Origin of the sequence: Burkholderia sp. THE68, assembly GCF_009938265.1 — a bacterium.
Classification (GTDB): domain Bacteria; phylum Pseudomonadota; class Gammaproteobacteria; order Burkholderiales; family Burkholderiaceae; genus Caballeronia.
Window position 1 is genome coordinate 973,548 of sequence record NZ_AP022319.1, and the last position, 230,686, is coordinate 1,204,233.

196 protein-coding genes and 1 pseudogene (2 of these 197 only partly in view) are annotated in these 230,686 nt (G+C 64.4%); 117 read left to right on the top strand and 80 right to left on the bottom strand.

Going from position 1 to position 230,686, the window contains the following annotated elements:
* Window positions 1–610 carry the 5' portion of a taurine ABC transporter substrate-binding protein gene (tauA, locus tag BTHE68_RS32965; RefSeq protein ID WP_162070452.1) on the bottom strand. 425 nt of this gene lie to the left of the window's left edge, so 610 of the gene's 1,035 nt are visible here — the first part of the coding sequence; its start codon is at window positions 608–610; the stop codon falls past the left edge of the window.
* A gap of 215 nt (window positions 611–825) precedes the next feature.
* Here tauA and BTHE68_RS32970 point away from each other — a divergent pair, with 215 nt between their 5' ends.
* Complete coding sequence (locus BTHE68_RS32970) at window positions 826–4,281, top strand: response regulator (protein WP_162070453.1); 3,456 nt, start codon at window positions 826–828, stop codon at window positions 4,279–4,281.
* A gap of 3 nt (window positions 4,282–4,284) precedes the next feature.
* Here the strand turns inward: BTHE68_RS32970 and lpdA are convergent, their stop codons facing one another.
* Window positions 4,285–6,069: a dihydrolipoyl dehydrogenase gene (lpdA, locus tag BTHE68_RS32975; RefSeq protein WP_162070454.1), complete on the bottom strand. Its 1,785-nt coding sequence runs from the start codon at window positions 6,067–6,069 to the stop codon at window positions 4,285–4,287.
* 238 nt (window positions 6,070–6,307) lie between these two features.
* Between lpdA and BTHE68_RS32980 the strand changes: the two genes are divergently transcribed.
* On the top strand, window positions 6,308–7,618 hold the full coding sequence (locus BTHE68_RS32980) for a DUF2325 domain-containing protein (protein ID WP_162070455.1): 1,311 nt from the start codon (window positions 6,308–6,310) through the stop codon (window positions 7,616–7,618).
* Here BTHE68_RS32980 and BTHE68_RS32985 read toward each other — a convergent pair.
* The 6 genes from BTHE68_RS32985 to BTHE68_RS33010 form a co-directional block, all read right to left on the bottom strand.
* On the bottom strand, window positions 7,615–7,938 hold the full coding sequence (locus BTHE68_RS32985; RefSeq protein ID WP_502710615.1) for a winged helix-turn-helix domain-containing protein: 324 nt from the start codon (window positions 7,936–7,938) through the stop codon (window positions 7,615–7,617). The genes BTHE68_RS32980 and BTHE68_RS32985 overlap by 4 nt on opposite strands.
* Window positions 7,939–8,124: 186 nt before the next feature.
* On the bottom strand, window positions 8,125–9,921 hold the full coding sequence (locus tag BTHE68_RS32990; RefSeq protein WP_162070457.1) for a ShlB/FhaC/HecB family hemolysin secretion/activation protein: 1,797 nt from the start codon (window positions 9,919–9,921) through the stop codon (window positions 8,125–8,127).
* Window positions 9,918–10,361: a hypothetical protein gene (locus tag BTHE68_RS32995; RefSeq protein WP_162070458.1), complete on the bottom strand. Its 444-nt coding sequence runs from the start codon at window positions 10,359–10,361 to the stop codon at window positions 9,918–9,920. The genes BTHE68_RS32990 and BTHE68_RS32995 overlap by 4 nt, the downstream gene beginning before the upstream one ends.
* Window positions 10,362–10,595: 234 nt before the next feature.
* Window positions 10,596–20,075, bottom strand: coding sequence for a hemagglutinin repeat-containing protein (locus tag BTHE68_RS33000; protein ID WP_162070459.1), 9,480 nt, complete (start codon window positions 20,073–20,075; stop codon window positions 10,596–10,598).
* A 227-nt stretch (window positions 20,076–20,302) separates the two neighbouring features.
* Window positions 20,303–20,851, bottom strand: a complete 549-nt coding sequence (locus BTHE68_RS33005) for a nitrogen fixation protein NifQ (RefSeq protein WP_162070460.1) — start codon at window positions 20,849–20,851, stop codon at window positions 20,303–20,305.
* Window positions 20,848–21,348, bottom strand: coding sequence for a molybdopterin-dependent oxidoreductase (locus BTHE68_RS33010; protein WP_162070461.1), 501 nt, complete (start codon window positions 21,346–21,348; stop codon window positions 20,848–20,850). Before BTHE68_RS33010 ends, BTHE68_RS33005 begins: the two co-directional genes overlap by 4 nt.
* A 134-nt stretch (window positions 21,349–21,482) precedes the next feature.
* Here BTHE68_RS33010 and BTHE68_RS33015 point away from each other — a divergent pair, with 134 nt between their 5' ends.
* On the top strand, window positions 21,483–22,397 hold the full coding sequence (locus tag BTHE68_RS33015) for an NHL repeat-containing protein (RefSeq protein ID WP_162070462.1): 915 nt from the start codon (window positions 21,483–21,485) through the stop codon (window positions 22,395–22,397).
* Between the two features lie 5 nt (window positions 22,398–22,402).
* On the opposite strand, the gene BTHE68_RS33020 is transcribed toward BTHE68_RS33015, so the two are convergent.
* The 4 genes from BTHE68_RS33020 to BTHE68_RS33035 all read right to left on the bottom strand — a co-directional run bounded on the left by BTHE68_RS33020 (window position 22,403) and on the right by BTHE68_RS33035 (window position 27,254).
* Entirely contained in the window at window positions 22,403–23,350 is a 948-nt protein-coding gene (locus tag BTHE68_RS33020) for an ABC transporter substrate-binding protein (RefSeq protein WP_162070463.1), read from the bottom strand.
* Window positions 23,351–23,423: 73 nt separating this feature from the next.
* Complete coding sequence (locus BTHE68_RS33025) at window positions 23,424–24,461, bottom strand: ABC transporter permease subunit (RefSeq protein ID WP_162070464.1); 1,038 nt, start codon at window positions 24,459–24,461, stop codon at window positions 23,424–23,426.
* A 17-nt stretch (window positions 24,462–24,478) separates the two neighbouring features.
* A complete protein-coding gene (locus BTHE68_RS33030; RefSeq protein ID WP_061173181.1) occupies window positions 24,479–26,023 on the bottom strand; it encodes a sugar ABC transporter ATP-binding protein in 1,545 nt (514 codons plus the stop codon).
* Window positions 26,013–27,254: an ROK family transcriptional regulator gene (locus BTHE68_RS33035; protein ID WP_162070465.1), complete on the bottom strand. Its 1,242-nt coding sequence runs from the start codon at window positions 27,252–27,254 to the stop codon at window positions 26,013–26,015. The genes BTHE68_RS33030 and BTHE68_RS33035 overlap by 11 nt, the downstream gene beginning before the upstream one ends.
* 310 nt (window positions 27,255–27,564) lie before the next feature.
* On the opposite strand from BTHE68_RS33035, the gene msrC reads away from it, so the two are divergent.
* From msrC to BTHE68_RS33050, 3 genes are all read left to right on the top strand, one after another.
* The gene (gene msrC, locus BTHE68_RS33040; protein WP_162070466.1) at window positions 27,565–28,059 is read left to right on the top strand and encodes a free L-methionine (R)-S-oxide reductase MsrC; all 495 of its coding nucleotides are present in this window, start codon (window positions 27,565–27,567) and stop codon (window positions 28,057–28,059) included.
* On the top strand, window positions 28,056–28,454 hold the full coding sequence (locus BTHE68_RS33045) for a DUF302 domain-containing protein (RefSeq protein WP_162070467.1): 399 nt from the start codon (window positions 28,056–28,058) through the stop codon (window positions 28,452–28,454). The genes msrC and BTHE68_RS33045 overlap by 4 nt, the downstream gene beginning before the upstream one ends.
* A gap of 69 nt (window positions 28,455–28,523) precedes the next feature.
* A complete protein-coding gene (locus BTHE68_RS33050; protein WP_162070468.1) occupies window positions 28,524–29,507 on the top strand; it encodes a substrate-binding domain-containing protein in 984 nt (327 codons plus the stop codon).
* A gap of 13 nt (window positions 29,508–29,520) precedes the next feature.
* Here BTHE68_RS33050 and BTHE68_RS33055 read toward each other — a convergent pair whose 3' ends face one another.
* A complete protein-coding gene (locus tag BTHE68_RS33055) occupies window positions 29,521–30,708 on the bottom strand; it encodes a fumarylacetoacetate hydrolase family protein (RefSeq protein ID WP_162070469.1) in 1,188 nt (395 codons plus the stop codon).
* Window positions 30,709–30,809: 101 nt separating this feature from the next.
* Between BTHE68_RS33055 and BTHE68_RS33060 the strand changes: the two genes are divergently transcribed.
* The gene (locus BTHE68_RS33060) at window positions 30,810–31,556 is read left to right on the top strand and encodes an IclR family transcriptional regulator (RefSeq protein ID WP_162070470.1); all 747 of its coding nucleotides are present in this window, start codon (window positions 30,810–30,812) and stop codon (window positions 31,554–31,556) included.
* Here BTHE68_RS33060 and BTHE68_RS33065 read toward each other — a convergent pair.
* Together BTHE68_RS33065 and BTHE68_RS33070 are read right to left on the bottom strand one after the other, a co-directional pair.
* Window positions 31,535–32,089 carry a universal stress protein gene (locus BTHE68_RS33065; protein ID WP_162070471.1) on the bottom strand — a complete coding sequence of 185 codons (555 nt, stop codon included), beginning with the start codon at window positions 32,087–32,089 and terminating at the stop codon, window positions 31,535–31,537. The two genes, BTHE68_RS33060 and BTHE68_RS33065, sit on opposite strands and share 22 nt — an antisense overlap.
* Before the next feature lie 94 nt (window positions 32,090–32,183).
* A complete protein-coding gene (locus BTHE68_RS33070) occupies window positions 32,184–32,423 on the bottom strand; it encodes a hypothetical protein (protein ID WP_162070472.1) in 240 nt (79 codons plus the stop codon).
* Window positions 32,424–32,643: 220 nt separating this feature from the next.
* On the opposite strand from BTHE68_RS33070, the gene BTHE68_RS33075 reads away from it, so the two are divergent.
* Window positions 32,644–33,111 carry a response regulator gene (locus BTHE68_RS33075; RefSeq protein ID WP_162070473.1) on the top strand — a complete coding sequence of 156 codons (468 nt, stop codon included), beginning with the start codon at window positions 32,644–32,646 and terminating at the stop codon, window positions 33,109–33,111.
* On the opposite strand, the gene BTHE68_RS33080 is transcribed toward BTHE68_RS33075, so the two are convergent.
* Both BTHE68_RS33080 and BTHE68_RS33085 read right to left on the bottom strand, forming a co-directional pair.
* A complete protein-coding gene (locus BTHE68_RS33080; RefSeq protein WP_162070474.1) occupies window positions 33,087–33,497 on the bottom strand; it encodes a hypothetical protein in 411 nt (136 codons plus the stop codon). The two genes, BTHE68_RS33075 and BTHE68_RS33080, sit on opposite strands and share 25 nt — an antisense overlap.
* 242 nt (window positions 33,498–33,739) lie before the next feature.
* Window positions 33,740–34,672, bottom strand: a complete 933-nt coding sequence (locus BTHE68_RS33085; RefSeq protein ID WP_162070475.1) for a serine hydrolase domain-containing protein — start codon at window positions 34,670–34,672, stop codon at window positions 33,740–33,742.
* A 192-nt stretch (window positions 34,673–34,864) separates the two neighbouring features.
* Here BTHE68_RS33085 and BTHE68_RS33090 point away from each other — a divergent pair, with 192 nt between their 5' ends.
* A complete protein-coding gene (locus BTHE68_RS33090) occupies window positions 34,865–36,289 on the top strand; it encodes an AarF/UbiB family protein (protein WP_162070476.1) in 1,425 nt (474 codons plus the stop codon).
* A 4-nt stretch (window positions 36,290–36,293) separates the two neighbouring features.
* Here BTHE68_RS33090 and BTHE68_RS33095 read toward each other — a convergent pair whose 3' ends face one another.
* The 8 genes from BTHE68_RS33095 to cyoA form a co-directional block, all read right to left on the bottom strand.
* Window positions 36,294–37,106: an IclR family transcriptional regulator gene (locus tag BTHE68_RS33095; protein WP_162070477.1), complete on the bottom strand. Its 813-nt coding sequence runs from the start codon at window positions 37,104–37,106 to the stop codon at window positions 36,294–36,296.
* Window positions 37,103–37,831, bottom strand: coding sequence for an SDR family NAD(P)-dependent oxidoreductase (locus tag BTHE68_RS33100; protein ID WP_162070478.1), 729 nt, complete (start codon window positions 37,829–37,831; stop codon window positions 37,103–37,105). Before BTHE68_RS33100 ends, BTHE68_RS33095 begins: the two co-directional genes overlap by 4 nt.
* A gap of 11 nt (window positions 37,832–37,842) precedes the next feature.
* Window positions 37,843–39,144 carry an MFS transporter gene (locus BTHE68_RS33105; RefSeq protein ID WP_162070479.1) on the bottom strand — a complete coding sequence of 434 codons (1,302 nt, stop codon included), beginning with the start codon at window positions 39,142–39,144 and terminating at the stop codon, window positions 37,843–37,845.
* 50 nt (window positions 39,145–39,194) lie between these two features.
* Window positions 39,195–39,722, bottom strand: coding sequence for a 2,4'-dihydroxyacetophenone dioxygenase family protein (locus BTHE68_RS33110; protein ID WP_061177182.1), 528 nt, complete (start codon window positions 39,720–39,722; stop codon window positions 39,195–39,197).
* 170 nt (window positions 39,723–39,892) lie between these two features.
* Window positions 39,893–40,225, bottom strand: a complete 333-nt coding sequence (gene cyoD / locus BTHE68_RS33115) for a cytochrome o ubiquinol oxidase subunit IV (protein ID WP_162070480.1) — start codon at window positions 40,223–40,225, stop codon at window positions 39,893–39,895.
* On the bottom strand, window positions 40,225–40,827 hold the full coding sequence (gene cyoC / locus BTHE68_RS33120) for a cytochrome o ubiquinol oxidase subunit III (RefSeq protein ID WP_162070481.1): 603 nt from the start codon (window positions 40,825–40,827) through the stop codon (window positions 40,225–40,227). Before cyoC ends, cyoD begins: the two co-directional genes overlap by 1 nt.
* Window positions 40,827–42,836 carry a cytochrome o ubiquinol oxidase subunit I gene (gene cyoB / locus BTHE68_RS33125; protein ID WP_162070482.1) on the bottom strand — a complete coding sequence of 670 codons (2,010 nt, stop codon included), beginning with the start codon at window positions 42,834–42,836 and terminating at the stop codon, window positions 40,827–40,829. Before cyoB ends, cyoC begins: the two co-directional genes overlap by 1 nt.
* A gap of 3 nt (window positions 42,837–42,839) precedes the next feature.
* On the bottom strand, window positions 42,840–43,727 hold the full coding sequence (gene cyoA, locus BTHE68_RS33130) for a ubiquinol oxidase subunit II (RefSeq protein WP_162070483.1): 888 nt from the start codon (window positions 43,725–43,727) through the stop codon (window positions 42,840–42,842).
* Window positions 43,728–44,102: 375 nt separating this feature from the next.
* On the opposite strand from cyoA, the gene BTHE68_RS33135 reads away from it, so the two are divergent.
* The 5 genes from BTHE68_RS33135 to BTHE68_RS33155 all read left to right on the top strand — a co-directional run bounded on the left by BTHE68_RS33135 (window position 44,103) and on the right by BTHE68_RS33155 (window position 49,557).
* Window positions 44,103–45,845: an ABC transporter permease gene (locus BTHE68_RS33135; protein WP_162070484.1), complete on the top strand. Its 1,743-nt coding sequence runs from the start codon at window positions 44,103–44,105 to the stop codon at window positions 45,843–45,845.
* Between the two features lie 23 nt (window positions 45,846–45,868).
* Window positions 45,869–46,981 (top strand): ABC transporter ATP-binding protein, encoded by a 1,113-nt coding sequence (locus BTHE68_RS33140; protein WP_162070485.1) that lies wholly within the window; start codon window positions 45,869–45,871, stop codon window positions 46,979–46,981.
* Window positions 46,982–47,291: 310 nt separating this feature from the next.
* Window positions 47,292–48,467 (top strand): NAD(P)H-dependent flavin oxidoreductase, encoded by a 1,176-nt coding sequence (locus BTHE68_RS33145; protein WP_162070962.1) that lies wholly within the window; start codon window positions 47,292–47,294, stop codon window positions 48,465–48,467.
* 252 nt (window positions 48,468–48,719) lie between these two features.
* A complete protein-coding gene (locus BTHE68_RS33150; protein WP_162070486.1) occupies window positions 48,720–49,151 on the top strand; it encodes a hypothetical protein in 432 nt (143 codons plus the stop codon).
* Between the two features lie 88 nt (window positions 49,152–49,239).
* On the top strand, window positions 49,240–49,557 hold the full coding sequence (locus BTHE68_RS33155) for an HNH endonuclease (RefSeq protein WP_162070487.1): 318 nt from the start codon (window positions 49,240–49,242) through the stop codon (window positions 49,555–49,557).
* Between the two features lie 9 nt (window positions 49,558–49,566).
* Here BTHE68_RS33155 and BTHE68_RS33160 read toward each other — a convergent pair whose 3' ends face one another.
* On the bottom strand, window positions 49,567–49,845 hold the full coding sequence (locus BTHE68_RS33160) for a hypothetical protein (protein WP_162070488.1): 279 nt from the start codon (window positions 49,843–49,845) through the stop codon (window positions 49,567–49,569).
* Window positions 49,846–50,345: 500 nt separating this feature from the next.
* Here BTHE68_RS33160 and BTHE68_RS33165 point away from each other — a divergent pair, with 500 nt between their 5' ends.
* Window positions 50,346–51,404, top strand: coding sequence for an NAD(P)-dependent alcohol dehydrogenase (locus tag BTHE68_RS33165; protein WP_162070489.1), 1,059 nt, complete (start codon window positions 50,346–50,348; stop codon window positions 51,402–51,404).
* Between the two features lie 9 nt (window positions 51,405–51,413).
* Here BTHE68_RS33165 and BTHE68_RS33170 read toward each other — a convergent pair whose 3' ends face one another.
* Window positions 51,414–52,310 (bottom strand): LysR family transcriptional regulator, encoded by an 897-nt coding sequence (locus BTHE68_RS33170; RefSeq protein ID WP_162070490.1) that lies wholly within the window; start codon window positions 52,308–52,310, stop codon window positions 51,414–51,416.
* Window positions 52,311–52,410: 100 nt separating this feature from the next.
* Here BTHE68_RS33170 and BTHE68_RS33175 point away from each other — a divergent pair, with 100 nt between their 5' ends.
* From BTHE68_RS33175 to BTHE68_RS33210, 8 genes are all read left to right on the top strand, one after another.
* On the top strand, window positions 52,411–53,715 hold the full coding sequence (locus tag BTHE68_RS33175) for a CitMHS family transporter (protein ID WP_162070491.1): 1,305 nt from the start codon (window positions 52,411–52,413) through the stop codon (window positions 53,713–53,715).
* 18 nt (window positions 53,716–53,733) lie between these two features.
* Window positions 53,734–55,092 (top strand): acyclic terpene utilization AtuA family protein, encoded by a 1,359-nt coding sequence (locus tag BTHE68_RS33180; RefSeq protein ID WP_162070492.1) that lies wholly within the window; start codon window positions 53,734–53,736, stop codon window positions 55,090–55,092.
* The gene (locus tag BTHE68_RS33185) at window positions 55,079–55,390 is read left to right on the top strand and encodes an AtuA-related protein (protein WP_162070493.1); all 312 of its coding nucleotides are present in this window, start codon (window positions 55,079–55,081) and stop codon (window positions 55,388–55,390) included. Before BTHE68_RS33180 ends, BTHE68_RS33185 begins: the two co-directional genes overlap by 14 nt.
* Before the next feature lie 213 nt (window positions 55,391–55,603).
* Complete coding sequence (gene wecB, locus BTHE68_RS33190) at window positions 55,604–56,806, top strand: non-hydrolyzing UDP-N-acetylglucosamine 2-epimerase (RefSeq protein WP_162070494.1); 1,203 nt, start codon at window positions 55,604–55,606, stop codon at window positions 56,804–56,806.
* 105 nt (window positions 56,807–56,911) lie between these two features.
* Entirely contained in the window at window positions 56,912–59,158 is a 2,247-nt protein-coding gene (locus BTHE68_RS33195; protein WP_162070495.1) for a cellulose biosynthesis cyclic di-GMP-binding regulatory protein BcsB, read from the top strand.
* A 2-nt stretch (window positions 59,159–59,160) separates the two neighbouring features.
* On the top strand, window positions 59,161–61,335 hold the full coding sequence (locus BTHE68_RS33200) for a glycosyl transferase family protein (protein ID WP_502710624.1): 2,175 nt from the start codon (window positions 59,161–59,163) through the stop codon (window positions 61,333–61,335).
* Complete coding sequence (locus BTHE68_RS33205) at window positions 61,332–63,755, top strand: NfrA family protein (protein WP_162070497.1); 2,424 nt, start codon at window positions 61,332–61,334, stop codon at window positions 63,753–63,755. The genes BTHE68_RS33200 and BTHE68_RS33205 overlap by 4 nt, the downstream gene beginning before the upstream one ends.
* Window positions 63,755–64,609 (top strand): alpha-amylase family protein, encoded by an 855-nt coding sequence (locus BTHE68_RS33210; RefSeq protein ID WP_232078191.1) that lies wholly within the window; start codon window positions 63,755–63,757, stop codon window positions 64,607–64,609. Before BTHE68_RS33205 ends, BTHE68_RS33210 begins: the two co-directional genes overlap by 1 nt.
* Window positions 64,610–64,707: 98 nt before the next feature.
* Here BTHE68_RS33210 and BTHE68_RS33215 read toward each other — a convergent pair whose 3' ends face one another.
* Window positions 64,708–66,099 carry an aminotransferase-like domain-containing protein gene (locus BTHE68_RS33215; protein ID WP_162070498.1) on the bottom strand — a complete coding sequence of 464 codons (1,392 nt, stop codon included), beginning with the start codon at window positions 66,097–66,099 and terminating at the stop codon, window positions 64,708–64,710.
* 298 nt (window positions 66,100–66,397) lie between these two features.
* On the opposite strand from BTHE68_RS33215, the gene BTHE68_RS33220 reads away from it, so the two are divergent.
* The 8 genes from BTHE68_RS33220 to BTHE68_RS33255 are packed head-to-tail and all read left to right on the top strand — an operon-like array spanning window position 66,398 to window position 73,219.
* The gene (locus BTHE68_RS33220) at window positions 66,398–66,880 is read left to right on the top strand and encodes an MSMEG_0572/Sll0783 family nitrogen starvation response protein (protein ID WP_061177135.1); all 483 of its coding nucleotides are present in this window, start codon (window positions 66,398–66,400) and stop codon (window positions 66,878–66,880) included.
* A gap of 5 nt (window positions 66,881–66,885) precedes the next feature.
* Window positions 66,886–67,893: a Nit6803 family nitrilase gene (locus BTHE68_RS33225; RefSeq protein ID WP_162070499.1), complete on the top strand. Its 1,008-nt coding sequence runs from the start codon at window positions 66,886–66,888 to the stop codon at window positions 67,891–67,893.
* Window positions 67,886–68,956: an MSMEG_0568 family radical SAM protein gene (locus BTHE68_RS33230; protein WP_162070965.1), complete on the top strand. Its 1,071-nt coding sequence runs from the start codon at window positions 67,886–67,888 to the stop codon at window positions 68,954–68,956. Before BTHE68_RS33225 ends, BTHE68_RS33230 begins: the two co-directional genes overlap by 8 nt.
* Window positions 68,957–68,958: 2 nt before the next feature.
* The gene (locus BTHE68_RS33235) at window positions 68,959–69,519 is read left to right on the top strand and encodes an MSMEG_0567/Sll0786 family nitrogen starvation N-acetyltransferase (protein WP_162070500.1); all 561 of its coding nucleotides are present in this window, start codon (window positions 68,959–68,961) and stop codon (window positions 69,517–69,519) included.
* Window positions 69,516–70,466, top strand: coding sequence for a sll0787 family AIR synthase-like protein (locus BTHE68_RS33240; RefSeq protein WP_162070501.1), 951 nt, complete (start codon window positions 69,516–69,518; stop codon window positions 70,464–70,466). The genes BTHE68_RS33235 and BTHE68_RS33240 overlap by 4 nt, the downstream gene beginning before the upstream one ends.
* A complete protein-coding gene (locus BTHE68_RS33245) occupies window positions 70,454–71,617 on the top strand; it encodes an MSMEG_0565 family glycosyltransferase (protein WP_502710616.1) in 1,164 nt (387 codons plus the stop codon). The genes BTHE68_RS33240 and BTHE68_RS33245 overlap by 13 nt, the downstream gene beginning before the upstream one ends.
* A 13-nt stretch (window positions 71,618–71,630) precedes the next feature.
* Window positions 71,631–71,915, top strand: a complete 285-nt coding sequence (locus BTHE68_RS33250; protein WP_162070502.1) for an MSMEG_0570 family nitrogen starvation response protein — start codon at window positions 71,631–71,633, stop codon at window positions 71,913–71,915.
* A 29-nt stretch (window positions 71,916–71,944) separates the two neighbouring features.
* Window positions 71,945–73,219 carry an MSMEG_0569 family flavin-dependent oxidoreductase gene (locus BTHE68_RS33255; RefSeq protein ID WP_162070503.1) on the top strand — a complete coding sequence of 425 codons (1,275 nt, stop codon included), beginning with the start codon at window positions 71,945–71,947 and terminating at the stop codon, window positions 73,217–73,219.
* A 3-nt stretch (window positions 73,220–73,222) separates the two neighbouring features.
* Here BTHE68_RS33255 and BTHE68_RS33260 read toward each other — a convergent pair whose 3' ends face one another.
* Window positions 73,223–73,489, bottom strand: a complete 267-nt coding sequence (locus BTHE68_RS33260) for a hypothetical protein (RefSeq protein ID WP_162070504.1) — start codon at window positions 73,487–73,489, stop codon at window positions 73,223–73,225.
* A gap of 156 nt (window positions 73,490–73,645) precedes the next feature.
* On the opposite strand from BTHE68_RS33260, the gene BTHE68_RS33265 reads away from it, so the two are divergent.
* From BTHE68_RS33265 to BTHE68_RS33305, 9 genes are all read left to right on the top strand, one after another.
* Window positions 73,646–74,284 (top strand): TetR/AcrR family transcriptional regulator, encoded by a 639-nt coding sequence (locus tag BTHE68_RS33265; RefSeq protein WP_162070505.1) that lies wholly within the window; start codon window positions 73,646–73,648, stop codon window positions 74,282–74,284.
* Window positions 74,285–74,392: 108 nt separating this feature from the next.
* The gene (locus BTHE68_RS33270) at window positions 74,393–75,724 is read left to right on the top strand and encodes a glycosyltransferase family protein (RefSeq protein WP_162070506.1); all 1,332 of its coding nucleotides are present in this window, start codon (window positions 74,393–74,395) and stop codon (window positions 75,722–75,724) included.
* Window positions 75,725–75,821: 97 nt separating this feature from the next.
* Window positions 75,822–76,904, top strand: coding sequence for an alpha/beta fold hydrolase (locus tag BTHE68_RS33275; RefSeq protein WP_162070507.1), 1,083 nt, complete (start codon window positions 75,822–75,824; stop codon window positions 76,902–76,904).
* 234 nt (window positions 76,905–77,138) lie between these two features.
* Window positions 77,139–78,119: a hypothetical protein gene (locus BTHE68_RS33280; protein ID WP_162070508.1), complete on the top strand. Its 981-nt coding sequence runs from the start codon at window positions 77,139–77,141 to the stop codon at window positions 78,117–78,119.
* A gap of 222 nt (window positions 78,120–78,341) precedes the next feature.
* Window positions 78,342–79,100 (top strand): flagellar brake protein, encoded by a 759-nt coding sequence (locus BTHE68_RS33285; RefSeq protein WP_162070509.1) that lies wholly within the window; start codon window positions 78,342–78,344, stop codon window positions 79,098–79,100.
* A 21-nt stretch (window positions 79,101–79,121) separates the two neighbouring features.
* On the top strand, window positions 79,122–79,490 hold the full coding sequence (locus tag BTHE68_RS33290; protein WP_225936438.1) for a hypothetical protein: 369 nt from the start codon (window positions 79,122–79,124) through the stop codon (window positions 79,488–79,490).
* 87 nt (window positions 79,491–79,577) lie between these two features.
* Complete coding sequence (locus BTHE68_RS33295; protein ID WP_162070510.1) at window positions 79,578–80,243, top strand: MarC family protein; 666 nt, start codon at window positions 79,578–79,580, stop codon at window positions 80,241–80,243.
* Window positions 80,244–80,305: 62 nt separating this feature from the next.
* Window positions 80,306–82,069: an L-arabinonate dehydratase gene (gene araD / locus BTHE68_RS33300; protein WP_162070511.1), complete on the top strand. Its 1,764-nt coding sequence runs from the start codon at window positions 80,306–80,308 to the stop codon at window positions 82,067–82,069.
* Between the two features lie 11 nt (window positions 82,070–82,080).
* On the top strand, window positions 82,081–82,815 hold the full coding sequence (locus BTHE68_RS33305; RefSeq protein WP_162070512.1) for a ribonuclease activity regulator RraA: 735 nt from the start codon (window positions 82,081–82,083) through the stop codon (window positions 82,813–82,815).
* Between the two features lie 37 nt (window positions 82,816–82,852).
* On the opposite strand, the gene BTHE68_RS33310 is transcribed toward BTHE68_RS33305, so the two are convergent.
* On the bottom strand, window positions 82,853–83,437 hold the full coding sequence (locus BTHE68_RS33310) for a histidine phosphatase family protein (protein ID WP_162070513.1): 585 nt from the start codon (window positions 83,435–83,437) through the stop codon (window positions 82,853–82,855).
* A gap of 64 nt (window positions 83,438–83,501) precedes the next feature.
* Window positions 83,502–84,419, bottom strand: a complete 918-nt coding sequence (gene nudC, locus BTHE68_RS33315) for an NAD(+) diphosphatase (protein ID WP_162070514.1) — start codon at window positions 84,417–84,419, stop codon at window positions 83,502–83,504.
* A 130-nt stretch (window positions 84,420–84,549) separates the two neighbouring features.
* Between nudC and BTHE68_RS33320 the strand changes: the two genes are divergently transcribed.
* Both BTHE68_RS33320 and BTHE68_RS33325 read left to right on the top strand, forming a co-directional pair.
* The gene (locus BTHE68_RS33320; RefSeq protein WP_162070515.1) at window positions 84,550–85,254 is read left to right on the top strand and encodes a glutathione S-transferase family protein; all 705 of its coding nucleotides are present in this window, start codon (window positions 84,550–84,552) and stop codon (window positions 85,252–85,254) included.
* Window positions 85,255–85,343: 89 nt separating this feature from the next.
* Window positions 85,344–85,694, top strand: coding sequence for a hypothetical protein (locus BTHE68_RS33325; RefSeq protein WP_162070516.1), 351 nt, complete (start codon window positions 85,344–85,346; stop codon window positions 85,692–85,694).
* On the opposite strand, the gene BTHE68_RS33330 is transcribed toward BTHE68_RS33325, so the two are convergent.
* On the bottom strand, window positions 85,678–86,190 hold the full coding sequence (locus tag BTHE68_RS33330; protein ID WP_162070517.1) for a response regulator: 513 nt from the start codon (window positions 86,188–86,190) through the stop codon (window positions 85,678–85,680). The genes BTHE68_RS33325 and BTHE68_RS33330 overlap by 17 nt on opposite strands.
* Window positions 86,191–86,420: 230 nt before the next feature.
* On the opposite strand from BTHE68_RS33330, the gene BTHE68_RS33335 reads away from it, so the two are divergent.
* The 4 genes from BTHE68_RS33335 to BTHE68_RS33350 all read left to right on the top strand — a co-directional run bounded on the left by BTHE68_RS33335 (window position 86,421) and on the right by BTHE68_RS33350 (window position 89,719).
* Window positions 86,421–87,080, top strand: a complete 660-nt coding sequence (locus tag BTHE68_RS33335) for a glutathione S-transferase family protein (protein ID WP_162070518.1) — start codon at window positions 86,421–86,423, stop codon at window positions 87,078–87,080.
* A gap of 26 nt (window positions 87,081–87,106) precedes the next feature.
* On the top strand, window positions 87,107–87,823 hold the full coding sequence (locus BTHE68_RS33340; RefSeq protein WP_162070519.1) for a DUF899 family protein: 717 nt from the start codon (window positions 87,107–87,109) through the stop codon (window positions 87,821–87,823).
* Window positions 87,824–87,962: 139 nt separating this feature from the next.
* Entirely contained in the window at window positions 87,963–88,589 is a 627-nt protein-coding gene (locus BTHE68_RS33345; RefSeq protein ID WP_162070520.1) for a septal ring lytic transglycosylase RlpA family protein, read from the top strand.
* 68 nt (window positions 88,590–88,657) lie between these two features.
* Window positions 88,658–89,719: a phytoene/squalene synthase family protein gene (locus BTHE68_RS33350; RefSeq protein WP_162070521.1), complete on the top strand. Its 1,062-nt coding sequence runs from the start codon at window positions 88,658–88,660 to the stop codon at window positions 89,717–89,719.
* On the opposite strand, the gene BTHE68_RS33355 is transcribed toward BTHE68_RS33350, so the two are convergent.
* The gene (locus BTHE68_RS33355; RefSeq protein ID WP_162070522.1) at window positions 89,697–90,548 is read right to left on the bottom strand and encodes a LysR substrate-binding domain-containing protein; all 852 of its coding nucleotides are present in this window, start codon (window positions 90,546–90,548) and stop codon (window positions 89,697–89,699) included. The genes BTHE68_RS33350 and BTHE68_RS33355 overlap by 23 nt on opposite strands.
* A gap of 106 nt (window positions 90,549–90,654) precedes the next feature.
* On the opposite strand from BTHE68_RS33355, the gene BTHE68_RS33360 reads away from it, so the two are divergent.
* Window positions 90,655–91,524: an alpha/beta fold hydrolase gene (locus tag BTHE68_RS33360; protein ID WP_162070523.1), complete on the top strand. Its 870-nt coding sequence runs from the start codon at window positions 90,655–90,657 to the stop codon at window positions 91,522–91,524.
* A 10-nt stretch (window positions 91,525–91,534) separates the two neighbouring features.
* Here the strand turns inward: BTHE68_RS33360 and BTHE68_RS33365 are convergent, their stop codons facing one another.
* Window positions 91,535–93,187 (bottom strand): D-alanyl-D-alanine carboxypeptidase/D-alanyl-D-alanine-endopeptidase, encoded by a 1,653-nt coding sequence (locus BTHE68_RS33365; RefSeq protein WP_162070524.1) that lies wholly within the window; start codon window positions 93,185–93,187, stop codon window positions 91,535–91,537.
* Between the two features lie 305 nt (window positions 93,188–93,492).
* Here BTHE68_RS33365 and BTHE68_RS33370 point away from each other — a divergent pair, with 305 nt between their 5' ends.
* Both BTHE68_RS33370 and BTHE68_RS33375 read left to right on the top strand, forming a co-directional pair.
* Entirely contained in the window at window positions 93,493–93,879 is a 387-nt protein-coding gene (locus BTHE68_RS33370; protein WP_162070525.1) for a hypothetical protein, read from the top strand.
* 469 nt (window positions 93,880–94,348) lie between these two features.
* The gene (locus BTHE68_RS33375; RefSeq protein ID WP_162070526.1) at window positions 94,349–95,245 is read left to right on the top strand and encodes a fructose bisphosphate aldolase; all 897 of its coding nucleotides are present in this window, start codon (window positions 94,349–94,351) and stop codon (window positions 95,243–95,245) included.
* Between the two features lie 10 nt (window positions 95,246–95,255).
* On the opposite strand, the gene BTHE68_RS33380 is transcribed toward BTHE68_RS33375, so the two are convergent.
* Window positions 95,256–96,497 carry an NAD(P)/FAD-dependent oxidoreductase gene (locus BTHE68_RS33380; protein WP_174258141.1) on the bottom strand — a complete coding sequence of 414 codons (1,242 nt, stop codon included), beginning with the start codon at window positions 96,495–96,497 and terminating at the stop codon, window positions 95,256–95,258.
* 257 nt (window positions 96,498–96,754) lie between these two features.
* On the opposite strand from BTHE68_RS33380, the gene BTHE68_RS33385 reads away from it, so the two are divergent.
* The gene (locus tag BTHE68_RS33385; RefSeq protein ID WP_162070528.1) at window positions 96,755–97,072 is read left to right on the top strand and encodes a DUF4148 domain-containing protein; all 318 of its coding nucleotides are present in this window, start codon (window positions 96,755–96,757) and stop codon (window positions 97,070–97,072) included.
* A gap of 70 nt (window positions 97,073–97,142) precedes the next feature.
* On the opposite strand, the gene BTHE68_RS33390 is transcribed toward BTHE68_RS33385, so the two are convergent.
* Window positions 97,143–98,084 carry a LysR family transcriptional regulator gene (locus BTHE68_RS33390; RefSeq protein ID WP_162070529.1) on the bottom strand — a complete coding sequence of 314 codons (942 nt, stop codon included), beginning with the start codon at window positions 98,082–98,084 and terminating at the stop codon, window positions 97,143–97,145.
* A 112-nt stretch (window positions 98,085–98,196) separates the two neighbouring features.
* Between BTHE68_RS33390 and BTHE68_RS33395 the strand changes: the two genes are divergently transcribed.
* The 8 genes from BTHE68_RS33395 (at window position 98,197) to BTHE68_RS33430 (ending at window position 106,460) form a co-directional block, all read left to right on the top strand.
* Window positions 98,197–99,708 carry a CoA-acylating methylmalonate-semialdehyde dehydrogenase gene (locus tag BTHE68_RS33395; protein ID WP_162070530.1) on the top strand — a complete coding sequence of 504 codons (1,512 nt, stop codon included), beginning with the start codon at window positions 98,197–98,199 and terminating at the stop codon, window positions 99,706–99,708.
* Window positions 99,709–99,889: 181 nt separating this feature from the next.
* Window positions 99,890–100,804, top strand: a complete 915-nt coding sequence (locus BTHE68_RS33400) for a LysR family transcriptional regulator (protein WP_162070531.1) — start codon at window positions 99,890–99,892, stop codon at window positions 100,802–100,804.
* A gap of 29 nt (window positions 100,805–100,833) precedes the next feature.
* Complete coding sequence (locus BTHE68_RS33405; RefSeq protein ID WP_162070532.1) at window positions 100,834–101,925, top strand: NAD(P)H-dependent flavin oxidoreductase; 1,092 nt, start codon at window positions 100,834–100,836, stop codon at window positions 101,923–101,925.
* A 118-nt stretch (window positions 101,926–102,043) separates the two neighbouring features.
* Window positions 102,044–102,976 (top strand): TauD/TfdA dioxygenase family protein, encoded by a 933-nt coding sequence (locus tag BTHE68_RS33410; RefSeq protein ID WP_162070533.1) that lies wholly within the window; start codon window positions 102,044–102,046, stop codon window positions 102,974–102,976.
* Window positions 102,973–104,058 carry an ABC transporter substrate-binding protein gene (locus tag BTHE68_RS33415; RefSeq protein WP_162070534.1) on the top strand — a complete coding sequence of 362 codons (1,086 nt, stop codon included), beginning with the start codon at window positions 102,973–102,975 and terminating at the stop codon, window positions 104,056–104,058. The genes BTHE68_RS33410 and BTHE68_RS33415 overlap by 4 nt, the downstream gene beginning before the upstream one ends.
* Window positions 104,059–104,883, top strand: a complete 825-nt coding sequence (locus tag BTHE68_RS33420) for an ABC transporter permease (RefSeq protein ID WP_162070535.1) — start codon at window positions 104,059–104,061, stop codon at window positions 104,881–104,883.
* 9 nt (window positions 104,884–104,892) lie between these two features.
* A complete protein-coding gene (locus BTHE68_RS33425) occupies window positions 104,893–105,675 on the top strand; it encodes an ABC transporter permease (RefSeq protein WP_162070536.1) in 783 nt (260 codons plus the stop codon).
* A 14-nt stretch (window positions 105,676–105,689) separates the two neighbouring features.
* On the top strand, window positions 105,690–106,460 hold the full coding sequence (locus tag BTHE68_RS33430; RefSeq protein ID WP_162070537.1) for an ABC transporter ATP-binding protein: 771 nt from the start codon (window positions 105,690–105,692) through the stop codon (window positions 106,458–106,460).
* Here BTHE68_RS33430 and BTHE68_RS33435 read toward each other — a convergent pair.
* Complete coding sequence (locus tag BTHE68_RS33435; RefSeq protein ID WP_232078194.1) at window positions 106,457–106,867, bottom strand: ester cyclase; 411 nt, start codon at window positions 106,865–106,867, stop codon at window positions 106,457–106,459. The two genes, BTHE68_RS33430 and BTHE68_RS33435, sit on opposite strands and share 4 nt — an antisense overlap.
* A gap of 275 nt (window positions 106,868–107,142) precedes the next feature.
* Here BTHE68_RS33435 and BTHE68_RS33440 point away from each other — a divergent pair, with 275 nt between their 5' ends.
* Genes BTHE68_RS33440 through BTHE68_RS33460 form a run of 5 tightly spaced genes read left to right on the top strand, consistent with a single transcriptional unit; the run spans window position 107,143 to window position 112,239 of the window.
* Window positions 107,143–108,435, top strand: coding sequence for a gallate dioxygenase (locus BTHE68_RS33440; protein ID WP_162070538.1), 1,293 nt, complete (start codon window positions 107,143–107,145; stop codon window positions 108,433–108,435).
* 25 nt (window positions 108,436–108,460) lie between these two features.
* Entirely contained in the window at window positions 108,461–109,810 is a 1,350-nt protein-coding gene (locus BTHE68_RS33445; RefSeq protein WP_162070539.1) for an MFS transporter, read from the top strand.
* 19 nt (window positions 109,811–109,829) lie between these two features.
* Window positions 109,830–110,855, top strand: a complete 1,026-nt coding sequence (locus BTHE68_RS33450) for an amidohydrolase family protein (protein WP_162070540.1) — start codon at window positions 109,830–109,832, stop codon at window positions 110,853–110,855.
* A gap of 2 nt (window positions 110,856–110,857) precedes the next feature.
* Complete coding sequence (gene ligK / locus BTHE68_RS33455; protein ID WP_162070541.1) at window positions 110,858–111,541, top strand: 4-carboxy-4-hydroxy-2-oxoadipate aldolase/oxaloacetate decarboxylase; 684 nt, start codon at window positions 110,858–110,860, stop codon at window positions 111,539–111,541.
* 5 nt (window positions 111,542–111,546) lie between these two features.
* Window positions 111,547–112,239: a substrate-binding domain-containing protein gene (locus BTHE68_RS33460; RefSeq protein WP_162070542.1), complete on the top strand. Its 693-nt coding sequence runs from the start codon at window positions 111,547–111,549 to the stop codon at window positions 112,237–112,239.
* Between the two features lie 54 nt (window positions 112,240–112,293).
* Here BTHE68_RS33460 and BTHE68_RS33465 read toward each other — a convergent pair.
* Window positions 112,294–112,499: pseudogene (locus BTHE68_RS33465) on the bottom strand (NADH:flavin oxidoreductase/NADH oxidase); the annotation flags it as partial.
* Window positions 112,500–112,905: 406 nt separating this feature from the next.
* The gene (locus tag BTHE68_RS33470) at window positions 112,906–113,733 is read right to left on the bottom strand and encodes a MetQ/NlpA family lipoprotein (protein WP_162070543.1); all 828 of its coding nucleotides are present in this window, start codon (window positions 113,731–113,733) and stop codon (window positions 112,906–112,908) included.
* Between the two features lie 233 nt (window positions 113,734–113,966).
* On the opposite strand from BTHE68_RS33470, the gene ssuD reads away from it, so the two are divergent.
* From ssuD to BTHE68_RS33490, 4 genes are all read left to right on the top strand, one after another.
* Window positions 113,967–115,115 (top strand): FMNH2-dependent alkanesulfonate monooxygenase, encoded by a 1,149-nt coding sequence (ssuD, locus tag BTHE68_RS33475; RefSeq protein WP_162070544.1) that lies wholly within the window; start codon window positions 113,967–113,969, stop codon window positions 115,113–115,115.
* Window positions 115,112–115,894 carry an aliphatic sulfonate ABC transporter permease SsuC gene (ssuC, locus tag BTHE68_RS33480; protein ID WP_162070545.1) on the top strand — a complete coding sequence of 261 codons (783 nt, stop codon included), beginning with the start codon at window positions 115,112–115,114 and terminating at the stop codon, window positions 115,892–115,894. Before ssuD ends, ssuC begins: the two co-directional genes overlap by 4 nt.
* A complete protein-coding gene (locus BTHE68_RS33485) occupies window positions 115,891–116,688 on the top strand; it encodes an ATP-binding cassette domain-containing protein (protein ID WP_162070546.1) in 798 nt (265 codons plus the stop codon). The genes ssuC and BTHE68_RS33485 overlap by 4 nt, the downstream gene beginning before the upstream one ends.
* Window positions 116,689–116,791: 103 nt before the next feature.
* Complete coding sequence (locus BTHE68_RS33490) at window positions 116,792–117,550, top strand: SDR family NAD(P)-dependent oxidoreductase (RefSeq protein ID WP_162070547.1); 759 nt, start codon at window positions 116,792–116,794, stop codon at window positions 117,548–117,550.
* Window positions 117,551–117,577: 27 nt separating this feature from the next.
* On the opposite strand, the gene BTHE68_RS33495 is transcribed toward BTHE68_RS33490, so the two are convergent.
* A complete protein-coding gene (locus tag BTHE68_RS33495; RefSeq protein ID WP_162070548.1) occupies window positions 117,578–118,051 on the bottom strand; it encodes an Lrp/AsnC family transcriptional regulator in 474 nt (157 codons plus the stop codon).
* A 178-nt stretch (window positions 118,052–118,229) separates the two neighbouring features.
* On the opposite strand from BTHE68_RS33495, the gene BTHE68_RS33500 reads away from it, so the two are divergent.
* From BTHE68_RS33500 to BTHE68_RS33510, 3 genes are all read left to right on the top strand, one after another.
* Entirely contained in the window at window positions 118,230–119,603 is a 1,374-nt protein-coding gene (locus BTHE68_RS33500) for an amino acid permease (RefSeq protein ID WP_162070549.1), read from the top strand.
* 11 nt (window positions 119,604–119,614) lie between these two features.
* Window positions 119,615–120,820, top strand: a complete 1,206-nt coding sequence (locus tag BTHE68_RS33505) for an amino acid aminotransferase (RefSeq protein WP_162070550.1) — start codon at window positions 119,615–119,617, stop codon at window positions 120,818–120,820.
* A 74-nt stretch (window positions 120,821–120,894) separates the two neighbouring features.
* Complete coding sequence (locus BTHE68_RS33510; RefSeq protein ID WP_162070551.1) at window positions 120,895–122,451, top strand: class I adenylate-forming enzyme family protein; 1,557 nt, start codon at window positions 120,895–120,897, stop codon at window positions 122,449–122,451.
* Window position 122,452: 1 nt separating this feature from the next.
* Here BTHE68_RS33510 and BTHE68_RS33515 read toward each other — a convergent pair whose 3' ends face one another.
* From BTHE68_RS33515 to BTHE68_RS33530, 4 genes are all read right to left on the bottom strand, one after another.
* Window positions 122,453–123,658 (bottom strand): benzoate/H(+) symporter BenE family transporter, encoded by a 1,206-nt coding sequence (locus tag BTHE68_RS33515; protein WP_162070552.1) that lies wholly within the window; start codon window positions 123,656–123,658, stop codon window positions 122,453–122,455.
* Window positions 123,659–123,674: 16 nt separating this feature from the next.
* Window positions 123,675–123,953 carry a muconolactone Delta-isomerase gene (gene catC, locus BTHE68_RS33520; protein ID WP_162070553.1) on the bottom strand — a complete coding sequence of 93 codons (279 nt, stop codon included), beginning with the start codon at window positions 123,951–123,953 and terminating at the stop codon, window positions 123,675–123,677.
* 32 nt (window positions 123,954–123,985) lie between these two features.
* Window positions 123,986–125,113 carry a muconate/chloromuconate family cycloisomerase gene (locus BTHE68_RS33525; RefSeq protein WP_162070554.1) on the bottom strand — a complete coding sequence of 376 codons (1,128 nt, stop codon included), beginning with the start codon at window positions 125,111–125,113 and terminating at the stop codon, window positions 123,986–123,988.
* 108 nt (window positions 125,114–125,221) lie between these two features.
* A complete protein-coding gene (locus BTHE68_RS33530) occupies window positions 125,222–126,142 on the bottom strand; it encodes a LysR family transcriptional regulator (protein WP_162070555.1) in 921 nt (306 codons plus the stop codon).
* A 177-nt stretch (window positions 126,143–126,319) separates the two neighbouring features.
* On the opposite strand from BTHE68_RS33530, the gene catA reads away from it, so the two are divergent.
* The 8 genes from catA (at window position 126,320) to BTHE68_RS33570 (ending at window position 134,251) form a co-directional block, all read left to right on the top strand.
* Window positions 126,320–127,255: a catechol 1,2-dioxygenase gene (catA, locus tag BTHE68_RS33535; protein ID WP_162070556.1), complete on the top strand. Its 936-nt coding sequence runs from the start codon at window positions 126,320–126,322 to the stop codon at window positions 127,253–127,255.
* Window positions 127,256–127,369: 114 nt separating this feature from the next.
* Window positions 127,370–128,728: a Rieske 2Fe-2S domain-containing protein gene (locus BTHE68_RS33540; protein ID WP_162070557.1), complete on the top strand. Its 1,359-nt coding sequence runs from the start codon at window positions 127,370–127,372 to the stop codon at window positions 128,726–128,728.
* Window positions 128,725–129,213 carry a benzoate 1,2-dioxygenase small subunit gene (gene benB, locus BTHE68_RS33545; protein WP_162070558.1) on the top strand — a complete coding sequence of 163 codons (489 nt, stop codon included), beginning with the start codon at window positions 128,725–128,727 and terminating at the stop codon, window positions 129,211–129,213. The genes BTHE68_RS33540 and benB overlap by 4 nt, the downstream gene beginning before the upstream one ends.
* A 35-nt stretch (window positions 129,214–129,248) precedes the next feature.
* Window positions 129,249–130,277: a benzoate 1,2-dioxygenase electron transfer component BenC gene (gene benC / locus BTHE68_RS33550; RefSeq protein ID WP_162070559.1), complete on the top strand. Its 1,029-nt coding sequence runs from the start codon at window positions 129,249–129,251 to the stop codon at window positions 130,275–130,277.
* Window positions 130,274–131,050, top strand: coding sequence for a benzoate diol dehydrogenase BenD (gene benD / locus BTHE68_RS33555; RefSeq protein ID WP_162070560.1), 777 nt, complete (start codon window positions 130,274–130,276; stop codon window positions 131,048–131,050). The genes benC and benD overlap by 4 nt, the downstream gene beginning before the upstream one ends.
* Before the next feature lie 20 nt (window positions 131,051–131,070).
* Complete coding sequence (locus BTHE68_RS33560; RefSeq protein ID WP_162070561.1) at window positions 131,071–131,478, top strand: RidA family protein; 408 nt, start codon at window positions 131,071–131,073, stop codon at window positions 131,476–131,478.
* A 47-nt stretch (window positions 131,479–131,525) separates the two neighbouring features.
* A complete protein-coding gene (locus BTHE68_RS33565; protein ID WP_162070968.1) occupies window positions 131,526–132,713 on the top strand; it encodes a GTPase in 1,188 nt (395 codons plus the stop codon).
* A complete protein-coding gene (locus BTHE68_RS33570; RefSeq protein WP_162070562.1) occupies window positions 132,710–134,251 on the top strand; it encodes a dynamin family protein in 1,542 nt (513 codons plus the stop codon). The genes BTHE68_RS33565 and BTHE68_RS33570 overlap by 4 nt, the downstream gene beginning before the upstream one ends.
* A 15-nt stretch (window positions 134,252–134,266) precedes the next feature.
* Here BTHE68_RS33570 and BTHE68_RS33575 read toward each other — a convergent pair whose 3' ends face one another.
* The 5 genes from BTHE68_RS33575 to mdlC all read right to left on the bottom strand — a co-directional run bounded on the left by BTHE68_RS33575 (window position 134,267) and on the right by mdlC (window position 141,061).
* Window positions 134,267–135,730: a benzaldehyde dehydrogenase gene (locus tag BTHE68_RS33575; protein ID WP_162070563.1), complete on the bottom strand. Its 1,464-nt coding sequence runs from the start codon at window positions 135,728–135,730 to the stop codon at window positions 134,267–134,269.
* Window positions 135,731–135,773: 43 nt separating this feature from the next.
* Window positions 135,774–137,120 (bottom strand): MFS transporter, encoded by a 1,347-nt coding sequence (locus BTHE68_RS33580; protein ID WP_162070564.1) that lies wholly within the window; start codon window positions 137,118–137,120, stop codon window positions 135,774–135,776.
* A gap of 99 nt (window positions 137,121–137,219) precedes the next feature.
* Window positions 137,220–138,299, bottom strand: a complete 1,080-nt coding sequence (locus BTHE68_RS33585) for an enolase C-terminal domain-like protein (protein ID WP_162070565.1) — start codon at window positions 138,297–138,299, stop codon at window positions 137,220–137,222.
* 12 nt (window positions 138,300–138,311) lie between these two features.
* Window positions 138,312–139,484: an alpha-hydroxy-acid oxidizing protein gene (locus tag BTHE68_RS33590; protein ID WP_162070566.1), complete on the bottom strand. Its 1,173-nt coding sequence runs from the start codon at window positions 139,482–139,484 to the stop codon at window positions 138,312–138,314.
* Entirely contained in the window at window positions 139,481–141,061 is a 1,581-nt protein-coding gene (gene mdlC / locus BTHE68_RS33595; RefSeq protein WP_232078198.1) for a benzoylformate decarboxylase, read from the bottom strand. Before mdlC ends, BTHE68_RS33590 begins: the two co-directional genes overlap by 4 nt.
* A 105-nt stretch (window positions 141,062–141,166) precedes the next feature.
* Here mdlC and BTHE68_RS33600 point away from each other — a divergent pair, with 105 nt between their 5' ends.
* On the top strand, window positions 141,167–142,060 hold the full coding sequence (locus BTHE68_RS33600) for a LysR family transcriptional regulator (RefSeq protein ID WP_162070568.1): 894 nt from the start codon (window positions 141,167–141,169) through the stop codon (window positions 142,058–142,060).
* A gap of 270 nt (window positions 142,061–142,330) precedes the next feature.
* Window positions 142,331–143,677 carry an MFS transporter gene (locus tag BTHE68_RS33605; protein WP_162070569.1) on the top strand — a complete coding sequence of 449 codons (1,347 nt, stop codon included), beginning with the start codon at window positions 142,331–142,333 and terminating at the stop codon, window positions 143,675–143,677.
* A gap of 3 nt (window positions 143,678–143,680) precedes the next feature.
* Here BTHE68_RS33605 and BTHE68_RS33610 read toward each other — a convergent pair whose 3' ends face one another.
* Window positions 143,681–143,875: a hypothetical protein gene (locus BTHE68_RS33610; protein WP_162070570.1), complete on the bottom strand. Its 195-nt coding sequence runs from the start codon at window positions 143,873–143,875 to the stop codon at window positions 143,681–143,683.
* 134 nt (window positions 143,876–144,009) lie between these two features.
* On the opposite strand from BTHE68_RS33610, the gene BTHE68_RS33615 reads away from it, so the two are divergent.
* Together BTHE68_RS33615 and BTHE68_RS33620 are read left to right on the top strand one after the other, a co-directional pair.
* Complete coding sequence (locus tag BTHE68_RS33615; protein WP_162070571.1) at window positions 144,010–144,456, top strand: universal stress protein; 447 nt, start codon at window positions 144,010–144,012, stop codon at window positions 144,454–144,456.
* A gap of 103 nt (window positions 144,457–144,559) precedes the next feature.
* Window positions 144,560–144,865 (top strand): DUF1488 family protein, encoded by a 306-nt coding sequence (locus tag BTHE68_RS33620; protein WP_162070572.1) that lies wholly within the window; start codon window positions 144,560–144,562, stop codon window positions 144,863–144,865.
* 3 nt (window positions 144,866–144,868) lie between these two features.
* Here the strand turns inward: BTHE68_RS33620 and BTHE68_RS33625 are convergent, their stop codons facing one another.
* Both BTHE68_RS33625 and BTHE68_RS33630 read right to left on the bottom strand, forming a co-directional pair.
* Window positions 144,869–145,099, bottom strand: coding sequence for a hypothetical protein (locus BTHE68_RS33625; RefSeq protein ID WP_162070969.1), 231 nt, complete (start codon window positions 145,097–145,099; stop codon window positions 144,869–144,871).
* 271 nt (window positions 145,100–145,370) lie between these two features.
* Window positions 145,371–145,529: a hypothetical protein gene (locus BTHE68_RS33630; protein ID WP_162070573.1), complete on the bottom strand. Its 159-nt coding sequence runs from the start codon at window positions 145,527–145,529 to the stop codon at window positions 145,371–145,373.
* Window positions 145,530–145,780: 251 nt separating this feature from the next.
* Here BTHE68_RS33630 and BTHE68_RS33635 point away from each other — a divergent pair, with 251 nt between their 5' ends.
* Entirely contained in the window at window positions 145,781–147,553 is a 1,773-nt protein-coding gene (locus tag BTHE68_RS33635; RefSeq protein WP_162070574.1) for a PQQ-binding-like beta-propeller repeat protein, read from the top strand.
* A gap of 67 nt (window positions 147,554–147,620) precedes the next feature.
* Entirely contained in the window at window positions 147,621–148,193 is a 573-nt protein-coding gene (locus BTHE68_RS33640) for a DUF1993 domain-containing protein (RefSeq protein WP_162070575.1), read from the top strand.
* A gap of 12 nt (window positions 148,194–148,205) precedes the next feature.
* On the opposite strand, the gene BTHE68_RS33645 is transcribed toward BTHE68_RS33640, so the two are convergent.
* From BTHE68_RS33645 to BTHE68_RS33660, 4 genes are all read right to left on the bottom strand, one after another.
* Window positions 148,206–149,537 carry an MFS transporter gene (locus tag BTHE68_RS33645; RefSeq protein WP_162070576.1) on the bottom strand — a complete coding sequence of 444 codons (1,332 nt, stop codon included), beginning with the start codon at window positions 149,535–149,537 and terminating at the stop codon, window positions 148,206–148,208.
* Between the two features lie 141 nt (window positions 149,538–149,678).
* On the bottom strand, window positions 149,679–150,611 hold the full coding sequence (gene kce, locus BTHE68_RS33650) for a 3,5-dioxohexanoate:acetyl-CoA acetone transferase (RefSeq protein WP_162070577.1): 933 nt from the start codon (window positions 150,609–150,611) through the stop codon (window positions 149,679–149,681).
* Window positions 150,612–150,628: 17 nt separating this feature from the next.
* Window positions 150,629–151,420 carry an SDR family oxidoreductase gene (locus tag BTHE68_RS33655; protein WP_162070578.1) on the bottom strand — a complete coding sequence of 264 codons (792 nt, stop codon included), beginning with the start codon at window positions 151,418–151,420 and terminating at the stop codon, window positions 150,629–150,631.
* Between the two features lie 108 nt (window positions 151,421–151,528).
* Window positions 151,529–152,248, bottom strand: a complete 720-nt coding sequence (locus BTHE68_RS33660) for a GntR family transcriptional regulator (protein ID WP_162070579.1) — start codon at window positions 152,246–152,248, stop codon at window positions 151,529–151,531.
* 167 nt (window positions 152,249–152,415) lie between these two features.
* On the opposite strand from BTHE68_RS33660, the gene BTHE68_RS33665 reads away from it, so the two are divergent.
* Genes BTHE68_RS33665 through BTHE68_RS33675 form a run of 3 tightly spaced genes read left to right on the top strand, consistent with a single transcriptional unit; the run spans window position 152,416 to window position 156,730 of the window.
* Complete coding sequence (locus BTHE68_RS33665) at window positions 152,416–153,105, top strand: ABC transporter ATP-binding protein (RefSeq protein ID WP_162070580.1); 690 nt, start codon at window positions 152,416–152,418, stop codon at window positions 153,103–153,105.
* Window positions 153,102–155,645, top strand: coding sequence for an FtsX-like permease family protein (locus BTHE68_RS33670; RefSeq protein WP_162070581.1), 2,544 nt, complete (start codon window positions 153,102–153,104; stop codon window positions 155,643–155,645). Before BTHE68_RS33665 ends, BTHE68_RS33670 begins: the two co-directional genes overlap by 4 nt.
* Window positions 155,645–156,730 carry a lipocalin-like domain-containing protein gene (locus tag BTHE68_RS33675; protein ID WP_162070582.1) on the top strand — a complete coding sequence of 362 codons (1,086 nt, stop codon included), beginning with the start codon at window positions 155,645–155,647 and terminating at the stop codon, window positions 156,728–156,730. The genes BTHE68_RS33670 and BTHE68_RS33675 overlap by 1 nt, the downstream gene beginning before the upstream one ends.
* 16 nt (window positions 156,731–156,746) lie before the next feature.
* On the opposite strand, the gene BTHE68_RS33680 is transcribed toward BTHE68_RS33675, so the two are convergent.
* Entirely contained in the window at window positions 156,747–157,904 is a 1,158-nt protein-coding gene (locus tag BTHE68_RS33680; protein ID WP_162070583.1) for a GGDEF domain-containing protein, read from the bottom strand.
* 308 nt (window positions 157,905–158,212) lie between these two features.
* On the opposite strand from BTHE68_RS33680, the gene BTHE68_RS33685 reads away from it, so the two are divergent.
* The 7 genes from BTHE68_RS33685 to BTHE68_RS33715 all read left to right on the top strand — a co-directional run bounded on the left by BTHE68_RS33685 (window position 158,213) and on the right by BTHE68_RS33715 (window position 165,021).
* Window positions 158,213–158,911 (top strand): RNA polymerase factor sigma-70, encoded by a 699-nt coding sequence (locus BTHE68_RS33685; protein WP_162070584.1) that lies wholly within the window; start codon window positions 158,213–158,215, stop codon window positions 158,909–158,911.
* Between the two features lie 73 nt (window positions 158,912–158,984).
* Window positions 158,985–159,230 (top strand): MbtH family protein, encoded by a 246-nt coding sequence (locus tag BTHE68_RS33690; protein ID WP_061173236.1) that lies wholly within the window; start codon window positions 158,985–158,987, stop codon window positions 159,228–159,230.
* 42 nt (window positions 159,231–159,272) lie between these two features.
* Window positions 159,273–160,277, top strand: coding sequence for a TauD/TfdA family dioxygenase (locus BTHE68_RS33695; RefSeq protein ID WP_162070585.1), 1,005 nt, complete (start codon window positions 159,273–159,275; stop codon window positions 160,275–160,277).
* Window positions 160,274–161,089 carry an ABC transporter ATP-binding protein gene (locus BTHE68_RS33700; protein WP_162070586.1) on the top strand — a complete coding sequence of 272 codons (816 nt, stop codon included), beginning with the start codon at window positions 160,274–160,276 and terminating at the stop codon, window positions 161,087–161,089. The genes BTHE68_RS33695 and BTHE68_RS33700 overlap by 4 nt, the downstream gene beginning before the upstream one ends.
* 94 nt (window positions 161,090–161,183) lie before the next feature.
* Window positions 161,184–163,274: a Fe(3+)-hydroxamate ABC transporter permease FhuB gene (gene fhuB / locus BTHE68_RS33705; protein WP_162070587.1), complete on the top strand. Its 2,091-nt coding sequence runs from the start codon at window positions 161,184–161,186 to the stop codon at window positions 163,272–163,274.
* Window positions 163,271–164,038 carry a siderophore-iron reductase FhuF gene (gene fhuF / locus BTHE68_RS33710; protein ID WP_162070588.1) on the top strand — a complete coding sequence of 256 codons (768 nt, stop codon included), beginning with the start codon at window positions 163,271–163,273 and terminating at the stop codon, window positions 164,036–164,038. The genes fhuB and fhuF overlap by 4 nt, the downstream gene beginning before the upstream one ends.
* Window positions 164,035–165,021 (top strand): ABC transporter substrate-binding protein, encoded by a 987-nt coding sequence (locus tag BTHE68_RS33715; RefSeq protein WP_232078200.1) that lies wholly within the window; start codon window positions 164,035–164,037, stop codon window positions 165,019–165,021. The genes fhuF and BTHE68_RS33715 overlap by 4 nt, the downstream gene beginning before the upstream one ends.
* Window positions 165,022–165,637: 616 nt before the next feature.
* On the opposite strand, the gene BTHE68_RS33720 is transcribed toward BTHE68_RS33715, so the two are convergent.
* Window positions 165,638–167,383 (bottom strand): cyclic peptide export ABC transporter, encoded by a 1,746-nt coding sequence (locus BTHE68_RS33720; protein ID WP_162070589.1) that lies wholly within the window; start codon window positions 167,381–167,383, stop codon window positions 165,638–165,640.
* Window positions 167,384–167,589: 206 nt separating this feature from the next.
* Here BTHE68_RS33720 and BTHE68_RS33725 point away from each other — a divergent pair, with 206 nt between their 5' ends.
* From BTHE68_RS33725 to BTHE68_RS33775, 11 genes are all read left to right on the top strand, one after another.
* The gene (locus BTHE68_RS33725; protein ID WP_162070590.1) at window positions 167,590–177,120 is read left to right on the top strand and encodes a non-ribosomal peptide synthetase; all 9,531 of its coding nucleotides are present in this window, start codon (window positions 167,590–167,592) and stop codon (window positions 177,118–177,120) included.
* Window positions 177,117–182,090 (top strand): non-ribosomal peptide synthetase, encoded by a 4,974-nt coding sequence (locus BTHE68_RS33730; protein ID WP_162070591.1) that lies wholly within the window; start codon window positions 177,117–177,119, stop codon window positions 182,088–182,090. Before BTHE68_RS33725 ends, BTHE68_RS33730 begins: the two co-directional genes overlap by 4 nt.
* A 13-nt stretch (window positions 182,091–182,103) precedes the next feature.
* Window positions 182,104–183,465: a lysine N(6)-hydroxylase/L-ornithine N(5)-oxygenase family protein gene (locus tag BTHE68_RS33735; protein WP_162070592.1), complete on the top strand. Its 1,362-nt coding sequence runs from the start codon at window positions 182,104–182,106 to the stop codon at window positions 183,463–183,465.
* A 47-nt stretch (window positions 183,466–183,512) separates the two neighbouring features.
* On the top strand, window positions 183,513–185,714 hold the full coding sequence (locus tag BTHE68_RS33740; RefSeq protein WP_162070593.1) for a TonB-dependent siderophore receptor: 2,202 nt from the start codon (window positions 183,513–183,515) through the stop codon (window positions 185,712–185,714).
* 55 nt (window positions 185,715–185,769) lie between these two features.
* On the top strand, window positions 185,770–186,615 hold the full coding sequence (locus BTHE68_RS33745) for a formyl transferase (protein ID WP_162070594.1): 846 nt from the start codon (window positions 185,770–185,772) through the stop codon (window positions 186,613–186,615).
* A 691-nt stretch (window positions 186,616–187,306) separates the two neighbouring features.
* Window positions 187,307–188,233 carry a GNAT family N-acetyltransferase gene (locus tag BTHE68_RS33750; RefSeq protein ID WP_162070971.1) on the top strand — a complete coding sequence of 309 codons (927 nt, stop codon included), beginning with the start codon at window positions 187,307–187,309 and terminating at the stop codon, window positions 188,231–188,233.
* Window positions 188,234–188,339: 106 nt separating this feature from the next.
* Window positions 188,340–189,479, top strand: a complete 1,140-nt coding sequence (gene gbd / locus BTHE68_RS33755; RefSeq protein ID WP_162070595.1) for a 4-hydroxybutyrate dehydrogenase — start codon at window positions 188,340–188,342, stop codon at window positions 189,477–189,479.
* 116 nt (window positions 189,480–189,595) lie between these two features.
* The gene (locus BTHE68_RS33760; RefSeq protein WP_162070596.1) at window positions 189,596–189,799 is read left to right on the top strand and encodes a hypothetical protein; all 204 of its coding nucleotides are present in this window, start codon (window positions 189,596–189,598) and stop codon (window positions 189,797–189,799) included.
* A gap of 134 nt (window positions 189,800–189,933) precedes the next feature.
* The gene (locus tag BTHE68_RS33765; RefSeq protein ID WP_162070597.1) at window positions 189,934–190,845 is read left to right on the top strand and encodes an urea transporter; all 912 of its coding nucleotides are present in this window, start codon (window positions 189,934–189,936) and stop codon (window positions 190,843–190,845) included.
* Entirely contained in the window at window positions 190,823–191,599 is a 777-nt protein-coding gene (locus BTHE68_RS33770) for a class II aldolase/adducin family protein (RefSeq protein ID WP_162070598.1), read from the top strand. Before BTHE68_RS33765 ends, BTHE68_RS33770 begins: the two co-directional genes overlap by 23 nt.
* Window positions 191,600–191,634: 35 nt before the next feature.
* Window positions 191,635–191,820: a 4-oxalocrotonate tautomerase gene (locus BTHE68_RS33775; RefSeq protein ID WP_008347661.1), complete on the top strand. Its 186-nt coding sequence runs from the start codon at window positions 191,635–191,637 to the stop codon at window positions 191,818–191,820.
* A gap of 54 nt (window positions 191,821–191,874) precedes the next feature.
* On the opposite strand, the gene BTHE68_RS33780 is transcribed toward BTHE68_RS33775, so the two are convergent.
* The 8 genes from BTHE68_RS33780 to BTHE68_RS33815 all read right to left on the bottom strand — a co-directional run bounded on the left by BTHE68_RS33780 (window position 191,875) and on the right by BTHE68_RS33815 (window position 201,731).
* Window positions 191,875–194,052, bottom strand: coding sequence for a malate synthase G (locus tag BTHE68_RS33780; RefSeq protein WP_162070599.1), 2,178 nt, complete (start codon window positions 194,050–194,052; stop codon window positions 191,875–191,877).
* A gap of 148 nt (window positions 194,053–194,200) precedes the next feature.
* Window positions 194,201–194,581, bottom strand: coding sequence for a HepT-like ribonuclease domain-containing protein (locus tag BTHE68_RS33785; protein WP_162070600.1), 381 nt, complete (start codon window positions 194,579–194,581; stop codon window positions 194,201–194,203).
* Window positions 194,578–194,868, bottom strand: a complete 291-nt coding sequence (locus BTHE68_RS33790; protein WP_162070601.1) for a nucleotidyltransferase family protein — start codon at window positions 194,866–194,868, stop codon at window positions 194,578–194,580. The genes BTHE68_RS33785 and BTHE68_RS33790 overlap by 4 nt, the downstream gene beginning before the upstream one ends.
* Before the next feature lie 326 nt (window positions 194,869–195,194).
* Window positions 195,195–195,908: a YecA/YgfB family protein gene (locus BTHE68_RS33795; RefSeq protein WP_225936435.1), complete on the bottom strand. Its 714-nt coding sequence runs from the start codon at window positions 195,906–195,908 to the stop codon at window positions 195,195–195,197.
* A gap of 113 nt (window positions 195,909–196,021) precedes the next feature.
* The gene (locus tag BTHE68_RS33800) at window positions 196,022–198,250 is read right to left on the bottom strand and encodes a xanthine dehydrogenase family protein molybdopterin-binding subunit (protein WP_162070603.1); all 2,229 of its coding nucleotides are present in this window, start codon (window positions 198,248–198,250) and stop codon (window positions 196,022–196,024) included.
* Between the two features lie 20 nt (window positions 198,251–198,270).
* A complete protein-coding gene (locus tag BTHE68_RS33805) occupies window positions 198,271–199,275 on the bottom strand; it encodes an FAD binding domain-containing protein (protein ID WP_162070604.1) in 1,005 nt (334 codons plus the stop codon).
* A gap of 10 nt (window positions 199,276–199,285) precedes the next feature.
* Window positions 199,286–199,849: a (2Fe-2S)-binding protein gene (locus tag BTHE68_RS33810; RefSeq protein WP_162070605.1), complete on the bottom strand. Its 564-nt coding sequence runs from the start codon at window positions 199,847–199,849 to the stop codon at window positions 199,286–199,288.
* A gap of 565 nt (window positions 199,850–200,414) precedes the next feature.
* Entirely contained in the window at window positions 200,415–201,731 is a 1,317-nt protein-coding gene (locus tag BTHE68_RS33815) for an MFS transporter (protein ID WP_162070606.1), read from the bottom strand.
* Between the two features lie 194 nt (window positions 201,732–201,925).
* Here BTHE68_RS33815 and BTHE68_RS33820 point away from each other — a divergent pair, with 194 nt between their 5' ends.
* The 4 genes from BTHE68_RS33820 to BTHE68_RS33835 all read left to right on the top strand — a co-directional run bounded on the left by BTHE68_RS33820 (window position 201,926) and on the right by BTHE68_RS33835 (window position 205,894).
* Complete coding sequence (locus BTHE68_RS33820) at window positions 201,926–202,822, top strand: LysR substrate-binding domain-containing protein (RefSeq protein WP_162070607.1); 897 nt, start codon at window positions 201,926–201,928, stop codon at window positions 202,820–202,822.
* Window positions 202,823–202,917: 95 nt separating this feature from the next.
* The gene (locus tag BTHE68_RS33825; RefSeq protein WP_162070608.1) at window positions 202,918–204,111 is read left to right on the top strand and encodes a M20 aminoacylase family protein; all 1,194 of its coding nucleotides are present in this window, start codon (window positions 202,918–202,920) and stop codon (window positions 204,109–204,111) included.
* Between the two features lie 9 nt (window positions 204,112–204,120).
* The gene (locus BTHE68_RS33830; protein WP_162070609.1) at window positions 204,121–205,188 is read left to right on the top strand and encodes a M14 family metallopeptidase; all 1,068 of its coding nucleotides are present in this window, start codon (window positions 204,121–204,123) and stop codon (window positions 205,186–205,188) included.
* A gap of 199 nt (window positions 205,189–205,387) precedes the next feature.
* Window positions 205,388–205,894, top strand: a complete 507-nt coding sequence (locus tag BTHE68_RS33835; RefSeq protein WP_162070610.1) for a DUF4019 domain-containing protein — start codon at window positions 205,388–205,390, stop codon at window positions 205,892–205,894.
* Between the two features lie 7 nt (window positions 205,895–205,901).
* Here the strand turns inward: BTHE68_RS33835 and BTHE68_RS33840 are convergent, their stop codons facing one another.
* A complete protein-coding gene (locus BTHE68_RS33840; protein ID WP_162070611.1) occupies window positions 205,902–206,207 on the bottom strand; it encodes a high-potential iron-sulfur protein in 306 nt (101 codons plus the stop codon).
* A gap of 518 nt (window positions 206,208–206,725) precedes the next feature.
* Between BTHE68_RS33840 and BTHE68_RS33845 the strand changes: the two genes are divergently transcribed.
* Both BTHE68_RS33845 and BTHE68_RS33850 read left to right on the top strand, forming a co-directional pair.
* Complete coding sequence (locus BTHE68_RS33845; RefSeq protein WP_162070612.1) at window positions 206,726–206,968, top strand: type II toxin-antitoxin system ParD family antitoxin; 243 nt, start codon at window positions 206,726–206,728, stop codon at window positions 206,966–206,968.
* Window positions 206,965–207,267, top strand: a complete 303-nt coding sequence (locus BTHE68_RS33850) for a type II toxin-antitoxin system RelE/ParE family toxin (RefSeq protein WP_162070613.1) — start codon at window positions 206,965–206,967, stop codon at window positions 207,265–207,267. Before BTHE68_RS33845 ends, BTHE68_RS33850 begins: the two co-directional genes overlap by 4 nt.
* A gap of 81 nt (window positions 207,268–207,348) precedes the next feature.
* On the opposite strand, the gene BTHE68_RS33855 is transcribed toward BTHE68_RS33850, so the two are convergent.
* Both BTHE68_RS33855 and BTHE68_RS33860 read right to left on the bottom strand, forming a co-directional pair.
* Complete coding sequence (locus BTHE68_RS33855) at window positions 207,349–207,486, bottom strand: MFS transporter small subunit (RefSeq protein ID WP_162070614.1); 138 nt, start codon at window positions 207,484–207,486, stop codon at window positions 207,349–207,351.
* Between the two features lie 22 nt (window positions 207,487–207,508).
* Window positions 207,509–208,906, bottom strand: a complete 1,398-nt coding sequence (locus BTHE68_RS33860) for an L-lactate MFS transporter (protein ID WP_162070615.1) — start codon at window positions 208,904–208,906, stop codon at window positions 207,509–207,511.
* A 520-nt stretch (window positions 208,907–209,426) separates the two neighbouring features.
* Here BTHE68_RS33860 and adh point away from each other — a divergent pair.
* Both adh and BTHE68_RS33870 read left to right on the top strand, forming a co-directional pair.
* The gene (gene adh, locus BTHE68_RS33865) at window positions 209,427–210,947 is read left to right on the top strand and encodes an aldehyde dehydrogenase (RefSeq protein WP_162070616.1); all 1,521 of its coding nucleotides are present in this window, start codon (window positions 209,427–209,429) and stop codon (window positions 210,945–210,947) included.
* Between the two features lie 56 nt (window positions 210,948–211,003).
* On the top strand, window positions 211,004–211,393 hold the full coding sequence (locus BTHE68_RS33870; RefSeq protein ID WP_162070617.1) for a DUF779 domain-containing protein: 390 nt from the start codon (window positions 211,004–211,006) through the stop codon (window positions 211,391–211,393).
* Window positions 211,394–211,398: 5 nt separating this feature from the next.
* Here BTHE68_RS33870 and BTHE68_RS33875 read toward each other — a convergent pair whose 3' ends face one another.
* From BTHE68_RS33875 to BTHE68_RS33900, 6 genes are all read right to left on the bottom strand, one after another.
* Window positions 211,399–212,178, bottom strand: coding sequence for an enoyl-CoA hydratase (locus tag BTHE68_RS33875; RefSeq protein ID WP_162070618.1), 780 nt, complete (start codon window positions 212,176–212,178; stop codon window positions 211,399–211,401).
* A gap of 14 nt (window positions 212,179–212,192) precedes the next feature.
* Entirely contained in the window at window positions 212,193–213,836 is a 1,644-nt protein-coding gene (locus tag BTHE68_RS33880; RefSeq protein ID WP_162070619.1) for an acyl-CoA synthetase, read from the bottom strand.
* Between the two features lie 51 nt (window positions 213,837–213,887).
* The gene (locus tag BTHE68_RS33885) at window positions 213,888–214,304 is read right to left on the bottom strand and encodes a hypothetical protein (RefSeq protein ID WP_162070620.1); all 417 of its coding nucleotides are present in this window, start codon (window positions 214,302–214,304) and stop codon (window positions 213,888–213,890) included.
* Window positions 214,305–214,360: 56 nt separating this feature from the next.
* Window positions 214,361–214,996 (bottom strand): glutathione S-transferase family protein, encoded by a 636-nt coding sequence (locus BTHE68_RS33890; protein ID WP_162070621.1) that lies wholly within the window; start codon window positions 214,994–214,996, stop codon window positions 214,361–214,363.
* 16 nt (window positions 214,997–215,012) lie between these two features.
* The gene (locus BTHE68_RS33895) at window positions 215,013–215,639 is read right to left on the bottom strand and encodes a glutathione S-transferase family protein (protein ID WP_162070622.1); all 627 of its coding nucleotides are present in this window, start codon (window positions 215,637–215,639) and stop codon (window positions 215,013–215,015) included.
* A 733-nt stretch (window positions 215,640–216,372) separates the two neighbouring features.
* Window positions 216,373–221,229, bottom strand: coding sequence for a response regulator (locus tag BTHE68_RS33900; RefSeq protein WP_162070623.1), 4,857 nt, complete (start codon window positions 221,227–221,229; stop codon window positions 216,373–216,375).
* A gap of 219 nt (window positions 221,230–221,448) precedes the next feature.
* Between BTHE68_RS33900 and BTHE68_RS33905 the strand changes: the two genes are divergently transcribed.
* Together BTHE68_RS33905 and BTHE68_RS33910 are read left to right on the top strand one after the other, a co-directional pair.
* The gene (locus BTHE68_RS33905) at window positions 221,449–221,703 is read left to right on the top strand and encodes a DUF6723 family protein (protein ID WP_162070972.1); all 255 of its coding nucleotides are present in this window, start codon (window positions 221,449–221,451) and stop codon (window positions 221,701–221,703) included.
* 217 nt (window positions 221,704–221,920) lie between these two features.
* Window positions 221,921–223,327: an MFS transporter gene (locus BTHE68_RS33910; protein ID WP_162070624.1), complete on the top strand. Its 1,407-nt coding sequence runs from the start codon at window positions 221,921–221,923 to the stop codon at window positions 223,325–223,327.
* A 47-nt stretch (window positions 223,328–223,374) separates the two neighbouring features.
* Here BTHE68_RS33910 and BTHE68_RS33915 read toward each other — a convergent pair whose 3' ends face one another.
* The 5 genes from BTHE68_RS33915 to BTHE68_RS33935 all read right to left on the bottom strand — a co-directional run bounded on the left by BTHE68_RS33915 (window position 223,375) and on the right by BTHE68_RS33935 (window position 229,170).
* Window positions 223,375–224,328, bottom strand: a complete 954-nt coding sequence (locus BTHE68_RS33915; RefSeq protein ID WP_162070625.1) for an ABC transporter permease — start codon at window positions 224,326–224,328, stop codon at window positions 223,375–223,377.
* A gap of 5 nt (window positions 224,329–224,333) precedes the next feature.
* Window positions 224,334–225,314: an ABC transporter permease gene (locus BTHE68_RS33920; protein ID WP_162070626.1), complete on the bottom strand. Its 981-nt coding sequence runs from the start codon at window positions 225,312–225,314 to the stop codon at window positions 224,334–224,336.
* Window positions 225,304–226,866 carry a sugar ABC transporter ATP-binding protein gene (locus BTHE68_RS33925; RefSeq protein WP_162070627.1) on the bottom strand — a complete coding sequence of 521 codons (1,563 nt, stop codon included), beginning with the start codon at window positions 226,864–226,866 and terminating at the stop codon, window positions 225,304–225,306. Before BTHE68_RS33925 ends, BTHE68_RS33920 begins: the two co-directional genes overlap by 11 nt.
* Window positions 226,867–226,934: 68 nt before the next feature.
* Window positions 226,935–227,942, bottom strand: a complete 1,008-nt coding sequence (locus BTHE68_RS33930) for an ABC transporter substrate-binding protein (RefSeq protein WP_162070628.1) — start codon at window positions 227,940–227,942, stop codon at window positions 226,935–226,937.
* A 139-nt stretch (window positions 227,943–228,081) separates the two neighbouring features.
* Window positions 228,082–229,170, bottom strand: a complete 1,089-nt coding sequence (locus BTHE68_RS33935; protein WP_232078202.1) for a LacI family DNA-binding transcriptional regulator — start codon at window positions 229,168–229,170, stop codon at window positions 228,082–228,084.
* A gap of 211 nt (window positions 229,171–229,381) precedes the next feature.
* On the opposite strand from BTHE68_RS33935, the gene BTHE68_RS33940 reads away from it, so the two are divergent.
* Together BTHE68_RS33940 and BTHE68_RS33945 are read left to right on the top strand one after the other, a co-directional pair.
* Window positions 229,382–230,182 carry a phytanoyl-CoA dioxygenase family protein gene (locus BTHE68_RS33940; RefSeq protein ID WP_162070629.1) on the top strand — a complete coding sequence of 267 codons (801 nt, stop codon included), beginning with the start codon at window positions 229,382–229,384 and terminating at the stop codon, window positions 230,180–230,182.
* Window positions 230,179–230,686 carry the 5' portion of an aldose 1-epimerase gene (locus BTHE68_RS33945; protein WP_162070630.1) on the top strand. 425 nt of this gene lie beyond the right edge of the window, so the window shows 508 of its 933 coding nt (coding positions 1–508); its start codon is at window positions 230,179–230,181; its stop codon lies off the right edge, out of view. Before BTHE68_RS33940 ends, BTHE68_RS33945 begins: the two co-directional genes overlap by 4 nt.

Sequence of the window (230,686 nt, forward strand, 5' to 3'; positions counted from 1 at the left end):
TCAGTACGCGGCCATTCTGTTTAGCCTTCGCGAGCACCGGGTCCCAGATGTAGGTCGCGTCGATGTTGCCGCGCTCCCACGCCGCGGCCACTTCCGGCGGACGCAGATTGACGATCTTCACCGTCGACGGATCGATCCCCGCCTTCTGCAATGCGACGAGCGCATGAAAGTGCGACGTCGATACATACGGCACGCCGAGCGTCTTGCCCTTCAGATCGGCGAGTTTCGTCACGCCCGAGCCGTTGCGCGCGACAAGCGCTTCGGCGTCGTTGATGTTGTCGAGAATCCAGAACAGCGACAGATCGACACCTTGCGAAAGCCCCGCCGCGATCGGGCTGGAGCCGGCTTCGCCCACTTGTATCGAACCGGACGCGAGCGCGCGAATCACATCGGCGCCGCTGCCCAGCTTGCGGTACGTAACCTTGTAGCCGGTCGCTTTCTCGACGGCGCCGCTCGCCTGCGCGTAGCGCCACGGCACGACCATGTCCTGATAGCCGATGACGACCTCGCGCGTGTCGGCCTGCGCGTGAAGGGGCGCGAGCGCGGCGGCGCCGAGGGTGAGCGAGGCGAGGCTGACAATCAGACGACGGCGGCGAATCGAAGCTTTCATGGCGCGAAAAAGAAGAGAGAGTGAAGCGTTCGACTATAGGCACTTGGCGTGCCGCGGCTACCAATCTTTTGTGCGTAGCAAATGACGTCGCGGAAGCTTTGCTATCGCCGAAAAGCGATACAGTGCTACCCTTCGCGAGCATCGCAAAAAGAACAAACCACTTCGGGATCGTCGCCGTCACAGGGGCGGCGTTCCACGTTAAATCGGAGCTGTCCATGCCATTGCGGTCCGGCGTCGACGAGGCAAGTTTTCGTCGCATTCTCTTTCGCAACATCGCGCTGCCGCTCGGCACCGGCCTCGTCACGGCGGTCGCGTTCGTCGCGCTCGTGCTGTATCTGCTTTCCGGGATCAACTGGGTCGAGCATTCGGAGCGCGTCATCGGCAATGCGCAGGAAATCGGCCGGCTCGTCAGCGAGAAGGAAAGCGCGATCCGCGGCTATCTGATCACCGGCGACGACGCGTTTCTCGCGCCGTACGACACCGCGAAGCCCAAACTCGCCGCCGATATCGACACGCTCGCCGAACTCGTCTCCGACAACGCGCCGCAAGTGGACCGCCTGATCCGCGTGCGCGCCTTGCAGGCGCAATGGGACAAGGTTGCTGAGAATCTCATCGACGCGCGCCGCCGCAATCTGGATTCCGGCGCGCTCGTGCGCGCGGGCCGCGGTTCGGCGGAGCGCGCGGAAACGGAGCGCGAGCTTGCCGCGTTTCTCAACATCGAGCAGACCTTGCGCTTGCAGCGCATCGAGTCCGCGCGGCAACTGACGACCATCACCGTCGTCGTGTTCCTGATTCTGAGCCTGACGTTATCGGTGAGCCTCGCGATCTTCGGCAGGCGCGAATTGATGCAGCTTTCCAACGCCTTCGGCGCCGCGATCGGCGAGCAGGAGCGGCAGACGCGCGCGTTGCAGGAGCAGGCGTGGCTGCGCGACGGGCAGACGCAGCTCGCCGAGCGGGTGATCGGCCGGCAATCGCTCGGCGAGCTTTGCCAGACGATTCTCGACTTCCTCGCGGACTACCTGAAGGTGTCGATGGGCGCGTTCTACGTACGCGAGGACGATGGCGCGCTGAAGCGCACCGCGAGCTTCGGCTTCGATCCCGACAGCGCGCCGGTTCCCGAATCGCTCGCGGGCGTGAAGAGCCTCGTCGGGCAGGCGGTGCACGCGCGCAAGCTGACGAGTTTGAACGATGTCCCCGCCGGCTACTGGAAGGTGACGTCGGCGCTCGGCGCGAGCGCGCCCGCGAGCCTCGCCATCATGCCGATCGAAAACGAAGGCCGGGCGAACGGCGCGATCGAGCTCGGCGCGATGCACACGCTGACCGAGCGCGACCAGCAGTTCCTGAAGATGATCGCGGGCAATATCGGCGATTTCGTCGAGGCGGCGCAGTATCGCGAGCGGCTGCAACGGGTGCTGGAAGAAACGCAGCAGCTGAACGAAGAACTGCAGATGCAGCAGGAAGAACTGCGCACGACCAACGAGGAACTCGAGCAGCAGACCACGGCGCTTTCGCAGGCGCAGGCGTATCTCGCGAACCAGAAGTCGGAACTCGAACAGACCAACGATCAGCTCGCGGAACAGGCGCGCGTGCTCGACGAGCGCAACGTCGCGCTCAACGCCGCGCAGGGCGAACTCGAATCGCGCGCCGAAGCGCTGCAGCGCGCGAGCCGCTACAAGTCCGAGTTTCTCGCGAACATGTCGCACGAGTTGCGCACGCCGCTCAATAGTTCGCTGATCCTCGCGAAACTGCTGTCCGAGAACAAGACCGGCAACCTCACGAACGATCAGATCAAGTACGCGCAGACGATCTATTCCGCGGGCAACGATCTGCTCAATCTCATCAACGATATTCTCGATCTCTCGAAGGTGGAGGCGGGCAAGCTCGATCTGCATATCGAGGACGTGCCCCTGCAGCGGATCATGGATTCGCTTGCGCGCACCTTCGAGCCGCTCGCGCGGCAGAAGAAGCTCAGGCTCGAACTGCGCAGCGAGATCGACGATTATCCGACGCTCACCACCGACTTCCGGCGGCTCGAACAGATTCTGAAGAACCTGCTGTCGAACGCGGTGAAATTCACGGATGCGGGTGCGGTGTCGCTCGCGCTCAAGGCGGCCGGCGAGGGCGCGGTGCAGTTCGTCGTGACCGATACCGGCATCGGCATTGCGACGGACCAGCAGCAGGCGATCTTCGAAGCGTTCCAGCAAGCCGACGGCACCACGAGCCGTCACTATGGCGGCACGGGCCTCGGCCTGTCGATTTCGCGCAGTCTCGCGCATCTGCTCGGCGGTTCGATCAGCGTGCGCAGCACGCAGGGCATGGGCAGCACGTTCACGCTGACGATGCCAGTCGCCTACGATGGCGCCGCGCCGTCCGGCGCCGAAGTGCAGGCGCCAGCGCCTGCACCCGCGCCGCTCCTCGTCGATGAAGCGCTGTCCGAGCCTGTCGAAGTCGTCCATGTGATCGACGACGACCGCGCCGATACCGCACCCGGCCGCCGTCTCGTTCTCGTGGTCGAAGACGAACCGGAATTCGCGCAAGTGCTGTTCGATCTCGCGCACGAACTGGGTTATCGCTGCATCGTCAGCGGCACCGCGCGCGAGGCGCTCAGGCTTGCGCGGGACAGCGCGCCGAACGCGATCCTGCTGGACATCGGCTTGCCGGACCGCTCGGGCCTCGTGCTGTTGCAGGAACTGAAGGCGAATCCGGCGACGCGGCATATTCCGGTGCATGTCGTGTCGGGGTCGGACAGAAGCGAGGCCGCGCTGCATCTCGGCGCGATCGGCTACGCGGTGAAGCCGACCACGCGCGAGCAACTGACGGCGATCTTCCAGCGGCTCGAAGAGAAAAGCAGCCAGAAGATCAAGCGCGTGCTGCTCGTCGAGGACGATGCGCGGCAGCGTCAGAGCATCGTCGAACTGATCAGCGACGCCGACGTGGAAATCACGCCGGTCGAGTTCGGCCGCGACGCGCTCGACTTGCTGAAGACGACGATCTTCGATTGCATGATCATCGATTTGAAGCTGCCCGACATGCAGGGCGGCGACCTGCTGCGCCAGATGGCCGCGACGGATTCGTACTCGTTCCCGCCCGTGATCGTCTACACGGGACGCAGCCTCACGCATGATGAGGAAGCCGAACTGATGCGCTATTCGCAGTCGATCATCATCAAGGGCGCGCGTTCGCCGGAGCGCCTGCTCGACGAAGTGACGCTGTTCCTGCACAAGGTCGAGACGGATCTGTCGGCGGACCGTCAGGCGATGCTGCACGTCTCGCGCTCGCGCGATCGCGTGCTCGACGGCCGCCGCGTGCTGCTCGTCGATGACGATATCCGCAACATCTTCTCGCTATCGAGCGCGCTGGAGCATCAGGGTTTGAAGGTGGATATCGGCCGCAACGGTTTCGAGGCGATCGAAACGCTCGACAGCAATCCGGACATCGACATCGTGTTGATGGACGTGATGATGCCCGGCATGGACGGACTCGAAGCGACGCGGCGCATCCGCGCGGACCCGCGGTTCAGGAAGCTGCCGGTCATCGCGATCACGGCGAAGGCGATGAAGGACGATCAGGAGCAATGTCTCGCGGCGGGCGCGAGCGATTATCTGGCGAAGCCGATCGACGTCGACCGGCTTTACTCGCTGTTGCGGGTGTGGATGCCGCGGCGCGTTTGAGCGTCAGATATTCAACGCCCGCTTGTCCACCGCGAGCGCCGCCTCCCGCATCACTTCAGACAATGAAGGATGCGGATGGCAAATGCGCCCGAGATCCTCGCTCGCCGCCTTGAATTCCATCGCGACCACCGCTTCGGCGATCAGATCCGACGCGTTCGCCGAGATGATATGCACGCCGAGAATCTCGTCGGTTTTCGCATCGGCGATGATCTTGATGAAGCCGTCCGTCTCGCCGATGCCCATCGCGCGGCCATTCGCCATCATCGGGAACTGGCCGGCCTTGGTTTCGCGGCCCGCCGCTTTCAACGCCTGCTCCGTCTGCCCGACCCACGCGATTTCCGGATGCGTGTAGATCACCCACGGAATGCAGTTGTAGTCGATGTGCGGCTTCTGCCCGTCGATGATTTCCGCCACCAGCACGCCTTCGTCCTCGGCCTTGTGCGCGAGCATCGGGCCGCGCACGACATCGCCGATCGCGTAGACGTTCGGGACTTTGGTCGCGCAATGACCGTCGACGGGAATGAAGCCGCGCTCGTCGGCTGAAAGGCCGATCGAATCGAGGCCGAGGTCGTCTGTGTTCGGCACGCGGCCTATCGACACGATCAGGCGGTCCGCATCGAGCGTCTGCGCGTTGCCGTCCTTGTCCTTGTAGGAAATGGCAACGCTCGAATCGGTGGTTTTCACGTCATCGATCTTCACGCCGAGGTGAATCGTCAGTCCCTGCTTCTTGAAGAGCTTCGCGGCTTCCTTTTGCAGCGCGGTGTCGGTCGTGCCGAGGAATTCGGGCAGCGCTTCGAGAATCGTCACTTCTGCGCCGAGCCTGCGCCACACCGAGCCGAGTTCGAGGCCGATCACGCCCGCGCCGATCACGGCGAGCTTTTTCGGCACGGACGTGAAGGCGAGCGCGCCTTCGTTGTCGGAGACGATCTTGTTGTCGACCGGCACGTTCGGCAGATGACGCGCCTTCGAGCCCGTCGCGATGATCACGTGTTGCGCGGTATGGCTTTCGGTCTTGCCGTCGCCGCTCACGTCGATTTTGAAGTTCGCGCCGTCTTTGCCCGCGAGCTTGCCGTGACCCTTGAGCCACGTGATCTTGTTCTTGCGGAACAGGAATTCGACGCCGCCGGTGATCTTTTCGACGATCGCTTCCTTGCGCCCGACCATTTTGTCGACGTCGACAGAAAGGTTGTCCATGTTGATGCCGAGATCGCCGAAATGGAGCTGCGCCTTCTCGAATTGCTCGCTCGACGCCAGCAGCGCCTTCGACGGAATGCAGCCCACGTTGAGGCACGTTCCGCCGAGCTTCGGCTTGCCGGCGTGGTTGATCCATTCCTCGACGCACGCGACCTTGCGGCCGAGCTGTGCGGCGCGGATCGCGGCGATGTAGCCGCCGGGGCCGGAGCCGATCACGATCACATCGAAGTCGGCCTTCTGGCCTGACGCGGCGGCGGGCGTGGATTGCGCCGTGGTTTGCGCGGCCGGTTGCGCGGCGGGTTGTGCGGCGGGCTTTTCCGGCGCGGGCGCAGGCGCGGCGGCGGACGCTTTCGCTTCCGTATCGATGATGGCGAGCACTTCGTCCGCGTGAACGATCTCGCCAGCCTGCTTCACGACTTCCGCGAGCGTGCCCGCCGAGGGCGCGGGCACTTCCAGCACGACCTTGTCCGTTTCCAGTTCGACGAGGATTTCGTCTTGCGCCACGGCGTCGCCCGCTTTCTTCTTCCACGGCAACATCGTCGCTTCGGTGACGGATTCGGAAAGCTGCGGAACCTTGACTTCAATCCTGGCCATTCAGATTCTCCTTGTAAGCGATTTTCTCGCGATTGGAAACGTGGACGCGGCCCCGCCGAGGCCGGCCCCGGCGCGCCGAAGTCGTAGGATACGCCCTGTCCGGACCGCGCGCCCGGCAAGCGGCGCGGACGTCGATCCGTCTTTTCGTCGTCGTTATATTCAGTGGTATATTACGAGGCACGCGTTTGACCGACCCAGAGCACACCTTCCGGCCCAGCCGATCGAGCACGAGGTGACCATGCAGCCCCCTCCGTTTCAACTTGCCCGCACGAGCGCACATGCACATCGCGATGCGTGCTGCCAGCCGACCGAAGCCGATTTGCGCTCGTCGCGGCGGCGCGCGCGTCTTGCCGAACTCGATGCCAACCTGCACTGCTCGGTCATCGGCACCTGTCTTTCGACCGGCGAGCTGCGCAAGCTCGTGCCGAAATTCACCGATCTCGACCGCCACCACGCGAGCGATCTGGAGATTCATCATGCGGCCGTCGAACTCGCGATCGCGGGCGGCGCGGGCGCGAAGGCGCTGAACAAGGCGCTCGACGAGCGCTACGCGGGCGCGATCCGCCGTTTCGATGCCGCGCGCGATCCGCAGGCGTTGCTCGATCTATGGAACGACGCGCTCAAGTCCGGCGACATTCCGCCCGCATACTGGGCGGTGATGTCGCATCCGCACGCGACGATCGAAGTGCGCCAGGCCGCGTTCGGCGAGCTGCATATGCTGTCGCATCTGGTGGGCGCGGCGAATCGCGCGGATATCCGTCGGCTCGTGGCGCTCGAAGCGGAGAACGCCGGCCTCAGGGACAAGCTCGAACGTCAGCAGGCGCGTCTGCTCGAATTGAGCACGGAGCGCGATGCGTCGCTGGTGCAATCGAACGCGCAGGCGCTGCAACTCGCCGCGCTCGCGGAACGCAAGGCGGACCTGTCGACGGCGCAGCTCGAAGCCGAAATCGAGCGGCTGCGCGAGAAGGTCGAGGACGGCGAGCGCCGTCTTGCGCTGCACACGAGCCGGCGCGCCGCCGCCGAGCAGCGCGCGCAGCACGATGAGAACGAGACGCGCGCGTTGCGCAACAAGCTGGGCGAGGCGCAGGCTCTGCTGAGAGTCGTGCAGGCCGAATGCGCGGCGCTGGAACGCGCGACGCTGGATGCCGACGATCAGCCCGACGCGCGCCGGCGCGCAGTCGAGTGGGTGAATGGCAAACGTATCGTCTACGTCGGCGGAAGGCCGAATTCGAACGCGGTGCTGAAGTCACTCGTGGAAGCGGCGGGTGGTGAGTTGATCGTCCATGACGGCGGCATCGAGGATCGCAAGGGCTTGCTCGCCGCCGCGTTGCCGAATGCCGACGTCGTGCTGTTTCCCGTCGACTGCATCGATCACGATTCGATGAGCATGCTCAAGCGCGTCTGCGAGCGGCATGGCGTCGAATATTCACCGCTGCGCACGGCGAGCGTCGCGAGCTTCGTGGAGTTCGTCGCGCGGCTGGCCGCGAGCGCGCAGGACACGCGGGCGAGCGCGCCGCCGCCGTCCGCGTTCTGCCTGCGTCACGGTTAAGGTTTGAGCAGTTTCGTGAGCGATTCGATTTGCCCGGCGCAGGCCGCTTGCGCCTGCGTTTCGACATCGCGATAAAGCCGGATGATGCTCTCGCCAACCGGCGTCAGCACGCAGCCGCCGCCGCTTTGACCGCCTTGCTCGGAGATCGTCGCGGGAGATTTGAGCGAGCGGTTGAGTTCGTCGATGAGCAGCCACGCGCGCCGGTACGACATGTCGAGGCTGCGCGCCGCCGCCGATATCGAGCCGTGCTTGTGCACCGCTTCCAGCAGCGAGACCTTGCCCGGACCGAGCGCGATGGTCTCGCCTTTCGTGATGCGCATGCGAAAGCGGACTTCGGCGGGGTGGTTCGCCGGGTCCGTTTCGGCTGCGCTTTGGGTTGGTTTGTGGGTCGTCGCCATGCCGGAGAGGATACACGAAGGAAAGGGGGCGTTTGAGCATCGGCGGCGAATGCCTGGGGCTCCGGCTCGGCGCCACGTTCGCCTGCGCCGTCGCGACCGTCTCCGATCTCATGAGAGCTGCGCCGTGACCTGAAAGCCGACCGTCACGGGCGATGCGGACATCGCCGACGGCTTGTAGAGCGGCGTGCCCGCGAAAAGCTCGTAACTCAATCCGCCGTATTTCGAGGCGACGCCGCCGCGCAGACCGACCACGGCGCCGACGAGTTGTGTGCCCGCGAGAAAGGCCGTATTGGGCCCAAAGACGCGCCCGTAGTCGACGCCCGCATAGAGCGCTTGCCGCGACTGCCCGAGCGGCGCTTGCACTTCGTTGCGCCAGTAAAACCCGCGCTCGCCCGCGAGCATCTGCTCGCCGTCGAAGCCGCGCACCGTGTAGCGGCTACCGATCGTGAGATCGTCGACATAGAAGAGCGTATCGGGCGAATACTGGCCGTGGAACGTCGTCACGTACCGGAATGGCTGACCCGCCACGGCGAACGGCGCCGAGAGGTTGAGATCGAGCACCGCCATGCGATAGCGATAGGTCTGACCGCTCGGCTGCGTCGCGGGCGTCGGCGCGATATTCGGGTTGTCGTCGAGCGCCGGGTCGGGCGTCGCGCCGAGTGCGCCGATCCCTTGCCGATACGCGAGCGAGCCGTCGAGTTGCGCGCCGCCGATGTAGTGCCGATCCGTGAGCCCGACCTCGATGAAGGTGTTGTTGCGTCGTTGTATCTCGATCTCGGTATCGTCGATGAAGCTCGCCCCGAACCGTTTCGAGAGTTGCATGTAGGCGCCGAGCACGTCGCTTTGGCTGCGGCGCAGCACGCGCGTGAGTTTGACGCCCGCCGTCTGCGCGTTTCCGCTCGACACGAACGTCTGGCTCGCGCCCGCGATCTGCTGGTAGTACGTGCTCGTATAGCCGAAGAGCGAGCCCGTCCAATAGCCCCAAGAAACCGAGTACGAGCCGTTGAAGCCGTGCGAGCCGAGCGCCTTGTCGTCGAAATACAAATCCTGATTCGCGCCGAGGCTCAACACGTCATTCAGGCCGAGCGGATTGTCGAGGCCAACGCTTAGGTTGCCTTGTAGCTTGCCCGTCGCGCGGCTACCCGAGTTGTCGACCGAGGCGACGAGCGTCCAAGGCTTAGCGCGCTTGAGCGAGATGACGACGTCACTCTCGCCGGGCGCGCCGGTCGGCTCGACTTGCATGTCGGCGTCCTGGCTCGCGGGCCGCTTCATTTGCTCGATGCCTTGCTCAAGGTCGCGCAGGTTGAGCACATCGCCGGGCCGCGTCGGGAACGCCGAGCGCCACGACGCCCACGTCGCGGGCTCGGCGAAGCGGACATCGCGAATCACGCCGGGCACGAGCGCGAATGCGAGCGTGCCGCCTGCGATGTCCTGCTCGGGCACGAGTACGCGCGTCGTCACGTAGCTGCGACTGAGCACGGCTTGCTGGACGCCCTTGGCGAGGATCGTGACGCCTTCGCGGCCGACGCATTGCCCGCGATAGTGGTCGAGCCACGCGCGCGCGAAGGCGAACCGATCGAGCGGCAACGCCGAGGCGCCTTTCTTGCGGATCACGTCGGGCAGCGTCGCCGGAACGTCGAGCACGAAGGCATCGACGCGAAAACATGGCTGCTCATTTGGTAGCGTCGGAAAAGCGCCATCGGTCGGCACCGTCGAGCGCACGACGGGCGCTTGCACGGCCGCCGCGCGTTGCTCGGCGTCGCGCTGCTGTTGTACCTGTTGATTCTGTAGCGCGTTGGCGCGAGCGGCGGCGGCTTCGTCCGCGATCGTCGGCGCTTGTTGCGCGTGAGCGGCGAGCGTTACCACGGCTGAGAGCGGCAACACCGCCAGCTTAATTCTTTTCATATGCCGCCACTCACCGAACCACCGACCTCCTCGGACCGATCATCAAACGTCTTCCGCCCTCTAAAGATTGACCATGCGCCTGCGATTGCTAGACCGCCTGTCAGTATTGGGAAAATCGACAAGCGTGCGAAAAATGCCAAGACGCTTAAGAGTGCGTTCAACAGGAACATCCCCAGCGCCACGCGCCAGACGAGCTTGGTACAACGATCCAGACATCGCGCGAGTAACCAGTAACCGAGCCCCAAACACAGCGAGGTCGCCGCCGCCGACGCGATGAAGGAAACGCGCTGCATGAGCGACGCCTGCACGTCAATGGGTAAAGGTATCGCGCCCGTGAGGCTAAAGAGCGCGGATAAGGCGCTTTGTCCGGCAAATATGTAAAGCACCACCTGAGCGACCGCGAAAGAATCATCGCGCGGCGTCGTCGTTTTGGTTGTCATCTTGAGTCCGTCCGCTCTTCTTCAATACCAATAATTCTTTAATAAGTTGATACGTTATCCCGACAAACAAGATCACGTAGAGCGGCATGCCTGCTAAGGCGGGCTTCCAGCCGGCACCGTGAGCAATCGAAAGAGCCAAAGCTATACCGACTATTCCGACTGCCCCTGAATATGCGATCAATGCCCGAAGAATTAGCCTTCGGCGACTTCGCTGATATTCGAATGATTGTGAATTCACTTGTTTGTCCCTCCTTGGGTTATCGCATTCTGAAGCGGACCGGAGGCACCTTGAATCAGATTGTTCAGGAAGTTGCCGACGGACCCCGGATACATCGTCTTCACGAAACTGCCCGCCGCAGCCGATCCAGTGGCGAAGCCGCCAGAGATGTCCGGGTTGCCTCCAGTCATTCCTGCCGTACCGTACGCGCCGACGCCTGCCACAGCCGCGTTATAACTGTTTGCCGCGATCTTTCCGGCCGTTCCCATCCCCTTAATAGCGGCATCGCCGATCGCGAGCGGGTAGGTCAAGCCCCCGATGACGGCAGCAACATACGAGTTCGTGAAACTGGGTTTGTCGGTCGACAAACCGGTGGCGTAGCTATATGCGCTGCCCGCGTAATCGAGCCCCCCAGCGAGCGCGGCCGCGACCACGGCCTCGGGACCGAGCATAGCCACGACCGCAGCCGGTACGCCGTAGGCTCCCATCGTCTTTAAGTTTTCGTTCGCCGCCGCCGAGTTCGCCCCTTGCGCCTTGATCGCCGCGTCGAGCGTCGCCTCGTTGCATTGTCCTGTACCGGAGCAGACTTTTGCGACCAAGTCTTGCGGCCGCTTACCGGTCCCATCGTTCAGCCCGAGCAACGAGTTCTCAGTACTACCCTTGCCTTCGGCGTTAGTCGTACTGCGATTGTAGAGGTCGGCACTCGCCCCGGCGAACGCGCCCGAATTCCCGCCGATCAATCCACCGACCGCACCCGCGATCACGTTCGCGCCGATGTTGCCCGCCGCGAGTCCGGGATCCGTGCCACCGCCGTCGCCGAGCGTGTCAGCGAGCCTGTTGAGGTCGCCCGCGAGCGCGGCAGATACCCCGGCGCCCGCCGCGCCGCCGGCAGCGCTACCGCCGCCGAGGCCCGCGACGAGCGCGCCGCCCGCCGTGTGCATCGCCACGCGATAGGCGCCGCCTTCATCCCACTTCGCCGCATCGGCGCCGTACTGTGCCGCGAGGTCGAGATTGCCTTCCTTGATCGCTTGCTCTTGCGCCTTTTGCGCGGCGTCGTGCTTCGCGTTCGCGATCGCGCCGATCTGCGTCGCGACCGCCTGACCTGCCGCGCTCGCGGCGTTCATCATGTCGCTTTGTTTGTCGAGCAGATTTTGCACGTCGGGCAGTTTGGCGACCGTGCCGTCGGTGTTCGTCGTGTCGCGGTTCAGACTCGCGATGTCCTGCGTCTGGTGATCACGGTCGGTGATGTTAATCGCGCCTGCGCTGATCGCGCTCTTCGTGGTCGCGTCGTCGCTGCCGCTATCGCTCTGCGAGAGCATCGGCGTAAATCCGCCCGAGTTGCCGCGCGAACTCGGACCCGTGCCGCTTGCGGCCGCGCCGATCGAGCCGCCCGCGCTAAAGCCGCTGCTCGACGCGCTGTAGTCGGAGTGATTCGCGATATCCGAGAACGTGAGCGTGCCCGTGTTGAGCGTGTTCTTGCTCGCGTCGGCGTCGCTTGCGATCACCGCGCCCTTGAGGTCGGTATTGCCCGCGACGTTGATGTTGAAACCGCCATCGCCCGCACGAATCCTGCTTTGCTCTTCGACGCCCGCATAGTTGCCGCTCGCGTTGCCGTGCTGCGAACTGAACGAACCGCCGCCGCCGCCCTGACTGATGCTCACGCCGCCGCTCTTGCTTTCCTGATGCGCGTCGCTCGTCGCCGAGTCCTGCACGCTCGCGATATTGAGGTTGCCGCCGATGTCGGCGTTGACGGTCTTGGCGTTGACGTTGGCGCCGATGATGTTCGTGTCGCCGCCCGAGACGATCGTCGCGCCGTTACTCGCGTTGATGTGCGTTTTGCTTTGCGCGGTCGAGTCGCTGTTGGCGTGGCCGCTCGATCGTGACGCCGACGCATCGACGCCGTAGCCCTGTGTGCCGTAAGAAACGCCGAACGAACTGCCGCTCGACTCGTTCGTGCTACGCGTCGAATCGGTGCTCGCCGTGCTGATCAAGTTGACGCGATCCTTTGCTGCGAGCACGACGTCGGTCGCATCGACATTCGAGCCCGCGACCGTGAGGTCGCCGCCCGTGGCCGCGAACGCCGCGGTGCCGCCCGCCTTGACACTCGACCCGCTCGACGTGGCCGTATCGCGCGTGAGAGTGTCCTTGCTATGGCTGCTGCCGAAACTGAGCTCGACCTTGACGTCGGGCTTGCCGCTCGCGATTGATTCGGCCGCCGCCGCGCTATTGCCCGCGGCCGCGATCGTATGCAGGGTCGCGGCGCGCGAGTCCTCGCTCTTGCCCGAAGCGTGTGCCTGATCGTTCGCGGCCTGAATCTGATCGACCACGCCGCCCGCGACCCCGAGCGAGACGCCGCTTTGTTTGACCTCGTGCGTCTCGTCGTGGTGCGCGGTGTTCGTCGCCGTGTCGAGTGTCACGTTCGCGCCCGTGCCGATCACGTCTTTCGCCGCGATCAGGTCACTGCCGGTGACGTGCAAGTCGCCGCCTGACACAAGTTTTACGCTGCCGTCCGTGCTTCCGATCAGGCTCGCGTTGTTCGTGACCGCAGCGTCGTTGTAGGTGTCTTTCTGCTCTTTGTTGCCGTAGGAGATCGCCGCGCCCGTGCTGCCGAGCCCGGAATGCGTTTCCTCGTGATATTGACTCGTTCGGCTCGTGTCCTGCGACGTCGTGATCGTCAGATTGTTCGTCGCCGCGAGCGTGACGTCGTTCGTCGCGGCGATGGTCGAGCCGCTGATCGTCATATCGCGCCCGGCCGCGCCCGTGACCGTGTCGCCCGAGACCGTCGAGCCGTTCGCATAGACCGCGTGCGATGCGCTCGTGTCGGTCGTCGTGTCCTTCGACAAGAATCCCGAATGACTCGTATGGTTCCAGCTCTGCGCGTCGTGCGTCTCGCTCACGCTGCCGACATTGACATCGCCCGTCGCGACGAGCGCGATGCCGCCCTTGTCGGCGGTCACGTTCGAGCCGAGGATCGCAAGGTCGCCCGTGCCGTTCTGACCGGCTGCGAGCGTGACGCCGCCGCCCGCGTTCACCTTCGAGCCGCTGACCTGTTCGTCGTAGCTCGACGAGACGTGTTGCGCCTGCTTGCCGCCGAGCGATTGTTCGTTATGCGTGGCCGTGTCCTTCGCGGCCGTGATCGTGAGATCGCCGCCCGCGATCATCGCCGCATTGCCGCCCGCCGAGATGGTGGCGCCCGCGAGCGTCGTGTCGCGCCCCGAAACCGTCGCCACATTGCCGCCCGCGACGATCGCGCTGCCGAGTTGCTGACTGACTTCGTCGTGGCTGCCGTTGAGCCTGTCGGTCGTGTGGACCTCGCGCGAGCTCGTGAATTCGGTCGTGCCGACGTTGATATCGCGTCCCGCCGAAATGCCCGCGTTGCCGCCCGCCTGAACGAGCGCGCCCGACAGACTCACGTCGCGGCCCGCGATGACGGTCGCGTTGTTCGTCGCCGAGATCGTGCCGAGCGCGTTGACGCCGGTGCCGGTCACACGTCCGCCGATGTCACCCGCGCCGAACGCGCTCGCGACGCCATACGTATGCGTTTCGTTGATGACGTCGCGCCCGGCTTGCACGAGCACGTCGGCGCCGCCGATCCGCCCGCTCGTGTTGCGCACGTCCTGCACGGCGACGACCGCCGTCGTGCCCGCGCTGCCGATCACGCCGCTATTGCTGACGTTGTTGCCGATGATCGTCGTTGCGAGATTGCTCGCCACGTGTCCGCTATTGACTACATCGCCACTCGCGAAGAGGTTGACGGCGTTACCCGCGACGAGCGCGCCGCTCTTCGAGAGGTCGACCGCGTTCGCGCTCGCGAGATAGAGTTGCGGCACGAGCACCGTCTCGTGCGAGCCATCGGGTAGCGTGACGTCCTGCGAGACGAGCCAGACCATATCCGTGGTCAAGCGCGCCATTTGGTCGGCAGTCAACGCGATGCCCGGCGCGAGGCCGAATGCCTTCGCATAGCCGACGCCGTTGTTCATGAGCGCGGTGTACTCGTCCATCGCATCGGTGAAACCGGCGAGGAACGTGCGGCCCGTGAGCTGCGTGATCTGGTTGCGAATGAGCGTTTGCTCATACATGCCGTCGCCGAGGCGCTTGATCGTCTTTTGCGGATCGAGATCGAGCGCGCCGAGCATGTAGTCGCTGCTGATGAACTTCGCGTAGTTCGTCAGGTGCGGGTCGGTCGCGATCAGGTACGTCGCGCCCGGCGTGGTGTTGTACGTGTAGAGCCCGCTCGTCGGCAGCTTGAGGTTCGGAATGCCGCCCGTCGCGCCGCCGACCGTTTGCGGGGCGCTCGTCTGTCCGCTGACGCTCGATGCCTGCGTGCCGTCGATCGTCTGCGCTTTGCCGCCTTGTCCCGAGATCGCGCCGGTCTGCGTGCCGTCCGCGCTGCCGCCCGCGACGCCCGAGCCGATCACCGTGTTGCCCTGGCGGTCGACCGAGTTGATGCTGATGGTTGTCGCGTCGATCTGTACGGTCTGGTTCGACGACGTGATCGCGGGCAAAGCGTTGACGGTCGTCGTGGTTTGCGTGACGCCGTTCTCGATGTTCGTCTTGTAGTCGCTGTCGCCGCCGGTCTTCTGGTGCCAGTACCAGTCCGAGAAACTCGTTTCGGTAATCGTCTGCTGCAAGACAGTGCCCGTGTCCTGGACCTTGCCGCCGTTGTCCGCGCGCTCTCTCAGGTTCCCGCCCGAGGCGATCGTCGACGACTGGTTGTCGATCAGCCCGCCGTCGCCGTTGATGCGGATTGCCCCTTGCGCCTGAATCGTCGCCCCCGTGCCCGCGCTGATGAGTTGGTCGGTCGCGGTGGTCGTCTGCGTGGTGCGCTTCATTTCCACGTAGTCGTGGTTGTCCGAGCCGAGCGACGTATCGAACTTGAGCTGATCCGGGCGAATGTTGACGCGCGGGTCATAGTCCGGCCAGAACGTGACCGTGACGGTGCCGTCGCCATTGTCCGTAAGGCTGTTGTACCACTGTGTCGCGTGGGTGCTAATGACGCGGTTCGCTTCCACCATTTGCGGAAATGGGTTGCCGGAAACGTTGCCCCAAGTCCTGTAAGTATCTTCAAGCGGTGTAGCCAGTGAGAAGGTCTGCGCGCTGCTGTCGAGATTGGTCAGTTGATCCTTGGGCAACGTGACCGTAAGGGGCTTCGCCAGACCTTGAACCGACTGTGCGCCGATCGCGCCCGCGCCGAAATTCCACTGCGGATAGAGCTCGCTGTGGTGACTGCCAAGTTGGATATCGCTGAGACCCGCTGTCCAGATTCCCAGCGTCGTCGTGCCCGCGTCCTGCGGCGCGCCGGCTTCCGTGACAACGCCTGTGCGGATGTTCTGCACTATGCGCGCGGCGATGTCGATATCGCCCTCGGCCGCGATGGTCGCCGCGCTGTTGACGAGCGAGCCTGTCTGATTCGCGAGCAAGCCCTCGGCGTCGCGCGAACCGTCGCGGCCGATTTCCAGATTGCCGAGACTGAAAATGAGCGCGCCGTCCTCATTGACGACGGAATTGGCGGCATAGACGCGCACGCGTTCGGCCCCCGCGATCACCGCCGCCGCGCCGCTGTTCGTCACGTCCGTGGCGTTGAGGGTCACATCGTTGCCGATCACGGTCCCCGTGTTGGCGAGCGTCGCGCTATTCGTCGTGACCGTGTCGCCTTCGATGCGCCCAGCGTTGGTGATCGTGTCGACCGCGTTCACGCTCGTCGTCGACGAGTTGATATCAGCGCCCGCCGCATTGACGACGTCGTGACCGCTTACCGTGAGCGCGCCGCTGGCGGCGAGCGTGCCCGCGTTGCTAAGCGTGCCGGTCGCGGCGACGCGCATGTCGCCATCGGCGTGCAGGTTGTTGGCGGCGCCGTTCGTGTAGTCGCCGACGACGTCGAGCGCGAGATCGCGCCCGGCGATCATGGCGCCGTCGCCCGAGACGACACCACTCGCGATCACGTCGCGATTGGCGCGGATCGATCCCCCCGCGTTCGAGAGCGAGGCGAGCGCGAGCGAGACGTCGAGGCCGCCGAGGATCGCGCCGCCGTCGTTGATGACGGCCGCGCTGGCTTGGTTCAAGTTGAGGGCCGTGCCGCCGAACAGCGTGCCGTCCGCGTTGTTCACGGTCTGAGCGACGTTCAGATTCGCCGCGCCGCCCGCGACGAGGTTCGCGCCCGCCTTGTTGTCGAGCGTCTGCGCGTTGAGCGTCACGTCGCCATTACCGCCGAGCGTGCCGCCCGTATTGACAACGTCCGACGCGCTGATCGTCGTCGCGCCGTCGCCCGCGTTGGTGAGCGTGCCGCCCGTGTTGTCGATGCGCGCCGCGCTCACGCTCGCCGAGCCGTGCGGGCCATTGGCGCTGATCGTGCCGCCCGTGTTGGTGAGCGCGCCTGCCGCGTCGACATTGAGATCGCCCGCGGCCTGCATCGAGCCGCTCGCATTGTCGATATCGCCTTGCGTGCCGACGTGCAAACCCGCTGCGCCGTAGATCGAACCGCCACGGTTCACGATGCCCGATGCCGCATCGATTCGCGCTGCGTTCATGGCCAGCAGCGTGCCGCCCGTATTGTCGACGCTCGCGCCGCTCGCCGTGAGCGCGCCGTTGGTCTGCACGCTGCCGTTGACGTTCGAGAGAGCGCCCGACGCGGTCAACGAGAGCACGCCCGTGCCCGCGTGCTGGATCGTGCCGCTATCGTTCGCGATTGTCTGCGCGTCGATGCCGAGATTCGTCGCGTTGCTCGCGATCGTGCCGCCTGTGTTATCGAGCGCGCCGCTCGCGTGGATCGTTTGATCGGCCGCGCCGTACTGCGTGAGCGTGCCGCCCGCATTGACGAGCGAGCCCGACGTCGAGACGGCGAGCGTGTCGCCTTCGATCGTGCCGCGCGTGTTGTCGATCGAGGCGCCCGAGACGGTCGTCGATCCGCCCGATATCGTGCCGCCCGTGTTGTCGAGCGCATTATTCGCGGCGACATCGAGCGCGCCGCCTGCGGTAACCCTGCCGGCGCGATTGTCGAGCGTACCCGCGCGCACGTGCGCCTCGCTCGCCGCCGTGAGTTGACCCGCGTTCGAGAGCGAGAGCGCGTCGACATCGAGCGCGCCGTTCGTACCGATCACGCCGCCCGCGCCATTGACCAGGGCGCCCCACGTTGTGACCTTCAAACCGTCGCCGTTGAGCGAGACGAGCCGCCCGCCCGTGTTGTCGAGCGAGGCCGACTTGACCGTCGCCGCTTTGGCCGCCTGAATCGTTCCGGCGTGGTTATCGAGCGCAGCCGCGTTGAGCGCGAGCGCGCCGTTCGTCACGACATTGCCTGAGGCGTTCAACAGCGCGCCCGCCGCGTTCAACGAGAGCGCGCCCGTGCCCGCGTGCTGAACCTTGCCGCCGTCGTTCGTGATGGTCCGCGCGTCGATTCCGAGATTCGTCGCGTTGCTTGCGATCGTGCCGCCGGTGTTGTCGAGCGCGCCGCCCGCGTGGATGGTCTGATCGGCCGCGCCGTACTGTGTGAGCTTGCCGCCCGCATTGACGAGCGCGCCGGGCGTCGAGACGGCGAGCGTGTCGCCCTCGATCGTGCCGCGCGTGTTGTCGATCGACGCACCCGAGACGGTTGTCGCCGCGCCCGAGAGCGTGCCGCCCGTGTTATCGAGCGCATTGTTCGCGGCGACATCGAGCGCGCCGCCTGCCGTGATCGTGCCCGAGCGATTCGTGATGTCCTGCGCGTGGACCGTCGCGTCGCTCGCCGCCGTGAGTTGTCCCGCGTTCGAGAGCGAGAGCGCGTCGACATCGAGCGTGCCGTTCGTGCCGATCGTACCGCTCGCGCCATTGACGAGCGCGCTTGTCGTCGACACGCTCAACCCGTCGCCATTGAGCGACGCGATCTTGCCGCCCGTATTGTCAAGCGAGCCCGCCTGCACGGTCTCACGTCCCGCCGCCTGCATCGTGCCGCCGCGATTGTTCAACGCGCCGCGTGCGTTCACATCGAGCGTCGATTGCGAGACGAGTTGACCGTTCGCGTTCGACAGACCGCCCGCCACGACCCGCATCGCCGCGCCGCTCGACAGTTTGCCGCCGTCGTTCGTGAGCGTGCCCGCCGCGCTGGCGTCGAGCGTGCCCCCTGCGGTCGTGCTCGCGCCCGAGAGGTTCATGTCTCCGCTCGCGGCGTCGAGCGCCAGCGCGCCATTGGCCGATGTATTGCTGCCCGCGAGATCGACCGACGCGCCCCGAATCGTCGTGTTGCCGCCGCCTTCGTTGCGTCCGCGCGCCGATACCGCGCCGCTCGCGATCACGTTCAGGTCGCCCGCGTTGGCGATCGTGCCGTCGCTGTTGACGCCCGCGCCGAGCGTGCCGGTTGATGCCACGCTGCCCGCGTTGACCGTCGTGTTGTTCTGCGATGCGAGGATGCCCGAGTTGCTCAGCACGCCCGACGTCGCGACGTTCACGTCGCGCTGCGCGTAAGTCGTGCCGCTATTGTCGATGCCATCGCGCGCCGATGCGCTGATCGACCCGCTCGCGTTCGTGGTCCCGGCGAGCACGAGTTGGCCGTTCGACTTGAGCGTCAGGTCGCCAGCCTGCGCGGCGAGAATGCCACGCGTGCTCACGCCGACGCCGTTCTCGTTGCTCGCGAGAAAGATCCTGTTCGCGTACATGCCGCCGAGTTGGCTGACGTCGATCGCGACCGAGGGCGCGGCGCCATTGCCCGCGATGGGCGTCGCGGCGAGCGTATCGTGATCGATCTGATTCGCGCCCGCGACGACGTTAAGCTGGTTCGCGTAGACGGCCGCGTTGACCTGCACGGCGCGCGCGAGGATGTCGACCGCGTCGACGTTGGTCGCGTTGAGCCCCGCGCCCTGAATGCTGATGTTGCCGCCGTTGACCGTGAAGCCCGCGAGGTTGCCGTTCGGCCCGAAATTCGGCGTGCCGGTGGTCAGGATCGCGCGGGACGTATTGATGAAACCGCCGCCGTCCACCACCAGGCCGTTCGGATTAGCAACGATGACTTCCGCTTTCCTGCCGGCGACTTCCAAGAATCCGCGTAACTGCGACGGCGAGTTGCCCAATACCTGATTGACGATCACGCGCGCCTCGTTGCCCGGCGTGAGGTTGGCGTTGCCGTTGATGTAGCCCGCCTGTTGCGTCTGCGTGATCGTGGCGGCGTTGTTGAGGATCGCGCCTTGTTTCTGGACGTCGAACTGCGAATATTTGTTGAGAGAAACGCCCGCGCCCGAGGGCTTTGCGATATCGACTTGTGGAAGCCCGTTTTGAGTTTGCAAAACGCGCGCGCCTGAGCCGGGCGCCGCGACGATCTGCGCGAGCGACGGTGCGCTCATGATGGCATTGCCGACGAGTAGCATCGCGGCCAGTGCGAGCGGGAGCAATGCGGGCACGCGCTCGGCGTCTTGAAAGACGGCGAGCGCGCCGCGGGAGCCGGGCGTGTCGCTGTGAGCATTGGCGAAATCCGCGACGGCGACGAGCATATATCGCACGCGGCTGAAGACGAGTTTGTAAATACCCTTGTTCATGCTTCTTGTTTGGGTCGGCAGAATCGATTCCACGATGCTCTGCCTAGTGTCGAGGGAAACTCGGTATTGTCAGTGTTCCTAAACGTGGAACGTCGTAGGAAGATTCTGAAAGAACGGACACGCTCGGCCGGCGAGGCGCACCAGGGCCTCACGATAAGCGCTTGGAAAGGGAAGGAAAGGGGGTGTCTCGTCAGCGAGGCAAAGCGCCGATGCTCAACCTGCTCGCTCTATCGGTGGTCCGGATAGCAAAACCCATAATCCTCACACCCCGGACACCCCGGCGCACCCATCGGCGCGACGCTTCTCGCATACGCGACCTCTTGCGCAAGAAACTTCTTCCAGCGCAGATTCGCAACGTTGCGCGCGACCAGCGCGGGATAGTGCCGCTCCAGCATTTCGCTGACATCATCGCGCCCGTCGAGGCCGAGATCGCGCCACAGATGATCCGGCCGCAACGACGCCGCGGCGATGATCGTCGCGAGACAGCGCGCATCTTCCCGATGCCGCGTCGCCGTGCGGTCGTGCCACATCAGCAGCCCGTGCAGATCGCGCACGAACGCGCGATGCGGCGATCCGAGAATCGCACCCGGCACACGACCAACCGCCGCACCGGGAAAATGCCCGCCGATCAGCGCGGCGAACGCGCCGGCATCGAGCCCGAGCAGAAGCAGATCATTCGATTCGATGCGCGCGCCGATGAGCCGCGCGAACAGCACGGTATCGGGCGCATCGGGATGGATGGCGTGCGCGAGCAACACACGCGCTGACGCGTTCATCGATGCGCTGTGCCCAGCACATGCGCATCGACGCGCACGAGGCGCTTCATGTGTCGCGGCGCATGCACCGTATCCGCGCCCGATACGAGCACGGGCAGACCATCTTCGATCCCGAGCTCGCGATCCGCGCACTCATACGCGACGATCACCTGCGCGCCGATCGGCGTATTGAACAGCTCGTGCCACGAGAACGTCACGGCGTAGCCGTCGTGCGCGTGCGCAAGAAACACAGTGCGCTTGAAATCCGAGCTGTCCGGACGGCGCACGCCCGCCGCGTCGAGCAGCACGCGCAACTGCACGCCGCGATAGCTTCCCATCGGACGGATGTAGCGGCCGGTCGAAAAACACACCAGATCGAAAGGCGCGATGTGCGCGCACGCGAATTCGCGCAATGCGGCAAGATCGAGGGTGAGCGGCCTTTGCACCGCGCCGCCGATCTCGACGACGGGTCCGTCTGGCGTGGCCGGGCGAGCGGAAATCGAGTGCGCAAGTTCCATGGCGTTTGACGTAAGAAGCGTGAAAGCGTATTGGGGCCGCGTTATATCTGCGACTATATTACGATGTCCGGCGCGATGCCACGTTTCCTGCGGCATGACGGACATGATCTTCGGCTTATCGACGGGAGAAACGCATGAAGCGTCGGCTGACGGCGGCGTTCGCCATGACGATGTTCCTCGCGGCGTGCAGCTCGGTCGCGCCGGGCACGACGGCGCAGACCGTGCCGCTCGCGGGCACGCCCAACGGCGTCGCGGTGCGCGATGCAGACGGCGCGGTGTTCGTCACCGACGACAGAACCAACGGCATCGTGATGACGACGCACATCGGCGACGAGGATGCGCCTGCGTTCTCTCTCTACGCGCGCATTCCTCACGCGGAGGGCGAGCGCACCGGCCTGAGCCAGATCGCGTTCGCACCGAACGGGCATCTGCTCGTCGAGCAGTTCGGCTTCGGCACGGCTGGCGCCGTTTTCGATATCGCGCCGAGCGGTCAGGTCGCGCTTGCGTCGGATACGAATTCGGCGCGGCGGCGTCTGGGCCTCTTCGTGCTAGATAGCGGCACGTTCCTGTCTAGCTGGTTCGTGAAAGAGGGCAGCGCGCCGCCCGAAGGCGGCGTGAGCGTGATCACGCGCGGCGCCGCGCCGCGCCAGATGATCGAGCGCGACATCGTCGGCGGACTGGCGAAGCCGGTCGGTCTCGCGGCCGTCGGCGAGACGCTCTACATCAGCGATCAGGCCGCCAACCGCATCTACAAAGTGGATCTGCAGGCGGCGCGGGCGGCGAGCGCGCCCGTGCCCGCCAGCGATGTCTTCGCGACCGTCGACGCGCCGGACTTGATGGCCGCGGCACCCGACGGCACGCTCTACACGAAGTGCGGCGCGCACGCCGTGTGCAGCTTCTCGAAGCGCGGCCGGGCGACCGTCGTCATGGACGGCCTCGAAGCGCCGCGCGGCGTCGCGGTGGACGTCGCGCGCAAACGGCTCATCGTGGTCGACCGCTCGGGCGCGCCGGACAAGCCGAGCGCGCTGCGCGTCGCGCCGATCCGCTGACGTGCTCAGCGCGGCGACGACCAGCCCTTGTAGCTGCCGACGTTCTCGCGCGTCACCAGCGTCGACGGCAACAGGATCGTCGAGCTGCTCGGTTTCTTGCCGTTCATCAGGTCATAACCGACGCTGACCGCCTGCTGCGCCATCGCCCACGGGTCCTGGCTCGCCGATGCCTGAACCGACGTATCCGACTTCAGCGCCACTTCGATATCCGGCGCACCGTCCACCGACGTGATCACGATATTCCCGCGATGCAGCTGCTTCGCCGCGAGGTCCGTGCCGATCGCTTGCGGATCGTTGATTGCGAACACGCCATCGAGCTTCGGGAAACGCGTGAGATAGCCCTGCATCGCGTTCATGCCGCCTTCGCGCGAGCCCTTGGCGTCCTGATCGTCGGACAGGATCTTGATGCCCGGATTCTTCGCGAGCACGCTCTTGCAGCCGTTCACGCGATCGATCACCGCCGACACCTGCGGCCCGTTCTCGATCACCACGTTGCCCTTGCCGTTGAGCTTCTTCGCCAGGAAGTCGCAGGAAATTTCGCCGGCCTGCACGTTGTTGGTCTGCACGGTCGCGTCCGCGCCCGCCGCCGCCACGTCCACCGCGATCACGACGATGCCCGCCTTCTGCGCCTTCTTCACCGCCGGCTCGATCGCCTTGGGATCGACGGCGTTCAGCAGGATCATGTCGACGTGCGCCGAAATGAAGTTGTCGATCTGCGTGAACTGCTTGTTCATGTCGTAGTCCGACGACACCGCTTGCACCTTGGCGCTCGGATTGATGGCCTTCGCCTTGGCTTCCGCGCCCTTTGCGATCGTCACGAAGTACGGGTTGCCGAGCGAGCCGACCGTGATGCCGACGGATTTCAACTGCTTGTCGGCGGCGTGCGCCGACAGCGACAGGGTGAATCCGAGAGCGAGTGCGACGCTGGCGAAAAGCTTGTTGTGTTTGCGCATGTTGTTGTCTCCAGTTGGTCCTTTTTTCGAGGGCGGGCGCACGCGGACCCGAATGCGCCCGGATAGCGGAAGTTCAGGTGCGAGCCGAGCCGCGCTGACGGTAACGATCGAGCGCCACCGCGCCGATGATCACGAGGCCCTTGATGATGTATTGCCAGATATCCGACACGCCGAGCAGCACGAGACCGTTCGTCAGCACCGCGATGATGAGCGCGCCCACCAGCGTGCCGACGATCGAGCCCACGCCGCCGACGAAGCTCGTGCCGCCGAGAATCACCGCGGCGATCGCATCGAGTTCATACGACTGGCCGAGTTGCAGACCATTCGCGGCGTAGAGACGCGCGGCGGACATCACCGCGCCGAGACCTGCGAGCAAGCCCGAGATCGCGTAGACGAAGAGCTGGATGCCCCACACCTTGATGCCCGAAAGACGCGCCGCTTCCGGATTGCCGCCGACCGAATAGATGCGCAGGCCGAGCACGGTGCGTCGCAGAATGAACCATGACACGAACACGACGAGCAGCGCGATGATCACGAGCCAGGGCACGCCGAACAGCGTGTCGTTGCCGATGAACGCGAACGACAGTTGCGGATTGAAGATGGTCGTGTCGTGACCGATCAGCCGCGCGATGCCGCGTACCGCGGTGAGCGAGCCGAGCGTGACGATGAACGGCGGCAGTTTCAGCAACGCGATCAACAGGCCGTTGACGACGCCGAAACCGAGACCTACCGCGAGCGCCGCCGGAACGCCGAGCCAGCCCCAGCCCGGAATGTTGGACGCGAGCAGTGCGGCGACCGCGCCCGCCGACAGAATCGAGCCCACCGACAGGTCGATGCCGCCCGTGAGAATCACGAAGGTCATGCCCGCCGCGAGCACGATGTTGATCGATGCCTGCTGCGTGACGATCGACATGTTCTGGAAGCTGAAGAAGCCATCCGTCACGATGCCGAAGCCGATGCACAGCAGGATCAGCACCGGCAGCATGCCGGCGGTGCGCATCAGCACCTGCATGCGCTCGCGATGCTCGATGCTTTTCTGCCGCTGGGTCGTGCTCTCTGCTTTCGCAACCGGCGCGGCGCTTGTTTCCTGGTGTTTCGTCGTGTTAGCCATGTCTCTCTCCGTAATCCTTAAGCCGCCTGATCGAGCTTGATCTTCGAGCCCGTCGCCAGTTCGATGATGCCTTCCTGTGAAATCGGCTTGCCGGAATGGCCGCCGAGCTCGCCCGCGATTTCGCCTTCACGCATCACGAGCACGCGGTCCGCCACGCCGATCACTTCCGGCAACTCGCTCGAGATGACGATCACGCCGACGCCCGTGCGCGCGAGATCGTTGATGATTCGATAAATCTCCGACTTGGCGCCAATATCGACGCCGCGTGTCGGCTCGTCGAGGATCAGCACTTCCGGTTTCGTTTCGAGCAGGCGCGAGAGCAGCACCTTCTGCTGGTTGCCGCCCGACAGCGCACCCACGTTGACGCGCATGTTCGGCACGCGAATCGTCAGCGCGGCGATCGCGTCCTTCGCGCGCGTGTTGCCGCGCGGCAGATCCATCACGCCCGCTTTCGCGTCGCGTCCGGCGATCGTGATGTTGATGTTGTCGCGCACGCTCATGTCGAGGAACAGGCCCTGGCCCTTGCGGTCTTCGGTGAGATAGACGAGGCCAGCATCGATCGCGTCGCGCGGCGTGCGCAGCTTCACCGGCTTGCCGTGCATCGACACTTCGCCGCGAGTCTTTTCTTCGGCGCCGAAAATCAGCCGCGCGAGTTCCGTGCGTCCCGCGCCGACGAGTCCCGCGATGCCCAGCACTTCGCCCGCGTGCAGGTCGAGGCTGCATCCTTTCACGCGATTGTTGTCGGCGATATCGCGCACCGACAGCACGACGTTGCCCGGATCGTAGGGCGCGTGCTCCTTCTTGTAGAAGCCGGAGATGTCGCGGCCGACCATCATCTTCACGAGGCTGTCGGCGGAGAGTTCGTCGCGCATCAGCGTGCCGACATACGCGCCGTCGCGCAGCACCGAGACGCGGTCCGACAGCTCGTAAATCTCCGCCATGCGGTGGCTGATGTAGATGATCGCGATGCCTTCCGCACGCAACGTCCGCACGAGTTCGAACAGACGATCGGTTTCGCGCGACGAGAGCGGCGTGGTCGGCTCGTCCATCACGAGGATGCGCGCATGCGCATGCACGGCGCGCGCGATTTCGACGAGCTGCCGCTCCGCGATCGACAGATCGCCGACCAGCGTATGCGGCTTGAAGCTCGCGCCGAGGCGCTTCAGCACATCCTCGCAGCCGCGCTCCATGCCTTTGCGATCGACCAGCCTGCCGCGCCGCAACTCGCGTCCCGCGTGGATGTTCTCCGCGACGGAAAGATTCGGCGCGAGGCTCAGTTCCTGATAGATCACGGCGACGCCGAGCGCGCGCGCGGCGAGCGGCCCGTCGATGGTCACGGTCTTGCCGTCGATGAGAATCTGGCCACCCGCATCGGCCTGATACGCGCCCGACAGGATTTTCATCAGCGTGGACTTGCCCGCGCCGTTTTCACCCATCAGCGAATGCACTTCGCCGGGATAGACGGACAGGCGCACGTCGTTGAGCGCGCGCACGCCCGGAAAGGTTTTGCTGATGCCGCGCATTTCCAGAAGCGGCGGCGGACGGGACGGGTCATGCGGCATGGTTCACCTCTTGCGGTTTGAAGCCCGCGTGGCGAATCGCCGCGCGCGGTGAGAAGTTGAAGAACATCGGCAGCGTGGCTGCCCCGATCGCGCCCGCATCCGGGCCGAAGGAGCCGCGCACGAGCGTCGGAGTGCCGCGCGCTTCGGGCGCGTTGGCGGCGAGCGTCGTCGAAAGGCGCTCGACGAGCTTGTCGAGCAGCCCGCCGTCGATATCGGAATCGATCACGACCATCGGCACGTCGAGCACGCAGAGCGTCGCGCGCAAGGCGGGCGCGAGCGCTTCGATGCAGTCGTCGATCCACTCGTCGACGGCGGGAAGATCCCGCTCGATGCACGCCTGCAAGTCGACGCGGTTGTCCGCCGCCGCGCCGCAATAGTTGAGATGCCGCACGAGCGCGTTCAGCGACGCGCGCGACAGCAGGATGTCCCAGCGGCCGGACGGCTGCGGCGCGGAAGGCAGGCGGCTCGGCGGCACCGGAATGACGCCGATGTCGCCCGCGTTGCCCGACGTGCCGCGCAGGCAGTCGCCGTTGATCGCGACGCCGCCGCCGATCGCGGAGCCGAGAAACAGGTAGACGAAGTCGTCGCAGCGGCGGCCGTGGCCGTAGAACAGCTCGGCGGTCGCGGCGGCGTTGCCGTCGTTTTCGCTGAAGACGGGCAGTGACAGCGCGCGGCCGAGTTCATCGGCGAAATCGGTTTCGTCCCAGGCGCGGAAGGTTTCGGCGGGCAGGCCGAGTTCGCGCAGCCAGCTGCCGAGGTTGAACGGCTGCGCGATGCCGACGCCCGTCAGCCGTTCGCGTTCCGGCGCGGACAGCAGGCCGAGCATGTTGTCGATGTCGCGCTGCACGATCTTGAGAGCCTCGGACGGATGCGGCAGCACGGCATCGAGCGCGCTGCGGGCGAGGACATCGCCGGCGAAATTCACGAGCACAGTTTCGATGCCGGTGCGATCCAGCCGCACGCCGATGCCGAACGCGCCGCGCGGATCGAGCCGGATCAGCGACGCGGGCTGGCCGCGCTGGCCGTCGAGACGTCGTCCGGTGTATTCGATCAGGCCCGCATTTTCCAGCGATTCGACGATGCTGCCGACCGCCGTGCTCGTCAGATTCGCGTGGCGCGCGAGTTCGGCCTTCGACGCCGGCTCGGCGCGCCGCAACGCCTGCAATAGCAGCCGCTCGTTGTACCGGCGTACGTTCGCGGAGTTGCTTCCTCTGCCGCTTGGGGATTTCACGCGCTGTCTCCGGAGACGGCCATCGACTCGTGGCCATTAATTAAATCAAGTTGATTTATTTAAGAACGACGGCGCGTCGAAGTAAAGGAGGGAAATCCCGAAGCCGCTTTTTAAGCGCGTTTTGAAGAGATGGTGCGGGCGGCGCAATGCCGAGGAGCCGCAAACCGCGGACCCGGTGCGATTCACACTAGGCGATGCAGCCGGCGCTGCCAAGCCGCGCGACGCTGCCTTGCGACGCGCTTACGCGAAGCATCGGCCGAATCGATGTACTATCGTCGGCGACACTTTTCGACACTTCTTTCGCCGTTCCATGTTCTCGATCTCCCAGGCCACGCACGCGACCAAGGCGGCGCAATACGACGAGCTGCTCCAGCAAGCCCGCGCGCTCATCGCCGATGAAACCGACTTCATCGCCAATGCCGCGAATTTTTCATCGCTCGTCTATCACACGCTGCCGGATCTGAACTGGGCGGGCTTCTATCTCTTCGATGGCGACGAGCTCGTCGTCGGGCCGTTTCAGGGCAAGCCGGCGTGCGTGCGGATCGCGCTCGGACGCGGCGTGTGCGGCACCGCGGCGCGCGAGCGGCGCACGCAGGTCGTGCCAGATGTGCACGCGTTTCCCGGGCATATCGCGTGCGATTCGGCGTCGCGCTCGGAGATCGTCGTGCCGCTCATCGCGAGCGACGGCACGCTGATCGGCGTATGGGACGTAGACAGCCCCGTGCCGAACCGTTTCGACGACGAAGACGCGCTCGGCATGGAAGCGCTGTGTACGGCGTTCGTCGCGCTTGCGTGGAAAAAATGAGCATCGATCCCGCGGACAACGGCGTCGTCACGATCGCGAGCGCGCAGGGCGCCGTCGCGACCGCCGACAGGCTCGAAGCGCTGATCCGCGCGCGCGGGCTGATTCTGTTCGCGCGCATCGACTTCAGCGGCGACGCGGCGCGCGCCGGCCTCACGATGCCGCCGAGCCAGTTGCTCGTGTTCGGCAATCCGCAGGCGGGCACGCCACTGATGCAGGCGGTGCCGACCGCCGCGCTCGACCTGCCGCTCAAGGTGCTGTCATGGGAAGACGCCGACGGCCGCGCGTGGCTTTCCTATAACGCGCCGGACTTTCTGCGCGCGCGTCACGGGCTCGACGCCGAACTGATGAAGCCGCTAGGCGGCGTGGCCGCGCTCGCGGAGGCGTCTGCGCGCTGACGATCTGGCGTCATCGGCGCGCAGACGCGTGCGTCTACAATGAGACGTTTTCATCTGTCTCAAAATTCCATGACGAGCCTTGCCCGCCGCCGCCTGCTTGCCGCGTGCGCCCTGAGCGCGTGCTCGTTCGCGCGCGTGTGCGACGTGCGCGCGGCATCGGACAAGGTGACGGTCGCGCTCGTGATGAAGTCGCTGAACGATCCGTTCGTCGTCTCGATGATCGAAGGCGCGCGCAATTACCAGCGGCACTACGCATCGCAACTCGATCTGACCACGCACGGCACGCTCGCCGACAATGACGTCGCGGGGCAGATACACATCGTCGAGACGCTGATCGACGCAAAGACCAACGCGATCGTCATCGCGCCTGCCGATTCGAAGGCGCTGTTGCCGGTGGCCGCGAAGGCGATTGCGTCGGGCATCATCGTGATCGCGATCGACAATCCGTTCGACGAAGCCGCGCAGGAAGTGGCGGACCTCGCGATTCCGTTCGTCGGACCGGACAGCCGGCGCGGCGCGAAGCTCGTCGGCGCGTATCTCGGCTCGAAGCTGAAGGCGGGCGACGAGGTCGGCATCATCGAAGGGCCGTCGAACGATCGCAACGCGCAGCAACGCACGCTCGGCTTCAGGGAAGCGATGTCCGCAGCGGGCATGCGTATCGCCGATGCGGACGGCGGCGACTGGACCGCCGCGAGCGGCAAGTCGATCGCGCTGCAGATGCTTTACGCGCATCCCGACGTGCGCGGCCTGCTCTGCGCGAACGACAACATCGCGATGGGCGCAATCGACGCGATCCGCATCGCCGGGAAGAAAGGCCGCGTGCTGGTGACGGGCTACAACAACATCGAAGCCGTGCAGCCGATGCTGGACGACGGCCGCCTGCTTGCGACCGTTGAGCAATTCGGCGCGCGGCAGGCGGTGTTCGGTGTCGATGTGGCGGTGAAGGCGTTGCTCGAGAAGCGGCGGCAGAGGGATTTGTCGCCATATATGGAGACGCCGGTGCAACTGGTGACGAAAGGGCAGGCGAAGGGGTTTCGGTTTGGGGGGGCGTGAGACGCCCCTGACTTTACTCCCCCGCCTTCCCCAACAACCCCCGCGTCGCAAGACTCCGATACAACGCCCTCACGCCGAACGTCCACGGCTCGATTTCCGTCGAGAGCCTCACCGTATTGACGAGCGCGCCGAGGCTCGGCGTCGAGATCGTCACGACATCGCCGAGATGGTGCGTGAATCCGCCGCCCGCCGTATCGCGATCCTTGATCGGCGAGAACATCGTGCCGAGAAACAGCATGAAGCCATCCGGATACTGATGATGCGCGCCGTGCGTCTGCGTGACGAGATCGGCCGGATCGCGGCTGATTTCGCTCATGTGGCTGACGCCTTCGAGCACGAAACCGTCGTCCGCGCCTTCGATGCGCAGCGACACGCTCGTGCCGCGCACCGAATCCAGCGTGAAGCGCTCATCGAACAAACGCACGAACGGCCCGATCGCGCACGACGCGTTGTTGTCCTTCGCCTTGCCGAGCAACAGCGCGCTGCGGCCTTCGATATCGCGCAGGTTCACGTCGTTGCCGAGCGTAGCCCCGACGATCTCGCCGCGCGCATTCACCGCGAGCACGATCTCCGGCTCCGGGTTGTTCCATTGCGATGTCGGATACAGGCCGACATCCGCGCCGAAGCCGACCGATGACATCGGCTGCGACTTCGAAAACACTTCCGCATCCGGCCCGATGCCGACTTCCATGTACTGCGACCACGCGCCGCGACGCTCAAGCTCCGCCTTCAGCTTCGCCGCGCTTTCCGAACCGGGCTTGATCTGCGAGAGATCCGCGCCGATCAGCTTGTTGATCGTGTCGCGCACTTCCTGCGCGCGGCTCGCGTCGCCGCCGGCCTGTTCCTCGATCACGCGCTCCAGCAAGCTCACCGCGAACGTGACGCCGCACGCCTTCACCGCCTGCACATCGCAGGGCGCGAGCAGACGCGGGCCATCGGCGGACGCATCGAGCGTTGCCTGCAACAGGTCCTGCACGCCGCCGAGATGCTCGCCTTCCGCGTTCCGGGCTATTTCGAGTGCGTCGGCGCTATCGAAGAGATCGGCGGTGGTCGGCGCGGCGCGCGTGATGTCGAACACTTCGCCGCCGCGCACCGCGACGACAGCGGGACCGTTCACAGGCGCGGGACGCCAGACGCGGCCGATCAGCACGGCATCGGCGAAATCTTCGGGCAGACAGGAGGAGACGTTGACGGTTTGCATGAATGCGAATGACGGGCGGGAAAGGAAAGCCGATCGTAGCCCGCGTGCGGGGCAGTGTCCATCAGGTTGATTAAATGTCCAACCTGTTGGAAGATCCACCCATGGAAAAGACCTATGACGTCCCCGCGCTGCGCCGCGCGAGCGACATTCTCGAAGCGCTCGCCGCCGCTGCCAAGCCGGTGCGCGCCGCCACGCTCGCGGAACAGACCGGCCTGTCGCGCAGCACGCTGTATCTGATGCTCGAAACGCTCGCGCGCATGCAATGGATCGACAAGCGCGACGACGGCTACATGATCGGCGTCGGCCTGTTCGAGCTCGGCAACGCGTACGTGCGTCACGACAAGCTTCAGGCCGCGTTCCGCGAAGGCGCGGGCGCGTTCATCAACAAGCATAACGAGGTGGTCCAACTCGCCGTGCTCGACGGCGTGCAGGTGGTTTATATCGCGCGCGAGGACGCGCATCGTCCGGTGCGGCTCGTCTCCGATCTCGGTTCGCGTCTGCCCGCGCATTGCTGCGCGCTCGGCAAGGCGCTGCTTGCCGGCATGAGCGACGAAGCCGTCGTCGAACGTCTGCCCGAGCGTCTCGAAGCGGTCACGCCGCGCACCATTACGCGGCGCGCGGCGCTGTTACGCGAACTCGCGGCGATCCGTGCGAGCGGGCTCGCGGTCGAGCGCGAGGAGGTCGCCGAGGGACTCGCGTGTTTCGCGGCCTTCGTCGGGATGACGCCGGCGGGCAAGCGCGTCGCGGTATCGACGAGCGTGCCGGTCGGCCGGCTCGATCCGAAACGTGAGAAGCAGATTTCGATCGGCATCGTGCAGCTTGCGGCTCACTTGCGCGGCGCGCTCTGACGATGCGATGCGCGCGCTTGCGCGCGGCCCTGCGAAGCGGCGAAGCGCGCCTCGATCGACTCCATGTCCTTTTCCGCATAAAGGGGCGCCGGCGCGTGCGCCGCGATCAGCACGTCGCAGCGCGCGTGCATACACACCACATCGCGCAGACGCGCTTCGCCGTGCCGCCAGCCGGTGTCCGCTTCGCCGCCGAGCACGATGAGATCAACGCTCGCCGCTTGCGCCTCCTTCGCGATCAACGCGCCGACGCTGGTGCCGTCGAGCGGCTGCGTGACGCTGCGCGCGATGCCGTCGATGCCCGCGCTGTCGATCAGCCGCGCCGCATAACGCGTCACGGCGCGCGCGTGATCGTCGATGACGCCGAGCGTTTCGTCCGGATCGCTGTCGCTGGTGACGACGGCCCACCACGGCGTCTGATCGACGACATGCAGCGCGGTCAGACGCGCGTTGCAGGCGCGGGCGCGTGTGATGGCGGTGGTCAAAGCGCTTTCGCTGAGGCTCGTGCCTACTGCGACGAGGATGTGCTTGTACATGATGCGTCTCCGGTCTGGTTCGTTCAGACAGGATGATCGTCGTGCAGACTTAGGCGCGAATGAGCGCGCACGCTGGTATTTTTTAGGCAGGAACTTAACGGCGGCGTTTTTTCCAGTCATAACCGGCAGGCGGATCCGCGACGCCAGGCTTGCCGACCGAATGCGGGTTTTCACTGCATAGCGTGACGAAGCCGATATCTTCGCCATCGGACTGGCGGCGGCGCAACGCCTCCGCAAAGCGCAGCGCATCGGAAAGCGCGTTCTCATCGAACCGTTTGAAGTGCGCCGCGCCTTCGATATCAGGGTTGCCGCCGAGCCAATACACGACGAACATCGATTAGCCTCTCGTATTGGAGATGAATGCACCATCGCCGCCGCACGAGCCACGGCGGTGCAGATCCTGCACGGCGCGCGTGAACCGGCGCGCCGCGACAGCCACCGGGTAATCCCGAAGTGTAACGTCGGCGGACCGCACCCCGCCTGGCGCTGCGCCTTCAGCGACCCGCGAGGGAATGATCGTTGCTCTCATCTCCGTCCATTCCGAGGCCAAAACGATGCAACGACACGACCGTGTTCCTTCGCAAGCGCTGTGGCAGATTCCGCCGCGCGCAACGCGCCCCGACGAGCCGCGCGTGCTCATCGCCGATGACGATCTGGAGGCGACGCGCGCAATCTGTCTTGCGCTCGAGGACGCCGCGTTCACCGTGCGCGCGGTGCACACGGGGCTCGACGCCGTGTCGCTCGCGCGCAAATGGCGGCCGGGCGTGATCCTGCTCGATCTGATGATGCCGCTCGGCGACGGCTGGGAAGCCGCCGAAGCGATTCGCGCGATCGATCTGTCGATGCTGCTGATCGCGCATACGAGCCGCACCGACCCCGAAGACCTCACGCGCGCGCAACGCACCGGCTTCAACGGCTACTTCGTCAAGCCGACGGAACTCGACGGAATGATCGCGATATTGCAGGACTATTTCTCGATGCGGGAGGGCGAGGGCGATCACGCATCGGCGCGCTTGCGCTGAATGTCGTCGAGCTTGAGCGCAAGCTGATCGATGTCGCGCTGAACGTGTTCCTTGAGTATGTCTTCCCAATACTGACAATAGCCGGCCCAGAACGGCATCTGCGAGTGCGCGGACGCGGCCGTCGGCAGTGGATCGGGCAGCATCCGGCTCAGACGGCGGATTTCCTTGTGCTTCCATTGCAGCAACGCGCGTCGATGGCCGCGGCGCGGCGGGCACATCTCGTTCATTCGCGCGACCGCGATAGAGAAACCCTCGGCGGGCCGCGATGCCATCCTCGTCAGCACAGCGGTTTGCGGGCGCGGCCCGCGTTCATGGCAGATGATCGCGCCGATCTGGCCAAGGATGTACATCGCCTTCGCCATCGGGGCTTCGGAAGGGTGTTGCATGGCGCCTCTCTCGATTTATCTTTATGGTCTTCGTGCACGGGCGCGCGAATCGACCTCGTTCTTGATATTGATACGTTGTAGCCTACCGCTTTAATAAGATACCGTATCGAAATTAATCCGAAGTACGTATCGACAAAAAGATACAGTCAACGCAACACGCGCTGCGAACTGAAGCGCAGGGCATTTTTGTTTCGGAATGTGCAGGATTTATTGCTGCTCAAAGCAGGCTATTGCCGTGCCGGTCACGACGCGCCCAGCACATGCCGGGCAAACAAGTCGCGCACGCCTTTGAGCGTGTCGTCGTTGTCGCAGGTCGCGGCCGCGACGATCCGCTCGCGTGGCGCGACGAAGATGAACTGCTCGCCGTATCCGGCGGCGAACACATAGCGCGGATCGATCCAGCAGAGATAGCCGTATTGCGCGTCGTCCATCGGCGGGCCGCCATCGCTATGCACGGCGGTGGCTTCATCGATGAACGTTGCGTCGATGAGCCGCGCGCCGCGCCACACGCCCCGATGCAGCATCAACTGCCCGATTTTGATCATGTCGCGCGTGCGCAACGTGAGGCCGCGGCCGCCGAAGGTATGTCCATCCTCGTCGCTGATCCATTCACAACTCGCGATGCCGAGCGGCGCGAACAGCGTGTCGCGCACGTAGCACTCGAGCGTGCGTTTCGTAGCGGATTCGATGACGAGCGACAGCAACAGCATCGCGTGTGAGTCGTATTCGAAGCGCATGCCGGGCTGCGCGATCGGCCGCGCCAGGACGAAGCGCAGCCGGCTTCCTTCGCGGGAAAAGCGCTCGCACGGGCCGAGCACGCACTCGTCGATGACGCTCTGATCCCATTCGAAGCCGGAAGTCATCGTCAGCAGATGCCGCAGCGTGATGCGCTGCACGCGGCGATCGAAGCCGTATAAGCGCATCTGCGGCAGGAGGTGGCAAACGGGTGTGTCGAGCGGCGGCAGCAAACCTGCGCGCAACGCCGCGCCGACCGCGAGTCCGACGACCGTCTTCGTGACCGAATTGATGTCCTGCGGGCTTTGCGCGTCGACATCGTACCGATAATGCTCGAACACGATACGGTCTTCGTGAGCGATGACGAAACTACGCACGCCGGGTTGCCCGGCCAGCGCTTTCTGCAATGAAGTGAAGCCGGAATCGTTGACGAACGTCATGAGCAAGAGATGCCGGAATGAAGATATAAGCAGGATACCGAAGCAAAAAAGTACGGTCGAGCGCAAAGAACGATTCGCTTGATCCGCGTGCAGGTTCCGCCGAATCGTGTTACACATCGAGCAATCCGGATGCCACGCAGCGCGGCATCGCAGTCTTTCAGCGGTTTCAACTCACTTTCAGCGAGCCTGAATTTGTCTGTCCGACGACTCGCGACGCTCTGGCGGCTTGGCCGGGCGTTCGTCCACGAAAGCCAGCTGACCAGCGACGGCGCCGCGATCACCCGCGTGGCGCGCTTCTTCGCGTCCCACGGTGCGCGCGCCGCGCCGCTCGGCGCAGGCGTGCCCGCGCTCTCGCAACTCTCACGCGTGCTGGAAAACGCTTCCGGGACGCTCGCGCGTCATCCCGCGCTCGCGGAGACGGCAGTGCGCGTCGCCTTGCACGAAGTCGACGGACTGTTCACGCCCTATGACGCGGCCGCCTTTCGCGCGGCTTGCAGGGCGACGTTTCCCGCCGCACTTTCATTCGACCTCACCGGGTTGAGCGATGTGCCGCTGCGTTCGGGCATCGCGGAGCAGACACATGCGGCGCGCATCGGCGAGACGCCGGTGCGTGTAACGCTGCTGCGCGCCGACACCCGCGCCGAACTCGACGACGATCTCGATCTCGCGCTCGCGGCGGCGCGTTTCGCGGAACGGCGCTCGGCGCAGGCGCGCGAGATGCATCCGGTGGAATGGGTGCGGCGGGCGCGTGAAAGCGTCGACGCGATGATCGACTTGCGCCAGCGCGCCGCTGATCAGAGCTATTTGCGCTATCGCCTGCGCGACGACGACCGCCTCGCCGTGCCCGAAGTGCTGTGGGACTATTGCAACGACGCAGTGCTGACCACGCGCGCGATCGAAACCGCCGCGCTATCGGATGCGGACGCGCTTGCGTCATGCGGGCTCGATCAGGCCGATGTCCTCGCGACGCTCATCGAAGCGTTCTTCGAAATGTCGCTCGATGTTGGCGTATATCACGCGGGGCTCGATGCGGCGGGCGCGCGCGTGAGCATCGAGCCCGGGACGCGCGGCCAGATCGTCCTGGAAGCCGATAACCCGTTGATGATCTTCGCCGCGCACGAGCGTGATTTTCTCGTCGGCGTGTCGCATGCGCTCATGTCGGGCGATCACAAGGCGGCGGCGCGCGCGCATCTCGAACACGGCCGGCCCGCGACGAACGCGACGCATCATGAAGTGCGGGTCGAAGCGACGTATCGGCGCGAGGCCGAGCGCTTCGCGTCGCCGCACGCGCGGCACGGCGTGGGCGTGGCGCAACTGTTCGGCGCGATCGGCAAGGCGCCCGCCGAGCACATGTTCAGCGCGGGGCACGGGCGCATCGCGTCGCGCGCGGTGCTGTTGTCGAGGGCGGTGGAACGCATCGAACGCGTGGCGCAGGAGATCGCGCCGAATGTCGATGTATGGAAGATCGCGCGCAAGGTGATCGTGCGGCTTGCAGCGGATCAGTTCAGTTGCAGGAGTCTCGCGGCGCGTCTCGCGCGCGAAGCGACGCATTGGCCGCATACGCTGCCGCGCTTGCCGACGCTCATCGCGCACTACGCGGCGACAGCGCGACGATAATTCATCAGCGCGTGCCGGGGCTCATGCGCTCCGCGATCGCACGGCACGCTTCCCTGAGCGGCATCACGTACGTTTCGAGCGGCGTCGCGCACTTTCTGAACAGCGGAATGCTGACGCTCACGCAGCCGAGCGTCGCACCGTTCGCGCCGACGATCGCGCTGCCGTAGCAGAAAATCTGCGCCTCGTTTTCCTCGCGGTCCTCCGCGTAGCCGCGCGCGCGGGTCGCGTCGAGTTCGGCGTCGAGCGCGGCGCGCTCCACGATCGTATTCGGCGTGAAGCGCTCGAACGCGATGCCTTGCAGCAGCGCATCGCGTTCGGCGGGCGTCTGCGTCGACAGATAAGCCTTGCCGACGGAACTCGAATAGAGCGTCACGCGCGTGCCGATGCGCGAGGCCATGCGCACCGCGTGCGGGCTTTCGAGCTTTTCGACGTACACCATCTCCGAGCCGCTGCGCACCGCGAGGTGCACGGTTTCCTGGGTGGCGTCGCGCAAGGTCTGCAGCGCGTCGGCGGCGGCGATGCGCAAGTCCGAGCGTTCCCAGCTGCGGCTCGCGAGTGACATCAGGCGCGGGCCGAGCGCGTAACAGCCGCCGCGCGCGCTCTCGACCACCAGCCCCTCCGCGATCAGCGCGCCGACGATGCGATACACCGTCGGACGCGGATAGCCGCTCGCCGCCGTGAGCCGCGCGATGCTCGGCGGCTCGTCGGCATCGGCGATGACCTGCAGCACCGCCATGAACTTCGAAAAGGCGGCGGTGCCGCTGGCTTTGGCGGCGTCGAGAGCGGTGGTGTCGGTCAGCATGATGCTGCGAATCATGCCACGAGATAGCCGCCGTCGACGGGAACGATCGCGCCGGTCATGAACGACGCCGCCGGCGACGCGAGAAACGCCGTCACGCGCGCGACGTCTTCCGGCAAGCCCCAGCGCTTCATCGGCGTGCGTTCGAGGATGGCCTGCGAACGGCCGTCGTCTTCCTGGAGCGCTTGCGTCAGCGGCGTCGCGATCCAGCCGGGCGCGACGGCGTTCACGCGGATGCCATCGGCCGCGTAGGCGATGGCGAGCGACTTCGTCAGTTGCGCGACGCCGCCCTTGCTCGCGCTGTACGCGGGCACGAGCCCGCCGCCGAAGAACGTCAGCATCGACGCCGTGTTGACGATCGAACCCTTGCTCTTCGCGAGCAAGGGACGCGCGGCGGCGCACATCCGCATCGTGCCGTTGAGGTTCACGGCGATCACGCGCTCGAACGTTTCGATGTCGTGCTCGTCGCCGCGACGGATCATGCCCGCGCAGTTGACGAGCACGTCGAGCGCGTCGAGCGTGGCGAACAGCGCGGCGGCGCTGGCGGCATCGGCGACATCGAGCGCGGCGAGTTCGACGCCATCGCCGAGTGCGTCACGTTGGGCTACGGTCGGCGCGAGGCCGGCCGCGATCACGCGCGCGCCGAGCGCGGCGAACTGTTGCGCGATGCCCGCGCCGATGCCCTGCGTGCCGCCGGTCACGACGACGGTCTTGCCCTTGAAGAGATCAGCCTGAAAAGTCATAACGTTGTGATTTAGACGACGGGAACGGGTGCGGCTTGCTGTTCGGCGTCTTCGATCGGCGCGCGCACGACGAACATGTAGACGAGCGCGGCGGCGAACGCGACGCCCGCGCTGATCAGGAACGCGTTCACGAACGAGTGCGTCTTGTCGACGACGAGGCCGGTGATGAACGGCGCGAACGAGCCGCCGAAGTAACCGCCGAAGTTCTGGATACTGCCGAGCGACGCGACCATGTGGCGCGGCGCGGCGACGGAAACGAGCGCCCATGCCGCGCCGCTCGCCATGTTGACGAAGAACATCGCGGCGGAGAGATAGACGATCGCGAGCGTGAGATTCGGCGTGAACGCGGCCGGCACCGTGAAAAGCGCGCCGCCGATGAGACCCGAGCAGATCGGCCACTTGCGGCTGCGGATCGGGGCGACGCCGCGCGCCATCAGACCATCGGCGATGAAGCCCGACGACAGCATGCCGAGCGTGCCTGCGAGATACGGAATCGTCACGACCCAGCCAGTCTTCGCGATCGTCAGATGGCGCTCATGTTCGAGATACGCGGGCAGCCAGGTGAGATACAGCCACACCATGTAGATCACGCCCATGAAGCCGAAGATCATGCCCCACGTCGTCGCCTTGCCGAACAGGCCGCGCCATTCCGCGAAGGTCATGTTGCGTTCCGCGCGCTGCGCGGGCTCGCCTTCGGTGAGATGCGCGAGTTCCTGCGATTCGAGCTTCACATCGCGGCGATTGCGATAAACGATGTACCAGCCGATCGACACCGCGATCCCGAGCACGCCCATGATCACGAACATGTTGCGCCAGCCGAAGTTGAGCAGCAGCACGGTGAGGATCGGCGGCGCGAGCGCGGGTCCGATCGTCGATGAGGTGACGAAGATGCCGGTCGGCTTGCCGCGTTCGCGTTGCGCGAACCACTCGGACACGACCTTCGCGCCGGCGGGAAACTGCGGCGCTTCGCCGATGCCGAGCGCGATGCGCGCCGCGAGGAACTGATGCAGGTTCGTCACGAGCCCGCCGAACAACTGCGCGACCGACCACACGAACATCCCGAGGCCGAGCATGACGCGCGCGCCGAAGCGATCGAGCATCGCGCCGATGGGCAACTGCGAGAACGCATACGCGAACGAGAACGCGGAGAGCAGCAGGCCCATCTGCGACGCGGACAGCCCGAGTTCCTGCGTAACGGAGTGATTCGCGATCGACAGCGTGCTGCGATCGAGATAATTGACGATGCCCGCGAGCATCAAAAACGTGATCGCGACGATCTGAACGCGCTTCAGGCGCGGTGATTTTTCCAACATGTTGTCTCCTCCGAATGCTCTTGTGAGTCTGTTAGAGGTGGTTTGGGTAATCAACGAATGAACTGGTCGACGAAATCCGCGCCGAGACCAACGGCCTCGTAGTGTTTGCGGCACATGTCGACCTTGGTGAACACGTCTTCGTAGCCGGTGTAGTTGCCGTACGGGTCGCAATAGAACATCACGCCGTTCACCTGGAAGTACGTGATCATCTCTTCCACGTCTTCGGGCACGTACAGCGTGTGGGTTTCGCCGGGCGGTTCGAAGACATAGCTGCCTTCAGTCGCTTCCCAGTCATGTTCCAGATACCGCCAGCGGCCCTTCAGCACCATGCCGTGCACCGCTTGCGGATGACGATGACGCGACAGCACGCCGGATTTGCGCACGCGCAGGAGGTTCATCCAGTAGCCGGTCGATACATTCAGGCACAGCGGGCGAAACCAGACGTTTTCGGCTTGCGGAACCCATTCGCGCTCGTCGGTCGGAATCGCATGACCGATGACGATTTCTTTTTGTGCTTCTTTCGGGAAGGGAAGTTGATACGGCGTCATGGCGTCCGCCGCGGGCTTTGGCGCGCTCATCGCGTCTCCTTGTCCATATTGTGGATGTGTAAATCAAATTATGGACAAATATTCTGCCTCGTCGCGAGAATTGTCAAGATTCTTCATCGGATGCCGAATTCGTGCAGGGACGAAAAAAAGCGGCCCCTGTAACGGGGCCGCCTTTCGATCGCTCGAAGAATCCGAACGGGTTATCGCGCCATCATCAGCATATGCACGTTATGCATCACCCACACCGTGCCGACGATCAGGATCAACGACATGAGTATGGTGTAAGCGAACGACATCGCGTGCCAGCGTTGTCCCTTCGACGCGTTCACGTGCAGGAAGAACACCACATGCACAATGACCTGTATCGCGGCGAGCACCGCGAGCGCGACCATCGCGCCTTCGCCTTTGAACGCGCCCGAGGTCGCGGCCCAGAACGAAGCCACGGTCAGCACGACAGCCAGCACGAAGCCGATGAGATAGCCGCGCACCGTGACGTGCGGGAAATCGCTTGATTCGGTATGCGTATGTGCCATCAGACCACGCTCCCAAGATAGACGAAGGAAAACACGCAAATCCAGACGATGTCCAGGAAGTGCCAGAAGAGGCTCAGGCACGCGAGGCGGCGCAGATCGCGCTCGCTCATCTGCGGCTTGCGCACGATCTGCACGGCCAGCACGACCAGCCAGATCAGACCGATGGTGACGTGCAGGCCGTGCGTGCCGACCAGCGTAAAGAACGCCGACCAGAACGCGCTGCGTTGCGGACCCGCGCCTTCGGCGACGAGATGCGCGAACTCGTGCATCTCCAGCCACAGGAAGCCGACGCCTAGCAACGCCGTGACGCCGAGCCACGCGAGCGTCGCGCCCGACTTGCGGCGCGTGGCGGAGATCATCGCGAGACCGAAGGTCAGGCTGCTCGTGAGCAGCAGCGCCGTTTCGTACGCGACATCCGTCAGGTTGAACAGATCCTTGGCCGTCGGGCCACCTGCCGTCTGCATCGCGAACATCGCAAACGTTGCGAAGAGCGACGCGAACAGCACGCAGTCGGTCATCAGGTAGGCCCAGAAGCCGAACACGGAATGCGACTGGTGCTCATGCTCGTGCGCGTGATGCGCGGACAGTGTCGATTGCGACATTACATTGCCTCCAGTTCGAGTTCGCGCGCGGCGCCAGCCTTCGCGGGCGCTTTCGGCGGGCGATTGCGCTCTTCGGTTGACTTCACGGTCGCGGCCGGGATGATGAATCCGGCGTTCTCACGGAAGCTATAACCGATCGCCGTCGCGACGATGCCGACGAGACCCACGATAGCCAGCCACCAGATGTGCCAGATCGCGGCGAAACCGAACGCCAGCGCGAACAGACCGATCACCAGACCCGCGCTCGTATTCGACGGCATGTGGATGTCGCCGAACGGACGCGCATCGATGCGGCCGTGTTCCTTGGCATCGGCGAAATCGTCGAGTTCGCGTACAGCCGGGATATTCGCGAAGTTGTAGACGGGCGGCGGCGAGCTCATGGTCCATTCCAGCGTGCGGGCGTTCCACGGATCGCCCGTGACGTCGCGATACGCAGGCTGATTGCGGCGGATGATACTGACCACGATCTGCGCGACCTGGAACACGACGCCCACCGCGATGATCGCCACGCCGACAGCGGCGACGATGAAGTACGGCTGCCATGCCGGGTTGTCGTAGTGATTCAGGCGGCGCGTCGCGCCCATGAAGCCGAGGATGTAGATCGGCACGAACGCCACGAAGAAGCCCACGAACCAGCAGATGAACGCGTTGCGGCCGAGCTTTTCGTCGAGCTTGAAGCCGAACACCTTCGGCCACCAGTACTGCACGCCCGCGAAGTAGCCGAACACCACGCCGCCGATGATCGCGTTATGGAAGTGGGCGATCAGGAACAGCGAGTTGTGCAGCACGAAGTCCGCGCCCGGAATCGCCAGCATCACGCCGGTCATGCCGCCGAGCGTGAAGGTGATGACGAAGCCGATGGTCCACAGCACGGGCGTGGTGAACTGCACGCGGCCGCGGTACATGGTGAAGAGCCAGTTGAAGATCTTCACGCCGGTGGGGATGGAGATGATCATCGTCATAATGCCGAAGAAGGCATTGACGTTCGCGCCCGAGCCCATCGTGAAGAAGTGGTGCAGCCACACGAGGAACGACAGCACCATGATGCAGCACGTCGCATACACCATCATGCGATAGCCGAACAGCGGCTTCTTCGAGAACGTCGCGATCACTTCCGAGTAGATGCCGAAGGCGGGCAGAACCAAGATGTAGACCTCGGGGTGACCCCAGGCCCAGATCAGGTTCAGATAGACCATCGGGTTGCCGCCGCCGTCGTTCGTGAAGAAGTGCATGCCCATGTAGCGGTCCAGCGCGAGCAGCGCGAGCGCCACGGTCAGGATCGGGAATGTCGCCATGATCAGCACGTTCGAGCAGAACGCCGTCCACGTGAAGACCGGCATCTTCATCCAAGTCATGCCGGGCGCGCGCATCTTGACGATCGTCACGAAGAAGTTCACCGCCGTCAGCAACGTGCCGACGCCGGACAACTGCAACGCCCAGATGTAGTAATCCACGCCGACGCCCGGACTGAACTGCGTCTCGGAAAGCGGCGGATACGCGAGCCAGCCCGTTGCCGAAAACTCGCCGATGAACAGCGACAGGTTGATCAGAATGGCGGCCACGGCCGTCATCCAGAACGAGAGCGAGTTGATGAACGGGAATGCCACGTCACGCGCGCCGATCTGCAGGGGCACGACGAGGTTGAAGAACGCGACCAGCAGCGCCATGGCCATGAAGAAGATCATGATGGTGCCGTGCGCCGAGAAAACCTGGTCGAAGTGATGCGGCGGCAGATAGCCCGGCGAATCCATTGCGATGGCTTGCTGCGCGCGCATCATGACGGCGTCGGCGAAGCCGCGCACGAGCATCAGCCCGGCGACGACGAGATACATGACGCCGATGCGCTTGTGATCGACCGAAGTCAGATACTCGCGCCAGAGCCAGCCCCATTTGCCGAGTTTGGTGAGAAGGGCGACCGTACCGAGCGCGAGGATCGCCATGAAGACGGTCGCCCCCATGATGATGGGCTCGTGGTACGGGATTGCCTCAAGCGTTAATTTGCCGAACATGGCTTACCCCTTCGTTACACAGTTGTCGCCATTCACATCGAAGCGGCCGTTGTTGTATTTGCCGACGATGTTCTTGAACAGCTTCGGATCGACAGTCGAGAAATAGCGCACCGCGACCTTCTCGCTCGGGCGTGCGACGCCGGCGTAGACGTCCATGCTCAGGTTCTCGGGCGCGGTCTTGACCTTCTTGATCCACGCGTCGAAGTCGGCGCTGGACATCGCCAGTGCGCGGAACTTCATGTCGGAGAAGCCTTTGCCGCTGTAGTTCGCCGAGATGCCCGCGTAGTCGCCCGCGTGATCGGTGAGCAGGTGCAGCCTGGTCTGCATGCCGGCCATCGCGTAGATCTGGCTGCCCAGTTGCGGGATGAAGAACGAGTTCATCACCGAATCCGACGTGATGCGGAAGTTCACCGGCGTGCCGACCGGAAACGCGAGCTGGTTGACCGACGCCACGCCCAGGTCCGGATAGATGAACAGCCACTTCCAGTCCAGCGCCACGACTTCGACGTTGATCGGCTTGACGTTCGATTCCAGCGGCTTGTACGGATCGAGCTCATGCGTGGTTTTCCACGTCAGGATGCCGAGGTACAGGATGATGATCGTGGGGATGGCCCAGACCACCACTTCGATGGCCGTGGAGTGCGCCCACTTCGGCGCATAGGTGGCGTTCCTGTTGGACGCCCGATAGCGCCATGCGAAAAACAGGGTGAGCAGAATCACCGGGACCACGACAAGAAGCATGGCGTAAGTCGCGGTGGCGATCAGCGAGGATTCCGCTGCGCCGATCACGCCTTTCGAGTCCAACACCTCCAGCTTGCATCCCGAAAGACAGAGACTGGCTATCAACCCCGATAACAATGGCACTGCTAAACGTTGGGCATTTTCATTCATTGCATTCGCTGGTTTCTATGATCGAAGCGTCCGGGGAAGAACGCCGCCGCACGGCGTTGCGCCGCGTCAGGATCATGCCACGCGCGTTTTTTCGCGATGGTGCGAATGTTAGGAAAATTGTTTCATATCAACCCGATGCGACAGGGTGTCGCGCTTTCTGAGCCGTCGGGAGAGAGTACGGGAGTCTACAACGAAGGGATGAGGTCACAGGTGTCAAAAAGCGTGGTTATCGATGGATTTCATTCCGCCGCACAGAACGCCCGCCGTGCCAGCGCGCGCTCAGTATTTTCCGCAGGTTTATTTGCTTAGATACCTAAGTTTATGATGAGCTCCATCCGATGAAACTCAGTCGATCACTTCGAGGGGGAGCCGCGCTTGGAACTGACAATCGATGCGATGAAAGCAGCCCTGTCGCGTTCCACGCGGCTCGATGCGAAGTGGCTCGTGATCGGCGGCGCGGTCGTCATCGCGGGCGTGCTTGCGCTGATCCCGCTCGTGTTCCTCTTCTGGCAGAGCTTCTTCACGCCGCAAGTCGCCGATAACCCCGCCGTCTTCACCTTCGGCAATTACAGGCTCGCGTACGGCAGTTCCGAGACGCTGCGCACGCTCTTCAACTCGCTCAAGTTCGCGTTCGGCGCCGCCTGCGTGTCGTTCGCGATCGGCACCGTGCTCGCGTGGATCATCGAGCGCACCAACACGCCTTTCCGCAAGTTTTTCTACGCCATCACCATCGTCCCGCTGATCGTCCCGAGCATCCTTTTCACGATCGCGTGGATCTTCCTCGCGAGCCCGAAAATCGGCGTGCTCAACGTGGCGCTCGGCTCGCTGTTCGGCGTGACGAAACCTTTCTTCGACATCTACAGCATGGGCGGCATGATCTGGGTCGACGGCCTGCATTATTCGACGATGGCCTTCCTCCTCATGTCCGCCGCCTTTCGCGGCATGGACCCGTCGCTGGAGGAATCGTCGCTGATGAGCGGCGCGGGCATCGCGCGGACGATGTGGCGCATCACGCTGCGGCTCGCGTTTCCGGCCATCGTCTCGACGCTGCTGATTCTCTTCGTGCGCGCGCTCGAATCGTTCGAAGTGCCCGCGCTGATCGGCTTGCCGGTGAAGCTGCAGGTGTTCACGTCGTCGATCTACGAGGCGATCGAGCAGTATCCGAGTCAGATCGGACTCGCTTCCTCTTACTCGATGCTGCTGCTCGTCATCACCTCGGTCGGCCTCTATCTGCAATCGCGCGTCTCCTCGGGCGGCGGCAAATATTCGACGATGAGCGGCAAGGGCTTTCGTCCGCGCGTGGTCGACATCGGTAAATGGCGTTATCTGACGGCCGGCGTGTTCGTCGTCTACTTTCTGCTGATCGTCGCGCTGCCGTTCGCGGTGCTGCTGTGGTCGTCGCTGCAGAAGTATTACCGCACGCCATCGCTCGCCGCGCTGCATCATCTTTCGTTCGATGCTTACGGATACATCCTGCATCTCTCGACGCTGCGTCACGCGGTCGTCAACAGCCTCCTGCTCTCGTTCGGCTGCGCGACCGCCGTCATGCTGCTGTCCGCGGTGATCTGCTGGATCGTCATCAAGACGAAGCTGCCGGGCCGCTGGCTGCTCGACAACCTCGCATCGCTGCCGCTCGTGTTCCCGGGGCTCGTGCTCGGCCTGTCGTTCATGATCGTTTCACTGAAGGTCGATATCGGCATCTACGGGACGCTGTGGATTCTGCTGATCGCGTACATCACGCGCTTCATGCCGTACGGCATGCGCTACACGACGACATCGATGGTGCAGATTCACAAGGAACTCGAAGAGTCCGCCGCGATGAGCTGCGCGAGCTGGAGCGCGACGTTCTTCCGCATCGTGCTGCCGCTCCTGAAGCCGGGCCTGCTCGCGGGCTGGATCTACGTGATGATCGTGTCGATCCGCGAGCTGTCGAGTTCGATCCTGCTCTACAGCCCCGGCTCGGAGACGGTGTCGATCGTGATCTGGGAGCTTTGGCAGAACGGGCAATACGTGGAGCTCTCGGCGCTCTCGGTGATGCTCGTGCTCGCGTTGCTCGCGCTCGTCATGCTGCTGCAATGGATCGGCGCGAAGTTCGGCGTGAAAGCGAACCACGCCTGAAACGAACACCATCGGAGACGCAAGTGCTGAACGTACAAGGACTGAACACCGAATATGTCGATGGCAACAACGTGCGCGTGCGCGCGGCCCGCGACGTGTCGTTCGATGTGCCCGAGGGCAAGCTCTTCACGCTGCTCGGCCCGAGCGGCTGCGGCAAGACGACGACGTTGCGTTCCATTGCCGGGCTGGAGCGTCCGGTGGATGGTTCCATTTCCGTGAACGGCGTGACCGTATTTTCCGCGCGCGACGACACCTTCGTGCCGCCGAACCGTCGCAAGTTCGGCATGGTGTTTCAGTCATACGCCATCTGGCCGCACATGACGGTGTTTCGCAACGCGAGCTTTCCGCTTGAAGTGGGCGAGAAGAAATACTCGAAGCGGGAGATCGAAGCAAAGGTGATGCGCGTGCTGACGGCGGTCGGTCTCGATCATGTCGCGGACCGCGATGCGACGCGCATGTCGGGCGGCCAGCAGCAACGTCTCGCGCTCGCTCGCGCGCTCGTGATGGAGCCGAAGCTGTTGCTGCTCGATGAACCGCTCTCGAACCTCGATGCAAAACTGCGCGACAAGATGCGCTTCGAGTTGAAGCGCATGCAGCGCGAACTGCGTATCACGACCATCTACGTGACGCACGATCAGGAAGAAGCGCTCGCGCTGTCGCATGAAATCGCCGTGATGAAAGATGGCCAGATCGTGCAGAAAGCCGCGCCGCGCGCGATCTACGATCTGCCGAACTGCAAGTTCGTCGCGGACTTCGTGGGCACGACCAACTTCATCGATGGCCGCGTGCGCGACTGCGAAGGCGATGACGGCAACGTGCTGATCGAATCGTCGATCGGCGTGATCGCGGTGGCGAACGCGGTGTCGTGCCGCCCCGGCGATGAAGTCGTGATCTCCGTGCGCCCGGAAAACGTGATGGTCCATGAATCGCTCGATGGCCTGAGCGCGCGCAACGTGTACACCGGCACTGTCGCCGCGAAAGTGTTTCTCGGGGAAACGCTCGATTTCCAGATTCGCATCGGCGAACAGATCGTGCTGGCGCGCGTGCATCCGTCGCACAAGACGCCGGTCGGGGAGACCATCCACTTTTCGATCGATGCCGGGAGCTGCATTGCGCTGGCTTCGCAGAAGGCTTGAATAGAAGCTATTGAAGTCTCAGGAAGGCGTGGCAACTATCGCGCACACCCTCATTCGCAAGCACGCGGAAGCGCAACGCATTACCGTGACGATCGTCAATGATCGCGACTTCAGCCTCCTTGTCGAGGATGATGGACACGGCTACGATCCCGAAGAACTGCTGAAGAGCATCGAAGCCGAAACGCTCGCGAGCGCGATTCGCAAGGCGGCGGCAGGCGCAAACATTCTGCGCAAGCTCAATCTCACGAGTCGCGTGCAGGTCGCGATCGTCAAGCCGGACACCATGAATTCATATCAAACCGAATCGCCCATGACCTCTCACGCACATTCCTTCGCGCCGCTCAAGATTCGCGGTCGCAGCCTTCTGCCGATCGTGCAGGGCGGCATGGGCGTCGGCATTTCCGCGCACCGGCTGGCGGGCAGCGTCGCGCGTGAAGGCGCGGTCGGCACCATCGCGAGCATCGACTTGCGTCATCATCACGAGGATCTGCTCGCGATGTGCCGTGAAGACCACTCGCGCCCGACGCTCGAACGCGCGAACCTGATCGCGCTCGCACGCGAGATCAGGGCGGCGCGCGAGTTGTCGCAAGGGCGCGGCATGATCGCCGTCAACGTGATGAAGGCGGTGAGCGCGCATGCGGATTACGTGCGCGTCGCGTGCGACGAGGGCGCGAACGCCATCGTGATGGGCGCGGGCCTGCCGCTCGACTTGCCCGATCTCACCGCAGGCCGCGATATCGCGCTGATCCCGATTCTCTCCGACAGCCGTGGCGTCACGCTCGTGCTCAAGAAGTGGATGAAAAAGGGCCGCCTGCCCGATGCCATCGTGATCGAGCATCCGGCGCACGCGGGCGGCCATCTGGGCGTCGCCGCCGTCGCGGACATGCACGACGAGCGCTTCGGTTTCGAGCGCGTGCTGACGGAGCTCGATGCATCTTTCGCAGCGCTCGGACTCAAGCGCGAAGACGTGCCGGTGATCGTCGCGGGCGGCATCAACAGTCACGAAGCAGTGCGCAAGTGGCTCGCGGCGGGCGCGAACGGCGTGCAGATCGGTACGCCCTTCGCCGTCACCGAAGAGGGCGACGCGCATCCCGACTTCAAGCGCGTGCTGGTCGAGGCGACGCCGGACGATATCGTCGAATTCGTCAGCGTGACGGGACTGCCCGCGCGCGCCGTCAAGACGCCCTGGCTCATGCGCTATCTGCGCAATGAAGAACGCATCCGCACGAAGATCGGCGCGCGCAAGCAGACGTGCCCGTCGGCGCTCGAATGCCTGAGCGCGTGCGGCCTGCGCGACGGCATCGAGAAGTTCGGCCACTTCTGCATCGACACGCGGCTGGCCGCTGCCTTGCGCGGCGATGTCGGCAACGGGCTGTTTTTCCGTGGACGCGAGAAGCTGCCGTTCGGCGCGGCGATCCGCAGCGTGCGCGATCTGATCGAACTGCTGCTGACAGGCGCGACCAAAGCCTCGCCTGCTTCGTGCTGAGCAAAACGGAAACGCGCTGTTTCGCTGCGCGCCGTGGCGGATCGCGCTGAGCGAATCGGCAAGCTCGTGATGCTGATAGCGTCACGCGAAAGCGCGGCGGCGTGAATCATTTCGATTCCCCAAACGCATGAGCGCGGCATGCGCGAAACGCCGCATTTCATATTCCCGATAGCGCTTTCGCTTTGTTCCGAGATTCGCGCGTCGCCGGGCTGTCTAGAATGCCGGCAACTTCACTCGCGCGCATCAGACATCATGCCGACCAAGCTCGAATTCACGACCCCGGAAGGACGCATCGCGCTCTCCATCAGCGACGTTCAATTCATGGCCTATGACGCAGGCGAACTCGCGTTGCAGTCGACGCGCGATTTCGTCGAACGCATGCGGTCGATGGGTCTCGGCGAACTGGCTGAGCGCTATGCCGGTCTGCTCGCGCAGAACAAGGTCTCGGTGATGGAATTGCGTGAAGCGCGCGAGGATGCGGAAATGCTACTCGGGAGCAAGGACGAAGGCGGTGCAATCGCGGAGCAGATCATGCCGCGTCTGGAAGCATTGCGCGAGACCATCACGCGCACGCAAGCGGACATGCGCGCGAGCGTCGAGCGGCTGGCCGCGCTTTCGGCGGCGTGTCATCGCGCGTTGCATCAGGTGCCGGGTTATCGGCCGCCTGCGCGCAGTCAGCGATAGAAAACCTTCGGTATATTGAACAATCCGGCGATACGGCACGTCACCGAACAACGAAGCGTACACTCGAAAAGAACCAACGAGGATCGCGATGGCGAAGCGCATACCGGAGCCGTGGTATCACCCGGCGCAGGAAGAAGTCTGCGCGCTGTGCGGGCGCGCGGTGCCGTCCGCGGAGCGCGATCTGCATCATCTCGTGCCGAAGTCGCAGGGCGGCAGGCAGACGGCGGTGCTGCATCGCATCTGTCATCGGCAATTGCATGCGCTCTTTACCGAGAAGGAACTGGCGCAGTGCTATTCGTCCGTCGAGGCGCTGCTGGCGCACGAGGCGGTACGCAGTTTCGTCGATTGGGTACGCACCAAACCGGACGGGTTCTACCAACGCACACGGCGCGCGCGTTCGCGCTGAACGCGCATCTCACTGCGCGCACGACGCCTCGCCCCGCTGCGCCATCATGCCGAAACGCTGCTGGATGAAATTCTCGACCACGAGATAAAGATCCGCCTCGCGCGGCCGCGTTCCCCAGCGGCTGTTCCCGGCCACCGACGCCACCGTGAACCACGAATGCGGCGGAAACAACTCGACGCGCAGCATGCCGCGTTCGAGGATCCTGAGACGCCCCGTATCGATATGAAACTCGGCGCTGATTGCGCCCCCCGGCATGTCGATGCTCACCGTGATCGCCTTCGCCTTCATGGTCTCGCTCTCTCAAAGTGGCGGCGCCGGGAACTTGCGTGCCGCACGGCGTCCCCGAATGAATCGGATGAAGGCGCCGGGCGCGCGAGCCGCCCGGCGCCGCGCGAAAAGATTCGTCGTCTCCGCGCGCATGACAACCTTAATGCGCCGGACGCCTGTCGAACAATCCTGCTTTGGCAGGGAGCCGACAGAGGGGCGCGATTGTCAAATTCTCCAGCGACGCGATCATGCGATCCTTTCGAAGGGCATAATCGCGCCGTCGTTTCGGCAGAGTTCTTCTGGTAGGCATACAGTAATGACGTTGCGCGTTGCCGCCGAAATACCGGCGACATCGGCAAGTCGCTCGCAACGCGTGCGGAGCATGACGGCGAACGTTCGCCGCCGCACACAACACAACCATCCTGCGTTTCATATCGGCCGCGCGTGTTCCCCACGGGAACAAGCGGTGAGCAAGCGCCGATCCCGTTCACGAGATTCGAATCAAAGAGGAAAGCACAATCATGCTGAAAGCGTATTCCTATGCAGCATCCGCAGCCGACAAACCGCTCGGCCCGCTCGAAATCCAGCGCCGCGACGTCGGTCCGAACGATGTGCGAATCGACATTCTGTTCTGCGGCGTGTGTCACTCGGATCTGCACATGGCGAAAAACGAATGGGGCGGCTCGAACTATCCGGTCGTGCCGGGTCACGAGATCGTCGGGCGCGTCGTCGAGGTCGGCGCGGACGTGTCGAAGTTCAAGGTCGGCGATCTTGCGGGCGTCGGCTGCATGGTCGATTCATGCCGCGTGTGTGACTCCTGCAAGGAAGGACTGGAGCAGTTCTGCGATGGTCCCGCGAGTTTCACCCAGACCTACAACTCGCCGGATGCGAAGTCGGGCGGCGTGACGTACGGCGGCTATTCGACGGCCATCGTCGTCGACGAGGCGTTCACGCTGCGCATCCCGGAGAATCTGGAACTGGCGGCGGTCGCACCGTTGCTGTGCGCGGGCATCACGACTTACTCGCCGCTGCGCCACTGGAACGTGCAGAAGGGCCACAAGGTCGGCGTCGTGGGTCTGGGCGGTCTCGGTCACATGGGCGTGAAGATCGCCGCCGCGATGGGCGCGCATGTCGTGCTCTTCACGACATCGCCGGGCAAGAGCGAGGACGCGAAGCGTCTCGGCGCGCATGAAGTCGTGATCTCGAAGGACCCGGATCAGATGGCGGCGCACGCCAACAGCTTCGACTTCATCCTGAACACGGTGGCCGCATCGCACGATCTCGATCAGTTCATGGCGCTGCTCAAGCGTGACGGCACGATGACGCTCGTCGGCGCGCCGGAGCATCCGCATCCGTCGCCTTCGGTGATGAACATGATCTTCAAGCGCCGCTCGCTCGCGGGATCGCTCATCGGCGGAATCGCGGAAACGCAGGAGATGCTCGATTTCTGCGGCAAGCACGGCATCACGTCGGACATCGAGATGATTCGCATGGACGAGATCAACAAGGCGTACGAGCGCATGCTGAAGAGCGACGTGAAGTATCGCTTCGTGATCGACATGGCGACGATGGAAAAGTAAGCGCGCAGTTCAGCGGGGCGCGTTCATCGTCGCGCGCATGCGTTCGACGAAGCGCTCCGTCACGGCGGGCAAGGTCCTGCCGCGCTTCTTCACGATGGCGATCGGCCGCGCGAACGCCGGGTGGTCAATCGCCTTCACCACGAGCCCCGGCTCCGCGCGCACCTCGCGCGCGGTTTCCGGCAGGATCGTCACGCCCAGACCGCCGCGCACCATCGCGACGGCGGTCATCATGTAAGTCGGTTCGCAGGCGATATCGAGCGCGTCGCGCGTTTCGCTGAGCGCCGCGTCGACGACCGCGCGCACGCTCGTGCCCGGAGCGGTGAGCACGAGCGGCGAGCGCGCGAGATCGGCTAAGCTCACGCGGCGCTTCCTCGCCAGCGCATGTTCCTTCGGACAGACGGCAACGAGCCGGTCCACGCCCGCGTGCAGTACTTCGAGCAAAGGATCGAGCACGTCGCCGCCGGTCAGGCCGATATCCGCTTCCTCGTTGCGCACGAGCGCATTCACGGTGCTCGCCACCACATCGCGAATCTGAAATACGACGCGCGGCACGTCGCGCTTCATACCGATGATCAGTTCGGGCAACGCGCTCGCCGCGAAGGTCGGCAGGCACGCGATGCGGATCGTGCCGCTTTCTCCCTCGCCCATCGCGCGTGCATCGCGCAGCACGTTCTCCATGTCGCGCAAGGACTTGCGCAAGAGCGGCAGCAACTCGCGCCCGGTCGGCGTCAGCGCGACGTTGCGGCTATTGCGGTCGAAAAGCCGCGCGCCGACCGCGTCTTCCAGCCGGCGTATCTGCACGGTGAGCGCGGGCTGCGAGAGATGCAGACGTTCCGCCGCGCGCGTGAAGCTGCCCGCCTCGGCCACGGCGACGAGCGCGCGGATATCGCGAAGGTTCAGATCCATTATGGTTTGTGATAGCTGCGATCAAATCATTTCAATTGTGTTATCGCCGCTTCGAACTTACGCTGAACTCCATCAAAAGACAATATTCGGAGACACGTTCATGCTGCCGTTGCTCGGCCTCGCCACCATCGTCGTCCTGCTCGGGGCGATACTTTCCAAACGCATGTCGCCGCTCGTCGCGCTCATCATCGTGCCGATCGCCGCGTCGCTGATCGGCGGCTTCGGCTTGCAGACGAGCAAATTCGTCATCGACGGATTGAAGAGTCTCGCGCCCGTCGTCGGCATGTTCGTGTTCGCGATTCTCTACTTCGGCACCATCGCCGACGCAGGCACGCTCGATCCGATCATCGACCGCATCCTGCGCGCGGTCGGCACGAAGCCCACGCGCATCGTGATGGGCACGACGCTGCTCGCGCTGCTGATCCATCTCGACGGCTCCGGCGCGGTCTGCTTTCTCGTGACGATTCCCGCGATGCTGCCGCTCTACGATCGCCTGAAGATGGACAGGCGCGTGCTGGCGGCGGCGGTGTCGATGGCGGCGGGCATCAACTTCCTGCCGTGGACCGGGCCGATGATCCGCGCGTCCGCTTCGCTGCATCTGCCGATTTCGGCGCTCTTCAATCCGCTGATTCCGGTGCAGGCGATCGGCCTCGCGTTCGTGTTCGGCATGGCCTGGTGGCTCGGCCGCCGCGAGGAAAAGCGGCTCGGCTATTCGAGCGCGAATGGCGCGATGCCCGTGCCGAAGCGCGAACTCACGCCCGAGGAACAGGCGCTGCGCCGCCCGAAGAACTTCTGGTTCAACATCGTGCTGACGATCGTCGTGCTCGGCACCATGGTCGTGATGGGCGAGAAGATTCCGCCCGCGATCATGTTCATGGTCGGCCTGTGCATCGCGCTGATGGTGAATTACCCGAACGTCGACATGCAGAGAAAACGCGTCGATGCCCACGCGCGCGCCGCGCTGATGATGGCCGGCATCCTGCTCGCGGCGGGCGTGTTCACCGGCATCATGCAGGGCAGCGGCATGCTCAAGGCGATGGCGCAGGCGGCGGTCGGCTTCGTGCCGCCCGCGATGGCCGGACACATTCCGGTCGTGCTCGGCCTCGTGTCGATGCCGCTTTCCATGCTCTTCGATCCCGATTCGTTCTACTTCGGCGTGCTGCCGGTGATCGCCGAAGTAGCGTCGCAACTCGGCGTGCCGGCGGTGCATGTCGGACAGGCCGCGCTGCTCGGCCAGATGACCACCGGCTTTCCCGTGAGCCCGCTCACACCCGCGACGTTTCTCGTCGTCGGCCTGTGCGGCATCGATCTCGCGGATCATCAGAAGTTCACGTTCCCGCTGCTGTTCGGCGCATCGATCGTCATGGCGATCGCGTGTGTCGTGCTCGGCGTGTTTCCGCTTTAATCAAGAACGGACGACGTCATGAAAGACACCATCAGAATCGGCGCGGGCGCAGGCTATTCGGGCGACCGCATCGAGCCTGCCGTCGAACTCGCCGAACACGGCGCGCTCGACTATCTCGTGTTCGAATGCCTCGCCGAACGCACGATCGCGATTGCGCAGCAGGCGCGCCGCAACGATCCGGACCACGGCTACGATCCGCTGCTCGAAGCGCGCATGCGCGCCGTGCTGCCGGTCGCGGCGAAGAACGGCGTGCGCATCATCTCGAACATGGGCGCGGCCAATCCGCGCGCGGCGGCGCGCAAGACCGCGCAGATCGCGCGCGAACTGGGCCTGCATGGACTGAAGATCGCCGCGGTCACGGGCGACGACGTGCTTGATGTCGTCCTTCGTTCGTCGCTGCGTTTCGAGGAATCCGGCGACGATGTCAGCGCGTATGCGGAGCGAATCGTGTCAGCGAATGCGTATCTCGGCGCGGCGCCGATCGTCGCGGCGCTCGCGGCGGGAGCGCATATCGTGCTGACGGGGCGTGTCGCCGACCCGTCGCTGTTCACGGCGCCGCTCATTCACGAATTCGGCTGGCGCATGGACGACTGGAACACGCTCGGGCAGGCGACCGTCGTCGGCCATCTGCTCGAATGCGCGGGGCAGGTGACGGGCGGTTATTTCGCCGATCCCGGCTGCAAGGACGTCGGCAATCTTGCGCGTCTCGGCTTTCCGATCGGCGAGGTGAGCGCAGATGGCGCGGTCGTCGTGACGAAGGTCGCGCAGGCGGGCGGAGGCGTGACCGAGGCCACGTGCAAGGAACAACTGCTGTACGAGATTCACGATCCGGGCCGTTACTTTCAGCCGGATGTCGTCGCGGATTTCACGCAGGTGCGCGCGGCGCAGGAGGCGCAGGATCGCGTGCGCGTGACGGGCGGACGCGGCAACCCGCGCACCGATACGCTCAAGGTCTCGGTCGCATATGCGGACGGCTACATCGGCGAAGGGCAAATCTCCTACGGCGGCCCGAACGCGGTGGCGCGCGCGCGGCTCGCGCTGGATATCGTGCGCGAGCGCCTCGCGATCACGGGCGTCGACACGAGCGAACTGCGCTTCGATCTGATCGGCGTGAACGCGCTCTATGGCGACACGCTCGGCGCCCAACGCGACGATCCCTACGAAGTGCGCGTGCGCGTCGCGGGCCGCGTATCGAGCGCGAGGGAAGCGGCGCGCATCGGCAACGAGGTCGAGACGCTCTATACCAACGGACCGGCGGGCGGCGGCGGCGTGACGAAGGCGACGCGCGAAGTCATCGCGGTGCAATCCGTGTTGCTCGCGCGCGAGCATGTGAATCCGATATTCGAATTCGTGGAGGCAAGCGATGAAACTGCGTGAACTGGCACACGGCCGCGCCGGCGACAAGGGCAACACGCTGAATGTCTCGGTGATCTGCTTCGATGCGAAGCACTACGCGCATCTGCGTGAACAATTGACGCCGGAGCGCGTGAAGATCCATCTCGCCGATGTCGTGAAGGGCGAAGTCGTGCGCTATGAACTGCCGCTGCTGAACGCGTTTAACTTTGTGCTAGGTCACGCGCTCGGTGGCGGCGTTACGCGTTCGCTCGCGCTGGACGCGCACGGCAAGTCGATGAGTTCGGCATTGCTCGATATCGAGATCGACGACATTTCGTAGGAAGAAAGCGCCCGCCGCCATGTAGCCCGCGATGTCGCCCCAAATCTTGGGATGTCTAACTGGTTAGGTAAAAAGAGCCGCTTAAAGCTGGACAAAAACTCGCCAAACGCTCGCATAAAGCTCTCGTTAGACTTTTTTACATTTTAGTTGAGGGGTGGTCCTAAACGTCTGAATACAATCGATTTCTTACGAATTGTGCAGTCGTCAGGACCCATGAACACGAAGCGAAAAACGATACTTTCCATTTTCGGGACGCGGCCCGAAGCCATCAAGATGGCACCCCTCGTGAAGGCGTTGGAAGCGGAACCGGATGTGCGTTCCGTCGTGTGCGTGACCGGCCAGCATCGCTCGATGCTGCAGCAAGTGCTGGAACTGTTCGATATCACGCCGCACCACGATCTCGCGGTCATGTCGGAGAACCAGAGCCTGAACGGGCTGGCTTCGCGTCTGATTGCGTCGATCGATGACGTCATCACCAAAGAACAGCCCGACCGCGTTCTCGTGCACGGCGACACGACCACCGCGACCGCCGCCGCGATGGCCGCGTTTCATCGGCAGGTGCCGGTCGCGCATATCGAGGCGGGCCTGCGCACCGGCGACATGGGCCGGCCGTGGCCGGAAGAGATGAACCGGCGCGTCGTCGATGTCATGAGCGACCTGATGTTCGCTCCTACCCCGCGCTCTCATCAAAACCTCAGGAAGGAGACGCTGCACGGGCGCGCGTACGTCACCGGCAACACGGTGATCGACGCGCTGCATGCCGTCACGAAGCGCATCGATACGCACCCCGCGCTGCGCGCGAAACTCGATGCGCGCTTTTCGTTCCTCGATCCATCGAAGCATCTGATTCTCGTCACCGGCCACCGGCGCGAAAGCTTCGGGCAAGGGCTGCGCGACATCTGCGCGGCGCTCGCGCGACTCGCCAGGCGCCCGGACGTGCAGATCGTCTATCCCGTGCATCTGAATCCGAACGTGCGTGCAACCGTGACCAGCGCGCTCGGTGCCGCGCCGAACGTGTTTCTGATCGCGCCGCAGGACTATCTCGGCTTCGTGCGGCTCCTGCAGCGCGCGACGCTCGTCCTCACCGACTCGGGCGGCGTGCAGGAAGAAGCGCCGGCGCTCGGCAAGCCGGTGCTCGTGATGCGAGACGTGACCGAGCGTCCCGAAGCCGTCGATGCCGGCACCGCCGTGCTCGTCGGCACCAACAGCGACACCATCGCCGCCGCCGTCCATTTGCTTCTCGACGATGAGCGCGCCCGTGCGGCATTCTCCCGCAGCATCAATCCGTACGGCGATGGGCGCGCGTCGGCGCGCATCGTCGCGGCGCTCGCGGGCCGGCCCTTCGAGGAATTCAATCCTGCGACGCCGCGCGGAATGAACGCTGCGGCGCGTGCCGTGCGCGAGGCGCTCGCATAGACGCCCGGCATCCTGTCTCACGCAACCGGGGCGAACGCGCGCGACGTGCACATTCCTCCTTCGCGGCCATCCCGCCTCGTTGCGTCAATTTCGAGTCACTCAACTTTGCTCAACGACATCATCGACCGGCGCGGCCTGCGTGCCGTGCTGGCTTCACTCTTCACGTGCGCTACGCTCCTGGCGGGCCTGCAGGATGCGGCCCTCGGCGCGACGACGGACGCGCCGGGCACGCAGGCGGCGAGCGCTTTCGAGCGTCTCGGCCTCGATGTGCCGGAAACGCGCACCGTGACCTTGCGGCAACTCGGCCTGCTCGAAAGCGTGACGCTCAATGCGCCCGACACGCGCCGCGAATTCTTTCTGCCCGTGCCCGCCGGCGTGCCGATCAGCGACGCCACAGTGCAATTCGACGGCGGTTACGTGCGCGGCGACGGCGGCCGGGTCACGATGCTCCTTTCGCTCGACGGCTCTCCCGTGCTCGCGCGCGCGTTCACGCAGGATGCGGGCGGGGTGTCCGTGAATCTCGGCGTCGATGGTGCGGCGCGAACCGCCGGCTTCGTGCGTCTGGGTCTCGGCTTCGCGTCGGTGATCAGCCAGAACGAGTGCGCGGATCAGACGGCCATCGGCAACGTGCTGCGCGTCGATCCGACCACGCGCCTCACGTTCCGCTTCAATCCCGCCGACGTGCAGGACTTGCGCACCGCATGGAGCGCGCTGCCCTACGCGCCAGTGCTGGCGGTGTCCGGACGCAAGCTGTCGACGAACGCATTCGACACCGCCTGGCGCACCGACGCGCTGTTGCAGCGCGACGGCAAGCGGCCCGTGGTGCAGGCGCTGCCGGCCGTGGGTGACACGGTGGACCTCGCGGGCATCGACGTGCCCGCGGCGTTGCGCAACGTGCCGGCCTTCGGCGCGCTCGCGGCGGGCGGCAAACACGCCATCGCGGATCAGGCGGAACTCGGCGCGCTGCTCGCGCTCGGCGCGCGCGCGGCGTTCGGTCCGGACGTCGTCGTCGCGGACGAAACGATGCGCAAGACGCTCAACGGCGCGCTCGATGCACTGCGCGCGCAAGTCGCGAACACTTCGGCCGACGCGCTCGCCGCTTTCGACGCATGGCGCAAGCGCACGGCCTCGCAACTGACGGCGCAGTTGGCGCCGGGCGAAGTGCGTGTCGCGCATGTCGGCGGGCGCGCGATCATCGTCGTCGGCGATCCGCGCGGCATCGGCGCGCTCGCACAGGGCTGGCGTCCCATCGATGTATCGAACCGCGTGATCGTGCATCGCATCGACACGGCGCAGCAGACGCGCGGCGACACCATCGCGTTGTCGGAGCTGGGCGGCGATCCGCGCAGCATCGACGTGCAGACCGCGGCCTCGTGGAATGCGCGTTTCGATCTCGCGGCGGCATCGGGCAACGGCCGCCTGCCGGAGCAGGTCGTGCTCGACCTCGCCGCATCGCCGACGCTGTCCAACGGCGGTGCGACCGCCACCGTGTATCTGAATGACGTGATGATCGGCGCGAAGCTCATCAACGTCGACGGCGCGCGCCAGCGCCTCGTCGCGCCGATTCCCCGCTACGCGCTCGCGCGCACCAACGATCTGCGCGTGACCTTCCGCCGTCAGCCCGACGGCGGCTGTCAGGCGCGCCAGACGTATCCGGTCGCGGTGCTGCCGTCGAGCCATCTGCGTCTGGCCACCGCGACGCCGGACAACACCTTTGCGGGCATGGCGGCGCGCTATGCGTCGTCGGCGACGGTGTATGTGCCGCGCGCCTATCTCGACGATGCCCTGAACAGCGTGCCGCGCCTCGCCGTGCTGACCGGCGCGGCGGGCATCGCGCCGGTATCGGCGAAGTTCGCGGTGAGCAGCGCGCAGGACGCCGCGCAGCCCGACGGCCCGTTCCTCGCCGCCGATGTCCGTCTCGCCGACGAGAAGAACCCCGCGGTGTATTCGGCCGAGCGTCTTTCGCTGAGCTCGCCTGCGGGTGATACGTTGCTTGACATGTCGGGCCTGTCGCGCGTCGCGGTGGTGAGCGTGGCGAGCGCGGGCGGGCAGAGCGGCGTCGTGTATCGGTCGGCGGGCGCGGCGCCGGTTCTCACCGACCGGTTGCAACTGTCGCGCGGCAATATCGCCGTGGTCGACGGCAGCGGCGTGCTGAAGCAGTTCGACACGGTGAATCCCGAAGAGATGGCCGACGAGCCCGCATCGAGCACCGACTGGGTGACGCGGCACTGGGCCCGCTGGGGCATTCCCACCGTGCTCGTCGTGCTGCTGCTCGCGTTGATCGCGCTGGCCGGTAACGCGCGCCGCCGACATCGCAACCGGCGCGCCCGCGACGACGAGGATCGCGTGTGATGCTGGAGACGCTTAGGTGGTACGGCGAGATCCTGCTCGCCGACTACTACCAGGGACTCGAATACGTGGCCGCGACGGTCGCGGCGATCATCCTGCTTTCGAGCCTGGATGATCTGTTCATCGACGTCTGGTACTGGACGCGCAAACTCTGGCGGCGCGTGACGGTCGAGCGGCGTTTCGCGCCGCTGACGGTCGAGCAGCTCTACGCGCGCGATGAGCAGCACATCGCGATCATGGTGCCCGCGTGGCACGAGCACGACGTGATCGCCGCGATGATCGAGGATCTCGTGCGCGTGCTCGACTATCGCGCGTACACGGTGTTCGTCGGCACGTATCAGAACGATGCCGCGACGATCGCCGAAGTGGAGCGCATGCGGCATCGCTACAAGCATCTGCATCGCGTGGAAGTGCCGCACGATGGCCCGACCTGCAAGGCCGACTGCCTCAACTGGCTCGTGCAGGCGATCCTGCATTACGAGTTCGAGGCGGGCATCGAGTTCGCGGGCATCGTGATGCACGACAGCGAGGATGTGCTGCATCCCGTCGAGCTGAAGTTCTTCAACTATCTCCTGCCGCGCAAGGACATGATCCAGTTGCCGGTGGCGTCGCTCGAACGGCACTGGTTCGAGCTCGTCGCGGGCACCTACATGGACGAGTTCGCCGAATGGCACGGGAAGGATCTCGTCGTGCGCGAGAGTCTGGCGGGCGCGGTGCCGTCGGCGGGCGTGGGGACGTGTTTCTCGCGCCGCGCGATTCTCGCGCTCGTCGAACAGACGCAGCAACAGCCGTTCAACACCGAAAGCCTGACCGAGGATTACGACATCGGCACGCGCATCACGCGGCTCGGCATGCAATCGATCTTTCCGCTCTTCCCGGTCGAATTCACGACCCGGCGCAAGGGCTGGTTCGGCCTCGGCCCCGAGCGCGAAATCAAACTGACGATGCCGCTGTGCGTGCGCGAATTCTTTCCCGATACCTTTCGCACCGCGTACCGGCAGCGCGCGCGCTGGACGCTCGGCATCGGCTTGCAGGGCTGGGCGCTGACCGGCTGGAGCGGCTCGCTCGCGAACCGCTATCTGCTGATGCGCGATCGCAAGGGCGTGGTGACGGCGTTCGTCGGCATGCTCGCGTATCTGCTCGCCGTGCAGTTCATGCTGTTCGCCGCCGCGTCGTATTTCGGTTTCGCGAGCGATTTCTTTCCGTCGCCGTTCATCGATTCGCGCTGGCTGCAATTTCTGCTCGCGGCGAACTCGGTCGCGCTCGTGCTGCGCGTCACGCAACGCATCATCTTCACGACGCGGCTCTATGGCTGGGAGCACGGCGTGCTCGCGGTGCCGCGCATGGTCATCAGCAATGTCATCAACTTCATGGCGGTGGCGCGCGCGTGGCGGCTTTTCATCGTGCATATGGTGACGGGGCGGCGGCTCGCGTGGGACAAGACGATGCACGATTTCCCCAGCAACGAGGGCCTGCGCGATACGCGTCAGGATCTGGGCGAACTGCTGGTTTCGTGGCAGGCGATCGATCCCGAGCGGCTCGAAGAAGCGCTGCGAACCGATCACGCGCGCGAAGCGCCGATCGGACGCGTGCTCGTCACGCGCGGCTGGCTCGACGAGGAAACGCTCGCCGAAGCGATCGCGTTTCAGGCGGACTTGCCGCGCGGCCGTTTCGTTGCCGCGCGCATGGACCTGACGACTATCGCGACGCCGGAGACGCTCGTGCGGCTGCGCGCGCTGCCGCAGGGTATCGATGCGAACGGCCACGCTCTGTTCGCCTGCGCGAGCCTGCTCGACGATATGTCGCTCGCCGAATTGAGCGCGGCGGCGGGCCGCGCGGTCGCGCTGCATATCGTGCGTGAAAGCGAGATCACGGGCGGTCTGCGGAAGCTGCGCGCGGTCGGCATGCCGGTCCATACGGGCGATGGGGAAGAGGAAGCGTCGCCCTCGCTCGCGGATGCGACCGCCGCGCGCGGCGTGCCGCTCGTCGGCGACATCATGATCGAGATGGGGCTCGTCACGCGCGACGCGTTCGAGACTGCGTTGCGCAACTACCGGCCGGAGCGGCATGGGCGCATCGGCGATTACATGGTGGCGGAGCAGGTCATCACGCCCGATGCGCTGACCGTCGCGATCGCGGAGCAGCGGCGCCGCTATCTCGAGCGGGCCGGGATTCGATGACGCGGCGCTTGCGACTCGCCGTGTGGGCGGCCGCCGCGTTGTGCGCCTCGGGGGCAGCCCGTGCCGACGAGACCTTGCCGCTGCCGCTCGCCGGCGCGGCGTATCGCGTGGCGCGCGAAGCGTTCGCGGCCTACGATGCGCATCGTTATGCCGATGCCATCGCCGGCGCGCGCGAAGCGATTCGCCAGCGGCCGGACGTCGCGGATTTGCGTCTGCTGCTGGCCAATGCGCTCGCGGCGCGCGGGCGTCTGAAAGACGCGAGCCGCGCGCTCGCCGACGCCATCGCGCAACTCGGTCCGCTGCCGGCGCTGACGGCGCGGCGCAGGCAGATCGACGTGCTGATCGCGTCGGGCGGCGCGGGCGGCGTGCCGGGCGATTTGCCGGAGCCGGCGCTGAAGGCGGCGCGCGCGGCGTATCGGTCGTATGCGCGCAAGGATTACGCGGCGGCAGTGGCCGAAAGCCGTGAAGCGGTGCGGCTCGCGCCGCAGGCCGAACGCTTGCGCTATCTGCTGATCGATTCGCTCGCCGCATCCGGCGACGATCTCGCCGCCTATGAAGCCGCCGCCGACGCATCGAAGCGCTTTGGCGAGAGCGACGCCTTGCGCGAGCGGCAACGCTTCATCGGCGACAGACTTGCGCCGGCGGCGTCGAAGTCGGCGTATGCGGCCCGCGAGCGCGGCGATCTGGACGCGGCGCAGAGGCTCGCGCAACAGGCCGTGATGTATGCGCCGGGGCGCAAGGACTTCCGCATGCAGCTCATCGAGATACTGTTCGCGCGCGGCGATTTCGCGGGCGTGGAGAGCGCGACGAGCGATGCCATCGCGCTCGATCGCGACGATGCGCTCGCGTGGACCTTGCGCGGCTATGCGCGTGCGGCGCTCGGACAGGACGCCGATTTCGCGCAGGCGCTGACACTCGCCGCATCGACGGATGCAGCCGATGAACGCCGATACCGCGATGCCCGCGTGGCGCGCACGATCATCGCCGATGTGCGGCTCGCGCAAGGCAACCCGCAAGCGGCGCTCGACGCGCTGCCGCCCGTCGCGACGCAGACTCCCGATGACGCCGATGCCGCGATCACCTTGCGCCGGCATCGCGCGCAGGCGCTGTTGCGCATGGGCGCGGCCCAAGCGGCGCAAGTCGATCCGCGCGCGCGCCCGACCTTCGAGTGCCGCGAAGACTCGTTCGGCGCTTCCTGCGATGTCTACGCGCACGATCCCGCGCTCGCCGCGACACGCGAAGCGCGTCTTGCGGAACGGCGTGGCGATCGCGGCGCGGCGATCGGCTACTGGCGCACGGCGATCACCGAAGTGCCCGACGATCCGCAGCCGCGCATCGCGCTGATCGATGCGCTCGCGGCGACGGGCCGCACACGCGAGGCGTCGGGCGAAGCGCGCGCGTTGATCGATGCGAACCTGCTCGACTCGATGACCGACACGCAGGCGGCGGTCATCGCGCGACGCGCGGGGGACAGCGCGCTCGCGCTGGATTATTTCGCGCGCGCCGAGCGAGACGGCAAGCTGTCCGCATCGGCGCAAGCGGACGCGGGTTACGCGGCGCTCAACCTGCATCGCAATGAAGAGGGCGCGAAGTATCTGGAACGCGCGATCGACCACGGCGCAAACGCGCCCGCCGACGAGGCGCTCACGCCCGAAGCACTGAACGACGCACGCGCGGCTCACGCCGAAGCGACGCGCAACTGGGGCTTCAGCGCGACCGTGAACTATCGCGGCAACGGCGCGCAGCAAGGCTTCGCGTTTGCGCCGACGCCGGGTTTGTCGAACAACTGGCAGGCGGGCGCGGAGGCGTACTGGCGTCCGTTCGGCAGTCTCGGCGACCGCATGTTCGAGGTGTACGCGCGCGGCTACGAGAACTTCGGCGTGAAGGGCGACGGGCCGTCGGGGGCATCGACGTTGCAGGCGGCGATCGGCGCGCGCGTGAAACCGTTCGCATCGGCCAATGCGATTTTCGCGGTCGAAAAGATTCTGCCGATCGGCTCGGACGTGCGCTCGGACTGGCTCGTGCGCGCGGCCTACTCGAACGGCTTCGGCGACACGCGCCGCCTCGACGTGCCGAGCTGGTGGACGGGCACGATGTACGGCGAGGCGGGGCATTACATCGTGAACGATTCGACCTACGCGACCGCGAACGCGCGTCTGGGCCGCACCTATCGGCTCGATGCGCTGAGTCCGCGCCTGACGGTGTTTCCGCATGCGGTCATCGGCATGGACTACGATTCGGCGATCGATCACAGCGTGCCGGTGGGCGTCGGCGCGGGCGTGGCGGCGCGTTACTGGTTTCGTGGTGGTCCGTACGATGCGCCGCGCTCGTTCGTCGATGTGTCGGTGCAATACCGGTTTCGCGTCGCGGGCGATGATCGCGCGAAAGGCGTGTTCTTCGGTGCGGTATTCTCGTACTGATGTCTTCCCTCTTCTCCGTTCTCGTCATCGCTTGCTGCCTTGCGTGCGCGCCCGTTTCGGCGCATGCCGATGCCGCGCGCGCGCGTCTCGTCGACGGCATCGTCTGGCAGCCCGACAACGCGCATGCCGATCCGCGCGGCGATTGGGACAGGCTCGGCGCGCATGAGCTGATCGTGCAATGGACGGCGGTGGACGGCATATCGTTCGTGCCGGGCGCGGGATTGCGCGCGGCGCCGCGCATGCCGGACTGGGAGCGCATCGGGCAGGAACCGTGGGCGCGCGATGTGATCGTCGGGCTGGCGGGCCGCTTCGACGAAGCGGCGGCGCGGGCGAATGCGGCGCAACTGTTCATCGAATCGATGCGGCTCGCGGAGGTTCATCCGCCGGTGCATGTGACGGGGTACTACTTTCCCGTGGAGATCGATCCGACGTGGCAGAACGCGAGTGCTTTGCGCACGATGCTCGATGCGTTGCCCAAGCCGTTGTGGATCAGTGTTTATGATCGCGCGAATGTGGGCGGCGCGGCGATTGCCGACTGGCTCGATCAATGGCTGCCGCGCGATGTCGGCGTGCTGTTGCAGGATGGATGCGGGGTGTATGCGCGTGAGCCGCGCGTGGCGCGTGAGTATGCGGATCAGCTTGCGGCGAAGCTGGGGCGGCATCGGGTGAGGATCATCGTGGAGGCGTTTCGTCCGCGAATGGGCGGCGGATTTCGCTCCGCGACGGTGGAGGAACTGAGGCCGCAGATCGATGCTTATCGTGGGTACAGGACCTATCTCTTCGATGGGCCGCATTATGTGTCGGCGGATATCGTGCAAGGGCTGGTCGATGCGTACTCGTTCATGCGCAAGTGATGTTCTTTCGCTGGATCCCGTGTTCGCGTCGGTCTATTAGCACAGGGGCAACGCAAATAGACCAACACGCCAACGGGATCCGGCGAAAACAAGACTCATCAAAACATCGGCATATGCAAATGATGCGGATCCGCGAGCATATCCACCACTCGCCGCACGGCTTCCCGGCAATCCTCCTGCCCCTGCGGCCCGCCAAGACACAGACGCAACGCATTCGGCGGATTGCCATCCGTGGAAAACGCAGCCCCGGCCACCGCCCCGATGCCTTGATTGCGCAACTGCAACGCGAGTTCGGAAGCACTCCAGTCGCACATCGGCGGCACGGGAAGCCACAGATGAAATCCATTCGGATCGGCATCGAAAGCAAACTCGCGAAGCTCGTCCGCCGCGATCGCCTGTCTCGCCGAAGCTTCATTGCGAATCGCGACGAGCACATCGGCGGCGGTGCCGTCATCGATCCAGCGCGTCGCGAGCAGCACGGTGAACGGGCTAGGCATGACCGTCGTCGCCCGCAATGCACCCGCGATGCGCTGCGTCTGCCGCGGCGTCGGCGCCTTCAGATAGCCGATCCGCAAGCCCGCACCGAGCGTCTTCGATAACCCGGTGACGTGATAAGTCAGCTCGGGCGCAAGCGCGGCCATCGCCGGCGGCGCGTCGGGCGGCAACATCCCGTAAGGCTCGTCCTCGATGATCGGCACGTTATAGCGCAACGCCACATCGGCGAGCGCTTCGCGGCGCTGGCGCGTCAAGGTCAGCGTGCTCGGATTCTGCAAAGTCGGATTGCAATAGAACCCGCCCGGCTTCTCCGACTTGCACAACGCCTCGAACGCATGCGGCAAAGGGCCGTCCTCGTCGCGCGGCAGCGCCTGCAACCGCACGCCCAGTTGCGACGCGATCGCCTTGATGCCGGGATAGGCGAGCGAGTCGAGGCAGATCATCTCGCCGGGCCGCGCAAGCTGCGACACCAGCGCCACGAGCGCGCCGTGAATGCCCGGGCACACGAGCACGGTATCGACATCGCAATCCCGCACGCGCGCGCGAAGCCACTCGCTTCCCGCCGCGCGATCCGTCGCCGTGCCGCCGAAATCCTGATAGCGCAGCAACTGATACGGATCCGCGCCGCGCATCAGCGAAGCCGCCGATTCACGCAAGCGCGCCGCGAGCGCGGGCGGCTCGGGCGGCATGTTCATCGACATCTCGACGCTGCTTCCGCCCGCCAGCGGCAACGTCTGCGTCCTGCCGCGCACGAAGGTGCCGCTGCCCGCGCGCGCATCGAGCAGGCCGCGCTTGCGCGCTTCAGCATAGGCGCGCGCGATCGTCGTGTAGTTCAGGCTCAGCAGATCCGCGAGATCGCGCAGTCCCGGCAGGCGATCGCGCGGCCGCAATCGTCCGCTCGCGAGGTCTTCCTCGATCAGATCGGGAATCGTCAGATACGCGGGCTTTCGGCTCTCTTCGAGTTTTCTGATCCAGTGATGCGTTGGCTGATTCATCGTCCGATAGCCCCGTGGAAATCGCACCTGATTGCATTGATCGCATCGATGCACGGCTTCGGTGTGCCGCGCACCATGCACACGCGCCTTTGCGCTGAAAGCGTGCGTGTCCCTTTCGCGCAGCGCTTCTGCGCGATGCCGCGAAAGCCCGTCCCACAAGCCGCAGCCAGAAAATTTTCGCGGCGCTCGCGCAAATTCGTTTTGCTTGATCGCAAAGTGATTGCATTTCGCGGGCCAATCATTGGCATATCCGTTGCGTTTGAGCGCTTGCCATCACTCGACAACCACGGAGAATGCCATGCCCGCAGTCAGTCAACCGCTTCACAAGAACGGCGATTATCTGGTCGACTACGAAGAAAAAGTCTTCGAGGACGTGAAGGCCGAGCCCGGCGAAAAAGCGCTCGTCACGTTCCATACGGTCGCGTTCGAAGGCTCGATCGGCTTCGTGAATCTGCTGCAGGCGACGCGCCTGCAACGCAAGGGTTTCGATACATCGGTGCTGCTCTACGGTCCCGGCGTCACCCTCGGTCTGCAACGCGGCTTTCCGACCCTCGGCGACGAAGCCTTCCCCGGCCATCTCAACTTCAACAAGCAACTGCAGAAGTTCATGGCCGAAGGCGGCAAGGTCTACGCATGCCGCTTCGCGTTGCAGGCGCTGTACGGACACGGCGAAGCGTCGCTGATCGAAGGCATCCGGCCGATCAACCCGCTCGACGTGCTCGATCTCCAGTTGCTTCATCGCAAGGAGAACGCGCTCATCATCCACACGTGGACCGTGTGACGATCATGGCCGCGACGCCCTCGACCAAACGCATCGTCCGCGCGGCCGCCGTGCAGATCGCGCCGGACTTCGAGCAGCCGGGCGGCACGCTAGACCGCGTGTGCACGGCCATCGATGAAGCCGCGGCGCAAGGCGTGCAACTGATCGTGTTCCCCGAAACCTTCGTGCCGTATTACCCGTACTTCTCGTTCGTGCGCGCGCCGGTCGCATCGGGCGCGGATCACATGAAGCTCTACGAGCAGGCGGTGGTCGTGCCGGGTCCGGTCACGCAGGCGGTCGCGCAACGTGCGCGGCTCGCGAACATGGTCGTCGTGCTCGGCGTGAACGAGCGCGATCACGGCAGCCTCTACAACACGCAACTCATCTTCGATACGGACGGCAAGCTGCTGCTCAAGCGCCGCAAGATCACGCCGACGTTTCATGAACGCATGATCTGGGGCCAAGGCGACGCGGCCGGTCTGAAGGTCGTCGAGACCGGCGTCGGACGCGTGGGCGCGCTCGCGTGCTGGGAGCACTACAACCCGCTCGCGCGCTATGCGCTGATGACGCAGCACGAAGAGATTCATTGCAGCCAGTTTCCCGGTTCGCTGGTCGGGCCGATCTTCGCGGAGCAGATCGAGGTGACGATCCGCCATCACGCGCTGGAGTCGGGCTGCTTCGTCGTCAACGCGACGGGATGGCTCACCGATGCGCAGATCGAAGCCATCACGCCCGATCCGAATCTTCAGCGCGCGTTGCGCGGCGGCTGCAACACCGCGATCGTGTCGCCGGAAGGCCAGCATCTCGCCGAGCCGTTGCGCGAGGGCGAGGGCATGGTGATCGCGGATCTGGACATGTCGCTCATCACGAAGCGCAAACGCATGATGGATTCGGTCGGCCACTACGCGCGTCCGGAGTTGCTGAGTCTTGCAATCAACGACCGGCCCGCATCGCCCGTCACTTCTTTCAAGGACACCCACGACGATGAGCGCGAGAGAGAACCTGCCGGCGTCGAGCCGGCAATTGATGACTGAGCTGCAGTCGACCGGTCTGCGGCTCGTCGATCCGCGCGCGGGCGTATCGAGCCGGCGCGGTGGCGCGGGGCCGTCGGATCACAAGGCGGTCACCGTCGACGGCGTGACGATCATGGTGCCCGTTCACACGAACACGGCTTGGGATTCGCCGTTCATCGCCGGGCAACCCGATGCGAACGGCAACAGCGCGCTCATGCGCGACGCCATTCCGATCGCCAACATCAGCTTTCCGAAGGCGCCGCGCTTCTACGCGATGCAGACACTCGACGGCGTGCCGTACTCGCATATCGCGACGCTGCACGGCGCGGATGTACTCGCGACGACGGTCCTGCAAACCTGCATCCGCTACGAAAGCCGCCGCAAGTCGTGCAAGTTCTGCGCGATCGGTCAATCGCTCGCGGCGGGGCGCACGATCGCGCGCAAGACGCCCGAGCAGCTTGCGGAAGTGGCGCGCATGGCCGTGTTGCTCGATGGCGTGAAGCACATGGTCCTCACGACCGGCACGCCGCCCACGCCCGATCGCGGCGCGCAGATCCTCTGCGACAGCGCCTTCGCCATCAAGGCCGCCGTGAATCTGCCGATCCAGGCGCAGTGCGAGCCGCCCGACGACGATCGCTGGTTCGAGCGCATGAAGGCGAGCGGCATCGATACGCTCGGCATGCATCTCGAAGCCGTCACGCCCGCCGTGCGTGACCGCATCATGCCGGGCAAGGCGACGGTGCCCGTCGCGCGCTACATGGAAGCTTTCGAAGCGGCGGTGAAAGTGTTCGGGCGCGGACAGGTGAGCACGTACATCCTCGCGGGTCTGGGCGACAGCGCGGCGGCGATCGTGCAGATCGCGCGCGAATGCATCGCCATCGGCGTGTATCCGTTCGTCGTGCCGTTCGTGCCGATCAGCGGCACGCCGCTCGAAGATCATCCCGCGCCCACACCGGACTTCATGCGCACGGTGCTCGCGCCCATCGGTGCGATGCTGGCCGATGCCGGCATGCGTTCCGCCGATATCAAGGCGGGCTGCGGCAAATGCGGCGCGTGCTCGTCGCTTTCTTCGTACGAGGTCTGAACATGTTCGTCGATGCCATTGAAGGCGATGCGCTCGCGCTGGATTACACGCCGGTCGAATATCGCGTGAAATGGGCGACGCTGCCGTGGGAAGCGATTGAGGCGTACAAGCTGCGGCGCGCGGTGTTCTGCATCGAGCAGGGCGTGTTCGCCGGCGACGATCGCGACGAGATCGACGCGCGCGCGCAACTGCTCGTCGCCTTGAGTTGTGTCGCGGGCATGCCCGAGCAGGTCGTCGGCACGGTGCGTATCCACGAGAACGAACCGGGCGTGTGGTTCGGCTCGCGGCTCGCGGTGCATGCGGCGTTTCGCTCGCACGCGAAGATCGGCGCGACGCTCATCCGGCTTGCGGTGTCGAGCGCGCATGCGCAAGGTTGCGAGACGTTCCTCGCGCACGTTCAGGCGCAGAACGTGCCGCTTTTCCAGCGTTTGAACTGGACATCGCTTGGCGAGGAAACGCTGTTCGGCCGGCCGCATCATCTGATGCGCGCGCAGCTCGAGGCCTATCCACCTTGTGTCACGCCGCAAAGCGGTTTCGTCGCGCTGTCGCGGAGGATGTCGTGAGCGCGCTCGCCGAAGTGGTCGAGCGCTTGCGCGAGAGCCGCGGCTTTCGTCACAAGCGCGATATCTCGCAGGTGCTTTCACGCTTGCCGCAAGGCGCGCAGAGCGTCGCGATTGGCGACGACTGCGCCGCGATTCCCGATGGCGACAGCTACATGCTGTTCGCGATCGAAGGTCTCGTGAGCGACTTCGTTCGCACGATGCCGTGGTTCGCGGGCTATAGCGCCGTGATGGTCAACGTCAGCGATATCTACGCGATGGGCGGCCGTCCCATCGCTGTAGTCGATGCGTTGTGGAGCGGTAATGCGCAAGACGCACGCGACATGCTCGCGGGCATGGCGGCGGCATCGGCGGCGTACGGCGTGCCGATCGTCGGCGGACACAGCAACGTGCGCAGCGATAGTGCGCAACTCGCGGTCGCGATCGTCGGGCGGGCGCGCAAGCTTCTGACGAGCTTCGATGCGCGTCCCGGCGATGCGCTCGTCATGGCCGTCGATCTGCGCGGCAAATTCGAGGAGCCGTATCCGTTCTGGAACGCGTCGGTGGGCGCGCCGGAAGGCCGTGCGCGCGCGGACTTCGAACTGCTTCCCGCGCTGGCCGAAGACGGTCTGTGCGATGCCGCCAAGGACATCAGCATGGCCGGCGCGCTCGGCACTGCGTTGATGCTGCTCGAATGCTCGGACGTGGGCGCGCGCATCGATCTCGATGCACTGCCGCGCCCGCCCGATGTCGATATCGAACGCTGGCTTACGGCGTTTCCGAGCTTCGGTTTCGTGCTGTCCGTGCGCCGTGAACATATCGATGAAGTATGCGCGAGGTTCGCGTCGCGTTCGCTTGCATGCGCGGTGATCGGCGAAGTGGATGCGTCGCGCGAGATCGTCATCGAACGTGGTTCGGAACGCGCGCTGCTGTGGAATCTGCGCGACGAGCCGTTCATATGTGCGCGATGAACCGTATGCGGATCGCACTGCTCACGCATTCGGTGAATCCGCGCGGCGGCGTCGTGCATACGCTCGAACTCGGACGCGCACTGCACGCGTGCGGACACGACGTCACGGTGTTCGCGCCCGCGCGCGCTGGCGAAGCGATGTTTCGCGCGTCGCCTTTCAGTGTCGTGCTGGCGCGTATCGAAGGCGCGCAGGAAGGACTTGTCGCGATGGTCGATGAACGCATTCGCGCATTGAAGCGCGCGCTCATCGATGAGGGCGTGGAACGCTACGACGTGCTGCATGCGCAGGACAGCATCGGCGGAAATGCGCTCGCGGAGCTCAAGGCGCAGGGCGCGATTCGCGCCTTCGTGCGTACCGTCCATCATCTCGATCACTTCGATGACGTGCAACTCGCGCACTGGCAACGGCGCGCATGGCAGGACGCCGACGCCGTGCTGTGCGTGAGCGAAGCATGGGCGCGCACGATGCGCTCGACATACGGTATCGCGGCGCAAACGGTGACGAACGGGATCGATCGAACGCGCTACGGAGCGGCGTTCGATGACGAATGCGATGCATTGCGCGAACGCTTCGGCATCGGCGCGGGGCCGGTCGTGCTCGCGGTCGGCGGCATCGAGGAGCGCAAGAACACGTCGATGCTGCTCGAAGCGTTCGCATCGTTGCGTGTGCAACGACCGTCGGCGCAACTCGTGCTCGCGGGTGGCGCGAGCCTTCTCGATCACGATGCCTATACGCGCCGCTTCCTCGCGCGCGCCGCCGAACTCAAGCTCGACGTGAGCGATAAGGGCACGCCGGTCATCGTCACCGGCGCGCTGTCCGATGCATCGATGCCTGCGCTCTATCGCCTCGCCGACGCGGTCTCGATGATCTCACTGCGCGAAGGCTTCGGGCTCGTCGTGCTGGAAGCGCTGGCGAGCGAGCGGCCCGTGATCGTGTCGCGAATCGCGCCATTCACCGACTATCTCGACGATACGACCTGTGTCTTCGCCGATCCGCACGACGCCCATTCGATCGCCGATGCGCTCGCCAAAGCGCTCGACGGCGCAAGCGGCATCGACTTCCTTCATGCCGTGCCCGCGCTGCTCAGGCGCTTTACGTGGCAAGCCAGCGCCGCGCGGCATCTCGACATCTACGGCAAGCTCAACGCATAGAGGAAACACGACCATGCCAGTCATGCACTTTCGAATTCGCTGGCCCGATGGCGTTGAAGCGAATTGCTATTCGCCATCGACTGTCGTCGGCGAGTTCTTCACGGCGGGCGAGCGTTACGACGTCGGCGAATTCGTCGCGCGTTCGCGCGAGGCGCTCAACATCGGCTCGGAACGCGTGCGCGAAAAGTATGGCTTCGCCTGCTCCGCCGCGCTCGATCAGCTCGCGCGCATCGAAGAGGATGCGCGCCGCTTCACCGCAACGCACGACGCGCACGTCACCGTGCTCGCGCTCGAGTGATTCATTCATCTGCCGAAGAGGATGCGGATATGTCGAACGTTCAATCGACGCATTACAGCGTGATCGTCGTGGGTGGCGGGCAGGCGGGACTGTCGGTCAGCCACTTTCTGCAGCAGGCGAACATCGATCATCTCGTGCTCGAAAAGCACACGCTCACGCATACGTGGCGCACGCAACGCTGGGACACGTTCTGCCTCGTGACGCCCAACTGGCAATGCGCGCTGCCGGGACACCCGTACGCCGGCGCGGACCCGCACGGCTTCATGAAGAAGGACGAGATCATCGCGTATCTCGACGGCTTCATCGAGAAGGTGCACGCGCCCGTGCTCGAAGATGCGGCGGTCACGCGCGTCAGGCGCGGCGCGGATGGACGTTACTTCGTGGCAAGCTCGCGCGGCGAGTTCACGGCCGATCAGATCGTGGTCGCGTCGGGCGGCTATCACACGCCGATCGTGCCGCGCATGGCCGAACGTTTGCCCGCGCGGATCGCTCAGGTGCAGTCGTCGGATTATCGCAATGCGGATGCGTTGCCGCCGGGCGCGATGCTCGTCGTCGGTTCGGGGCAGTCGGGCGCGCAGATCGCGGAGGATTTGCATCTGGCGGGCCGCAAGGTGCATCTCGCGGTGGGTGAAGCGCCGCGTTGCGCGCGTTTCTATCGCGGTCGCGATGTGGTCGACTGGCTCGCGGACATGCGTTACTACGACATGCCCGTGACCGATCATCCGCTGCGCGAAGGCGTGCGCGACAACACCAATCATTATGTGACGGGCCGCGACGGCGGCCGCGATATCGACTTGCGCCGCTTCGCGCTGGAAGGCATGGAACTGTTCGGCCGTCTGGAAGACTTTCGCGACGGCAAGCTGCGTTTTGCGCCGAACCTGCGCGCGAACCTCGACGACGCCGACGATACCTATAACCGCATCAACGCGAGCATCGACGGATTCATCGCGAAGCACGGCATCGATGCGCCGGCTGCCGCGCGTTACGAGCCGCTGTGGCATCCGGATGGCGAACGCGTCGAACTGAATCTCGAGGCGAGCGGGATCGGGGCAGTGGTGTGGTGCATCGGCTTCACGCCGGATTTCGGCTGGCTCGACGCGCCGGTCTTCAACGGTCGCGGCCACCCGGCGCACTTGCGCGGCGTGACGGCGGTGCCGGGAGTCTATTTCGTCGGTCTGCCGTGGTTGCACACGTGGGGATCGGGCCGCTTCTCGGGCGTCGCGCGCGACGCGCAATACATTGTCGATGCGATCTGCGCCGAGCGCGCGAACGCGCCCGATCGCATATCGATTGCGTGCGCGTGAAGCTTACTTCACCGATGCGGTATCGATGGCACGCGCCGAATCAGCGGGCAGCACCGAGGTCAGCACGCTGGCCGGCACGTGCTGCGCTTCGTCCTGCGACACCGCGCCGACGAACTTCCATCCCGACGGCATCTTCACGAACGTGAAGCCGGTGGGCTGATCGACGAACACCGAATACGGCGCGGGCGAGGCCGCCGTGGTTTGCGCGAACGACACGAGCGGGCTCATCAGCAGCAACGCGGCGGCAAGCGCGGACAAAGTCGGTTTCATGACGACACTCCTAAGAAGGTTCCGGGATTTATGTAACGATCAATACACATATTTGAACATCGTCGCGCGACAGCGTCCAGTTATTTTGTTACGATCGACACATAATTCTGAATTTCAGTGCGCGTACTAATCGCTGGCGCGCACGAGGAGCGAGACATGTCGTCGGAAATACGGGAGACGCCGCACAAGGCACGCGGGCGGCCGCGCGCGTTCGATCGCGAGGCGGCGCTGCGAAGCGCGATGGACGTGTTCTGGGCCAAGGGCTTCGACACCTGCTCGATGGCCGATCTCGTCGACGCGATGGGCATCAATTCGCCGAGCCTCTACGCCGCGTTCGGCAGCAAGGAGGATCTGTACCGCGAAGCGGTCGAACTCTATACGGGAGCGGAAGGCGGCGCGGCGCTGCGTCAGTTGCAGGCGCACGAATCCGTGCGCGACGGACTGCGCGCGATGTTCCGCGCGAGCGTCGAACTCTTCACCGGCACACAGAATCCACGCGGTTGCATGATATTTCTGGGCGCGATGTCCGTCGGCGTCGAGCACGCGCAGTTGCGCGCCGAGATGCAGAAGCTCAGGCGCAAGGTGGCGTCGATCGTCGCGTTGCGGCTCGCGCAGGCTGTCGAAAACGGCGAGTTCGACGCGCGCACCGACGTTCAGGCGCTCGCCGCGCTATGTATGACGCTGTTCGCGGGTCTTTCGATTCAGGCGCAGGACGGCGTGCGCCGCGCGGCGCTCTTCGCGGCGATCGATCAGTTCATCGCGACGCTGCCGCTGCGCGCGAAACGCCGAACGTGAAACGATCGCGGCTCATGCGCACTGGGACGAAACAAACTGTGCGTGCGCTTGCTCGTGCGCCGAGTGACGGGACAAAATGCCCGACACACGGCATCACGGAGCATTGCCATGACGACCCAGGTCATCAGTTTTTTCGCCGACGGCAGCGCACGCGCGTCGTTCGAGAATCACCGCCGCTATTGCGCTCGCCATTCCTACTCGCACGAATATGTCGATGTGAGTTCGATCGGCTGGCCGCATCTGCGCCTGTACCAGAAATACCAGGTGTTGTTGCGTACGCTTCGCGCCTGCGCCGAAGGCGATCTCGTGCTGCTGCTCACGCAGGACTGCATGCTGTTGCGCGACGTCCCGTGTGAGACGTTGATGCGCGACGAAAGCCGCGACTGGATCGTCTCGTACCGGGACAGCGCAGCCAACGATGTATTGGCGTCGTTCCAGCTCTGGCGTAATACGCCCGCCGCGCGCGAACGCGTCGAGCGCCTTTGCGCGGGCACGAAGTTCGGCGGGGCGCTCGCGAGCGAAACCGACTTGCTGCGCGCACTGGAGCCGTGTTCGTTCAACGTGGCGATCGAGGGATACGTGCCCGTCGTGCTTGCCGCGCTGCACGTCCATCCGGTATGGACCGAATGGCCCGCGTTCGCGCTTGCGCTCGCGGATTTGCCGGACGCGCCGCACAACCAGCCCGTGTTTGCCGATCTGCGCGATCTGCTCGCGGAACACGTCAACGATTGCCAGTCGCGCGGCGCGCCGTATCTCGCTTTGCCGCCGCCGGAAGCCGGCGAAGCGCGATACGAAGCGTGGAACGGCCACGCACCGATCGCACTCGCGATGCTCTATACGCCGAACATCCGCGAATACGGGGCAATCGCCGAGCGCAATGTGCGCCGCTATTGCGAGCGGCACGGCTACGCGCTGCACCTTTATCGCGATGTGCCGCTGGAAGCGGGCGCAAGCGGCAACTGGCTGAAACCGTGGGTGTTGCTGCGCCACCTCCCCGAGCACGAATGGATTTTCTGGATCGATGCCGACGTGCTCGTGGTCGATCAGGGTCAGCCGCTCGAATCGCTGTTGCAGAACCGCGACCGCGTGATCGCGACGGACATGAGCTTGCAGTTCAATTCAGGCATCCTGGGCTTTCGCAACACGCAGCAGAATCTCGACCTGCTGACGGAGATCGAGCAGACCATCGGCGGGATCGCGGATAAATCCTCCACCTATGCGAGCGGCGGCGATCAGGACGTGTTCATCAAGGTGCTGCAGCGGCACGGTCTGGCAGAGGACCGCGATCTCTTCGACTGCATGACGATCAACACGCCATACCAGCTTCAGAGCCGCGACAGCTTCATGGTGCACTACATGCATATGTGGCCGTCGCTGCGCGCGCTCCTGATGCATCACGGCGACCTGACGAGCCAGATGCGCGGCGCGCGCCGTCCTTGACTTTCTGATCGTTTACGCGCGAGCATGAAACGCGTTCGCGCGGTGCTGCCGCGCGGGCGTCGCCTCTGTACGTAGTCCCTACTTACACATCATTCCGATGTCGACGCGCCCGCCCACAACACGGCAGCAGATCCGCCTCTGCACGGCGAGCGACGGCGTGCGCATCGCGTATGCGACGTGCGGTTCGGGCCCGCCGCTCATCAAGGCGGCGAACTGGCTCAGTCATCTGGAACTGGACTTTACGAGCCCGGTCTGGAGCCATCTGATGCGCGAACTGTGCAGCCGCCACACGTTGATTCGCTACGATCAGCGCGGCTGCGGTCTCTCCGACCACGATGTCGGCGATATTTCCTTCGGCGCCTGGCTGCGCGATCTCGAAACCGTCGTCGATGCGAGCGGCCTCGAACGCTTTCCGCTGCTCGGGATTTCGCAGGGCGCGTCGATCGCCATCGCGTATGCGGTGGCGCATCCCGAGCGCGTCACGCATCTCGTGCTGCACGGCGGCTACGCGCGCGGCCGTTTGAAACGAACGTGCGATCCGGCGCTGCACGAGGAAGCCGAAATGCTCGTGAAGCTCGCGGAGCTCGGCTGGGGCAAGCACAATCCGGCATTTCGTCAGTTCTTTACGACGCAGTTCATTCCTGGCGGCACGCCGCAGCAGCATCACTGGTTCAACGAACTCGAACGTCTCACGACGACGCCGCGCAACGCCGCGCGCATCATGCGCGTGTTCAACGAGATCGACGTGGTCGATCTGCTGCCGCGCGTGCAATGTCCGACGCTCGTGCTGCACGCTAGCGGCGACGCGCGCGTGCCCTTCGACGAAAGCCGACTGCTCGCCGGGCAGATTCCCGGCGCGCGCTTCGTGCCGCTCGAAAGCGAGAACCATCTCACGCTCGAATTCGACGCCGCCTGGCCGCGCTGGTGCGAGGAAGTGCGCGCGTTCCTGCCCTCGGCGCAAGTGAGCGATCCCGCGTTTTCCGCGTTGACGCCGCGCGAGCGCGATATCGTCGAATTGCTCGCGGGCGGGCGCGACAACGCGCAGATCGCCGCGCGCCTCGCGCTCAGCGAGAAGACGGTGCGCAATCACATCACCAGCATCTTCTCGAAGCTCGAAGTCGAGAGCCGCGCGCAGGCGATCGTGCTCGCGCGCCGCGCGGGCTTCGACGCGTCCGCCTGAGCCTGCCCAAGCCCGTCGGGACACAGGTCCCCCTTTCCCGCCGACAAAACCCAGCGTCCCGGTACACAACCGGGACATGCGCCTCATGTGCGCAAACGCGCCTTTCCCGAGAATGATTCGCAGAACGGTGACGCGACGAATGACCCTACGCCGACCTGTTCGACGCAGCGCGCCGCTCTACATGGCGCCCATTTCATCGCAATCATCGACGCAGAGTCATCCCGGAGTTCGCACATGAAAGCTGTTCAACACGAGTCCGCCAAGGTCAGTCCGCATCAACGCTATGCGAAGTGCATCGAAGTGTCCCGCCGCATCCGCTGGGATATCGATCGCGACGTATTGCGCGGCCGTCAATTCGATCCCGCGCACAAGTTCATGCCCGACGGGCTGTCCGAAGTGAACCGCCTGCCGTTTCTCGATACGCGCGAACGCCGCCTGATGTCGCAGATCCAGGGCCGTACCTACGCCAACATGTTCGGCATGATCGAGCGTTTCGTCGGCGCGAAGATGCTGGAAGTCGGATGCGATCACGCACTCGGCGACCAGACCGCGCTCGAAGCGATCGTCCGCTTCACGGATGAGGAACTGAAGCATCAGGAGCTGTTCCGCCGCGTCGAGGCGCTCGCGTCCCTCGCGCTGCCGCCCGGCTACCGCTTCGTCTCGCAGGCGGACGAAGTCGCCGCGTTCGTGCTCGGCAAATCCACCTGGTCGATTCTCGCGCTGACCTGTTGCGTCGAGATTGTCACGCAGGTGCACTACCGGCAGAGCATGGAGAGCGACGCGACCCTGTCGCCGCTCTTCAAGGACATCTTCCTGTTTCACTGGAAGGAAGAGTCGCAGCACGCGATCATCGACGAACTGGAGTGGCTGCGCGAGGATGCGCGCATCGACGACGCCGCGCGCGATGCCGCGATCGGCGATCTGATCGACCTCGTCGCCGCGATTGACGGCATGATGCAGGCCCAAGCCGCCGCCGATGCACATTACTTCGTCACGCTGCTCGACCGCGCGTTGTCGGATGACGAAGAGGCGAGCGTGCATGCGGCGCTGGTCGATGCGTATCGCTGGCAGTACATCATCTCGGGCGTCGACGAGCCGCGCTTCGGCGAGATTCTCGGCAGCGTGATCACCGAGGCGCAGGGCGAACGTCTTGGCGCGGCGCTCGCGCCGATCAGACGCCGCGCGCTCGCGAGCGAACTCGACGCGCTCGCCTGATTCGTTCAGGCCGATGCGGAAAGGCCGGGCGATCGCGCCCGTCCTTCGTCGTTTGTTGAAAGCAATACGTAAGAAAAAACGTTTTGCTGCTCTGCAAAACGCTGAATTACCGTGAAAATCTAGTTGTTACTGACGTACTGAACCGCGTGCTTTTCGTGCAACATATGCGTCAACAGGTAGCCGCCGTTCGCTGTCCCAAACTGATAACTAGATTGGACCATCATGCTCGCCGCACCGTTGCCGCACGCATCCGATATCGAGAAATTCGCCGAAGATCACGAACGCTTCGCGCGTCATACGCCATCCGAGATTTCCATCTGTCTGCGCAGTCTCGCGCAGCGCCGCGACATGCTGACCGTGACGAGCGCCGGCGGGCAGATCGTCACGCAATTGCTTGAAGTCGACGTGCGCGGCGCGCGCATCGTGTTCGACTGGGGCGGCGTCGAATCGGACAATCGCGCGTTGCTGGACGCGCGACAGTTGTATTTCAAGGGCGCGCCGGAGGGCGTGCGCGTCGAGTTCAGCACGGGCGCGGCGCACGCCGTGACTCATGAAGGGCGACAGGCGTTCGAAGCCGAGTTTCCCGCGAAGCTCTATCAGTTTCAGCGACGCGAATATTTCCGCGTGCCGGCGCCGATCCTCGATCCGTTCTACGCGAAAGGCGCATTCGCCGACGGCGAAGCGTTCCGCTACGAAGTGCACGATGTCTCGCTCGGCGGCATCGCGCTGCGCATGGACACGCCGCGTCTCGCGGAAACCGAGATCGGCACCGTGTTCAACGATGTCGTGCTGCATCTCGGTGCGGGCGTGGCCTTGCCCGTCGATCTGGAATTGCTGTCACCGCGCACCGTGACCACGCCGCGCGGCGACGTGCGCTATGTCGTCGGCTTTCGCTTCGTGCGACTCTCCGGCGCGGCGGAAAACGTGCTGCAGCGGCTCATCACGCGCATGGAGGCCAAGCGCCGCAGCCTCTCGGTGTAGGCCATGCGTGGAGTAGAATGCGTGCCTCCTTCCACTGCATCGCAACGCATGTTTCGCAAGGCCTGGCGCGGAGAAGAACGCTTCTGGAAAGTCTGGTGGCTGTTGGGCGTGCCGATCCACCTCGCATGGTGGTTCGTGTACCTCGACCTCTGGACGAGAGGCGTCACTCCCGAAACATTTCTGCTGCTCACTGTCTGGTTCTGGCCCGGCATGCTGGGCGTATTCGCCGTCTGCTCGGCGTTGTATCTGCTGTGGTGCACGCTCGCCTGGCGCTGCTCGGGCAATGTCGATCGCCGCGTGTGGACCTATGTCGCGCGCGTGCTGATCGGCGTCGGGCTCGGCTCGTTTCTCACCGAATGCGTGCTGATTCTCTCGGCGCCGTTCGCCTGAATCGCGGAGCAATTCCACGCACGTTCGTCCAGTTAGCGTGCACAATGTCCGGGCTTGCAGCAGGCCTACGAACGGACAAAAACGCGCATGCTCAACGAATTCGCCCGGACGGTTCTCGTGATCGTCGCCGGATTATTCCCGATCATCAATCCGCCGGCGACGGCGCTCGTCGTGCTGAGCATGCTGCCGCATATCGGCGATGACGATCGCGCGGAACTCGCGCGGCGCATCTGCATCAACAGCTTCGCAATTCTGCTGGCGTCGCTTTCGATCGGCGCATACGTGCTGTCGTTCTTCGGCATCTCGATTCCGGTGCTGCGCGTGGCGGGCGGCCTGGTCGTCGCGATGGCGGGCTGGGGTCTGCTCCAGGCGCCCGATGACGACGACGCCGCCGAAACCGCGCCCCGGCCGCGCAGCGGCGCGACGCTGCGCGCGAAGGCCTTCTATCCGCTGACGCTGCCGATCACCGTCGGGCCGGGCGCGATCGCGGTCGCCATCGCGCTCGGCACGGGCTCGCCGCGCCACGGCGTGCAGCCGGTGCATATCGCGGGCGTGGGCGTCGGACTGGTGATCCTGTGTGCGAGCATCTATGTGTGCGTGCGCTTCGCCGGGCATCTCGAACGTCTGCTCGGCACCGCCGGCACGCAGGTCGCGATGCGCCTCTTCGCGTTCGTCATCTTCTGCATCGGCGTGCAGATTCTGTGGCTCGGGCTATCGGAACTGATTGCCTCGGTGCATCTCACCATCAAATAGCGGATTCCCCGGACAAACCCCAAGCGACGCTCACCGACGCCGCCGATACCATTTTTCGTCGCATGGTAGCGCAACCATCAAGGAGAGGCTGTTTGACTTCGAATCGCAAGAAGCCGGAGGAACTGCGCAGTCACCGCTGGTACGGCGTGAACGACCTGCGCTCGTTCGGCCACCGCTCGCGCACGGCGCAAATGGGTTATCACCCGTCCGATTACATGGGCAAGCCGGTGATCGCCGTGGTCAATACGTGGAGCGAGATCAACTCGTGCCACACGCATTTCAAACAGCGCGTCGAGGAAGTGAAGCGCGGCGTCTGGCAGGCGGGCGGCTTTCCTGTCGAAATGCCGGTGATGACGCTCGCCGAGCCGTTCCAGAAGCCGACGACGATGCTCTACCGCAACTTCCTCGCGATGGAAGTGGAGGAAGTGCTGCGCTCGTATCCGTTCGACGGCTGCGTGCTGATGGGCGGTTGCGACAAGACCACGCCCGGTCTTCTGATGGGCGCGATCAGCATGGATCTGCCCGCGATCTATCTGCCCGCCGGACCGATGCTGCGCGGCGACTGGAATGGCCGCACTCTCGGCAGCGGCTCGGATACGTGGAAATACTGGGCGGAACTGCGCGCGGGCAGGATCAGCGAGGACGAGTGGAAGGGCGTGGAAAGCGGCATCGCGCGCTCGCCGGGCCATTGCATGACGATGGGTACCGCATCCACGATGACGAGCGCCGCCGAAGCGCTCGGCATGACGCTGCCGGGCTTCGCGTCGATTCCGGCGGTGGACTCGCGGCATGCGCAGCATGCGTCGCTGACGGGACAGCGCATCGTCGAGATGGTGTGGGCGGACCTGAAGCCGTCCGACATTCTCACGCCGAAGTCCTTCGACAACGCGGTGACGACCGTGCTCGCGCTGTCCGGCTCGACCAACGCGATCGTGCATCTGGTGGCGGTCGCGCGGCGCGCGGGCGTGCCGCTCACGACCGCGCGCTTCGACGAACTCGCGCGCGTGACGCCGGTGCTCGGCAACATCCGTCCGGCCGGCAAGTATCTGATGGAAGACTTCTTCTACGCGGGCGGCCTGCGCGCGCTGCTCGCCGAACTGGGCAAATTGATCGATGGCTCGCAACTAACCGTCAATGGCGCGACGCTCGGCGAGAACATCGCGGGCGCCGAAATTTTCGACGACGACGTGATTCGCCGTCGCGACAATCCCCTGGTTCCGAACGACGGTCTCGCGGTGCTCACGGGCAACCTCGCGCCCGATGGCGCCGTGATCAAACCCGCGGCGATGGAAGCGCATTTGCTGAAACATCGTGGGCCGGCGGTCGTGTTCAAGGACTACGCCGACATGTCCGCGCGCATCGACGACGAAGCGCTCGACATCGACGCCGATTCGGTGATCGTGCTCCAGCACGCGGGGCCGGTGGGCGCGCCGGGCATGCCGGAGTGGGGCCAGTTGCCGATTCCGCAAAAGCTGCTGAAGCAGGGCGTGCGCGACATGGTCCGCATTTCAGATGCGCGCATGAGCGGCACGAGCTATGGCGCGTGCGTGCTGCATGTGGCGCCGGAATCGTTCGTCGGCGGGCCGCTCGCGCTGGTGAAGGATGGCGATATCGTCGAGCTGGACGTGCCTGCGCGCCGCCTGCATCTCGATGTCGGCGACGATGAGCTTGCCGCGCGCAAGCGCGCATGGAAAGCGCCGAAGCGTCCGTTCGAACGCGGTTTCGGCGTGATGCATCAACTGCATGTGACGCAGGCGGACAAGGGCTGCGATTTCGATTTTCTCGAAGAGAGAACCGCGACGGGCGGCGAACCGGACATTCACTGAGGCGCGACAACATGAAGACAACCGATATCGCCATTTCCGACGAGACGATCGAACTGCTGCGCCACGTCAGCACCGCGACGCTCACGACGCAACTCTTCAAGCGCGGTTTGCGCAACGTTTTTCTGCAAGGCGTCGCGCCGCTCGTGAAGCCCGCGAAGGGCGCGCCGAACATGGTCGGGCCGGCGTTCACGCTGCGCAATATTCCGGCGCGCGAGGATATCGATCACGTCGGCGTGTTTCAGGACCCGGATCATCCGCAGCGCAAGGCCGTCGAGACAGCGCCGCCCGGCAGCGTGCTCGTGCAGGATTGCCGCGGTGAGCGCAGCGTTGCGTCGACGGGCTCGATTCTCACGACGCGGCTCAAGATTCGCGGTGTCGCGGGCATGGTCTCGGATGGTTGCGTGCGCGATTCGGGCACGATCGGCGATATCGGCTTGCCGCTCTTTTGCGCGGGCGCGAGCGCGCCGCTCAATCTCGCGAAGCATCACGCGGTCGATATGGATGTGCCGATCGCGTGTGGCGGCGTGGCGGTGTATCCGGGCGATATCGTCGTCGGCGATGTGGATGGGGTCGTGATCGTGCCGCGCTATCTGGCCGAGGAAGTTGCGCGGGATGCGACCGAGCAGGAGGTGATGGAGGAGTTTCTGTCGGCGCGGGTGGAAGGGGGCGCGGTGCTGCGGGGGACGTATCCGCCTAGTGAGGAGACGCTGGCGGAGTATCGGGAGTGGCGGAGGGCGCGGGGGTGAGTGACTTCCGGCAGCGCCTGGGGGTGCGTGGCACCCGTCAAGGCAAAAGATTCCACTTGATGATCGCGCGCACATCGCGCTCGAACCCGAGTACGCTCATCGCAGCCGTATCCATCGCCAGATGGGCTCCGAGCGACGCCGCGCCCGTCGCCCACTGCGCGCCGAACACGCGCGAAAAATGTGCGTGCGAAAAGAGCGCGATATTCGCCGCCCCCGTCGCGAGCAGCTTGTCGATGAGCGCCTGCGCGCGAGCGCCGACATCGTCGAGACTCTCGCCCTCGGGAATCGGCGACGTCCACACTGACCAGTCCGGAATCTCCTTGCGGATATCCGGCGTCTTGCGTCCTTCATACACTCCGTAATTCCACTCGTGCAACTCAGGCTCGATCTGCGCGCGATCGCCCAGACCCGCGAGGCGGCAGGTCTCGATCGCGCGGTCCATCGGACTGGTCAGCACGAGATCGAACGTCTGCGCCGCGAGAATCGGCACGAGCGCGGCCGCCTGTTTGCGGCCCTCATCGGTGAGCGGCACGTTCGTCGTGCCGGTGTGCTGGCCCGACTTGCTCCATTCCGTTTCGCCATGCCGGATCAGCCAGATATGGACGCCGCCTTTCATGTTCATGTCGTTCACCCGGTGTCTGAAGATTGCGGCCGCGCGCCGACGCGGCACAGCTTCGGATTTTGCCTCAGTCCAGCTCTCCCGTCGCGAAAGCCTTCAGCAAATGATGCGCGATCGCGAACGGCTTCGGCGCCGAAAGCGCCTGTTCGTGCGTGCCGTCGAGCATCGCAGCGACTTCCTTGCGCGTGAACCAGCGCGCGTCCTCCAGCTCGTTCCTGTCGACGACGATCTCGGTGCTGGCCGCGCGCGCGAAACACCCGATCATCAGCGACGACGGAAACGGCCACGGCTGCGACGCGTAGTACCGCACATCCGTGCAGCGAATGCCCGCTTCCTCCAGCACTTCGCGATACACCGCGTGCTCGAACGTCTCGCCCGGCTCGATGAAGCCCGCCAGCGCCGAATACATGCCCGGCAGAAACTGCGGCTGACGGCCGAGGAGGCAGCGCTCGCCGTCGGTGACGAGCATGATCACGACCGGATCGACGCGCGGAAAATGCTGCGCCTTGCAATTCGGACAGATGCGCCGCCAGCCCGCGCCCGCGGAATCGGTCGGCTGGCCGCAGTTCGCGCAGAACCGGTGACGACGATGCCAGTCGAGCATCGAGCGTGCTTCGCCGAGCGCGCTGACCATCGGCGGCGGCACGAGACCCTGCATCGCGATCGGGCGAAGTTCGACGGCTTCGACTTCCGGGAGCGGCGGCGTGCCTTCATCGAACGAACTTGCGAAGAGCGCGCGATTCTGCGTATCACGGCCGAGAAACACGGTCTGCAAGGGCGCGCCGAGCGTCGCGGCTTCCTGCGCGCTGAATAATGGATCGTGCCCGTTCGCGCGCTTGAAGAGCGGCACGTTGTTCACGAACAGCAGAAAGCGCGTCGAAGGATCGTCGCGCAGACCGGCGACGAAACGCTCGTCGTCGCGCTTCTCCGAGAGGCGATCGAGCGGGTCCAGCGTAAAACCGATGGCATGAGGCGGCGTGGGCATAGTATTTTGTAAGTGGCGGCGCGCGCTAGTCCGGCGCTCCGCGTGACGGGAATAAGCGGAAAGAAGCAAGGCCAATCGGGAATCGTAGCGAAGTTGGCGCGTCCTTGCAGGGCGACGCCCGGAGACATCGATGATCGCGCTCTACTCGTATCCTCAGTTGTTCGGGCTCGAAGACAACAATCCGTTCGGGTTGAAAGTGTTCGCGTTCCTGAAGCTGACAGGCTTGCCATTCGAGCATCGGCATGTGCTCGACACGAGCGCCGCGCCGCGCGGCCAGCTTCCGTATCTCGTCGACGACGATGCCACCATCGGCGACAGCGACGCGATCATCGCGCATCTGAAGCGCAAATACACGCTCACGCTCGACGATGCGCTGAGCGCGCCGCAACGCGATCTCGATCTGCTGATCCGCCGCACGCTCGACGATCTCTACTGGGTGATGTCGTATTCCCGCTGGCGCGACGACCGCTATTGGCCGCAGTTCCGCGATGCGCTGCTTCACCAGCATCCGGACATCGGCGCCGAAGCGCTCGAAGGCGCGCGCAAATACAACTTCGAACGGTATCGGTATCAGGGTATCGGTCGATACGAACCCGACGCCGCGTATGCGCGCGGTATCGCAAGCCTTCAGGCGATCGCGAATCGGCTGGGCGACGGGCCGTTCATGTTCGGCGATGCGCCCGCGAGCATCGATGCCGCGTTGTATGGGTTCGTCGCAAGCATCTGGTTTTATGACATCGATACGCCGCTCAAGAGGCTGGTCGCCACGCAGGGCAATCTCGTGAAACATTGCGCGGCGATGCGCGAGCGGATGGGGCAGAACGCGGCGCCATAAATGCCTTCACTAATCAGATTTATCTAGTGCTCGCGCCGCGCGGACCCTTCTACAGTTGGACTTCATGCAATCCCGGATGGAGACATACGATGGAGTCCAAAATGAGCGTCACGGTCAATGAGAAAGGTCATGCAGTCGTCACGTACTTGATGCCTTTGAGCGACTATTGCTCACAGCGCGCAAAAACACTGCGCGCAATGGTGCAAGTCGTCAGCCTTGCGAAAGGACCGGATGAGAGCGCGGCGCTCGTGAAGCCGCTGATGGACCTGATCCGCATACATGTCGATGAACTCGAGCCGCTTTTCAAGTCGCTCGATCAGCGCGCTTATGAGAAGGGATTCGAGGACGGGCGGGACGTCGGCTTTCCGAAGGGGAAAAACCAGATCGAGTTCACCAAAGGACCGGTTGCCGAAACCGCCGTGATCAGGCCCGCGCGATGAATGTTCTGACGTTCATGCGAACGCCGCAATAGTCCGGATTCGCGTCGGAAGAATCCGCAGCGTCGTCGGTGTCACAATAGTCAGCGATGCGCTGCGAGACGACCTCGTGCACGCTGGAGAGCACGCATGCACAAACGCGCTCGAAGGCGCGCGCTTCTTCGCGTGCGCTGACCAGACCCGCAGCGCCTGCGCGCCGCATATCGGCCAGCGCCTGCGCGTCAGTTTCGTCAGTGAAGACGACGACAGGCGTATCAGGGAACGTTCGCCGCAATCCGCGCAGTAGCGCGAAATCATCCGCACGCGAACCTTCCAGGCCGCTGCCCAGTACGATTACGTCGTAAGGCGCGGCATTCAGCCTCGTAAGCAATTGATCGGCGGTTTCGAGACACGCCGTCACCTGAAACCGCTCGTGCGACTCGAACCAGCTTTGCAGCCCATACAGCACCACGGGGCGATCGTCTGCCATGACGATCTTGATTTTGTCTTCGCGCTTCATTCTTTCTCGACCAGCCTCGTCGGACTATTGTTGGAATCCGCCGCTTTCAACTGCCTCGGGACAGGCACGTTAGCAAATCAGCCGCGATCAGGTTGCACTGCACAAAAAATTATGTCGTTTCGTTGTCGATTTGCACGCGCACCGTTCGTCGTGAAAGTAACCGGCGCTGCAAATCGTCGCATGACCGTCGCGCCGCATCCTGAACCGCTTGAAGACCCGGAGGCTGTCAGATGAGTTTGCAACTGTATGCACACCCGTTTTCCTCGTATTGTCAGAAGGTGCTGGTGGCGCTGTACGAGAACGGCACGCCCTTCGAATGGCGCGCGCTCACGCCGGAAGCGCCGCAATCAATGCGGGAACTCACCGAAATCTGGCCGATGAAACGCTTCCCGGTGCTCGTCGACGACGGGCGGCCGGTGATCGAGGCGACCGTGATCATCGAATATCTCGGGTTGTATCACCCCGGCCCGGTGCGCCTCATTCCCGCCGATCCGCGCGACGCGCTAGAAACGCGCTGGATGGATCGCTTCTTCGACAATTACGTCTCGACGCCGGGTCAGAAAATCGTATTCGACGCCATGCGCGATTCCGCAGAGCGCGATGCGCGCGGCGTCGCCGATGCCCGCGCGATGCTCGACACGTCCTACGCGTTTCTCGAACGCAAGATGGCGACGCGCGAATGGGCGGCGGGCGACACCTTCAGCCTCGCCGATTGCGGCGCCGCGCCGTTCCTGTTCTATGCCGACTGGTGCCATCGAATCGCGGACGCTTATCCGAACGTGATCGCGTATCGCAAGCGTCTGCTCGCGCGGCCTTCGTTCGCACGCGCGGTCGACGAAGCGCGGCCGTACCGGAAGCTGTTTCCGCTCGGCGCGCCGGACCGCGATTGAGCCGATTATCGTTGAGGAGATCGAACATGAGCACGACCACGAACTACGTTTCAGCCCGTGAACTTGCGATGCGCGCGACAATGCGGTTCCCCAATGAAAGCGCCGAATACCGGCGCGCACGGACCGAATTGCTGGTGGAGGAAATCGAGTTGCGGCGGCATATCGAGCGCGTCGCGCAGATGCGTCGCGCGCTGCCGCCCGGCGGCGAGGTGAAGGGCGATTATCGATTCGAAGGCGAGCGCGGAGCGGTCGATTTCGCCGGACTGTTCGGCGACAAGGATACGCTCGTCACCTATAGCTACATGTTCGGACCGCAGCGCGAGCGGCCGTGTCCCATGTGCACGTCACTGCTGTCGGCGTGGGAAGGCGAGGCGCGCGATATCGAGCAGCGCGTCGCGCTTGCGGTGATCGCGCGTTCGCCGCTTGCGAAGCTCGTCGCGTTCAAGAAGGAACGCGGCTGGCGCGATCTCCCGCTTTTCTCCGATACCAACGGCGAATTCAGCCGCGATTATCACGCGATATCGAAGGAAGGCGGCGACGAACCCGCGCTCAATGTGTTCACGCGGCGCGACGGCGTGATTCGCCATTTCTGGAGCGGCGAGATGGATTTCGATACCGCCGATCCCGGCGAGGACCCGCGCGGCGCGCCCGATCTGATGCCGCTCTGGACGGTGCTCGATATGACGCCCGAGGGACGCGGGACGAACTGGTATCCGAAGCTGGACTACGGGCTGCGCGGATGAATCGAGCGCCGTAATTCAGGCGCTCCTTCTGTAAAGATGGGTCATATCTTCGGCGCACGCGTCAACTTCGACGCGTGGCGCACGTTGTGAGCGAGCCGATACCAAACGTGTCGGCATTTTTCATTGGAGAGGCTCGCTCATGCAGGACAACGGATTCATCGCGCACTGGGGCGCGGCCGGGATCGCGGCCATCGCCGCGTCGGGCGCGTGCGCGACCTTGACCGGATGCGCCGGGCATTCGCCCGCGCCGTCGAAGGAAGCGGACGCGCCGGCTATTTTGACGGAAGGCGCACGCGTCGCGGATTCGATGCAAGGTCACGAAAGCAACTCGCTCGATGCCGAGCCGCTCGACTATCACAGCGCGAGAGCGAACGTCGCACCGCAGATCGGCTGGGCGTCTTACTACAGCGGGAAGTTCCAGGGCCGCCGCACGGCCAGCGGCGAACGCTACGACATGCGGGCGCTGACCGCCGCGCATCGCACGTTGCCGATCGGCACCCGCGTGCGCGTGAGCAACCTCGCGAGGACGAGATCGGTCATTGTGCGGATCAACGATCGCGGTCCGTTCGCGAAAGGCCGCGTGATCGATCTGTCGTTTGCCGCGGCCGTCGAACTCGGTCTGCAACGCGCGGGAAGCGCACAGGTGATCCTCGAACCGGTCAGCCAGACGGTCGCGCAAGCGGCCACGCCGCAGGCGCCCGAGCGCATCATGCTGCGCATCGCGCCTCATCCACGGCACAGCAGGAAACGCGCGCATCGTCATTGAGGCGGGACGGATACAATGCGGCGGCGCGCGATCATCGCGCGCCTCGCCAAGGCTTTCCGATCCAGCTCATGAACAATTCGCCCCGGGCCGTTCTTCTGGGCCCGCTTCTCAAGAGCGTGTCGCGCTCGTTCTATCTCACGCTGCGCATCCTGCCGGCCGGCATGCGCGATCCCATCGGGCTGGCGTATCTGCTCGCGCGCGCGGCGGATACGATCGCGGATACCTCGCTGATTTCGCCGCAACGCCGTCTCGAACTGCTGCTGTCATTGCGCGCGCAAGTCAATGGCGCAGCCGATGACGGCGCGCTCGCGCGCATCGCGGGCGAAGTCGCCGGTGAGCAGGCACAGCCTGACGAGCGCGCGTTGCTCGAAAGCCTGGGCGCCGCGCTCGCGATCCTGCCGCAGCTCGGCGTGCAGGATCAGGCCGCCGTCCGCGACATCGTCACGACGCTCAGCACCGGCATGGAGTTCGATCTGCGCACGTTCCCCGACGAGACATCCGGCGAGATCGTCGCGTTACAGGAAATCGGCGAGCTGGACCGCTATACGTATCTCGTCGCGGGCTGCGTCGGCGAATTCTGGACGAAGATGACCTACGCGCACGAGCCGGGCACGTTGAAGGCCGCGCCCGATGTCATGCTCGCGCTCGGCGTGCGCTTCGGCCGTGCGCTGCAGATGACGAACGTGCTGCGCGACTGCGCGCGAGATCTGCGCATCGGCCGCTGCTATCTGCCCGAATCGGTGCTCGCGCGTCATGGACTGACGCCGCGCGATCTCCTGCAACCGGAATCGTCGGCGCGCGCGCGGCCCGTGCTGTTCGATCTGTTGTGCACAACGCTTGCGCTGTTTCAGGACGGGGTCGATTACACGCTCGCGATTCCACCGGGCGCGGTTCGTCTGCGCCTTGCGTGCCTGTGGCCGATCATGATCGGTCTCGACACGCTCGTGCTGCTCGCGCACAACGACGCGTGGCTCGATCCCGCCAGAATCTCGAAGGTTCGCCGCAACGACGTGTATCGCATCATCGCGGCATCGTTGCCGATGGTCGCGTCGAACGGCATGTTGCGCGCGTGGACCGCTCGCCGCATGCGCGCAGTCGAAGCCGCGATCAGCGCCGCAACTCGGCCATGATGCGCTCGGCGAGAAAGTCGCAAGGCGGGCGTCTGGACGCCGCGCTGCGCGCGAGCACGACTTCGAGCGTGCCGATGTCGGGCAGGCCTTGCGCCGGTCCGAGCAGCGTGAAATGCGCAGGCACCGCGCATTTCGCGAGCGGCGTCACGGCGAGGCCGGCTTCGGCCATCGTCAAGAGACCGAGCAGGCTCGGGCTTTCGTACGACGTCCGATAGGCGATGCGCGCGCGCTCGAGACTGCGGATCGCGTTCTCGCGCGCGACGCTGCCGGGCAAGAACACCGCGATCGGCAAGGGCCGCTCTTTCCAGATTTCGGTCGCGCCGGGTGCGGCGGCCCAGACCATCGGCTCGTGGCGCAGGAATTCGCCGGACAGGCCCTTCACGCGTGTCGCGCAGACGAGATCGACCGTGCCGTCCTTCACCATCGGCGCGAGCGCGAGGCTCGGCAGGCCGACTACCTGAATCTCGACCTTCGGATACGTCGCCGAGAATTTCTTGAGGATCGGCGGAAACAGCGACGACGCGTAATCGTCCGGCACGCCGATCACCACGCGCCCGGTCACGTCGGGCCGCACGACGGCCGCCCACGCCTCGTCGCGCAGCGCGATCATGCGGCGCGCGTAGGTGAGCAGCACCTCGCCGTCCTGCGTCGGCACCACGCTGCGCGGCTTGCGCACGAACAGCGCCTTGCCCAGCGCGGTTTCCAGCGTCTTGATCTGCATGCTCACCGCCGATTGCGAGCGATGCACGAGCTCCGCCGCGCGGCTGATATTGCCGGTATCCGCGACGGCGACGATCATCGACAGGACATCCAGATCGAGCGCTTTCATGGGTGAACGACCGTTTGGTATCAGAAAATCTGAACGATTCTATCAAAATTATGCGTTTTTCTTTTGGTGCAGTGCGGCGCATAGTCGCATCAAAGGAGCGAATCCAATGAACGCGCGAACCGATCTTTCCGTCCTCACTGCCGTGCAAGGCCTGCCCGAACCGTCGTTCGCCACGACGGCGTCGGGGGTTTCGGTGCCGTACATCGAGTGCGGCGAGGGCGAGCCGCTCGTCTTCGTGCATGGCTCGCTGTGCGATTACCGCTACTGGAGCGCGCAGATCCTGCCGCTCGCGAAGCAGTTCCGCTGCGTCGCGCCGAGCCTGTCGCACTACTGGCCCGCTGTCGATGCCTTCGTGCGCGGCGAATTCGGCTGGGAAGCGCACGTCACGGAAATGGCCGAGTTCATCGAATCGCTCGATCTCGCGCCGGTGCATCTCGTCGGGCATTCGCGCGGCGGCTGTGTCGCGTTTCATCTGGCGCGCGAGTATCCGCGGCTCGTGAAGACGCTCACGCTCGCCGATCCGGGCGGCCCGCTGCAAACGACGCCGCAGGCCGTGCCGGCCACGCTGCCGCCCGCGACCAACGCGCTGCGCGCGCGCGTCGCGGAGCTGATCGAGCAGGGCGAGTTCGACAAGGGGCTGGAGATGTTCGTCGATTCGGTGAGCATGCTGGGCTTCTGGAATAAGAGTTCGGAGAGCTTCCGGCGCATGGCGCTCGACAACGCGCTCACGCTGCCCAAGCAATTCCGCGATCCGTTGCCCGCCTACACGCGCGAAGCGGCGCGCGACATCAAGTGCCGCACGCTGCTCATCGACGGGCAGAAGAGCCCGCGCATGTTCCGCAACAACGTCGACCGGCTGGAAGAGTGGATCGAGTTCGCAGAGCGCCAGACGATCGCGGGCGCGTCGCACGGCATGAACGCCGCCAGCCCCGGCGCGTTCAATCGCGCGGTGCTGGCGTTCGCCGCCGCGTGGTGAGCCGCGCGCGTTACTGCAGCTTCCAGATGTTCGCCGCGATCGTGCCTTCGTCGTTGAAGACGTTGAGGATGTCGGGCACGTCGGTGATCGGCACGTTGTTCACCATCAGCGCGAACGCGAGCCTGCGGCCGCTCTTCGCGTCGATATAGCCCGCGAGCGCCTGTCCCTTGAGCGTCGTCTGCACCTGGCCGTTCGGGAGGTCGGTGCCGATCGCATACGTGCCCGTCTTCGCGTAGACCTTGCCTTTCGCGCCCGCGAGCGTTGGATCGCTTTCGAAGGCGGTCGTGCTCGCGAGCGAGCCGTCGACGCCGAGGAACGGCATCGAATCGACGTATGCCGGGAAGGCCGGGCGCCCGTTCATCGCGCGCAGCATCGCGATGACCGCGACCGGCGTGGCCGTGGTCTCGCCGCCGCCGCTGCCGTCGATGAAGTGCGTCTGGTTCATCGGCACATTGAACGGTGCGTTCGAGAGCCTCGCGTTTTCGGCGGCGAGCGCCGCGTCGAGCGTGGTCGAGCCGTTGTTCGCGACGCCGAACAGCATCAGGCTCGTGTCCGCGCCGATGTTGTAGCTGACCTTCAGAATCCACTTCGTATATTCACTGTACGGCTGCGACGTGAGCTGCGCGACGCGCGTGTCCGCTGCGTATGAGTTCTTCGCGGGCAGCAGTTGCACCGGATTGTTCTCTACCGCCGTCGCGGTGACGGTCACGCCTGCGCGCGCGAGCGCCTCGATGAGCACCGTGCGCGCGTAGTTCGACGGCTGCGTGATGCGAAACGTGCGGATCACCGGGAAGCTCGGGACGATCGGCGGCACGTAATCGGCCGGAATCGTGCCGCCCAGCACGCCGCCGCACGGCAGCGTGCCGAAACAGGTCGGGTCCGCCGGCGTGACCGTGATGTTCGCGCTGCTGCCCGCCGCGCCCGTCATCAGCGTGGACTGCACCGTGAACGCCGATGATTTCGGCCGGTAATCCACCGGCGCCGCCGAGCCCGCGCTGCCTTGTCCGATGATCGTATCGACGAGATCGTCGTTGACGAAGATCGGCCGCAGATCGAATTCGTCGCGGAAGTCGAAGGGCTCGAAAAGGCGATCGTCGATCACGACTTCGCCGTTGATCTTCTTGATGCCCGCCGCCGCCACCTGCGCCGCGAGCGAAGCGTAGCCCGCGAGCGGATCGGGCGTGGTGATCTGCGCGTTGCCCAGACTGTTCGCTTCGTTGTGGTCGAAGTTGGTCCAGGCGAGCGTCCCGTCGGGATTGGTGCGGCCGCCCATCGCAAGGTCGCCGCTCGCGACGAGCACGAGGTTGCCGTTGAGCGTGCCGGTCGCATCGACGGTGCCGAGGCGATATACCGGCGTCTGGAACTGATGCTGCGCGCCGTATTGATCGAGCGCCGCGCCGAGCGAGAACACCTTGCGCACCGAGGCGACATACACCTGCGCGTTCGAGTTCATGTCGTAGATGACATCGCCCGAATTCAGGTCGACGACGCGCAAGGCCCATGTCGAGCCCTGATACATCGGCTTTTTCATCACCTGGGTGATGGCGTCGGGGACGGAGGTGTCGTTCGAATCCGAGCCGCCGCAAGCCGCGATGAGTGCGGCGAGCGCGCACGAAAGCGCGAGAGCGGCAACGCGTGCCGAACTTCCTGAAAGCGGGTTCATGACGCGGCTCCGATAAAGGCACATCGCGCTCCACATGGAGCGAACATCCAATACGTCGGGACAGCTTCACAGCGCAGACAGGAGATGTCGGCGGCCGGCCACCATTTTCAGGTGGCCGGGTGAGTGAATTAAATACCTTGCACGGGCCGTGTCAAGCAAGGACTATCGCGAATCCGGCGCTTCACGCAAGCGCTTTTTGTACGATTTCTGATGCGCTTTTCCTCTGCTTGTTGTGGCCCGACAACGGCAAAACGTTTGGCGCGGGCTAACATCTTCGGCACCTCATCGCGAAGCAGAGGACATCTGTGAGCACGGGCCACGACGATCTCGACGCATGGAAGCGCCAGCGCACTCTTGAACTGGCGTTCGAACTGGCCGATAGCGGCCGCTATGAGGATTTCACCGACATCGCCTACGCGCTGCAATTCGAGCGCGGCCTGGCGACCGCGCAGGCGCTCATCGACGACCCGGACATGCGCCGCGTGCTCAACCGGCGTTGCGGCGACGCGCGCGAGAAGCTCGCGCCTGTGCAGGAAATCGAAGTCGTCGAACCGGTCGTGGAAACTTCGAACGATCATGCGGAACTGCCGCAAGCCGCCGATTTCGAACGCGCGCCATCCTTGATTCGCCGCGCCTTCGGCTTCGTCTGGCGATCCGGCAGCGCGGGCGGTTTCAACTCCGCCGCTTCCTGAGCGTATTTATCGCAGGCCGTGCGCCAACGCACGATCGAAGCGCATTCGCGCCTCTCACGCGCACGAATGGCGGATTTCCACGTCTTGAGCGATCGCCAAAACCATTACACTTGTGGAAGCTGAACCTAGGGTCTGTTCACATACAAAACGCGCATGCGAACGCCCGAAATCGGCTGTAGTGCAAGGAGCGCGTCGCGCCGTTTGGCCTTCCCAAACAAGCGACGCGCGACGCCGCAATACGGCCGATTTCGGGCGTTCCCCTGACTTTAATTTAAGCTAGGGGTTGCCCCGTAAAGGGCCGCTCGCGGCGTCATGCTCCTCGCGAATACGCCGGTATTAGCTTCGTCGCATTCCTTGCGATCGGCCCTTTACGGGGCAACGCATGCGCGTTTTGTATGTGAACAGACCCTAAGCCCGGGCCGCGCACGTAAAAAAGGTCCGGTGTTTGAACTTCGAGGAGGAAATGTTCGTGGCTAACGAAAAGATGCTCACGCAAATGGCTGAGAAGGATGGTTTCATCGCCGCGCTGGATCAAAGCGGCGGTTCGACACCCGGCGCGCTGCGGCAATACGGCATTGCGGACGATGCCTACAGCGGCGACGCGGAAATGTTCAAGCTGATGCACGAGATGCGCGTACGCATCATGACCGCGCCTTCGTTCACCGGCAAAAAGGTGATCGGCGCAATTCTGTTCGAGCGCACGATGGACGGTGAAGCGGAAGGCAAGCCCGTTCCCACGTTTCTGTGGGAAGACCGCGGCGTCGTGCCGTTCCTGAAGGTCGACAAGGGCCTCGAAGCCGAAGCCGACGGCGTGCAGGTCATGAAGCCGATTCCCGGCCTCGACGATCTGCTCGCGCGCGCCGTGAAGCTCGGCGTCTTCGGCACGAAGATGCGTTCGGTGATCCATCACGCGGACGAGAAGGGCATCGCCGCGGTCGCGAAGCAGCAGTTCGAAGTGGGCGCGCAGATCATCAAGCATGGTCTCGTGCCGATTCTCGAACCCGAAGTCTCGATCAAGAGCCCGGACAAGAAGGGCGCGGAAAAGATCCTGCGCGACGAACTGCTCAAGGGCCTCGACGCGCTGCCGGAATCGAGCAAGGTGATGATCAAGCTGACCATCCCCGATGAAGCGGATTTCTATCGCCCGCTGATCGAGCATCCGCGTGTCGTGCGTGTCGTCGCGCTGTCGGGCGGCTATACGCGCACCGACGCATGCAAGAAGCTCGAACAGAACCACGGCATGATCGCGAGCTTCTCGCGCGCGCTCATCAACGAGCTGAAGAAGTCGATGAGCGACAGCGAGTTCGACAAGACGCTCGAAGTGTCGATCGACGAGATCTACAACGCGTCCGTGAAGAAGGCCTGACGCTTCAGCGCTATTCAGCGCGTTCCTCGCGTTCGGTTGGCGGCGGCGTCTGCACGATGGGCGCCGCCGCCCGAAGGATATCCTCGCGCAAGCCGCTTTTCGGCGGATAGATGCGCTCGCCGTTGATCGTGCGCTTGGTCGCCTTCGCCGTCTCGCCTTCGGAGACGAGCTTCCTGTCCCATCCCTCCGTATATACCGCGCCCCACGGCCCGAGATCGCAGATGGTCGTGTACCAGTCGATCGACAGCGGCAGCATCTCCAGCCCGAAGAGATCGCAGACGGCGTTGTTGCCCGCGTAACGTCCCATCGGCCGGCCATGCTGGCACGACATCACCGAAGGCCGCGTGCCGTCGATCAGAATGCGCGCGCAATCGCCCGCCGCGAAAACGCCCGGCACGCCTTCCGCGCGCAGGAACGCATCGACCGGCACGCGCCCGAGCGGATCGAGCGCGACCGGCAGTTGCGCCGCGAGCGCGTTCGCATGCATGCCGCCGCACCAGACGACCGTCGCGGCCTCGATGCGCTCGCTCGTGGCGCCGTCGTGCAGCGTCACGCTCTGGCCGTCAAGCGAGGCCAGCGACACACCGGAGCGCGCCTCGACATCGAGCGTCTTCAACGCGCCTTCGATGACGGGCTGCGCGCCGCCCATCGATTGCGCGATCTTCGCCGAGCGATCCGCGAGCACGACGCGCACCTTGTCGCGATCGCACTCCGCGACGATCTCGCGCAAACGCGCGGGCAGCTCCGCCGCCAGCTCGATTCCGGTCAAGCCCGCGCCAACCACGACCGCCGTATATCGGCCGGGCGTATCGGGAAGCGCGGGCAGCGTGAGCAGATGCGCCTGCAGCTTGCACGCGCCCGCGTAGGTATCCACATCGAACGAAAAGCGATCGAGGCCCGGAATCGGCGGCCGCACGAGCACGCTGCCTGCGGCGAGAATCAGCCGGTCGTAGTCCAGCGATTCGGATGCGCCATCGCGCTCGATCTTCACGCGGCGATTCGCGCTGTCGATATCGGTTGCTTTGGCCTGAATCAGCCGCACGCCCGCCGGCCCGAGCACGGTGTCGAGTTGCACGAGCGTCGGGTCCAGCGGCTGCTCGTAATTGCGCACCCGCACGCTATGAAACGGCGCCGGATTGACGATGGCGACTTCGGCTTCATCCGTGCGATGCAGTTCGTCGAGCTTGCGCGCCGCCGACAGCGCGCTCCACAGACCGGCGAAGCCAGCGCCGATCACCAGGATTCGGTTCAAGGTCATTCCCCTGAATAAACGATCGTTCGTGCTATCGAAGTAATGCGCCAGTACTGCTGCTTTTCTTTATAGGCGATTAACACGGCATTGGCGCACCGCCGTTTGTGCCGGGATTAGTACGAATTTCGCCAAAAGTGATTTCGTTCTTTAAGTATTTACCCTAGGGCGTGCGATCCCTAAACTCTCTTCAACGGTCGCAAACGAGCAAACACAGCAAAGTGAGCGGCAACCTAATAACTTATGTACGGAGGTCAATCATGAACAAGTTCATCGGTATTGCAGCGGTCGCTCTGGCTTTTGCCGCTCCGGTCGCATCGTTCGCGCAATCGAATCAGCCTTTGACCCGCGCTGAAGTTCGCCAACAGATCGTTCAACTCGAAAAGGCCGGCTATAACCCGGGCGTGATCAGCGATTCGAAGTATCCCGCTGACATTCAAGCCGCTGAAGCACGTATCGCAGCGCAAAACGGCACGGCGCAAAGCGCGTTCGGTGGCGTGACGGATGGCTCGGCGCAATCGGGCGCTCGCGTCAATGCGGTTCAAGGCGACGTGTTCCCGACGTTCGCGCATCACTAAGCAGCAAGGGGTCTAACGAAACGCGCCCGTGTAACAGCGGGCGCGTTTTGTCGTTTACGCAACTTCGAATCTAAAGCGGAAATCCGCCCGCGAAAGCCTCGCGCAAATATCCGATGAAAAGCGCGACCGCGCGCGGCACATGCGGCGCATAAGGCCGCACGACGAACAACTGATCTGCGAACGCGCCGACCGGACGCCAGTCCGGCAACACCACGACGAGCTTTCCCGCCTGCACCGCGGCCTGCGCGGTGAAATCCGGCAATAGCGCAATGCCGAGATCGTCGAGCGCGGCATCGCGCAACACCTCGCTATTGTTCGCCGCAAAAGGCCCGTTCACGGCCAGCGTATAAGGCCCGGTCGAACTCTTGCGCCCGCCTTTTCTCTCGAACGACCAGATGCTCGACGCCTGCGGACGCGGATAGACGAGGCAGTCGTGGGTGGCGAGATCGGTCGGGGTCGCGGGCGTGCCGCGCCGCTTCAAATACGCGCGCGTCGCGACGATCACCGAATGCGTATCGCACAACTTCCAAGCGACATGCGTATCCGGCACCTGCGCGCTGTGCCGCACCGCGAGATCGAAGCCTTCGGTCGCGATTGAACTCAGGCGGTCCGATGCCTCCAGTTGCACCCGCACATCCGGATGGGCGTGCAGAAATCCCGCCATGCGCGGCACCAGTTGCTGCCGCGAAAACGCCATCGGCGAGGTCACGCGGATCAGGCCGCGCGCGACGCCCGCCATTTCCTTCACGCTCAGAAAGCTCGACGCGATGCGCTCGTACTGCTCGCGCGTATCGTCGACGAGCCTGCGCCCCGCTTCCGTGAAGCGCACGCTGCGTGTCGTGCGCGTGACGAGCGGCACGCCCGCCGCGCGCTCCAGCTCCGCGATACGCTGGCTCATCGCGGCCTTCGACACGTTCAGGCGCGCGGCCGCCGCCGTATAGCTGCCCTGTTCCGCGAGCACGGTGAGCCAGTGCAAATGGGTCCAGAGACCTTCGATCTTTTGCTCGTCCATCAGCGGATTGTTTGCCGATATAAACAATGAGTTCAATCATAGCGTCTTTGCACGGGGCGCAACGCTTCCTACACTGTGTCCATCGCCAAACCAATTCCTTCGAGGAGACGAGATGCAAGCGTTCAACGATACCGCCGACGTGGTCCATTACATTCACGGCGAGCGCACACATGGCTCGGCCACGCGCACGCAGCCGGTGTTCAATCCCGCCACGGGCGAGCGTCCGCGCAAGCTCGTGCTGGGCGAAGCCACCGATGTCGACGCAGCCGTTGCGAGCGCGAAAGCCGCGTTCCCGGCGTGGCGCGACATGCCGCCGATCCGCCGCGCGCGCGTCATGCTGAAGTTTCTCGAACTGATGAACAAGCATCGCGACGAACTCGCCGCGATCATCACGGCGGAACACGGCAAGGTGTTTTCGGACGCGCAGGGCGAGGTGTCGCGCGGCATCGACGTGATCGAATTCGCGTGCGGCATTCCGCAACTGCTGAAGGGCGATTACACCGAGCAGGTCTCGACCGGCATCGACAACTGGACGATGCGCCAGCCGCTCGGCGTCGTCGCGGGCATCACGCCGTTCAACTTCCCGTGCATGGTGCCGTGCTGGATGTTCCCGGTCGCGATCGCGGCGGGCAACGCGTTCATCCTGAAGCCGAGCGAGCGCGATCCCTCCGCGTCGCTGTTCATGGCCGATCTGCTCAAGCAGGCCGGTCTGCCGGACGGCATCTTCAACGTCGTGCAGGGCGACAAGGTCGTTGTCGATGCATTGCTCACGCATCCGCAAGTCAAGGCGATCAGCTTCGTCGGCTCGACGCCGATCGCGAACTACATCTACGAAACCGGCGCGAAGCACGGCAAGCGCGTGCAGGCGCTCGGCGGCGCGAAGAATCACATGGTCGTGATGCCCGATGCGGATATCGATCAGGCCGTCGATGCATTGATCGGCGCGGGTTACGGCTCGGCGGGCGAGCGCTGCATGGCGATCTCGGTCGCGGTGCTGGTGGGCGATGTCGCCGACAAGATCGTGCCGCGTCTTGCCGAGCGCGCGAAGCAGCTCAAGATCAGCAACGGCATGGAAGCCGACGCGGAAATGGGCCCGATCGTCACGCGCGCCGCGCTGGAGCGCATTGAAGGCTACATCGCGATGGGCGTGGACGAAGGCGCGACGCTCGTCGTCGATGGCCGCGGCTACAAGGTGCCGGGCCATGAAGACGGCTTCTTCACGGGCGGCACGCTGTTCGATCACGTCACGCCGGACATGCGTATCTACAAGGAAGAGATCTTCGGTCCGGTGCTCGCGTGCGTGCGCGCGAAGGACTTCAGCGAAGCGGTGGAACTCGTCAACGAGCATGAGTTCGGCAACGGCGTCGCCTGCTACACGCGCGATGGCCATATCGCGCGCGAGTTCGGCCGACGTATCGAAGTGGGCATGGTCGGCATCAATGTGCCGATTCCGGTGCCGATGGCATGGCACGGTTTCGGCGGCTGGAAGCGCAGCCTCTTCGGCGACATGCACGCGTATGGCGAGGAAGGCGTGCGCTTCTACACGAAACAGAAGTCGATCATGCAGCGCTGGCCCGAGAGCACGGAGAAGGGCGCGGAATTCGCGATGCCCACCGCGAAGTAAGGTCTCGATGAACGCATGAATATCGCCCGCTTTTTCCCGTGTGGAACAAGCGGGCGATTGTGTTTCGGGGCTGGCACGATCGATCTGTTCCCGCACGTAACAACTCAAGTGAAATCGCGTCGGTTGACCGTGCGCTCGCAAGCAGGGAAGATGCACCGACAACGACGCGAAGCCATCTGACATGCAGCGGCAATTCGACGATCTCCTTCTCGGCAGCATCGAGCTCTTTTGCCTCGCGGCGGAACTCGGCAGCTTCACGCTGGCGGCGACGGCGGCGAGCGTGACGCCCGCGGCGGTGAGCCGCTCCGTCGCGCGGCTCGAAAAACGCCTGGACGTGCGGCTCTTCGTACGCACCACGCGCCAGATTCGACTGACCGATGCAGGCCGCCGCTACTTCGAGCAATGCCGCGACGCGCTCAATCGTCTCGCGGAAGCGGAACGCGAAGCGACGGGACAGCAGACCAGCCCGAAAGGCGCGCTGCGCATCAGCATGCCGACGCCTTACGGCCACTATCGCGTGCTGCCGCTGCTCGCGGAGTTTCGCAAGCGCTATCCCGATGTGACCGTCGAAGCGCATCTAAGCAACCGCAACATCGATTTCGCCGATGAAGGCTTCGACCTCGCGATACGCGGACGCGCGCCGCGCGATTCCGGTCTGATCGCGCGCAAGCTTGAAGATGCGGAACTGGTCGTGGTGGCGTCGCCTGCTTATCTGAAGCGCGCGGGCACGCCGAAGACCGTCGAGGATCTGCTCGCTCACGAATGCATCCAGTTCGAGATGCCGAGCACCGGACGCCCGGTACCGTGGCTCTTCATGCAGAACGGCGAGCCGCTGGAAATCACGACGCAAAGCGGCTACGGCACCTCCGGCGATGCGCTCGCGGGCATTCCTCTCGCGCGCGGCGGCGCGGGCCTCTTTCAGATCTACCGCTTCACCGTAGAGGACGATTTGCGTGCGGGCACGCTCACCGAAGTGCTGCGCGAATTTGGTGGATGCAGCAGGCCGTTCATTCTGCTGTATCCGCATGGCAGGCATCTGTCGTCGCGCGTGCGGGCTTTCGTGGATTTCATCGTCGAGAAGCTCGTCACGCGCTGAATCATGCAAAGTCTGGAGGACGCATATCCATGAGCAAGAACGCATTGACATCGCTGCTCGGCATCGACACGCCGATCATTCAGGCGCCGATGGCCGGCGTAAGCACGCCCGCGCTCGCGGCGGCCGTATCGAATGCGGGCGGCCTCGGCTCGCTCGGCGTCGGCGCGATGAACGCGCAAGGCGCACGCAAGGTGATCCGTGAAACGCGCGAACTCACCGGCAAGCCGTTCAACATCAACGTCTTCTGTCATGCGCCGGCCACGGCCGATGCCGCCGTCGAAAGAGCATGGACCGAGTGGCTCGCGCCCGTGTTCGCGCGATACGACGCGACGCCGCCTTCGACGCTGAGCGAGATCTATACGAGCTTCGTCGTCGATGAAGCGATGCTGGAGGTGTTCGTCGAAGAAAAGCCGGCTATCGTGAGCTTTCATTTCGGCTTGCCGTCGAAGGAATATATGGATGCGTTGCGCGGCGCGGGCATCAAACTGATCGCCTCCGCAACCAATCTGCGCGAGGCCGAACAGCTCGTGGCGGCGGGCGTGGATGCGATCGTCGCGCAGGGCATCGAAGCGGGCGGGCATCGCGGCAACTTCGATCCGCAAGCCGACGACGATAACCTCGGCGTCTTCGCGCTCACGCGACTTCTCGCCAGCAGGTTCGATGTGCCCGTGATCGCGGCAGGCGGCATCATGGATGGCGCGGGCATCGCGGCGGCGCTCGCGTTGGGCGCGCAGGCGGCGCAACTCGGCACCGCGTTCGTGCCCTGCACGGAGACATCGATCGATGAAGGGTATCGACGCGCAATCCTGAGCGATGCGGCGAACCATACGACCTTCACGGCCGCCATCTCCGGGCGCCGTGCGCGCGGCCTCGTCAACAAGTTCACCGAACTGGGGCGCGGCGCCGAAGCACCTGCGATTCCCGCGTATCCCGTCACCTACGATGCAGGCAAGTCGCTGCATGCGGCGGCCAAGGCGAAAGGCGAATTCGGTTACGGCGCGCAATGGGCGGGACAGGGCGCCGCGCTCGCGCGCGAGTTGCCCGCAGCCGAGCTGATGAAGCGTCTGCAAGCGGAACTCCGGGAAAGTATCGCGGGCCTGCAGCAATATGCATCGCGCTGATCGATGTAAAGCTTAGTCGAAACACTTCGTTGGTCGAACGTCCTGTCGATGCTTCAATGTTTCCGTCGCATTCCATGCGGCCTGCATCCGACAAACGCATAACCAACGGAGTTTTTCGATGGCCGATATCCCCACGCTCGCCGCCGGGTCCACGCTCGCTCCCGCTGCGTCGAATGAACCGTTTCAGGTGCGCGCGATAGGCGGGCGCATCGGCGCGGAAGTACGCGGCGTGACGCTTTCCGCCGATCTCGACGACAACGCCATCGCCGCGCTCAACCAGGCGCTACTCGATCACAAAGTGCTGTTCTTTCGCGGCCAGTCGCATCTCGACGACGCTGCGCAGGAAGCGTTCGCCGCGCGCTTCGGCGAGACCGTCGCGCATCCGACCGTGCCTTCGCTTGCGGGCAGCAGCCGCCTGCTCGAGCTCGATTCGAAGCACGGCACGCGCGCGAACTCATGGCATACCGACGTCACCTTCGTCGATGCCTACCCGAAGATCTCGATTCTGCGCGGCGTGGTGATTCCGCCCGCGGGCGGCGACACCGTATGGGCCAACACGGCCGCCGCCTACGCGAACCTGCCGGACGCGCTGCGCGAACTCGCCGACAAGCTGTGGGCGCTGCATTCGAACGCCTACGACTACGCCGCGACGCGCAACGCGCCCGATTCGGAATCCGAGCGCGAATATCGCAAGCAGTTCACTTCGACGCTGTATGAAACGGAGCATCCGGTCGTGCGCGTGCATCCGGAGACGGGCGAACGCACGCTGGTCCTCGGCCACTTCGTGCAGCGTTTCATCGGCCTGTCGCAGCGCGACTCGGACCGTCTGATCGAACTCTTCCACGACCACGTCACGCGCCTGGAGAACACCGTGCGCTGGCGCTGGACGCAAGGCGACGTGGCGATCTGGGACAACCGCGCGACGCAGCATTACGCGGTGGCCGATTACGGCGACGCGCATCGCGTCGTGCGCCGCGCGACGGTGCACGGCGATGTGCCCGTGGGTATCGATGGACGCAGGAGCCGCATCGTCAGGCAGGAAACGCGATGACACTACGATTCAGGCTCCTCATCGGCGCGGCGACGTTGTTCGGCGCGCTCATCGGTCCCGCGCATGCCGCCGATCCGGCCGTGGTGCGTATCGGCGTGGCGCAGCAGGGCAGCGGCGATCCGCCCACGTTCGGCGGGTCGCCTGCCGCGACCGCGCAGTTGCAGCATCGCGTCGAGGATGCATTGCAGCCCGCGCACGTGAAAGTCGAATGGATCTTTTTCAAGGGCGCGGGGCCGGCGGTGAACGAGGCGCTCGCGAACAAGCAGATCGATTTCGCGTATCAGGGCGATCTGCCTTCCGTGATCGGCCGCGCGAACGGACTGAAGACGCGCTTGCTGCTGGCGTCGAACGTGCGCGCGGGCGTCTATCTCGCGGTGCCGCCCGACTCCGATATCAAGAGCGTCAAGGATCTGAAGGGCAAGCGCGTGGGCCTTTTTCGCGGGACGAATCTGCAACTCGTCGCCGATAACGTGCTGAAGGAAAACGGCCTCACCGAACGCGATCTGCGCGTGATCAACCTCGATACCGCCGCGGCGCAGGCCGCGCTCGCATCGAAGGGCGTCGATGCCGTGTTCCTCGATTACTCGCTCTTCAAGCTGCAACGTCAGGGCCTGGCGAAGATCGTGTACGCATCGCGCGACGGCGGCTTGCAACTCACGCGTCAGGCGCATTTGCTCGTGCTCGATGACTTCGAGCGCGCGCATCCCGATACCGTGCAGACGGTGGTGACCGCTGTCGTTCAGGCGGCGCAATGGTCATCCGATGAAGCGAACCGCAATGCGCTTTTCGCGCTGTGGTCGAAGGCCGGCATTCCGACCGAATCGTGGGCGTCCGAATACGCGAATCAGCCGTTGAAGGATCGCAATTCGCCGCTCATCGATCCGTTCATCGTCGCGCGCTATCAGTCCGTCGCCGATGATGCGCTGCGCTTGAATCTGATCCGTCAGCCTGTGAGCGTGAACGGATGGTTCGAGCCGAAGTATCTGGAGCAGGCGTTGAAGTCGCTCAGCCTCGAAGCGTACTGGCCGCGCTTCGATGCGTCCGGCAAGCCGATCGTGCAACGCGTCGCGGAGAATCGATAGATGGCCAACGCCCTGACTCGCGTATTCCCGCCCGCGAATCGTGCGCGCGGGCCGTTGTCGAGTGAAGCATGGCGAACCGTCGGCTGGACTGCGCTGCCGTGGATCGTGCCTATCCTTTGCGGGCTGCTTTGGATACTCGGTTCGCATTACGGATGGATTTCCGCGCAAGTGCTGCCGCCGCCCGCGCTCGTGTTCGAAACGCTCGGCGCGCTCATGAAGAACGGCGAGTTATGGATGCATATGTCCGCCAGCATGACGCGCGCCGCGGTCGGGTTCGGCGGCGGCGTGCTGCTCGGCATCCTGCTGGGCGGTCTGCTTGGCTTGTCCCGCACGCTGGAGGCATACGTGCTGCCGAGCTTCAACGCGATCGTGCAGGTGCCCGTGCTCGGCTGGCTGCCGTTTCTGATGATCGTCGTTGGCATCGGCGAGCCGTTGAAGTATCTGCTGATCGGGCATGCCGCGCTCGTTCCCGTCACGCTGTCCACGCTGCAGGGGTTTCGTGGGTCGCCGCGCGCGTTGCAGGAAGTGGCGTCGGTGTATCGCTATACGCGCTGGCAGGTCGTCACGCGCGTGACCTTGCCAGCGGCGATTCCCGTCATCGGCACGGGCGTGAGGCTCGCGTTCACGAAGGCCTGGCTCACGCTCGTCGTCGTGGAACTGGTCGCTTCGTCGGAAGGGCTCGGATATCTGATCGTGTATGGCCGTCAGCTCTTTCAGCTCGATCTCGTGCTGGCTTCGGTGCTGATCGTCGGCGCAATCGGCTATGCGGCCGATCGCCTGCTCAACGCGTTCGAGCGCAAGCTGCAGCGCGGCCGGGCCAACTGAGGAGAACGCATGTCGACACTGGATCTGGAAGCGGGCGCCGTCAAGGGATCGTGGCGCGGTCTCGTGCTGCCGCTGGGCGCGCTGGCGGTGTGGTGGTTCGTGTCGCGCGGCGCGCAAGTGGGGCACGGCGTGATGGTGTCGCCCGCGCAGGTCTGGGATACCGCCGTGGCGCAGGTGCGAAGCGGCGCGCTCGTACGTGCGCTGTCCGCATCGCTTGCGCGCGAGTTGACGGGCTTTGCGATCGGCACGACGCTCGGTCTTGCGCTCGGCGCGTTGCTCGGCATCTCGAAGCTGGCGAATCGCGCGATCGCGCCGAGCTTCAACACCTTCAAGCAAGTGTCGCTGTTCGCGTGGATTCCGCTGATTTCCGTATGGTTTGGCCTGGGCGATGTCGCGAAGGTCGTGTTCCTGTCGCTCGCCGCGCTCGTGCCCGTGGTCATGCATACGAGCGATGGCATTCGCGCGGTGCCCGCGAACTGGCTCGATGTGGCGCGCGCGTATCGCTATGGCAGGTTGCAGACGCTGGCGCATGTCGTGCTGCCCGCCGCGTTGCCGTCGATTTTCACGGGCGTTTATCTCGCGCTCATTTATTCGTGGCTTGCGACTTTGGGCGCGGAGTATCTGCTGGTCGCGGGCAGCGGGATCGGCAATACGCTCGTCGATGGCAGCGAGCAGTTTCGCATGGATCTCGTCGTGTTCGGCGTGATCGTGGTGGGTCTGACGGGGTGGGCGTTGAATGCTTTCGCGCGCGGCGTGCAGCGGCGCTGGTTCGGTGCAGCGCGCGCGGCTTGAGGAGAATCCAGACAATGACGACGGTAATCGAGCAGGGCAGCGGCCTGACGCTGCGGCACGTGAGCAAGCGCTTCAACGACGATGCGGCGCCGGCGGTGCTGGATCGCATCGACCTGTCGATCGCGAGCGGCGAGTTCGTAAGCGTCGTCGGCGCGAGCGGTTGCGGCAAGTCGACGTTGCTGCGGCTGATCGCGGGCCTCGATGGCGATCATGAAGGCGAGATCGGCTTCGATGGCGAGCGCATCGTGACGACGGACCTGTCGCGCGGGATCGTGTTTCAGGATCATCGGCTGTTTCCGTGGCTCGATGTCGAACAGAACGTGGCCGTCGCATTGCGCAATGCGCCGCTCTCGAGGGCGGAGAAAGCGCGGGCGGTGGCGGAGCATGTCGCGCTCGTCGGCTTGGAGGGATATGAGCGGCATTATCCGCATCAGTTGTCGGGCGGGATGGCGCAGCGCGTCGCGATTGCGCGCGGGCTCGTGAACCGGCCTCGGTTGCTGCTGCTCGATGAGCCGTTCGGTGCGCTCGATGCGTTGACGCGTAGTCGCTTGCAGCTCGAACTGCAGCGGATCTGGGAGCGCGAGCGGATCACGATGGTGCTCGTCACGCATGATGTCGAGGAAGCGGTGCTGCTTTCGGATCGCGTTGTCGTGATGGAGGCGCGGCCGGGGCGGATCGGGGATGTGATCGAGGTAGGACTGGCGAGGCCGCGGAAGTTGAGTGAACACAGTGTCGGCAAGCTGCGGGACGAGATCATCGACGCGTACTTTTCAGAGAATGTCTAAATCTGCGTCTCGATCGCGGCCTTATCGATCACCGACCAGACATTGTCGATTCTCCCATCGCGGAATTCATAGAAAACGTTCTCGCAAAAGAGCACTCGTTTTCCATTCACAGGCAAGCCCATGAAAACCCCTTTCGGCGCGCATTCGAAGCGCAATCGGCAGGCGACGCGCGGCGGCTCTGCAATCAACAGTTGAATATCGAAGAAGAGATCCGGAATCTCGCGAAAATCCTTCTTCAGCATTTCGCGATAATCGTCGAGCGTCAGCGGCCTCCCGTTGTAATGAAGGGCATCGTGAACGAACGTGCCGAGATTCCCCCAATCCTGCGCGTTCAGGCACGCGATGTATCCTCGATAAATATCTGCAAGCATCGGATGCGCTCCACGAAAGGATAGCGATCCGCGCATCCTCTCACAGGGCGCGGCCGCTCCCCAAACTCACGCCGCTTGCGTCCTGCTTCACCAGCCATCAGTTTTGTTTATCGGCATATCGGCAATTCGGTGCTGCAAAACTTCCCCGCTCGCCGCGCCACCACGGCCTCCGACCCCCTCCAAACCCCATCCACACCGGCAAAGTACTGGTTTACGCGTAATACCCGCGCCACCTCCTTCCTCGCTACCCTTCGGCTTCAGTTTCCCGAAAGCAAGCCCGCTCGGCCACGCATTCTGAAGGAGTAGCGCACATGGCACGGATCATCGGAGGCATCGCCGCCTCGCACACCCCGACCATCGGTTTCGCGTTCGACAAGAACAAACGCGACGATCCCGTCTGGGCGCCGATCTTCGAGAATTTCGCGCCGCTCGCGAACTGGCTCGCGGAAAAGCAGCCCGATGTCATCGTCACGATCTACAACGACCACGTCACGTCGTTCTTTTTCGATCACTATTCCGCGTTCGCACTCGGCGTCGGCCCGGAATGGCGCGTCGCGGACGAAGGCGGCGGCGCGCGCGATCTGCCGCCGATCAAAGGTCATCCGGCGCTCGCCGCGCACATCGGCACATCGCTGATGTCCGACGAATTCGACATGTCGTTCTTCCAGAACAAGGCGCTCGACCACGGCTGCTTCTCGCCGCTTTCGATGCTGTGTCCGCACAAGCCCGAATGGCCCGTCAAGCTCGTGCCGCTGCAAATGGGCGTGCTGCAATTGCCCGTGCCGAGCGCGCGCCGTTTCTACAAGCTCGGCCAGGCGCTACGCCGCGCAATCGAAAGTTATCCGGAAGACATCAAGGTCGCGATTCTCGCCACAGGCGGTCTCTCGCATCAGGTGCACGGCGAGCGTTCGGGCTTCAACAACACGGAATGGGATGCGCGCTTCCTCGATCTCTTCGAGCGCGATCCCGAGCAACTCGCTGACATGACGCTCGCGGAATATGCGGCGCTCGGCGGCTACGAGGGCGCCGAAGTGATCATGTGGCTGACGATGCGCGGCGCGCTGTCGTCGAATGTCGTGTGCAAGCATCGCAGCTACTACCTGCCGTCGATGGCCGGCATCGCGACCGCGATCTACGAAGGCGAGGACAGCGAGACGAACCCGGCGATCGTCGAGCGTCATCGTCAGAAGATGGCCGTGCAACTGACCGATGTCGAGAAGCTCGACGGCACCTATCCGTTCTCGATCGAGACGGCAGTGCGCGCATATCGCATCAACGATTATCTGCATCGCATGGTCGAGCCCGCGCATCGCGAGGCATTCAAACAGGACGAAGAAGCGAGCCTCGAAGCGGCGGGTCTCGGCGAACAGGAGCGCGATCTCATCCGTCGCCGCGACTGGCGCGGCCTGCTTCACTACGGCGTGATCTTCTTCATGCTCGAAAAGCTCGGCGCGGTAACGGGCGTGTCGAACCTGCACATCTATGCGGCGATGCGCGGCGAAACGCTCGAAGAATTCCAGAAGACACGCAACGCTCCCGGCGCACTGTATTCGGTGGCAGGCAAGGGCGCGGGCAAGCTCGACTGGGACAAGGCGAAGAACTGAATAAAAGAGGAGACAGGAGACAAACATGGATATCCGTAAAACCATCGACATCAAGGGCTTCATCGACGAACGCCCCATTTCCGCCTACCAGTGGCTGCTGGTCGTGCTGTGCTTCCTCGTCGTGATGGCGGACGGCATGGACGTGGCCATCATGGGCTTCGTTGCGCCTTCGATCATCGCGGACTGGCATATCTCGCGCCCCGCGTTCGGTCTCGTGATGAGCGCGGCACCCATCGGTCTCGTGATCGGCGCATTGTCGGCCGGGCCGGCATCGGATCGCATCGGACGCAGGTGGGTCCTGATTACGTCCGTGTTCCTCTTCGGCGTGTTCACGATCGGGACCGCGTTCACGACATCGCCCGCGAGCATGGCGGTGTTGCGCCTGCTGACCGGCATCGGCCTCGGCGCCGCGATGCCCAACACGACGACACTGCTCTCCGAGTACGCGCCGCAACGCAAGCGCGCGCTGCTCATCACGATCATGTTCACGGGCTTCAACCTCGGCTCGGCGCTGATCGGCTTCGTCGCGGGCTGGCTGATTCCGGTGCACGGCTGGCGCGCGGTGCTGATTTTCGGCGGCGCGTTGCCGCTCGCGCTGATTCCGCTGCAGATGTGGCTCCTGCCTGAATCGGCGCGTCTGCTCGCGGTGCGCGGCGCGACGTCCGCGCGTATCGGCAAGGTGCTCGGCCGCGTGTGCGGTGCGCGCTTCGACGGCAGCGAAACCTTCGTGTCGAACGAACCGCCGCTGCCGACGAAAAGGCCTATCGGCGTGCTGTTCTCGCAGGGCTACGGCCTGATGACGGGTGCGCTGTGGGTCACGTATTTCATGGGCCTGCTCGTGATCTATCTGCTGACCGGCTGGCTGCCGACGCTGATGAAAGACGCGGGCCTCACGGTGTCCGCAGCGGCGAACATCACCGCGATGTTCCAGATCGGCGGCACGATCGGTGCGATCATCGTCGGCTGGATCATGGACCGTGCGCGCCCGGCGCCCGTCATCAGCGCGGCATATCTCGGCGGCGCGGTGTGCGTGCTCGGGCTGGCGTGGATCGGCGCGTTGTCGTCGTCGCTTGCGGTGCTCGTGTTCGCGGCGGGCTTCTGCATGAGCGGCGCGCAAACCGGCCTCAACGCCTTCGCGCCGGGACGTTATCCGACGGGCGCGCGTGCCACCGGCGTGAGCTGGATGCTCGGCATGGGCCGCTTCGGCAGCATCTTCGGTTCCGCCTTCGGCGGCGCGCTGCTCGGTCTCGGCTGGGAGTTCGGCGCGATCCTCGCGATGCTCGCCGTGCCCGCGACGCTCGCGGCCCTCGCGATTCTCGTGGCGCAGCGCACGCGTGTCGATGAAGCGCACGCACAGACGACGGCAGCACATTAACGAGTACCTGGAGTAAGGCATGATCATCGACATACACGGCCACTACACGACCGCCCCCAAGGCGCTCGAAGCGTGGCGCAACCGGCAGATCGCAGGCATCACGAATCCTTCGGAGATGCCGGCCGCATCGGAACTGCGTATCAGCGACGATGAACTGCGCGAATCGATCGAAACGAATCAGCTTCGACTGATGCGCGAACGCGGTCTCGATCTCACCGTGTTCAGCCCGCGCGCGAGCTTCATGGCGCATCACATCGGCGACTTCGAAGTGTCGAGCACGTGGGCGGCGATCTGCAACGAGCTGTGCCATCGCGTGAGCGAGCTTTTCCCCGACAGCTTCGTGCCGGCGGCGATGTTGCCGCAGAGTCCGGGCGTCGATGTCTCGACGTGCATTCCCGAACTCGTGAAGTGCGTCGAGCAGTACGGCAATGTCGCGATCAACCTGAACCCGGACCCGTCGGGCGGGCACTGGACGAGCGTGCCGCTCTCGGACCGCTCGTGGTATCCGGTCTACGAGAAGATGGTGGAATACGACATCCCCGCGATGATCCACGTGAGCACGAGCTGCAACGCGTGTTTTCACACGACGGGCGCGCACTATCTGAACGCCGACACGACCGCGTTCATGCAGTGCCTAACGTCCGATCTGTTCCGCGATTTTCCGACGCTCAAGTTCGTGATTCCGCACGGCGGCGGCGCGGTGCCGTATCACTGGGGACGCTTCCGCGGACTCGCGCAGGAGTTGAAAAAGCCCTTGCTGAAGGATCATTTGCTCAACAACGTGTTCTTCGATACATGCGTCTATCACCAGCCGGGCATCGACTTGCTGACGCGCGTGATTCCCGTCGACAACATTCTGTTCGCGAGCGAGATGATCGGCGCGGTACGCGGCATCGATCCTGAAACGGGGCACTATTTCGACGACACGAAGCGCTATGTCGAGGCGGCGCAAATCGAACCGGAAGCGCGCTGCAAGATTTACGAAGGCAACGCGCGCCGGGTGTATCCGCGCCTGGATGCGGCGCTCAAAGCGAAGGGACGTTGATCATGTATGAACTGGGAGTGGTGTATCGGAACATCGATCGTGCGAACGCGGACGCAGCCGAAAAACTCGGCGCGCTCGGCTCGGCGACGGTGCACGAGGCGATGGGCCGTGTCGGTCTGATGAAGACCTACATGCGGCCGATCTACACGGGCGCGCAGGCGAGCGGCACGGCGGTGACCGTGTTGCTGCAGCCGGGCGACAACTGGATGATGCACGTCGCGGCCGAGCAGATTCGTCCGGGCGATATCGTCGTGGCCGCCTGCACGACCGACAACACCGACGGCTTCTTCGGCGACCTGCTCGCGACGAGCTTCAAGGCGCGCGGCGCGCGTGCGCTCATCATCGATGGCGGCGTGCGCGACGTGCGCGTGCTGACGGAGATGAACTTCCCCGTCTGGAGCCGTGCGATCTCGGCGAAAGGCACGGTGAAGGCGACGCTCGGCTCGGTGAACATTCCTGTCGTGTGCGCGGGCGCGCTGGTGACGCCCGGCGATGTGATCGTCGCGGATGACGATGGCGTTGTCGTCGTGCCTTCCGTCTCGGCACAACAGGTGCTCGACAAGGCCATCGCGCGCGAGGCGCTCGAAGAAGAGAAGCGCGCGAAACTCGCGAGCGGCGTGTTCGGCCTCGATATGTACAAGATGCGCGAACCGCTGGAAAAGGCGGGCCTGCGCTACATCGACTGACGCTCATGAGTATCACAGGCATCTCTTCGATGGCGACGCGCCAGGTGTTGAACGAGCTTGCTTCGGCTTATGAGGCGAAGGCGGGACAGCGCGTGGCGATCGAATCGGTGGGCGGTGTCGCGGCGTTCAGGCGCGTCGATGAAGGCGAGACGTTCGATATCGTCGTGCTTGCGTCGGACGCGATCGATCGGCTCGCGGGGTCGGCGCGCGTCGATGCGGCCAGCCGCGTCAAAATCGCGCGCTCGGGCGTGGCGATCGCGGTGGCGTCGGGCGCGGCGCGTCCTTCCATCGACGATGAAGCCGCCGTGCGCGAGGCGGTGCTCGCTGCACGCAGCATCGGCTATTCGACGGGTCCGAGCGGCGTCTATCTGACGCGTTTGTTCGAGCGTTGGGGCATTGTGGAGCGCATCGCATCGCGCATCGTGCAGGCGCCGCCGGGCGTTGCGGTGGGCACGCTCATCGCGCGCGGCGAAGTCGAACTGGGCTTTCAGCAGATGAGCGAGATGATCGGCGTCGAAGGCATCGACGTGATCGGCATGTTGCCGCCCGGGATTCAGACGCTGACGGTGTTCGAAGCCGCGGTATGTACGAACGCACGCGCACCGCAGCTTGCCCGTGAGTTTCTTGCGTTCATCGCTTCTTCGGATGCCGACGGCGCGAAAGTGCGCAACGGCATGGAGCCTTGCAAGCTCGCGTAGTCAAAAGCGCGCAACCATCACGTTGCGCGTTTTTCGTTTCAAGACATCATTCAGCCACGGCGTAACGAAGCCGACGCTCACGCTCATAGATCGAGGCCTTTGCGCCGCAGCGTCCTCGTCAGTTCGATCGATTCGTTCAGCGTGACGTCGTCGCGGCCATCGTATTCGACGACACCGAAGCGTGCCGTCAACGGCAGATTCTTCGGCCACACTTCGCGCACCGCCTCGATGGTCTCGACGAGGAAACGGCTGCGTCCCGCGAGATGCTAACAGGCTTATCGGAAATCCTGAATTCGTGTCGGTCTATTAGCACTGCCCCTGTGCGGGGCGGCAGTCACTTTCTTTGCTGCTGCAAAGAAAGTAACCAAAGAAAGCAGCTCGAGACGCCCGCGGTCACACGCAATTTGGGTGTTCTTCTCGTTGTTCGTGGCCTCTGTAGCGAGTGCCCTCGTAGGCCGTCTCGGGCTTGGACCGCGCACGGTCTGACACGCTAGTTGTCTTAGCGCGCTGGTTCAGCACGAAAGAGCTCCGGCACAGCGCTGCGCGCTGCCGCCGGGTATGCAAGGGAAACCAACGAAACACTGATTCAGTGAAATGGAGGCGTTAGACAGGGGAAGGCGCACGGACCCGATTGAGCGGCCGTTTCGAATCACGTTGCTTTTTCCTTCACTTCTGCGGCGCGCCATCCCAAGCGGGCAGCGTCGCGCCGTGATAGACGCTCAGAATCGACGTCGCCACATTGGCCTGCTGATAACTCTCCACCAGCGCCTTGACCCACGGCGCCTGCGCATCCTTTGCATTGACCGCGATGAAGTTGCGATACGGATTGTTCGTCACCTTCTCCTGTGCGATGCGCTCCTGCGGAATCTTGATGCCGGCCTTGATCGCCCAATCGGTGTTGACGACGGCAGCATCGAGATCGCCGATCGCGCGGCCGACGATGCCCGCATCGAGTTCCTTGATCTGCACGTGCTTCGGGTTGCTCGCGATATCGCGCGCGGTGGGCAGGAGGCCCGCGTTCTCGCGCAGCTTGATCACGCCGATAGCCTGCAACAGCAGCAGCGCGCGGCCTTCGTTGCTCGGATCGTTCGGCACGCCGATGGCCGCGTTCTGCGGCAGCGCATCCACCGATTTCCACTTGCGCGAGTAAAGGCCGATCGGCTGCACGTACGTGAAACCCACCGGCACGATGTCATAGTGACGCGCCTGGATCTGCGCATCGAGATAAGGCTTGTGCTGGAACGAGTTGGCGTCGAGGTCGTGTTGCGCGAGCGCTTCGTTCGGCTGCGTGTAATCGGAGAAGGTCGTGACTCTCACAGTGATGCCGTGCTTCGCCGCATTGGCGGCCACGGCACGCCACACGTCCTCGTCCTCGCCGGACATGATGCCTACCCGCACGGTCTGATTCGCCGCGAGCGACGGCTGCGCGCTCACGACGCTCCACGCGAAGAGGATCGACAACACAGTAGCTTTGAAGGGATGCTTGATGTTCATGATGCGCACGCATGCTGATTGAGAGAAGCGTGATGCTAGGGGCGCGGCGCGTGCGCGCCAAATAATATCGGGCGCTATCGATATGCCTGAAAAGCATCACAAGAAAAGCACTTGGCATCGGCGTGAATCCTGCTATCGATATCACGATTCCTCGTTTAGCCCACCAGGCGCGCATTGCTAACATCGCCAGTATCGGCATCGGCGACGATGCCTTCGACAAGGCAGATTCCGCAATGAATGTTTTCTGGTTCATCCCCACGCACGGCGACAGCCGCTATCTCGGCACATCGCAAGGCGCGCGAGCCGCGAATTACGATTACTTCCGCCAGATCGCAGTAGCCGCCGATACACTCGGCTATGAAGGCGTGCTGCTGCCCACCGGCCGTTCCTGCGAGGACGCGTGGGTGGTCGCTTCCAGCCTCATTCCCGCGACGAAGCGTCTGAAGTTTCTCGTCGCGATCCGTCCGGGCCTGAGTTCGCCGGGACTGTCGGCGCGCATGGCATCGACGTTCGACCGGCTCTCGAACGGGCGTCTGCTTATCAATGTCGTGACCGGCGGCGATCCGTCCGAACTCGCCGGCGATGGCGTGTTCCACGACCACGACACGCGCTACGAAATCACCGACGAATTCCTCACGATCTGGCGCGGCCTGCTCGAACAGTCGCACGACAACGGCGCCTTCGATTTCGACGGCAAGCATCTGCGATCGCAGGGCGGCAAGGTGCTGTATCCACCCGTGCAAAAGCAGCATCCGCCGCTGTGGTTCGGTGGTTCGTCGCCGGCGGCGCACGAAATCGCGGCGAAGCACATCGACACATATCTCACCTGGGGCGAGCCGCCCGAGGACGTGGCAAGGAAACTGGCCGACATCCGCCGCCGCGCCGCCGACGCAGGCCGCTCGATCAAATTCGGCATTCGTCTGCATGTGATCGTGCGCGAGACCGAACAGGAAGCGTGGGCGGACGCCGACAAGCTCATCAGCAAGCTCGACGATGAAACCATTCGCCGCGCCCAGGCCTCGTTCGCGAAGATGGACTCGGAAGGGCAGCGCCGCATGGCCGCGCTGCACGGCGGCCAGCGCGACAAGCTGGAGGTGTATCCGCATCTGTGGGCGGGTGTGGGGCTCGTGCGCGGTGGCGCGGGCACGGCGCTCGTCGGCAATCCGGAGCAGGTCGCCGGCCTGATGAAGCAATATGCGGAGCTGGGCATCGAGACGTTCATCCTGTCGGGTTATCCGCATCTGGAAGAGTCGTATCGCTTCGCGGAGCTGGTGTTTCCGCTGCTGCCGCGTCGCCAGCGCGAGCAGATCAGCGGGCCGTTGTCGGGACCGTTCGGTGAAGTCATCGGCACGGCGGAATTGCCGAGGGTGTCGGCATCATGACGCTGAATTCCATCGCTCGCCGCGCGTTGCCGTGGCTCGTGCCGGTGCTGATCCTGATCGCATGGGAAAGCGCCGCGCGCACCGGCGGACTGTCATCGCGCGTGCTGCCCGAACCGCTCGCGGTCGTGAAGGCCGCGTGGGCGCTGATCGAGTCCGGCGATCTGTGGGCCAACGTGAAAGTGAGCGCCGGGCGCGCACTTGCGGGCTTCGCGATGGGCGGCGGCATCGGCTTCGTGCTCGGTCTCGCGACCGGCCTCTTCAAGCCCGCCGAAATCGCGCTCGACTCGACCGTGCAGATGATCCGCAACATCCCCGCGCTCGCGATGATTCCGCTCCTGATCCTGTGGTTCGGCATCGGCGAGGAAGCGAAACTCGTGCTGGTCGCGCTGGGCGTGTTCTTTCCCGTCTACGTCAACACGTATCACGGCATTCGCTCGGTCGACCGCGATCTGATCGAGATGGCGAAGAGTTATGGCTTGTCGGGCTTCGCGCTGTATCGGCATGTGATCTTGCCGGGGGCGTTGCCGTCGATTCTCGTCGGCGTGCGCTTCGCGTTCGGCCTGATGTGGGTGATGCTGATCGTGGCCGAGACGATCTCCGCGCAATCGGGCATCGGCTATATGACGATGAACGCGCGCGAGTTCCTGCAAACCGATGTCGTGGTGGTCGGCATCCTGCTTTACGCGCTGCTCGGCAAACTGGCCGACACCGCCGCCCGCTCGATCGAACGCGCTACCCTGCGCTGGCATCCCGCGTATCAAACGAAGGCGCAATCATGAATCTGATCGATATCGACACGCTGGCGCCCGCGTTCAGGCGCGTCGAACCACAAACGCATGCACGCGCGCCGCACGCCGGGCGCGATCTCGCCGTATCGCTGCGCGGCGTGGAAAAGCGTTTCGGCGAGCGCACGGTTTTGGACCGGCTCGACTTCTCCATCGAGCGCGGCAGCTTCGTGTCGATCGTCGGTCGCAGCGGCTGCGGCAAGTCGACCTTGCTGCGGCTCATCGCCGGTCTTGACCAGCCGACGGGCGGTGTCCTTCAACGCAACGCACCAGCGACGGCAAGCGAGTTGCAGGTGCGGATCATGTTTCAGGACGCGCGGCTGTTGCCGTGGAAGAGCGTGCTCGACAACGTGATGATCGGCCTGCCGCGCAGCCGGCGCGACGAAGCTCGCGCGACGCTCGCCGAAGTGGGCCTCGCCGAGCGCGAGAAAGACTGGCCATCGCGTCTGTCGGGCGGACAGCGGCAGCGCGTGGCGCTTGCGCGTGCGCTCGTGCATCGGCCGGATCTGCTGTTGCTCGATGAACCGCTCGGCGCGCTCGATGCATTAACGCGCATCGAAATGCAGGGCCTGATCGAGCGGCTGTGGCGCGAGCACAAGTTCACCGCGCTGCTCGTCACGCACGACGTGCAGGAAGCGGTGTCGCTCGGCGATCGCGTCGTGCTGATCGACGCGGGGCGCATCACGCTCGATACCGCGGTGCGGCTGCAAAGGCCGCGCACGCGCACTTCGCCGGGCTTCGCCGAACTCGAAGAGCAAGTGCTGTCGCGCGTGCTGCAGCGCGCCTGAGCGTTCGATTTTTCGCACAACCCGTGCGGATTGAAGCGGATTATCGATCAGCGTTTCGCTCGCTATCCTGTCGGCTGATCACAGGAGCGAAGGAGCGTGAATCATGTCCGCGAGAAAGATTGCGATCGTCACCGGCGGCAGCCGGGGACTCGGCCGAAACACCGTGCTTAGCCTCGTGCAACGAGGCGTCGACAGCATCTTCACTTATCACAGCAACCAGCAGGAAGCCGCGAAGGTCGCCGCGCTGATTGTGGAAGCCGGCGGGCGCGCGAACGCGCTGCAACTCGATACCGGCAACACGCGCGGCTTCGATGCTTTCGCAAACGACGTGCGCGCGACACTCGCCGGCTGGGGCGCCGACCGCTTCGACTTCCTCGTCAACAACGCGGGGACGTCGCATCACAACAGCATCGAGAAAACGACGGAAGCGGAGCTCGATGCGCTCTACGAAGTTCACTTCAAGGGCGTGTTCTTTCTCACGCAGAAACTGCTGCCGTTGATTCGCGACGGCGGCCGTATCGTGAATATTTCCTCGGGTCTCACGCGCATCATCGTGCCGGAGAGCGCGCCTTACGGTTCGATGAAGGGCGCGGTCGAAGTGCTGACGAAATACATGGCGAAGGAACTCGCGCCGCGCAGGATCGCCGTCAACGTGGTCGCGCCCGGCGCGATACAGACGGACTTCAGCGGCGGCATGGTGCGCGACAATCCGGAGCTGAACCGCCGCATCGCCGATATGACCGCGCTCGGCCGCGCCGGCCTGCCCGATGACATCGGACCGATGATCGCGTCGTTGTTGTCCGAGGACAATCGCTGGGTCAATGCGCAACGGATCGAAGTGTCGGGCGGCATGGCAATCTGAGCACCGCCGAAGCGAGCGCGGCGCGCGCTATGCGTCCAGCGGCACCGCGCTCACGCACTTGAGTTCGTCGAGACACACGCTCGATTTCACGCCGCTCACGCCCGGTATGCGCATCAGCGTATCGAGCAGAAACTCCGACAGCCCTTTGAGATCGCGCGTGATCACCTTCAGCATGTAATCGATATCGCCGGTCACGGCGAAGCATTCCTGAATCTCGGCGAGCTTGCCGACGACACCCTTGAACTTCGCGAGGTCGCGCACGTGGCCGCGCTCCATCGTCACCTGAATGAAGGCGACGACGCCGAAGCCGAGCACCTGCGCGTCGAGCCGGGTCTCGTAGCCCTTGATCACGCCCATTTCCTCCAGCCGCCGATGACGCCGCAAGGTCTGCGCAGGCGACAGGTTGATCGCCTCCGCCAGCTCGAGATTGGAGACGCGTCCGCGGGACTGCAGAATCCCGAGCAAACGCAGGTCGATACGGTCGATCTCGATAGTCTGCAATTTTCTTTCTCCGATGTGCCCGATGAAGAAATCCGGACGCGCAAACTAGGGTTTGTCTGCGCATCTTAGGAAATCATATTGTGCCGCATCAAATTTACACTGATTCCCCTCAATCGAGCGGGGACGCCTGAAGTCCGAAGCGTCCGGAATCCACCGCAGCACACAAGGAGAGAGACACGTGGCACATGAGGGACAAGGCACGCTCAAGCGCGGCCTGAAGAACCGTCACATTCAGTTGATCGCGCTCGGCGGCGCGATCGGAACCGGGCTGTTTCTCGGCATCGCCCAGACGATCAAATCCGCAGGGCCGTCGGTGCTGCTCGGGTATGCGATCGCAGGCGTCGTTGCATTTTTCATCATGCGGCAACTGGGCGAGATGGTCGTCGACGAGCCCGTCGCGGGTTCGTTCAGCCATTTCGCGGACAAGTACTGCGGGCAATATGCGGGCTTCCTGTCGGGCTGGAATTACTGGGTGCTCTACATCCTCGTGTCGATGGCCGAGCTTTCGGCCGTGGGCATCTACGTTCAATACTGGTGGCCGGGCATTCCGACGTGGGTGTCCGCGCTCGTGTGCTTCTGCCTGATCAACGCGATCAACCTGACGAGCGTGAAGTCGTACGGCGAACTGGAGTTCTGGTTCGCGATCGTCAAGGTGGTCGCGATCGTCGGCATGATCGGCTTCGGCGGCTATCTGCTCTTCTCGGGCAATGCCGGGCCGGAAGCGAGCGTGTCGAACCTCTGGCGTCATGGCGGCTTCTTCCCGAACGGCGTCTCGGGTCTCGTGATGGCGATGGCCGTCATCATGTTCTCGTTCGGCGGACTGGAACTCGTGGGCATCACGGCGGCCGAAGCGGATGATCCGTCGCACACCATTCCGCGCGCGACCAATCAGGTGATCTACCGCATCCTGATTTTCTACGTGGGCGCGCTCGGCGTGCTGCTGTCGCTGTATCCGTGGCAGAACGTGGTGACTGGCGGCAGCCCGTTCGTGCTGATCTTCCACGCAATGAATAGCAACTTCGTCGCGCACGTGCTCAATGCGGTGGTGCTCACGGCGGCGCTCTCGGTCTATAACAGCGGCGTGTACTGCAACAGCCGCATGCTGTACGGCCTCGCGCAGCAAGGGAACGCGCCGCGCGCGCTGCTCAAGGTCAACAAGCGCGGCATTCCGCTCGTCGCGCTCGGCGTCTCCGCGATCGCGACGGCCGCGTGCGTGCTGATCAACTATCTGATGCCGGGCAAGGCGTTCGAGCTGTTGATGGGGCTGGTCGTGTCGGCGCTGATCATCAACTGGGCGATGATCAGCCTGATCCATCTGCAATTCCGCCGCGCAAAGGCGCGCGCCGGTGAGACGACCGTGTTCAAGAGCCTCGGTTATCCGCTCACCAACTATCTGTGTCTCGCATTCCTCGGCGGCATTCTGGTGGTGATGTGCCTGATTCCCGATCTGCGCATGTCGGTCTATCTGATTCCGGTGTGGCTCGTGGTGCTGGGCGTGGGTTATGCCATTCGAAACCGTCGTCGCGCGAATGCGGCGTTGTCGCGCGTCTGAAGGAGACTGCCATGTTCGAACACATCGAAGCCTATCCCGGCGATCCGATCCTCTCGCTGAACGAAGATTTCGCGAAGGACCCGCGCAGAGACAAGGTCAATCTCAGCATCGGCATCTATTTCGACGACGCGGGCCGTCTGCCGGTGATGCGCGCCGTTCGCGAGGCCGAAACCGGCTTGCTGGCTGAACCCGCCGCGAAACCGTATCTGCCGATGGCGGGGCTCGCCGCGTATCGCGATGCCGTGCAGTCGCTCGTATTCGGCGACGACTCCGCCGCGCGCGCCGAAGGCCGTATCGCGACCGTGCAGACGCTTGGCGGCTCGGGCGCGCTCAAGGTCGGCGCGGATTTCATCAAGCGCTATTTTCCCGGCTCGCAGGTCTGGGTCAGCGATCCGACGTGGGATAACCATCGCTTCATCTTCGAGCGCGCGGGGTTCACGGTCGGCACGTATCCGTACTACGACGAAGCGACCGGCGGCCTGAAGTTCGATGCGATGCTCTCGGCGATCCGCGATCTGCCCGCGAAAAGCGTCGTGCTGCTGCATGCGTGCTGCCACAACCCGACTGGCGTCGATCTGAACGACGCGCAATGGGTGGAGCTGATCGACGTGATCAAGCAGCGTGAACTGTTACCGTTCGTCGACATGGCTTATCAGGGCTTCGGTGCGGGCCTCGATGCGGACGCGTTCGCGATTCGCGAACTGGTGCGTCAGAACGTGCCGGTATTCGTCGCCAATTCGTTCTCGAAGAACTTTTCGCTGTACGGCGAGCGCTGCGGCGCGTTGTCGGTGATCTGCGAGTCGGCGGAATCGGCGGCGCGCGTGCTCGGGCAGATGACGAGCGCGGTGCGCGCTAACTACAGCAATCCGCCGACGCACGGCGCGACGATCGTCACGCGCGTGCTCACGACGCCAGCGCTGCGGCAGTCGTGGGAAGAGGAACTGGCGTCGATGTGCACGCGCATCGCGCGCATGCGCGGAGAAATCCATGCGCGCCTGCGCGGTAGCGTGCCGGATGCGATGCTCGCGCGATATCTCGAGCAGCGCGGCATGTTCACGTATACGGGGCTTTCGGCGGCACAGGTCGATGTATTGCGTGAGCGGCACGGCATTTATCTGATCCGCTCGGGCCGCATGTGTATCGCGGCGCTGAACGATCGTAATGTCGGGGTGACGGCGGGGGCGATTGGGGAGGTGTTGGCGGTGGAGACTGTCTAGCGTCGCACGGCCGCTCATTCCCAACTCATTCTGCGCAAGCACACTGCATCCTTCGCTAAAGAGGGGATGCAGTCATGAAGACCTGTGAAAAAGCGGCCTTTCGGTCCTATGTCGATAGTTTGCTCGCCCAACTCGACAAGCACGCCGATCGCGCCGTCCTCCGTTATCTCGACCAGGACGTAACAGGCGGCGCACTACGCGCCTCAATCTACCGTCACGCCCGCGCGCTCGCGTCGCTGGGCGTCACGCGCGGCGCGCTCGTGGCCATGTTCGCGCCGAACTGCCCCGACGCGCTCGCCATCCGTTACGCGACCAACCTGCTCGGCGCAGCAACGATGTTCCTGCCCGCGATCGCCTCCGCCGAGCATCGCGCGGCGTTCGTGACCCGCATGCAGCCGACCCTGCTCGTCGCGTTCGCGCAGACGGAGCATCTGGTGCCGCCGAACACCGGCGCGCGCCTGGCCTATGTCGGCACCGGCCCGGCGCGCCTGCGTCTGGACTTGCGCGCGCGCGTGCAGCACGATCTCCCGGTCGAGAGCCGCGCCCGCCCCGACGATCTCGCGATGATCGTTTCCTCGGGCGGCTCGACCGGCCTGCCGAAGGCAAGCCGTCGCAGCTTCGCGGCCTGGTCCGCTATGGTGAGCGCGCCGAGTCCCGCGGATCGTCGTCAGCTTGTCAATGGCGCGCTGGCTTATCTGTCGCAAGTGCTGGTCGACAACACGCTGCTGGGCGGCGGGACGGTCGTGCTGAAGCCTCGCTACGATCCGGCCGACACGCTCGCGACGATCGAAGCCGAACGCATCACCGACGTGCTGCTCGTCGAACCGCAACTCTTCGAAACGATGGATCATCCGGACGTCGACCGGCGCAACCTGTCGTCGCTGCGCTTGATCGCGCACATCGGCGGATCAGCGCCCGCGATCCTGCGGCAGCGCGCGATCGCGCGGCTCGGCCCGGTGCTCACGCACATGTACGGCGCGAGCGAAGCGGGGCTCGTGAGCGTGCTGACGCCTTCCGACTTTCTCACCGATCCGGCCTTGCTGAACAGCGCGGGGCGCATCCGGCCCGGCGTCGACGTGCGCGTGCGCCGCGCCGACGGCAGGTTCGCGCGCGGCGGCCAGGATGGCGCGATCGAAGTGCGCTCGGCGGCGGTGGCGCAAGGCTACTACCGGCAGCCGATCGAGTCGGCGCAGAAGTTCCGCGACGGCTGGTGCCTGACTGGCGATATCGGTTTCATCGACGAAAAGCTCCATCTGCATGTGCTCGGACGCGCGGCCGATGTCGCTCAGATCGATGGCGTCGTCATCGGTCCGGCTCAGCTCGAAACGCCGCTGTGCGCGCTGGCCGAGGTGCGCTACGCGCGCGCCGTCGCGGCGACGGAGGCCGGAGGCGGCTACAGATGGAACGTCGCGGTCGTGCCGTGGACGGGCAGGCGGATCGACATCGCGCGCTGTCTGCGCGCGCTCGAATCGGCGTGCGGCGTGAAGGTCGCGCAAGCCGTGCGGATGGTCGCCGTGCCGCGCGTGCCGCTCACCGAGCAGGGCAAGGTGGACCGCGCCGCGATCGGCCGCATGTGCCGGAACGTAGCGAACCGGCGCGTCGAGAAGGAAGACGCCGCATGCAGCGCGTAGCTCAGCCTTTGTGCTGCGCGCGGCCGAGCACCAGATGCGCCACGGTTCCGAGCACGATACCCCAGAACGCCGAGCCGAGCCCGAGAAAGCTCATGTTGGAGGCCGTCGCGATAAACGTGATGAACGACGCCTCGCGATGCGCCTCGTCCTGCACCAGTCCGACGATGTTGGCCGCGATCGCGCCCAGCAATGCGAGCCCGGCGAGCACCGCGACGAAGGCGTTCGGCAGCGCGGCGAACAGCATCACGACGGTTCCGGCGAAGCATCCGCCCGCCAGATAGAAAAGCCCGTTCGCGATGCCCGCGACGTAGCGGCGCTGCGGATCGCGATGCGCGTCGGGACCGGTGCACAGCGCCGCGGTGATCGCCGCGATGACGATCGTGATGCCGCCCGAGAACGCGACCAGCATCGACGCGAGACTCGTCGTCATGAGGACCGGGCGCGTCGGCGTCTGATAGCCGGACGCGCGCAGGATGGCGAAGCCCGGCAGGAACTGTCCCGTCAGGCTCACGATGACGAGCGGCACCGCGAGACTCACGGTGGATTGCCAGGTCCAGGTCGGCATCGTGAAGACAGGGCGCGTGAGGTGCAGACTGACCGATTCGAAATGCGTCAGGCCCAGCCCGACGGCGAGCGCACCGCCGAACGCCAGCACCAGAATGAGACAGTAGCGCGGCGCCCATCGGCGGAACACGAGGAAGCTCGCGAGCATTCCCAGAGCGAGCCACGGCGTGAGCGCCACCGCCTTGAATACGTTGACGCCGAACTGAAACAGGATGCCCGCCATCATCGCGCAGGCGATGCCTTTCGGGATGCGCTTGACGATCTGATCGAACCATCCGGAAAGGCCCAGCGCAAAGATGCATGTGCCCGCGACGATATACGCGCCGATCGCTTCGCTCACCGGCATGCCGGGAAACAGCGTGACCAGCAGGGCCGTGCCCGGCGCGGACCACGCCGTGATGATCGGCTGCTTCAGCCACCAGCTCAGCGCGATGCCCGAGACCGCCGCGCCCATCGAGATCGACCAGACCCACGAGGCGATCACGTCGTTGCCGACATGCGCCGTGTGCGCGGCCTGAAAGAAGATCGCGAGCGGTCCCGCATACGAGATGATGACGGCGAGCAGCCCGGCGCTCACCGCTGACACGGACCAACTACCTTTCGGCGCAGCCGGCACGAGGGCGGGTTCCGTGTCGCGCTTCATGCAAGCGTGCGCGGTATCAGCGGATCGACGACGGATGGCGCGCGAGCGCGGTCACCTGCATCGTCATGTACGGGAACAGCGGCAGCGCCGAGAGCAGGGTATGCAGTTCGTCATGCGAATCGACGTCGAAGACGCTGTAGTTCGCGTACTCGCCCACGATGCGATGCAACTGCTGCCATTTGCCCTGCCGTTGCAGCTCCTGCGAGTATTCCTTCTCGCGGGCCTTGATTTCATCGGCCTTAGCGGCGGGCATGTCGTGCGGCAGATGCACGTCCATTCTGACTAGATAAAGCATCGTGTTCCTCGCTCGGGTTTGAGTGATTGCGTTCAGATGTTCTTGTCGCGCCGGTAGAACGCGAGCTTGTCCTCGTCGATCTGAAGGCCGAGACCCGGTCCCGCCGGCAGATGGAGGTCGAAGTCACGATACTGCGGGCGCGCCGTGACGATGTCGTCTTTCAGCAAGAGCGGCCCGAACAATTCTGTGCCCCATGTGAGTTGCGGGAGCGCGGCGAAGCCGTGAGCCGACGCGATCGACCCGATGCTGCCTTCGAGCATCGTGCCGCCGTAGAGCGACACGCCCGCCGCATCGGCAATGGCGGCGGTGCGCATCATCCCGTAGATGCCGCCGGACTTCGCGATCTTCAGCGCGAACACATCGGCGCAGGCGTGGCGCACGAGTTCGAGCGCGTCTTCCGGGCCCGTGACGGCTTCGTCGGCCATGATCGGCACGATGAAACGCGCCGCGAGCCGTGCCAGCGCGCCGCGCTGCTCGCGCGGAGTCGGTTGCTCGATGAGGTCGATGCCCGCGGCCTGCAACGCTTCGATGCCGAGCGCGGCGTCGGCTTCGTTCCAGGCCTGATTCACGTCCACGGTGACTTTTGCGCGGTCGCCGAGCGCGGCCTTGATCTGCGATACATGCGCGACGTCATCGCGCACGCTGCGCCGGCCGATCTTCAGCTTGAACGTATGGTGGCGGCGCTCGGCCAGCAGCATTTCGGCTTCTTCGATATCGCGCTGGGTATCGCCGCTCGCGAGCGTCCAGAGCACGGGAAGCGTCTTGCGCACCGCGCCGCCGAGCAGTTCGCACACCGGCACGCCGAGGCGCTTGCCTTGCGCGTCGAGCAGCGCCGTTTCCATCGCGCACTTGGCAAAACGGTTGCCGCGCGCGATCTTGTTCAGCCGGAGCATCGCGGCGTTGATATTGGTCGCATCCTGTCCGACGAGCGCAGGCGCGAGGTACGTATCGATGGTCAGCTTGATGCCTTCGGGACTTTCATCGCCGTAAGACAGCCCGCCGATCGTCGTGGCTTCGCCTATGCCCTCGATGCCGTCGCTCGTGCGCAGGCGGACAATGACGAGAGTTTGCTGCTGCATCGTCGCCATCGCGAGTTGATGTGCACGGATGGTCGGAAGGTCAACCAGGATCGCTTCGACGGAGGTGATTTGGGCGTTCATACCTGAAATGTCGGGATGGATGGGTTGATGGAGTATTGCGCGCCCGTTTGCCGCCTGTCCAACACCGTTGACGTCTAGTGCCATACCCTCGAGGTATGGCGCGCGTCATCACCTCTGATCGGTGCGCGGCGTATAGGGAATCCGTTCCTCGTCGTACAGCCGGTAGATCAGTTCGAGCATCTCCTTGATGTCGCGCGACTCGTCGAGCGCGCGCATGCTCATGATGATGGGGGAAACGAGTGTCGGATCGTCCAGTTCCTTGTAGCTGACGTCGTCGCGCTTGAGGCCGTAGACGCTGCTCGGCACGATGGAAATGCCTTCTCCCGCCGCGACGAGGCCCAGCGCGATCTGCAATTCGCGCACTTCGTAGATCTTGCGCGGCGCGAGCGCGCGGTCCTGAAACGCCGACAGCACCTGATCGGCATAGCTCGGGCGCGGCGCCTTCGGGAAAATGATCAACGTTTCGTTGATCAGATCGCGCAACGCGAGGACAGGCTTCGCAAGCGACAGCGGATGGCCGACCGGCAGCGCGACGATCATCTGCTCCTCGCGCAGGATCACCCGGCGGATGTTCGCATCCTCATGACGAATGCGGCCGAAACCCACGTCGATACGGCCATCCTTGAGCGCGCGAATCTGGTCCATCGTCGACATTTCGTGGAGACTCAGTTCGACGGTGGCGTTCTCGTCGCGAAAACGCCGGATGATTTTCGGGAGCATCCCGTATAAGGTCGAACCCACGAAACCGACCGAAAGACTGCGCTCAATATTGCCCACGCGCCGCGTCATGGATTCCAGCTCGGCAGTCTGCGCGAGCAGCTGCACCGCGTGCGAATAGAAGAACTTGCCCGTCTCCGTCAGCTTGAGCGGGCGCGAGTTGCGCTCGAATAACTGCACGCCCAGCGTCTCTTCGAGTTGCTGTATCTGACGGCTCAACGGTGGTTGGGCAATGTGCAGTCGCTGAGCTGCGCGCGTGAAATTGCGTTCTTCGGCTACCGCTACGAAATAGCGGAGATGTCGCAACTCCATCTCAATACCTCCTGGATATAGCCCAATACTAAATCAGTGTTGGACTGGGCTTCTTTACGTCCATTATCCTGCCTTCACGCTCTGTTTCAACACCCGACTATACCTTCCGAGCATATCTCTACCGGTGCTGGAGCAAGGGTTAACCCCACCATAAAATTGCGAGATTCAGGAGCAGACATGAGCATCAAAGTGTTCGATACGAAGGAAGTCCAGGACCTGTTGAAGGCGGCTGCCAATCTCGGAGGTCAGGACGGCAGTGCTCGTACCAAACAGATTACGCATCGCCTGCTGAGCGACCTCTTCAAGGCCATCGACGACCTCGACATGACGCCCGATGAAATCTGGGCCGGCGTGACCTACTTCAACAAGCTCGGCCAGGACGGTGAAGCGGCGCTGCTGGCCGCAGGCCTCGGTCTGGAAAAATTTCTCGACATCCGCATGGACGCCGAAGACCGCGAAGCGGACATTCACGGCGGCACGCCGCGCACCATCGAAGGCCCGCTGTATGTCGCCGGTGCGCCGGTGCGTGACGGCGTATCGAAGATCGACATTAATCCCGATGAAGACGCCGGCCCGCTGGTCATCCGCGGCACGGTCACGGGCCCGGACGGCAAGCCGGTCGCGAACGCCGTGATCGAATGCTGGCACGCCAACTCGAAGGGCTTCTACTCGCACTTCGACCCGACCGGCGCGCAAAGCGATTTCAATCTGCGCGGCGCGGTGAAGACCGGCGCCGACGGCAAGTACGAATTCCGCACGCTCATGCCGGTGGGTTACGGCTGCCCGCCGCACGGCGCGACGCAGCAATTGCTGAACACGCTCGCCCGCCACGGCAACCGTCCGGCGCACGTGCACTTCTTCGCGACGAGCGAGAACCATCGCAAGCTGACGACGCAGATCAACATCGAAGGCGATCCGCTGATCTGGGACGACTTCGCCTACGCGACCCGCGAAGAACTGGTGCCGCACGTCGTCGAAAAGACCGGCGGCAACGCGCTGGGACTGAAGGACGATGCGTACAAGGAAATCGAGTTCGACATCCAGTTGTCGCCGCTGGTCCAGGGCAAGGACAACCAGCTGGTTCATCGCCCGCGCGTGGCCGTCGCGGCGTAACAAGCCAGGAACGCCTGAAGCGGCGGCAAGCCTGTCGCCGCCTGAATCTCCGCACCAATCATTCGACACCGATGCAGGCGCTCCGTGAATGGAGCGCGCATAGGGAGAGCACACATGTCCGCCATCACCGACAAAGCCAGTCAGCTCGACGAACTGCTGCAAACGGCAGTTCAGGACGACAAGGAAAGCGGCGTATTCCGCTGCCGCCGCGATATCTTCACCAATGCAGATCTGTACGAACTCGAGATGAAGCATATCTTCGAGAGCAACTGGGTTTATCTCGCGCACGAAAGCCAGATTCCCAATAACAACGATTACTACACGACTTGGATCGGCCGCCAGCCGGTGGTCGTGACGCGCGACAAGACCGGCGAACTGCACGCGGTCATCAATGCATGCGCGCACAAGGGCGCGATGCTGTGCCGCCGCAAGCATGGCAACAAAGGCAGCTTCACGTGCCCGTTCCACGGCTGGACGTTCTCCAATACCGGCAAGCTGCTGAAGGTGAAGGACGAGAAGACCACCGAATACCCGATTCAATTCAATACGCACGGCTCGCATGATCTGCGTAAAGTGCCGCGCTTCCAGAGCTATCGCGGCTTCCTGTTCGGCAGCCTCAATGCCGATTCGATGCCGCTCGAAGAGTATCTCGGCGAGACGAAGGTCATCATCGATCAGATCGTGGATCAGGCGCCGGACGGCCTCGAAGTGTTGCGCGGCAATTCCTCGTACATCTACGACGGCAACTGGAAGATGCAGATGGAAAACGGCTGCGACGGCTATCACGTCAGCACCGTGCACTGGAACTACGCCGCGACGATGGGCCGCCGCAAGGTCGAAGGCACCAAGGCCGTCGATGCGAACAGCTGGAGCAAGTCGGTCGCGGGCGTGTATGGCTTCGACCACGGCCACATCCTCCTGTGGACCAAGACGATGAACCCGGAAGTGCGCCCGGTGTATGAGCATCGTGAAGAGATCAAGGCGCGCGTGGGCGACGTGCAGGCGGATTTCATCGTCAACCAGACGCGCAATCTGTGCCTCTATCCGAACGTGTTCCTGATGGACCAGTTCAGCACGCAGATTCGCGTGGTGCGGCCGCTCGGCGTCGACAAGACCGAAGTCAGCATCTTCTGCTTCGCGCCGAAGGGCGAGAGCGCCGAGAACCGCGCCACGCGCATCCGCCAGTACGAAGACTTCTTCAACGTGACGGGCATGGGCACCAGCGACGACCTCGAAGAGTTCCGCGCGTGCCAGTCGGGTTATGCCGGCATCACGGCGATGTGGAACGACCTGTCGCGCGGCGCGCCGCTGTGGGTTCACGGTCCCGACGAAAACGCAACGAACATGGGTCTCAAGCCGCTCATCTCGGGCGAGCGCAGCGAAGACGAAGGCCTCTTCGTCGTGCAGCATGAATACTGGGTGAACGTGATGCGCGACGCCCTGAAGAAGGAACAAGGGGAGACACTGGCATGAGCTTCGACTACCAGAAAATCTGCGCGACGCTGTACCGCGAAGCGCGCCTGCTCGATGACCGTCAGTGGGACGAGTGGCTGGGCTGCTATGCGGAAGACGTCACCTACTGGATGCCCGCGTGGGACGACGACGATCAGCTCACCGACGATCACGAAAGCCAGATCTCGTTGATGTACTACCCGGATCGCGGCGGCCTGGAAGATCGCGTGTTCCGCATCAAGACCGAGCGAAGCGGCGCGTCGATGCCCGAACCGCGCACGAGCCACAACGTCACCAACGTGGAAGTGCTGGCCGAGCGCGACAATGAAATCGACGTGCGCTACAACTTCGACACGCTCAATCACCGCTACAAGATCACCGATCACTTCTTCGGCACGATGTTCGTGACGCTGCGAAAGGTCGGCGACATTCTGGTGATTTCGCGCAAGAAGATTGTGCTGAAGAACGACTATATCCGTCAGGTGCTCGACGTCTACCACGTCTGATGCGCCCGGTGATGAGACAGGAAGTAGGAGGCAATATGTCCAGCTATAACATTGCACTGAATTTCGAAGACGGCGTAACGCGATTTGTCGAATGCAAGGCGGGCGAGAAGGTTCTCGACGCCGCCTTTCGCGCCAAGATCAACCTGCCGATGGATTGCTCCGACGGCGTGTGCGGCACCTGCAAGTGCCGCGCCGAAAGCGGCAGCTACGATCTCGGCGAGGACTACATTGAAGACGCGCTCTCCGACGACGAAAAGGAAGGCGGGCTCGTGCTCACATGCCAGATGGTGCCGCAAAGCGACTGCGTGATCGCGGTCCCGGCTTCGTCCACGGCATGCAAGACCGCGCAAAGCAAGTTCGCCGCGAAGGTCACGAAGGTGGCCCCGCACAACGACGCCGCCGTCGTGCTCGAACTGGACGTGGATGCCGCCGCTTCGGCGCCGGTGTTCCTGCCGGGCCAGTACGTCAATATCGACGTTCCCGGCAGCGGTCAGCATCGCTCGTATTCGTTCTCGTCCGCACCGGGCGAAACGAAGATCAGCTTTCTCATCAAGAAGATTCCCGGCGGCGTGATGAGCACGTGGCTCGAATCCGCAGAGACGGGCAGCACGGTGGAACTGACCGGTCCGCTCGGCAGCTTCTATCTGCGCGCGGTCGAGCGGCCGTTGCTGTTCCTCGCGGGCGGCACGGGCCTCGCGCCGTTCCTGTCGATGCTGGAAGTGCTCGCGCGCGCGAACTCGCAACAGAAGATTCACCTGATCTACGGCGTGACGCGCGATCTCGATCTCGTGCAGGTCGAAGCGATCGAGGCGTACACGGCGAAGCTGTCGAACTTCACGTTCAGCACGGTCGTCGCCGATGCCGATTCGGATCATCCGCGCAAGGGTTGGGTCACGCAGCACATGCCGGCGGAATCGCTGAACGACGGCGATGTCGACGTGTATCTGTGCGGCCCGCCGCCGATGGTCGATGCGGTGCGTAAGCACTTCGACGACAACGGCGTGAAGCCCAACAGCTTCCACTACGAGAAGTTCACCCCCAACGCCGTGCCGGTGACCGCATGAGCACACAACGATTTGCCGGCAAGGTGATGGTCGTGACCGGCGCGGCGCAGGGGATCGGACGCGGCGTGGCGCTGCGCGCGGCCGCCGAGGGCGCGCGGGTGCTGCTCGTCGATCGCGCCGATTTCGTCGCGGAAGTCGCCGCTGAAGCGAAGAGCGCGGATACCGCCGGCTTCGTCGCGGATCTGGAGACGTATGAAGGCGCGGCAGCGGCGATGGCTTTCGCGGCGCGCACCTTCGGCGGCATCGATATTCTCGTGAACGGCGTCGGCGGCGCGATCCGCATGCGTCCTTATGCGGAGTTCGAGCCCGCGCAGATCGACGCGGAGATTCGCCGTTCGCTGATGCCCACACTCTACGCGTGTCATGCGGTGTTGCCGCATTTGCTCGAACGGGGTCGTGGAACCATCGTGAACGTGTCGTCGAACGCCACGCGTGGGATTCGGCGCGTGCCGTATTCGGCCGCGAAGGGCGGCGTCAACGCGATGACCCAGGCATTGGCGATGGAATACGGCGAACACAATATCCGCGTGGTCGCCGCAGCGCCGGGTGGAACCGAAGCGCCGCCACGGCGCGTCCCGCGCAATGCCGCCGGCGACAGCGAACAGGAAAAGCTCTGGATGAACGAAGCGGTAAAGCAGGTCACCGAATCGACCTACTTGAAACGTTACGGCACCCTCGACGAACAGATTGCGCCGATCCTGTTCCTGGCTTCCGACGAGGCGAGCTATATCACCGGCGCGGTGTTGCCCGTCGCCGGCGGCGATAACGGCTGATGTCGCAGGAGACGCATGCCATGAGTGAACGCAAAGCCATCGTGCCCGCGGGCATGGAAGCGGTGTACGAGAAGATTCGCTATGCGCCGGCGATCCAGGCCGGCAATACGATCTACGTGTCCGGGCAGATCGGCCGTGACGCGGCCATGCAACTCGTCGAAGACCGCGAGGCGCAGATCGTGCAGGCATTCGAGAATCTGAAGCTGGTGCTGGAAGCGGCAGGGGCATCGCTGAGCGATGTCGTCGACGTGACCACTTTTCATACTGACATGCGCGATCTGCCGTTGTTCATGCAGGTGCGCGAAAGATATCTCAACACGCATCCGCTGCCTGCGTGGACCGCAGTGGGCGCGCATATGCTTGGCGGCGCGGCGGGTTATATCGTCGAAATCAAGGCGGTGGCCGTATTGGCCGAATCAGGGAACTGACGGTGTCGGGCGAAATCGTTGCCGTGCTGCCCGCGCGCGCCGACGATATGGCGCGCCTCGCGATTCTGCTCGCACAGGGCGAGCCTATCGTCACGGTCATCGGCAAATACAACCATGGCAAGAGCCGTCTGCTCAACGAGTTGATCGGCCAGGACGCCTTTGCTGTCGCGGACAGGCGCGAGACCGTGACGCTGTCGGATAGCGTGCATCGCGGTGTGCGCTGGCTCGATGCGCCCGGTCTCGATGCCGATGTCGGCACCGAAGACGATCGCCACGCATTGCATGCCGCATGGTTGCACGCGGATATCCGACTGTTCGTGCATGCCGCGAAAGAAGGCGAACTGGACGCCAAAGAACTCGCCTTGCTCGCCGAGCTATATGCGGACGATGCGCGCTCGAAGCGGCAAACGTTGTTCGTGCTGTCGCAGGTTGATCAGCTCGCCGACGACGCCGAACTGCGCAAGGTGCGCAATGCGATCGATGCGCAATGGCCGGGCGTTGCGTTGAATGAAGTGTCGTCCACGCGCTATCGCAAGGGGCGGGACGAAGGCAAGGCGCTGATGCTGGAAAAGAGCGGCATGCCTTCACTGCGCGCTGAGATCGACGCGGCGCTCGCCCGCGTGCCGCAGGCGCGCACGCACGAGAAGGCGCTGCTGTTCGGCGAAATCCGCGAGGAACTGGCGGCGCTTCTCGCGGCGCGCGAGCAAGAATTCAAAGCATTGCGTGATACACAGCGGCAACAGCGTCTATCGTTCGATCGCGGTTTGGCGAAGGTCATCGAGAAGGTGAGCGGGGATATCGAAACGATGCTGAACGCGCTCGGCACGGACCACGCTTCAGTGCCGGATACTGCAAAAGACGCGTATGGGATCACCGCAGGCAAGCTTGAGCGCGCGCACATTCAGATTGCGTATTCGCGCGCGTGCATCGAACTCGATGGTTTCCTGGCGGGGCAGGGTGTCATTGGCTTGCCTTCCGAACAGGAAACCGTGGCGCGCGCGCTCAACACGGTGATGATCGCGGTCATGGGCGTCTCGGTGAAGTTTCGCAAGGACTTGCGCAGAATGTTCTGCACGACGGCCGGCCGAGAGCGCATGCGGCGCGAGTTCACGCACTACTACGAGTTGTCGAACGATAGAAGGGCGTTGGCCGGGCGCATCGCGCGGAGTGAATCGGCTATCGACGCTTCGAGGAATGCATCGGCATCATTGGACGCACTGGAAGGCCGCGCATGAAGGCGGATGCGAGCAACGAACAACGCTTTATCGCCGATGTCGATGCGTTCGAGTTCATCGCACACGATGTCGGGCGAATGCTCCACGCGATGGAAGACTGGCTCGCGCAATTGACTTCCGATCTTCAATCGAGTCGTCTGCTTTGTTCCGGACTAAAAGAACAGGGCGCGCTCGCCAGACAGGCGCAAGCCATCAACGCCGAATTGCAGAAGAACCTGCTCACGTGGCCGCAGCAATGGGCCAGTCTCGAACCGGCTCAGAATCTGGCCGAAACCTTCGACGACAAAGTTCTGCTTTTGGTCTTCGGCAAGTTCAACGCTGGCAAGAGTTCGCTCTGCAATCTCATCGCGGATCGCTTTGCCGCGCATGGAAAGACGGTGCAGTATTTCTATCTCGATGCGGGGCGTATCGTCGAGACGACGGAATGCTTCAAGGAAGGCGTGACGGAAACCACCGCGCGTCTTCAAGGCGTGCGACTTGCCGGCAAACTGGTGCTCGTGGATACGCCCGGGCTTCATTCGATCACGCCGGAGAACGCGGCGCTCACGCAGCGCTTCACCGATAGCGCCGATGGCGTCCTCTGGCTGACGAGTTCGACATCGCCCGGACAGGTTCAGGAACTGGACGAACTCAGCCGCGAACTGCATCGCAACAAGCCGCTTCTGCCTGTCGTGACACGCAGCGACGTCTACGACGAAGACGAGATAGACGGCGAAATCCGCAAGTTCCTGCGCAACAAGACGGCGCAGAATCGCGCCGAGCAGGAGGCCGATGTCAGAACACGCGCACAGGAAAAGCTTCTGACGATGGGCGTTTCCGCCGATCTTCTGAAAGCGCCGGTGTCGATTTCCTCTTATCTCGCGCGCAAGCAGGGACAAACCCACGTGGCAATGACCGATGCGGGTTTCGAGCGGCTCTATGCTGCACTGATCGACATCGCTGAACCGACGCTGGCCTACAAGCGCCGCAAACACGCGGAAGTATTCCTGCATCATCTGGAAGAGAACGTGATGGGCGTGCTCTCGCGCGATGTGTATTCGTCGCTCGCGGAACTCCGCGCATCGTCGGATGCGGCGATGGCGATGCTCGCGCGCCAGCAGGAGAATATCGCCGATGCCGTCTGGCGGAGCGTCGCTCCGACACTGCCTGCGTTGCTGGATGAGCATTCGTCGACGCGCAATGTCGGCGCTATTCTCGGCAGCTTGTCTCAAACCATGGCTGAGTCGGTTTCGCGCGAGGTGGATCGCCAACTCGACGATTACGTTGTTCATACCGATAGCTCGCTCGCCAGAATCGATCTCGATGACGACGCGGGTTTCCAGGAAACCACTGTCGGTGTCGACTATCAGCGGCTGCATGCAGCACTTGCCAGGGCGATTCGCGAGCAGGTATTGCGCTTGTCCAGCGACGCAGCCGAACAGTGCCGTGCGTCGATAAAGCAACTGATCGCGCGAGCCGGACAATTGCAGGATGTTTTGCGCGCACACGAAACGGACCTGATCGATCTGAAAGCGCGACTTCGGTCCGAGTTTGATTGAAGAGAAAGCGCCGCTTCAGAACGGATAGCGGATCGGACTGTTCATCACGCTGACCCATTGGGTCTGAGTGAATTCATGGACGTTGGCCGGTCCGCCGAAGCGTCCGCCATTACCCGATGCGCCCATCCCGCCGAACGGCACATGAAATTCGTTGTTCACGGTCTGATCGTTCAGATGCACCATCCCGGCGCGAATGCGTGAGGACAATGCAAGTCCGCGCGACATCGAACGGGTGTGGATTGCAGCCGCCAGGCCATAGTCCGACGCATTCACGAGTTCAACGGCTTCATCGTCGCTGTCGAACACGGTGATCGGCGCGACCGGCCCGAAGATTTCCTCCCTGAACGCAGCCATGTCCGGTGTGACGCCGGCCAGAACCGTCGGCTCGTAGAAGAGCCCGCTGAAGCGGCCGCCCGCGAGAAGCGTCGCACCGGCATCGACGCTTGTTTGCACGATACCGTCGATACGATCACGCTGCCTTTCGTTGATCAGCGGTCCGAGATGCACCTGCTGCTTGAAGGGATCGCCCACCGTGAGATTGCGCGCACGTTCTGCGAGCCTCGCCGCATACTGCCCGACGATCGAGCGATGCACGAGGTGCCGTCCCGTCTGCATGCAGATCTGCCCTTGATGCAGGAACGCGCCCCACGCAGCGCTGGATGTTGCGGCTTCGACGTCGGCGTCGTCGAGCACTACGATCGCGTTATTCCCGCCGAGTTCGAGCGCGACCTTCTTGAGCATGCGTCCGCAGATTTCGCCGATCGAACGGCCGACGCCCGTCGATCCGGTAAACGAAATCATGCCGACCTTCGGATGGCGCACGAGCGCGTCGCCGGTTGTGGGGCCGCCGGGAATGACGTGCAGCACGCCGGTCGGAAGACCTGCGTCTTCGAAGACTTTGGCGAGCAACAGGCCGCCCGCGACCGCGCTTTGCGGGTCGGGCTTCAGGATGACCGCGTTGCCGAGCGCGAGCGCCGGCGCGACCGACCGCATCGCGAGAAGAATCGGAAAGTTCCACGGCGCGATGACGCCGACGGTTCCCACCGGAACGTGTCGGCACAGGTTCATCCGATGCGCAATCGCGGAAGGATAGAGCGCGCCGTCGGGCTGCATGGGAAGCGCTGCGGCCATCTGCAACTGCTCATAGGACGCATGGAGTTCCCATTCCGCCTTCGCGCGCGTCGAGCCGCACTCGCGAATGTTCCATTCGTTGATTTCGTGCGCGCGTTCCTTCAGGAGCCGCGCCGCCTCCCGCATGATGGCCGCGCGCTGATCGAAGGGCGTCGCGGCCCACGCTTCCTGAGCCTGCGCAGCCGATGACGCAGCATCGTCGATATCCTCGGGCGAGCCGATGCCGGTCACGCCGATTCGCTCGCCCGTCGCCGGTTCGATGACGAACGCCGTGCCGCCTTTCGCTGTCTTCCAGCCGTTTGAATGAATGCGCGCATTCCAGACATGCGCGTTGCCTTCGTTACTCATGGTGTTCTCTCCGATTTGCATGACGATGTGTTCGCACGAAATCTCATTCGACGTGAGGGGCAAGAGCTCGCACGTGGGGCTCCGCTCGCGCGCGGCGATTCGAAATCAGCAGCACCGCAATGGCCGCCACGACCCCGGGAACCGCGAAGACGAGAAAGTTGAATGTGATCGGGAACTGCTGGCTCAGCAGATATCCGCCGAGGGCCGGGCCTGCGACCGCGCCGAACCGTCCCGCGGCGGCGGCCCAGCCCACGCCCGTCGAACGGATGCTCGCCGGATAGAGTTGCGCGGCGAACGCATGGACGATGCACAGCGTTCCGATGGTCGTCGCGCCCGCCGCCATCAGAAGAAGATTCAGGACGAGTGGCGACTGCCTGTACCCCAGCAGACCGATGGACACGGCGGCTATCGCGAAGTACAGGACCAGCGTCGGCTTGCCGCCGTGACGGTCCGCCATCCAGCCGCTGAACAGCCCGCCGACGACCGCGCCGACATTCAGGGTAATCAGGAAGGTGAGGCTCGAACCCAGCGAATAGCCGTTCGCGGCCATCAGCTTGGGCAACCAGGTGTTCAGGCCGTACACCATCAGCATGCACATGCCGAACGCGATCCAGAGCAGGAAGGTGTCGAGCGCCCGGCCTTGCGCGAAGAGATCGAAAGCGCGCATGCGCGGGTGCTGTTCCTTATCGCCGGTGATAGCGAGGCTTGCGGCATCGCCCGCGAAGTCCGGCGCGTAGCGTCGCAGAATGGGATCGGCCTGGGCGAAGCGCTTCTGCGCGATCAGAAAGCTCAGCGACTCCGGCAGCCACTTGAAGAAAACGGGAAAGAACAACAGCGGAATGCCGGCGATGAGAAAGTTGGCGCGCCATCCGAAAGCCGGTGTGATCGCCTTCCCGGAGAGCGCCGCGATCACGCCGCCGACCGAGAAGAAGCTGAGCATGATCGTCACCATGATATTGCGCTTGCTGCGCGGCGACATCTCCGTCATCAACGCGACGATATTCGGCACCATGCCGCCGAGACCGACGCCGGTCATGAAACGGCACAGCGTGAATTCGGTCGTGTTGGTGCAGAAGGCATTCCCGAAAGCGGCCACGCCGAAGACCACGAGACACAGCAGAATGATGCGTCGACGGCCGAATCGGTCGGAGGAACTGCCGAGCGTCAGCGCGCCGACCATCATGCCGAACAGCGCGCTGCTGCCGATGAAACCCGCCGTGACAGGAGCAAGCTGCCAGTCGTGCATCAGTTGAGGCAGGATCGATCCGTAGATCACGAGATCGTAGCCATCGAAGAGCATCAGCATCGAGCACCAGAACATGACCATCAGATGTCGGGAGTTGAGGCGCGTGCCGTACAGCGCGTCGCCAGCGGCGGCGTTATGGTCCATCTTTGTCTCCAAATGAATGGATGCGCGAGCTCTGTGAGGCTCGTAGTTCGCATGCCGAAATATTGTGTTTGCGTAACCGCGAAGACGCGATTTCCGTCTCTACACGAGGAAGCGGCTGATCGCGTCCTCGCGCCAGCGAATGCCGGCGCCCGGTTCATCGCCGATGTGAGCCTTGCCGTCCTTGAATCGAAGGAGCGGTTCGAGAATCGGGCCTGCAAGGTCCATGCGTTCGAGCCAGTGCGCGGTCGGGGTCACCGCCAGCAGATGCGCGCTGAATTCCTGAAAGATATGGCTGGACATGGGCAGACCGTGTTGTTCCGCGAGCGCGCTTGCTTTGAGCCAGCCCGTCACGCCGCCGATCTTCATCACGTCGGGCATGCAGAGATCGCAGGCATGACTGTCGATGGCCTTTTGCATGTCTTCCGGACCGAACCAGTTTTCGCCGATCTGCACCGGAACATTCAACGCTGCCCGGATCGACGCATGTCCGGCGTAGTCGTGCTGCGCGGTGGGTTCTTCGATCCACGCGACACCTTCCGCTTCGAGCGCGCGGCCCCGCCGCTTGCCCTCGGGAACGGACAGCGCCTGATTGAAGTCGACCATGAGCTGAACCGACTCGCCCGTCACTTGCCGGATTGCGCGCACAACTTGCAGGTCGCGCTCCAGCGTCTCATAGCCCACCTTTGTCTTGATGGCCCCGAAGCCGGCTTCGACGGCCTCTTGCGCGCGCTTCGTGCCGAGTTCGACGTCGTCCATGCCGTGGCTGTCGTAGGCGGGGATCGGGCGCGCCTTGCCGCCGAGCAGTTCGACGAGCGGCAACCGATGCGCCTTGGCGTGCGCGTCCCACGCGGCCATGTCGATACCGGCGGTCGCGATACGCACGAGGCCCGTATGGCCGAGCAGGCGGAATCGCGCGTTCATCGCGCGGTCGATCTCGAAAGGCGCAAGCGGCAAGCCCTTTACGACGACTTCCAGTTCTTCGACCAGACGCTGAACCGGCTTCAGCGCAATCGGCGAATACGTGAAAACGTAGGCATGACCCGTCACGTTCGCGTCGGTCAGCAGGTCGATCAGCACGAGCGGCGACGTGGCGATCGTGCCGGATGCCGTTTTGAGCGGGTACGGCAGAGGCACATTGACCGCCCGCGCGCGCAGTCCGGTAATCCTGGTTTGGTCCATGATCGTCTCCTTTTATATCGATTCGGGCATTGTGCTTGTGTCGACAACTTCTTTCCGATCCACGCCGTCCCGGATGAACTCGCGGCCGAGCTGCTGCACGGATGGACAGCCGATCTGGGCGAGCGTCGTGTCGATTTCGCTCTTGAGCAGGTCGAGCACGGCATCGACGCCTGCTTCGCCATCGGCGGCAAGGCCGTAGAGCGTCGCGCGGCCGAGCAGCACCGCGCGCGCGCCCAGCGCGATGGCCTTGACGACGTCCGAGCCACGGCGGATGCCGCTATCGATGAACACGGGAGCGTCGATGCTTCGTGCAGTATCGTCCAGTATTTCGAGCGGTGCGATGGCGCTGTCCAGTTGCCGGCCGCCGTGATTGGAGAGAATCACCCCATCCGCGCCGAGCGCGATGCAGCGTCGCGCGTCGTCGACCCGGCTGATGCCTTTGATGAAGAGCGCATGAGGCCACAGATCGCGCAGCCATTTCAGATCGTCCCACGCGAAGCTGGCGTCCATTTGCCGGCTCATCAAGGCAGCCTGCAACTCGGTGTCCTGCACGTCCTGACTCGCGAAGTTCGCGAGTTGCGGCATGCCTTCCCGAACGAGATCGAAGGACCAGCGCGGATGCAGCAAGCCATCGAGAATCGTCTTCGCGGTGTAGCGCATCGGCAGGCCGAAGCCGTTTCTCAGGTCTCGCTCGCGTTTGCCGTTGACGCCTACATCGGTCGTCAGGATCAGCGTGGTGTAGCCGGCGTTCAACGCGCGCCTGACCAGCAATTCCGCCAGCTTGCGATGCACCACATAAAGCTGAAACCATAGTTCGCCGGTTGCGGCTTTCGCCACATCCTCGATCGATGAAGTCGATGCCGTGGACAAGGCAAACGGAATACCGAAGTTGCCGGCTGCGCGCGCGAGCGCCAGATCGCCTTTCGGCCAGAAAATCCCGTTCAGGCCCGTCGGTCCGATGACGAGGGGCGCGGACATCGGCTTGCCGAGAACAGTCGTTTGCGTGCTGCGCGCGCTTACGTCAACGAGCCTGCGCGGCTGAAACCTGACGCGCCTGAACACATCCTGATTGTGACGAAGACCGATTTCATCTTCCGCGCCGCCTTCGAGATAATCGAACACGATGCGCGGAAGCCGGGCCTTGGCACGATCGCGCAAGTCCGCGACATTCACGAGCTTTTTCATGACACGCGCGTCTCGACTTCGATCAGCACAGGCCTGTTGCTGGCAAGCGCCTGACGTAGCGCCGCCGTCAGCGATGCGCCCGAATCCGCGTGCAACGCCTCGACGCCATAGCCACGTGCAAGCGCGCAGAAGTCCAGGCCGGGAACGTCGAGACCGGGCACGTTGTCCGCGTGCAGCACGCCGGCGAACCAGCGCAGCGCACCATACGTGCCGTTCTTCATGATGATGAAGATGGCCGGAATGTCGTACCGGGCCGCCGTCCACAGAGCCTGAATACCATAGTTCGCGGAGCCGTCGCCAATCACGCCGATGACGCGACGTTCGGGCTTTGCCAGTTGAATGCCGACCGCTGCAGGCAGCGCGAAGCCGAGTCCACCGGCCGCGGCGAAGTAGTAGCTTCCCTGTTCCGTCATGCGCAGGCGCTGCCACATCAGATTTGTCGTCGATGTCGACTCGTTCACATAGATCGCGTTGCGCGGCGCCATTTCATCGAGAATGTCGAACACGCGTTCCGGCGCGAGCCGTCCGGCTTCCTCGGGCGCGGGTTCTGGCCGGCGCAGCGCGACTGGCATCGGACGATGCGTTCTGGAGATGGCGCCGTTCAAGGCGTCGAGTGTCGAGGCGATGTCCGCGACGATCGCATCGCCCATGGGCGCGCGCGTGGCTTCGTTGATATCGCACGTGATGGCGATCAGGCGCGCGCCCGGTGGCAGAAATTCGCCGGGTTCGTACTGGTGATATCTGAACACCGGCGCGCCGACGACCAGCACGAGATCGTGGCCTTCCAGCAATCCGCTGATGCTCGCGATGCCTGCGGGCAACAGGCCGCGGAAGCAGGCATGCGTCGTCGGAAACGAACAGCGCGGCGCCGACGGCGCCATCCACACCGGCATCGCGAGCTTTTCGGCAATCGACACGGCAAGGGTGTTGGCTTCGCTCGCATCGACGTCCGGTCCGAGCACCATCACAGGATTTTTCGCCTGTTCGAGCGTGCGAGCGAGCGCGTCGATCGTCGCGGCGGAAGGAAGTCCCGCCACGTCGACACGCCGGCCCGCGAGATGGTCGACGCCCGCAGCGGCCTCCTGTTTCCAGTCATCGTACGGAACGGAGAGATACACCGGTCCTTTCGCGCCGGAACCAGCGGTATGAATGGCTCGACTGAGCGCGAGCGGCACCTCCTGCGCGCAGGACGGTTCGCAACTCCACTTCACGAGCGGACGCGGCAGCGTGGCGGCATCCACGTTGGCGAGCAGCGCCTCGACGCCGACCATCGCGCGAACCTGCTGTCCCGCCGTGATGACGAGCGGCGAGTGCGAATTCCATGCATTCGCGAGCGCGCCCATCGCGTTGCCGGTGCCTGCCGCCGAATGCAGATTCACGAGCGTGGGGCGGCCGGTCGCCTGAGCGTAGCCGTCGGCCATTCCGACGACCGCGCCTTCGTGCAAGCCGAGGATGTAGCGGAAATCGTCAGGGAAGTCTTTTAAAAAGGGCAACTCGTTCGAGCCGGGATTGCCGAAGAAAGTCGTTAGTCCCTGGTTGCGGAGAATGTCGTAACAAGCTTGATGGATCGTCTTCATGGCCGTGGTTCCTTTGCGTGCTTGCATCCTATGAGCGCGAAGGAAATAAGGCCAATCATCGTTTTTTCGTTCTTATAATAGAGACCGTCTATATGCGTGGTTACGATGAGCACGGATCTCAATCTGATACGAACATTCGTCGCGATCTATGAAACGCGCAGCGTCAGCGCGGCGGCGAAGCGTCTGAGCATCACGCAGCCATCGGTGAGCTATTCGTTGACGCGACTGAGAGACCTGCTGCACGATCCGCTGTTCACGCGCACGCGCGACGGCATGGTGCCGACCTTCAACGCCACGCAACTCTTCAACTCATTTAAGGGCGCGCTGGAAAGCATCGAGGCGGCCATTGCCGCCACCCGCAAATTCGACCCGACGCAATCGGAGCGCTCGTTCAGACTCGCGCTCTCCGATCTCGGCGAGCTGTCCTTTCTGCCGCTTCTGGTGCGCGAGTTTCAGACCGTTGCGCCCTCGGTCGGGCTGGAGATCGTGCAGATCGACAGCGGCTTGATCGCGGAGTGGTTGCAGACCGGCTATGTCGATGCCGCAGTGGGCAATCTGCAATTCGTCGGCGGTCAGGTGAGAAAGTCGACGCTGTTCAGCGAAAGTTATTCGTGTCTTCTCAGCGCGTCGCATCCTGTCATCGGAGAGAGTTTGAGCCTCGAAGATTATGTGGGCGCGAATCATGTGGTCGTCGCGCCTTTCACGGGACATCATCTCGTCGAAGACGTGATGAGCGAAATGGGTTTGAGCCGGAAAATCGTTTTGCGCGTACCGCACTTCACGAGTCTCTTTTCCGCGGTCGCCTCCACCGATCTCCTGCTCACGCTGCCCACGCGTATCGCGCGGGCGTTCGCGGGCGAAGGCCGGCTGCGGGTATTGCCGCTTCCGTTCCCGACACCCACGTTCGAAGTCAATCTGTACTGGTATCCGCACGCGGAAGATTCCGCCGCGCAGCAGTGGCTCTGCGACACGGTCAAGCGGACATTGAGCCAGGTCTGACCCGCGACGCGGCGACGTCTGCCGCCTTTCATTCCCGCAAGGTATAGCCAGCCACCAATTCGGTATTGGACGCTGGATGACCGGCTCGCCTATTCTGGGCCGACTAACAGAAAAGCCGTCACCGCAGTCCGTCAACGCAGTCGTACATCCCGATCCCGCCCGTGCTGCCTTTCACATGCAGCGATGGAAACGCGCGCGTGTGCCGCGCGCGGCGCATCAATCGAAAAAGAAAATCGCGGAATTAAAGCAGTTCTTAATCAAGGAGACATCATGCGTCAAATCGACGTTCAAAAGTTATGCGACGAAGCCAGGTTCGGGAAGTTTCATGTGCTGCTTCTTTTCTGGTGCGCGCTGATTATTATTTTCGACGGATACGATCTCGCCGTTGTCGGCATCGCGCTGCCATCGATCATGAAGGACATGGGCGTGCAGGCGACGAGCGCCGGATTCATGGTGAGTTCGGCCTTGCTCGGCATGATGATCGGCGCGGTGTTTCTTGGAACGATCGCCGACAGGATCGGCCGCGTACCGGCCATCGTGATCTGTCTTCTGCTTTTCAGCGTATTCACCGCCGCGGCGGGTCTGACACACGATCCGGTGATGTTCGGCATTGCGCGCTTTCTGGCGGGACTGGGAATCGGCGGAGTGATGCCTAACGTCGTGGCGCAGATGACCGAGTATTCGCCGCGCAAGATTCGCAGCACGATGGTCACGGTGATGTTCAGTGGATACTCTGTGGGCGGCATGCTTGCGGCGCTCGTCGGCAAGGCGATGATCGAGCGTTATGGCTGGCAATCCGTGTTCATCGCGGCGGGCGTGCCCGCGCTGCTCGCGCCCGTGATCCTGAAGTACATGCCCGAGTCGCTCGCGTTTCTGGTTCGGAACAAGCGCGCGGAAAGCCTGAAGGAGATTCTTCCTCGCATCGATCCGTCGTACGTGCCGCAACAAGCCGATGCCTTCTCACTGTCCGACCGTGAAGCCGCGCCCGGCTCGACCATCACGCGCCTGTTCGCGGACGGCCGCGGTTTGAGCACAGTCATGTTGTGGATCGCGTTTTTCATGTGCCTGTTCATGGTCTACGCGCTGAGCTCGTGGCTGACGAAACTCATGGCGAACGCCGGACACAGCCTCGGCTCCGCGCTCACGTTCGTGCTCGTGCTGAACTTCGGTGCAATGATCGGCGCGATCGGCGGCGGATGGCTCGCCGACCGTTTCAACATCAAGCACGTGCTGATTGCGATGTACGCGCTCGCGGCCATTTCCATCAGCCTGCTGGGCGTGAAGGTGCCGGTTGGCGTGCTGTTCTTCCTGGTCGGGCTGGCGGGCGCATCGACGATCGGTACGCAGATCGTCACCTACGCTTTCGCCGGACAGTTCTATCCGACGGCGATTCGATCGACGGGCATCGGCTGGGCATCGGGGATCGGGCGCAGCGGCGCGATTCTCGCACCCATCGTGATCGGCTTGCTCGTGAGCAGGGCGTTGCCGCTTCAGCAGAACTTCATCGCCATCGCCATTCCCGGCGTCATCGCGATGCTGGCGGTCTGCCTGATCAACGTGCGTCGTCCTCGACAGGATGCAATCGCCGTCGTGCGTGCGGAAGCCGATCCGGCGTAACGCTCATTCCTTCGCCGGTTTCGGTTGCCGTGGTTTCCGTGGCTCGGAAGGGGCGCCGCGTTGTGTCGGCGCTCGCGTGCATGCATCGGGCGGCGTGACATACGGCACGTCGTCGCAGCAGCATGCATAGACAGGAAAGCCGTACGCGTTCGTGCGGATGATGGTCGTCGGCCCGTGCAGCGGGCACACCGCTTTCATGTTGGCTCCTGAAAACCTAGACTGTTTCCATCGTACACGCCGCGTAGTCCAACGGGACACTCCGGCACGTCTTGGGCCGATACCCCCGATCCTCGACTGCGCGTCTCTACAACCCCTGAAGAGGCGACGAGATCATGTACCGCAATATCATGGTGGCGCTCGATGGCAGTGAATGCGCTCAGCGCGCGCTGGACGAGGCGATTCGCATTGGCGCGCGCGCCAGTGTGCGCGTCGTGCTCGTGATCGACAGCGCGGCGCTTTCATCGTATCCGGCGCAGTATCGCGTGACGGTTCGCGAGGAAGGCGGGCAAGCGCTGGAGATCGCGTATGCGCGTCTCGTCGACGCGGGCATCGAATGTGAAACGGAAATGGTCGAAACCCGCAACGTGACCGACACGATCGCGAAATGTCTGCAACGCCGCGCGGTCGCCATGGCCGCCGATCTTGTGGTGATGGGCACGCACGGCCGCACCGGATTGCAACGGCTCGCGCTCGGCAGCGTCGCGGAAGCGTTCGTGCGGCGCGCTACGTGTCCGGTGTTGCTCACGCGCGCTTCATCCGCGCCGACACCGCCTTCGTGAAGCGCCTTGATCTGTGTCAATACGCGCCGCAGATTGATGGCTGAGACTGAATGGATATGTGCTGCACGTCGGAATACCGCGCAACGCTCCACGAGGTAACGGCATGATCATCACGTTTCCGAGTCAGACGCCTGTCTATCAGGGCGATGTCCCTTCGCTCACGTTCGCCGCCGTCGCCGATGGCGAGCACGTGGAATGCACCATTTCGGCCGAGGCGCTGGAAGACCACTTCGGCGCGGCGTCCTGGCGCGAGGAGGATTTGCAGCAGGCCTTCGAGAGCCATCGCTCGTCGATTGAAGGCGCCGCCGAACACGTGCTGAGCCGCGTCGGCGGTACCTCGGTCATGCTGCGCAGCGGATTCTTCCGGTTTCGCGAGGCGCGCGCTCAGACTTCTTCGAGCCGCACCTGAGCGTCATTGCGGAGTCAGGCGAAAAGGCGGCAAGGGCAGATCGTCACCGTCGAGGAAGGCGGTCGCGCATCGAACCGCGAATCCGAGCGCGCCGTCCTTGCTGGCGAACGCGCCGAGATTGCCGAGCGAGGTTGCATGCCCGTCCTCTTCGAGAATCGAAGCCCTCGCGACGAATGCATTGCCCACTTGCGTGACGGACGGCTGAAAAGCCGCTCCCCGGTGATAGACGATCATGGGTTTGACCTCGTTTGAATCCACGAACATCGCCGCATACCTGTCCTGATCCAGAATGGCGGTCGCGCTTGTCATATGTCTTTCATAGACGACGTCATTGGCTTGGGTCATCGTTCTCTCAGGTTCTGATGTTTTGGTTGCAGGCACCGAAAGCAGTGCCTACATTCCGTAAGCATCAAGCCTAACCGTTCAATTTTTGTCGTCTTACCCGATTTAAGCTTTTTTACGTTTTCCCGGTGTGCGCTTAAGTCAGACGAACTTCTTTCCGGTTTCAAAATGCATCGTTGCGCCAGGCGCTGACGAGCCGGGATACCGAACGTGTCGCGAGGACGAACAAGGTGCCCGAAAGCCCGAAGTCGGACCGGCTCAACAATTCGGCCAGATAAAGCGTCGTCAGCGCGACGGTCGGATGGTAGATCAGGCGTTTCATCGGTCTCACCTTGCAGGCTGTCCTGTGCTGTAATGTGCCTGTCAGGGTGCGTGGCAGTCCTTCCCGCGCGTCGGCGTGAACTGCCCGATCGTCCGCTTTTCAAATTCCAATCCTCATACCTATACACAGCGTCATCCGATCATTCCGCCAAAGCCTAGCCACCGCCCGACGATTTTTTCCCTAATTAAGCCGTCGCAGATAATAATCGCCAAGGCACTCGGCACGGCCCCTCCAAAAACGGAGAAGCGCAGATGAAAGGGCACTTATCGGTTGGCGTGATCGCAGTCGCTTTTGCAGTCGCCGTCGCGGCGGTCATCGGTGGCTGCAGCGGCGGAAGTTCGAATTCCGATACCACCTCGACGAGCGGCGGCGCCGCTGCTGCATCGAGTCCTTCGGCGGCATCGAGTCCTGCGTCGGCGGCATCGGGCCCGTCGGCGGCATCGTCGGGCGGCGCTGCGAGCGCGCCTTCCAACGCAAGCTCGCCCACGACCAGCACGCCGTCCGCATCGACGCCGGTGGACGTCACCACGTATCACAACGACATCCTCCGCACCGCGCAGCAACTCAACGAAACGAAGCTCACGCCCGCCAACGTCAAGGCGTCGACGTTCGGCAAGCTGGGTTTCTATACCGTCGATGGCGCCGTCGATGCACAGCCGCTCTATCTCGGCAGCGTGCCGATAGCGGGCGGCACGCATAACGTGCTGTATGTCGTGACCGAGAACGCGAGCGTCTATGCGTTCGACGCCGACACGGGCACCGTGCTCTGGCGCGTCTCCACCTTGCTCGCGGGCGAAGTGCCCAGCGACGATCACGGCTGCAACCAGACCACGCCGACCATCGGCATCACGGCGACGCCCGTCATCGACCGCACGCGCGGGCCGAATGGCGCGATGTATGTCGTCGGCATGTCGAGAGACAGCGGCGGCGCGTATCACCAGCGCATTCACGCGATCGACATCGCGACCGGCGCCGAACTCTTCGGCGGCCCGACGGAAATCACCGCGTCGTATCCCGGCACCGGCTCGGGCAGCGTGAACGGCGTCGTGCCTTTCACGCCGGGTCAGTACATCGAGCGCGCTTCGCTGCTATTGCTCAACGGCGTCGTCTATACGGCGTGGAGTTCGCATTGCGACGTGTTGCCGTACACCGGCTGGGTCATCGGCTACAGCGCCGATACGCTCAAGCAGACCGGCGTCGTCAACGTCACGCCGAACGGCGAGATGGGCGGCATCTGGATGAGCGGCGCGGGTCTCGCATCGGATGGCACGTCGATCTATTTCCTCGATGGCAACGGCACGTTCGATCCGACCACCAACGCGCAGGAAATGCCCAACAAGGGCGACTTCGGCAACGGCTTCCTCAAGGTCACGCCGACGCCTACGCTCCAGGTGACGGACTACTTCGAGCCATCGGACACCGTGCAGCAATCGAGCGCCGACCTCGATCTCGGCTCCGGCGGCGTGCTGGTGCTGCCCGATCTCACCGATATCAACGGCAACGTCCGGCATCTCGCGATAGGCGGCGGCAAGACGCGCGCGCTCTACATCGTGAATCGCGACTCGATGGGCAAGTTCGATTCGAACGGCGATCACATTTATCAGGAGTTGTTCTCGACGATCACCGGACCGATGTTCAGCGCGCCCGCGTTCTACAACAACACGATCTACGTCGGCCCGGCGGGCGATCACCTGAAGGCGCTGCCGGTCGTGAACGCGGTGGTGGCGACCACGGCGTCGAGTCAGAGCCAGAGTCCGGCGGGCAACTGGAGCTTTCCGGGCCTCGCGCCCGTCATCTCCGCGAGCGGCAACACGAACGGCATCGTATGGGGCGTGGAGAACGTGACGCCCGCCGTGCTGCACGCGTATGACGCGAGCAATCTCGCGATCGAGCTGTACAGCAGCAATTCGGCGGGATCGCGCGATCAGTTCGGACCGGGCAACAAGTTCATCTCGCCGACGATCGCCAATGGCAAGGTCTTCGTGGGCACGAAGACGGGCGTCGCCGTGTTCGGCCTGCTATGAAGCGTTGCGCGCGCGAAAGGTCTGCGTCGGGATAAGATCGCAGACTTTCGACCCGTGGAGCGCTTTCATGCAACTGACCCGTCTTCTCGTTCCGACCTTCGTGCAGACGCTGAAGAGTCTTTCGACATGGCTCGACAAGGCCGCCGCGCATCAGAAGGAGCAGGGCGTGCAGCCCGACGCGCTCATGACGCTGCGCCTCGCGCCGGACATGTATCCGCTCGCCGCGCAAGTGCGTTTCGTGTGCTTTCAGGCGCAGGAGCCGGTGTATCGATTGCGCGGGGAAGATGTGCCGCAGACGTTGCGGAACGTGCGTGAAGAAGGATGGAAGTCGAACGAGCAGCCCGGCTCGTTCGACGATGCCCGGGCGCGTATCGCGGAAGCGATCGCGTTTCTCTCCGGCCTCGCGCCCGACGCGCTCGATGCCGGAAGCGAGTTGAAGATCGCGCTCGATCTGCCGAACGGCATCATCTTCGACATGACCGGCGAACAGTATGCACGCGACTGGGCGTTGCCGCAGTTCTACTTCCACGCCGTGACCGCGTACGCGATTCTGCGCAATCACGGCGTGCCGCTCGGCAAGCCGGATTACATATCGCACATGTTCGCGTATATCCGGCCCGGCACGTTGCCGCAAGGTTGAAGCGTCAGCGCATTACGCGTTCGACATCACGCGGCGCTTGTCGTCGGCTCGTTGCTCGTTGCCGTGACGCAGGCGCGTGCTGCACACCGCCGCGAACAGCAGCGCGATCGCGAGGCACACGAGCCCGTTCATCGCGCGGCCGGTGGTCTGCTCGATGATGCCCATGACCGTCGGTCCGACAAAGCCGCCCAGCAGGCCGCACGAGTTCACGAGTCCGAGACCGCCCGCGAGCGCGCCGCCCGACAGCCGCGACGACGGGAACGTGAAGATGATCGACTGCACGACGAAGAACATCGACGCCGACAGGCACACGCCCAGCAGGCCGATCGCGGGCGTCGACCATGCGGCGATCAGCATGCCCGTCGCCATGATCACGAGTCCGCCGACGAGAATGCGGCGGCTCTTCGACGAATCGCTCGCGAAACGCGGCAGCGTGCCGGCGCCGATCGCGGCGGCGACCCACGGCGTCGCGGTGAGCAGGCCGATCATGAGCGGCGAGAACTTCCCCGACGCGCCGATGATGCCCGGCAGGAAGAAGATCACCGTGTAGATCGTCAGTTGATGGCAGAAGTAGACGAGAATCGCGAGCCACACCTGACGATCGCCCAGCACGCTGCGGAACGCGCCCGCCCCGTGACCGCCGCTGCCTTGCGCATCGTGTTCGGCGGCGAGGCGTCGTTCCAGCGCGACGGCTTCATCGCGTGAAAGCCACGACGCGCTCGTCGGCCGGTCGGGCAGCATCTTCCACACGACGAACGCGAGCAGAATCGCGGGCACGCCTTCGATCACGAACAGCCATTGCCAGCCGTGAAAGCCGAGCCAGCCGTCGAGTTCGAGCAGCGCACCGCCGAGCGGCCCGCCGACGATGTTCGCCACGCACACGCCAAGCAGGAAGTAGCCGGTTGCCCGAGCGCGTTCCTCACGGCCGAACCAGTACGTGAGATAGAGCATCACGCCGGGGAACAGGCCCGCTTCGGCGGCGCCGAGCAGAAGGCGCATCACATAGAAGGACGTTTCGCCGGTGACGAAGGCCATCGCGACTGAAAGCGCGCCCCACGTCACCATGATGCGCGTGATCCAGAAACGCGCGCCGACCTTGTGCATGATCAGGTTGCTGGGAATCTCGAAGGCCGCGTAGGTCAGGAAAAAGAGACCCGCGCCGAGACCGTACGCGGCGGCGGAAATGCCGAGATCGATGCTCATCGAATGCTTCGCGAGCGCGATGTTCGTGCGATCGAGAAAGCTGATCACGTAGACGATCACCAGCAAGGGCATGAGCTTGCGCAGCATCAGGCTGTTGAGCGACGCGTGCGGCGCGGCGCTCGTCGTGTTGGGCTTGGACATGATGTCTCCCGGAATCAGAAAGGATGCGCGATGCGCGCAGGCAATGCGGTGTCGGGAAGGCGTTTCAAGAAGTGTCTCCGTAAGCGTTGTAGTTTTAATGGCGTGAGCACGCGCCGACTGTGCGGCGCGTGCGTCGGGTAATCAGAAGTTCACGTTGTCGCCGCCCTTGAGCGACAGCATCTGGCGCGCTTCGGCGGGCGTCGCGACTTCGAGCGACAGACCTTCGATCACCTGGCGGATCTTGCGCACCTGCGCCGCGCTCGATTCGGCGAGCTGACCCGGCCCGATCCACAGCGAATCTTCGAGACCCACGCGCACGTTCGATCCCTGCGCGACGCCGATCGAGCCGAGCGGAATCTGATTGCGTCCCGCGCCGAGGATCGACCACACGTAGTCGTTGCCGAACAGGCGATCCGCGGTGCGCTTCATATGCGCGAGATCCTCGGGATGGCCGCCGATGCCGCCCAGCAGACCGAACACGCTCTGCACGAAGAACGGCCCCTTGACGAGCCCGCGATCGACGAAATGCGCGAGGTTATACAGATGCGAGATGTCGTAGCATTCGAACTCGAAGCGCGTGCCGTTGGCCGAACACGACGTCAGGATGTATTCGATGTCCGCGAAGGTGTTCTTGAACACGAGGTCGCGGCTCTTCTCCAGATGCTGACGCTCCCAGTCGTGCTTCAGATCCTTGAAGCGATCGAGCATCGGATACAGGCCGAAGTTCATCGAGCCCATGTTCAGCGAAGCCACTTCCGGCTGGAAGTGATGCGCGGGCTTCAGGCGTTCCGCCACCGTCATGTGCGGGCTGCCGCCCGTCGTCAGGTTGATGACGGCGTCCGTTTGCGACTTGAGGCGCGGCAGGAAGCGCTCGAATACGGCGGGGTCCTGCGTCGGGCGTCCGTCTTCGGGATCGCGCGCATGCAGATGCAGGATCGCCGCGCCTTCCCTGGCGGCCGCGAGCGCGGCCTCGGCGATCTGGTCGGGCGTGACCGGCAGATGCGGCGACATCGACGGTGTATGGATCGCGCCCGTCGGCGCACATGTGATGATGACCTTGCGTTTCGTTGCCATATGTTCCTCGATGTTCTTCAGAGCGTTTCGACGTTGCCGCAGACGGAGAGCGCCTGGCCAGAAATCGCGCTGCCGGCGGGCGAGCTGAGATACAGCACGCTTGCTGCGACTTCCTCTTGCGTCACCATGCGGCGCAGCGAAATCTTCGCGAGATACTGCTTTTCCATTTCTTCGTAGCCGACGCCGAGCTGCTTCGCGCGCGCGGCGATCACGCCTTCCATGCGCGGTCCCTTGACGATGCCCGGCTGCACCGCATTCACGCGAATGTTGTCGGGGCCGAGCTCGATCGCGAGACTCTTCGCGAGCCCGACGACGGCCCACTTCGTCGCCGAATAGGGCGTGCGGAAGCCGTAGCCGAGACGTCCCGCCACCGACGACATGAACACGATCACGCCGCCATCGGGGGCGTTGCGCAGCAGAGGCACGGCCTCGCGCGAGAAGTAGTACTGGCTGTTCAGATTGACATCGATGGTTTTTTCCCAGTCGTCGGAATCGATCGCGTCGATACCGCCCGTCGGACCCGCGATGCCCGCGTTGTTGATCAGCACATCGAGACCGCCGAGTTCGCGCCGGACGTCTTCGAACACGCGCTTCACGTCGTCCTTGTTCGCGACGTCGGCGCGCGTGCCGGTGATCGCCGGCGAAACCGTCGATACCGCGTCGATGGCTTTCGGATCGACATCGCAGACATGCACGCGTGCGCCCGTCGACACGAACGCTTTCGCGATGGCAAGGCCGATGCCCGATGCGCCGCCCGTGACCAGCACGCGCAGGCCGGCGCGCGGCGTGAGCAGTTTCATGAAATCCATCGTCTGACTCCTTGTGGTTATGTTTTGCGGGGACGTGCGTCGTCCTCGCTCAAGCGATTAGGCATGCTGATAATCGTGTGCAAGGCACGGGTGATGCGCTTTTACGCTTCAGCCTTGCGCGTGCCGCCGCGAGCGGCTTTCCTGCGAGCGCAGACGCGCTTCGAGATCGCGCGCGGCGTCGCGAATGTCCTTCGCGATGCCGCGCGCGACCGCCGCGCCATCGCGCTTCCACAGCGCCTCGATGATCTGGCGATGCGCGTCCATCGACACGCGCATGTGCTCCACGTCGGGCGCGACCATGTTCAGGAACGGACCGATACGCATCCACATGTTCTGGATCGTCGCGAGCGTCATGTCGCTTGCGCCGTGCCGGTAAATGCTCGTGTGGAAAGCGAAGTTGCAGCGCAGATAGGCGCGCGCATCGTCGGCTTCGACGTGCGCGTCCATTTCGTCGAAGATGCGCTGCACCGCGGCGACGTCGTCGTTCGTCATGCGCGCCGCCGCGCGTTCCGCGACGCAGCCTTCCAGTGCGACGCGCACGTCGCGCAGTTCTTCGAGCAGATCAGGCGTCATCGGCGGCACCATGAGGCCGCGCGACGGACCGTCGACGAGCGCACCTTCCGCGCGCAGGCGTGTGAGCGCGGCGCGCACGGGCATCGTCGAGAGGCCGACCGCTTCGGCCACGCCGCGCAGGCTCAGCGGCTGACCAGCGGCGAAGCTGCCGCTCATGATCGCTTCGCGGAGTTGCTGATAGACCTTCGTGGCCATCGTCTCCGTGGCGATGACTTCGAGTTGCGGAATGGGTTGCGATGCGGAACGGGGTGCCACGAATGTCTTCCTTGTTGATCTTTGATCTGTGATCACAGTTTGATTTCGATGGCGATGTTAGTCAATCCTATATGGCTAAGGGATAACCCCGAGGGGTGGCGAAGTGCGATCCGGCGAACCCCTGAACATTCAGTCACAATCAGCATGCTTGCAACAACCCAATCCCCATGCGACCCGCCGACTCCGCCATTGCTCCCGCCCTCGAATGCCGCCGCCTCACGAAGACTTACCCCGGCGGCCGCATCGTCCTCGACGCGCTCGACTTCGCGCTGGGCGCCGGCGAGTTCGTCGCGATCATGGGCGATTCGGGCGTCGGCAAATCGACGCTGCTCAATCTGATCGCGGGTCTCGACACGGCCGACAGCGGCGACGTGCTGATCGACGGTGCATTGATCTCCACCGTCTCCGACGACGCCGCAACACGCCTGCGCCGTCAGAAGCTCGGCTTCGTGTTCCAGGCCTTTCACGTGCTGCCGCATCTGACGCTCTATCAGAACGTCGCAGTCCCGCTGCTGCTCAACGGCATGCCGCCCGCGCCCGCGCGCGCGATGCTCGCCGCCGTCGGCCTCGACGGACGCGACGGCGACATGCCGCGCCAGCTCTCCGGCGGCGAACTGCAACGCGTCGCGATTGCCCGCGCGCTCGTGCATCGGCCGCGGCTGCTGCTCGCCGATGAACCCACCGGCAATCTAGATCCGCAAACCGCGCACGAAGTGCTCGAACTGCTGCGCGCCGAAACGAAGGCGACGCAAGCCGCGACGGTCATGGTGACGCATTCGGAAGCCGCCGCCGCGTTCGCCGATCGCGTGGTGATCCTGAGCGACGGCGCGCTGCACGCCGCGACGCTGGCGCGATGAGCGATATCGCCGCGCCGCGCCGCACGTCCGACACGCTCACGCGCTGGCTGCTCGGCGCGCAATGGCGCAGTCATCGGGGCCGCGCGCTCGTCGCCATGCTGACGATCGCGCTTGGCGTCGGCCTCGGCTATGCGGTGCAGCTCATCAACGGCGCGGCCTTCAACGAGTTTTCCGCCGCCGCGCGCAGTCTGTCGGGACAGGCGGACTTGCAGGTGCGCGGCGCGCAGCCTTTCATCGACGAGAACCTGTATCCGCGTCTCGCGACGCACGACGGCGTCGCGGTCGCGAGTCCGGTGCTCGAAGTCGATGCCGCCGTGCCCGGCAGGAACGCGCCGCTCAAGGTGCTCGGCATCGACGTGTTTCGCGCGAAGCGCATCGCGCCGGATCTGACCGGCGTGCCCGCGCCGGACGCATCGCTCGATGCGCTCGCCGATGACGCCATCTTTCTTTCGCCCGCCGCGCAGACCTGGCTCGGTGTACGCGACGGCGGCCATGTCGAATTGCAGAGCGGCACGTCGCCGGTGAGACTGCGCGTCGCGGGTGGCATTGCGCGCACGCGGCCAGGGCAGCGCATCGCGGTGATGGACATCGCCGCCGTGCAGACGCATTTCTCGATGACGGGCAAACTCTCGCGCGTCGATCTGCAACTCGCGCGCGGCGTCGATCGCGATGCGTTCCGCCAGACGCTGCAACGCGAACTCGGCGCTCGGCTCGTCGTGACCGAAACGCGCGACGTCGAGAGCCGTACCGACCGGCTCTCGCGCGCGTATCGCATCAACATGAACGTGCTCGCGCTCGTCGCGCTGTTCACCGGCGCGTTTCTCGTGTTCTCGACGCAGGCCGCGGGCGTTGTGCGCCGCCGCGCGCAATTCGCGATGCTGCGCGTGCTCGGCATGACGCGCGCGTCGCTCGTGCGGCAGATCATGCTCGAAGGCGCGCTGCTCGGCGTCGTCGGCGGCGTGCTCGGCATCGCGCTCGGCTTCACGGTCGCGGCGCTCGCGCTGCGTTTCTTCGGCAGCGATCTCGGCGGCGGCTATTTTCCGGGCGTCGAGCCGCGCGTCGCGTTCGAGCCGGTCGCCAGCGCGATCTTTCTCGCGCTCGGCATCGGCGTGGCGCTCGCGGGCACGCTCGTGCCGGCGCTCGAAGCGGCGCGCGCCCGGCCCGCGCCCGCGCTCAAGGCGGGCAGCGAGGAAGCCGCGCTCGCGCCGCTCGGCACGCCGTGGCCCGCGCTCGCGTGCCTCGCGGCAGGCGCGGCGCTCTCGCAGGCGCCGCCCGTTTTCGATGCGCCCGTCGGCGGATATATGGCCGTCGCGTTGCTGCTGGTCGGCGGCATCGCGCTGATGCCGCGGCTCACCGCGATCGTGTTCCGACGCGCGATGAAACCGCGCAGCGCCGTCGCGACGCTCGCGCTCGCGCGTCTCGCGAATGCGCCGGGCCAGGCATCGATCGCGATGGGCGGCGTGCTGTCGAGCTTCACGCTGATCGTCGCAATGGCGATCATGGTGACGAGCTTTCGCGTGTCGGTGGAGGATTGGCTCGCGCATCTGCTGTCGGCGGATCTGTACGTGCGGATGGCGTCGAGCGGCGACACCGGCGGCTTGCGGCCCGATCAGCAAATGCGTATCACGGCGGCGAGCGGGGTCTCGCATGCGGCGTTCACGCGCGCCTCGAAACTGACGCTCGATGCCGCGAAGCCGCCCGTCGCGCTGATCGCCCGCGAACTCGATGCGGCCGATCCCGGCGCGACCCTGCAAATGACCGGCGAAGTGTTGCCGCCCAGCGCCTGGCGCGCAGGCGAAACGCCCGTGTGGGCCTCGGAAGCGATGGCCGATCTGTACGGCTATCGCGTGGGCGAGCGCGTGAGTTTGCCTGTCGGCGGGGCGAAGGAGCGCTTCGTCGTCGCGGGCATCTGGCGCGATTACGTGCGGCAGACGGGCGCGTTGCAGATGCGTCTGGCCGACTACCGGCGACTCACCGGCGACACGACCGCCACCGATATCGCCATCACCTTGCGCGCGGGTTCGAGCGCCGCGCAGGTCATCGAGGCCATCAAACAACTGCCGTTCGGCGACACGCTCGAATTCTCCGAGCCCGGCGAGATTCGCGCGCGCACGCTGACCATCTTCGATCGCAGTTTCGCCGTGACGTATCTGCTGGAGGCGGTCGCGATCGTGATCGGTCTGTTCGGCGTGGGCGCGACTTTTTCGATGCAGACGCTCGCGCGCTCGCGCGAATTCGGCATGCTGCGGCACGTCGGCGTGACGCGCGCGCAAATCCTCGCGCTGCTCGCGTCCGAAGCGGGATGGCTCACGCTGCTCGGCATCGCGATGGGCTGCGTGCTCGGCTTCGCGATCAGCCTGATTCTCGTGTTCGTCGTGAATCCGCAGTCGTTTCACTGGAGCATGTCGCTGCATGTGCCGTGGACGATGATCGCGGTCATCGCATGCGTGATGCTGCTGTCGTCCTGCGCGACGGCGGTGTTGTCGGGACGGCGCGCCGTGTCCGTCGATGCGGTGCGCGCCGTGCGGGAGGACTGGTGATGCGCCTGTGGCTTCTTCTGGCATGGCTGATTTCGGCGAGCGCATTCGCCGATGAACCCAGATTCGCGCCCGTCGTGCCGGGCCACGCGATCGAATGGCCGAAGGACAGCGGCGCGCATCCGCCGTATCGCACGGAATGGTGGTACGCGACCGGCTGGCTCGACACGCCCGATCATCAGCCGCTCGGTTTCCAGATCACGTTCTTTCGCTCGAATACCGGCAGGAAGCCGGGCGCGAGCGCGTTCGATCCGTCGCAACTGATCATCGCGCACGCGGCGTTGTCGGACCCGGCGTATGGACGGCTCGTGCACGATCAGAACGTCGCGCGGCAGGGTTTCGGCCTCGCGTACGCGAGAGACGGCAACACCGACGTCAAGCTCGACGCGTGGCGCATGACGCGCGCGGCGGACGGCAGCTACACGGTGCTCGCCGATGCGGCCGGCTTCGCGCTCCATCTGACCTTCACGCCGACGCAGCCGCCGATGATCCAGGGCGAGCAAGGCTATTCGCGCAAGGGTCCGTCGCCGGAACAGGCGAGCTACTACTACAGCGAACCGCAACTGAAGGTGACGGGCAGCGTGACGCGGCCATCGGCGGCGGGAAAGGCGAATGCGAGCGTCGCGGTGACGGGCCGCGCGTGGCTCGATCACGAATGGTCGAGCACGCTGCTCTCGTCAGATGCGGCGGGCTGGGACTGGCTCGGCGCGAATCTCGACGACGGCTCCGCGCTGATGGCCTTCAAGGTCCGCGCCCGCGACGGCCGCGCCGTGTGGGCGCACGCCGCGCTGCGCGAGCCCGATGGCCGCATGCGGCAATTCGGCCCCGGCGATGTCGAGTTCACGCCGCAGCGGCAATGGCGCTCGCCGCGCACGAACACGCTCTATCCGGTCGCGATGAACGTGCGCGTCGGCGATATGCGCTGGCGGCTGAATCCGCTCATCGACGATCAGGAACTCGACTCGCGCGATTCGACCGGCGCGCTGTACTGGGAAGGGGCGGTGACGCTGGAAGGGGACGGCAAGCCGGGGCGCGGGTATCTCGAACTGACGGGATATGCGAAGACGCTGGAGGTGGAGAAGCGGTGAGTATCGAGTTAGAGCGTCAAACGCCTACCGGTTCCCGAACGCCTGCCGACACCCAGCGGCTCTTGCCCGCGCGCTTGGCCTCATAAAGCGCGTTGTCGGCGTCGCGCAGCACGCCGTCGAGCTCGTCGTGATGATGGTCGAACCTCGCGATGCCGATGCTCACGCCGATCTGCAGCGGCACATCGCCATCGGTGAGAAACGGCTTCGCGAGTTCGCGCACGACCACATCGGCGAGCACGAGCGGATCGGTCTGCGGCGGCGTGACGATCACGAACTCGTCGCCGCCGAGCCGCGCGACCAGCGAACCTTCACCCGACAGATGACGCAGCCGCCGCGCGACGAGCGCGAGCAGCGTGTCGCCGACTTCGTGGCCGTGCGCGTCGTTGACGGCCTTGAAGCCGTCGAGATCGAGATAGAGCAGCGCGGTGCGGGCGCTGTCGCGCGCATGTCGCGGCTCGCGCGAACGCACCGCCTGAAACAGACCCGCGCGGTTGAGCAGACCCGTCAGCTCGTCGTGGCGCGCGCGGCGGTCGTTTTCCTGTTCTGCTTTCATCGTCGAGACGAGCATGCCGTTCAGACGCCACGCGGCGGCGCTCATCGCAAAGAGATAGAAGGGGATTTGCAGCAACGTGAGCCAGAGCGTCGGCTCGCCGGCCAGCACCGCGCCGAGGCAGCACGGCCCGAGCGACAGGAAGATCATCACCGCGACGAGACGCGGCGCGCCGAAATTGCGGAAACAGATGCCGCCGACCATCGCGGCCGCCGACAGAAAAGAGAGCGTCGACGCGATCCAGTCGCCGGACAGCACCGAGACGAGCGCGCCATAGCCGACCGTCGCGCCCCAGAGCGGCGCGAGCAGCACGTAGGTGTCGGTCAGCGTGGATTTGCGCTCACGCGCACGACGCCGCGCGACGACCAGCACGATCAGCCGCACGAGACACACGGCCATTTCCAGCGCGAGCCAGATATGGAAAGGCAGCGTTGGATGCCGGCGATCCAGCACCCACGCGACGGCGACCGTATTGAGCACCCCGCCCGCGAAGATCGGCAAGGTGCCGAACAGACTCCCGACGAGGGCGACGCGGATCGCGCGGGGGATATCGGCTCCCGCGTGCAGCAACCACGTGGCCGCGCGTCCGCGCGGCAGGGTGAACACCTCAGTTTGATGATTCATGTTGGGTTCCGGCGGCGGCCCGGAGATGGCTGAACCCTTGCGGGAAAGCCGGACCACACATCGGATAACGGTCGTTCGCTTTGAAACTTTAGGGATGCGGCGTGCAATCGCCCCTCCATCCGCGATAAAAATTTTTCATTCAGCAACCGTCCTTGACATTTTGTCCGCTTGCCGCGCTCCCGCAGCCCGCCAAGGCGTGCGCCGAAATTTGGGCGCAAACTTACAACCCGCTGACGTGTGGGGCTGACGTTGAGAATGATTCGCGTTTACGCTAACTTCTCGAGTCCTACGAAAGTGGAGCACGATTTATGGCTTACATGCGCGTCCAGCCGGCATCGTCGAAGCAAACTTCGACCTCGCCGCCGCCTCTGAATCTGTCTCTCGATGCGTACTGGCATCGGCTGCGGCCCGCCGCGCGCGCCAGCGTCACGCCGGAACCGCCGCCGCAGCGCGCCTCGTCCGCGCCGAGCCTGCTCGAACTCGCCATCGCGAACCGGCAGATGCTCGTGAACATGGCGCGCGGCGTCGTCGGTTGCGCGAGCCGCGCCGAGGACGTGGTGCACGACGTCTTCGTCAATCTCATCGACCTGCCGCAACAGGACGCGGTGCGTCAGCCGATGGGCTACATCACGCGCATGGTGCGCAACGCGTCGATCGACGCGTGCCGTCGGCAAAGCCTCGAAAACATCTATCGCGCCGACGAGGAAGACGGCTTCGACGTGCCGTCGCAGGAACTCACGCCCGAAGCGCGCGTACAGGCGCGCGACACCCTGCGCCGCGTCTGCGATGCGCTCGCGCAATTGCCCGACCGCAGCCGCACTGCCTTCGAAATGGTCCGCATCGGCGAAGAGACGCTGCAGAGCACGGCGCGGGCGCTGAACGTCTCGCAGACGCTGGTGCATTTCATGGTGCGTGACGCGCAACAGCATTGCGCCGATTGCCTCGATGCGCGCGAGCGCAATGTCGAATGTCCCGCGTTCGTCGGTGGGCGCGCGCGGCGGCGGTAAAAAAACGCGCAGCCCGCACGTCTATTCGATGAAGGCCTCATTCGACTCTTTCGCACCGGAGAGAAACATCACCATGACGCAACAGCAGAACCACGCAGCGGACGATCTCGTCTATACGGTCGTCATCAACGAAGAAGAGCAGTACTCGATCTGGCCGACGTTCCGCGAAGTGCCGGCGGGCTGGCGCGAAGTGGGCCAGCGCGGTGTGAAGGCCGATTGCCTCGCGTACATCGAGAACACCTGGACCGACATGCGCCCCGCGAGCCTGCGCCGTCACATGGATGCGCTCGCCGTGCAGGCGAAGTCGCGCCTCAACTGATCCACGAGCTTTCAGGCAAACGATTCCGCAAGAGGGCATCACATGACCGAACTCACCGCGTCCGCGGCTGCGCCCGAACTGGCCGATCTGCGCATCGAGCCGGGCCTGCCGGTCGTCGTCTCGCCGCGCGCGGGCGCCGACATCACGCTCGCCGACGCCGCGCCGCTGCTGCAACGTATCGTCGCCGAGTCGCTCGAACGCGCGGGCGGCGTGCGCTTCACCGGCTTTCGCGTCGAGTCGATCGAAGTGTTCCAGCGCTTCGCCGCGTCGTTCGGCGATCCGCTGATCGGCTATGAATTCGCATCGACGCCGCGCAGTCAGGTCGAGGGCGCGGTGTACACGTCGACGGAATATCCGCCGCATCGCTCGATACCGCTGCACAACGAGCAGTCGTACACGCGCGAATGGCCGATGCGAATCTGGTTTCACTGCGCACTCGCGGCGCGCGTGGGCGGCGCGACGCCGATCGCCGACAGCCGCGCGGTGTATCGCGCGCTCGATCCGGCGCTGGTGCGGCGTTTCGCCGAACGCGAGCTGCTGTACGTACGCAACTTCGGGCAGGGCCTCGATCTGCCGTGGCAGAACGCGTTCGGCACGGAAGATCCGCGCGAGGTGGAGCGTATCTGCGCGGCGCGCGGCATCGCATGCGCCTGGCGCGACAGCGACGACGGCGAGCTGCTGCTGCGCACCGAAGAGCGCTGCCAGGCGGTCGCGCGCCATCCGCGCACGGGCGACATGGTCTGGTTCAATCAGGCGAATCTCTTTCACCTGTCCACGCTCGACGAGGAGATGCAGGAAGCGCTCGTCGATGCCGTCGGGCTGGACAACGTGCCGCGTAACGTCCATTACGGCGACGGCGCGCCGCTCGAAGCCGACGCGCTCGCCGAAATCCGCGCCGTGCTCGACGACCAGCGCATCACGTTTCCGTGGCTCACCGGCGACGTGCTGATGCTCGACAACATGCTGACCGCGCACGCGCGCGATCCGTTCGAAGGGCCGCGCAAGGTCGTCGTTGCGATGGCGCAGAGTTACCGCGAGGCGCGATGACGTTCCGTACCGCGCTGCGTGCGCGTTCCCTGACCGTCGCCTATCGCGACGACGTGGTGCTCGACGGGCTCGACATCGATATCGAAGCAGGACGCGTCACCGCGCTGTGCGGGCCGAACGGCTGCGGCAAGAGCACGCTCCTGCGCACGCTCGCCGGCCTGCAGCCCGCGCGGGCGGGCGAAGTCGAAGTGAACGGCAAGTCCATCGCCTCGCTGCGCCGCCGCGCGCTCGCCCGCACGCTGACGATGCTCGCGCAGTTCAACCAGATTCCGGCGGGCCTCACGGTGCGCGAGCTGGTCGCATACGGGCGCTATGCTCACGGCGGCTGGATGCGCGGTCTCAACCGCGCGGACCATGCGGCGATCGACGCCGCGCTCGACGCGAGCGGTCTCGTCGACGACGCCACGCGCGATGTCGCCGCGCTCTCTGGCGGCGAGCGCCAGCGCGCGTGGATCGCGATGGCGCTCGCGCAGGAAGCGCCCATCGTCCTGCTCGACGAGCCGACCACCTACCTCGACATCCATCATCAGCTCGACATCCTGCATGAACTGCGGCGGCTCAATCGCGAGCGCGGCCTGACGATCGTGTGGGTGCTGCACGATCTGAATCAGGCGGCCGCGTTCTCCGACGAGATCGTGTTGATGCGCGCGGGGCGCATCATCGCGCAGGGCTCGCCCGAGGCGATGATCGATCCGCGCCATTTGCAGGAGACCTTCGGCGTGAACATGCTGCGCGTCACGCATCCGCAGACGGGCGCGCCGATGTGCGTGCCCGCCTACGAAGGCGTCGAGGCGCGGGAGATTGCCGCATGACGACGCTTGCCACTCGCCGCCGCTTGCGCCGCGCGGCTTCGTTCTGGGAACGCGTGTCTGCCGTGCTTGCGCTGATCGCCGGACGGAAGGCCGCATGACAACAGCCGCTCACGCTCAGGCATCGCGACATGACGTGGCCGCGCCGAATCGCGTCGGCGTGATCGCGGTTGCGCTGATCGCGCTGATTCTCGCGCTTGCCGCGCTGCGCCTCGGCCCGGAGTTCCGCGCGTGGCTCGATGCGCCATCGGGCAGCGATGCCGCGCAGCTCGCGCACGTCTTTCTGTTCGACCTGAGCGCGCCGCGCGTCCTGGCGGCGCTCGTCGCGGGCGGTTGTCTCGCGGTCGCGGGCGCGCTCTTTCAGGCTTTGACGCGCAATCCGCTCGCCGCGCCGGATCTGCTCGGCATCACGGGCGGCGCGCAGCTCGGCCTGCTCGCGGCGATGATCGCGCCGGAGCTCGTCGGCGCGGCGTCGGTGCCGCTGCTGTTCGTGTGCGGTCTCGCGGCGGCGGGTTGCGTCGCGGCCGCGGCGGGCGGCTGGCGCGCGACGCCGTTGCGGCTCGTGCTCGCCGGCAGCGTCTGCATGCTGCTGTTCTCCGCGATCTCGACGCTCCTGCTCGCGTTCTTCGAGCAGACGGTAGTCGGGGCGTCGTTGTGGGCGAGCGGCAGTCTGTATCAGCCGGGCGCGGCGGGCTTGATGTCGGCGCTCGGCTGGCTCGTGTTGCCGCTCGCCGCATTGCCGTTCGTGATCCGTCCGCTCGATCCGCTCGCGCTCGGCGACGATGCCGCCGCAGCCGCAGGCGTGCCCGTCGATGCGACCCGCCTCTTCGCGATGACGGTCGCCGTCGGCTTCGCGAGCGTCGCGGTAGCGATCGCGGGACCGTTGTCGTATGTCGGGCTGATCGCGCCGAACCTGCTGCGGCAGGTGCGCGGCGCGAAAGCATCGAAGCTGGCGGCGCTCGTGCCGCTTTCGGCGCTCGCGGGCGGCGCGCTCGTGCTCGCCACCGACAGCGCCGTGCTCGCGCTCGGCCTCGATTCCACGCTGTCGACGGGCGTGGCGATCGCGTTCGTCGGCACGCCCCTGATGCTCGCGATGATTCGCAGCGGCGCGGCCTGGTCCGGCGCGTTGCATGCCGGGCAGGCGCGCGAATCGGTGAAGCGCGGCATGCGCGCGGTGCGGGCGTTGTCGGCGTTGCCGTCGCCGGTGCTCGCGGCGTTGCTGCTCGCGAGCGGATGCGCGGTGGTCGTCGTGGGCGCGTCCATCGGTCCGACGATGCTCGGTCCCGCGCGCTGGATCGATGCGCTCTCGCACCGCGACGACATCGCCCGCATGCTGCTCGAATTGCGCGTGCCGCGCCTGTTGTGCGCGCTCTTCGCGGGCGCCATGCTCGCGGCGAGCGGCGTGCTGATGCAGAGCGTCGTGCGCAATCCGCTCGCGGGTCCCGAGGTGCTGGGCGTGACGCAGGGCGCGGGGCTCGCGACGCTCGCCGCGCTGATGATCTGGCCGCTCGCGGGCCATCTCTTTCTCGCTGCGGCCGCGCTCGTCGGCGGCGGCGCGACGCTCGTCATCACGCTGCTGTTCAATCGGCGGCATCAGTACGCGCCGCTCGCGGTGGCGCTGACGGGCATCGTCATCGGCACCTTGTGCACGACGCTCGCGCAATGGCTCATCACGCAACAGAGCGTGCAGCCGGCGCGTTTTGTCGTGTGGCTGGTCGGCGGCACGTATGGACGAAGCTGGGGCGAAGTCGCGACGATCCTGCCGTGGTGCATGCTCGCGCTGCCGGTGCTGGCGCTGCTCGCGCGGCCGCTCGATCTGCTTGCGCTCGGCGACGATCAGGCGTCCGCGCTCGGCCTGCCGATCGCGCTGCTGCGGCCGCTCGTGCTGACCGTGGCGACGCTCGCCGCGTGCGCGGCGGTGGCTGCGGTCGGGCCGGTCGGCTTCATCGGTCTGATGGCCCCGCATCTCGCGACGATGCTCGGCGCGCGCTCGCACGGCACGCGGCTCTGGCTTGCGGCATTGCTGGGCGCGCTGGTGCTGGCCGCCGCCGATCTCGCCGCGCGCACCTTGCTTGCGCCGCGCGAGATTCCGGCGGGCGTGCTGACCGCGCTGATCGGTGCGCCGTACATGCTGGCGCTGCTCGTAATCGAGACGCGGCGTGACAAAGGCCGGGGACGCGCGCGATGACGCTTCGAGCGCGCAGCTTTGCCGATTTTGCGCCGCCCGCGCTTGCGCCGTATCTCCAGAACGTGTGGCTCGGCGCTCCTGATGAATCCATCGGCGACGATGCCGCGCGCATCCCGCTGACGTCCCTTGCCGATCATCGCGCCGCGTTGCTCGCCGCGATGCATGCGCTCTACGGCGGCGACGCCGAACTGCACGCGCGCGCGCTGCTGTCGCAGTGGAGCAAGTACTACTTCGGGCTTGCGGCGCCTGCGGGCGTGGCGGCGGCGCGTCTGCTCGGGCGTCCGCTCGATATGTCGCCGGAACGCACGCATCTCGTGCTGAAGGAGGGCGTGCCCGTCGCCCTTCATTTCGACGCCGACGCCTTGCACGCTCCGGACGCCGATCCTGCGCGCCGCTATGACGGCCTCGTCGCGCACCTGGACAGCGTGATCGGCATGATTGCGGGCATGACGAAGATCGCGCCGCGCGTGTTGTGGAGCAACGCCGGCAATCTGCTGGATTACTTGCTCGGGAATTGCCCATCGATTCTGAGCGATGACGGCAGCGACGCCGAATGGCTCTTTCGCCCCGCCGACGACAACCCGCTGCGCACGCCGATACGCGATGCGACGCCGCGTTCGCCGCTGCTGCCCAACCCGTTTCGCGCGCGCCGCGTGTGCTGCGTGCGCTATGAGATTCCTGGAGAGACGCAACTGTGCGCAAGCTGCCCGCTGCTTTTGACGATGCGCGACGACGAACTCGCATTGCAGGACGCCATCCGATGAAGCGTGCGGTTTCGCTCGCGGCGTGTCTGTGGATCGCGCTGGCGAGCCGTCACGCGCTGGCAGATGAGAACAAGGCATGCGCGCCGCTCGCAGGCAACCCGACCGTTTCGCAATTCAGCAAGAGCATGCCTGCGCATCCGTCGCGCATCGTCGTGCTGGAGTTCATGTTCGCGGAAGATGTCGCGGCGCTTGGGATGACGCCCGTCGGCGTGGTCGATCCCGAGTATTACGACGGGTGGATCGGTTACGACAGCGCGCGCTTCAAAGGTGTACCGACGGTCGGCACGCGTCAGGAGCCGAGTCTGGAGGCGATTGCATCGACGAAGCCTGATCTGATCATCGGCGTGGGTTATCGGCACGCGCCGATTTTCGCGGCGCTGGATCGCATCGCGCCGACAGTGTTGTTCCAGTTCAGCCCGGATGTCCAGAAGGGCGATGGTGACGGCGCGCGTACGCAACTCGACTGGACGCGCAGCATCTTTCATACGCTCGCTTGCATGACGGGGCGTGAGCAGCAGGCGCGTGATGCTGAGGCCAAGCTCGAAGCGGGTCTTGCCCGCGATGCCGCGCGTTTGAAAGAGGCCGGTTTGTCGGGGACGCGCTTCGCGCTTTTGCAGGAACTCGGCTTGCCTGATCGATATTGGGCTTATACGGGTAACAGCACGGCGGCGGGTGTGGCGCGTGTGCTTGGCGTTCGTCTATGGCCCGAAAAGCCGACGCGTGAAGGTACCGTGTATGTGACGTCGGCGGACTTTTTGAAGCGGCCGGATGTGGCGGTGTTGTTCGTGACCGCATCGGGGGCGGATGTGGCTGTCGATGCGAAACTGGATTCGCCTGTGTGGCGGTTCGTGCCGGCAAAGAAGGAAGGGCGTGTGGTGCTCGTCGAGCCGAATATTTGGGGGTTTGGCGGGCCGATGTCGGCGTTGCGGCTCGGGGATATGATTACGGAGAAGTTGTTGGCATTGCCGAGGGTTGGTCCTTAGCGGACTTGCTCTGTTTTTTTCGCCGGATCCCGTTGGCGTGTCGGTTTATTGGCGTTGCCCCTGTGCGGGGCGGCAGTCACTTTCTTTGCTGCTGCAAAGAAAGTAACCAAAGAAAGCAGCTCGAGCCGCCCGCGGTCATACGCAATTTGGGTATCTTTCTCCTCGCTCGTGGCGTCTGTAGCGAGTGCCCTCACAGGCCACCTCGGGCTTGGACCGCGCACGGTCTGCCACATCGCGCCGCGTGAGTGGCTGGTTCAGCACGAAATGGCTCCGGCCCGCTACGCGGCCGACCGGTCAATCGGGTCTGCGTGTGCTTCTGCGTTGCTCTTTTCTCGTCGGTTTCCCTTGCAGACCCCACGGCAGCGCGCAGCGCTGTGCCGAAGCCATTTCGTGCTGAACCAGCGCGCTTACAACGACTAGTTTGTCAGACCGTGCGCGGTCCAAGCCCGGTTAGGCCTACGAGGGCACTCGCTACAGAGGCCACGATCGACGAGAAGAACACCCAAATTGCGTATGACCGCGGGCGTATCAGGCTGCTTTCTTTGGTTACTTTCTTTGCAGCAGCAAAGAAAGTGACTGCCGCCCCGCACAGGGGCAGTGCTAATAGACCGACAAGCTAACGGGATCCGGCGACAACCGCCGTAGCCCCATCCACCACCGCAGACCTGACACCCCCGCGCGTCTCATTCACCACCATCCCATTCTCCAACTTGAGCACCCGATCCGCGATCGAGAAATACCGATCATCGTGCGTCACGACAATCACCGTCTTCCCCCGCGACCGCAACTCCGGCAACAACTGCTCGTAAAACACCGCTTTGAACGCAGGATCCTGATCCGCAGCCCATTCATCGAAGAGATAAAGCGGACGATCTTCGAGATAAGCCACCACCAGCGCAAGCCGCTTCCTCTGCCCCGTCGAAAGCGAACGCGTAGAAAACGCGCCATCGACTACTTTCACCTTGTGATCCAGCGCAAGCCGCGCGACGAGTGCATTGGCCCGCGCATCCGCCGCCGCCCGCGACGCATCGTTCGGATCGACGATACCGAGCAGCGCATCGAACAGATGGAAGTCATTGAACACAGCCGTAAAGCGCTCGCGATACGCCGGCCGCTCACTCGCACCCACCGCCTTGCCATCGACTTCGATCACGCCCGACTCCGGCTCATAAAGCCCCGTCAGCACCTTCGCAAGCGTGGTTTTGCCGCTGCCATTCCCGCCGACGATAAACACGAGCTCGCCCGGCCTGAACGTCAGATCCACAGGACCGATGCGGAACATGCGCTCATCGCGCTCGTGAAAATACGAATGCGTGACGCCGCGCATCGTGAGCGTTTCAAAGCCCGCATCGTGCGCCGACGACACCGGCGACGCATGCACGCGCAGACCGCCGAACTCCGCCATCACCTTCTCGATACGCGCGAGCGAAACACGCGCCGCGTTCAACGTGGGAATGTTGTTGAGCAAGCCATCGAGCGGCACGAGCATGAAAAGAAACACGACGACATAACCCGCCGTCGAAGCCGCGTCCGCACGCACGCCGAGCGACGGCCAGAACGCCGCCGCGCCGAGAAACCCATAGAACAGAAAGATGATCCAGCCCACGCCGACCGCATACGCGCTGAACGCACGCCGCCGATGATCACGCACCTCGCCGATCGCCGCGCCCAGTTGCCCGTCGACGAACTGTTGTGAACGCGCGCGATGCAGCTTCAGTTCCTTCGCGCCCGCGAACAGCGCGCCGAGATAGCCGAACAGCTTGTCCTGCGATTGTCCCGCCGCTTCGAGCGATGCAATCGCGCGCTTGTCGCCGAGGTGATAGCCCAGCGAACCCGTGACGATGGCCGCGAGCGCCAGCAGGCACACCGGCCACGACAGCCACGCGAGATAGCCCAGGCAACCGAACACGATCGATCCGTGCATGACGATGTTCGGCAGCGCGAAGAAGAGCATCGATACGTTGGTGGCATCGTCGGTCAATACGGATTGCACGGGCGCCGCGCCGATGCGCTCGACATCGCGCAATTCGGCCGACGCGACGCGCCGCGCGACATGCTCGCGCAATTGCGCCATCGTGTCCTGCGACAGGCGCGCGAACAGCACGCCCGAGACGACACGCGTGAGCAGCGCGACGACCGCGCATAACGCGAAGCGCCATGCGAGCGCGCCATCGGCGGAAGAGGGCGCCGATAACGCGCGATTGAGCGTCGCGACGAGCATCACGCTCGCGATGCCGTTCATCACGCAGGCGACGAGCGCGACCGCGAACGCGCCGCGCGAGCGCTTGAGCAGCGCGAGAATCAGGCGCGCCGCAGGCTTCTGCGTGGCGGAGGAATCTAAAAGCTCGTTGATGGCAGTCATTGGCAATGCATCGCTTAAGTCGGAAAGGGTGCGCTGGATGCGCCTCTACATAGAGACGTTTCGGCGCGCCGAATCTTTAGCGCGTTAAAAGCGGTAAATATTTTTTCGCGCGGATCGTCATCCCGAGTGAAGCCGCATTTCCAGCGGCCCTACGTTCACGCCGCAGCTTTTTCCGATGCGGCGGAACCCCGAAGGAATTCATGCCGATGACGAGTTTCCCGACCGCGCTGCATTTGCGTATCAAAGCCCTCGCGCGTCTTCGACCCGAAGCACCCGCGCTCGCCTTCAATGCCCACGACGACGCGCGTCTTTCGCGCGGCGAACTCGACGCCCGCGCATCGCGGCTCGCGGCGCGCCTGCGCGCGGCTGGCGTCGGCGTTGAAGTGCGCGTCGGCGTGTGCGTCGAGCGTTCGTGCGAACTGTTCGTCGCGCTGCTCGCGGTGCTGAAGGCGGGCGGTGTGTTCGTGCCGCTCGATCCGCATCATCCCGCCGCGCGCCTCGACTGGATCGCGAAAGATGCGAACCTCGCGCACGGTATCGTCGATGCCACCGCCGACGACGCGATGCGCGCGCGCTTCACGCAATGCTTCGACGTGCAGCACGACGATCTCGACGCGCCCGCTTTCGATGACGACATGCCCGTGCATCCGCGCGCGGCCGCGTACATGATCTACACGTCGGGTTCGACGGGCACGCCCAAGGCCGTCGTCGTCGAGCATGGTCCGCTCGCCGCGCATTGCGATGCGCTCGCGCAAGCGCTCCGCATCGGCGAGGGCGATAGCCTGCTGCACTTCGCATCGGTCAATTTCGATGCCGCGCACGAGTGCTGGCTCGCACCGCTCGCGGTCGGCGCGCGTGTCGTCATCACCGCGCCGCCGCCGTTCGCGCCCGAAGCGGCGCATGCGCTGATCGAACGCGAAGGCGTGAATGTCGCCGCGTTTCCGCCTGCTTATCTGCGTGAGTTCGCGGGCATCGCCGAACGCAAGGGCGTGCCCGCATCGTTGCGCGTGCTCGCGTTCGGCGGCGAGGCGCTGTCGCGTGAAGCGTTCGCGCACGTGCGGCGCGTGTTCGCGGCGCAGCGGCTCATCAACGGTTACGGGCCGACCGAAGCCGTCATCTCGCCGATGCTGTGGCCGGTCGATCCGCATGTCACGCCCGATCTCGGCGATGCCGATGCCTACGCGTCGCTGCCGATCGGACGCGTGATCGGTCCGCGTGTCGCGCGTATCGACGATGGCGAGTTGCTGCTCGGCGGCGTGTGCATCGCGCGTGGCTATCACGGTCGCGCGGCGCTCACAGCCGAACGCTTCGTGCCGGACCCGTCGGGCGAACCGGGCGCGCGCATCTATCGCACCGGCGATCTCGCGCGTGAACGTGCCGATGGCGCATACGACTATCTCGGCCGCATCGACGATCAGGTGCAGATTCGCGGCGTGCGCGTCGAGCCTGCCGAAATCGCGGCGTGCCTGCGCGCGCATCCATCGGTTCGCGACGCAGCCGTGCTCGCCGAGTCGGCCAATGGCCGCACGCAGCTCATCGCCTGTTTCGTTATCGCCGATGAAGCAGCGAGCGATGCCGCATTGAAGCGGTATCTCGCGGAGCAGTTGCCGGCAGCGTGGCAGCCGCATCGCTTCGTACGGCTCGCGCGTTTGCCCTACACGTTGAACGGCAAGCTCGACCGTGATGCACTGAAGGCACAGATTGTGTCGGCTTCGGCCGTGCGTGATGCCGACTTCATCGCGCCAGCGACCGCGACCGAACAACGTCTTGCGCAAACCTGGCAGCGCATTCTCGATGACGCCGCGCCCATCGGCCGCGCGGATCGCTTCTTCGAACGCGGCGGCGATTCGCTCGCGGCTATGCAACTGCAAGCGGCGATTCGCATCGACTGGCGTGTGAATCTGCGTCTCGATGCGATCTTCGACGATCCGTCGCTCGAAGCGCTGGCCGCATTGATCGATAGAAGCGCTGAAGAGACGAACGATGTGTCGATCATCAAGCGTGTCGCATCGACGAGCGACCGGCCTGCATCGTTCGCGCAACAACGCTTCTGGGTGCTGGCGCAGACGCGTGATGCGGGCTCCGCGTATCACATCGCGGGTCATTGGGATATCAGTGGCAAGCTCGATGCACACGCCCTGCAACGCGCGCTCGATCACGTGATCGAGCGGCACGAGGCATGGCGCACGACGCTCGTCGAGAACGACGACGGCATCGTGATGCAGCGCATCCACGCGTCGTTGCCGGTCGTGATCGCGCGTGCGAGCGTCGACGGACCCGAGGATGCACACGCGCTCGCTCAACGTCATGCAGGCGAAGCGTTCGATCTGTCGAACGGTCCGCTGTTGCGCGCGACGCTCGTCTCGTTCAGCGATGAATCGCATCGCCTGATGCTGACCGCGCATCACGCCATCACCGATGGCTACAGCTCGCGCATCGTCTTCGATGAACTCGCGCAGGCGTATTGCGCTTACGTGCAGGGCCGCGCGCCCGCGTTGCCCGCGTTGCCGATCCAGTACGCGGATTACGCGCAATGGCAGCGCGAGCTCGTCGCGGGCGAAGAGGGCGAGCGTCAACTGGCTTACTGGCGCGGCGCGCTCGATGCAGCGCCGGAACCGCTCGCGCTGCCTTATGACCGCGCGCGTCCGGCCGAGCGCGATCATCGTGGTGGACGAGTGTCGTTGCGCTTGTCCGTCGATACGTCGAACGCATTGCGCGAGCTTGCGCGCAGCGTGCACGCATCGCCGTTCGTCGTGTTGCTGAGCGCGTTCGATGCGTGGCTTCATCGGCTCACGGGGGCAAACGATTTCGTGGTCGCGGCGCCAGTCGCGCATCGGCAGCGGCCCGAGACTGCATCGTTGATCGGACTGTGCCTCAACACGCTTGCATTGCGCGCGCGCGTCAAACCGCATCAAACGTTTTCCGAGTTGATCGAGGCGACGCGCACGCATGCGCTCGCTGCATTCGCACATCAGGACGTGCCTTTCGATCGCGTGCTCGATGCGGTGAAGCCGCCTGTCGCGCGTGGCGACGAATGGCTGCGCGTGAAGTTCGCGCAGCAGTTCGATGCCGAACTGAAGGCGACCTTGCCAGATGCCTCGGCGATTGCGACGCCCGGCCCGGATCTCGCGGCGCGCTTCGATTTCGCGCTCGATTTCACCGACGACATGCGCGGCATCGAACTCGTCGCGGCTCATGCGCGCGATTGCATCGATGACGCCACCGCGCACGCCTGGCTCGCGAGTTTCGCGACGCTCGTCGCCGATGCAGTGCGCGATCCTTCGCGTCCGGTCGCAGCGCTCGATTGCACCGCGCAACATGATTCGCAGCGAGGCCGCGCGCTGAGCTTCGCGGCGAACGATATCCTCGCGCTGATCGCGCAACATGCGGGCGCGACGCCGCATCGCATCGCGCTTGCGGACGCACACACGCAAATCAGCTACGCCGAACTCGACGATGCGTCGAACCGTGTCGCGCTTGCGCTGCGCCATAGGGGCGCACAGACGGAACACGCGGTGGCCGTTTGCATCGAGCGTTCGGTGCACTTCGTTGTCGCATTGATCGGCGCGATGAAGTCGGGCGCGTACGCGGTGCCGCTCGATCCGGCGATGCCGCAGGCACGCCTCGACGCCGCGATCGAAGCATGCGGCGCACGCCTCGCGCTCATCGCGACGAAGGACGACAACGCCCCGCGCGCACTCGGCCATGCGCAATTGCTCGATATCGACACGCTCGCGCACGATGCTTCGCTCGCGAATGCCGCCTTGCAACGCGTGCAGCCCGCGCCCGACCAGACCGCATACGTCATCTTCACGTCCGGTTCGACGGGCACGCCGAAGGGCGTCGCGGTATCGCATCGCGCGCTTGCGGACTACGTGCAAGGCATGCTCGATGAACTCGCGTTCGCGCCCGGCGCATCGATGGCGATGGTCTCGACCGTGGCCGCCGATCTCGGTCACACGACGCTCTTTGGCGCGCTGTGCTCGGGACGCACCTTGCATCTGTTGCCGGCCCAGTGCGCGTTCGATCCGGACCGCTTCGCCGCCGAAATGCGCGCGCGCGAAGTGGGTGTATTGAAGATCGTGCCGAGTCATCTTCATGCGTTGCTCGAAGCGCAACAACCGGCGGACGTGCTGCCTTCGCATGCGCTCGTGACGGGTGGCGAGTTGCTGCCGTGGGCGCTGGTCGATCGCGTGAAGGCGTTGAAGGCCGCGTGTCGCGTGATCAATCACTACGGCCCCACCGAAGCGACCGTCGGCGCGATCGCGTGCGAGGCATCCGCTCTCACGGACGACGAACGCGGCTCGCAAGGCGCGCCGCTCGGACGCCCGTTGCCGAATGCCTGCGCGTATGTATTCGATGCATCCGGCGCATGCGTGCCGCCAGGCGGCATCGGCGAGTTGCATCTCGGCGGCCCGGGTGTCGCGCGCGGCTATATCGGACGCGCGGCGGCGACGGCGGAGCGTTTCGTGCCGCATCCGTTCGCGCACGGCGAGCGGCTTTATCGCACGGGAGACCGTGTGCGTCTGCTCGCGGATGGACGCATCGCGTTTCTCGGTCGGCTCGACGATCAGGTGAAGATTCGCGGCTATCGTGTCGAGCCGGGCGAGGTGAGCGCGGCGCTGCGTGCGATCGAAGGCGTCGCGCAGGCCGAGACCTTGCCCGTCGATCATGACGGACGCATGCAGCTCGTATCCTTCGTGACCGGCTCCATCGATGACGAAGCAGCGCTGCGTGCCGCGCTCGCCGCGTGCTTGCCCGACTACATGGTGCCCGCGACGATCGTCGTACTCGACGCGTTGCCGGTGACGGGCAACGGCAAGATCGATCGCGCCGCGCTGCGCGACATCGCGATGAAGCCGGTGGAAACCTCCGCCGCGAGCGATGCGCCGCAAGGCGCGGCCGAAGAGGCGATCGCTGCAGTGTGGAAGGACGTGCTGAAGGCGAAGCAGGTCGGCCGTGACGATAACTTCTTCGAACTCGGCGGCGATTCGATTCTCGTGCTGCAAGTGATCGCGCGTCTGCGCAAGCGCGGTCTGCGCGCGACGCCGAAGCAGGTCTTCGACAACGCGACCGTCGCGCAACTCGCGCTCGTCGCGAAAGCGATCGAAGCGAACGCGCCCGTCGCCGCAATAAAGCAGACTGACGATAGCCTCGTTCTAACGCCCGCGCAATTGCGCTTCTTCGCGCTCGACATCGCGCAACGCGGCCACTGGAATCAGTCGATCGAACTCGACGCGCATGCGTCATTCGATGTCGATGCCTTCGCGCGCGCCTTCGATGCGCTGCTGACGCATCACGAGATTTTCCGGCAACGCTTCGAGCGCGATGGCGCAACGAATGCATGGCGCGTCGTGCAGGCGCAGAAAGCGTTCGATACGCTGCCGCTCGCGGCCATCGCCGTCCACGACGAAACCGATGCGCTCGCGCAGTTCGACGCGATTCAACGCACGCTCGACATCGCACGCGGACCGCTCGCGTGCGCGCTCGCCGCGTCGCTGCCGGACGGCCGCACCAAGGTGTATCTGGCGATTCATCATCTGATCGTCGATGGCGTGTCGTGGCGCATCCTGCTCGACGATCTGCAGAGCGCGTATCGCGCGGCGCAAACGCGCGGCATCGCGAGCCTGACGCGCACCGGCGCGACTGCGGCGCAATGGGCCGCGCGTCTCGCGAAGGCCGCGCGCGATCCGCAATCGCCGTTCGCCGGCGAAGCGCAATACTGGACGACGATGGCGTCGTCAGGCGATGACCTGCGTCTCGATCATCCGCAGAAGAAGGCGACGAACGCCGACGCGCAAGTCATCGAACAGACGCTCGACGCGCGGCTCACGCGCGCCGCGCTGACCGATGCAAACGCAGCCTGGCGCACGCAGACGGTCGAGCTGCTGATCGCGGCGCTCGCGCATGCGATCGGCGCGACGTGCCGCATCGAGCTCGAAGGACACGGCCGCGAGCCGCTTTTCGACGACATCGATGCAAGCCGCACGCTCGGCTGGCTGACGAGTCATTACCCGGTGTCGGTGCCGGTCGAGGCGACGCCCGCCGCGACGCTCGCCGCGGCCAAGGACACGTTGCGTGCCGTGCCTCACAAGGGGCTGGGCTTCGGCGTGCTGCGCCACTACGGCGACGATGCGACGCGCGCGTCACTCGAAGCGCTGCCGCGTCCGCGCGTGACGTTCAACTATCTGGGCCAGTTCGATTCGCATGACGCGCGCGATGCCGCGTTCTCACCGCGGTTCGGCGGCGCGGGTTGCGAGCGCGATCCTTCAGGCCCGCTCGGCAACGCGCTCGCGATTCACGCTTATGTCGATGACCATTCCGAACGCACGCTCAAGCTGCATTGGGTCTATGGTTCGACGCAATTCGAGCGCGCGACCATCGAAGCCCTTGCACAGCGCTTCGAAAGCACGCTCGCCGAGATCGTCGCCGCGTGCGCCGAACGCATCGCGAGCAAGGGCGCGGGCGCAACGCCGGGCGATTTCCCGCTCGCGCGCGACGGCGGCCTCACGCAAGCGGCGCTCGAACGTATGGCGGTGGATCTGCGAGGCGTCGCCGATATCTATCCGCTTGCACCGATGCAGCAGGGCATCCTGTTCCACTCGCTGTTCGCGCCGGAGCAATCCACCTATGTGAACCAGCTCGCGGCGACGCTGATCGCGCCCGATGTCGAGCGCTTGCGCGCCGCGTTCGAAACCGCGCCGCCGCGTCACGATATCCTGCGCACGGCCTTCACGCCCGACGAAGCCGCGCCGATGCAGATCGTGCATCGCCATGCGCGCATGCCATTCGACGTGCTCGACTGGCGTGATCGTCGCGATGGCCTGGCATCGTTCGAAACGTGGCTCGCCGAAGACCGCGCGCGCGGCTTCGATCTCGCGACGCCGCCGTTGATGCGCGTCACGCTGATCCGCCTGACGGACGACGAATGGCGCATCGTGTGGACGCGTCACCATCTGTTGCTCGACGGCTGGAGCACCGCGCGCATGTTCGCGGACATCTTGCGCGATTACATCGAGCCGCCGCGTGCTCAGCCTTTCGCGGCGCACGCGAAGACGCGCTATCGCGACTTCATCGCATGGCTTGCTGCGCGCAACGTTGCAGCGGACGAAGCATTCTGGCGTGAGCGTCTCGCGCGCCTCGACGAACCGACGCGCATCGCCGCGCGTGAAGCCAGCGATAAGCCAGCGCTCGCCGATCACCGCACGTGGCGCGCGACGCTCGATGCCGCGACGACCGCCCGCCTGACCGACACCGCGCGCCGTCTGCGCGTGACCCTCAACACGCTCGTGCAAGGTGCGTGGGCGCTTGCGTTGCAGCGCATGACGCATCACGCGAGCGTCGCGTTCGGCGCGACGGTTGCGGGACGTCCCGATACATTGCAAGACATCGACGGCGTGCTCGGCCTCTTCATCAACACAGTGCCGGTCATCACCGCGCCGCTGCCGCAACGTGCCGCGTCCGCGTGGCTGCGCGAATTGCAGTCCGACAACGCCGCCGCCAACGAACACGCGCATACGCCGCTCGCGGATATCCAGCGCTGGGCCGGTCAGGGCGGCGGCGCATTGTTCGATACGCTCGTCGTGTTCGAAAACTATCCCGTCGATGAAGCGTGGGCCGGCCGCGATCCGCGCGCGCTGACGATGCGCGATCTTCGCAACATCGAAGCGACCGACTTTGCGCTGACGCTCGTCGTGGAGGCGGGCGAGTCGATCGTCATCGATTACGGATACGACGCCGCGCGTCTCGATGAAGCGCGCGTGGCGGTGCTGCATCGCGCGTTGTCCGCCTGTCTCGACGCCTTCGCCGCCAACGCCGATGCGCCTCTCGGTTCGATCTCGCTGCCGGAGGACGCGGGCCGCTTCAACGCGACGTCGCGTGAATGGAGCGATGTGCAAGGCGCGCCGCTGCATCGACAGTTCGAGCGCATGGCGAAGGCCGCGCCGGACGCTATCGCGTTAGAGATGGCTGCTGTGGATGGCACGCTGCATCGCATGACGTATGCAGAGCTGGACGCGCGCGCGGACCGCGTCGCTGCCGCGCTGGTCAGTGCGGGAGTCACGCCGGACACGGCGGTCGCGTTGTGCGTCGAGCGTTCGTTCGAAATGGTCGTCGCGCTGTTCGGCGTGTTGAAGGCGGGTGCGGCGTATCTGCCTGTCGATCCGGATTATCCGGCGGAGCGCATCGCCTACTTGCTCGACGATGCGAAACCTGCCGTCGTGCTGACCCAGGCGCATTTGTGCGAGAGCGTCGAAGCGGCTGCGTCGGGCGCACGCGTCTTCGATATCGGCGCGCTCATGGAGAACGACGCGACGCTTGCATCGCGTATCGAAGTGACCGGCGCGCAACTGGCGTATCTGATCTATACGTCGGGTTCGACCGGCAAGCCCAAAGGCGCGGGTAACACACACGAGGCGCTTTCGAACCGCATCGCGTGGATGCAGGACGCGTATCGCCTGACCGACGCCGATGTCGTGCTCCACAAAACCCCGTTCGGCTTCGATGTCTCCGTGTGGGAGTTCGTCTGGCCGCTCGCGACGGGCGCGAAACTCGCGATTGCCGCGCCCGGCGATCATCGCGATCCTGCACGCCTCGTTGCGGCGATCGAGGCCCATCGTGTGAGCACGCTGCATTTCGTGCCGTCGATGCTCGCGGCGTTCGTTGCGCATATCGATGAATTCGGCGAGGCAGTGCGTTGCGCGAGTATCGAGCGGATCGTCGCGAGTGGCGAAGCGCTCGCGCCGGAACTCGTCGCGCGCGTGGCGCGGCTCATGCCGCACGCGCGTCTGTACAACCTTTACGGCCCGACGGAAGCGGCCATCGACGTGTCGCACTGGACCTGCCGTGCGAGCGATATCGATGCGCCTTCCGTGCCGATCGGCCATCCGATCGCGAATCTGCAACTGCATGTGCTCGATGCGGCGCTGCATCCGGTGCCGGCAGGCGGTATCGGCGAACTGTATCTCGGCGGCGCGGGCCTCGCGCGCGGCTATCTCGGACGCGCGTCGCTCACTGCGGAGCGCTTCGTGCCCGATCCGTTCATCGCGGGCGCGCGGCTCTATCGCACAGGCGATCTCGCGCGGCGGCGCGACGACGGCGCGCTCGAGTATCTCGGCCGCATCGATACGCAAGTCAAGCTGCGCGGACAACGCATCGAGCCGGGCGAGATCGAGGCGCTGCTGCGCGGCGAACCGAATGTGCGCGATGCAGTCGTGATCGTGCGCGAAGAACAGTTGATCGGCTATATCGCATGCGGTGCGCCCGATGCGTTCGACGAAACCGCCGCGCTGAATTCGTTGCGTTCGCAGCTACCTGCCTACATGGTGCCCGCGCATGTGATCGCGCTGGATGCCTTGCCCGTCACGCCGAACGGCAAATGTGACCGCAATGCGCTGCCCGCGCCGGCGCGCACGCAAACAACCGTCGTTGCGCCGCAGACCGCAACCGAGCGCGAACTCGCGGCGATCTGGCAGCGCGTGCTGCATATCGAAACCGTCGGACGTGATGACGATTTCTTCGCGCTGGGCGGCCATTCGCTGCTCGCGACGCAGGCGAACGCACAGGCCAACCTGCACTGGTCGCTGACGCTGCCGCTGCGCACGCTCTTCGACGAACGCACGCTCGCGCGCTGCGCTGCCGCGATCGACGCCGCACTGACTCAGCGTGACACGACAGGCGGCGCACACGATGCGGCGAGCGCCATCGACGCCTTGCTCGATGAACTGGAAACGCAATGACAAGCACAAGAGAAAACAAACCCGATCTGCTCTCGCTCGCGACGCGCTTCGCGCAGTTGCCCGATGCGCAGCGCAAAGTGTTCGTCGCGCGGCTCGCGGAGGCGGACATCGACTTTCGCATGCTTCCCATTCCGCCGCGCGCACGTGGCGATGCATGCGTCGCGAGCGTGCCCGCGTCGTTCGCGCAGACGCGCTTGTGGCTGCACGCGCGCATGATCGATGAACCGGCGGCGTATCACATCACGGAGCGCCTGCAACTCGATGGCGCGCTCGATGCGAATGCGCTGCGCCTTTCATGCGATGCACTGATCGCACGTCACGAAGCGCTGCGCACGACCTTCGCCGAAAGCGCGGACGGCGTGCTGCAAACCGTGCATGCGCCGATGCGCTGTCCGTGGCAGTCGGTCGATCTCACCCACGTGCCGGTGGCGGAACGTGAAGCGCGCGCCGCCGCGCTCGCGCTCGCCGACGAAGCGCGCCCGTTCGATCTCGCGCACGCGCCGCTCATGCGCGCACATCTCATCGGGCTCGATGCGCACACGCACTGGCTTTCGCTGACGACGCATCACATCGTGTCGGATGGCTGGTCCGCCGATATCGCGCTGGCCGAACTCGCATCGTTCTATCGTGCGTATGCGCGCGGCGAGGCGGTGTCGGTCGCGCCTTTGCCGATTCAATATGCGGATTACGCACTCTGGCAACGCCGCTGGCTCGATGCGGGCGAGCGCGAGCGGCAACTCGATTTCTGGCGCGCGCGGCTCGATCCGTCGCGCGACGTGCTGATGCTGCCGGGCGCGGCGGCGCGTCCGAGCGAACGCAGCGCGCGCGGCGCGCGTCACGTGTTCACGCTCGATGCCGCGCTCGTCGCACGTCTGCGTGTGTTCGCCAACGAACGCCGCGCGACGCCGTTCGCCGTGCTGCTCGCGGCGCTGAATGCGCTGTTCGCGCGGGCATCGGGCGAAGCGCATATCCAGATCGGCGTGCCTGCCGCGAATCGCGAGCGCGCCGAGACGGCGGGTCTGATCGGCTTTTTCGTCAACACGCTGACGCTCGCGGCGCGCGTCGACGCGACGCAGCCTTTCGCGACATTCGTCGATGCTGCGCAAGACGCGCTCGTCGATGCGCAATCGCATCAGGACGTGCCGTTCGAGCAGGTCGTCGAAGCGCTGGGCGTCGTGCGCAGCGCGAGCCATCATCCGCTCTTTCAGGTGATGGCGGCCTACGGCGCGCGCCGTGCGTTACCCGCTTTCGCCGATGTGCGCGCGACCGAGTTGCCCTCGGGCACGCCGTTCGCGAAGTTCGATCTGACCGCGAGCTTCGAGGAACGCGCGGACGGTTCGCTCGCCGCCGCGTTCATCTACGCGCTCGATCTGTTCGAAGCCGATGCCATCGAACGGCTCGCGCGCCGCTTCGTCGAATTGTTGCGCGATGCGCTGGACGCGCCACAAACGCTCATCGGCGATTTGCAATGGCTGCCGCAGGACGAGCGCGCGCAACTCGATGCATGGAATCGCAACGCGCCCGAGCATGCGCCGGCCTTCGTCTCCGTGCAGCAGCGCATTGCGCGTCACGCGCATGCGCGGCCCGACGCGCGTGGCGTCGCCGACATGACGCGCGCCTTCACGCGCGGCGAAGTCGACGCGCGGGCGACGCGTATCGCGCAACGTCTCATCGCTGCCGGCGTGCGGGCCGAGATGCGCGTGGGCGTCGCGTTGAGCCGGTCGGTCGATCTGCTCGTCGGCCTGATTGCGGCGCTGAAGTCAGGTGGCGCGTTCGTGCCGCTCGATCCGAGTCATCCGCGTGAACGCCTCGCGCAGATTCTCAACGATGCGCGTATCGAACACATCGTCACCGAGCGTGCGAGTCTGGATGCGCTGCCCGTGCCGCCGAACGCGCGCATCCTCCTTCTCGACGACGAAAGCCTCTACTCCGACGATGAAACGTCGCGTATCGCATTGCCCGAGGTCGTATCGGAGCAGGCCGCCTACGCGATCTATACATCGGGTTCGACCGGCAAGCCGAAGGGCGTGATCGTCGATCACGGCTCGTTCGCGCGCCATTGCGTCGCCATTGCCGAACGCTATGGCGCGACGGAGCAGGACACGTTCATGCTGTTTCAGTCGGTCAACTTCGACGGCGCACATGAAGGCTGGTTCTCGCAGTACATCTCGGGCGCGGCGGTCGCGATCACCGCCGACACGCTCTGGCCGCCCGCGCTGACGTGCAGGCTCATGCGCAAGGAAGGCGTGACGATGACCTACGTGCCGCCCGGCTGCGCGACGCAGCTCGCGGAATGGGCGCTCGTGCACGGCGCGCCGCCTACGTTGAAATCGATCACGGTCGGCGGCGAGGCGACCTCGCGCGAGGCCTTCGCGCTGATGCGCCGCGCATTTCCGAACGCGCGCATCGTCAATGGCTATGGTCCGACGGAAACCGTCATCACGCCGATGCTGTGGATGTTCAATCCCGGCGACGATCCCGCGAAACTCGCGGATTGCGCCTATCTGCCGATCGGTACGCTGGTCGGCGCGCGGACGGCGCATGTGCTCGATGAGCGTCTGAATCCGCTGCCCGTCGGCGTGATCGGCGAACTGTATCTCGGCGGTGAAGGTGTGGGCGTCGCGCGCGGCTATCTCGAGCGGCCCGCGCTCACTGCCGAGCGCTTCGTGCCCGATCCGTATGGCGAACCCGGCGCGCGTCTCTATCGCACGGGCGATCTCGTGCGGCGTCGCGCAGATGGCGTATTCGACTTCATCGGCCGCGTCGATCATCAGGTGAAGTTGCGCGGCTTGCGTATCGAACTCGGCGAGATCGAAGCGCAACTCGCCGCGCACGACGACGTGCGTGAGGCGTGCGCCGTGGTGCGCGGCAAGGGCGCGCAGGCGGCACTCGTCGCCTACGTCGAATTGAAAGCCGATGCGCGCGAACGCGCTGCGCTGGGCCGCGCCGCCGATGCCGCCGAACTCGACGCCCATTTGCGCCGCACGTTACCGGACTACATGGTGCCCGCGCATATCGTCGTGCTCGATGCATTGCCGCGCAACGCGAACAGCAAGGTGGATCGCGCGGTGCTGCCCGAGCCGCCGAAGAAGGAGCGCGTGTACGAAGCACCGGCGGCGGGCGCCGAAGCCGCGCTCGCGAAAATCTGGCGCGAAGTGCTGAACGTCGAGCGCGTGGGACGTGCCGATCATTTCTTCGAACTCGGCGGACATTCGCTCGCGGCGGTGCGTGTCGTGACGCGCGTGGCCGAGACGCTCGGACGCGACGTGCCGGTGCGCGCGCTGTTCGAAACGCCGGTGCTGTCGCAATACGCGAAGCGCGTGGTGCAGGCGAGCGCATGCGAAGGCGCTGCTTCGGATGTCGTGCAGGCCGCGTTCGGACCGGACGCAAACGGCGTGTGGCCGCTCTCCGCCGCACAACTCGGGCTCTGGTTCCTGTGGCGCGCGCAGCCGCAAAGCTCCGCGTACAACATTCCGGTCGCGGTGCGCCTGCGCGGTCCGCTCGATGCCGACGCCCTGCGTGAAGCGCTCGCGCAAGCGGCCGCGCGTCATCCGGCGTTGCGCACGCAACTGGTCGAACGCGAAGGCGCATTGCCGGGGCAACGGATCACGCCGATGTGGCATGTCGAGCTGCCGGTGATCGATCTCGCGGGACGGTTCGACGAAGCGAAGCGCATCACCGATGAAGACGCGCTCACGCCGTTCGACCTCGCCGCCGCGAAGCATCTCTGGCGCGCGCATCTGCTGCGCCTTGCCGACGATGATCACGTGCTGTCGCTCGTCGTGCATCACATCGTGTCGGATGGCACGTCGATCGATCTCTGGCTCGACGATATTCGCGCCACCTACGTCGCGTTGCAAAAGGGCGCGTCGGTGTCGGAGCGCGTTTCGAATGCGCTGGTGTTGCCGTCGTCGGCGACGGGCGCGCGTTTGGCGTTCTGGCGCGATGCGCTTCGCGACGTGCCCGCGATCACGTTGCCCGAGCCTGCGTCGGGCCGCGCGGAAGATCCGCAATGGTTCGCGAGCCGCATCGCATTCGATCTCGACGGTGCGCTCGTCGAGCGTGCGCGCGCGCTCGCGATGGACTGCCACGCCACGCTGCCGATGCTGTTACACGCAGCGCTCAACGCGGCGCTGCACGGTTTGACGGGCGCGGGCGATCAGCCCATCGGCGTGCTCGCATCGACACGCGAATCGACCGGCGATGCCGCGCGTGACGCGCTTGGGCTCTTCATCAACGCGGTGGTCGTTCGCACGCGCATGACGAAACGCGATACACCCGTGAGCGTGCTCGCCACGGTGCGCGACGCCGCGCTCGCCGCCTATGCACACGCCGACGTGCCGTTCGCCGATGTCGTGTCCGCGTTGAACGCGCCGCGTCCCGGCGCGGGCAATCCGCTGTTCCAGGTGATGTTCAACTACCTTCGCCCCGCCGCGATGGCCACGCGCGACTGGGCGGGCCTCGCCATCGAAGGTTTCGACGACGTGCGTCATCGCGTCGTGTTCGATCTGGAACTGGACGTCACCGAGTATCCGGATGGCCGCGTGAGTTGCGCGTTCTCTTACGCGAACGAACGTGTCGATGGCGGGTTCGTCGAGACGCTCGCGAAACGTTATCTCGCGACCGTCGAGCAGTTCGCCCACGCGCCGCACGATGTGTTCGACGCATCTGAGGCGGCGCTCGAAAGCGGCCCGCGCGCCGTGGCTGTCGCGCCTTCAGGCGAGGCGAGCGCGGATGCAACGGCGCTCGCCGATGTCTGGCGCGAATGCTTCGACGGCCAGACCGTCACGCCGCATCAGGATCTCTTTGCAGCAGGCGCGACTTCATTCGCCGTCGTGCGCTTCGTCGATGCGGCGCGCAAGGCCGGCTTCGACATCGCGATTCAGGACGTATTCGCCACGCCGCATTTCGCGGGCCTCGCCGCGACGCTCGCGCGCCGCGTTTCGCTGGCATCGACCAATGACATCTGAGAGACACAGGGACATGAAGAAAGAAACCGTATTCGATCTGATCGGCGTCGGCTTTGGGCCGTCCAATCTGTCGCTGGCCGTGCGGCTCGCGGAAGAGAGCGGCGCGTTAAACCGCAAGCATTGCTACATCGAGCGGCAGCCGGAGTTCGGCTGGCATCGCGACATGTTGCTCGACGATTGCCGCATGCAGATTTCCTTCCTGAAGGACCTCGTCACGCAACGCGATCCGACGAGCCGCTTCACGTTCATCAACTATCTGTTCGAGCGCGGCCGCCTGAACGAATTCGTGAACCTGAAGAACTTCTATCCGACGCGCGTGGAGTTTCACGATTATCTGAGCTGGGTCGCGCAGGCATTCGATGATCGCGTGCACTACGGACAGAGCGTCACGGCCATCGAGCCGGTGTTCGAGGCGAATGGCGACGTGAGCGCACTGCGCGTCGTGTCGCAGGATCAGGACGGCCGCGAATGGCGTCGCGTGACGGGCGCGCTGTCGGTCGGCGTCGGCGGCACGGCGCGCGTGCCGGAGCCGTTCGCATCGCTCGGGCCGCACAACGTGATTCATTCATCGGCGTATCTCAGCTCGATCGAGCGCGTTGCGGGCGACGATCGCAACGGCAAAAAGCGCATCGCGGTGATCGGCGCGGGACAGAGCGCGGCCGAAGTGTTCACCGATCTCACGCGCCGGTTCCCGCACGTCGACGCAACGCTCGTGATTCGCGCGAGCGCGCTCAAGCCCGCCGACGACACGCCCTTCGTCAACGAGATTTTCAGCCCCGAGTTCACGGATGTCGTGTATTCGCAGTCGGAAGACGGACGTCGCTCGTTGATCGAGCGTTTCCGCGATACCAACTACGCGGTCGTCGATCGTCCGTTGATCGAGCAGATCTACGAAATGCTCTATCTGCAAAAGGTTTCCGATGACACGCGCCATCGTCTGCTGGCGAACACGGGCATCGAGAACACCGCGCGGCGCGCGAACGGCGAGATCGAGTTGACGATGCGCGACATGCTCACCGGCCACGCGCACGCGGAGCGCTTCGATGCACTCGTGCTCGCCACAGGATATCGGCGCGACACGCATCTCGCGCTGCTCGACGGCCTCGCGCCGCATCTCGACGACGCGCTCGCGCAAGGCAGCGTGGGCCGCGATTACCGGCTCGTCACGCCTGCGAATTTCAAGCCGCGAATCTATCTGCAAGGGTGCTGCGAGGAGAGTCATGGCCTCTCCGACACGCTGCTTTCCGTGCTCGCGGTGCGTTCGGACGAGATTGCCGCGTCGCTCGCGGATGCCGGACAGGACAACGCCGCGACGCAAGCGGCGGCTACGAAGCAAACCGGGGTGAGCGGCGGCCGCGTGGCCGTGGCTCTTTGACAAAGTAGCGGCGAACAGGAAGCCGCATTGCGATGGAGAAAAGAAGAATGATGTTGGCAAGGGGGACGCGCCGGAACGCGATCGCCGTGGCGGCAAGCGCGGCGTTTGGCGTGGCGGCGATGAATCACGCTCACGCACAGGAGCAGCAACAACAGCAAGAGCAGGCGCAGGACGTCGCGCAGCAGACGAGCACGCTGCCAGCGGTGCGCGTGAACGCATCGGCGGACAGCGACGGCACGGTCGGCCTCGTCGCGCGCAAGAGCCGCACCGGCACGAAGACCGATACGCCCATCGACGAGATTCCGCAGACGATCAATGTCGTCACGTCGACGCAGATCGAGGAAACCGGCGCGACGACCATCAACGAAGCCTTGCGCTACGTGCCGGGATTTTCGTCGTATGGCTCGGATGTTCGTTCGGATTGGTACTCGGCATTGCGCGGCTTCACGCCGACGGTGTTCGTCGATGGACTGCAGGTGCCCAATACGCTGAACTTGTCGAGCTGGCGCGTCGATCCGTACATGATCGACAGCATCACGATCCTGCGCGGCCCCACCTCGGTGCTGTACGGTCAGGGCGATCCGGGCGCGATCGTCGATGTGCAGAGCAAGCTCGCCGATGGCGGGCGCTATCGCGAAGCGGGCGTGCAGATCGGCAACTACGCGCGCAAGCAGGTGATGTTCGATATCGGCGACAAGATCGACAAGGACGGCACGCTGTCGTATCGCGTGCTCGCCGTGGGACGCGACGGCAATTCGATGACCGGTCCGCATGCGGAGCAGCGTTTCGCGATTGCGCCATCGGTGCGCTGGCAGCCGAGCGCGAATACGTCGTTGACGATCGCGGCGAGCTATCTGCAGGATTGGGGCGATGCATCGAACAATTTCCTGCCCGCGCAGGGCACGGTGCTGCCGAATCCGAACGGAAAGATTTCGCCTGATTTGTACACGGGAGATCCGACCTATTCGTACTATCGCAAGAAGGAATGGTCGATCGGCTACCAGTTCGAGCACAAGTTCAACGACATCTGGACGTTCCGGCAGAACACCCGCTGGATGCATCTGTCGCTCGACAACGGCGCAGTGTGGGGCGGCGGTCTCGATCCGAGCGATCCGACTGAACAGACGCTCGCGCGTTACGCGGGCCTCTTTCAACCGAACTACAGCCGTTTCGATATCGACAATCAGGCACAGGCGCGCTTCGGCACGGGACCGCTCGAACATACCGTGCTGCTCGGCTTCGAGTACAACCGTCAGAACTCGACCGATAGCGAATGGCTCGCGCAGGCGCCGAGCCTGAACATGTACAACCCGGTCTATACGCCGGTATCGACTGCGATCTTCAGCGGCCCTGATTCATTTGGCCAGACCAACACGCGCACGACGCTCGATTCGTTCGGCCTCTATGCGCAGGATCAGGTCAAGTGGAACCGCTGGATGCTGACCGTGGGCGCGCGCGAGGACTGGAGCAACACGAAGCAGGACGACATCGTCGGCGGAACGCAACTGAAGCAGGACGACAGCGCGTTCACGGGACGTGTCGGCCTGACGTATCTCGGCGATTACGGCTTGTCGCCGTACATCAGCTATTCGACTTCGTTCAATCCGGTCATCGGCGTGAAGATGGCCGATGGCGGGCTGGCCGCGCCGACCAAGGGCAAGCAGATCGAAGCGGGTCTGCGCTGGCAGCCGCCGGGCAAGAACCTGATGCTCGGCGCTGCGGTGTATCAGATCAATCAGAAGAACGTCCTGACGCCCGATCCGAACGATCCGACCGGCACGTTCTCCGTGCAGACGGGCGAAGTGCGTTCGCGCGGCATCGAGCTTTCCGCGGTGGGCAACGTGACGCGCAATCTGTCGGTGATCGCGGCTTACGTCTATCAGGATGTGAAGAACATCAGCGCGAACGATGTGACGCTCGGCAAGTGGCCAGTGTCAATTCCGCTGCCGCGTCAGATGGCGTCGTTGTGGGCTGACTGGACGTGGCATTCGGGACCGCTCGATGGCCTTGGCTTCGGCGCGGGCATTCGCTATCAAAGCGGACTCGCGGGCGCGGCGGACAACTCGCTCTATATCCCGAGCTACACGGTGTACGACGCCGCCGTTCATTACGACACGCAGCATTGGCGTTTCGCGGTGAACGCGTCGAACATTTTCAATCGCACGTTCGTGAGCGGTTGCCAGTCGGATTCGGCCTGTTTCTATGGCAATCCGCGCACGGTGATCGCGAGCGCCCGTTATAACTGGTGATGATCGCTGGCGGCGCCGGCGTGATCGGTGCCGCCATTTTTTCCAGCAGGATTCAATGTCGAAGATAAAACTGGTCTACATCATGTCCTTGCGCAACGCGGCTGCGGATCGCGCGGGACAGCACGTCGAGTACAAGGGCGGCACGCGCTACATGAAGTCGCCGCTGGAATATCTCGTCGAGCAGCTCAACGCTTCGCCGTTGGGCGATCTGTATTCGCTCGAAGGCGTGATCTATGACGATGACGAAGGCTCGCCGCGCGATCGCGAGAAGCTCGCGGGATATGGCTTTCGTTACGCGCCCGGTGGGCAGTGGATTCATCCGCCGGAACTCGCCGTGCAGGGCGTGCCGGTGACGAGTCTGCTGTATGCGATTCCGTCGGCTTATCGGCGTTTGCCGATGGATGCGGTTGTTGAGCGCGCGGCGCAGAAGAGTGCGTTCGAGAAGCGTCTGCTCGATAAGCTGCATTCGCTCGATGCGGATTTCGTCGTGCTTGATGGGTTGCTTGTGATTCTCGATGAACTGGTTCGGCCGGGGGCGGAGTTTTGTCGGCGCATTGCGAATATTCATCCGGGCGTTACGCGGCTCGGGTCGCCGTTTGAGCGGCGCGGGGCTTATGCGACGCTCGATGCGCTCTATGGCGCGCGGGGGGAGCGCGTGGTGGATTGGAGCACGATGCGTGTGGAGCCCGCTCCCGTGATCGACAGGACTGGTGCTTCGTTTCATTACGTCGATAACGGGATTGATTCGGGTGAAGTGATTTTTGATGTGCTCGGCACGAGTATCGATCCCGTCGATAACATTCTTGAATTGCGCTGGAATAACTTTCAGCGGAGTTTGTTTCCTGCGCTTGAAGGGGGGCTTTTGGCTATGGCTGAAGTTCTTGCTAGGGACGTTGTTTAGGGCGGATTTTTTTCGCTGGATCCCGTTTTCGCGTCGGTTTATTAGTGTTGCCCCTGTGCGGGGCGGCAGTTACTTTCTTTGCTGCTGCAAAGAAAGTAACCAAAGAAAGCAGCTCGAGCCGCCCGCGGTCACACGCAATTTGAGTGTTCTTCTCGTCGATCGTGGCGTCTGTAGCGAGTGCCCTCATAGGCCTCATCGGGCTTGGACCGCGCACGGTCTGACAAGCCATTCGTTTTAGCGCGCTGGTTCAGCACGAAAGAGTTCCGACACAGCGCTACGCGCTGCCGTTGGGTACGCAAGGGAAACCGACGGAAAAAAGGGCAACGTAGAAGTACTCGCAGACCCGATGTACCCATCGGCCGCGAAGCGGGCCGTAGCTATTTGGTGCTGAACCAGTCTGCGCTGTAGAGCGATGTGACAGACCGTGCGCGGTCCAAGCCCGGGATGGCCTATGAGGGCACTCGCTACTGCTGTGCCAGGACGGATCGCCTGTGCCGGGGCCGGCGTGAAGTACTTTGGATGGGGAAAGCTGCTTTCTTTGGTTACTTTCTTTGCAGCAGCAAAGAAAGTGACCCCCGCCCCGGGGAGGGGTAGTGCCAATAGACCGACACGAAATCAGGATTCCATAGAAGCCGAAGCCGCAGCCGACCAACATCAACGCAAAACCGCAACCTTGCCGGAGACATCCACGATGAACATACGTTTCGACCCAGAAGTAGCCGCGACCGCAACCGATCGCACATTGACGACATGCCGCACCGACGCGTTGCTAGAGGCGCTATGCGACATCTACACCAACGAACCCGAGCGCCGCACGGCAACGATCGCACTTCCTCCCGCGCAAAACGCAGAAGCTTTCATAGCACAAGCGCGAAACGAGAACCTGATCGACAAGGCAGAAACCCGCGACGATCGCGTATTCCTGACGACATCGCGACAAACATTCTGGCAACTCCCACGCCCGTGGCTCAAATCGCCCGCATCGAGCGAGACCTTGCTCAGCTACACGCAAACCGGCGACGTCACGCATCCGATGAGACCAACCAACGCCGAAGGCACCATCTACGAGCGCCACTTCCCGCAACTCGACATGACCTTCAGCCTCCGCACCGCCGACCCCGACGCGGACTCGGAAGTCTTCAGCGAATGGATGAATCTCGACCGAGTCGCCTACTTCTGGGATCAACGCGGCACGCGCGCCGAACACGCCGCGTATCTGAAGGAACGTCGCGAAGACCCGCACATGCACCCGATGATCGGCTACTTCGACGACAAGCCATTCGGTTATTTCGAGTTCTACTGGGCGAAGGAAGACCGCCTCGGCCCGTTCTACGATGCAGGCGATTTCGACCGCGGCCTGCACCTCCTGATCGGCGATGCGCAATTTCAAAGCGCGGGCAAGCTCAAGGCATGGTGGAGCGGCGTGCTCCATTACATGTTCATCGATGATCCGCGCACCGAACGGCTCGTCGGCGAACCACGCGTCGATCATGTGCGGCATATCGCGTACATGCATCGCATGGGGTTTCATACGCTGAAGGAATTCGACTTCCCGCACAAACGCGCCGCGCTCGTCGTGATCGAACGCGATAAGTTCTTCAACGACTTTCGCTTCTGAGGCCTGGACGACGCGACGCATCGCGTCGGAATGATTGAAGGCTCTTATACTGTCGGGCACCGCGCCGCCCAGGGCGGCACCGACCATAACCTTCAGTCAGACCCCCATGCCCCTCATCAATTACATCACGCAGATTCAATTCGATTTCGGCGCGGTGCGCCTGCTTGCAAGCGAATGCGAACGCATCGGCATTCGCCGTCCGCTGATCGTGACCGATGCCGGCATCCGCGCGGCAGGCCTGCTCGACAGGGTGCTCGACGTGCTCGGTGCTTCATCGCCGGTGCCGGTGTTCGACGGCACGCCGCCCAACCCGAACGAAGCCGCGGTGCGCGAAGCCGTCGCGATGTACAAGGAGAACGCATGCGATGGCGTGATCGCGGCCGGCGGCGGCTCGTCGATCGATCTCGCGAAGGGCGTGGCGGTCTGCGCGACGCACGATGGTCCGCTGCAAAGCTTCGCCGTCATCGAAGGCGGTCTCGCGCGCATCACCGCGAAGACCGCGCCGGTCATCGCCATTCCGACGACCGCGGGCACGGGCAGCGAAGTCGGGCGCGGCGCGATCCTGATCCTCGACGATGGCCGCAAGGTCGGCGTGATCTCGCCGCATGTCGTGCCGAAAGTCGCCATCTGCGATCCGGAACTGACGCTCGGCCTGCCGCCGATGCTCACCGCCGCGACCGGTATGGACGCCATCGCGCATTGCCTCGAAACGTTCATGGCGCCCGTGTTCAATGCGCCCGCCGACGGCATCGCGCTCGACGGACTGTGGCGCGCGTGGCGTCACATCGAGCGTGCGACGCGCGACGGCGCGGACCGCGTCGCGCGCTGGAACATGATGAGCGCTTCGATGCAGGGCGCGCTCGCGTTCCAGAAAGGCCTCGGCTGCGTGCACAGCCTGAGTCACTCGCTCGGCGGCATCAATCCGAGGCTGCATCACGGCACGCTCAACGCGATCTTCCTGCCAACGGTCATCGCCTTCAACAGCAGTGCGCCGTCGATGCAGGAAGAGGGCAAGCTCGACCGCATCGCGCAGGCGATGGGCCTGAAAGCCGGCGGCGAAGTCGGCGAAGCGGTGCGCGCGATGACGGCCGCGCTCGGCCTGCCGCGCGGACTCGCGGAACTCGGCGTGACGCGTGAACTGTATCCGCGCATCATCGCGGGCGCGCTGAAGGATCACAGTCACAAGACGAATCCGCGCGAGGCGTCGAGCGCGGATTACGAGGCCATGCTCGACGCATCGATGTGACAAAGAGGGGCGGAACGCAGGGACAGGAGCGGCGGCCGATTTGCGGCATTGCAACAGAACCCTTACGGGAAAACCCTTAAGTCTGTTACAATGTCGCAAAGATTGAGGAACAGATCATGCGCCGCCGTTACGAAGTGCTCGAAAAAGCCGCCTTTGCCTTGCTCACGTTGTCCGCCGTCATGGACGCGAGCTACATCACCTGGGAAAAGCACCCGAACTTCCGCGAAAACGTCACGGAAATCGTCAAGATGAGTGCGGATCTGTCGATGGCGAACCCGGGTGTCGGCGAAACGCCCCTGGTTCCGATGGCGTTCAATTAAGCTTCGATTCCCCTTCCGGCGCGACGCTCGTCGCGCCCTCTGCTTCAAGCCACATACAGGTTATTCGGCGCGCCGTCGCACGACGCGCGCCGGCTGCTTTATGCTGGCGGCTTCCCCTGCCGTCGCCGCCCAGCATGTCCACCGTTCTTCATTCCGACGCCGCTTTCGGCGACCAGCTCCGCAGTTTCGCCCGCGCGATCGGGCAGATCGTGCTTCAGCGCAACGCCGCGACCGGCGCGCTGCTGTTTCTCGCCGTCCTGTGCGCGAGCCCGCGCCTCGCGTGCGGGCTTTTGATCGGCACGCTGACGGGCAATGTCATCAGCGTGATCATCGAAGACAGCGACGCGCCCGCGTTTCGCGACGATCTCTACGGCTTCAACGGCGCACTCGCGGCGCTCGCTGCGTTCACCTTCATCGGCGATGTGTCGCAGGCCGCGGCTGTCGCGATCGTCGCGGCGATGCTCGCCACCTTCCTCGCCAACAAGCTCTCGCACGTTCTCTCCCGCCACCGGTTGCCGATCTTTTCCAGTCCGGCCATCATCGTGACCTGGTGCTGGCTGCCGCTTTTTGCCGAGCGCGGCGATACGGGCGCGATTCCGCAAGTCGCCGCCGGCGTCATCCCGATGCTGCAGGCCGCGTTCGCGGGTCTCGCGCCGATCACCTTCGCGACCGGCGCGCTCGCGGGCGGTCTGATCGCGGCGGGATTGTTCGCGTCGCGGCCGTCGCAGGCGGGCTGGGCGCTCGCGGGCAGCGCGCTCGGCGCGATGCTGCACGGGCTCGGCGGCGCGAGCGATGCCGTCGTGCTGTCCGGCGCGTGCGGTTTCAACGCGGCGCTTGCGGCGCTCGCGTCCGCGCCGCTCGGCAGGCGCTACGCGCTCGTCGCGATCGTGGCGGCCGTGCTGATCGAGCGCGTCATCGACTGCCTCGGCATCGCCGCGCTGACCGCGCCGTTCGTGCTGGCGTCGTGGGCGGTGATCGCGCTGCGCTCGCGTCTGTCAGGCACATCGAAAGAAGGAGATTCACATGTCGTTCACCCACACGCCTGAGCGCAGGATCGCGGAAAGCGGGCCGCGCTCGGCGGCCGAAACCGCCACGCGCGTGGATCTCGCCGCCGCCTACCGGCTCGTCGCGCTCAACGGCTGGGACGATGTCGTCTACACGCATATTTCCGCGAGCGTGCCGGATGAGCCGGGCCGCTTTCTCATCAATCCGTTCGGGCTTTCGTTCGACGAAGTCACGGCGTCCAATCTCGTCAAGATCGATATCGACGGCAACGTGATCGGCGAGAGCGCGCATCCGGTGAACGCGACGGGCTTCGCGCTGCACGGCGCGGTGCACGCCGCGCGCCAGGATGCCGTTTGCGTGATGCATCTGCATGTGCGCGAGGCGATCGCCGTTTCGACGCAGCCGCCCGGACTGCTGCCCGCCTCGCAGCACGCGATGCGCTTTCACGGCCATCTCGCGTATCACGACTATGAAGGCCTGGCGTTTTCGCCGGCCGAAGGCGAGCGGCTCGTCGCCAGTCTCGGCGCGCATCGCGCGATGCTCCTGCGCAATCACGGGCCGCTCACGCTCGGGCGCACCATCGCCGAGGCTTATGTGCTGATGGATATGCTCGTCAAGGCATGCGATATTCAGCTTCGCGCGCTCGCGGGCGTGGGCAAGATGATCGTGCCGACGCCGGAAGTCGTCGCGCGCACCGCGGCGCAACTGCATGACGACGACGCCATCGAAGGCGCGCTCGAATGGCCTGCGCTATTGCGCAAGCTCGAGCGCATCGATGCGTCGTATCGCGACTGATTCAGACTGTCAGACTAACAGGGAGATCAAACGGAATGCCGACATTCAACATTCAACTGTTCGAAGGCCGCACGGTGGAAGAGAAGCGCAAGTTCGTCGAGGCGATCACGCGCACGACGTGCGAGACGCTCGGCTGCGAGCCGGGCTCGGTGGACATCATTCTGACCGACGTGAAGCGCGAGAACTGGGCGACCGCGGGCAAGCTCTGGTCGGAGCAGTGAAGTTGCGCGCACATACGGCGCGATGCCGTATGTGCGCGATTTGCGCGCCTAACGTTACGCCGAAGCCTTCACGGCGAGACGGAACTTGTGCAGCAACGGTTCCGTATAACCGCTAGGCTGCGTGCGTCCTTCGAACACGAGCGCGCACGCGGCCTTGAAGGCGAACGAGCTGTCGAACGCGGGCGCCATCGGGCGATAGGTCGGATCGGCTTCGTTCTGTTTGTCGACGACCGCGGCCATGCGTTCGAGCGTCTCACGCACCTGCTCTTCCGTGACGATGCCGTGACGCATCCAGTTCGCGATGTGCTGGCTCGAAATGCGCAGCGTGGCGCGGTCTTCCATCAGGCCGACATCGTGAATGTCCGGCACCTTCGAACAGCCGACGCCCGCATCGACCCAGCGCACGACATAGCCGAGAATGCCCTGCGCATTGTTCTCGATCTCGTTCTTGATGTCCTCTTCCGACCACGCCGGCTTATCGACGACGGGAATCGTCAGCAGGCCATCGAGCAACTCGTTCTTCTGGCCGTCGTAGTCGATGCTTTCGAGTTCCTGCTGAACCTGCTGCACGTCGACCATGTGATAGTGCAGCGCGTGCAGCGTGGCCGCCGTGGGCGAGGGCACCCATGCGGTGTTCGCGCCGGCCTTCGGATGCGCGATCTTCTGCTCCAGCATGGCGTGCATCAGGTCGGGCATCGCCCACATGCCCTTGCCGATCTGCGCGCGCCCGCGCAAGCCCGTGTTCAGCCCGACCAGAACGTTGTTGCGCTCATACGAACTGATCCACTTCGACGACTTCATGTCGCCCTTGCGCATCATCGGGCCGGCTTCCATGGACGAATGCATCTCGTCGCCGGTGCGGTCCAGGAAGCCCGTGTTGATGAACGCGACGCGCGCGCCCGCCGCCGCGATGCAGGCCTTGAGGTTGACGCTCGTGCGGCGTTCCTCGTCCATGATGCCCATCTTGATGGTGTGACGCGGCAGGCCGAGCAGGTCTTCGACGCGTGAGAACAGTTCGTCCGCGAACGCCACTTCGGCGGGGCCGTGCATCTTCGGCTTTACGATGTAGATGGAACCCGTGCGCGAGTTCATCCTGTTCTTGAGATCGTGCATCGAGCCGAGCGTGGTCATCACCGCGTCGAGGATGCCTTCCGGAATCTCCTTGCCGTCGCGGTCGAGCACGGCGGGGTTCGTCATCAGATGGCCGACGTTGCGGATGAACAGGAGCGAACGTCCGTGCAGCTTGATGGTCGAGCCGTCGGGCGCGGTATATTCGCGATCCGGGTTCATGGCGCGCGTGAAGGTCTTGCCGTTTTTCGTGACCTGTTCCGCGAGATGGCCTTGCATCAGGCCGAGCCAGTTGCGATAGAGCTGCGTCTTGTCGGCGGCATCGACGGCCGCGACCGAATCCTCGCAGTCGATGATCGTGCTCACCGCCGCTTCCATCAGCACGTCCTTCACGTGCGCGGCATCGGTCTTGCCGATGGAATGATTCGCGTCGAACTGGATCTCGAAGTGCAGGTCGTTGTGCTTGAGCAGCACGGCGGACGGTTCTTTCGCGTCGCCCTGATAGCCCGCGAACTGTTCGCCGTTCTCGAGGCCGCTCTTGCTGCCGTTCTTCAGCGTGACCGTGAGCTGGCCTTGCTCGATGCTGTACTTCGTCGCGTCGGCGTGCGAGCCGTGCGCGAGCGGCGCGTGGTCGTCGAGGAAAGCACGCGCGTACGCGATCACCTTCGCGCCGCGCTTGGGGTTGAACTGCGCGGTGCGCTCGGCGCCGTCCGTTTCGTCGATGGCGTCGGTGCCGTAGAGCGCGTCGTAGAGGCTGCCCCAGCGCGCGTTGGCGGCGTTGAGCGCATAGCGCAGATTCGAGAGCGGCACGACGAGCTGCGGGCCGGCCTGCTCGGCGATTTCGCGATCGACATTGGCGGTGCTCGCCTGCACGTGCGCGGGCGCGGGCACGATATAGCCGATCTCCTCGAGAAACTTGCGATAGCCGCGCAGATCGCGCACCGGGCCGGGATTGCTGCGATGCCAGTTGTCGAGTTCGGTCTGGAGGCGGTCGCGCTCGGCGAGCAACGCGCGGTTTTTCGGGGCGAGATCATGCACGATGGCATCGAATCCCTTCCAGAAGGACGCACTGTCGATGCCCGTGCCGGGGATGGCTTCTTCATCGACGAACTTCGCGAGACTCGCGTCGACCTGCAGGCCGTGTTGTTTGATCATGTCGTTCATGGGCACTCCGGCTGAATTTGCTGCTGCACAGGGTTTTGGGGTGGGCTGGGCCCTATGGTAGCGCGTCTTGGGGGAGGATCGAAGCGTGGGCGGGGTGCAAGGGGCGTGCCTGAAGCGGGAGACGGCAGCGTGCGGAGGGTGATGCCGGTCAAAGGGGCGAGGAGGTTTCGTCGTTCAGCGTTGCGATCAACGTTTGGATTTGTTGGCCGAAGGCGGGAAGAATATCAACGATCGTTTTCCAAACGATTTCTGGCTCCACCTGGTGGTAGCCGTGCGCGAGAACGTTGCGCATTTCATAAGCGGAAGAGAAGTCGACGTCTGAATGCGCTGCCGCGAACTCGGGATAATGCCTGCCAATATTTCTACTGGCTTCCCCCACGATTTCGAAGTTGCGGATGACAACGTCCTGGACCAGTTCGTTGTTCAGAAAGGCCGATCGATCAAACCCCGCTGTATAACGCTCAATGCGTTCAATCGCTGTACAGATGTGTCCGAGGTAGTCGGCAAGAACCAGTGCGTCGCGACTCATACCGGAACGGCGCCTCCAAGAATCGCGTCTCGCCTGCGATCGGGAATCGCGCCCGAAGTGAGCACATCAACCGGAACTCCAAGCAGGGTTCGCAGCTTGTGCCGAATGGCGCCGAGATCAAAAAGCGTCGTTTCCGGTGTTGGATCGATGAGCAAATCCAGATCACTGTCTTCAGTATCTTCTCCGCGGGCGACGGAACCGAAAACACGCACATTCGCCGCGTGGTGCGCTTCGATGATGCGACGAATCTCGTCGCGATGGGCTTCCAGTGCGATCGACGGTTTCATGATTCTTTGAATGATTGATCCGCTTGCCGAGTCGACGGTTATCCGGTGACCGTCAACTCAGAAGAAAATTATACGTGCAGTCTAGTATAGCGGCTCCGCCCAGGCCTCGAAGACGCGCGTCCATGCCGTCCCCAAGCAGCGAAATTCCAACTGCTTACAATCTGCCGACCCTCGTCGCTATGGAACAGGCTTCATCGAGGCAGCCGGTTCGATTAAAACAATTCGGAATACCTGCCAGGAATGGCGCTAGAGCTCCAATTGCCGCACAAGCCACCCAGCGACGATTCGCTTTTGACTGACACGAAGTCGATCCACTGACCCGTCGCTCAATGCAGCGTCGACGCGTTCGCCCCGCAGCAGTGTTTGTACTTGCGTTCGCTGCCGCAGGGGCACGGCTCATTCCGGCCGATCTTATCTACCTTCAGTCGCGCGGATTGTGGCGCGTCTTCAGTCGCTCGCGCTCGGCGATGGGGTTCGAAAAAGCGGTAGATGTGGGGTAGGCCCGCGATCATCATCTGTATCACGTTTTCCCGGTCTTCGAGCCCGGCGGGGTTGGTGCGTGACTCGGGGTCCGGGTCATGCTCATGGCAAAGCATCAGTATAGGAACCAACGCACCGGCATAGTCGTCGTCGTCGAACAGCTCGTGCCAGCTTCCGTGCCGCATCTCTACACCGCTCATGAAGCCAAAGGCCCATTCGTTGGCAAGGGCCGCGCCGCTTGCGTCCAGTGACAGCACCGGGAAATAAACTGCTTCTTCGTCGTGCAGGGTTTGCCGGAGGTCGTCCGCGATCGTGTTCCAGTGACGGATCAGCAGACCGAGGACCTGTTCGCCTTCCTTGGTGGTCGTGAAGGGGGCGTTATTTCCCAGTACCGCAGGCAGCCATTCGCTCGGCATGATCAATTGAGGGCTGCAAATCAGCGCAGCGAAAAAGCCGTCGAGCATTTCGAGGGTCATCGCCTCATCGCCAATCGAGTCGAGAAAGTCGTCCAGCCGATCGAGTTCGCGCTCGGTCAGCGGTTCTGTAGGCAGGGCTTTCAAGTAGTTCTCTCTGTCGGGGAAAATGCGCTCCACTGCATTATACGAATCCATAGCATCGAGCCCGGCTTGCGCGCCTGTGACGAAGACACGAAAGACCGGGCCCGACCCTGCGACTACGCCTTCAGCAAATCCTCGATCATCACCGGCAGTTTGCGCACCCGCACCCCCGTCGCGTGATACACCGCGCCGGTGATCGCCGCCGCGATTCCCGCCAGCCCGATCTCCGCGATCCCGCGCGCGCCGAGTTCGTTGAAGACCGTATCGGGGTAGTCGAGGAACGTGACGTCCATCTTCGGCGTATCGGCATTGGTCGCGACGACATAGTCCGCCAGACTGCTATTGACGGGCGCGCCGCTGCGTTCGTCGTAGACCGTATGCTCGAACAGCGCCATGCCGACGCCCATCACCACCGCGCCTTCGATCTGATTGCGGCCAGCCCGCGGATTGAGGATCTTGCCCGCATCGATCACGGTCACGACGCGGCTCACGCGCAGGCGCGCGGTCGCGGGTTCCCACGTCACTTCGGCGAAGTGCGCGCCGAACGAATGGATCGACCACTTCTTCTTCAGCGGATCGTCGAAGCCGCCTTTCGCGCTGCCGCTGCCCGATGCCGCATGCAGCTTCGCGGCCTCGAGGATGCGCGCGAACGGCACGCCGCTCTCGGGCCGCTCGTTCTTGCGATGCACATGGCCGCCGCTCAGCGCGAGTTCCTCTGCCCTCGCGCCCGCGAAAGGCAGTCCCTCCGTCTTGGCGGCGCGCGCGAGCAGCGTCTTGATGGCCTCGCGCACCGCATCCGATACCGCCGGAATCACCGATGCCGTCGCCGCCGATCCACCCGACACTGGCCCGAGCGGCAACGATGTATCGCCCAGGCCGACTTCGATCCTGTCGAGCGGAATACCCGTATGCTCCGCGACGATCTGGGCGAGGATCGTGTACGTGCCCGTGCCGATATCCTGCGTGCCGCACGCGACACGCGCGGTGCCGTCCGCGCGCAGATCGACGGTGGCGTCCGCCGAGAAGCGCAAGCCTGGCCAGCTGCACGCGCCGACGCCCCAGCCGAGTACGAGGCCATCGCGCTTCATCGAGCCGATTTCGGGCGTGCGCTTCGACCAGCCGAATTTCTCCGCGCCGGTCTTCAGGCACTCGACGAAATGCCGCGAGGAAAACGGCAAGCCGCTGCTTTCATCGACTTTCGGCTCGTTGCGCAGGCGCAGTTCGACCGGGTCCATCTTCAACGCGATAGCCAGCTCGTCCATCGCCGATTCGAGCGCGAACAGGCCGGGCACCGCGCCAGGTCCGCGCATCGACGTGGGTGAGCCGACATTGCGCTTCACCGTGCCGCCCGTCACGCGAAGATTGGGCGTGCTGTACATCGACGGCGTGGCTTCGCCGCAGTCTTCCGTGTAATCGTCGTCGATGGCCTCGTGATTCACGAAGTCATGCTGCAACGACACGAGCTTGCCGTCCTGCGTCGCGGCGAGCCGCACGCGCTGCTGCGTGGTCGGCCTGTGCCCGACGTTCTGGAACATCATCTTGCGCGAGAGCACGAGCTTCACGGGCCGCTCGAGTTGCCGCGTCGCAGCCGCGGCGAGCAGCGAATGCGGCCACATCCAGAGCTTGCCGCCGAAGCCCGAACCGAGATAGCGCGAGATCACGCGCACTTTCTCCTTGGGCAGGCCCATCATCTGCATCAGCGTGCCCTGATGATTGGCCACAGCCTGACTCGTTTCGTAGAACGTATAACTTTCGCCGTTCCAGTGCGCGATGGTCGCGTGCAGCTCGATCGGGTTATGCGTTTCGACCGGCGTCACGTAATTCTCGTCGATCTTCACGGGCGCGTCGTCGAAGGCCTTGTCGGGGTCGCCGCGTTCGCTGTGCACGTCGAGCTTTTTGCCGGCGTCGAGCGTCGCGCTCACGTCGTGCGGTGTCCTGTCGTAACCGACCTTGACCGCGGCCGCCGCGGCGCTCGCCGCTTCGAACGTATCCGCCACGACGAGCGCGACGTACTGCCCGTAATAGCGAATGACGTCGTCGTCGAAGGGCGGGCGGTTCTCGTCGACGAAACCGGTGTCGATCGAGTTGCCGGAGATGCGATAGAAGCGGCCGATATTGCCGCGATGAAGAATCAGCTTCACGCCGCGCATCGCTTCTGCCGCGGCGAATTCGAGCGACGTGATCCTGCCGCTCGCAATGGTGGCGCCGACAGGCACGGCGTACAGCATGCCGGGCAGGTCGACGTCGGTGGTATAAGTCGCGCGGCCGCAGACCTTCAGCGGTCCGTCGATGCGCGACTGGGGCCGTCCAATGAAGGACTGCGTGATGTCGGGCGCGGTGGACATGTTCGGTTCCTCGGTCGGGTTCAGGATGCGGATGTGGCCATCTTCAGCGCATGCACGATGCAGCGCGTGGACAGCTCGACCTTGAAGCCGTTCTCGCTTTGCGGCTTCGCATCGGCGAGCGCGGCATCGGCGGCGCGCTTGAACGTGGCGTCATCGGGCGCTGCGTTCAGCAGTTCCTGTTCCGCCTCGCGCGATCGCCACGGCTTCGTGCCGACGCCGCCCAGACCCACGCGCGCGTGCGCGATGCGCCCATCCTCCACGCCGATCACGACGCCCGCCGACGCCAGCGCGAACTCATACGACGCGCGATCGCGCAGCTTCAGATAGAACGAGCGCGCGCCTTCGACCATCGGCGGCAGGGTCACGTGCGTGACGAGATCGCCCGCATCGAGCACGTTCTCGCGATCGGGCGTCGTGCCCGGCAGCAGGAAGAATTCGTCGATCGGAACCGCGCGCTTGCCGCCCGTGCCTTCGATGTGAACCGTCGCTTCGAGCGCCTGCAGCGCGACGCACATGTCCGACGGGTTGCTCGCGATGCACGATTCGCTCGTGCCGAGAATCGCCATCATGCGATTGAAGCCCTGAATCGCCGAGCAGCCGCTGCCCGGCTCGCGCTTGTTGCACGGCGATGTCGTATCGCGGAAATACACGCAACGGGTGCGTTGCAGGATATTGCCGCCGGTCGTCGCCATGTTGCGCAACTGCACGGACGCGCCCGCAAGCACCGCCTGCGACAACACCGCATAACGATCGCGGATCAGCGGATGATGCGCGAGGTCCGAGTTGCGCGAGGTCGCGCCGATCCGCACGCCGCCATCGTTCGTGGCCTCGATCTTGTCGAGCGGCAGACGGCTGATGTCGACCACGCGCATCGGCCGCTCGACGTTGAGCTTCATCAGATCGAGCAGTGTCGTGCCACCCGCGAGAAAGCGCACTTCCGCGCCTTGCTGCGCGGTGTGCGCGAGCGCGCCGGCAGTGATCGCGTCGCGCATGTCGCGCGCGCGGGAGAGCTGAAACATGTCCATGTCGCGCTCCTTATTTTGCCGTTGGCTTGGTCGCGCGCACCGACTGGATCGCCGCGACGATGTTCTGATAAGCGCCGCAACGGCACAGGTTGCCGCTCATCGCTTCGCGCACGTCGTCGTCGCTCGGTCCGATGGGTTCATCGAGCAGCGCCACCGCCGACATCAACTGGCCGGCCGTGCAGTAGCCGCACTGATAGCCGTCGCATTCGACGAACGCGGCCTGCAGCGGATGCATCGCTTCGACTTCGCCGATGCTTTCTATCGTCGCGATGGTGTCGCCGTCGCAGGCGGCCGCGAAACAGAGACACGAGTTCACGCGGCGGCCGTTCACATGAACGGTGCATGCGCCGCACTGGCCGTGATCGCAGCCTTTCTTCGTGCCGGTGAGATGAAGATGCTCGCGCAATGCATCTAATAGCGTCGTGCGCGGATCGAGCGAAAGCGTCTCGCTGCGGCCATTGACGGTCATCGTGAAGGTGACGGTCGCGTCAGCCTGCGCGAGCGTCGGTGCAAGCGTCTTGTTGGGGGTATCGGCGTGCGTGGTTTTCGATTGGGGGATGTGACGTTGTGGCATCGAGCAATCTCCTTGAATAGTGCAGCACGCTGCTGCACTGATGCGGCAAAGCGGCAGAACGTGAGAGAGGCGAAGATGCGGCGAAGTGTCGGGCGCCGATGGCGCGGGGAAGGGCGGCGGGAAAGGGTCTGCGCGGGCGCGCGCAGGACCTTCGGGCGCCGGCGAAGCGGCGAAAGACGACACTCAGCCAGTATAGGCACGCGTCGCGAAACTTTCTCGATCGAAAGCTGGCGCGGGCGGCGGCGATGCAGCGGGCGCACGAAGCATGCCCGCCGGGGCGTCGGGGTGCTTCAGTGCGTGAGCACGGCGCGCGCGAACAAGGAAAGCAGGAACACGCCGACCGTCGTGAAGGCGACGAGGGCCACGAGGATCAGGATCAGGCGCAGGATCATCTGCATCGTGTCGTTCCAAAAAAATGGCCGCTTGCGCGGCCGGAAGGAGGGGTGGATCGGTCAGCCTTCAGACTAGGCGCGCTTTCTTAAATCAGACTTAAGCGCGCCGACTGTCCATGCGTTCCGTGCGGGCCGGCCCATTCTCCTTCCTTTCCGGATCCGATGCAGCACTCTTACCGCAGCGCTTCGCTATAACGGTCGCGCAGCGGGAGGAGCGTCAGAAGCGCGACCGCGCTGCCGAAGATCACGTAATAGCAGATCGAGAGCGGATCGCCCGTGGTCATCGTGAGCCATTGCACGATGGCCGGCGCAAAGCCGCCGAAGATCATCACCGCGACGTTGTAGCTCACCGAGATGCCCGTCGAGCGCACGCTCGAAGGCAGCAGTTCGGAGATGAACGCGGGGTAGCAGCCCTGAAAGATGCCGAGATATGTCATCAGCAGCGCCTGACAGACGATCAGCATCGGCAGACTGGGATGCGCGGTGAGCACCGCGAAGATCGGATACGCCGTGACCAGCGACAGCGCGAGCGCGGTCCCCATCAGCTTCTTGCGGCCGATGCGGTCCGACAGGCGGCCGAAGATCGGGCAGCACACCAGATACACGAGCGCGCCGATCGTCGAGCTGATGAGGCCGTCGGTGAGCGCCATGTGCAGCACGCGCGTTGCGTGCGTCGGCAGATACAGCAGGAAGATGTACGTGCCGATGGTGCCGAACACCGTCAGGCCGAAGCCCGCGAGCACGGGCATCCAGTGCTTCGTGGCGGTGTCGCGGATCGGGCGCGTGGTCAGTTCGTTCTTCTGCGCCTTGTCGACGAACACGGGCGATTCGTCGAGCTTCGAGCGCAGATACAGGCCGACCGGCACGATCAGCAGACCGATCACGAACGGAATGCGCCAGCCCCAGCTATTCAGATGCTCGGGGCTCAGCGTGCGCGTGAGCACCGCGCCGAAGAACGAACCCGCGAGACTCGCCGCGGCCTGCGCGACCATCTGGAAGCTGCCGAAGTAGCCGCGCTTGTTGGCGGGCGCGTATTCGACGAGAAACGCCGTCGCGCAGCCTACTTCGCCGCCCGCCGAGAAGCCCTGGATCAGACGCCCGAGCAGCATCAGCAACGGCGCGGCGACGCCGATCGCGGCATAGGTCGGCGCGAACGCGATGATCGCGATGCCGACCGCCATCAGCGAGATGGTCAGCGTGAGCGCCGACTTGCGGCCGACGCGATCCGCAACCGCGCCGAGCACGATGCCGCCGAGCGGGCGCGTCAGAAAGCCGACGCCGAAGGTGGCCCAGGTCGCGAGCAGTGAGATGGTGGGATTCGTTGCGGGGAAGTACAGCTTGGCGATGATGACGGCGAAGAAGCCGTAGACCATGAAGTCGAACCATTCGAGCGCGTTGCCGATGGTCGATACGACGATGGCTCGTCGGCCAGACATGTTGATCGCGGCATTCTGTTCGGCCGCGTGGGCTGCGGGTAGTACGGTGCTCATCGAATGCACTCCGTGGCGTGGGGCGATTGATCAGGTGCGACGACATCCGCTATTTTTTGTCGGCTCGCCGGGCTGAGCGCGCGAGCCGCTGCAACACGCAAACATTACGCCGAGTTGAAATAAGAAAATATAGAATTTCTGAACTGACACTCAAGCAAACCTGATCGAACGATCGGGGTTGTCCCCTAGGCTCGATGAGCAACATTCGCTTTTTGCGCACCTTCATCGCCGTCGCGCGATACGGCTCGTTTGCGGCGGCCGCCGAGAAAGTCGCGCTCACGCAGGCTGCGGTGAGCATGCAGATGCAGTCGCTCGAAGACGATCTGAAACGGCCGCTCTTCGATCGCGTCGGCCGCACCAACCGGCTGACGAGCATCGGCAAGCAGGTCTTGCCGCAGGCGGAGCGCATCGTCGCGCTGTACGACAGCATGCGTCTCACCGGACTCGACGACGAGATCGCCGGCTCGGTCTCTATCGGCGCGGTCGATTCGGCGATGGGCGCGCTCGCGTCCGTCGTCACCGAATTGAAAGGTCAGTATCCACGGCTCGATGTGCGGCTTTTCACCGGCAAGGCGCTCGCGCTCGCGCCGCAAGTGGAGGCGGGCGAGATCGATGCCGCCGTGATCGTGGAGATGTCCGGCAAGACGCCCGCGAGCCTTAACTGGACGCCGCTTTATTCGGAGCCGCTCGTCGCGATCGGAACGCCGGCCAGCGCGCCCGCGAGCGCCGCCGACTTGCTCGCGAGCCGGCCGTTTCTGCGTTTCGATCGCGCGCAGCGCACCGGTGCGCTGATCGATCGCGCGCTCAAGCACAACCGTCTCGCGGTGAACGAGTTTCTCGAACTGAATTCGCTGGAAGTGATCGTCGAACTGGTGCGCCAGGATGCGGGCGTGTCCGTCGTGCCGCTGCTCGAATATGGCTCGTGGGCGAGCGATCCCGCATTGCGCGTGCTGCCGCTCGCGAAGAACACGCCGCGCCGCGTCGTCGGCATGCTGGAGCGCAAGATCCACGACCGCCACGCGGTGATGAGCGTCGTGCAGGAGCGCATTCGCTTGCGTTCGCGCGGGGCGTTGCCGAAGCAGGAAAGCTAAAGCTTTCCTTAAGTCACGGACAAGAAATATCAGCTTTCGCTGTTATTTCCCGCCATCGACAATGCTTCGGTCACTCAATCACACACGAGGAAAGCATGTCGATCATTCCCGAGATCGCCCAGTCGCGCGACGAGATTCAAGCCATTCGCCGCGATATCCACGCGCATCCCGAACTCTGTTACGAAGAAGCGCGCACGGCGGAGCTGGTCGCGCAAAAGCTCGAGAGCTGGGATATCGAAGTAACGCGCGGGCTCGGCAAGACGGGCGTCGTCGGTGTCTTGAAGAAGGGCACGGGCAAGCGCGCGATCGGCCTGCGCGCCGATATGGACGCGCTGCCCATCCCCGAATCGAACACGTTCGCGCATGCGTCGCGCCACGAGAACAAGATGCATGCGTGCGGCCACGACGGCCACACCGCGATGCTCCTCGGCGCCGCGCAATATCTCGCGAAGCACCGCGATTTCGACGGCACGGTGGTGTTCATCTTTCAGCCTGCCGAGGAAGGCGGCGGCGGCGCGAAGGCGATGATCGACGACGGGCTTTTCGAGCGCTTTCCCGTCGATGCCGTGTTCGCGCTGCACAACTGGCCGGGCATGGCGGCGGGCGAATTCGGCGCGCGCGTCGGAGCGACGCAGGCATCGAGCAACGAGTTCGAGATTCGCATCGAAGGCGTGGGCTCGCATGCGGCGATTCCGCACGACGGCGTCGATCCCGTGTTCACCGCGCTGCAGATCGGCACGGGTTTGCAGAGCATCGTGACGCGCAACAAGCGGCCCATCGACGCGGCAGTGCTCTCGATCACGCGGATGCAGGCGGGCCACGCGGTCAACGCGATCCCGACCACCGCGACGCTCGCGGGCACCGTGCGCACGTTTTCCGTCGAGGTGCTCGATCTGATCGAGACGCGCATGAAGGAAATCGTTGCGGCGACGGCGGCGGCGTATCGGTGCAAGGCCGAGGTGAGCTTCATACGCAACTATCCGCCGACGGTGAACACGGAAGCCGAAACGCATTTCGCGCTGGGCGTGATGCGCGAGGTGGCTGGAGCTGCGCGTGTCAACACCAACATTGATCCGACGATGGGCGCGGAGGACTTCTCGTTCATGCTGCTGGAGCGGCCCGGTTGCTATGGGTACATCGGCAATGGAGTCGGCGCGCATCGCGAGCAGGGTCATGGGCTCGGACCGTGCACGCTGCACAACAGCAGCTACGACTTCAACGATGACGTGCTCACGCTCGGCTCGACTTATTGGGTACGGCTCGTCGAAAAATTTCTCGCGCGCGCTTGAGGAGGCGACATGTTTTCATCGACCTACCGCGAGGCGCGTCAGCGTTTTCTCGATACCGCCGCCGAACATGAACTCGCGGTCGATACGCGCGTGCTCGAAGGCATCGCGGGTCTGGAAGGCGAGACGCTCGCAACCGATGTCGTGCGTATCGGTCCCGCCGATGCGAAGCGCCTGCTCGTGCTGACGTCCGCGACGCATGGCGTCGAGGGCTTTTGCGGCTCGGGCGCGCAGATCGCCTTGATGCGCGACCATGCGTTGCGCGCGTCGATGGAGAAACTCGGCGTCGCGATGCTGCTCGTCCACGCGATCAATCCGTATGGCTTTTCGTATCTGAGCCGCACGACCGAAGTCAATGTCGATCTGAATCGGAACAGCGTGGATTTCAGCGGGCCATTACCGCAGAACGCGGGCTATGCGGAACTGCACGATCTGCTGATTCCCGCGCACTGGCCGCCTGACGAGGCGAACGTCGCGGCGATTCGTGCGTATATCGACACGCGCGGGCAATGGGCCTATCAGCAAGCGGTGACGACGGGGCAATACTCGCATCCGCAAGGCATGTTCTACGGCGGCGCGCAGACCGCGTGGAGCACGCGCACGATGCGCGATCTGCTCGCGGAATATGGCGAAACTTGCGTGGCGATCGGCTGGATCGACTTCCATACGGGGCTCGGCCCGAGCGGCTTCGGCGCGAAGATCTGCGTCGGCGATGTGACGCGTGCGCGTCGCTGGTGGGGCGCGGACGTGACGAGCCCGTCGGACGGAACGTCGATCGCGGCGGATGTCGCCGGACCCTTGCTCGATACCTTGCGGCAGACGTGCGCGCATGCCGCGATTGCATCGATCGCGATCGAATACGGCACCGTGCCGCTCACCGACATGCTCGACATGTTGCGAGCCGACGTGTGGGTGCGTCATCACGCGGACGCGCCGGATGAATTGAAGGCGGACATTCGCAGGCAGATTCGCGCCGCGTTCTATATCGATGACGATGTCTGGCGCGGGATGATCGTCGGTCAGGCGCGGGCGGCGGTGTTGCAGGGGTTGTACGGGCTTTCGCGCGAAGGAGGTGCTTGAAGCGAAGTAAAGCGGATGACTCTGCGAATTGCACTAACGCTGATTTTTGGGATATTGGGGTCGCGCTCGCGACGCACATCATTAGAATTCGAGCCGACACCTGAACGCGCATTCACGTTCGCGAAACTAAGTATTTCTTATCGTCTATCCCGATCACGGCGATACAATCCGCACAACAGAAAAGAGCATCGTCCGCAACATGAAAGCAAACATCAAATTCTCGCTGGCCGCGCTCGTGCTGCTGTCGACCAGCATCGCGTGTCAGGCACAGCAGGCTCAGCCGGCGCCACAGCCGGTTCAGCGCGCCGCCGGCCAGTCGCTCACGAAGGAGCAGCAAGCCGCGCTCGACAAGCAGGACCAGGATGTCGCACAGGTCGCGCTTGCCATCGTCAGGTTGATCGATCAGAACAAGGCAGGCGAGGTATGGGATCAGAGCTCGCCCATCGCGAAACAGATCATTTCGCGCGATGACTTCATGAAGAAGGTTGCGCACGATCGCGCGTCGCTCGGCGCGCCGGGCATGCGTATGCCGATGGGCGTCAAGCACTATCGCTATGATGGCTCCGGCAACATGCCTGCGGGCGCGTACCTCAACATTCTCTTCGATACCCAGTTCAGTCAGGCCAGTCAGTCGTCGCGCGAGATGGTGACGTTCATCCTCGACTCGGACAAGGTCTGGCGCTTTGTCGGGTACTCGGTGCGCTGAACCGGCGTCACATGTTCGTCCAGGACGCGCACCATCCCTTGCCGGCCACGAGCTTGCCGCTGAAGAGCGTGCAGCCGCCCCAGGCGTCGCCCGATTTGCCCTGATACAGCGAGCAGTTCGCGCACGTCTGCTCCGCCGCGAAGTTCGGGTATTTCGCCTTGTCGATCTTTGCGGCGTCCTCCTTGTAGCCGACGGCGACGGCGGCCGGATCGGATTCGCTCAGGTGCGGCAGATCGGCGCGGGCTCGCGTGAGCCACAGCGCCGAACCCATGCCGATGCCGAGAATCATGAAGCTGCGGCGTGACGTGTTCAAGGTCGTGGACCGTTTTTCTGTCTGTGGGGATGTCGTTGCGCGCTCTGCGGCGCTAATCGAACGATACGCTCTCAGGCGCCGCCGTGCCCGGATCGCGGCGCTTCCGGCGCATACGTTTGCGAATCGAACGCGCGATCGGTTTTGCTTTCGCGCGCTTTTCGCATCCTCCTTCAACGTACCGGTAACGTCGTTCATTCCAGCCGGCGCTAAACCTTTGCGCGCGCGTGCCGTAAATCAGGCCAGAACGCATTTGCAATCGCGTGAATCACCCGCGCGGCGCACCGGCCGCGGCTCAATTCGAAGGAGAACGATCATGACTGAAGTTGAATGGATGATGGCTGGCATGTACATGGCGGCGCTCGTGTGCGGCACGCTCTTCATGAGCGTGCTGGCGCGCCGCAGCCTGAACAGGGTGGAGGAGCGCGGCCACTGAGACATTCGCTGGCGTGATCCCCCACGCTTGACCATCTGATACCAAGTTTTGGTATTATCGATCACTCAAGCGATGGGGGAATGTTATGGCCAAAAATACGTCCGTTTCGCTCGGCGATCATTTCGCGGATTTCGTCGAAAATCGCGTTCGCGCTGGCCGCTACAGCACTGCAAGCGATGTGGTCCGTGCCGGATTGCGCCTGCTCGAAGAACAGGAAGCGAGGCTCGACACACTCCGTTCCGCCCTGGAAGCGGGAGAGCGTCCGGGGTCGTCGAAGCCGCTCGATTTCGATGCGTTCATCGCCCGTAAGCGCAAGTCCACTCGATGAAGTCATGCCTGTTTACGCTGGCGGCGATCCAGGATCTCGACGGCATTTGGGATTACACGTTCGACAAGTGGGGTCCGGCTCAGGCCGAGCGGTATGCGCGAATGATTCAGGACACGGTCAGTGGCCTCGGCAAGGGCGCCCAGCGGAGTCTGTCGGCGGAACACATTCGCACCGGCTACCGTAAAGCCCTGGTCGGAATGCACGTGATCTTCTTCAGGGAATCCGAGGATACGATCCAGTTCGTGCGGATACTCCGTCAACAGATGGATTTGCCGGCCCATCTAGGCGACGCCGGATAGTCTTTCCGTCGCAAAATGAAACGCGCGCCGTGAGCCGATCCATGAACCGGCCCTCCGGCGCGCGAAAACCTTCCTGCCGAATTAGTGGAACAGCTTGACCGCCTGCGTGAGCGTATTCGTCACGCCCCATGCCAGCGGAATCAGCACATATGCCCAGAACAGCAGAAGCAGCCCTTTATTGGACGAGCCGCCTTCCTGAGTATTGACGCGGGTATTCATCGCGGATCTCCTCTCCAGAGTCTCAAACGGCGGCCTGCGCCGACGTGTTCATGTGATGCTTTTCATGCACGCGCGTGACGAGCAGGTTGCAGAGAAAGCCGATCACGAGCAGCGTGGCCATGATGTGCAGGGTCATCGTGTACGCTTCTGCGCCGACCACGCCGTGCGACACCTGATACGCACGCACGTAATTGACGAGCACCGGTCCCGCCACGCCTGCCGCGGCCCACGCGGTCAGCAGCCGTCCATGAATGCCGCCGACGAACGCCGTGCCGAACATGTCCGCGAGATACGCGGGAATGGTCGCGAAGCCGCCGCCGTACATCGACAGAATCAGGCCGTAAGCCAGCACGAAGAGCGCGATGTTGCCCGAGCCCGCGAATTGCGGCACGAGGAAATACAGCACCGCGCCCAGCACGAAGAACACGAAATACGTATTTTTCCGCCCGATCCAGTCCGACGCCGACGCCCACACGAAGCGCCCGCCCATGTTGAAGAGCGAAAGCAGCCCGACGAAGCCCGCCGCCGCGCCCGCCGTGATCGACGTCTTGAAGCTTTCCTGGATCATCACCGAAGCCTGGCCGAGCACGCCGATGCCCGCCGTCACGTTCAGGAACAGCACGAGCCACAGCAGATAGAACTGCGGCGTCTTCAGCGCCTGGTCGATGTGCACGTGGTTCTTCGTGATCATCTTCTTGGCGGTCGTGGGCGGCGTCCAGCCGGCGGGCTTCCAGTCCGCTGGCGGAATACGGATCGCGAACGCGCCGATCGTCATCGAGATGAAGTAGAGCACGCCGAGCACGAGGAAGGTTTCGGCCACGCCGGCGCTCGTCGCGCTCTTGAAGTGGTTCATCAGCGCGACGGAGCCGGGCGCGGCGATCATCGCGCCGCCGCCGAAACCCATGATCGCCATGCCGGTCGCCATGCCGCGGCGGTCCGGGAACCAGCGGATCAGCGTCGACACCGGCGACACGTAACCGAGCCCCAGCCCGATGCCGCCGATCACGCCATAGCCGAGATAAAGCAGCCAGATCTGATGCAGATAGACGCCGAGCGCCGAGACGAGAAAGCCGCCGCCGAAACAGCAGGCGGCGGTGAACATCGTGCGGCGCGGGCCGACCTTCTCCAGCCACTTGCCGGCGAACGCCGCCGACAGGCCGAGAAACACGATCGCGAGCGAGAAAATCCAGCCGAGCGTCGTCAGCGACCAGTCATCCGGCGCGGACTTCGTGATGCCGATGATCTTCGTCAGCGGCGCATTGAACACCGAGAACGCATACGCCTGCCCGATGCACAAGTGAACAGCGAGAGCCGCCGGCGGCACCATCCAGCGCGAGAAGCCGGGCCGGGCGATGGTCGCCTCCTTGGAAAAGAAACCTGTCGGGCCGTGCGCGGCCCCTTGTTTGATCGTGCTGTTCATTGTGGTCTCCGTGGCGCGTCATGCATGCACGTGCGCGCTCATCGTTTGCTTGACGTGCCGCCCGGGGTCGCCGGGAAGCAGCCCGCCGTGGTTCATGCGCCTGGCGACACGGTCCGCATCGCCTTGCACATGGCCATTTCGCGCCGCCCAAACATGCGATGTAACGACATATGGGTGCGACGCTTTGCCACGGCTGGGCATGACCATAGACAACTGTGAAGGGCTTTGCAATATGAACACTCGTGCCATAAGCGTTTGCCCGCAGCACGAGCGGCTCTCGCGGCTGAGCGCGATGCTGTTTCGCATCGCTACAGGGCGAGGCAAGTGTTCTGAATGTGAACAGTTCACATCGGCTTCGTATAAACCCTGACGATGCGCCGCGAAGCCGCGTGACGATGCGGCTTTCCCGTCCATCGACCCAGCGCGCGCGCGATGGCATGGAACTCGCAATCAAGAGCGACCGGCGCCGGACTTCGGCAGTGCCGGCCCGTTCACGTCGACATGCGAGGAGCACATAGAAATGAATCATGCAGAGATGCAGTTCCTGAGCACCGAATACCCCTACAAAAAGCAGTACGGCAACTACATCGGCGGCAAGTGGGTGCCGCCCGCGGGCGGCGAGTATTTCGACAACATTTCGCCGATCACCGGCGAACCCTTCACGTCGATTCCGCGTTCGCGCGAAGCCGATATCGAAGCCGCGCTCGACGCAGCGCATGCCGCGAAGGTGTCGTGGGGCAGGACCTCCGTCACCGATCGCGCGAACGTGCTGCTCAAGCTCGCCGATCGCATGGAGCAGAATCTGTCGCGTCTCGCGGTGGCCGAGTCCATCGACAACGGCAAGCCGCTACGCGAGACGATGGCCGCGGACATTCCGCTCGCGATCGATCACTTCCGCTATTTCGCGAGCGCCGCGCGTTCGCAGGAAGGCGGTATCTCGGAGATCGATCACGATACCGTCGCGTATCACTTCCATGAGCCGCTCGGCGTCGTCGGGCAGATCATTCCGTGGAACTTCCCGATCCTGATGGCCGTGTGGAAGCTCGCGCCGGCGCTCGCCGCCGGCAACTGCGTCGTGCTGAAACCGGCGGAGCAAACGCCCGCGTCGATTCTCGTGCTGCTCGAAGTGATCGGAGATCTGTTGCCGCCGGGCGTGCTCAACGTTGTGAACGGCTTCGGCCTGGAAGCGGGCAAGCCGCTCGCGTCGAACAAGCGCATCGCGAAGATCGCCTTCACCGGCGAGACCACGACGGGCCGCCTCATCATGCAGTACGCGAGCCAGAACCTGATTCCCGTGACGCTGGAACTGGGCGGCAAGAGCCCGAACATTTTCTTCGAAGACGTGCTGAACGCCGACGACAGTTTCTTCGACAAGGCACTCGAAGGCTTCACGATGTTCGCGCTGAATCAGGGCGAAGTGTGCACGTGTCCGTCGCGCGCGCTGGTGCAGGAATCGATCTACGAGCGCTTCATGGAACGCGCGTTGAAGCGCGTCGCTGCGATCGCGCAGGGCCATCCGCTCGATACGAAAACGATGATCGGCGCGCAGGCTTCGCAGGAGCAGCTGGAAAAGATCCTGTCGTATATCGATCTCGGCAAGCAGGAAGGCGCGCAATGCCTTTCCGGCGGCGAGCGCGCCACGTTCGACGGCGAGCTGAAGAACGGCTACTACATCAAGCCGACCGTCTTCAAAGGCCACAACAAGATGCGCATCTTCCAGGAGGAAATCTTCGGACCGGTGCTGTCGGTGACGACCTTCAAGACGGAAGAAGAGGCGCTCGAGATCGCGAACGATACGCTCTACGGTCTCGGCGCGGGCGTGTGGACGCGCGACGGCACGCGCGCCTATCGCTTCGGCCGCGCGATTCAGGCGGGACGCGTGTGGACCAACTGTTACCACGCGTATCCGGCGCACGCGGCGTTCGGCGGCTACAAGCAGTCGGGCATCGGACGTGAGAATCACAAGATGATGCTCGACCACTATCAGCAGACGAAGAACATGCTCGTCAGCTATAGCGACAAGCCGCTCGGCTTCTTCTAAAGCGTATGAGGCCGCCGCTCTTTGCGGCGGCGGACGACTCGAACCACGGGGACATCATGAGCGAACAGGAAGTGCTGCGCGTGACCGCGACGCCCGCCGCGATCGACTTGATCGACAAGCTCAAGGCCGAGCACGGCGAAGTGCTGTTTCATCAATCGGGCGGATGCTGCGACGGCAGCGCGCCGATGTGCTTTCCGGTCAGGGAATTCATGGTCGGCGGATCTGACGTGAAGCTCGGCGCGATCGGCGGCGTGCCGTTCTACATGACCGAATCGCAATACGAGTACTGGCAGCACACGCAACTCATCATCGATGCGGTGCCGGGTAACGGCGGCATGTTTTCGCTGGAGCGTCCATCGGGGTTGCGCTTTCTCACGCGCTCTCGTCTGTACAGCGATGACGAGAACGCGTGGCTCGAAAAACATCCAGTCGAACACGTGAGCTGACGCGTTCAGTCCCAGCGCGGCGGCCGCTTTTCGACGAACGCCTGCGTGCCTTCGAGCGTGGCGTCTTCCATCATGTTGCAGGCCATCGTTTCCGATGCGAGCGCGTATGCGTCTTCGATGCCGCTTTCGAGCTGCCGATAGAACAGCCCCTTGCCCGCCGCGACGGCCTCACGCGGCTTGGCGGCTATCGTGGCGGCGAGCGAGCGCACGGCATCGTCGAGCGCATCGGGCGATGCGACGCGATTCACGAGGCCGCGTTCGCGCGCCGTGGCTGCATCGATGAACTCGCCGGTCATGAGCATTTCGAAGGCGGCCTTGCGCGATACGTTGCGCGAGAGCGCGACGCCCGGTGTCGCGCAAAAGAGCCCGAGGTTCACGCCCGATACGGCGAAGCGCGCATCGCTCGACGCCACCGCGAGATCGCACATCGCGACGAGCTGACAGCCCGCCGCCGCCGCGATGCCATGCACGCGCGCGATCACCGGCTGGGGCATGCGCTGGAGCGTGAGCATCATATGCGAGCAGCGTGCGAACAGCGCGCGATAGTAATCGAGTGCGGGCTCGGCGCGCATCTCCTTGATGTCGTGACCCGCGCAGAACGCGCGGCCCGCGCCCGCGAGCACGACCACGCGCGCATCCGAATCGGCGATATCCTGCAACGCGCCTTCGAGCGCTTCGAGCATCGCTTCCGATAACGCGTTGAACGCGTCGGGCCGATTCAGCGTGAGCCCGACGACGCCTTTCGTGCCGTACGCATCGGGTTCGATCAGAACGAGTTCGCTCATGCTCATGCTCTCCGTCAGACGTCGATGGCCGCAACCGAGCCGGCGCGCTTGCGCAACTCGAACTTCTGGATCTTGCCTGTAGACGTCTTCGGCAATTCGCAGAACTCGATCGCGCGCGGCACCTTGAAGCCCGCGAGTTGCGTCTTGCAATGCGCGATCAGCTCCTGCGCGCTGACATGCGCGCCCGCTTTCAGTTCGACGAATGCGCAAGGCGTTTCGCCCCAGCGCTCATCCGGTTTCGCGACGACGGCCACTGCGTTTACCGCCGGATGCCGGTACAGCACATCCTCTACTTCGATGCTGGAAATGTTCTCGCCGCCCGAGATGATGATGTCCTTGCTGCGATCCTTGATGCGAACATAACCGTCCGGATACTCGACGGCCAGATCGCCCGTATGGAACCAGCCGCCGCGAAACGCTTCCTCGGTCGCGGCCGGATTCTTCAGATAGCCCTTCATCGCGATGTTGCCGCGAAACATGATCTCGCCGATGGTTTCGCCATCCGACGGCACGCGTTCCATCGATATCGGATCGCGCACGGTCACGGCATCCTGCAGGTGATAGCGCACGCCCTGCCGCGCATTGAGCCGCGCGCGCTCGCCGATATCGAGTTCGCTCCATTCGGCCTGATGCGCGCACACGGTGGCCGGCCCATACACCTCGGTGAGCCCGTACACGTGGGTCAACTGAAAGCCCATGCGCTCCATGCCTTCGATCATCGCGGCGGGCGGGGCGGCGCCCGCGACCATCGCATTCACTTTCTGTTCGATGCCGGTCTTCATCTCGTCGGGCGCGTTGACGAGCAGGTTCTGCACGATCGGCGCGCCACAATAGTGCGTGACGCCTTCGTTGCGGATCAGATCGAAGATGGACTTCGCGTCGACTCGGCGCAGGCACACGTTCACGCCCGCGCGCGCCGCGACCGTCCACGGGAAGCACCAGCCGTTGCAATGGAACATCGGCAGCGTCCACAAGTACACGGCGTGTGTCGGCATATCCCATTCGAGCACGTTGCTGATGGCATTCGTATACGCGCCGCGATGATGATAGACGACGCCCTTCGGGTTGCCCGTCGTGCCCGACGTATAGTTCAGACAGATGGCGTTCCATTCATCAGAAGGCGGCGACCAGTCGTAGTCGGGATCGCCGCTTGCGAGCAGCGCCTCATAATCGATTTCGCCGATGCGCTCGCCCGCGCCGGTGTATTGCGGATCATCGACGTCGATGACGAATACTTCCTGTGGCACGTTTGCGAGCGCCTTCTTCATGACCTCCGCGAACTCGCGATCGACGAGCACGGCCTTCGCTTCGCCATGCGTGAGCATGTAGGCGAGCGTGGCGGCGTCGAGTCGGGTGTTGAGCGTGTTGAGGACGGCGCCTGACATCGGCACGCCGAAGTGCGCTTCGACCATTTCAGGCGTGTTCGGCAGCATCGCGGCGACGGTATCGCCAGGACCGATGCCGCGTGCAACGAGCGCCGAGGCGAGCCGGCGCGTGCGCGCGTAGGTTTCGGCCCAGTTGCGCCGCACGTCGCCATGCACGATAGCGGGGCGCGCCGGATACACGGATGCCGCGCGCTCGATGAAGTTGAGCGGCGTGAGCGCCGCGAAATTGGCGGCCGTTTTGGAAAGGCCTTCTTCGTACATGCCCGCTGTCATGGTCGTCTCCTGTCGATGTACGCATTGTCGCCGCGCTCTATTAGCTCCATATTATGCACGCGGCTTACGTGTGCCTGACATCTCGTAATTAGCCGACACACCTTCACGCGGCAGATGCGTCAACGCCGTCCACAGCGGCGCGTTATTCGAAGCGATGCTCTTCATGCGACGCATGTCGTCGGTCAGAAAGGTATCTTTCAAATTACTAAGGAAGTCGAAATGAAACGTATGGTAGCTGGCATTGTTTTCGCAAGCATCGCGCTTACCGCTGTCACGGCCATGGCGCAACAAATGGGTCGTTTCGGTGGGTTCGACTCGGAACAGCACATGATCGATGACACGATCAATCGCGTCGAGGCGCAGCGTCGCGCGGGCCATGAAGACTTCGGCGGCCACGCATCCAAGGCCGAGACGCTGCTTCGTCAGGCGAAGGCGGAGTTGAACGCGGCGACCGACTATCGCGTGCATCACTGAGATCGGCGCTTCACGTCCGGAGCCTCCCGGACGTGAAGCGAACCAGCGCGTCAGGCGAGATCGTCGAGTTTGACCTCGAAGCCGCGCCTGACGCCCGGGCGCGCAAAGAGCGCGCCATACCAGCGGCGGACGTTCGGGTAATCGTCGAGCGAAACCTGATGACGTTCATGCCGCCACGCCCAGCCGAGGATCGCAAAATCGGCGACGGACAAATCATCCGCGACGTATTCCACTTGTGCGAGACGCTTGTCGAGCACGTTATACAGGCGGCGCGTTTCATCGGAATAGCGCTTGAGTCCGTAGCGCCGATCGGATTCCGCCTCGACCATGCGGAAATGGTGCACCTGTCCCGGCATCGGGCCGAAGCCGCCCATCTGCCACATCAGCCATTCGAGCACCGGTACGCGGTCGCGCAGACTCGCGGGCAGGAACTGGCCGGTTTTCTCGCCTAGATAAAGCAGAATCGCGCCGGATTCGAACACGCTGATCGGCTGGCCGTCGGGTCCGTCCGGATCGACGATCGCCGGAATGCGGTTGTTCGGGCTGATGCGCAAAAACCCGGGCGCATGCTGCTCGCCTTTCGTGATGTTCACCGTCTTCACGGCGTAGGGCAGTTGCATTTCCTCCAGCGCGACGCTGATCTTGCGTCCGTTGGGCGTGTTCCACGTATGCAGTTCGATGGTCATGGCGATGCGTCCCGGTTCAGGTGAGTGCAGGCGACACATAACGCTGAAAGCCCGCGCGCTGCGTGATGCCCACGTACCAGCGTTCGAGCTCGGGCAGCGCGGGCCGAACCAGTTCGGCAATACCGAACCAGCGGCGCGCATATGCGGCGATGACGAGATCGGCGAGGGTGAAGGCATTGCCTTCGAGATAGTCGCGGCCTTTCAGATGCGTATCGACGACGCGCCAGAGCTTCTCCACTTCACTCGCGGTGGCGGCGAGCTGTTTGACGTCGCGATCCGCCGCGCTCGTGCGGATGTAGCCCCAGAAGAGCGGGCGCTCGGTCGGCTGCAAGGTGGAGAGCGCCCAGTCGAGCCAGCGGTCCGTGCTCGCGCGCACCTTCGGCTCGGCGGGGTAGAGCGTGCTGGCCGCGCCGTATTGCATCGCGAGATAGCGGATGATCGAATTCGATTCCCACAGCACGAAATCGCCATCGACTAAGGTGGGCACGCGGCCCATCGGGTTCATCTCGAGATAGTCGGGTTCGTTGTTGCGGCCGAATTGCAGGCCCGCGTCGATGCGCTCGTATGCGAGGCCCAGTTCCTCGCAGCACCACAGCACTTTTTGTACATTGACCGAGTTGGCTCTGCCCCAGATCGTCAGCATTCGATGTCTTCCTTCGTTGGTGTCGCGTTGCGCGTCGAAGGGTCAATCTTAGAGCTAGTCAGGCACTTTCGCTGGTGCAGGCTTATTCGGTGGATGGTGTTCGGATTTCGCCGGATCCCGTTGGCGTGTTGGTCGGTTAGCGTGGCCCCTGTGCGGGGCGGCAGTCACTTTCTTTGCAGCCCCATGTCTCCGGTCTATACACTGCTGCAAAGAAAGTAACCAAAGAAAGCAGCTCGAGCCGCCCGCGGTCACACGCAATTTGAGTGCTTGGACCACGCACGGTCTGCCACATCGCGCCGCGTGCGTAACTGGTTCAGCACGAAATGGCTCCGGCCCGCTACGCGGCCGACCGGTCAATCGGGTCTGCGTGTGTTTCTGCGTTTCTCATTTCTCGTTGGTTTCCCTTGCATACCCCACGGCAGCGCGCAGCGCTGTGCCGAAGCTATTTCGTGCTGAACCAGCGCGCTCAAAACGACTAGCTCGGCAGACCGTGCGCGGTCCAAGCCCGGTCAGGCCTACGAGGGCACTCGCTACAGAGGCCACGAACAACGAGAAGAACACTCAAATTGCGTGTGACCGCGGGCGTATCAGGCTGCTTTCTTTGGTTACTTTCTTTGCAGCAGCAAAGAAAGTGACTGCCGCCCCGCACAGGGGCAGTGCTAATAGACCGACACGACCACAGGCCATCCATAGAAGCCCGAGCAAACAAACCAAACCCAACCCAACCCAACCCCTATCCCGCCACCACCGCATTCAAGGCATTGATCAAAGCCAGCGGATCAAACGGCTTGCGCAACTGAACGGCTTTCGGCAGCACCCGTCGCTCCTCCTCGCTGAGCGCGAGATCAAACCCCGTCACAAACACGACCCCCAGCCCGGAAGTCTCGCGACAAGCGGCAATCGCAAGCTCGACCCCCGACCGCCCCGCAAGATCCACATCCGTCAACAGCACCTCGAAGCGATGCGCCCGCAACAACTCGAGCGCCTCCTCCGCACTGCCCGTATCGATCAGATCCAGCCCGAACGTGTGCATCAGCTCCGCGGTGCTCGCGCGCACGAGCTCATTGTCTTCCACGTACAGCACGCGCACGCGCGAAAGCACATCGTCCTGCTCGCCGCCCGGCAGGCGCGCATCGGCATCCACGACCACCGGCGCCGCGTCCTGCGCACGCTGCCCCAGAACGTGCCGCACCTTGCGCGCCAACGCCTCATGCGTATAAGGCTTGCTCAACAGGTCGATGCCCTCGTCGAGCCTTCCCGCATGCACGATCGCGTTATCCGTATAGCCCGACGTGAACAGCACCGTGATCCCCGGCACGCGCTCACGCGCCTTGCGCGCCAGCTCGGTGCTGCGCAACGGCCCGGGCATCACGACATCGGTGAAGAGCAGATCGACCGGCACGCCACTCTCGACGATCGCAAGCGCGCTCTGCGCATCCTTCGCGCGCAACACGCGATAGCCGAGATCCGCGAGCAGTTCGACCACCGTCGCGCGCACTTCTTCATCGTCCTCGACGACGAGAATGGTCTCGCTGCCGCCCTTCGCCGGGCCCGGATCGATGTTCGTTTCCAGATCCTCTTCCTCACGCGCGCGCGGCAGATAGATACGCACCGTCGTGCCATGTCCCTGCTCGCTGTACACCTTCACATGCCCGCCGGATTGCTTGACGAAGCCGTACACCATCGAAAGCCCGAGGCCCGTGCCCTGACCTTCGCGCTTGGTCGTGAAGAACGGTTCGAACGCGCGCTCCTGCACTTCGGGCGACATGCCCGAGCCCGTGTCGGTGACCGCGACCATCACGTACTGGCCGGGCGTGACTTCCGCGTTGCGCAGCGCGTAGGTCTCATCGAGCGATGCATTGCCGGCTTCGATCGTCAGCCTGCCGTGGCCGTTCATCGCATCGCGCGCGTTGATCGCGAGATTGAGCAGCGCGTTCTCGACCTGAAACGGATCGACGAGCGTATTCCACAAGCCACCCGTCACGACGGTCTCGATCTCGATGCCGTCGCCGAGCGCGCGACGGAACATGTCGTCGAGGCCGCGCACGAAGCGGCCGAGGTTGACCACCTTCGGCGCGAGCGGCTGACGTCTGCCGAATGCGAGCAGTTGCGAGGCCAGATTCGCGCCGCGCGCCACGCCCGCGAGCGCGCTTCTCACGCGCTGCTCGGGCTTGTCCTGTCCGGCGACATCCTTCGCGAGCAACTGCAGATTGCCGCCGATGACCTGCAGCAGGTTGTTGAAGTCATGCGCGATGCCGCCCGTCAGCTTGCCGATTGCTTCCATCTTTTGCGCCATTCGCAGCGCTTCTTCCGCGTGACGCAGCGCGTCGGCGGTTTCGCGGTCTGCCGTCACGTCACGGCCCACGCCGTGAATGCGCCGCGTGCGCGGATCGAGCGAGACTGTCCATGCGATCCAGCGCCAGCCGCCGTCCGAGCGGCTCAGACGGCACTCGTACCGCACGGGCAGGCCGCTTGCGCGCAGACTGTCGAGTTCCGCGGCGGCGGCGCGCGCGTCGTCCGGATGCACGAGGTCCGACACCGTGTGCGAATGCAGCCGCTGCGAGTCGAAGCCGAGCACCGTCGTCCATGAAGGACTCACGCGCAACAGCGCACCTTCGAAACTGGCGACGAAGAACAGGTCTTCGCTCAGCTCCCACAAACGATCGCGATCGGCGACGGCGTCGGCGATGCGGCGCTCCAGCGTCTCGTTCAGATCGCGCAGCGCATCCTGCGCCTTCGTGCGTTCGGATATCTCGTCCTGCGCAGCCTGAAAGAGGCGCGCATTGTCGATGGCGATCGCCGCCTGCGCTGCGATGCCCGTGAGGATCCGCTCCGATCGTTCGGTGAATACGCCCGGCTCCGGATGGCCGAAGAAGAGGCCGCCGAGCACTTCGCCCGTGCGCGAGAGCACCGGCGCGGCGAGATAGCTGCACACCGCGAGATGGCCCTTCGGCATGCCGTGATGCGGCGCGTTGTGACCGTAGCGCGCGTCTTTCGTGATGTCGTCCGAGCGCACGATGCCTTCGCCCGCGAACGTCGGGCCGAACACGGCGGTGTTGCGCGGCATCGGGAATTTCGCGAAGGTATCCTTCGGCACGCCCGAGATCGTATAGAGCGTGTAGCGGCCGCCCTTGTCGTCGAGGACGTTGTAGAAGAACGAGCCGAAGGCGGCGCCGGTCAGCTCGGTCGCGGCGTCGACCACCACCTGCACGGCACGGCTCAGTTCGAGCTCGCCCGCGACCGTCGCGCCGACGCGATTGAGAATTTCGAGCGTGCGAGATTCGTCGCGCAGCTTCTGCTCGGTCGCGTTACGCAGCCGCGCAAGGCGCAGATTGCTCGCCACGCGCGCGAGCAGTTCGCGCGCGGCGAAGGGCTTGGTCAGATAATCGTCGGCGCCTGCTTCGAGGCCTTCCACGCGCGCCTCTTCGCCCGCGCGCGCCGACAGCAGCACGACCGGCGTTTCGCGCAGCGCCTCGTCCTCGCGCAGCGCGCGCAAGAGCCCGAAGCCGTCGAGGCGCGGCATCATCACGTCGGAGACGATCACTTCCGGACGCATCGTGCGGGCCATCGCGAGGGCGGCTTCGCCATCGGCGGCGACGCGCACGTCGTGGCCCGCGCCGATGAGCATGCGGCGCATGTAGTCGCGCAGATCGGCGTTGTCATCGACGACGAGCACGCGCCCCGGCCGCGCATCCGGCGGCGTCGGTTCAACCGCCGCGCCGAGCGGCGTGTCTTCGTCGCTTTCGACTGCGGCCGGCGCGCCCGCGTCCGGCATCCAGCGCATGGCCGCATCGACATACGAACGCGCGCGGATGCTCGCCTCGGCGTTGGTTGCCTCGGTCATGTCGCGCGGTACGGGCAGCGTGATCGTGAAGCACGCGCCGCGCCCGAGCGCGCTTTGCACGCTGATCGAGCCGCCGTGCAGCTTGACCAGCTCCTGAACCATTGCGAGCCCGATCCCGCTGCCTTCGACCGACCGGCCCGCCGCGCCCGCGACGCGATGAAAGCGCTCGAACACGCGCGCAAGTTCGTGCTCTGGAATGCCGATGCCGCTGTCGCGCACGCTGAGTTCGATGCCGTGTCCGGCGTGCGGGTGCAGCGAGACGCGGATCGCGCCGTCGAACGTGAATTTGAACGCGTTCGACAGCAGGTTCATCACGATCTTTTCCCACATGTCGCGGTCGATGTCAGCGATCACGGGCGTCGGCGGGATATCGATCTCGAGGCGCAGGCCGGCCGATTCGATCGCCGAGCGAAACAGCGACGCAAGCTCGGCGGTGAACACGGCGATGTCCGTCGGCTGCCGATGAATCTCGATGCGCCCGGCCTCGATGCGCGAGAAGTCCAGCAGCGCGTTGACGAGCTTCAGAAGCCGCAAGCCGTTGCGATGCACGATCTCGACGACACGCATGTCTTCGTGACCGATGCGCTCCGGTTTCGCGAGCAGTTCTTCGAGCGGGCCGAGCATCAGCGTGAGCGGCGTCCTGAACTCATGGCTGATGTTGGAGAAGAAAGTGGTTTTCGCGCGATCGATTTCGGCGAGCGCTTCGGCGCGGCGGCGTTCTTCGTCGTACGCGTGCGCGTAGCCGATCGCCGCGCCGATCTGGTTCGCGACCAGATTCATGAACGCGCGATAGCCTTCGTCGAAGAGCCGGAATGGATTGAGCGCCGCGATCAGGACGCCGACGCGGCCGGTTTCGCCCGCGGGCGCGATGGGCAACAGCACCGCGCTTTGCGCCGCGACGCTCCATGCGCCGGCGGGCAGCGGCGCGTCGAAGCGCGCCTGCAGATCCGTCACGACGCGCGCCGCGTTGTCGCGCAACACGTCCTGGAAGGGCCACGGCTGAGGCTGCGCCGCATGCAGGATCGCGGGCGCGGCCGGGTGCCCCGGCTCGATGCCGCACGCGCCGACGAGCGTCGCCGTATCGCCGCCGGGTTCGGCCGCGTAGAGCAGCGCGAAGGGCATGTCGCGCGACGCGTTGCCGAGCGCGTTCATCGACAGTTCGCATGCCTCGCGCCAGGTGCGCGCATCGGCCGCCGAAGCCGCGAGTTCGCGCAGTACGGTCAGCTGGCGCTCGCCGAGCACGCGTTGCGTGTCGTCGCTGTTCGCGCAGATGATGCCGCCCGCGCCGCCGCGGTCGTCGGGAATCGGGCTGTAGGAGAACGTGTAGTACGTTTCTTCCGGAAAGCCGTTGCGCTCCATGATGAGGAGCTTCTGTTCGACGAATGTGCCTTCGCTTCCGACGAGCGCGCTGTCGAGCAGCGGGCCGATCTCGTTCCAGATTTCGCGCCAGACGACCGACGTCGGCTGGCCGAGCGCCTGCGGATGCTTCCCGCCGATGATCGATTTGTACGCGTCGTTGTAGAAGAACAGCAGGTCGGGACCCCAGCCGACCCAGATCGGCTGGCGTGACGTCAGCATGATGCGGATGGCCGTCTTGAGGCTTTGCGGCCAGTGTTCGGGCCAGCCCAGCGCGGTTTGCGTCCAATCGAAACTGCGGATGAGCGCGCCCATTTCGCCGCCGCCCAGAAGGAAGCTCGGGCCGGGCCCGCTCGTTCCCGCATCCGCGATCAGATTGTCAGCTTTCATTTGACGCTCGTTCTCCTCGCCGCTTGCCCGCCGTGCTGTCACGGCGCATCAGAGTGATTTCGAATTCTCGCACGGAACGCGCTTCGGTTTTCATCGGCTGCGCGCGCGGCAGGCCCGTGCGCAAAGGCGCGCGGAGCGGAACGCTTTTTGCTGAAACGATCCCGACACGAACATACCGCGTACCCACGCTGCCCGACGATCGCAACCATGTCCAGACCGATGCCCAGAACCACACTGATATCCGAAGCGGGGACATACGAGGGCTTCGACATTTACGCGTCGTACGTGGTGAATGCGACGGGCATGCATATCGGCACGCTGAAGGTCGTGCGCAAGCGCGACAAGCGTGTGCTCTATCCGTTCGACGGCTGCGAGACCATTGGTCCGTTCGAGTCCAGCGAGGATGCGCGGCACGCCGCCGAAGCGCTCGGCAGACGGATCGTCACGGCGGATATTTCCAATCCGGAGCCTTGAACGATTGTCCTATGACGCTCGTGGGATTCGGTAAGAAACCCGCCGGGGTCGCGGTCGGGCGGCAAGAATGAACCGTTGTCTGGGGAAAACCCCAGCGTCCTCATCGTCCTAGGACATGCGAGGCAAGCTGCGTGCGTCTGTATCTTGGACTCATGGCGGTGCATGGCGCGCGAACGCGAGCGCAGCACCGGGTCACCGACGCATCCGGACAACGACTATGAGTTACGTGCAACCCTCCACGAGCAAAGACGCGCAGACGGCGCAAGATGCGCAATCGCGCGGGCCGATCAGGCGCGCCATGGCGGCATCGGCCATCGGCAACGCGACCGAATGGTTCGACTACGGCATCTACAGCTACGGCCTCACCTACATTTCGGCCGCGCTCTTTCCCGGCAGCACCGCGCAGGCAACGCTGTTCGCGCTCGCGACTTTCGCGATCTCGTTCCTCGTCCGGCCGCTCGGCGGACTCTTCTGGGGACCGCTCGGCGACCGGCTCGGCCGCAAGCATGTGCTCGCGCTGACCATCATCATCATGTCGATGGCGACCTTGCTCGTCGGCCTGTTGCCTTCGTATGCGAGCATCGGCTTGTGGGCGCCGGCGGCGCTCGTCGTGCTGCGCATGATCCAGGGCTTTTCGACCGGCGGCGAATACGGCGGCGCGGCGACCTTCATGGCCGAGTACGCGCCCGATCACAAGCGCGGCTTCTGCGGCAGCTTCCTCGAATTCGGCACGCTCGCGGGCTTCTCGCTGGGGGCGCTTTTGATGCTGGGCTGTTCGGTCCTGCTCGGCAACGACGCGATGCACGCATGGGGCTGGCGTCTGCCGTTCGTCGTCGCGGCGCCGCTCGGTCTGATCGGACTGTATCTGCGCTCGAAGATGGAGGACACGCCGGTGTTTCGCGAATGCGCCGAAGCAGCGGGGCGTGAGGATCATGCGGGCGTGCCGTTGCGCGAACTGTTCGCGAACTACTGGAAGCCGTTGCTGCAACTCGGTGGACTGGTCGTCGCGCTCAACGTGGTGAACTATGTGCTGCTCGCCTATATGCCGACGTTCATGAAAAAGGAACTCGGCATGAGCGACAACCTTTCGCTGCTGCTGCCCTTGATCGGCATGTTGTCGATGATGGTGCTGCTGCCGTTCGCCGGGGCGCTGTCGGATCGCATCGGGCGCAAGAAGGTGTGGTGGCTTTCGCTCGTCGGCATCTTTGTGGCGGCCGTGCCGATGTTTTCGTTGATGTCGCATGGCATTGCGGGCGCGCTGATCGGGCTCGGGGTGCTGGGGCTGCTCTATGTGCCGCAACTCGCGAGCATCTCGGCGATGTTCCCCGCAATGTTCCCGACGCAGGCGCGGTATGCGGGGATGGCGATCGCCTACAACCTCTCGACGTCGATCTTCGGCGGCACCGCGCCGATGGTCACCGACTGGCTCATCGGGCGCACGGGCAATACGCTGGTGCCGGCTTATTACATGATGGGCGCTTGTGTGGTGGGGGCGGTTGCGTTGCTGTTCGTGACTGAGACGGTGGGATGCTCGCTGCGCGGGCGAGGGATTCCTGGTGTCGTGGCAGGGACGCGGCGGGAGGAGGTAATCCGGGAGACCGTGCCGGAGCATCGGCATGCCTGATGGGTTTTATTCGCCGGGTCCCGTGAAAGCGGGATCCGCCGAATTCCTCAACGCGCGACCTTGACCACTTTGCCCCCACCCAGAACCCTCGCCTGCAATACGATCACAAGCAACAGGAACAACCCACGAATCACCGACTGCCAATACGCCGACAACGAAATAAACCCCAGCCCGTTCTCGAAGTTCAAAAGATTGAACACGAGCCCAAGCAAAGCGACACCGGCGATCGTCATCGCGATGGACCCATCGCCCCCGGTCAACCGCGTACCCCCAAGCACCACAGCCGAAATCGCGAACAGCTCCCATCCAACGCCTTCATTCGGCTGCCCCGCGCCGAACTGCGCCGCGAGAATCGCCCCGGCGATGCCGGCAAGCAGCCCGGAAACGGCATAAACGAAGACCAGCGTGCGATCCACGTTCAGTCCCATCAACCGCGACGCTTCCTCGCTCCCGCCGATGGCAAGCGCATGCCGCCCGAACCGCGAACTGCGCAACGCGATCCATCCGATCACCGCAGCCGCCGCGCACACGATCCCCGGAATCGGCATCCCCAGAAAATCGCCTTGCCCGAACGCCGCGAAATTCATATCGGACGAAATCGCCACTGCATCGTTATGACCGAGCAGCAACGCCAGACCATGCGCGCCCAGACTCGTCGCCAGCGTGACGATGAACGGCAGAATCCGCATATGCGTGATGACGAGACCGTTCAGCACGCCGACCGCGAGCCCCGCGAACGATCCCGCGAGCACGCCGGCGAGCGCGCCATGCGGACTCGCCAGCGCCGACACGACGCTCGCGAGCGCAGCCACCGTACCGACCGACAGATCGATGCCGCCCGTGATGATCACGAACGCCATGCCGATCGATATCAGCAGGAACATCGAGTTGTAACGCCAGAACGACGTCACGTTATACGCCGACAGGAAATGCTCATAACGCGTGACGCCGAGCACGAGCAGCGCGACGAGCGCAATGAGAATGGGCAGGTTCTTCTTCATGACAGTCAGCCTCGCTTGCGTTGCACGTACACCGCGGCGATGATGATCGCGGCCTTGAGCACGAGCGCGGCGGCGTCCGGAATGCCGTGCGCGAGCAGCGTGTAACGCAACAACTGAATGATCAGCGCGCCGATCAGCGTGCCCGTGATATACGCCTTGCCGCCCGTCAACGCAGTGCCGCCGACCGCGACCGCCGCGATCGCATCGAGTTCGACGCCGAGGCCCACGACGTTCGCATCCGACGACGAGTTCACCGAAATCGAGATCAGCCCCGCGAGTCCCGCGAGCGCGGCGCATGCGGTGTACGCGATCATCTTCACGCGCGCGGTCGGAATGCCCGAGAGATACGCGGCGTCCTCATTGCCGCCCGTCACGAGCAGATACTTGCCGAACAGGGTCTTGCGCACGATCCAGGTAAAGATCGCGACGAGCGCGAGCATCAACAGGATCTGAAACGGCACCCCCGCGACCTTGCCGAGCGCGATCCATTGAAAGGTGGAATTGTTGAACGCCTGCAGGCTGCCGTCCGTGACGACCTGCGCGATGCCGCGGCCCGCGATGAACAGCACGAGCGTCGCGACGATCGGCTGAACGTGCAGCCGCGTCACGAGAAAGCCGTTGAACACGCCGCATGCGGCAGCCGCGACGATCGGCAAGGTGAACGCGAGCAGAATGCCGAGCGGACCGTCGATATTCATGAAGAGCATCGGCGCGAGCGCACCGGCAATCGCCATCGAAGCGCCCACGGAGAGATCGATCCCGCCCGTCGCGACAACGAGCGTCATGCCGATCCCTACGATCACGATCGTCACCACTTGCGTGAGATTCACGTTGAACGTCTGCAGCGAGAGGAAGTGCTGCGTGAAGATCAGATTGAAGACGATCATCGCGATCAGCACGGCGATTTCGCGCTGAATCGCGATGCCGCGTTTCTTCTTCACGGGTGCCTGCACGATCGGCGCGGCGCGTTGCGTGTCATCGATCATGTTTCGCTTCCTCCACCGCTTCGGCGAGCGTCGACTCCGCGCCCCCGCCGTATGCGATCGCATCCATGATGGCCGCCTCGTTCATCTGCGCGCCATCGAGTTGCGCGACCGTTTCGCCGTCGCGGATCACGACCGCGCGATCGGCCACCGCCGTCAGTTCCTCCAGTTCGGATGCGGACAGCAGCACCGCAAGACCCGCATCGCGCAGTTCGCGCACGATCTTCGCGACATCGGCTTTCGCGCCGACGTCGATGCCGCGCGTGGGCTCATCGAGCAGAAGAAGGCGAGGGTGCGTCGCGAGCCAGCGCGCGAGCAGCACCTTTTGCTGATTGCCGCCGGAGAGTTCGCGTATCGGCTGATCGGGCGAGCGCAGCTTGATGCCGAGCGACTCGATGAAACCATCGACGATCTCGCGCTGCTTCGCCACGTCGACCACGCCGCGCCTGGTCAGCACGGGCAGACAGACGAGCGTGAGGTTGTCTCGCACCGAAAGCTCCGGCACGATGCCTTCGGCCTTGCGATCCTCGGTCAGATACGCGACGCCGCGTGCGATCGCATCCTTCGGTGATCTGAACGTCGCGCTTTCGCCGCCGACAGAAAGCGCGCCTTTGGCAGGACGGTCCGCGCCGAACAGCAAACGCATCGTTTCCGTGCGTCCCGAGCCGAGCAGACCCGCCAGACCGACGGCTTCGCCCGCATGCACATCGAGCGACACGTCCGTGACTTTCGCGCCCGCCGCGAGTCCCTGCGCCGACAGCGCCACCGGCCCGCGCTTTGCGAGATTGGCTTCCTTCACCGCGCTGTCCTCTTGCACGACGGCGGCGAGCGTGCGGCCGAGCATGGTCGTGACGAGCTTGAGCTTGTCCATCTCCTGCATCGTGCTTTCGGCGACGGTCTGTCCGTCGCGCATCACGGTGACGCGATCGCATAGCGCGTACAGTTCATCGAGCCGATGCGATACGAAGATCACCGCGCGCCCGTCGTCACGCAAACGCCGCACGACGGTGAACAGCAATTCGACTTCGCGTTCGTCGAGCGACGAGGTCGATTCGTCCATGATGACCATCTTCGCATCCGACGAAACGGCGCGGGCCAGCGCGACCATCTGCTGGATCGCGGTGGAGTATTCGCGTACCGGCTTTTTAACGTCGATGCGCAAACCGAATGATTCGAGCAGGTCGGCCGCGCGCCGCTGCGCCGTCTTCCAGTCGATGAGTCCGAAGCGGCGTGGCTCGCGTCCCAGAAAGATATTTTCCGCGACCGAGCGAAACGGCACGAGGTTGATCTCCTGATAGATCGTACTGATGCCCGCTTCGCGCGCGTCCTTCGGCGTGCGGAAATCGACGTCGCGGCCATCGAAGCGGATTGCGCCCGCGCTCTTGCGATACGCGCCCGTGAGAATCTTGATCAACGTGGATTTGCCCGCGCCGTTCTGGCCGATAAGCGCGTGCACTTCGCCCGCCGTGACGGTCAGGCGCGCGCGTTTCAAGGCAGCGACGCCGCCGAACGCGATGTCGATGTCCTGCATGTCGAGAAGGGGAGTCTGAGCCATGCGTGAGTCCGTCCAAATGAAAAAGCGAGCGCCTTCGATCAGGCGCCCGCAAGACACACACGCTTCGCTCAGTACCCGTACTGCATGCTTGCGTCGACGTTGCTCTTGTCGTAGAAGCGGTCCGAGACCTTCACCCACGGCGGGATCGTCTCGCCCTTCGCGTACTTCTGCGCGACATCGCACGCGAGCGGCCCGAAGAACGGGCTCGACTGCACGCTCGCACCGAGTTCGCCGGCCTTGATCGCTTCGAGGCCGCCCTTGGTGCCGTCGATCGTCACGAGCACGATGTCCTTGCCCGGCTGCTTGCCGGCCGCCTTGATGGCGGCGATCGCGCCGAGCGCCATCTCGTCGTTGTGCGCGTAGACGGCGGTCACATCCGGATGCGCCTGCAGCAGCGTCTCCATCACCTGACGGCCCTTGTCGCGCGCGAAGTCGCCGCTCTGCGACGCGATGATCTTCATGCCCGGATTCTTCGCGATCACTTCGTCGAAGCCCTTCTTGCGGTCGTTCGCGGCGGACGCGCCGGTCGAGCCTTCCAGCTCGATGATCGTCGCCTTCCCGTTGGTCGCCTTCACGAGCCAGTCGGCGGCGCGATGTCCCTGATCGATGAAGTCCGAGCCGATGAACGTGATGTAGTCCTTGCCCGCCTTCGCCATCGACTGGTCGATGTTGCGGTCGACGAGAATCACCGGAATGCCCGCTTTCTTCGCCTGCATCACGACCGGCACGAGCGGCTTCTCTTCACGCGGCGGGAACACGAGCAGATCGACGTGCTGCGCGATCATGCTCTGAATGTCCGAGACCTGCTTGGCGGCGGAGCTGTTGGCGTCGGTCATCACCATCTGCCAGCCGCATTTCGCCGCGATGTCCTTGAAGCTCTTCGTTTCCGCGAGACGCCACGGGTTGTTGCTCTCGGTCTGCGCAAAGCCGACCTTCAAGGGCTTCTTGTTCGCGATCTTCGGCAGGCCGTCATCGGCGGCGTGGGCGGCGGTGAAGCCGGCAGCGAGCGTCAGGGCGGTCAGTGCAGCAGCGAGCGGGCGCAGGCCCGTACGCGATTTCTTCTCTAGCGACAGCATGTCTTCCTCCATAGGATGGTTTGCCTTTTTCTAGTAGTGCCGATGCTTGTTGTTGCCCGGTCTGCGTGCTGCGAGAGTGGTGATGCGTATTGCTCAAGGCTGCGACTTCGGCGATTGTTTCATCGCGTCTTATTAACGGTCAATCGCTAATATTATTAGTTGCGAGATGCCTGGCTTCGGCCAATGTCCTGACCGAGCCGCGCTCGATCAAAGGCCCGTCGAGCTTGACCGTGCGGCGTCTCACCGGCGCGCCGGCGGCGCGGTTCTGTTCTTCCTGAAGCAGCGTCTCGACCGCCCAGCGCCCGAGTTCGTAGTTCGGCAGCACGACCGTGGAAAGCGGCGGATGCGTATGCCGCGCGATTTCCTGATCGTCGTAACCGAGCACGGAAACATCGTCGGGAACGCGCAGGCCGAGTTGCTTGAGCGCCTCGATCGCGCCGAGCGCCATCAGATCGTTCGCGCAGAAAATCGCGGTCGGCGGATTCGGCTCGCGCATCAGCGAGAGCGTGTGCTCGAAGCCGGTGCCCGGGCTCCAGTCGCCCTCGCGCACGAGTTCCGCCGCGAACGGCAGATCGGCCGTCGCGAGCGCGGTCCGATAACCCTTGAGCCGATCGCGCGCCGCGTCCTGCCACGGCTCGCCGTTGATATAGCCGATGCGCCTGTGGCCCGCCGCCAGCAAGTGATCCGTTGCCGTATGCCCGCCCGCGACCTCGGCGGGCACGACCGACGACACGCTCGCATCGTTCGTGTAGCAGTTCAGCAGCACGGTCGGCACGCGGGCGAGCACGGCGGGCAGCGTGACGCGGCGCGTGTAGACCGTCGCGTAGATCACGCCGAGCACGTTCGGATTGCCGAGCGTCGCGTCGAGCACGCTCGCTTCGATTTCCGCGTTGCCGTGCGTCGAATAGACCGCGAGCATGCGGCCGTTGGCGAACGCCGCATCGCGCGCGCCGTCGATGCTCACGACCGGGTGCGGGCTCGTCGAGATTTCGTCGGCGAGATAGACGATCAGATTGCGTTCGCCCTGGCTCTCGAGCGCCGCGACCGGCTCGCGCTGCGTCATGCGATAGCCGAGTTCCTGCGCGGCGCGCAGCACCTTGTCGCGCGTGGTGTCGGAGAACTTCGCGCCGCTTGCGTTGTTCAGCACGAGCGAGACCGTCGATTGCGAGACTCCGGTGAGTTTCGCGATGTCGGTCATCGTCGGGCGGCGTTGGGTGGTTTTTTTCATTTTGCGGAGTGCGTCGGGCGGCTGGACGCCACGCATACGAAGCGTGGCGGGCCGCGAAAATCTGCCACTAATATTAGTGATGAACCGCGCAGAAAGCACGTGTTTATTGGGCATTTCGACTCAGGGTTTTCACCGGTTATTACTAATAATATTGACGAATGGATTACGTGCATGCGATTCTGTCCCCGGACTCGCGACGAGGAGACGGCGCATGGGCAGGTACGACGAGGGCACGCGAGACGCGCTTGCCGAAGCGTTCGAACGAGACGGTTTCGTGCTGCTGCGCGACCATTTCCCGCGCGCGACGCTCGAAGCCTGGCGCAATGCATTTGCGCCGCTCTTGCAACCGCATGTGGATGCAGCGCGCGCAGCTGCCACGAGCGGCAATCGCGGACCGGGCCGCTATTACGTCACGCTGCCGTTCGAGGGCGAGTTCGCGGACCCATCGATCTTTTGCGATGCGGACATCGTCGGTATCGTGGAGCGCGTGGCCGGGCGCGATCCGGTGATGTGCCAGCTCGCCACCGATACGCCCGTGCACGGCTCCGAATATCAGGACTGGCATCGCGACACGCCGCCGCTGTTCGACGATGCGCCCGAAACGCCTTCGTTCCAGCTCGCGGTGAATTTCCCGCTGGTCGATGTCGATGATCGCAACGGTCCGCTCGAAACGACGCGCGGCACGCATCGCATGTCGCGCGACGACGCGTATGCCGGCCTGGAAGCGGGGCGCTTTGCCGCCGAACGCGTGCCGATGAACCTCGGTGACGTGATGATTCGCGATGTGCGCGGCCTGCATCGCGGCACGCCGAACCTGGACGGAGAGCCGCGTCCGATGGTCGTGATCGGCTATAGCCGCGCGTGGTATTTCCGGCCGGAGGTGCATATCGACGTGCCGCGCGACGTGTTCGCCGCATTGCCCGCGCGCGCACGGCGTCTGTTGCGCTTCAATCCACTCGTCGAGGCGACGGCGCGCACGTTCGACGAAAATTACCGGCAGTTCGCATATTGAGCGCCGCACTGTCCGAAGCGTTCGTCGAGCTGCGTCATGGCGCGCGCCGCGTGCTGCTCGCGCCGCATGTCGGCGGCGCGATCGCGGCGTTCGACGAACTGCGCGATGGCCGCGTGATCGACTGGCTGCGTCCCGCTACGCCCGCCGCGCTGGCCGCGCGCGATCCGCTCGGCATGGCGAGCTTTCCGCTCTTGCCGTATTGCAATCGTATCCGCGACGCGCGCTTCATGTTCGACGGCGCGCTCGTCGATCTTTCCGATGACGGCAACGGTTTCGCCCACGCGCTGCACGGCAACGCGTGGCGTCTGGGCTGGCGCGTGGAGGAAGTCTCGGCTTCGCGGGCGCGCTTGCACCTGCTGCACGAGCCTTCGCGTGAAGCGGCGCGGCACTGGCCATTCGCTTATGAAGCGACGCAGGACATCGCGCTCGATGCGGACACACTGAGCGTCACGATGTCCGCGCGCAATCTGGCCGATCGGCCGATGCCGTTCGGCATGGGCCATC

Coding starts and splice junctions, on each gene's coding strand:
- BTHE68_RS32970 (WP_162070453.1), top strand. CDS start 826: ATGCCATTGCGGTCCGGCGTCGACGAGGCAAGTTTTCGTCGCATTCTC.
- lpdA (WP_162070454.1), bottom strand. CDS start 6,069: ATGGCCAGGATTGAAGTCAAGGTTCCGCAGCTTTCCGAATCCGTCACC.
- BTHE68_RS32980 (WP_162070455.1), top strand. CDS start 6,308: ATGCAGCCCCCTCCGTTTCAACTTGCCCGCACGAGCGCACATGCACAT.
- BTHE68_RS32985 (WP_502710615.1), bottom strand. CDS start 7,938: ATGCGCATCACGAAAGGCGAGACCATCGCGCTCGGTCCGGGCAAGGTC.
- BTHE68_RS32990 (WP_162070457.1), bottom strand. CDS start 9,921: ATGAAAAGAATTAAGCTGGCGGTGTTGCCGCTCTCAGCCGTGGTAACG.
- BTHE68_RS32995 (WP_162070458.1), bottom strand. CDS start 10,361: ATGACAACCAAAACGACGACGCCGCGCGATGATTCTTTCGCGGTCGCT.
- BTHE68_RS33000 (WP_162070459.1), bottom strand. CDS start 20,075: ATGAACAAGGGTATTTACAAACTCGTCTTCAGCCGCGTGCGATATATG.
- BTHE68_RS33005 (WP_162070460.1), bottom strand. CDS start 20,851: ATGAACGCGTCAGCGCGTGTGTTGCTCGCGCACGCCATCCATCCCGAT.
- BTHE68_RS33010 (WP_162070461.1), bottom strand. CDS start 21,348: ATGGAACTTGCGCACTCGATTTCCGCTCGCCCGGCCACGCCAGACGGA.
- BTHE68_RS33015 (WP_162070462.1), top strand. CDS start 21,483: ATGAAGCGTCGGCTGACGGCGGCGTTCGCCATGACGATGTTCCTCGCG.
- BTHE68_RS33020 (WP_162070463.1), bottom strand. CDS start 23,350: ATGCGCAAACACAACAAGCTTTTCGCCAGCGTCGCACTCGCTCTCGGA.
- BTHE68_RS33025 (WP_162070464.1), bottom strand. CDS start 24,461: ATGGCTAACACGACGAAACACCAGGAAACAAGCGCCGCGCCGGTTGCG.
- BTHE68_RS33030 (WP_061173181.1), bottom strand. CDS start 26,023: ATGCCGCATGACCCGTCCCGTCCGCCGCCGCTTCTGGAAATGCGCGGC.
- msrC (WP_162070466.1), top strand. CDS start 27,565: ATGTTCTCGATCTCCCAGGCCACGCACGCGACCAAGGCGGCGCAATAC.
- BTHE68_RS33045 (WP_162070467.1), top strand. CDS start 28,056: ATGAGCATCGATCCCGCGGACAACGGCGTCGTCACGATCGCGAGCGCG.
- BTHE68_RS33050 (WP_162070468.1), top strand. CDS start 28,524: ATGACGAGCCTTGCCCGCCGCCGCCTGCTTGCCGCGTGCGCCCTGAGC.
- BTHE68_RS33055 (WP_162070469.1), bottom strand. CDS start 30,708: ATGCAAACCGTCAACGTCTCCTCCTGTCTGCCCGAAGATTTCGCCGAT.
- BTHE68_RS33060 (WP_162070470.1), top strand. CDS start 30,810: ATGGAAAAGACCTATGACGTCCCCGCGCTGCGCCGCGCGAGCGACATT.
- BTHE68_RS33065 (WP_162070471.1), bottom strand. CDS start 32,089: ATGTACAAGCACATCCTCGTCGCAGTAGGCACGAGCCTCAGCGAAAGC.
- BTHE68_RS33070 (WP_162070472.1), bottom strand. CDS start 32,423: ATGTTCGTCGTGTATTGGCTCGGCGGCAACCCTGATATCGAAGGCGCG.
- BTHE68_RS33075 (WP_162070473.1), top strand. CDS start 32,644: ATGCAACGACACGACCGTGTTCCTTCGCAAGCGCTGTGGCAGATTCCG.
- BTHE68_RS33080 (WP_162070474.1), bottom strand. CDS start 33,497: ATGCAACACCCTTCCGAAGCCCCGATGGCGAAGGCGATGTACATCCTT.
- BTHE68_RS33085 (WP_162070475.1), bottom strand. CDS start 34,672: ATGACGTTCGTCAACGATTCCGGCTTCACTTCATTGCAGAAAGCGCTG.
- BTHE68_RS33095 (WP_162070477.1), bottom strand. CDS start 37,106: ATGATTCGCAGCATCATGCTGACCGACACCACCGCTCTCGACGCCGCC.
- BTHE68_RS33100 (WP_162070478.1), bottom strand. CDS start 37,831: ATGACTTTTCAGGCTGATCTCTTCAAGGGCAAGACCGTCGTCGTGACC.
- BTHE68_RS33105 (WP_162070479.1), bottom strand. CDS start 39,144: ATGTTGGAAAAATCACCGCGCCTGAAGCGCGTTCAGATCGTCGCGATC.
- BTHE68_RS33110 (WP_061177182.1), bottom strand. CDS start 39,722: ATGAGCGCGCCAAAGCCCGCGGCGGACGCCATGACGCCGTATCAACTT.
- cyoD (WP_162070480.1), bottom strand. CDS start 40,225: ATGGCACATACGCATACCGAATCAAGCGATTTCCCGCACGTCACGGTG.
- cyoC (WP_162070481.1), bottom strand. CDS start 40,827: ATGTCGCAATCGACACTGTCCGCGCATCACGCGCACGAGCATGAGCAC.
- cyoB (WP_162070482.1), bottom strand. CDS start 42,836: ATGTTCGGCAAATTAACGCTTGAGGCAATCCCGTACCACGAGCCCATC.
- cyoA (WP_162070483.1), bottom strand. CDS start 43,727: ATGAATGAAAATGCCCAACGTTTAGCAGTGCCATTGTTATCGGGGTTG.
- BTHE68_RS33145 (WP_162070962.1), top strand. CDS start 47,292: ATGACCTCTCACGCACATTCCTTCGCGCCGCTCAAGATTCGCGGTCGC.
- BTHE68_RS33150 (WP_162070486.1), top strand. CDS start 48,720: ATGCCGACCAAGCTCGAATTCACGACCCCGGAAGGACGCATCGCGCTC.
- BTHE68_RS33155 (WP_162070487.1), top strand. CDS start 49,240: ATGGCGAAGCGCATACCGGAGCCGTGGTATCACCCGGCGCAGGAAGAA.
- BTHE68_RS33160 (WP_162070488.1), bottom strand. CDS start 49,845: ATGAAGGCGAAGGCGATCACGGTGAGCATCGACATGCCGGGGGGCGCA.
- BTHE68_RS33165 (WP_162070489.1), top strand. CDS start 50,346: ATGCTGAAAGCGTATTCCTATGCAGCATCCGCAGCCGACAAACCGCTC.
- BTHE68_RS33170 (WP_162070490.1), bottom strand. CDS start 52,310: ATGGATCTGAACCTTCGCGATATCCGCGCGCTCGTCGCCGTGGCCGAG.
- BTHE68_RS33175 (WP_162070491.1), top strand. CDS start 52,411: ATGCTGCCGTTGCTCGGCCTCGCCACCATCGTCGTCCTGCTCGGGGCG.
- BTHE68_RS33180 (WP_162070492.1), top strand. CDS start 53,734: ATGAAAGACACCATCAGAATCGGCGCGGGCGCAGGCTATTCGGGCGAC.
- BTHE68_RS33185 (WP_162070493.1), top strand. CDS start 55,079: ATGAAACTGCGTGAACTGGCACACGGCCGCGCCGGCGACAAGGGCAAC.
- wecB (WP_162070494.1), top strand. CDS start 55,604: ATGAACACGAAGCGAAAAACGATACTTTCCATTTTCGGGACGCGGCCC.
- BTHE68_RS33205 (WP_162070497.1), top strand. CDS start 61,332: ATGACGCGGCGCTTGCGACTCGCCGTGTGGGCGGCCGCCGCGTTGTGC.
- BTHE68_RS33210 (WP_232078191.1), top strand. CDS start 63,755: ATGTCTTCCCTCTTCTCCGTTCTCGTCATCGCTTGCTGCCTTGCGTGC.
- BTHE68_RS33215 (WP_162070498.1), bottom strand. CDS start 66,099: ATGAATCAGCCAACGCATCACTGGATCAGAAAACTCGAAGAGAGCCGA.
- BTHE68_RS33220 (WP_061177135.1), top strand. CDS start 66,398: ATGCCCGCAGTCAGTCAACCGCTTCACAAGAACGGCGATTATCTGGTC.
- BTHE68_RS33225 (WP_162070499.1), top strand. CDS start 66,886: ATGGCCGCGACGCCCTCGACCAAACGCATCGTCCGCGCGGCCGCCGTG.
- BTHE68_RS33230 (WP_162070965.1), top strand. CDS start 67,886: ATGACTGAGCTGCAGTCGACCGGTCTGCGGCTCGTCGATCCGCGCGCG.
- BTHE68_RS33235 (WP_162070500.1), top strand. CDS start 68,959: ATGTTCGTCGATGCCATTGAAGGCGATGCGCTCGCGCTGGATTACACG.
- BTHE68_RS33245 (WP_502710616.1), top strand. CDS start 70,454: ATGTGCGCGATGAACCGTATGCGGATCGCACTGCTCACGCATTCGGTG.
- BTHE68_RS33250 (WP_162070502.1), top strand. CDS start 71,631: ATGCCAGTCATGCACTTTCGAATTCGCTGGCCCGATGGCGTTGAAGCG.
- BTHE68_RS33255 (WP_162070503.1), top strand. CDS start 71,945: ATGTCGAACGTTCAATCGACGCATTACAGCGTGATCGTCGTGGGTGGC.
- BTHE68_RS33260 (WP_162070504.1), bottom strand. CDS start 73,489: ATGAAACCGACTTTGTCCGCGCTTGCCGCCGCGTTGCTGCTGATGAGC.
- BTHE68_RS33265 (WP_162070505.1), top strand. CDS start 73,646: ATGTCGTCGGAAATACGGGAGACGCCGCACAAGGCACGCGGGCGGCCG.
- BTHE68_RS33270 (WP_162070506.1), top strand. CDS start 74,393: ATGACGACCCAGGTCATCAGTTTTTTCGCCGACGGCAGCGCACGCGCG.
- BTHE68_RS33275 (WP_162070507.1), top strand. CDS start 75,822: ATGTCGACGCGCCCGCCCACAACACGGCAGCAGATCCGCCTCTGCACG.
- BTHE68_RS33280 (WP_162070508.1), top strand. CDS start 77,139: ATGAAAGCTGTTCAACACGAGTCCGCCAAGGTCAGTCCGCATCAACGC.
- BTHE68_RS33285 (WP_162070509.1), top strand. CDS start 78,342: ATGCTCGCCGCACCGTTGCCGCACGCATCCGATATCGAGAAATTCGCC.
- BTHE68_RS33295 (WP_162070510.1), top strand. CDS start 79,578: ATGCTCAACGAATTCGCCCGGACGGTTCTCGTGATCGTCGCCGGATTA.
- araD (WP_162070511.1), top strand. CDS start 80,306: ATGGTAGCGCAACCATCAAGGAGAGGCTGTTTGACTTCGAATCGCAAG.
- BTHE68_RS33305 (WP_162070512.1), top strand. CDS start 82,081: ATGAAGACAACCGATATCGCCATTTCCGACGAGACGATCGAACTGCTG.
- BTHE68_RS33310 (WP_162070513.1), bottom strand. CDS start 83,437: ATGAACATGAAAGGCGGCGTCCATATCTGGCTGATCCGGCATGGCGAA.
- nudC (WP_162070514.1), bottom strand. CDS start 84,419: ATGCCCACGCCGCCTCATGCCATCGGTTTTACGCTGGACCCGCTCGAT.
- BTHE68_RS33320 (WP_162070515.1), top strand. CDS start 84,550: ATGATCGCGCTCTACTCGTATCCTCAGTTGTTCGGGCTCGAAGACAAC.
- BTHE68_RS33325 (WP_162070516.1), top strand. CDS start 85,344: ATGGAGTCCAAAATGAGCGTCACGGTCAATGAGAAAGGTCATGCAGTC.
- BTHE68_RS33330 (WP_162070517.1), bottom strand. CDS start 86,190: ATGAAGCGCGAAGACAAAATCAAGATCGTCATGGCAGACGATCGCCCC.
- BTHE68_RS33335 (WP_162070518.1), top strand. CDS start 86,421: ATGAGTTTGCAACTGTATGCACACCCGTTTTCCTCGTATTGTCAGAAG.
- BTHE68_RS33340 (WP_162070519.1), top strand. CDS start 87,107: ATGAGCACGACCACGAACTACGTTTCAGCCCGTGAACTTGCGATGCGC.
- BTHE68_RS33345 (WP_162070520.1), top strand. CDS start 87,963: ATGCAGGACAACGGATTCATCGCGCACTGGGGCGCGGCCGGGATCGCG.
- BTHE68_RS33350 (WP_162070521.1), top strand. CDS start 88,658: ATGAACAATTCGCCCCGGGCCGTTCTTCTGGGCCCGCTTCTCAAGAGC.
- BTHE68_RS33355 (WP_162070522.1), bottom strand. CDS start 90,548: ATGAAAGCGCTCGATCTGGATGTCCTGTCGATGATCGTCGCCGTCGCG.
- BTHE68_RS33360 (WP_162070523.1), top strand. CDS start 90,655: ATGAACGCGCGAACCGATCTTTCCGTCCTCACTGCCGTGCAAGGCCTG.
- BTHE68_RS33365 (WP_162070524.1), bottom strand. CDS start 93,187: ATGAACCCGCTTTCAGGAAGTTCGGCACGCGTTGCCGCTCTCGCGCTT.
- BTHE68_RS33385 (WP_162070528.1), top strand. CDS start 96,755: ATGAACAAGTTCATCGGTATTGCAGCGGTCGCTCTGGCTTTTGCCGCT.
- BTHE68_RS33390 (WP_162070529.1), bottom strand. CDS start 98,084: ATGGACGAGCAAAAGATCGAAGGTCTCTGGACCCATTTGCACTGGCTC.
- BTHE68_RS33395 (WP_162070530.1), top strand. CDS start 98,197: ATGCAAGCGTTCAACGATACCGCCGACGTGGTCCATTACATTCACGGC.
- BTHE68_RS33400 (WP_162070531.1), top strand. CDS start 99,890: ATGCAGCGGCAATTCGACGATCTCCTTCTCGGCAGCATCGAGCTCTTT.
- BTHE68_RS33405 (WP_162070532.1), top strand. CDS start 100,834: ATGAGCAAGAACGCATTGACATCGCTGCTCGGCATCGACACGCCGATC.
- BTHE68_RS33410 (WP_162070533.1), top strand. CDS start 102,044: ATGGCCGATATCCCCACGCTCGCCGCCGGGTCCACGCTCGCTCCCGCT.
- BTHE68_RS33415 (WP_162070534.1), top strand. CDS start 102,973: ATGACACTACGATTCAGGCTCCTCATCGGCGCGGCGACGTTGTTCGGC.
- BTHE68_RS33420 (WP_162070535.1), top strand. CDS start 104,059: ATGGCCAACGCCCTGACTCGCGTATTCCCGCCCGCGAATCGTGCGCGC.
- BTHE68_RS33425 (WP_162070536.1), top strand. CDS start 104,893: ATGTCGACACTGGATCTGGAAGCGGGCGCCGTCAAGGGATCGTGGCGC.
- BTHE68_RS33430 (WP_162070537.1), top strand. CDS start 105,690: ATGACGACGGTAATCGAGCAGGGCAGCGGCCTGACGCTGCGGCACGTG.
- BTHE68_RS33435 (WP_232078194.1), bottom strand. CDS start 106,867: ATGCGCGGATCGCTATCCTTTCGTGGAGCGCATCCGATGCTTGCAGAT.
- BTHE68_RS33440 (WP_162070538.1), top strand. CDS start 107,143: ATGGCACGGATCATCGGAGGCATCGCCGCCTCGCACACCCCGACCATC.
- BTHE68_RS33445 (WP_162070539.1), top strand. CDS start 108,461: ATGGATATCCGTAAAACCATCGACATCAAGGGCTTCATCGACGAACGC.
- BTHE68_RS33450 (WP_162070540.1), top strand. CDS start 109,830: ATGATCATCGACATACACGGCCACTACACGACCGCCCCCAAGGCGCTC.
- ligK (WP_162070541.1), top strand. CDS start 110,858: ATGTATGAACTGGGAGTGGTGTATCGGAACATCGATCGTGCGAACGCG.
- BTHE68_RS33460 (WP_162070542.1), top strand. CDS start 111,547: ATGAGTATCACAGGCATCTCTTCGATGGCGACGCGCCAGGTGTTGAAC.
- BTHE68_RS33470 (WP_162070543.1), bottom strand. CDS start 113,733: ATGAACATCAAGCATCCCTTCAAAGCTACTGTGTTGTCGATCCTCTTC.
- ssuD (WP_162070544.1), top strand. CDS start 113,967: ATGAATGTTTTCTGGTTCATCCCCACGCACGGCGACAGCCGCTATCTC.
- ssuC (WP_162070545.1), top strand. CDS start 115,112: ATGACGCTGAATTCCATCGCTCGCCGCGCGTTGCCGTGGCTCGTGCCG.
- BTHE68_RS33485 (WP_162070546.1), top strand. CDS start 115,891: ATGAATCTGATCGATATCGACACGCTGGCGCCCGCGTTCAGGCGCGTC.
- BTHE68_RS33490 (WP_162070547.1), top strand. CDS start 116,792: ATGTCCGCGAGAAAGATTGCGATCGTCACCGGCGGCAGCCGGGGACTC.
- BTHE68_RS33505 (WP_162070550.1), top strand. CDS start 119,615: ATGTTCGAACACATCGAAGCCTATCCCGGCGATCCGATCCTCTCGCTG.
- BTHE68_RS33510 (WP_162070551.1), top strand. CDS start 120,895: ATGAAGACCTGTGAAAAAGCGGCCTTTCGGTCCTATGTCGATAGTTTG.
- BTHE68_RS33515 (WP_162070552.1), bottom strand. CDS start 123,658: ATGAAGCGCGACACGGAACCCGCCCTCGTGCCGGCTGCGCCGAAAGGT.
- catC (WP_162070553.1), bottom strand. CDS start 123,953: ATGCTTTATCTAGTCAGAATGGACGTGCATCTGCCGCACGACATGCCC.
- BTHE68_RS33525 (WP_162070554.1), bottom strand. CDS start 125,113: ATGAACGCCCAAATCACCTCCGTCGAAGCGATCCTGGTTGACCTTCCG.
- BTHE68_RS33530 (WP_162070555.1), bottom strand. CDS start 126,142: ATGGAGTTGCGACATCTCCGCTATTTCGTAGCGGTAGCCGAAGAACGC.
- catA (WP_162070556.1), top strand. CDS start 126,320: ATGAGCATCAAAGTGTTCGATACGAAGGAAGTCCAGGACCTGTTGAAG.
- BTHE68_RS33540 (WP_162070557.1), top strand. CDS start 127,370: ATGTCCGCCATCACCGACAAAGCCAGTCAGCTCGACGAACTGCTGCAA.
- benB (WP_162070558.1), top strand. CDS start 128,725: ATGAGCTTCGACTACCAGAAAATCTGCGCGACGCTGTACCGCGAAGCG.
- benC (WP_162070559.1), top strand. CDS start 129,249: ATGTCCAGCTATAACATTGCACTGAATTTCGAAGACGGCGTAACGCGA.
- benD (WP_162070560.1), top strand. CDS start 130,274: ATGAGCACACAACGATTTGCCGGCAAGGTGATGGTCGTGACCGGCGCG.
- BTHE68_RS33560 (WP_162070561.1), top strand. CDS start 131,071: ATGAGTGAACGCAAAGCCATCGTGCCCGCGGGCATGGAAGCGGTGTAC.
- BTHE68_RS33565 (WP_162070968.1), top strand. CDS start 131,526: ATGGCGCGCCTCGCGATTCTGCTCGCACAGGGCGAGCCTATCGTCACG.
- BTHE68_RS33570 (WP_162070562.1), top strand. CDS start 132,710: ATGAAGGCGGATGCGAGCAACGAACAACGCTTTATCGCCGATGTCGAT.
- BTHE68_RS33575 (WP_162070563.1), bottom strand. CDS start 135,730: ATGAGTAACGAAGGCAACGCGCATGTCTGGAATGCGCGCATTCATTCA.
- BTHE68_RS33580 (WP_162070564.1), bottom strand. CDS start 137,120: ATGGACCATAACGCCGCCGCTGGCGACGCGCTGTACGGCACGCGCCTC.
- BTHE68_RS33585 (WP_162070565.1), bottom strand. CDS start 138,299: ATGGACCAAACCAGGATTACCGGACTGCGCGCGCGGGCGGTCAATGTG.
- BTHE68_RS33590 (WP_162070566.1), bottom strand. CDS start 139,484: ATGAAAAAGCTCGTGAATGTCGCGGACTTGCGCGATCGTGCCAAGGCC.
- mdlC (WP_232078198.1), bottom strand. CDS start 141,061: ATGAAGACGATCCATCAAGCTTGTTACGACATTCTCCGCAACCAGGGA.
- BTHE68_RS33600 (WP_162070568.1), top strand. CDS start 141,167: ATGAGCACGGATCTCAATCTGATACGAACATTCGTCGCGATCTATGAA.
- BTHE68_RS33605 (WP_162070569.1), top strand. CDS start 142,331: ATGCGTCAAATCGACGTTCAAAAGTTATGCGACGAAGCCAGGTTCGGG.
- BTHE68_RS33610 (WP_162070570.1), bottom strand. CDS start 143,875: ATGAAAGCGGTGTGCCCGCTGCACGGGCCGACGACCATCATCCGCACG.
- BTHE68_RS33615 (WP_162070571.1), top strand. CDS start 144,010: ATGTACCGCAATATCATGGTGGCGCTCGATGGCAGTGAATGCGCTCAG.
- BTHE68_RS33620 (WP_162070572.1), top strand. CDS start 144,560: ATGATCATCACGTTTCCGAGTCAGACGCCTGTCTATCAGGGCGATGTC.
- BTHE68_RS33625 (WP_162070969.1), bottom strand. CDS start 145,099: ATGATCGTCTATCACCGGGGAGCGGCTTTTCAGCCGTCCGTCACGCAA.
- BTHE68_RS33630 (WP_162070573.1), bottom strand. CDS start 145,529: ATGAAACGCCTGATCTACCATCCGACCGTCGCGCTGACGACGCTTTAT.
- BTHE68_RS33635 (WP_162070574.1), top strand. CDS start 145,781: ATGAAAGGGCACTTATCGGTTGGCGTGATCGCAGTCGCTTTTGCAGTC.
- BTHE68_RS33640 (WP_162070575.1), top strand. CDS start 147,621: ATGCAACTGACCCGTCTTCTCGTTCCGACCTTCGTGCAGACGCTGAAG.
- BTHE68_RS33645 (WP_162070576.1), bottom strand. CDS start 149,537: ATGTCCAAGCCCAACACGACGAGCGCCGCGCCGCACGCGTCGCTCAAC.
- kce (WP_162070577.1), bottom strand. CDS start 150,611: ATGGCAACGAAACGCAAGGTCATCATCACATGTGCGCCGACGGGCGCG.
- BTHE68_RS33655 (WP_162070578.1), bottom strand. CDS start 151,420: ATGGATTTCATGAAACTGCTCACGCCGCGCGCCGGCCTGCGCGTGCTG.
- BTHE68_RS33665 (WP_162070580.1), top strand. CDS start 152,416: ATGCGACCCGCCGACTCCGCCATTGCTCCCGCCCTCGAATGCCGCCGC.
- BTHE68_RS33670 (WP_162070581.1), top strand. CDS start 153,102: ATGAGCGATATCGCCGCGCCGCGCCGCACGTCCGACACGCTCACGCGC.
- BTHE68_RS33675 (WP_162070582.1), top strand. CDS start 155,645: ATGCGCCTGTGGCTTCTTCTGGCATGGCTGATTTCGGCGAGCGCATTC.
- BTHE68_RS33680 (WP_162070583.1), bottom strand. CDS start 157,904: ATGAATCATCAAACTGAGGTGTTCACCCTGCCGCGCGGACGCGCGGCC.
- BTHE68_RS33685 (WP_162070584.1), top strand. CDS start 158,213: ATGGCTTACATGCGCGTCCAGCCGGCATCGTCGAAGCAAACTTCGACC.
- BTHE68_RS33690 (WP_061173236.1), top strand. CDS start 158,985: ATGACGCAACAGCAGAACCACGCAGCGGACGATCTCGTCTATACGGTC.
- BTHE68_RS33695 (WP_162070585.1), top strand. CDS start 159,273: ATGACCGAACTCACCGCGTCCGCGGCTGCGCCCGAACTGGCCGATCTG.
- BTHE68_RS33700 (WP_162070586.1), top strand. CDS start 160,274: ATGACGTTCCGTACCGCGCTGCGTGCGCGTTCCCTGACCGTCGCCTAT.
- fhuB (WP_162070587.1), top strand. CDS start 161,184: ATGACAACAGCCGCTCACGCTCAGGCATCGCGACATGACGTGGCCGCG.
- fhuF (WP_162070588.1), top strand. CDS start 163,271: ATGACGCTTCGAGCGCGCAGCTTTGCCGATTTTGCGCCGCCCGCGCTT.
- BTHE68_RS33715 (WP_232078200.1), top strand. CDS start 164,035: ATGAAGCGTGCGGTTTCGCTCGCGGCGTGTCTGTGGATCGCGCTGGCG.
- BTHE68_RS33720 (WP_162070589.1), bottom strand. CDS start 167,383: ATGACTGCCATCAACGAGCTTTTAGATTCCTCCGCCACGCAGAAGCCT.
- BTHE68_RS33725 (WP_162070590.1), top strand. CDS start 167,590: ATGACGAGTTTCCCGACCGCGCTGCATTTGCGTATCAAAGCCCTCGCG.
- BTHE68_RS33730 (WP_162070591.1), top strand. CDS start 177,117: ATGACAAGCACAAGAGAAAACAAACCCGATCTGCTCTCGCTCGCGACG.
- BTHE68_RS33735 (WP_162070592.1), top strand. CDS start 182,104: ATGAAGAAAGAAACCGTATTCGATCTGATCGGCGTCGGCTTTGGGCCG.
- BTHE68_RS33740 (WP_162070593.1), top strand. CDS start 183,513: ATGATGTTGGCAAGGGGGACGCGCCGGAACGCGATCGCCGTGGCGGCA.
- BTHE68_RS33745 (WP_162070594.1), top strand. CDS start 185,770: ATGTCGAAGATAAAACTGGTCTACATCATGTCCTTGCGCAACGCGGCT.
- BTHE68_RS33750 (WP_162070971.1), top strand. CDS start 187,307: ATGAACATACGTTTCGACCCAGAAGTAGCCGCGACCGCAACCGATCGC.
- gbd (WP_162070595.1), top strand. CDS start 188,340: ATGCCCCTCATCAATTACATCACGCAGATTCAATTCGATTTCGGCGCG.
- BTHE68_RS33760 (WP_162070596.1), top strand. CDS start 189,596: ATGCGCCGCCGTTACGAAGTGCTCGAAAAAGCCGCCTTTGCCTTGCTC.
- BTHE68_RS33765 (WP_162070597.1), top strand. CDS start 189,934: ATGTCCACCGTTCTTCATTCCGACGCCGCTTTCGGCGACCAGCTCCGC.
- BTHE68_RS33770 (WP_162070598.1), top strand. CDS start 190,823: ATGTCGTTCACCCACACGCCTGAGCGCAGGATCGCGGAAAGCGGGCCG.
- BTHE68_RS33775 (WP_008347661.1), top strand. CDS start 191,635: ATGCCGACATTCAACATTCAACTGTTCGAAGGCCGCACGGTGGAAGAG.
- BTHE68_RS33780 (WP_162070599.1), bottom strand. CDS start 194,052: ATGAACGACATGATCAAACAACACGGCCTGCAGGTCGACGCGAGTCTC.
- BTHE68_RS33785 (WP_162070600.1), bottom strand. CDS start 194,581: ATGAGTCGCGACGCACTGGTTCTTGCCGACTACCTCGGACACATCTGT.
- BTHE68_RS33790 (WP_162070601.1), bottom strand. CDS start 194,868: ATGAAACCGTCGATCGCACTGGAAGCCCATCGCGACGAGATTCGTCGC.
- BTHE68_RS33800 (WP_162070603.1), bottom strand. CDS start 198,250: ATGTCCACCGCGCCCGACATCACGCAGTCCTTCATTGGACGGCCCCAG.
- BTHE68_RS33805 (WP_162070604.1), bottom strand. CDS start 199,275: ATGGACATGTTTCAGCTCTCCCGCGCGCGCGACATGCGCGACGCGATC.
- BTHE68_RS33810 (WP_162070605.1), bottom strand. CDS start 199,849: ATGCCACAACGTCACATCCCCCAATCGAAAACCACGCACGCCGATACC.
- BTHE68_RS33815 (WP_162070606.1), bottom strand. CDS start 201,731: ATGAGCACCGTACTACCCGCAGCCCACGCGGCCGAACAGAATGCCGCG.
- BTHE68_RS33820 (WP_162070607.1), top strand. CDS start 201,926: ATGAGCAACATTCGCTTTTTGCGCACCTTCATCGCCGTCGCGCGATAC.
- BTHE68_RS33825 (WP_162070608.1), top strand. CDS start 202,918: ATGTCGATCATTCCCGAGATCGCCCAGTCGCGCGACGAGATTCAAGCC.
- BTHE68_RS33830 (WP_162070609.1), top strand. CDS start 204,121: ATGTTTTCATCGACCTACCGCGAGGCGCGTCAGCGTTTTCTCGATACC.
- BTHE68_RS33835 (WP_162070610.1), top strand. CDS start 205,388: ATGAAAGCAAACATCAAATTCTCGCTGGCCGCGCTCGTGCTGCTGTCG.
- BTHE68_RS33845 (WP_162070612.1), top strand. CDS start 206,726: ATGGCCAAAAATACGTCCGTTTCGCTCGGCGATCATTTCGCGGATTTC.
- BTHE68_RS33850 (WP_162070613.1), top strand. CDS start 206,965: ATGAAGTCATGCCTGTTTACGCTGGCGGCGATCCAGGATCTCGACGGC.
- BTHE68_RS33855 (WP_162070614.1), bottom strand. CDS start 207,486: ATGAATACCCGCGTCAATACTCAGGAAGGCGGCTCGTCCAATAAAGGG.
- BTHE68_RS33860 (WP_162070615.1), bottom strand. CDS start 208,906: ATGAACAGCACGATCAAACAAGGGGCCGCGCACGGCCCGACAGGTTTC.
- adh (WP_162070616.1), top strand. CDS start 209,427: ATGAATCATGCAGAGATGCAGTTCCTGAGCACCGAATACCCCTACAAA.
- BTHE68_RS33870 (WP_162070617.1), top strand. CDS start 211,004: ATGAGCGAACAGGAAGTGCTGCGCGTGACCGCGACGCCCGCCGCGATC.
- BTHE68_RS33875 (WP_162070618.1), bottom strand. CDS start 212,178: ATGAGCGAACTCGTTCTGATCGAACCCGATGCGTACGGCACGAAAGGC.
- BTHE68_RS33880 (WP_162070619.1), bottom strand. CDS start 213,836: ATGACAGCGGGCATGTACGAAGAAGGCCTTTCCAAAACGGCCGCCAAT.
- BTHE68_RS33885 (WP_162070620.1), bottom strand. CDS start 214,304: ATGCACGCGATAGTCGGTCGCCGCGTTCAACTCCGCCTTCGCCTGACG.
- BTHE68_RS33890 (WP_162070621.1), bottom strand. CDS start 214,996: ATGACCATCGAACTGCATACGTGGAACACGCCCAACGGACGCAAGATC.
- BTHE68_RS33895 (WP_162070622.1), bottom strand. CDS start 215,639: ATGCTGACGATCTGGGGCAGAGCCAACTCGGTCAATGTACAAAAAGTG.
- BTHE68_RS33900 (WP_162070623.1), bottom strand. CDS start 221,229: ATGAAAGCTGACAATCTGATCGCGGATGCGGGAACGAGCGGGCCCGGC.
- BTHE68_RS33905 (WP_162070972.1), top strand. CDS start 221,449: ATGCCCAGAACCACACTGATATCCGAAGCGGGGACATACGAGGGCTTC.
- BTHE68_RS33910 (WP_162070624.1), top strand. CDS start 221,921: ATGAGTTACGTGCAACCCTCCACGAGCAAAGACGCGCAGACGGCGCAA.
- BTHE68_RS33915 (WP_162070625.1), bottom strand. CDS start 224,328: ATGAAGAAGAACCTGCCCATTCTCATTGCGCTCGTCGCGCTGCTCGTG.
- BTHE68_RS33920 (WP_162070626.1), bottom strand. CDS start 225,314: ATGATCGATGACACGCAACGCGCCGCGCCGATCGTGCAGGCACCCGTG.
- BTHE68_RS33925 (WP_162070627.1), bottom strand. CDS start 226,866: ATGGCTCAGACTCCCCTTCTCGACATGCAGGACATCGACATCGCGTTC.
- BTHE68_RS33930 (WP_162070628.1), bottom strand. CDS start 227,942: ATGCTGTCGCTAGAGAAGAAATCGCGTACGGGCCTGCGCCCGCTCGCT.
- BTHE68_RS33935 (WP_232078202.1), bottom strand. CDS start 229,170: ATGAAAAAAACCACCCAACGCCGCCCGACGATGACCGACATCGCGAAA.
- BTHE68_RS33940 (WP_162070629.1), top strand. CDS start 229,382: ATGGGCAGGTACGACGAGGGCACGCGAGACGCGCTTGCCGAAGCGTTC.